Annotated in this window: 185 protein-coding genes and 2 pseudogenes (2 of these 187 only partly in view); 98 read left to right on the top strand and 89 right to left on the bottom strand. The window is 69.0% G+C overall.

The features are described 5' to 3' along the window. From rsmB to def, 3 genes are all read right to left on the bottom strand, one after another. A protein-coding gene (gene rsmB / locus LA521A_RS01715; RefSeq protein WP_281780667.1) for a 16S rRNA (cytosine(967)-C(5))-methyltransferase RsmB crosses the window boundary here: on the bottom strand, nt 1-247 show its 5' portion. Its footprint begins 1073 nt before the window's first position; the window shows 247 of its 1320 coding nt (coding positions 1-247); it begins with the start codon at nt 245-247; the stop codon falls past the left edge of the window. A 2-nt stretch (nt 248-249) separates the two neighbouring features. Next, nucleotides 250-1167: a methionyl-tRNA formyltransferase gene (fmt, locus tag LA521A_RS01710; protein WP_281780666.1), complete on the bottom strand. Its 918-nt coding sequence runs from the start codon at nt 1165-1167 to the stop codon at nt 250-252. Nucleotides 1168-1274: 107 nt separating this feature from the next. After that, a complete protein-coding gene (def, locus tag LA521A_RS01705; RefSeq protein WP_157028992.1) occupies nt 1275-1790 on the bottom strand; it encodes a peptide deformylase in 516 nt (171 codons plus the stop codon). A 210-nt stretch (nt 1791-2000) separates the two neighbouring features. On the opposite strand from def, the gene LA521A_RS01700 reads away from it, so the two are divergent. From LA521A_RS01700 to LA521A_RS01660, 9 genes are all read left to right on the top strand, one after another. After that, nucleotides 2001-3155 carry a LysM peptidoglycan-binding domain-containing protein gene (locus LA521A_RS01700; protein WP_281782160.1) on the top strand — a complete coding sequence of 385 codons (1155 nt, stop codon included), beginning with the start codon at nt 2001-2003 and terminating at the stop codon, nt 3153-3155. Nucleotides 3156-3236: 81 nt separating this feature from the next. Beyond that, nucleotides 3237-4403 carry a DNA-processing protein DprA gene (dprA, locus tag LA521A_RS01695; protein WP_281780665.1) on the top strand — a complete coding sequence of 389 codons (1167 nt, stop codon included), beginning with the start codon at nt 3237-3239 and terminating at the stop codon, nt 4401-4403. An 84-nt stretch (nt 4404-4487) separates the two neighbouring features. Beyond that, on the top strand, nt 4488-4976 hold the full coding sequence (locus LA521A_RS01690) for a DUF494 family protein (RefSeq protein WP_281780664.1): 489 nt from the start codon (nt 4488-4490) through the stop codon (nt 4974-4976). A 110-nt stretch (nt 4977-5086) separates the two neighbouring features. Continuing rightward, nucleotides 5087-6010 carry an RDD family protein gene (locus LA521A_RS01685; protein ID WP_281780663.1) on the top strand — a complete coding sequence of 308 codons (924 nt, stop codon included), beginning with the start codon at nt 5087-5089 and terminating at the stop codon, nt 6008-6010. 199 nt (nt 6011-6209) lie between these two features. Next, nucleotides 6210-8711 (top strand): DNA topoisomerase I, encoded by a 2502-nt coding sequence (locus LA521A_RS01680; protein ID WP_281780662.1) that lies wholly within the window; start codon nt 6210-6212, stop codon nt 8709-8711. Between the two features lie 15 nt (nt 8712-8726). Then, nucleotides 8727-9290, top strand: a complete 564-nt coding sequence (tsaC, locus tag LA521A_RS01675) for an L-threonylcarbamoyladenylate synthase type 1 TsaC (RefSeq protein ID WP_281780661.1) — start codon at nt 8727-8729, stop codon at nt 9288-9290. A gap of 84 nt (nt 9291-9374) precedes the next feature. Further along, nucleotides 9375-10115, top strand: a complete 741-nt coding sequence (locus LA521A_RS01670; protein WP_281780660.1) for a DUF4124 domain-containing protein — start codon at nt 9375-9377, stop codon at nt 10113-10115. Continuing rightward, nucleotides 10115-10729, top strand: a complete 615-nt coding sequence (locus LA521A_RS01665) for a DUF4124 domain-containing protein (RefSeq protein WP_281780659.1) — start codon at nt 10115-10117, stop codon at nt 10727-10729. The genes LA521A_RS01670 and LA521A_RS01665 overlap by 1 nt, the downstream gene beginning before the upstream one ends. Before the next feature lie 137 nt (nt 10730-10866). Then, nucleotides 10867-12744 carry a CocE/NonD family hydrolase gene (locus LA521A_RS01660; protein WP_281782159.1) on the top strand — a complete coding sequence of 626 codons (1878 nt, stop codon included), beginning with the start codon at nt 10867-10869 and terminating at the stop codon, nt 12742-12744. Between the two features lie 52 nt (nt 12745-12796). Here the strand turns inward: LA521A_RS01660 and LA521A_RS01655 are convergent, their stop codons facing one another. The 7 genes from LA521A_RS01655 to LA521A_RS01625 all read right to left on the bottom strand — a co-directional run bounded on the left by LA521A_RS01655 (nt 12797) and on the right by LA521A_RS01625 (nt 22163). Then, a complete protein-coding gene (locus LA521A_RS01655; RefSeq protein ID WP_281780658.1) occupies nt 12797-14530 on the bottom strand; it encodes a Tle1 family T6SS lipase effector in 1734 nt (577 codons plus the stop codon). A 5-nt stretch (nt 14531-14535) separates the two neighbouring features. Continuing rightward, on the bottom strand, nt 14536-15159 hold the full coding sequence (locus tag LA521A_RS01650; protein WP_281780657.1) for a DUF3304 domain-containing protein: 624 nt from the start codon (nt 15157-15159) through the stop codon (nt 14536-14538). 188 nt (nt 15160-15347) lie between these two features. After that, nucleotides 15348-15992, bottom strand: coding sequence for a DUF3304 domain-containing protein (locus LA521A_RS01645; protein ID WP_281780656.1), 645 nt, complete (start codon nt 15990-15992; stop codon nt 15348-15350). Between the two features lie 107 nt (nt 15993-16099). Next, on the bottom strand, nt 16100-16903 hold the full coding sequence (locus LA521A_RS01640) for a DUF4123 domain-containing protein (RefSeq protein ID WP_281780655.1): 804 nt from the start codon (nt 16901-16903) through the stop codon (nt 16100-16102). A gap of 11 nt (nt 16904-16914) precedes the next feature. After that, nucleotides 16915-18948, bottom strand: a complete 2034-nt coding sequence (locus LA521A_RS01635) for a type VI secretion system Vgr family protein (RefSeq protein ID WP_281780654.1) — start codon at nt 18946-18948, stop codon at nt 16915-16917. 184 nt (nt 18949-19132) lie between these two features. After that, entirely contained in the window at nt 19133-21133 is a 2001-nt protein-coding gene (locus tag LA521A_RS01630) for a protein-L-isoaspartate(D-aspartate) O-methyltransferase (protein ID WP_281780653.1), read from the bottom strand. A 253-nt stretch (nt 21134-21386) separates the two neighbouring features. Continuing rightward, nucleotides 21387-22163, bottom strand: a complete 777-nt coding sequence (locus tag LA521A_RS01625; protein WP_281780652.1) for an SDR family oxidoreductase — start codon at nt 22161-22163, stop codon at nt 21387-21389. A gap of 93 nt (nt 22164-22256) precedes the next feature. On the opposite strand from LA521A_RS01625, the gene LA521A_RS01620 reads away from it, so the two are divergent. Next, nucleotides 22257-22484 (top strand): hypothetical protein, encoded by a 228-nt coding sequence (locus LA521A_RS01620; RefSeq protein ID WP_281780651.1) that lies wholly within the window; start codon nt 22257-22259, stop codon nt 22482-22484. An 80-nt stretch (nt 22485-22564) separates the two neighbouring features. Here LA521A_RS01620 and sppA read toward each other — a convergent pair whose 3' ends face one another. Together sppA and LA521A_RS01610 are read right to left on the bottom strand one after the other, a co-directional pair. Next, nucleotides 22565-24448 (bottom strand): signal peptide peptidase SppA, encoded by a 1884-nt coding sequence (gene sppA, locus LA521A_RS01615; RefSeq protein WP_281780650.1) that lies wholly within the window; start codon nt 24446-24448, stop codon nt 22565-22567. 120 nt (nt 24449-24568) lie between these two features. Next, a complete protein-coding gene (locus tag LA521A_RS01610) occupies nt 24569-25945 on the bottom strand; it encodes an MATE family efflux transporter (protein WP_281780649.1) in 1377 nt (458 codons plus the stop codon). A 137-nt stretch (nt 25946-26082) separates the two neighbouring features. Between LA521A_RS01610 and LA521A_RS18975 the strand changes: the two are divergent. Further along, nucleotides 26083-26392: pseudogene (locus LA521A_RS18975) on the top strand (DUF3667 domain-containing protein); the annotation flags it as partial. Between the two features lie 1323 nt (nt 26393-27715). Here the strand turns inward: LA521A_RS18975 and LA521A_RS01600 are convergent. Together LA521A_RS01600 and LA521A_RS01595 are read right to left on the bottom strand one after the other, a co-directional pair. Further along, nucleotides 27716-28351 carry a DUF3106 domain-containing protein gene (locus LA521A_RS01600; protein ID WP_281780647.1) on the bottom strand — a complete coding sequence of 212 codons (636 nt, stop codon included), beginning with the start codon at nt 28349-28351 and terminating at the stop codon, nt 27716-27718. Then, nucleotides 28341-29267, bottom strand: coding sequence for a sigma-70 region 4 domain-containing protein (locus LA521A_RS01595; RefSeq protein WP_281780646.1), 927 nt, complete (start codon nt 29265-29267; stop codon nt 28341-28343). The genes LA521A_RS01600 and LA521A_RS01595 overlap by 11 nt, the downstream gene beginning before the upstream one ends. 511 nt (nt 29268-29778) lie before the next feature. On the opposite strand from LA521A_RS01595, the gene LA521A_RS01590 reads away from it, so the two are divergent. Next, a complete protein-coding gene (locus LA521A_RS01590) occupies nt 29779-31977 on the top strand; it encodes a primosomal protein N' (protein ID WP_281780645.1) in 2199 nt (732 codons plus the stop codon). On the opposite strand, the gene LA521A_RS01585 is transcribed toward LA521A_RS01590, so the two are convergent. From LA521A_RS01585 to LA521A_RS01575, 3 genes are read right to left on the bottom strand one after another with little or no spacing between them, the layout of a single operon-like run. Beyond that, on the bottom strand, nt 31971-34472 hold the full coding sequence (locus LA521A_RS01585) for a spermidine synthase family protein (RefSeq protein WP_281780644.1): 2502 nt from the start codon (nt 34470-34472) through the stop codon (nt 31971-31973). The genes LA521A_RS01590 and LA521A_RS01585 overlap by 7 nt on opposite strands. Beyond that, complete coding sequence (locus LA521A_RS01580) at nt 34469-35242, bottom strand: protein-L-isoaspartate(D-aspartate) O-methyltransferase (protein WP_281780643.1); 774 nt, start codon at nt 35240-35242, stop codon at nt 34469-34471. The genes LA521A_RS01585 and LA521A_RS01580 overlap by 4 nt, the downstream gene beginning before the upstream one ends. A gap of 56 nt (nt 35243-35298) precedes the next feature. Continuing rightward, entirely contained in the window at nt 35299-36078 is a 780-nt protein-coding gene (locus tag LA521A_RS01575; RefSeq protein ID WP_281780642.1) for an NYN domain-containing protein, read from the bottom strand. Between the two features lie 150 nt (nt 36079-36228). Between LA521A_RS01575 and tal the strand changes: the two genes are divergently transcribed. From tal to LA521A_RS01560, 3 genes are all read left to right on the top strand, one after another. After that, the gene (tal, locus tag LA521A_RS01570) at nt 36229-37179 is read left to right on the top strand and encodes a transaldolase (protein WP_281780641.1); all 951 of its coding nucleotides are present in this window, start codon (nt 36229-36231) and stop codon (nt 37177-37179) included. Nucleotides 37180-37366: 187 nt separating this feature from the next. Further along, a complete protein-coding gene (locus LA521A_RS01565) occupies nt 37367-38692 on the top strand; it encodes an MFS transporter (protein ID WP_281780640.1) in 1326 nt (441 codons plus the stop codon). Then, entirely contained in the window at nt 38689-39969 is a 1281-nt protein-coding gene (locus LA521A_RS01560) for an NAD(P)/FAD-dependent oxidoreductase (protein ID WP_281780639.1), read from the top strand. The genes LA521A_RS01565 and LA521A_RS01560 overlap by 4 nt, the downstream gene beginning before the upstream one ends. Here the strand turns inward: LA521A_RS01560 and LA521A_RS01555 are convergent. The 7 genes from LA521A_RS01555 to rhlB all read right to left on the bottom strand — a co-directional run bounded on the left by LA521A_RS01555 (nt 39956) and on the right by rhlB (nt 46740). Beyond that, entirely contained in the window at nt 39956-40417 is a 462-nt protein-coding gene (locus tag LA521A_RS01555) for a DUF1203 domain-containing protein (RefSeq protein WP_281780638.1), read from the bottom strand. The genes LA521A_RS01560 and LA521A_RS01555 overlap by 14 nt on opposite strands. Nucleotides 40418-40556: 139 nt before the next feature. Further along, nucleotides 40557-41432: an RNA polymerase sigma factor RpoH gene (rpoH, locus tag LA521A_RS01550; protein WP_281780637.1), complete on the bottom strand. Its 876-nt coding sequence runs from the start codon at nt 41430-41432 to the stop codon at nt 40557-40559. A 266-nt stretch (nt 41433-41698) separates the two neighbouring features. Then, nucleotides 41699-42415: a uracil-DNA glycosylase gene (ung, locus tag LA521A_RS01545; RefSeq protein WP_281780636.1), complete on the bottom strand. Its 717-nt coding sequence runs from the start codon at nt 42413-42415 to the stop codon at nt 41699-41701. Further along, nucleotides 42412-43251, bottom strand: a complete 840-nt coding sequence (locus LA521A_RS01540; protein WP_281780635.1) for a response regulator — start codon at nt 43249-43251, stop codon at nt 42412-42414. The genes ung and LA521A_RS01540 overlap by 4 nt, the downstream gene beginning before the upstream one ends. Continuing rightward, nucleotides 43248-44201, bottom strand: a complete 954-nt coding sequence (gene ftsX / locus LA521A_RS01535; protein ID WP_281780634.1) for a permease-like cell division protein FtsX — start codon at nt 44199-44201, stop codon at nt 43248-43250. Before ftsX ends, LA521A_RS01540 begins: the two co-directional genes overlap by 4 nt. Further along, nucleotides 44198-44884 carry a cell division ATP-binding protein FtsE gene (ftsE, locus tag LA521A_RS01530; protein ID WP_281780633.1) on the bottom strand — a complete coding sequence of 229 codons (687 nt, stop codon included), beginning with the start codon at nt 44882-44884 and terminating at the stop codon, nt 44198-44200. Before ftsE ends, ftsX begins: the two co-directional genes overlap by 4 nt. A 140-nt stretch (nt 44885-45024) precedes the next feature. Then, nucleotides 45025-46740, bottom strand: a complete 1716-nt coding sequence (rhlB, locus tag LA521A_RS01525; RefSeq protein ID WP_281780632.1) for an ATP-dependent RNA helicase RhlB — start codon at nt 46738-46740, stop codon at nt 45025-45027. A gap of 296 nt (nt 46741-47036) precedes the next feature. On the opposite strand from rhlB, the gene trxA reads away from it, so the two are divergent. Together trxA and rho are read left to right on the top strand one after the other, a co-directional pair. Beyond that, a complete protein-coding gene (trxA, locus tag LA521A_RS01520; RefSeq protein ID WP_115842696.1) occupies nt 47037-47363 on the top strand; it encodes a thioredoxin TrxA in 327 nt (108 codons plus the stop codon). A 583-nt stretch (nt 47364-47946) separates the two neighbouring features. Continuing rightward, nucleotides 47947-49353, top strand: a pseudogene (gene rho / locus LA521A_RS01515) (transcription termination factor Rho); the annotation flags it as partial. 68 nt (nt 49354-49421) lie between these two features. On the opposite strand, the gene LA521A_RS01510 reads toward rho, so the two are convergent. After that, entirely contained in the window at nt 49422-50270 is an 849-nt protein-coding gene (locus LA521A_RS01510; protein ID WP_281780630.1) for an energy transducer TonB, read from the bottom strand. 174 nt (nt 50271-50444) lie between these two features. Between LA521A_RS01510 and LA521A_RS01505 the strand changes: the two genes are divergently transcribed. Continuing rightward, nucleotides 50445-52274 carry a monovalent cation:proton antiporter-2 (CPA2) family protein gene (locus LA521A_RS01505; protein WP_281780629.1) on the top strand — a complete coding sequence of 610 codons (1830 nt, stop codon included), beginning with the start codon at nt 50445-50447 and terminating at the stop codon, nt 52272-52274. Between the two features lie 307 nt (nt 52275-52581). Here the strand turns inward: LA521A_RS01505 and LA521A_RS01500 are convergent, their stop codons facing one another. The 4 genes from LA521A_RS01500 to LA521A_RS01485 form a co-directional block, all read right to left on the bottom strand. Continuing rightward, nucleotides 52582-55911 carry an ankyrin repeat domain-containing protein gene (locus LA521A_RS01500; RefSeq protein ID WP_425494550.1) on the bottom strand — a complete coding sequence of 1110 codons (3330 nt, stop codon included), beginning with the start codon at nt 55909-55911 and terminating at the stop codon, nt 52582-52584. Further along, on the bottom strand, nt 55904-56173 hold the full coding sequence (locus tag LA521A_RS01495) for a YcgL domain-containing protein (RefSeq protein WP_281780627.1): 270 nt from the start codon (nt 56171-56173) through the stop codon (nt 55904-55906). Before LA521A_RS01495 ends, LA521A_RS01500 begins: the two co-directional genes overlap by 8 nt. Nucleotides 56174-56634: 461 nt before the next feature. Continuing rightward, complete coding sequence (cydB, locus tag LA521A_RS01490; protein WP_281780626.1) at nt 56635-57648, bottom strand: cytochrome d ubiquinol oxidase subunit II; 1014 nt, start codon at nt 57646-57648, stop codon at nt 56635-56637. Beyond that, entirely contained in the window at nt 57648-59051 is a 1404-nt protein-coding gene (locus LA521A_RS01485) for a cytochrome ubiquinol oxidase subunit I (protein ID WP_281780625.1), read from the bottom strand. The genes cydB and LA521A_RS01485 overlap by 1 nt, the downstream gene beginning before the upstream one ends. Nucleotides 59052-59208: 157 nt before the next feature. On the opposite strand from LA521A_RS01485, the gene LA521A_RS01480 reads away from it, so the two are divergent. Further along, on the top strand, nt 59209-61581 hold the full coding sequence (locus LA521A_RS01480; protein WP_281780624.1) for a S9 family peptidase: 2373 nt from the start codon (nt 59209-59211) through the stop codon (nt 61579-61581). A 115-nt stretch (nt 61582-61696) separates the two neighbouring features. Here LA521A_RS01480 and LA521A_RS01475 read toward each other — a convergent pair whose 3' ends face one another. The 3 genes from LA521A_RS01475 to LA521A_RS01465 form a co-directional block, all read right to left on the bottom strand. After that, nucleotides 61697-62077: a lysozyme inhibitor LprI family protein gene (locus LA521A_RS01475; RefSeq protein ID WP_281780623.1), complete on the bottom strand. Its 381-nt coding sequence runs from the start codon at nt 62075-62077 to the stop codon at nt 61697-61699. An 89-nt stretch (nt 62078-62166) separates the two neighbouring features. Beyond that, the gene (locus LA521A_RS01470; protein ID WP_281780622.1) at nt 62167-63063 is read right to left on the bottom strand and encodes a DUF2950 domain-containing protein; all 897 of its coding nucleotides are present in this window, start codon (nt 63061-63063) and stop codon (nt 62167-62169) included. A 37-nt stretch (nt 63064-63100) separates the two neighbouring features. Next, the gene (locus LA521A_RS01465; protein ID WP_281780621.1) at nt 63101-64723 is read right to left on the bottom strand and encodes a DUF3300 domain-containing protein; all 1623 of its coding nucleotides are present in this window, start codon (nt 64721-64723) and stop codon (nt 63101-63103) included. A gap of 115 nt (nt 64724-64838) precedes the next feature. On the opposite strand from LA521A_RS01465, the gene hemF reads away from it, so the two are divergent. Then, entirely contained in the window at nt 64839-65795 is a 957-nt protein-coding gene (gene hemF / locus LA521A_RS01460; protein WP_281780620.1) for an oxygen-dependent coproporphyrinogen oxidase, read from the top strand. A 693-nt stretch (nt 65796-66488) separates the two neighbouring features. Here hemF and polA read toward each other — a convergent pair. After that, nucleotides 66489-69263, bottom strand: a complete 2775-nt coding sequence (polA, locus tag LA521A_RS01455) for a DNA polymerase I (protein WP_281780619.1) — start codon at nt 69261-69263, stop codon at nt 66489-66491. A 127-nt stretch (nt 69264-69390) separates the two neighbouring features. Between polA and LA521A_RS01450 the strand changes: the two genes are divergently transcribed. The 4 genes from LA521A_RS01450 to LA521A_RS01435 all read left to right on the top strand — a co-directional run bounded on the left by LA521A_RS01450 (nt 69391) and on the right by LA521A_RS01435 (nt 71618). Beyond that, on the top strand, nt 69391-69687 hold the full coding sequence (locus LA521A_RS01450; RefSeq protein WP_281780618.1) for a DUF2782 domain-containing protein: 297 nt from the start codon (nt 69391-69393) through the stop codon (nt 69685-69687). Nucleotides 69688-69778: 91 nt separating this feature from the next. Further along, nucleotides 69779-70522: a methylated-DNA--[protein]-cysteine S-methyltransferase gene (locus LA521A_RS01445; protein WP_281780617.1), complete on the top strand. Its 744-nt coding sequence runs from the start codon at nt 69779-69781 to the stop codon at nt 70520-70522. Further along, nucleotides 70519-71259: a 2OG-Fe(II) oxygenase gene (locus tag LA521A_RS01440; protein ID WP_281780616.1), complete on the top strand. Its 741-nt coding sequence runs from the start codon at nt 70519-70521 to the stop codon at nt 71257-71259. The genes LA521A_RS01445 and LA521A_RS01440 overlap by 4 nt, the downstream gene beginning before the upstream one ends. Nucleotides 71260-71375: 116 nt before the next feature. After that, on the top strand, nt 71376-71618 hold the full coding sequence (locus LA521A_RS01435) for a hypothetical protein (RefSeq protein WP_281780615.1): 243 nt from the start codon (nt 71376-71378) through the stop codon (nt 71616-71618). A gap of 273 nt (nt 71619-71891) precedes the next feature. On the opposite strand, the gene uvrD is transcribed toward LA521A_RS01435, so the two are convergent. Then, entirely contained in the window at nt 71892-74084 is a 2193-nt protein-coding gene (uvrD, locus tag LA521A_RS01430; protein WP_281780614.1) for a DNA helicase II, read from the bottom strand. Between the two features lie 64 nt (nt 74085-74148). On the opposite strand from uvrD, the gene LA521A_RS01425 reads away from it, so the two are divergent. Next, nucleotides 74149-75153, top strand: a complete 1005-nt coding sequence (locus tag LA521A_RS01425) for a M61 metallopeptidase family protein (protein WP_281780613.1) — start codon at nt 74149-74151, stop codon at nt 75151-75153. A gap of 113 nt (nt 75154-75266) precedes the next feature. Here the strand turns inward: LA521A_RS01425 and LA521A_RS01420 are convergent, their stop codons facing one another. Further along, nucleotides 75267-75821: a TIGR00645 family protein gene (locus LA521A_RS01420; RefSeq protein WP_281780612.1), complete on the bottom strand. Its 555-nt coding sequence runs from the start codon at nt 75819-75821 to the stop codon at nt 75267-75269. Nucleotides 75822-75983: 162 nt separating this feature from the next. Between LA521A_RS01420 and LA521A_RS01415 the strand changes: the two genes are divergently transcribed. Beyond that, nucleotides 75984-76679, top strand: coding sequence for a glutathione S-transferase N-terminal domain-containing protein (locus LA521A_RS01415; RefSeq protein ID WP_281780611.1), 696 nt, complete (start codon nt 75984-75986; stop codon nt 76677-76679). A gap of 41 nt (nt 76680-76720) precedes the next feature. Next, entirely contained in the window at nt 76721-78931 is a 2211-nt protein-coding gene (locus LA521A_RS01410) for a dipeptidyl aminopeptidase 4 (protein ID WP_281782158.1), read from the top strand. Nucleotides 78932-78999: 68 nt separating this feature from the next. Here LA521A_RS01410 and LA521A_RS01405 read toward each other — a convergent pair whose 3' ends face one another. Further along, nucleotides 79000-84681 carry an alpha-2-macroglobulin family protein gene (locus LA521A_RS01405; protein WP_281780610.1) on the bottom strand — a complete coding sequence of 1894 codons (5682 nt, stop codon included), beginning with the start codon at nt 84679-84681 and terminating at the stop codon, nt 79000-79002. Nucleotides 84682-84834: 153 nt separating this feature from the next. Between LA521A_RS01405 and LA521A_RS01400 the strand changes: the two genes are divergently transcribed. The 4 genes from LA521A_RS01400 (at nt 84835) to LA521A_RS01385 (ending at nt 89801) form a co-directional block, all read left to right on the top strand. Next, nucleotides 84835-86661, top strand: a complete 1827-nt coding sequence (locus tag LA521A_RS01400) for a DUF885 domain-containing protein (protein ID WP_281780609.1) — start codon at nt 84835-84837, stop codon at nt 86659-86661. A 358-nt stretch (nt 86662-87019) separates the two neighbouring features. After that, nucleotides 87020-88207 carry a beta-ketoacyl-[acyl-carrier-protein] synthase family protein gene (locus tag LA521A_RS01395; RefSeq protein WP_281782157.1) on the top strand — a complete coding sequence of 396 codons (1188 nt, stop codon included), beginning with the start codon at nt 87020-87022 and terminating at the stop codon, nt 88205-88207. Then, entirely contained in the window at nt 88204-88980 is a 777-nt protein-coding gene (locus tag LA521A_RS01390; protein WP_281780608.1) for a beta-ketoacyl synthase chain length factor, read from the top strand. Before LA521A_RS01395 ends, LA521A_RS01390 begins: the two co-directional genes overlap by 4 nt. Continuing rightward, entirely contained in the window at nt 88977-89801 is an 825-nt protein-coding gene (locus tag LA521A_RS01385) for a glycosyltransferase family 2 protein (RefSeq protein ID WP_281780607.1), read from the top strand. The genes LA521A_RS01390 and LA521A_RS01385 overlap by 4 nt, the downstream gene beginning before the upstream one ends. 57 nt (nt 89802-89858) lie before the next feature. Here LA521A_RS01385 and LA521A_RS01380 read toward each other — a convergent pair whose 3' ends face one another. The 9 genes from LA521A_RS01380 to LA521A_RS01340 all read right to left on the bottom strand — a co-directional run bounded on the left by LA521A_RS01380 (nt 89859) and on the right by LA521A_RS01340 (nt 96887). Beyond that, nucleotides 89859-90362: a DUF4156 domain-containing protein gene (locus LA521A_RS01380; protein ID WP_281780606.1), complete on the bottom strand. Its 504-nt coding sequence runs from the start codon at nt 90360-90362 to the stop codon at nt 89859-89861. A gap of 77 nt (nt 90363-90439) precedes the next feature. Next, complete coding sequence (fabG, locus tag LA521A_RS01375; protein WP_281780605.1) at nt 90440-91183, bottom strand: 3-oxoacyl-ACP reductase FabG; 744 nt, start codon at nt 91181-91183, stop codon at nt 90440-90442. Continuing rightward, nucleotides 91180-91575: a hotdog family protein gene (locus LA521A_RS01370; RefSeq protein ID WP_281782156.1), complete on the bottom strand. Its 396-nt coding sequence runs from the start codon at nt 91573-91575 to the stop codon at nt 91180-91182. The genes fabG and LA521A_RS01370 overlap by 4 nt, the downstream gene beginning before the upstream one ends. 56 nt (nt 91576-91631) lie before the next feature. Next, on the bottom strand, nt 91632-93974 hold the full coding sequence (locus LA521A_RS01365) for an MMPL family transporter (RefSeq protein ID WP_281780604.1): 2343 nt from the start codon (nt 93972-93974) through the stop codon (nt 91632-91634). 11 nt (nt 93975-93985) lie between these two features. Continuing rightward, the gene (locus tag LA521A_RS01360; RefSeq protein WP_281780603.1) at nt 93986-94660 is read right to left on the bottom strand and encodes a LolA-related protein; all 675 of its coding nucleotides are present in this window, start codon (nt 94658-94660) and stop codon (nt 93986-93988) included. Beyond that, nucleotides 94566-95558 (bottom strand): lysophospholipid acyltransferase family protein, encoded by a 993-nt coding sequence (locus LA521A_RS01355; protein ID WP_281780602.1) that lies wholly within the window; start codon nt 95556-95558, stop codon nt 94566-94568. Before LA521A_RS01355 ends, LA521A_RS01360 begins: the two co-directional genes overlap by 95 nt. Next, complete coding sequence (locus LA521A_RS01350; RefSeq protein WP_281780601.1) at nt 95555-95851, bottom strand: ApeI family dehydratase; 297 nt, start codon at nt 95849-95851, stop codon at nt 95555-95557. Before LA521A_RS01350 ends, LA521A_RS01355 begins: the two co-directional genes overlap by 4 nt. Before the next feature lie 41 nt (nt 95852-95892). Further along, nucleotides 95893-96594, bottom strand: a complete 702-nt coding sequence (locus tag LA521A_RS01345; protein ID WP_281782155.1) for a COG4648 family protein — start codon at nt 96592-96594, stop codon at nt 95893-95895. A 23-nt stretch (nt 96595-96617) separates the two neighbouring features. Continuing rightward, nucleotides 96618-96887 (bottom strand): ApeE family acyl carrier protein, encoded by a 270-nt coding sequence (locus LA521A_RS01340; protein WP_281780600.1) that lies wholly within the window; start codon nt 96885-96887, stop codon nt 96618-96620. Between the two features lie 157 nt (nt 96888-97044). Between LA521A_RS01340 and LA521A_RS01335 the strand changes: the two genes are divergently transcribed. The 13 genes from LA521A_RS01335 (at nt 97045) to LA521A_RS01275 (ending at nt 110909) form a co-directional block, all read left to right on the top strand. After that, entirely contained in the window at nt 97045-98496 is a 1452-nt protein-coding gene (locus LA521A_RS01335; RefSeq protein WP_281780599.1) for an NAD(P)/FAD-dependent oxidoreductase, read from the top strand. A gap of 14 nt (nt 98497-98510) precedes the next feature. Continuing rightward, a complete protein-coding gene (locus tag LA521A_RS01330) occupies nt 98511-99518 on the top strand; it encodes a chorismate transformation FkbO/Hyg5 family protein (RefSeq protein WP_281780598.1) in 1008 nt (335 codons plus the stop codon). Nucleotides 99519-100165: 647 nt separating this feature from the next. After that, the gene (locus LA521A_RS01325) at nt 100166-100414 is read left to right on the top strand and encodes a hypothetical protein (protein ID WP_281780597.1); all 249 of its coding nucleotides are present in this window, start codon (nt 100166-100168) and stop codon (nt 100412-100414) included. A gap of 381 nt (nt 100415-100795) precedes the next feature. Further along, entirely contained in the window at nt 100796-101119 is a 324-nt protein-coding gene (locus LA521A_RS01320; RefSeq protein WP_281780596.1) for a post-PEP-CTERM-1 domain-containing protein, read from the top strand. Continuing rightward, a complete protein-coding gene (locus LA521A_RS01315) occupies nt 101116-102780 on the top strand; it encodes a PA domain-containing protein (RefSeq protein WP_281780595.1) in 1665 nt (554 codons plus the stop codon). Before LA521A_RS01320 ends, LA521A_RS01315 begins: the two co-directional genes overlap by 4 nt. A 246-nt stretch (nt 102781-103026) precedes the next feature. Further along, nucleotides 103027-104487: an OprO/OprP family phosphate-selective porin gene (locus LA521A_RS01310; RefSeq protein WP_281780594.1), complete on the top strand. Its 1461-nt coding sequence runs from the start codon at nt 103027-103029 to the stop codon at nt 104485-104487. 34 nt (nt 104488-104521) lie between these two features. Next, nucleotides 104522-105532: a sulfate ABC transporter substrate-binding protein gene (locus LA521A_RS01305; protein ID WP_281780593.1), complete on the top strand. Its 1011-nt coding sequence runs from the start codon at nt 104522-104524 to the stop codon at nt 105530-105532. Between the two features lie 187 nt (nt 105533-105719). Next, nucleotides 105720-106589 (top strand): sulfate ABC transporter permease subunit CysT, encoded by an 870-nt coding sequence (cysT, locus tag LA521A_RS01300; RefSeq protein ID WP_281780592.1) that lies wholly within the window; start codon nt 105720-105722, stop codon nt 106587-106589. Continuing rightward, nucleotides 106582-107439 (top strand): sulfate ABC transporter permease subunit CysW, encoded by an 858-nt coding sequence (cysW, locus tag LA521A_RS01295; RefSeq protein ID WP_281780591.1) that lies wholly within the window; start codon nt 106582-106584, stop codon nt 107437-107439. The genes cysT and cysW overlap by 8 nt, the downstream gene beginning before the upstream one ends. A 136-nt stretch (nt 107440-107575) precedes the next feature. Continuing rightward, the gene (locus LA521A_RS01290; RefSeq protein ID WP_281782154.1) at nt 107576-108625 is read left to right on the top strand and encodes a sulfate/molybdate ABC transporter ATP-binding protein; all 1050 of its coding nucleotides are present in this window, start codon (nt 107576-107578) and stop codon (nt 108623-108625) included. A gap of 64 nt (nt 108626-108689) precedes the next feature. Next, nucleotides 108690-109682: a porphobilinogen synthase gene (gene hemB, locus LA521A_RS01285; protein ID WP_281780590.1), complete on the top strand. Its 993-nt coding sequence runs from the start codon at nt 108690-108692 to the stop codon at nt 109680-109682. 2 nt (nt 109683-109684) lie between these two features. Beyond that, nucleotides 109685-110128: a GNAT family N-acetyltransferase gene (locus tag LA521A_RS01280; RefSeq protein ID WP_281780589.1), complete on the top strand. Its 444-nt coding sequence runs from the start codon at nt 109685-109687 to the stop codon at nt 110126-110128. Nucleotides 110129-110156: 28 nt separating this feature from the next. Next, nucleotides 110157-110909 carry an SDR family oxidoreductase gene (locus tag LA521A_RS01275; protein WP_281780588.1) on the top strand — a complete coding sequence of 251 codons (753 nt, stop codon included), beginning with the start codon at nt 110157-110159 and terminating at the stop codon, nt 110907-110909. Nucleotides 110910-111321: 412 nt separating this feature from the next. Here LA521A_RS01275 and LA521A_RS01270 read toward each other — a convergent pair whose 3' ends face one another. Beyond that, the gene (locus LA521A_RS01270; protein ID WP_281780587.1) at nt 111322-112251 is read right to left on the bottom strand and encodes a TolB family protein; all 930 of its coding nucleotides are present in this window, start codon (nt 112249-112251) and stop codon (nt 111322-111324) included. A gap of 79 nt (nt 112252-112330) precedes the next feature. Between LA521A_RS01270 and aroE the strand changes: the two genes are divergently transcribed. After that, the gene (gene aroE, locus LA521A_RS01265) at nt 112331-113173 is read left to right on the top strand and encodes a shikimate dehydrogenase (protein WP_281782153.1); all 843 of its coding nucleotides are present in this window, start codon (nt 112331-112333) and stop codon (nt 113171-113173) included. 11 nt (nt 113174-113184) lie between these two features. Continuing rightward, nucleotides 113185-113445 (top strand): YkgJ family cysteine cluster protein, encoded by a 261-nt coding sequence (locus LA521A_RS01260; protein ID WP_281780586.1) that lies wholly within the window; start codon nt 113185-113187, stop codon nt 113443-113445. A gap of 461 nt (nt 113446-113906) precedes the next feature. On the opposite strand, the gene LA521A_RS01255 is transcribed toward LA521A_RS01260, so the two are convergent. The 9 genes from LA521A_RS01255 to LA521A_RS01215 all read right to left on the bottom strand — a co-directional run bounded on the left by LA521A_RS01255 (nt 113907) and on the right by LA521A_RS01215 (nt 122762). Continuing rightward, the gene (locus LA521A_RS01255) at nt 113907-115235 is read right to left on the bottom strand and encodes a DUF58 domain-containing protein (protein ID WP_281780585.1); all 1329 of its coding nucleotides are present in this window, start codon (nt 115233-115235) and stop codon (nt 113907-113909) included. Nucleotides 115236-115240: 5 nt separating this feature from the next. Further along, nucleotides 115241-116236, bottom strand: a complete 996-nt coding sequence (locus tag LA521A_RS01250) for an AAA family ATPase (RefSeq protein ID WP_281780584.1) — start codon at nt 116234-116236, stop codon at nt 115241-115243. Nucleotides 116237-116258: 22 nt separating this feature from the next. Further along, the gene (locus tag LA521A_RS01245) at nt 116259-117395 is read right to left on the bottom strand and encodes a DUF4350 domain-containing protein (protein WP_281780583.1); all 1137 of its coding nucleotides are present in this window, start codon (nt 117393-117395) and stop codon (nt 116259-116261) included. Beyond that, entirely contained in the window at nt 117392-119128 is a 1737-nt protein-coding gene (locus tag LA521A_RS01240; protein ID WP_281780582.1) for a DUF4129 domain-containing protein, read from the bottom strand. The genes LA521A_RS01245 and LA521A_RS01240 overlap by 4 nt, the downstream gene beginning before the upstream one ends. Then, nucleotides 119125-120135 (bottom strand): stage II sporulation protein M, encoded by a 1011-nt coding sequence (locus LA521A_RS01235; protein WP_281780581.1) that lies wholly within the window; start codon nt 120133-120135, stop codon nt 119125-119127. The genes LA521A_RS01240 and LA521A_RS01235 overlap by 4 nt, the downstream gene beginning before the upstream one ends. 151 nt (nt 120136-120286) lie before the next feature. Continuing rightward, a complete protein-coding gene (locus LA521A_RS01230; RefSeq protein ID WP_281780580.1) occupies nt 120287-120967 on the bottom strand; it encodes an RDD family protein in 681 nt (226 codons plus the stop codon). Further along, nucleotides 120967-121563 (bottom strand): RDD family protein, encoded by a 597-nt coding sequence (locus LA521A_RS01225; RefSeq protein ID WP_281780579.1) that lies wholly within the window; start codon nt 121561-121563, stop codon nt 120967-120969. The genes LA521A_RS01230 and LA521A_RS01225 overlap by 1 nt, the downstream gene beginning before the upstream one ends. 61 nt (nt 121564-121624) lie before the next feature. Further along, a complete protein-coding gene (locus LA521A_RS01220; RefSeq protein WP_281780578.1) occupies nt 121625-122140 on the bottom strand; it encodes an RDD family protein in 516 nt (171 codons plus the stop codon). Between the two features lie 82 nt (nt 122141-122222). Then, nucleotides 122223-122762 carry a gamma carbonic anhydrase family protein gene (locus LA521A_RS01215; protein ID WP_281780577.1) on the bottom strand — a complete coding sequence of 180 codons (540 nt, stop codon included), beginning with the start codon at nt 122760-122762 and terminating at the stop codon, nt 122223-122225. Nucleotides 122763-122879: 117 nt separating this feature from the next. On the opposite strand from LA521A_RS01215, the gene LA521A_RS01210 reads away from it, so the two are divergent. Next, nucleotides 122880-124331, top strand: coding sequence for a coniferyl aldehyde dehydrogenase (locus LA521A_RS01210; protein ID WP_281780576.1), 1452 nt, complete (start codon nt 122880-122882; stop codon nt 124329-124331). A 115-nt stretch (nt 124332-124446) separates the two neighbouring features. On the opposite strand, the gene ltaE is transcribed toward LA521A_RS01210, so the two are convergent. Further along, the gene (gene ltaE / locus LA521A_RS01205; RefSeq protein ID WP_281780575.1) at nt 124447-125463 is read right to left on the bottom strand and encodes a low-specificity L-threonine aldolase; all 1017 of its coding nucleotides are present in this window, start codon (nt 125461-125463) and stop codon (nt 124447-124449) included. Nucleotides 125464-125566: 103 nt separating this feature from the next. On the opposite strand from ltaE, the gene xth reads away from it, so the two are divergent. Next, on the top strand, nt 125567-126334 hold the full coding sequence (gene xth / locus LA521A_RS01200; RefSeq protein WP_281780574.1) for an exodeoxyribonuclease III: 768 nt from the start codon (nt 125567-125569) through the stop codon (nt 126332-126334). A 711-nt stretch (nt 126335-127045) separates the two neighbouring features. Here the strand turns inward: xth and LA521A_RS01195 are convergent. Continuing rightward, nucleotides 127046-128383 carry an AMP-binding protein gene (locus LA521A_RS01195; protein ID WP_281782152.1) on the bottom strand — a complete coding sequence of 446 codons (1338 nt, stop codon included), beginning with the start codon at nt 128381-128383 and terminating at the stop codon, nt 127046-127048. A 138-nt stretch (nt 128384-128521) separates the two neighbouring features. Here LA521A_RS01195 and LA521A_RS01190 point away from each other — a divergent pair, with 138 nt between their 5' ends. The 12 genes from LA521A_RS01190 (at nt 128522) to rpmG (ending at nt 137912) form a co-directional block, all read left to right on the top strand. Further along, complete coding sequence (locus LA521A_RS01190) at nt 128522-129142, top strand: 4'-phosphopantetheinyl transferase family protein (RefSeq protein WP_425494549.1); 621 nt, start codon at nt 128522-128524, stop codon at nt 129140-129142. 72 nt (nt 129143-129214) lie between these two features. Further along, nucleotides 129215-129874 carry a 16S rRNA (guanine(527)-N(7))-methyltransferase RsmG gene (rsmG, locus tag LA521A_RS01185; protein ID WP_281780573.1) on the top strand — a complete coding sequence of 220 codons (660 nt, stop codon included), beginning with the start codon at nt 129215-129217 and terminating at the stop codon, nt 129872-129874. A 232-nt stretch (nt 129875-130106) separates the two neighbouring features. Next, nucleotides 130107-130919 carry a ParA family protein gene (locus LA521A_RS01180; RefSeq protein ID WP_281780572.1) on the top strand — a complete coding sequence of 271 codons (813 nt, stop codon included), beginning with the start codon at nt 130107-130109 and terminating at the stop codon, nt 130917-130919. Then, entirely contained in the window at nt 130916-131824 is a 909-nt protein-coding gene (locus tag LA521A_RS01175) for a ParB/RepB/Spo0J family partition protein (RefSeq protein ID WP_281780571.1), read from the top strand. Before LA521A_RS01180 ends, LA521A_RS01175 begins: the two co-directional genes overlap by 4 nt. A gap of 23 nt (nt 131825-131847) precedes the next feature. After that, nucleotides 131848-132273: a DUF4279 domain-containing protein gene (locus LA521A_RS01170; protein ID WP_281780570.1), complete on the top strand. Its 426-nt coding sequence runs from the start codon at nt 131848-131850 to the stop codon at nt 132271-132273. 23 nt (nt 132274-132296) lie between these two features. Next, complete coding sequence (locus LA521A_RS01165) at nt 132297-133280, top strand: NAD-dependent epimerase/dehydratase family protein (protein ID WP_281780569.1); 984 nt, start codon at nt 132297-132299, stop codon at nt 133278-133280. A gap of 4 nt (nt 133281-133284) precedes the next feature. Beyond that, nucleotides 133285-134025, top strand: coding sequence for a glycosyltransferase family 2 protein (locus LA521A_RS01160; RefSeq protein ID WP_281780568.1), 741 nt, complete (start codon nt 133285-133287; stop codon nt 134023-134025). A gap of 10 nt (nt 134026-134035) precedes the next feature. Further along, entirely contained in the window at nt 134036-134377 is a 342-nt protein-coding gene (locus LA521A_RS01155) for a lipid-A-disaccharide synthase N-terminal domain-containing protein (RefSeq protein ID WP_281780567.1), read from the top strand. Nucleotides 134378-135080: 703 nt separating this feature from the next. After that, the gene (locus LA521A_RS01150; protein WP_425494548.1) at nt 135081-136895 is read left to right on the top strand and encodes a DUF885 domain-containing protein; all 1815 of its coding nucleotides are present in this window, start codon (nt 135081-135083) and stop codon (nt 136893-136895) included. Nucleotides 136896-136947: 52 nt separating this feature from the next. Next, nucleotides 136948-137223: a DUF2845 domain-containing protein gene (locus LA521A_RS01145; protein ID WP_281780566.1), complete on the top strand. Its 276-nt coding sequence runs from the start codon at nt 136948-136950 to the stop codon at nt 137221-137223. Nucleotides 137224-137497: 274 nt separating this feature from the next. Then, nucleotides 137498-137734 (top strand): 50S ribosomal protein L28, encoded by a 237-nt coding sequence (rpmB, locus tag LA521A_RS01140; protein ID WP_115842765.1) that lies wholly within the window; start codon nt 137498-137500, stop codon nt 137732-137734. A 13-nt stretch (nt 137735-137747) separates the two neighbouring features. Beyond that, nucleotides 137748-137912 carry a 50S ribosomal protein L33 gene (rpmG, locus tag LA521A_RS01135; RefSeq protein ID WP_115842766.1) on the top strand — a complete coding sequence of 55 codons (165 nt, stop codon included), beginning with the start codon at nt 137748-137750 and terminating at the stop codon, nt 137910-137912. A gap of 286 nt (nt 137913-138198) precedes the next feature. On the opposite strand, the gene LA521A_RS01130 is transcribed toward rpmG, so the two are convergent. Continuing rightward, nucleotides 138199-141108 carry a TonB-dependent receptor plug domain-containing protein gene (locus tag LA521A_RS01130; RefSeq protein WP_343226700.1) on the bottom strand — a complete coding sequence of 970 codons (2910 nt, stop codon included), beginning with the start codon at nt 141106-141108 and terminating at the stop codon, nt 138199-138201. A gap of 30 nt (nt 141109-141138) precedes the next feature. Beyond that, nucleotides 141139-142032, bottom strand: a complete 894-nt coding sequence (locus LA521A_RS01125) for a helix-turn-helix transcriptional regulator (protein ID WP_281780565.1) — start codon at nt 142030-142032, stop codon at nt 141139-141141. Nucleotides 142033-142257: 225 nt separating this feature from the next. On the opposite strand from LA521A_RS01125, the gene cls reads away from it, so the two are divergent. Together cls and LA521A_RS01115 are read left to right on the top strand one after the other, a co-directional pair. After that, entirely contained in the window at nt 142258-143676 is a 1419-nt protein-coding gene (cls, locus tag LA521A_RS01120) for a cardiolipin synthase (protein WP_281780564.1), read from the top strand. A 94-nt stretch (nt 143677-143770) separates the two neighbouring features. Next, nucleotides 143771-147241, top strand: a complete 3471-nt coding sequence (locus LA521A_RS01115; protein WP_281780563.1) for a PAS domain-containing hybrid sensor histidine kinase/response regulator — start codon at nt 143771-143773, stop codon at nt 147239-147241. Nucleotides 147242-147259: 18 nt separating this feature from the next. Here LA521A_RS01115 and LA521A_RS01110 read toward each other — a convergent pair whose 3' ends face one another. The 3 genes from LA521A_RS01110 to acs all read right to left on the bottom strand — a co-directional run bounded on the left by LA521A_RS01110 (nt 147260) and on the right by acs (nt 151325). Beyond that, nucleotides 147260-148570 carry a PQQ-dependent sugar dehydrogenase gene (locus LA521A_RS01110; protein ID WP_281780562.1) on the bottom strand — a complete coding sequence of 437 codons (1311 nt, stop codon included), beginning with the start codon at nt 148568-148570 and terminating at the stop codon, nt 147260-147262. 118 nt (nt 148571-148688) lie between these two features. Next, on the bottom strand, nt 148689-149357 hold the full coding sequence (locus LA521A_RS01105) for a response regulator transcription factor (protein WP_281780561.1): 669 nt from the start codon (nt 149355-149357) through the stop codon (nt 148689-148691). A 15-nt stretch (nt 149358-149372) separates the two neighbouring features. Further along, nucleotides 149373-151325, bottom strand: coding sequence for an acetate--CoA ligase (gene acs / locus LA521A_RS01100; protein ID WP_281780560.1), 1953 nt, complete (start codon nt 151323-151325; stop codon nt 149373-149375). A gap of 220 nt (nt 151326-151545) precedes the next feature. On the opposite strand from acs, the gene LA521A_RS01095 reads away from it, so the two are divergent. Both LA521A_RS01095 and LA521A_RS01090 read left to right on the top strand, forming a co-directional pair. Further along, complete coding sequence (locus tag LA521A_RS01095) at nt 151546-153012, top strand: DcaP family trimeric outer membrane transporter (protein ID WP_281780559.1); 1467 nt, start codon at nt 151546-151548, stop codon at nt 153010-153012. A gap of 11 nt (nt 153013-153023) precedes the next feature. Beyond that, entirely contained in the window at nt 153024-154688 is a 1665-nt protein-coding gene (locus LA521A_RS01090) for an MFS transporter (RefSeq protein WP_281780558.1), read from the top strand. A 399-nt stretch (nt 154689-155087) separates the two neighbouring features. Here the strand turns inward: LA521A_RS01090 and LA521A_RS01085 are convergent, their stop codons facing one another. From LA521A_RS01085 to LA521A_RS01065, 5 genes are all read right to left on the bottom strand, one after another. Then, nucleotides 155088-155465 carry an MmcQ/YjbR family DNA-binding protein gene (locus LA521A_RS01085; protein WP_281780557.1) on the bottom strand — a complete coding sequence of 126 codons (378 nt, stop codon included), beginning with the start codon at nt 155463-155465 and terminating at the stop codon, nt 155088-155090. Nucleotides 155466-155794: 329 nt separating this feature from the next. Beyond that, nucleotides 155795-159481 carry an indolepyruvate ferredoxin oxidoreductase family protein gene (locus tag LA521A_RS01080; protein WP_281780556.1) on the bottom strand — a complete coding sequence of 1229 codons (3687 nt, stop codon included), beginning with the start codon at nt 159479-159481 and terminating at the stop codon, nt 155795-155797. A gap of 277 nt (nt 159482-159758) precedes the next feature. Continuing rightward, on the bottom strand, nt 159759-160895 hold the full coding sequence (nagA, locus tag LA521A_RS01075) for an N-acetylglucosamine-6-phosphate deacetylase (protein ID WP_281780555.1): 1137 nt from the start codon (nt 160893-160895) through the stop codon (nt 159759-159761). Nucleotides 160896-161039: 144 nt separating this feature from the next. Then, nucleotides 161040-162050, bottom strand: a complete 1011-nt coding sequence (locus tag LA521A_RS01070) for an SIS domain-containing protein (RefSeq protein WP_281782150.1) — start codon at nt 162048-162050, stop codon at nt 161040-161042. Between the two features lie 37 nt (nt 162051-162087). Beyond that, nucleotides 162088-162831 carry a GntR family transcriptional regulator gene (locus LA521A_RS01065; RefSeq protein WP_281780554.1) on the bottom strand — a complete coding sequence of 248 codons (744 nt, stop codon included), beginning with the start codon at nt 162829-162831 and terminating at the stop codon, nt 162088-162090. A gap of 296 nt (nt 162832-163127) precedes the next feature. On the opposite strand from LA521A_RS01065, the gene zwf reads away from it, so the two are divergent. The 4 genes from zwf to eda all read left to right on the top strand — a co-directional run bounded on the left by zwf (nt 163128) and on the right by eda (nt 167978). After that, on the top strand, nt 163128-164597 hold the full coding sequence (gene zwf, locus LA521A_RS01060) for a glucose-6-phosphate dehydrogenase (protein ID WP_425494547.1): 1470 nt from the start codon (nt 163128-163130) through the stop codon (nt 164595-164597). Nucleotides 164598-164622: 25 nt separating this feature from the next. Continuing rightward, nucleotides 164623-165336 (top strand): 6-phosphogluconolactonase, encoded by a 714-nt coding sequence (gene pgl / locus LA521A_RS01055; RefSeq protein ID WP_281780553.1) that lies wholly within the window; start codon nt 164623-164625, stop codon nt 165334-165336. Between the two features lie 5 nt (nt 165337-165341). Next, entirely contained in the window at nt 165342-167168 is a 1827-nt protein-coding gene (edd, locus tag LA521A_RS01050; RefSeq protein ID WP_281780552.1) for a phosphogluconate dehydratase, read from the top strand. Nucleotides 167169-167351: 183 nt separating this feature from the next. Continuing rightward, the gene (gene eda, locus LA521A_RS01045; protein WP_281780551.1) at nt 167352-167978 is read left to right on the top strand and encodes a bifunctional 4-hydroxy-2-oxoglutarate aldolase/2-dehydro-3-deoxy-phosphogluconate aldolase; all 627 of its coding nucleotides are present in this window, start codon (nt 167352-167354) and stop codon (nt 167976-167978) included. Between the two features lie 286 nt (nt 167979-168264). On the opposite strand, the gene LA521A_RS01040 is transcribed toward eda, so the two are convergent. The 4 genes from LA521A_RS01040 to LA521A_RS01025 all read right to left on the bottom strand — a co-directional run bounded on the left by LA521A_RS01040 (nt 168265) and on the right by LA521A_RS01025 (nt 173008). Continuing rightward, nucleotides 168265-168627 (bottom strand): cupin domain-containing protein, encoded by a 363-nt coding sequence (locus LA521A_RS01040; RefSeq protein WP_281780550.1) that lies wholly within the window; start codon nt 168625-168627, stop codon nt 168265-168267. A gap of 302 nt (nt 168628-168929) precedes the next feature. Next, nucleotides 168930-170246, bottom strand: a complete 1317-nt coding sequence (locus LA521A_RS01035) for a peptidase MATCAP family protein (RefSeq protein WP_281780549.1) — start codon at nt 170244-170246, stop codon at nt 168930-168932. A 294-nt stretch (nt 170247-170540) separates the two neighbouring features. Continuing rightward, the gene (locus LA521A_RS01030) at nt 170541-171572 is read right to left on the bottom strand and encodes a LacI family DNA-binding transcriptional regulator (RefSeq protein ID WP_281780548.1); all 1032 of its coding nucleotides are present in this window, start codon (nt 171570-171572) and stop codon (nt 170541-170543) included. A gap of 125 nt (nt 171573-171697) precedes the next feature. Then, on the bottom strand, nt 171698-173008 hold the full coding sequence (locus LA521A_RS01025; protein WP_281780547.1) for a sugar MFS transporter: 1311 nt from the start codon (nt 173006-173008) through the stop codon (nt 171698-171700). 364 nt (nt 173009-173372) lie between these two features. On the opposite strand from LA521A_RS01025, the gene LA521A_RS01020 reads away from it, so the two are divergent. The 6 genes from LA521A_RS01020 (at nt 173373) to LA521A_RS00995 (ending at nt 184135) form a co-directional block, all read left to right on the top strand. Next, the gene (locus LA521A_RS01020) at nt 173373-174392 is read left to right on the top strand and encodes a glucokinase (RefSeq protein WP_281780546.1); all 1020 of its coding nucleotides are present in this window, start codon (nt 173373-173375) and stop codon (nt 174390-174392) included. Between the two features lie 160 nt (nt 174393-174552). After that, complete coding sequence (locus LA521A_RS01015; protein WP_281780545.1) at nt 174553-177207, top strand: TonB-dependent receptor; 2655 nt, start codon at nt 174553-174555, stop codon at nt 177205-177207. Between the two features lie 118 nt (nt 177208-177325). After that, a complete protein-coding gene (locus LA521A_RS01010; protein ID WP_281780544.1) occupies nt 177326-179719 on the top strand; it encodes a family 20 glycosylhydrolase in 2394 nt (797 codons plus the stop codon). Nucleotides 179720-179940: 221 nt separating this feature from the next. Next, nucleotides 179941-180570, top strand: a complete 630-nt coding sequence (locus LA521A_RS01005; RefSeq protein WP_281780543.1) for a tetratricopeptide repeat protein — start codon at nt 179941-179943, stop codon at nt 180568-180570. A 210-nt stretch (nt 180571-180780) separates the two neighbouring features. After that, on the top strand, nt 180781-182493 hold the full coding sequence (gene ggt, locus LA521A_RS01000) for a gamma-glutamyltransferase (protein ID WP_281780542.1): 1713 nt from the start codon (nt 180781-180783) through the stop codon (nt 182491-182493). A 1-nt stretch (nt 182494) separates the two neighbouring features. Continuing rightward, complete coding sequence (locus LA521A_RS00995; RefSeq protein ID WP_281780541.1) at nt 182495-184135, top strand: tetratricopeptide repeat protein; 1641 nt, start codon at nt 182495-182497, stop codon at nt 184133-184135. Here the strand turns inward: LA521A_RS00995 and LA521A_RS00990 are convergent, their stop codons facing one another. Both LA521A_RS00990 and LA521A_RS00985 read right to left on the bottom strand, forming a co-directional pair. Further along, the gene (locus LA521A_RS00990) at nt 184136-185278 is read right to left on the bottom strand and encodes an MBL fold metallo-hydrolase (protein WP_281780540.1); all 1143 of its coding nucleotides are present in this window, start codon (nt 185276-185278) and stop codon (nt 184136-184138) included. It abuts the gene before it with no gap. Between the two features lie 169 nt (nt 185279-185447). After that, nucleotides 185448-186935, bottom strand: a complete 1488-nt coding sequence (locus tag LA521A_RS00985) for an AAA family ATPase (protein ID WP_281780539.1) — start codon at nt 186933-186935, stop codon at nt 185448-185450. 107 nt (nt 186936-187042) lie between these two features. Between LA521A_RS00985 and LA521A_RS00980 the strand changes: the two genes are divergently transcribed. The 13 genes from LA521A_RS00980 to LA521A_RS00920 all read left to right on the top strand — a co-directional run bounded on the left by LA521A_RS00980 (nt 187043) and on the right by LA521A_RS00920 (nt 198830). Further along, the gene (locus LA521A_RS00980; protein ID WP_281780538.1) at nt 187043-187954 is read left to right on the top strand and encodes an AEC family transporter; all 912 of its coding nucleotides are present in this window, start codon (nt 187043-187045) and stop codon (nt 187952-187954) included. Nucleotides 187955-188076: 122 nt separating this feature from the next. Beyond that, the gene (locus tag LA521A_RS00975) at nt 188077-188709 is read left to right on the top strand and encodes a nucleotide-binding protein (RefSeq protein ID WP_281780537.1); all 633 of its coding nucleotides are present in this window, start codon (nt 188077-188079) and stop codon (nt 188707-188709) included. Nucleotides 188710-188780: 71 nt separating this feature from the next. Then, nucleotides 188781-189257 carry a SixA phosphatase family protein gene (locus LA521A_RS00970; protein WP_281780536.1) on the top strand — a complete coding sequence of 159 codons (477 nt, stop codon included), beginning with the start codon at nt 188781-188783 and terminating at the stop codon, nt 189255-189257. Then, nucleotides 189254-189868 carry a YceI family protein gene (locus tag LA521A_RS00965; protein WP_281780535.1) on the top strand — a complete coding sequence of 205 codons (615 nt, stop codon included), beginning with the start codon at nt 189254-189256 and terminating at the stop codon, nt 189866-189868. The genes LA521A_RS00970 and LA521A_RS00965 overlap by 4 nt, the downstream gene beginning before the upstream one ends. 26 nt (nt 189869-189894) lie before the next feature. Continuing rightward, a complete protein-coding gene (locus tag LA521A_RS00960) occupies nt 189895-191925 on the top strand; it encodes a phospholipase D family protein (protein ID WP_281782148.1) in 2031 nt (676 codons plus the stop codon). Nucleotides 191926-192271: 346 nt separating this feature from the next. Then, the gene (locus LA521A_RS00955) at nt 192272-192460 is read left to right on the top strand and encodes a hypothetical protein (protein ID WP_281780534.1); all 189 of its coding nucleotides are present in this window, start codon (nt 192272-192274) and stop codon (nt 192458-192460) included. Nucleotides 192461-192501: 41 nt separating this feature from the next. Next, entirely contained in the window at nt 192502-192684 is a 183-nt protein-coding gene (locus tag LA521A_RS00950) for a hypothetical protein (protein ID WP_281780533.1), read from the top strand. 205 nt (nt 192685-192889) lie between these two features. Continuing rightward, complete coding sequence (locus tag LA521A_RS00945) at nt 192890-193327, top strand: hotdog fold thioesterase (protein ID WP_281780532.1); 438 nt, start codon at nt 192890-192892, stop codon at nt 193325-193327. Between the two features lie 116 nt (nt 193328-193443). After that, nucleotides 193444-194250, top strand: a complete 807-nt coding sequence (locus tag LA521A_RS00940) for a lysophospholipid acyltransferase family protein (protein ID WP_281780531.1) — start codon at nt 193444-193446, stop codon at nt 194248-194250. A 70-nt stretch (nt 194251-194320) separates the two neighbouring features. Next, on the top strand, nt 194321-195316 hold the full coding sequence (locus LA521A_RS00935) for a YheT family hydrolase (RefSeq protein ID WP_281782147.1): 996 nt from the start codon (nt 194321-194323) through the stop codon (nt 195314-195316). Nucleotides 195317-195455: 139 nt separating this feature from the next. After that, the gene (locus LA521A_RS00930) at nt 195456-195935 is read left to right on the top strand and encodes a hypothetical protein (RefSeq protein ID WP_281780530.1); all 480 of its coding nucleotides are present in this window, start codon (nt 195456-195458) and stop codon (nt 195933-195935) included. A 106-nt stretch (nt 195936-196041) separates the two neighbouring features. Next, nucleotides 196042-198114, top strand: a complete 2073-nt coding sequence (locus LA521A_RS00925) for a tetratricopeptide repeat protein (protein WP_281780529.1) — start codon at nt 196042-196044, stop codon at nt 198112-198114. 89 nt (nt 198115-198203) lie between these two features. After that, nucleotides 198204-198830 (top strand): YbhB/YbcL family Raf kinase inhibitor-like protein, encoded by a 627-nt coding sequence (locus LA521A_RS00920; protein WP_281780528.1) that lies wholly within the window; start codon nt 198204-198206, stop codon nt 198828-198830. A gap of 97 nt (nt 198831-198927) precedes the next feature. Here LA521A_RS00920 and LA521A_RS00915 read toward each other — a convergent pair whose 3' ends face one another. From LA521A_RS00915 to LA521A_RS00900, 4 genes are all read right to left on the bottom strand, one after another. Next, the gene (locus tag LA521A_RS00915; RefSeq protein WP_281780527.1) at nt 198928-200244 is read right to left on the bottom strand and encodes a M20 family metallopeptidase; all 1317 of its coding nucleotides are present in this window, start codon (nt 200242-200244) and stop codon (nt 198928-198930) included. Nucleotides 200245-200372: 128 nt separating this feature from the next. Next, complete coding sequence (locus LA521A_RS00910) at nt 200373-201680, bottom strand: amidohydrolase (RefSeq protein WP_281780526.1); 1308 nt, start codon at nt 201678-201680, stop codon at nt 200373-200375. Nucleotides 201681-201914: 234 nt separating this feature from the next. Further along, entirely contained in the window at nt 201915-204278 is a 2364-nt protein-coding gene (locus LA521A_RS00905; protein ID WP_281780525.1) for a Tex family protein, read from the bottom strand. A 91-nt stretch (nt 204279-204369) separates the two neighbouring features. Then, the gene (locus LA521A_RS00900) at nt 204370-204837 is read right to left on the bottom strand and encodes a cupin domain-containing protein (RefSeq protein WP_281780524.1); all 468 of its coding nucleotides are present in this window, start codon (nt 204835-204837) and stop codon (nt 204370-204372) included. Nucleotides 204838-204905: 68 nt separating this feature from the next. On the opposite strand from LA521A_RS00900, the gene pdxR reads away from it, so the two are divergent. Beyond that, on the top strand, nt 204906-206354 hold the full coding sequence (gene pdxR / locus LA521A_RS00895) for a MocR-like pyridoxine biosynthesis transcription factor PdxR (RefSeq protein WP_281780523.1): 1449 nt from the start codon (nt 204906-204908) through the stop codon (nt 206352-206354). A 207-nt stretch (nt 206355-206561) separates the two neighbouring features. On the opposite strand, the gene LA521A_RS00890 is transcribed toward pdxR, so the two are convergent. The 4 genes from LA521A_RS00890 to LA521A_RS00875 all read right to left on the bottom strand — a co-directional run bounded on the left by LA521A_RS00890 (nt 206562) and on the right by LA521A_RS00875 (nt 210231). Continuing rightward, entirely contained in the window at nt 206562-207368 is an 807-nt protein-coding gene (locus tag LA521A_RS00890) for an MBL fold metallo-hydrolase (RefSeq protein WP_281780522.1), read from the bottom strand. Between the two features lie 179 nt (nt 207369-207547). After that, nucleotides 207548-208030, bottom strand: coding sequence for an EF-hand domain-containing protein (locus LA521A_RS00885; protein WP_281780521.1), 483 nt, complete (start codon nt 208028-208030; stop codon nt 207548-207550). Between the two features lie 8 nt (nt 208031-208038). Then, nucleotides 208039-209226: a DesA family fatty acid desaturase gene (locus LA521A_RS00880; protein WP_281780520.1), complete on the bottom strand. Its 1188-nt coding sequence runs from the start codon at nt 209224-209226 to the stop codon at nt 208039-208041. Between the two features lie 135 nt (nt 209227-209361). Continuing rightward, on the bottom strand, nt 209362-210231 hold the full coding sequence (locus LA521A_RS00875) for a CHAD domain-containing protein (protein WP_281780519.1): 870 nt from the start codon (nt 210229-210231) through the stop codon (nt 209362-209364). Nucleotides 210232-210292: 61 nt separating this feature from the next. Between LA521A_RS00875 and mutM the strand changes: the two genes are divergently transcribed. The 3 genes from mutM (at nt 210293) to LA521A_RS00860 (ending at nt 214768) form a co-directional block, all read left to right on the top strand. Beyond that, entirely contained in the window at nt 210293-211120 is an 828-nt protein-coding gene (gene mutM / locus LA521A_RS00870) for a bifunctional DNA-formamidopyrimidine glycosylase/DNA-(apurinic or apyrimidinic site) lyase (protein ID WP_281780518.1), read from the top strand. Between the two features lie 136 nt (nt 211121-211256). Then, nucleotides 211257-211817 (top strand): ECF-type sigma factor, encoded by a 561-nt coding sequence (locus tag LA521A_RS00865; RefSeq protein ID WP_115844418.1) that lies wholly within the window; start codon nt 211257-211259, stop codon nt 211815-211817. Between the two features lie 122 nt (nt 211818-211939). Next, nucleotides 211940-214768, top strand: coding sequence for a serine/threonine-protein kinase (locus LA521A_RS00860; RefSeq protein WP_281780517.1), 2829 nt, complete (start codon nt 211940-211942; stop codon nt 214766-214768). A 3-nt stretch (nt 214769-214771) separates the two neighbouring features. Here the strand turns inward: LA521A_RS00860 and LA521A_RS00855 are convergent, their stop codons facing one another. The 4 genes from LA521A_RS00855 to LA521A_RS00840 form a co-directional block, all read right to left on the bottom strand. Then, nucleotides 214772-215392 carry a thymidine kinase gene (locus LA521A_RS00855; protein WP_281780516.1) on the bottom strand — a complete coding sequence of 207 codons (621 nt, stop codon included), beginning with the start codon at nt 215390-215392 and terminating at the stop codon, nt 214772-214774. An 82-nt stretch (nt 215393-215474) separates the two neighbouring features. Further along, entirely contained in the window at nt 215475-216350 is an 876-nt protein-coding gene (locus LA521A_RS00850; protein WP_281780515.1) for a methylglyoxal synthase, read from the bottom strand. Nucleotides 216351-216431: 81 nt separating this feature from the next. Continuing rightward, the gene (locus LA521A_RS00845; protein ID WP_281780514.1) at nt 216432-217169 is read right to left on the bottom strand and encodes an SEL1-like repeat protein; all 738 of its coding nucleotides are present in this window, start codon (nt 217167-217169) and stop codon (nt 216432-216434) included. Between the two features lie 31 nt (nt 217170-217200). After that, nucleotides 217201-217983 (bottom strand): SEL1-like repeat protein, encoded by a 783-nt coding sequence (locus tag LA521A_RS00840; protein WP_281780513.1) that lies wholly within the window; start codon nt 217981-217983, stop codon nt 217201-217203. Nucleotides 217984-218130: 147 nt separating this feature from the next. Here LA521A_RS00840 and LA521A_RS00835 point away from each other — a divergent pair, with 147 nt between their 5' ends. From LA521A_RS00835 to LA521A_RS00815, 5 genes are all read left to right on the top strand, one after another. Continuing rightward, a complete protein-coding gene (locus LA521A_RS00835; RefSeq protein WP_281780512.1) occupies nt 218131-220110 on the top strand; it encodes a UvrD-helicase domain-containing protein in 1980 nt (659 codons plus the stop codon). A 16-nt stretch (nt 220111-220126) separates the two neighbouring features. Next, entirely contained in the window at nt 220127-220519 is a 393-nt protein-coding gene (gloA2, locus tag LA521A_RS00830) for an SMU1112c/YaeR family gloxylase I-like metalloprotein (protein ID WP_281780511.1), read from the top strand. Further along, on the top strand, nt 220516-221007 hold the full coding sequence (locus tag LA521A_RS00825) for a GNAT family N-acetyltransferase (protein WP_281780510.1): 492 nt from the start codon (nt 220516-220518) through the stop codon (nt 221005-221007). Before gloA2 ends, LA521A_RS00825 begins: the two co-directional genes overlap by 4 nt. A 78-nt stretch (nt 221008-221085) precedes the next feature. Continuing rightward, nucleotides 221086-221991, top strand: a complete 906-nt coding sequence (locus LA521A_RS00820) for an HAD family acid phosphatase (protein ID WP_281780509.1) — start codon at nt 221086-221088, stop codon at nt 221989-221991. A gap of 379 nt (nt 221992-222370) precedes the next feature. Then, nucleotides 222371-222709 carry a fimbrial protein gene (locus tag LA521A_RS00815; RefSeq protein ID WP_281780508.1) on the top strand — a complete coding sequence of 113 codons (339 nt, stop codon included), beginning with the start codon at nt 222371-222373 and terminating at the stop codon, nt 222707-222709. 55 nt (nt 222710-222764) lie between these two features. On the opposite strand, the gene LA521A_RS00810 is transcribed toward LA521A_RS00815, so the two are convergent. The 4 genes from LA521A_RS00810 to LA521A_RS00795 form a co-directional block, all read right to left on the bottom strand. Further along, nucleotides 222765-223841, bottom strand: coding sequence for a fimbrial protein (locus LA521A_RS00810; RefSeq protein WP_281780507.1), 1077 nt, complete (start codon nt 223839-223841; stop codon nt 222765-222767). 13 nt (nt 223842-223854) lie between these two features. Then, entirely contained in the window at nt 223855-226545 is a 2691-nt protein-coding gene (locus tag LA521A_RS00805) for a fimbria/pilus outer membrane usher protein (protein WP_281780506.1), read from the bottom strand. Further along, complete coding sequence (locus tag LA521A_RS00800) at nt 226542-227273, bottom strand: fimbrial biogenesis chaperone (RefSeq protein WP_281780505.1); 732 nt, start codon at nt 227271-227273, stop codon at nt 226542-226544. Before LA521A_RS00800 ends, LA521A_RS00805 begins: the two co-directional genes overlap by 4 nt. Nucleotides 227274-227347: 74 nt before the next feature. Then, nucleotides 227348-227860 carry a fimbrial protein gene (locus LA521A_RS00795; RefSeq protein ID WP_281780504.1) on the bottom strand — a complete coding sequence of 171 codons (513 nt, stop codon included), beginning with the start codon at nt 227858-227860 and terminating at the stop codon, nt 227348-227350. A gap of 359 nt (nt 227861-228219) precedes the next feature. On the opposite strand from LA521A_RS00795, the gene LA521A_RS00790 reads away from it, so the two are divergent. Further along, nucleotides 228220-229203 carry a hypothetical protein gene (locus LA521A_RS00790; protein ID WP_281780503.1) on the top strand — a complete coding sequence of 328 codons (984 nt, stop codon included), beginning with the start codon at nt 228220-228222 and terminating at the stop codon, nt 229201-229203. A 23-nt stretch (nt 229204-229226) separates the two neighbouring features. After that, nucleotides 229227-230686: the 5' portion of a glycerol-3-phosphate 1-O-acyltransferase PlsB gene (plsB, locus tag LA521A_RS00785; RefSeq protein ID WP_281780502.1), read on the top strand. It continues 1336 nt past the right edge of the window; 1460 of the gene's 2796 nt are visible here — the first part of the coding sequence; its start codon is at nt 229227-229229; the stop codon falls past the right edge of the window.

Genomic DNA, 230686 nt, shown 5'->3' with positions numbered 1-230686 from the left:
CATCGCGATAACCCAGCGGCTTGCTCATCCAGGCCGACAGCGCGGATTCGAAACGGGCCGGCTGGCGCAGCACGGCGAAGCAGATCGCTTCCACCAGCGCGCGATCGCGCGGATCGGCCAGTGTCGGCAGCGCCTGCGACAGCTCGGCCTTGAGCGAGCGGCCGCGATGCAGCACCGCATCGAGCACGCGCGTGGCGACGACGCGCGTCTGTACGCCGGGCGGCTGCTTGGCGGAATGCGGTTTCATGCTCAGCGCACCAGATCGCGTCGGCCGTTGAGGTAATCGGCGGCGGTGATCGCCTTGCCGCCGTCGCGCTGGAGCACGCGGATGCGCAGCGCTCCGACGCCGCAGGCGACGTCGAGGCCTTCGCGCGAAGCGCGCAGCAGCGTGCCGGGCGGCGCGTCGTGCGCTTCGTCCAGCGCGATGGCGCCATGCAGGCGCAGGCGTTCGCCGGCGACGTTCGCTTCGGCCATCGGCCACGGATTGAACGCACGCACCTTGTTCGCCAGTGCGTGCGCGGGCTGCGACCAGTCCAGGCGCGCATCGTGCTTGTCGAGCTTGTGCGCGTAGGTGACGCCCTCGATCGGCTGCGGCTGCGGCACCGGGTGGATGTCCGCGCGCAACAGGCCCAGGCCGTCGCTCAGCACCTGCGCACCGAGCGCGGACAGCCGGTCATGCAGCTGGCCGCCCGTTTCGTTCTCGCCGATATCGAGCGCCTGCGACAGCAGCACCGGGCCGGTGTCCAAGCCCTTCTCCATCTGCATCAGGCACACGCCGCTGCGCGTATCGCCGGCTTCGATCGCGCGCTGGATCGGCGCGGCGCCACGCCAGCGCGGCAGCAGCGAGGCGTGCACGTTCCAGCAGCCGTAGGTGGGAATGTCGAGCACCGACTGCGGCAGGATCAGGCCGTAAGCGACGACGATCATCAGGTCCGGCTGCAGCGCGCGCAGCGCTTCTTTCGATACGGCGGACTTGAAGTTCTCCGGCTGCATCACCGGGATCCCGCGCAGCAACGCCTCGCGCTTCACCGGCGAGGGCGTGAGTTCGCGACCGCGGCCCGCCGGGCGATCGGGCTGCGTGTAGACGGCGACGACTTCCCCCTTCTGCGCGGCGGCGCGCAGGCAGGGCACGGCGAAGTCGGGGGTTCCGGCGAAGACGAGTCTCATGGTCGCGGTGCGGTGTTCTTGGAAGTGGCGCGTTGAAAACGACGAACGCGGGTCGCCCCGCGTTCGTGTCGTGCATGGCGCCGGCGCTGGGCCGGCGCGCGGGTTCGTCAGGCGGCGGCCTGGCGGCGCTGCTTGGCGAGCTTCTTGCGCACCATCTCGCGCTTGAGAGGCGAGAGGTAATCGACGAAGAGCTTCCCGGCGAGGTGGTCCATCTCGTGCTGGATGCACACGGCCAGCAGGCCGTCGACGTCCAGCTCGCATTCCTTCGCGGTGCGGTCGAGGTACTTCACGGTGATGCGGTCGGCGCGGGTGACGTCGGCGAAGATGCCGGGCACCGACAGGCAGCCTTCCTGGTACACCTGCTCGCCATCGCGCGCGACGATCTCCGGATTGATGAAGACCATCGGCTGGTTCTTCTCCTCGCTCACGTCGATGACCATGAAACGCTGGTGCACGTCGACCTGGCTGGCGGCCAGCCCGATGCCGGGCGCTTCGTACATCGTCTCGAACATGTCGTCGATCAGCGACTGGAACTGCGCATCGGCGATGCGCGCGGGATCCACCGGCGTCGCGACGGTACGCAGGCGGGGATCGGGGAATTCGAGGATGGGAAGCAGGGCCATGGCGTCGAAATGGGGGCGTGTGTCACAACCGCAAGAAGTAGCGTGATTGTAACCCCGTTATGGGGGTCCCACGCTTGCAACCGTGCGGTTCTTCTGGGCTATAGTGCCGCGGTGCCCCGCCTTCATGGTGTGTATTTGGGGACGCTGCCGGGGGCAGCGGGGCCGCACAGTATGTTCAGGGGCGGTAAGGGGAATTGCCAGATGGCCTTGATGCTTAAACCGTTGCGCACGGTGATGACCGCTGCGCTGCTCACGATCGCCACCTACGGTGTCGCCGCGGAACTCGCCGGCGGACATCCGGACACCTACGTGGTGAAGAAGGGCGACACTCTCTGGGACATCGCCGGACGCTTCCTCAAGAAGCCGTGGCTGTGGCCGGAAATCTGGCAGGCCAACCCGCAGGTCAAGAATCCGCACCTCATTTTCCCGGGCGACGTGCTGTCGCTGGCCTACCTGGACCGCGTGGCGGTCAAGCAGCAGGAAGGCCCGCGCCAGGAGGCGCCGATCAACGCCATCCCGCTGTCGGAGGTCGAATCCTTCCTCAAGGACCTGCGCGTGGTGGATGAGTTCGAAAGCCTGCCGTACGTGGTCGGCCTGGAAGAAGACCGCCTGCGCAGCGCCGGCGACCAGCTCGTCTACGCCAAGGGCCTGGACGGCGCGACGCCGGGCCAGCGCTACCTGGTCGTGCGCCCGAGCCAGCGCTTCCAGACGCTCGATCCGGACCGCTGCTGCGAGCCCTCGGGCCGCCGCGCGCAGACGCTCGATTTCCGTGGCCAGCGCAACTGGGGCACGGAGAGCCTGTGGGCCTACCAGCTGCCGCCGGGCGGTGGCGAGTTCCTCGGTTACGAGCTGGCCAAGGTCAGCACGGCCACCGTCACCCGCGGCATCGTGGGCGACGCCGAGGCCGTCACGCTGCTGGTCGACAACAACGGCAAGGAAGTGCGCGCCGGCGATCGCCTGATCCCGGTGGAGGCGCAGTCCTACGACCTGCAGTTCTTCCCGCACGCCCCGGCGCAGGAGCCGGCCGTCGAGAAGGCGCGCGTCATCGCCATCACGGACATGGTCAGCAGCGGCGGCACGCGCGACGTGGTCGCCCTGTCGGTCGGCGCCGCGGACGGCGTGGACAACGGCACCGTGTTCTCGGTGTGGCGCCAGGGCAGCATCGAAGTGGACCGCGTCCGCGCGGGCATCGACCGCAGCCCGGACGCGCACAGCCGCGGCGAGAAGGTGAAGATGCCGGACGAGTTCGCCAGCCATGTCATGGTCTTCCGCACGTTCGACAAGGTCAGCTACGCGCTGGTGATGGACGGCATCCGTCCGACTCACCTGGGCTATCGCCTGAAGCATCCCGACGCGACGAACTGACGCCGCATCGGGAAGTTTCCTGATCGAACCACGCGACGGCGCCCTAGGGCGCCGTCGTCGTTTGCGGGCGATGCTGGCGCGATGACCGGCCCGCTCGACGACGATTCCACCGACCCCGAATCCCTCGCACTGCTGAGGCTGATCGCCGCCGGCGGCAGCAGCGCGGTGCGTTGTGCGCTGATCGAACGCTTCGGCGGGGCAGCGCGCGTCCTCGCCGCAGGCGTCGCGGGTTGGCGCGATGCCGGGCTGCCGGAGGACGCCGTTGCCGCACTCTCGGCCGCGCTCTCGGCCGCAGTCGCGCCGCCGACCGCGATCGCATGGCTGCGCGAACCGGCGCACCACCTCATCGGCTGGCATCAGGACGATTACCCGCCGCTCCTGCGCAAGTCGCCCAACCCACCGCTGGCGCTGTTCGTCGCCGGCGACCCTTCGCTGCTCTGGCAACCGTCCATCGCGGTGGTCGGCAGCCGCGGGCCGACGCCCGGCGGACGGGAAAACGCGCGCGACTTCGCCCGGGCGTTCGTCGCGTCCGGCCTCGTCGTCGGCAGCGGGATGGCCGCCGGCATCGACACCGCCGCCCACGAGGCGACGCTCGACGCGGGCGGGCGGACCATCGCCGTGTTGGGCACGGGGCCCGACGTGCCCTACCCGCGCGGGAACACCAGGCTCCACGCCCGCATCGTCGGAGCCGGCGCGATCGTCAGCGAATACCTGCCCGGCACCGGACCGGTGGCGTTCCATTTCCCCAGCCGAAACCGGATCCTCGCCGGGCTTTCGGTGGCGACGGTGGTCATCGAGGCAGCCGAGCGTTCGGGCGCCCTGATCACCGCGCGGCTCGCATCCGAGGCCGGTCGCGAGGTGTTCGCCGTCCCCGGCTCGATCCACAACCCGCTCGCCCGGGGCTGCCATCGCCTGATCCGCGACGGGGCCGGGCTGGTCGCCTCGGCGCAGGAGGTGATCGATGCCGTCTCCCCGCAGATCGCCGCGCTCGCACAGGACTTGCAGCAGCAGCTCGGCGCCCCCATCCAGCCCGCTGCGGCGGTCGGGACGGACGCCCGGAGCGGTTCAGGGGTCGATGACCCCGACTACCAGAAGTTGTGGCGCGCGCTGGGCCACTACCCAACCGCTATGGATCAACTGGTGCAGCGGACCGGATTGACGGCCGCGGCAGTGTCCTCCATGCTGCTGCTCATGGAGCTTGATGGCCGTGTTTTTTCGCAGCATGGCCGGTATTTCCGCAGTCGTTGAAGGCTCCCGTTCAGGGAACCCACGCGCCGGCGGGCCTTCCGCAAGTTCTGCCCACCGCGCCGCGTGCGGCGCAGGCCGAGGGAAATGAAAGAGAGCATCCTGGACGTCCTGCTGTACCTGTTCGAGCATTACTTCACCGACGACGCTGACCTCGTCCGCGACCGCGATTCACTCCGCAGCGGCCCCCTCTTCGACGAACTCGGGAAAGCCGGCTTCAGCCCGGCCGAGATCAACAAGGCCTTCGAATGGCTCGACGCGCTGGCCCAGCAACGGCCCAGTGCGAGCACCCCGCGCGCGAACGGTCCAGTGCGCGTGTTCTTCGGGCCGGAGCTCGACAAGCTCGACGTCGAATGCCGCGGGTTCCTGCTGTTCCTGGAGCAGCACGGCGTGCTCGATGCCGACCAGCGCGAGCTGGTGCTCGACCGCGCGATGGCCCTGGACCAGGACGAGATCGACCTGGACGACCTCAAATGGGTCGTGCTGATGGTGCTGTTCAACCAGCCGGGGTCGGAAGCGGCCTACGCCTGGATGGAAACGCAGATGTTCGAGGACGAGCCCGAGCCGGTGCACTGAGCGCCGCCGGACGTCCGTAACGCGCCTGGGGAGGCGCACGCGTCGGGCCCCACTGCGGGCCTGCCGCAAAAATCAGCTCGCGACGATGCCGATCGCGAATGGGGATTCGCATGACGGACTGGTATTACCACCTGCCGGGGCAGGGTCGCGTCGGGCCGCTAGGCGCCGATGACGTGCGCGAGGCTTACCGCGCAGGACGCGTCCAGCGCGACACGCTGGCCTGGCACGTCGGCGCGCGCGACTGGCTGCCGCTGGACCGGTTCTTCGAATCACTCGGCCTCGACGCCGCCGTGGCTCCGCCGCCGGCCGCCTACGCCGCCCCTGCCGTCGCCGCCGATGGGTTGGACGACCGCGCCTCACCGTACGCGCCGCCGCGCGCCGCGCTGAGCGAAGCGGGCGATTACCACGTCGCCGCTGGCGAAATCGTCTACGCCGGCTTCTGGAAGCGCCTGGCGGCGCTGATGATCGACGCGCTGGTCGTGACCGTGGCCTATTACGTGATCCTGGTCGTGGCGATGATCGCCTTCGGCATCGGCATGGCCGGCACGTTCTCGTCGGAAACCTCGTCGCCTGCCGGCATCGCGGCGTTGCTGGCGGTGATCTACCTCACCTACCCCGTCGTCAGCGGCCTGTATTACGTGACCCTGGAGTCCTCCTCGACGCAGGCCACGCTGGGCAAGATGGCCGTGGGCATCAAGGTCACCGACGACACCGGGCGGCGCCTGGGCCGCGGCCGCGCGCTCGGTCGCTGGGCATCGCACCTGCTGTGCTACCTGACGCTCTACATCGGCTACTTCATGGCCGGCTTCACCGACCGCAAGCGCGGCCTGCACGACATGGTGGCCAGCACGCTCGTGGTCGACCGCTGGGCCTACACCGCCCAACCGGATCGCCAGCGGCGCGGCCTGGGTACGGTGGCGCTGGTGCTGCTGGTCCTGGGCGGTCTCGCGGCCGTGGCCTACGTCGGCGTGATGTTCGCCATCGCCGTCCCCGCGTATCAGGAGTACGTGCGCCGCGCGGCCGGCGGAGGCTGACGCGAACGCTGAACGGGCACACCGCAGCGCGGCCACGGTCGCGACTTCACGCCGTCGCGCTTGACAGCCCCGGCAGCCGCATGGCCTCAATAGAAAAGAGAGAAGCCCCCGAACGCCCGCGCCGGATGCCGCGGGCGTAGTCTTCTCCCGCCCCATTCGCCCCCCATCGCAGCACCGGGACAGGTCCTGCGGAGCCCCCATGGCCAAGAATCTCCTCATCGTCGAGTCGCCCGCCAAGGCCAAGACGATCAACAAATACCTCGGCAAGGACTTCACCGTCCTGGCCTCCTACGGCCACGTCCGCGACCTGGTGCCCAAGGAAGGCGCCGTCGATCCGGAGCGCGGCTTCGCCATGCGCTACGACCTGATCGACAAGAACGAGAAGCACGTCGACGCCATCGCGAAGGCCGCCAAGTCCGCCGACACCCTGTACCTGGCGACCGACCCGGACCGCGAAGGCGAGGCGATCAGCTGGCACATCGCGGAAATCCTCAAGGAGCGCGGCCTGCTCGAAGGCAAGCCGCTGCACCGCGTGGTGTTCACCGAGATCACGCCGCGCGCGATCAAGGAAGCGATGACGCAGCCGCGTTCGATCGCCTCCGACCTGGTGGACGCGCAGCAGGCGCGCCGCGCGCTGGACTACCTGGTCGGCTTCAACCTGAGCCCGGTGCTGTGGCGAAAGGTGCAGCGCGGCCTGTCCGCCGGCCGCGTGCAGTCGCCGGCGCTGCGGATGATCGTCGAGCGCGAGGAGGAGATCGAAGCCTTCGTCGCGCGCGAGTACTGGACGATCGAGGCCGAATGCGCGCATCCGTCGCAGGCCTTCACCGCCAAGCTGATCAAGCTCGATGGCAAGAAGTTCGAGCAGTTCACGGTGACCGACGGCGACACCGCCGAGGACGCCCGCAAGCGCATCACCGCCGCCGCCAACGGCGCGCTGCACGTCACCGACGTCGCCTCGAAGGAGCGCAAGCGCCGCCCGGCCGCGCCGTTCACCACCTCCACGCTGCAGCAGGAAGCCTCGCGCAAGCTCGGCTTCACCACGCGCAAGACCATGCAGGTCGCGCAGAAACTGTACGAAGGCGTGGCGATCGGCGAGGAAGGCACGGTCGGCCTAATCACCTACATGCGTACCGACTCGGTGACGCTGTCGCAGGACGCCATCGTCGAGATCCGCGACGTGATCGCGCGCGACTACGGCACGCGCGCGCTGCCGGACAAGCCGAACACCTACCAGAACAAGTCGAAGAACGCGCAGGAAGCGCACGAAGCCGTGCGCCCGACCTCCGCGCTGCGCACGCCGTCATCGGTCGCGCGCTTCCTCAGCGACGACGAACGCAAGCTCTACGAACTGGTCTGGAAGCGCGCCATCGCCTCGCAGATGGTGCCCGCCACGCTCAACACCGTGTCGGTCGACCTCGCTGCCGGCGCCGAGCACGCGTTCCGCGCGTCAGGCACGACGGTGGTCGACCCGGGCTTTCTTGCCGCGTACGAGGAAGGCCGCGACACCAAGGCCGCCGAGGACGAGGACGAAGGCCGCAAGCTGCCGGCGATGAAGACCGGCGACCGCGTGCCGCTGGACCGCATCCACGCCGACCAGCATTTCACCCAGCCGCCGCCGCGCTACACGGAAGCTGCGCTGGTGAAGGCGCTGGAGGAATACGGCATCGGCCGTCCGTCCACGTACGCCTCGATCATCCAGACGCTGCTGTTCCGCAAGTACGTGGAGATGGAAGGCCGCAGCTTCCGCCCGTCCGACGTGGGCCGCGCAGTGTCGAAGTTCCTGTCGTCGCACTTCACGCGCTACGTGGACTACGACTTCACCGCCAAGCTCGAGGACGAACTCGACGCCGTCTCGCGCGGCGAGGAGGAATGGGTCCCGCTGATGGAGAAGTTCTGGGGCCCGTTCAAGGAGCTGGTCGAGGACAAGACCGAATCGGTCGATCGCAGCGAAGCCACCGGCGCGCGCGAACTCGGCACCGACCCGAAGTCCGGCAAGCCGGTGAGCGTGCGCCTGGGCCGTTTCGGGCCGTATGCGCAGATCGGCGACAAGGACACCGACGAGAAGCTCGAATTCGCGTCGCTGCGCCCGGGCCAGTCGATGCACACCATCACGCTGGAAGACGCGCTGGAGCTGTTCAAGCTGCCGCGCAAGCTCGGCGAGAACGACGGCCACGAAGTCAGCGTCGGCATCGGCCGCTTCGGCCCGTTCGCCAAGCGCGGCAGCACGTATGCCTCGCTGACGAAGGAAGACGATCCGTACACGATCGACCTGGCGCGCGCGGTGTTCCTGATCGAGCAGAAGGAAGAGATCGCGCGCAACCGCATCATCCGCCAGTGGGATGGCAGCGACGTGCAGGTGCTCAACGGCCGCTTCGGTCCGTACATCAGCGACGGCAAGCTCAACGGCAAGATCCCGAAGGATCGCGAGCCGGCATCGCTGTCGCTGGAGGAAGCCACGCAGTTCCTCGCCGACACCGGCAAGCCGGTGCGTCGCGGCTTCGGCAAGAAGGCGACGAAGAAGGAACCGGCGGTCAAGGTGAAGAAGGACGCCGCCGCCAAGAAGGCGCCGGCCGCGAAAAAGGCACCCGCGAAGAAGGCCGCGGCAAAGAAGACTGCCGCCAAGAAGGCAGCGAAGACGACCGCTGCGAAGGCGCCCGCGAAAAAGGCGGCGAAGAAGGTCGTGAAGAAGGCGAAGGCGTAAGCGCCTTCGTCCGCCATGACGACGCCGCTTACCCCGAACGAAGCCGCCGACGCGCTCCGCCGCGGCGGCGTCGTCGCCTACCCCACCGAAGCCGTGTGGGGGCTGGGTTGCGATCCGTTCGATGAATCGGCCGTCATGCGGCTGCTCGCGATCAAGCAGCGGCCCGTCGACAAGGGCGTGATCCTGATCGCCGCGTCGCGTTCGCAATTCGATGGCCTGCTCGACTGGCCGGCGCTGACCGACGTGCAGCGCGATGCGGTGCTCGCGAGCTGGCCCGGGCCGAACACCTGGATCGTCCCCACCACCGCACGCGTGCCGCGCTGGATCACCGGCACGCACGACGGCGTCGCGGTGCGCGTGAGCGCGCATCCGGACGTGGTCGCGCTGTGCTCCGCGTTCGGTGGGCCCCTGGTATCCACCAGCGCGAACCTCGCCGGCGAGCCGCCGGCGTTCACGCGCGAGGCGCTGGATCCCCGCGTGATCGGGCTGCTCGATGGCGTCACCGTCGGCGAGACGGGCGGCCTTGCCTCGCCCACGGCTATCCGCGACGCCCGCACCGGCGCCCAGATCCGCGCCTGACCGCTCGGCGACACGCCAGCGCCGGGCAACCGGCCGCGCCGCGTCGCGCTTCCTTCGTCACCCCGGCCGACGCAAGATGCGCCCATGCGCCCGGCCCTCCGTCCCGCCCTCGCCCTCCCGCTGCTGCTCGCTGCGACAGGCGCGTGCGCGGCGGAGATCACCATCTACCGCTGCACCGACGCGAAGGGCCAGCTGGCGTTGCGCGACACGCCCTGCAAGAAGGGCGAGACGCAGCAGACGCTGGAGATGCAGCGCCCGAAAGACGCGCCGCCCGCCGTGCGTCGCGCGGCGTCCGCACCGAAGGCGGCGCCCGCCATGCCCGCGCAACCGGCCACGCACTACGTCGCCAGCGCGCCCGCACGGCCGATGTACGAATGCGTCACGCCCGACGGCAACCGTTACCTGAGCGACACCAGCGCGGGCAATCCGCGCTGGGTGCCGTTGTGGACGCTCGGGTACCCGGGCTACGGAAGCCTGCTTCCGCCGCGACGGGAGTTCTACCCGGGCAGCGTGCAGGCCAACGTGCAGGGCTCGTTCAACGGCGGCGACGGCCGTTACTCGGTCACCATCGGCGATCGCCCGCCACCGCGCCCGCCGCACGACGTTCCGCCGCCGGGATACGCCGTGGGTTCCTACGGCGCCGGCACCTGGGTCTACGACGAATGCCATGCGCTGCCGCAGGCCGAGGTCTGCGCACGCCTGCGCGACGAACGCTGGGAACTCGGCCGCCGCTACAACAGCGCGCTGCAAAGCGAGCGCGACGGCATCGACCGCCAGCAGCGCGGCATCGACGCGCGCCTGGCCAGCGATTGCGGAGGCGGTTGATGCGTCGCTACGTGGTCGTCGCGGTCGCGCTGTCGTTTTCGCTGGCGATGGCCGCGCAGGCGCAGGTCGTCATCTACCGCTGCACCGATGCGTCCGGCGCCGTGTCGCTGCAGAACGACACGCCCTGCCCCAAGGGCAGCAAGCAGCAGAAGAAGGTGATGGAGACGCCCGCGCCGGCCCCGATACCAGCCGCGCCGCCGCAGCCGGCGCCCGTCGTCGCGGCACCTGCGCCTCCTCCCGCTCCCGCTCCCGCGCCCGCACCGACGCCGCCGCCGGAGCCGGTCGCCGCACCGAAGACGCCGCCCTCGCCGCTGTTCGAGTGCCAGACCTGGGACAACGAGCGCTACTTCGGCGACACCGCGACGCCGCCGCCGCGTTGCGCCCCGCTGCAGGTCACCGGACTCGACGGCACCGGCGCGATGGCCGGCGGCGCGGCCTGCCAGATGATGGAAGACCGGTGCCAGCCCGTCGCCGAGGCCGCGCTCTGCGATGCGTGGACGCAGCGCGTGCGGGAACTGGATGCCCGCGCGACGTTCGGCGGCGGACAGGCCGGCACGCCCGAAGACGCCGAACGTATCCGGCGCGTGCTCGCCGACAGCACCTGCACGCGCTGACGTATTCAGGCTGGCCGCCAGCGCCCCCCGCACGCGTTTGAACTCAGGGCGAAGCGGCGCCCGCCGCACGACCGGACGGCCACCCCGCGGCCGCCACGAGCGCAAGGGAACGACTTTTGGAGATGGACTTGTCCGCAGTGCGCCCCGCGCTCGGCTGGTGGATGGTGCTGGCCCTCGTGCTGGCCGCGCTGCTGCTCGCCGCGGCGGCGCTGTTCGTGCTGCGCGAACGCATCCCGGCGCACTGGCAGCAGCCGGTGCGCGCGCTGGTGTTCGGCGTGCGCATCGACGACGACGTCCGCATCGTCATGCCCGACGGCACGAAGCTCGCCGGCACGCTGTATCGCCCGCGCAACATCGACGGACCGCTGCCCACCGTCTACGTCCGCCTGCCCTACGATCGCCGGCGCTACGGCGAAGCCATCGGCGAAGGCCTGTTCTTCGCGCGCAACGGCTACGCCGTGCTCGTGCAGGACGTGCGCGGCAAGTTCGAATCCGAAGGCGGCGACTTCCTGCCGTGGCGCCACGCCACCGGCGACGGCGTGGCGACGCTCGACTGGATCGTCCGCCAGCCGTGGTCGAACGGGAAAGTCGGCACCATCGGTTGCTCCGCACTGGGCGAGCTGCAATACGCCTTGGCGCGTGCGAACCATCCCGCGCACGCGGCGATGATCCCGATCGCCGCCGGCGGCGCGGCCGGCGACGTGGGCGGCCACGCGGGGTATTTCGGTGCGTTCGAGGGCGGCGTGTTCCAGCTGGCCGGCGCGGCGGGCTGGTTCGCAAAGCACGGCGTGAAGTCCGATCACCGCCCGTGGCCGGAAAACCTCGACATGGCATCGGCCCTGCCGACGCTGCCCGCGATCGACGTCGTGAAGCGCGTGCGTCCCGGCGCGAACGGCTTCGAGGATTTCCTGCGCACGCCGCTCGGCGACGCGCGCTGGCGTGCGCTGGACTACGTGTTCTCCGACGACCGTCCGACGACGCCCGCGCTGGTGATCGACACCTGGGGCGATCCGAGCCTGTCGGGCACGCTGGCGCTGACCGAATCGGTGCGTCGCCAATCGCCCGACGCCGCACACGCGCAACACGTGATCATCGCGCCGGGCAACCATTGCGAACAGGAACTCGTCGTCGGCATGGGCCGCTTCGGCGAACTCCCGGTGCGCAACGCCGAGCAGCCGTACCGGCAGTGGTATCTCGCGTGGTTCGACCATTGGCTGCGCGGGCGCGGCGACGGACTCAAGGCGCTGCCGCCATACCGCTATTTCGTGCTCAACGAACAGCGCTGGCTCGACGCGACGCAATGGCCGCCGGCCGAGTCGCGGCCGCAATCGTGGTACCTGTCGAGCAACGGCCACGCCAACGGTCGCGACGGCGACGGCGTGCTGGCACTGGAAGCCGCACGCGAAATCCGTTCGGACGACTTCATCCACGACCCGATGCACCCCGTGCCGTCGCGCGGTGGGCCGCTGTGCTGCACGGGCGATCCGAACCAGACATCCGGCCCCGCCGACCAGCGCGACGTCGAAACGCGACAGGACGTGCTCGTCTACACCTCGGCGCCGCTGCAACAGCCACTGCGCATCGTCGGGAAACTGAGCGCGCAACTGGTCGTGTCCTCGACCGCGCCGGACACGGACTTCGTCGCGCGCCTCGTGCATGTATGGCCCGACGGCCGCGCGACCAACATCCAGGAAGGCGCCTTGCGTGCGCGTTATCGCGATGGCATCGAACGCCCCAGCCTGATGACGCCCGGCGACCGCTACGTACTCGACGTGCCGATGCGCTCCATCGCCTACCTGGTTCCCCGCGGCCACCGCATCCGCCTGGACATCAGCAGCTCCAGCTTCCCGCGCCTGGAACGCAACCTGGGCACCGGTGGCCGCAACTACGACGAAACCGCACCATCGAAGGCACTCAACCGCATCTTCCACGGCGGCGACGCGGTGAGCTTCGTGGAGATCCCGGTGCTGGATCTGCCGGTGCCTGAGGACAAGCCGTTTGCGGGGCCGCGGTAGCAACGATGCAAGACGCGCTCGCGATCCGCAGGCACCGCACGCCCACCGCTGGTCAAGCCAGGCGCACGCCGTCCCGATCGGAGTCATCGCGCATCGTCAACGCCTTGCTGGTCCCATGATATTGGCGGCGATACCTCAGATAACCCGCGGGCTCATGCTTTCCGGCTATCAACGTGAATCCACCGTAGGAGTCGTGCACGTAATCGGCGAAAAGCGCGGCGATCGCCGGCGCCACCGGGGGCGCGCTGTGAACGTACTCGAAGATTTCCGACGCTTCTTCCTCCAACTGCCCGTGTCGGCGAAGCTGGTTGATCGTACCGGCGACGACCCCGTAGTTTCCGACATCCCGCGCCGCGGCCGCCTTCGGCGTCTCGAATAGCGCCAGGTCCTGCAGGAAGCCCTCGTTTGCGTCGCGAAGAGCGGTGAGCTCGTCTTCCACCTTGGTCCGTCTTGCCCAAGGCAACTGCACATACCGATCCCTCAACTGGTAGCGCCACGACACATAGGGCAGCAGCCACTCGCGCAGACGACGGGGCTGTGCGCCCGATTCGGCCATGAACTCGGCGTGGGCCTGTTGAAGCGCAGGGTCGATGGCGAAGGGGTCATGATCGCCGCTGGCCGAGTTTTCCCGCGCGAGCTCCTTGTCCAACGGGACCAACGCCTGCCGCGCCGCTTCGTACATCATGTTCAACGCGATCTGGGACAGTTTCTGACTGTTGAGCTGTTGCGGTCCACGCCCTTGTTCGTCTGGTGTGTAACCGCCACCCACGTCCGAATGCATGCCGGGGAACGTCCACTGGTGGCAATGACCGGGCATGGTGCCGTCGGGGTTGCGCACCGTGTCGAGCGGGAACGACGCGCGCTGTTCATGCATTGCGACATAGTGCACGCAGCGCTTCACGTGCGCGCCGATCTTCAGATTCTCCGGCGTGGCCCAATCGAAATGACCGTTCGCGCCGGGAACCGAATTCGGAAGGCCGACTGACGCCACGGTGTCGAAGATCCCGAGAAAACGCACTTCCGCCGGAACGCCGCACAGCGTGTCCCCCTCCATGATCTCGGCCAGCCATGTGCAGAACACCCGCGCCTGCGCCGCTCCGCGTGAGAAGCCGAACACGTCCAGCACGATGCGTTTGATTCGCGGCTTGCCGACGGCGACAAGTTGCGCGAGGCTTGCGCACTGTTCCCGGAAGAAGGCCCGACGTTGTGCGTCGCGAGGATCGCGTAGGAGCCCGCCGTTCTTCTCCATGCCTACGCGCTGCAAGGCTGGCGCGTCGCCTTTCGGCCATGGCAGCGGATTGCCGTGGGAGTCGTATCTCCGCTTGCCGTTTCGGCATAGGGCTTTGACAGTTTCTTCTTCAAACTGCCGCTTTGTATCACTGCTTAGTAGGCGGCGAATGGAATTAAGCACCTGGAGCAGCGCGAAGTTGATCCGACCATCCCCACCTGCTCCGCTACCACCGCCAAGCGCACCGGGATCGTAGTCGCCGATCTTCTCGAACGGCGTACCAACACCGGGCACATAGATCCTGAAAAGCCCCCTATTTGCATCGTCTGGATATGCCCTGAAGAGCCGATAGACATTGCTGTCCTTTTGGCGCTGTATCTGATTCAGCGTCTGCCCTTCCTCCACCCACTCCCAGTTGTTTCCCGTGCCATCCATGAACACGCCGATGTTCAGTTCCATCTCGCATTCTTCAGTGCGGCACATGTACTGCGGAATGACCGGACGGACACGCGCCCGTTCCTGCTGATACGGCTTGAACTCTTCTTCGCTGGGACTCATGGCGGTTATCTGCGCTCCTTCGCGCTCATCTTGTGCTTACAGGTCGTTTCGAATGGGTACTGTGCCCAAGGGTGTTTGTCTGGAATCGGATCCTTGACGGGGTATCTTGAGTTCGGCCTGTTCGCACTCTCGGGATAGAACGAGGACGACACCACTCTTACGTTGCCGTCAGCCAGAAAATGGACGTACATGTGGCGAGCCAGCTGGTAGCGCTCGACCGGAACGATCCGGACATGGTCGTCGCCGGTACAGTCGCGCCAGTTGGTCACGTTCCATCGCACCTCAACCGTCAGATCAGGTCGCCAGCGGTTCGGCAACCTCGCACAGCACACGATGCTGCCGCCCTTTCCAGCCTGAGCGCCCGATGCGCCATCCACCGAGAATTCCTGCACGCTCAGGTGATCAGCGAGATGGTCAATACCGGTGAGCGACACCCCCGTGATTTCGTCCGGGTCCACATCGTTCCATTTCGCGTCCACCTCGTCCCAACACGTCTCCTGTGCGTTAACGTCAGTGATCGCCCTGCACGCTGCGCCTGCCCTCAGGAAATCCGGGTCCGATGCAAGATCCACCCGGTTGTCCGATTGCGCCCTGCAGGCACCCAGTACCAGCAGAGCAGCGGCCGCCATGGCTAGGACTCGGATGGACAGAATTTCCGAGCATCCGCGCCACCGCCGGCGAGTGTCACGACCGGCGATCCACCTCGACCTCATGCCAACGCCACACCGCGTCGCGCAGGTGCGTTCCCGACGACGCCTCGTTTCTCCACCAACCGGCTGAGCCGCTGACTGAACCTGTTCGCGTGAATTCATGACGGTCACCTGCGCTCCTTCGCGCGCATCTTGTGCTTACAGGTCGTTTCGAATGGGTACTGCGCCCAAGGGTGTTTGTCCGGAATTGGATCCTTGATCGGATATTTGGAACTCGGCAGATTGGCGCCGCCCGGATGCCAAAACGAGGAGACCACTTTCACGTTGCCGCCCGCGAGGAAATGCACGTACATGTGGTCCGCCAGTTCATAAGGCTCGACGGGGACGCGTCTCACATGCTCCTCCCCCGTGCAATCACGCCAGTTGGTCACGTTCCATCGCACTTCCACCGTCAGGCCCGGGCGCCAGCGATTTGGCAGCTTCGCGCAGCAGGTGATCCTTCCGCCTTTCCCAGCCTGAGCGCCCGATGCGCCATCCACCGAGAACTCCTGCACGCTCAGGTGGTCGGCGAGATGGTCGATACCCGTGAGCGACACTCCCGTAATCTCGTTCGGGTCCGTGTCAGTCCAGTCCACCGGCGCTTCTGCCCAGCACGCCTCCCTTTCGTTGGCGTTCTTGATTTTTTCGCACACCGCAGCCGCTTTTAGAAATGCCTCATGCGATGCGAGATCCGCTGATGTGTACGTGTCCGCCTTACATGCGCCCAACACCAGCAAAGCGACCCCGATCGCTACCGCCCGGATTGACAGCATCCGCGTGCGACCGCGCCACCGTCGACGCGCGTCATGACCGGCGATACACATCGAACCGTTGCTAGCGCCAGGCTGCGCCGCGACCCTCCGTCCCGTACCGGTACTTCTCATGCAGACCCCAACGCGCCGAATGAGCGCAGGTAGTCGACCTGCCCCTTTCGCTCCGCATCTCGCAATGCGACGTGGAACACGGTGTCGCGGGAAAAACGTCCGCGGCTCTGCCACATCACCAGATTGGCGGTGACGCGGACGACCGGATCTTCGATGCCGTAGCGAGAAAGCAGGCGGAAGGTTTCCCGCGTCCACGTGCGCTGCATGTGTTCATCCTCCAGGCAGGGCGGCTGCGCTGACCGCGCCAGCAGGGCAGTCGCCTGGCGGAGCTCCTCGACCCTCGTGCATTCCAGCAGTGCATGCCACTGGGATGGAGATAACCGCAACGGAAGGGAGGCGGGTTGCGTGCCCACGGGAAGCATCGGCGAGGTCCTACGTGTCGCATTCCCACCAAGCGCGGCACATTCCCACGAGTGGACCGGGCCCATCATCGCAGCCCGCTGCTCATCGGCAAGCACCTGCCACATTGCCTGGAATGCACGGCCGTCGGCGTAACGGAAATAGAACTCGCGCTCTCCACTCGCGCGCAGCAACCGAAGCGCGCGCAGATGAATCGCTATTTCGTCAAGGTTCGCAGTGGAGACCAGCTGACTACACGCAGCGCGGCTTTGTCCGCCGCTGGCAAGCAGAGCTTGCGCCAGATCGACAACGGAAGCCGCGGTGAAGAGAAGCGGCCCGACCTCCAGCGCGGTCGCCCCAAGATCGTCGTACAGCGCGACACCTTCGGGCTGGGCCAACAAAGCAGCGAGTTCGTCCGTACCGCGAAGAAGTGCCAGGTCGAACAGCAGGTAGGTTTGCATGGGAGGCCTGCTCATCTGGGCACAACCGCTGCGCCGTTCGCGGCGGCCAGCAGGAAACATGGGATGCAGATCTCGTCTGGCGGAAGCGGGCTCAGCAGGTTGGCTTCCAGCTCCAACGCATCGCCACGGCCTTCGTTCTCGACACGAACCGGGCCTTTCAAGTGGATGCTCAAGGCGCTCAGTGTGATGCCCAGCTCGTCGATAGTGATCGTGCCGCCCGGCCCGCGGATGGTTGCTAGGTCCTTCGCATGCAACTCGAGAACGCGCGTGCGCTGCGTGATCCGCTCACCTGCCTCCGTGTCGTGCCTGCCTTCCACCCTGTGCGAGTAATGCCCTCCCGTTTCGACGTTGCGGTCTGAGGCAGTCTTCTCGACGCGGACGTTGCCAACGCTCTCGATCAGATCCTTGCCGACCGTGACCTGCCGATTCCGCCCAACCTCGATCGCGTGATCGCGCCCCATCGTCTCGCGCCGATCCTGTCCGATGCTCAGCGTTTCATCGTTGCCGACGGCCTCGGTGCGGTCGTGCCCGATCTGGATCGTCTCATCGTTGCCGACGTCCTCGCTGCGGTCATGCCCGACGCGTGTCGTCTCGTCGTGCTCGACGACGATGTTCTGGTCCTTCTGCGCGTGGACGTAGATTTCCTCCGCGCCCGCCTGATCCTCGAAGCGTATCTCGTTCGAACCCTCGCCCTTGTGCGTCTGCGACTTCCACGTGCTGCGCGTCTTGTGCTGCGGCAACGCATACGGCGGGCGGTTGGCGGCGTGGTACGTGCGGCCGGTGACGATCGGCTGGTCCGGATCGCCCTCGAGGAAGCTGACGATCACCTCGTGGCCGATGCGCGGGATCGCCATCATTCCGTAGCTCGCGCCGGCCCAGCCCTGCGAGACGCGGATCCAGCAGGTGCTGTTCTCGCGCGGACCTTCGCGATCCCACGGGAACCAGACCATCACCCGACCGTGTTCGTCGACGTGGATTTCCTCATTTTCCGGACCGACGACGTGCGCGATCTGCGGGCCGTCCATGATCGGGCGCGGCAGCGGCGCCGGGCGCCACTCCATGTCCGCCGGCACGGCCTGCGCGGTGTAGGAATAGCGCGTGCCCTGGTCGGCCAGCGCGCCGTCCTCCTCCTGCGAAACGGCCTGCTCGCCGACATGGCGCATGGCGATGACGCGCCAGTCGCGGTTGAGGGGTTCGGAGGGGTGATCCGCCAGCAGGAACGCCAGACCCGGCCAGAGGCGGGCGTCGTCGCCTTCGAGCGTGGCGGTGATCGCCTCGCTGCGCAGGCCCGCCAGACGGGTGGCCGTGAACGGACGCCCGGCTTCACCGCGCTTGTAGCGGCCGGGTGCGTCGTAGTGCTCGTAGTCGCCTACGGTATCGCGCGCGTGGGCGGTCTGCTCGAGGTCGTACGGCGGATTCTTGAACGTGTAATCGCGCTGCACGGCGCGCGTGGGCGCAAGCTGTCGGCGCAGCGCGAAGTGCCACAGACGCGGCTCGCGGGCATCGCCGCCGGGATTGGGCTGGTACGCGACCGTCCCGATGTCGTCCGAACCCGCAAGCGCCGGGCCGCCGGCCAGGACATCGGTAAGCGTCAGCCGCGACTGCGCGCTCGCATCGAAGTAGTAGGCGAAACCCTCTTCCGCCGCGAGGCGGGCGAAGTAGGCCAGGTCGGTTTCGCGATGCTGGACGCAGTACTCGCGCGTCTCGTGCGACCGCGACGCCTTGACGCTCGCGGCCAGCCCGCGCTCCTTGAGGCGCGATCGCAGGATGTCGGGCGCGGACAGCTGCTGATGGATCCGGCTGCCGTGCCACAGGCCGAGCCGTGCCAATGCGGGTTCGACCACCGCGCGATAGCGCGTCCGCCTAAACCCCGTCTCGCCCTGCTCGAACATCGTGATGATGCCGTGCACCGTGCGAACCGGCTCGCCATCGCGTTCGATGGTGAACGCTGCCTCCGAATCGAGCAGCGCGTCCAACCCGATGTTGGCGTCAGGACTGCTGAGCTCGAGCTCCAGCCGGAATGGTTGCGAAAGTCCTTCGGTCAACTCGAACCGGACGACGTCGAATGCCGCCCCGTCACTCCCTGCAAACCGGAAACACAGATCCGACTGCGCTGCCATGCCTCGCTCCTTGAAACGTGAGCGGGCAAGTTCGTGCGTGACATGTCACACGTCCACGTGAATCTTTCTCCCCAACCGCTATCGTGCGCGCCCGTGGCGAAAGTGCCCGTTACACACCGAACGGATACGTCTCCGGCACCTGCTCGTCCGACGTCCCTGGCCCGGAGATCGCTTGCACGGCGCTCGTTTCGTCGAACCACACGTAGCCGTCGTACTGGCGCGCGAGGCTGGTGCGCGCGTAATGGCTCTGCAGTTCGGTGGCGGGACGGTAGATGACGCCGATGAAGCGTTGCAGCAGCGGTTCGGACATCGCGCGACGCAGCGTTTCGTCGTGGCCCTCGCGCAGGTCGAGGAGGAAACGGCGCACGCCGCTGTCATGGCACAGGCGCTCGACGCTTCCACTGCGCGACGGCCGAACGTCCATCACCTCCATCTCGTCGCCCCAATCGTGCGCGGCGGCGACGGTGCCCGTATGCGTGCCGAAGCCGATCAGCGCGGTTTCGCCCGAGTGCCGCTGCCGCACGAGCTGGCCGATGTTGTGCTCGCCGCGCGACTGGCCCATGTCGGTGTGGCGTGCGTCGCCGATGTGCGAGTTGTGCGCCCACACCACGGCGCGCGAGCGCGGGCCGTGCACGCGCAGCAGCTGGTCGAGCGTGTCGGCCATGTGCTCGTCGCGCAGGTTCCAGCTTTCCGCGCCGCCGTAGTACATCACGCGGTAATAGCGCTCCGCCGATGCGACCAGGCGCGCGTTCTGCGCGGCGTCGAGACGATCGGGCTGAAGTTCGTCGACATCGCCAAGGCGGTGATCGAGCAGCTCGCGGCATTGGCGGATCACCGCGTCCTCGCACAACGCGTGGCCCGCCCGCAGCGCGGCGCGGCCGTAGATTTCCGGCGAGCGCTGCCATGGCGTGAGGCAACCGTAGCGTTCGCGCGCGATCACGGCCGCTTCGGGGTCGGTGCGGTCGAGGTAGTCGAGCACCGCTTCGATCGACGCATTGAGGCTGTAGATGTCGAGGCCGTAGAAGCCGACCTGCTGTTCGTACTCGCGCCCCTCGTTGTATCGGCACATCCAGCCGGCGAGCGCGGCGACCTCGCGGTTGCGCCACATCCACGTGGGGAACCGCGCGAACACCGCGCCGTGCGGGCGTGCCGGCAGGCGTCGCACGTGGCGGTTCACGACGGACGCATCGGGCCAGTCCGCTTCGACGGCGACGATGGTGAAGCCGTGGCGTTCGACGAGGCGCCGCGTGATCGCTGCGCGCGCCGAGTAGAACTCCGACGTGCCGTGGCTGCATTCGCCCAACAACACGACGCGCGCATCGGCGTAGCGTTCGAATGCACCCGCGAACGCCTCGTCGTCGATATCCGGCAGCGGTATCGCATGCTCCGCGATCAGCGAGGCGGTGTCGTTGCCGCGCGCGGTCGCGGGCACGTGGCGACTCGCGGCGCGTCGTCCGTCCTCGGCCCAGCCCTGTTCACCGATCAGCGGCACGAACATCACGGCGCCGAGGTTCTCCTGTTCGAAGGAATCCTCACCGGTGCGACGGATCTTGAGCAGCTCCTGCACCGAGCCCTCGTCACCCACCGGAATGACGAGGCGACCACCGATCGCGAGCTGCGACTGCAAGGACTGCGGCGGCGCGGGCGCACCCGCGGCAACGAGGATCGCGTCGAATGGCGCCGCAGCCGGAAGACCGCGGCTACCGTCGCCGGTATGGACGTCGATGTTGTCGTATTCCAGCTGCGCGAACCGCGCCCGTGCCTGTTGGGCCAGCGATGCGTGGCGCTCGATGGTGTGCACCTTGCGCGCCAGACGCGACATCAGCGCGGCGGCGTAGCCCGATCCCGTACCGACTTCCAGCACGCGATCACCGGGCGCGATCTCCGCTGCCTCCAGCATCAGCGCGACGATGTACGGCTGCGAGATCGTCTGGCCTTCGCCGATCGGAAGCGGACTGTCTTCGTAGGCGAACTCCTCCATGCCGGGATCGACGAAGCGCTCGCGCGGCACCTGCGCCATCGCGGCAAGCACGCGTGCATCGTGCAGTCCCCGCGCCGAAAGGTGGTTGCGCACCATGCGCATGCGCGCGGCGTCGTATGCAGCAGCCATGAGTCGTGTCGTGCGTGAGCCACGTTCATTGATGCGGGGGCGCATGTTATGCGCGGGTCACGCGCGCGGCGCGCGGCCTTCACCTGTTTGTTCCAGCGCCGGCGCTACGCTACATCTGCCTGGAAAGGAGGTCCCACGAACGAAAGTTCATGATCCTCGACAGGCAAACGACAGGCGTCCTCGCCTGTCATCGGGCCGCCAGACGATTCAGCACCGTCCGGCGGCCTTTTTATTGGCCGGCGCCGGCGCGCATTCAGAAGCCGTAGCGCAGGAATCCGCCGTCCACCGCGATGCATTCGCCGGTGATGTAACCCGACGCCGGCAGGCAGAGGAACGCCACTGCGGCCGCGACTTCCTCCGGTTCGCCGATGCGTCCCAGCGGCGTGCGCAGCAGCACCTCGTCCAGGTAGTCGGGATCGGCGAGCTTGTCGGACGTGCGACGCGTGCGGATGTACCACGGCGCGACCGCGTTCACGCGCACGCCATCCTCGGCCCACTCCACCGCGAGATTGCGCGTCATCTGGTGCATCGCCGCCTTGCTCATGCCGTACGGCGCGCCGGTGCGCACGTGCGTCGTGCCCGACACGCTGCCGACGTTGACGATGCTCGACGACGCATGCTTCGTGAGCAGCGGATGCGCGTAGCGCGAGAGTTCGAACGCGGAGAACACGTTCACTTCGAACACCTGCCGCCATTCGTCCTCGGTGTAATCGGTGGCGGACTTGGTGAGGTTGCCGCCGGCGTTGTTCACCAGGACGTGCAGGCCTTCCCCGAAATCCTCGACCCAGTCGAGCAGTTCGCGCCGCTGTTCCTCGTCGGCGACGTCGGCGACGAACGCCTGCACTTCGCGCTCGGGGAAATCCTCCAGCAGCTCGGCGCGCGCCGCGTCCAGCGCGGCGACATCGCGGGCGGCGAGCAGGACGTCGGCACCGAAGCCGAGCAGTTCGCGCGCGATCGCACGGCCGATGCCTGCGCTGCCGCCGGTGACCAGCGCCAGCTGCCCGTCGAGTCGCCAACGCCTGGGGTCCATCGCCGTCTCCGTGATTGGGGGCACATACCGGGAACTTGCCGCGCGCGGCGGCCGGCGTAGCATAGCCGGCGGACCAGGCACGAGGATGCGGGGATGGTGCGGAAGCTGCTGATGGCGATGACGATGCTGGCGTTGGTCGCGGGCTGTTCCAAGCCGCAACCGCCCGAGAAGGAGCGGCCGGTGGAGCCGCAGGCCACCCAGTTGCGCGACGCGATCAACGCGCCGCTGGACAAGGCGAAGAACGTGCAGAAGGAACTGCTGGAAGCCAACGAGCGCGAGCGTGCGGCGATCGACGCGCAGGAAGGCGTCGACGGCACCTGACGCGACGATCGCGTCGCGCATGACGAAACGCCCGGCTCGTGGCCGGGCGTTTTCGTTTGCTCAGCGATGGCCTTGCGCGATCAGAAGCCGCAGAAGCAGTACGCGAGCGCCTTCACCGGCACGCCGCGCGTGGGCGTGATCGAGCTTTCGAGGAAACGCAGGTCCTTCGCGGTCTGCGGAGACGCCTTGGCGATCAGGCCACGCGCGAGGTCCGAATCGCGCATCAGCGCGCCGCCTGCGCGGCTCGCGACGAAACCGGTGAAGAAGCGCTCGAACGGCGTCGCGGCCTTCTCGATGTAGCGCACCTGGTAGTCGCCCTGCTGGCCGAGTTCGGCGCGCTTGGCGGCGAACACGATGGCCTGGTGCAGGCCGCCGAGCTCATCGACCAGACCGCGCTCCTTCGCCTGCGCACCGGTCCACACGCGGCCGCGCGCGATCGCGTCGACCTGCTCCACCGGCTTCTTGCGCGCCGTGGCGACGCGGCCGGTGAAATCGCGATAACCCTTCTCGATCACCGACTGGATCACCTGCCCGACCTCCGGCTGCAGCGGCCGCGTGATGTCGAACGCGCCGGCGAAGCGCGTGGTGCCCACGCCGTCGCTGCGCACGCCGATCTTCTCCAGCGCGCGCGGGATGGTCGGGATCAGGCCGAAGATGCCGATCGAACCGGTGATGGTCGACGCGTCGGCGTAGATGCGGTCGGCATCCATCGAGATCCAGTAACCGCCCGAGGCCGCCAGGTCGCCCATCGACACGGCCACCGGCTTGCCGGCCTTCTTCAGGCCGACGATCTCGCGGCGGATCTGTTCGGAAGCGAAGACTTCGCCACCGGGCGAATCCACGCGCAGCACGACGGCCTTCACGTTGTCGTCGTCGCGCGCCTCGCGCAGCAGCTCGGCGGTGGACACGCCGCCGACGGTGCCCGGCGGCTGCTCGCCGCCGCGGATCTCGCCTTCGGCCACGACCACGGCGACCTGCGGGCGCGGATCGACCGCGCTGATGCCGCTGTCGATCTGCGTGAGGTATTCCTCCAGCGACGCCTGGCGGTAACCGCCCGGCGCATCGTCGTCGGCGATGCCGCGCTGCTTGAGCAGGTCGTCGACTTCCTCGTGCGTCTTCAGGCCATCGACGAGTCTGGTTTCGACCGCGAATTTCGCCAGATCGCCGTTGGCGGCCTGGATGCCTTCGGGCATCTGGTCGATGCGCTGCGACAGTTGCGCGGCGTCGAGCTTGCGCGCCTTCGCCACGTCGGCGAGGTAGCGCTGCCACACGTCGTTCATCCAGTACAGGTCGGCTTCCTTCGCCTCGGGCGAGGCGGCATCGAGCACGTACGGTTCGGCGGCGGACTTGTATTCGCCGACCTTGAACAGGTGCACGTCGACGCCGAGCTTGTCCTGCAGGCCTTCGCGGTAATACGTGCGATAGCGGCCGAGGCCTTCCAGCAGCATGCCGCCCATCGGGTCGAGGTAGACCTCGCTGGCCTGCGCGGCGAGCAGGTACTGCTTCTGGTCCATCATCTCGGAGAAGGCGACGACCTGCTTGCCGCTGGCCTTCACGCGCGCGATGGCTTCGGCCGTTTCGCGCAGCGACGCCATGCCGGCCGCCTGCAGCTTGTCGAGGTTGAGCACGACGCGTTCGACGCGCTTGTCCTTCGCGGCCGCATCGAGCGCGCGCACGAGATCGCGCAGCTGCACTTCGCCGCCCTTCTCGCCGAGCGCGCGTTCCAGCGCGCGGGTCAGCGGATCGCTGCTGAACTGTTCGACGAGGTTGCCCTCGGGGGCGATCACCAGCGTCGTGCGATCGAGCAGCGGTTTGTTGCGCGGCCCGGCCATCAGGATCATCAGGAACACGAACAGCAGCAGCAGGAACAGCAGGTTCAGGATCAGACGGCGGGTGAAGTTCATCGCATCCCACACGCCGATGAAGAACCGGGCGATAGGACCGCGACGCGGAATGTCGTTCATACGTTCTCCTGGATCACGCAGCCAGCGTAAACGCGCCCGGGCGTGGAATCACCCGCCATTCGTAACACGGACCGTATGGCGGGTCCGTGATCCGGCGGGCATGGAAAGTCGCCGGGCGACCTACGGTCCCCGCATCACGAGCCGGTCGGGATGGCTCGAGCGGACGAACCGCACGCACAGCAGCACGGAGGCGACGGTGAGGCCGGCGATCAGGCCGATCCACATGCCGCGCGGCCCCCAGCCCAGGCCCAGGCCGAGCCCGGCGCCCAGCGGCATGCCGATGCCCCAGTAGGCGACGGCGGCCAGCAGCATCGGCACGCGGGTGTCCTTCAGGCCGCGCAGCGCGCCGGCCGACAGCACCTGCACGCCGTCGGGGAACTGGAACGCCGCCGCGTACAGCAACAGCGACGCCGCGAGCGTGGCGACCGCCGCATCGCGCGTGTAGAAGCCCACCAGCAGGTCGTTGCAGGTCAAAAGGACGATGCCCGAGAACAGCTGCGTCGCCAGCACGATCGCGTAACCGGCCTTCGCGGCGCGGCGCACGCCGTCGAAATCGGCGCGACCCAGCGCGTGGCCAACGCGGACGGTGGTCGCCTCGGCCAGGCCCATCGGCACCATGAAGCACAGCGCGGACAGGTTGATCGCGATCTGGTGCGCCGCCGCCGGCACCTGGCCCAGGCGGCCCATCAGCAGCGCGGTGGCGATGAAGAGCCCGCCTTCCATCAGCACGGTCACGCCGATCGGCAGACCGGTGGCGAGCAGGCCACGGATCGTCGGCCAGTGCGGCAGGTCGAAGCGCTCGAACAGCTTGAGGTCGGCAAAGCGACGCGACCGCTTGAGCACGATGAAGAAACCGATCGCCTGCGCCCACAGCATGATCGCCGACGCGATCCCGAGCCCGCCGGCGCCCATTTCGGGGAAGCCGAACTTGCCGAAGGTCAGCGTGTAACCCATCGGCAGCAGGATCAGCAGGCCGCCTGCGCTGAGCAGCAGTGTGGGCAGCGTCCAGTGCAGGCCTTCGCTGAGGTAGCGCATGCAGAAGAACAGCGTCAGCGCGATCACGCCCCAGCGGATGCCGTGCAGGAACTGCGTCGCGCCGGGGATGATCTCCGGCGCGATGCCCATCGGCCCAAGCGCGTGCGGGATGAAGGTGAGGAAGGCGAACAGCACCAGCCCCAGCCCCAGCGCCAGCCACAGCGCCTGCCGGAACAGGCTGCCGATGTCCTCGCGGCGCCCGGCGCCGTCGAGCTGCGACACCGACGGCGGCACCGACAGCAGCGTGCCGATCGGCACCATCATCGGCAGCCACCACAGCGCGGTGCCGATGGTGACCGAGGCAAGCGTGGTCGTGCCGTGGTGGCCGGCCAGCACGTTGTCGACGAAGCCGATCAGCCCCGTGGACACGTGCCCGCCCACGAGCGGCGCGGCGAGGATGGCGGTGGTGCGGATTTCGCCGGACAGGCCCTTGCGGCCGGGCGAAACGGAGGGAAGCGACATCGGAAGGACCAGACGCACGACTGCGGCCGCGCGACCGCATCCAATGTCGGGCGCTGGCGCCGGGTCGCGGCGGCCCGCTATCTTAACCGCTTGGCATGAACCGCCTGTTGTCGTGCGCCGGGGAGAGCGTTGACCACATGAGTTCCAGCAGCGCGGCGTCGCACGACGCCCATCCGACCCATTGCGAGAACTGCGGCGCCGCGCTGCAGGGCCACTACTGCCACGACTGCGGGCAGTCGGTGGTGAACCCGGTGCGCCACGCCGGGCATGCGATGGAAGAAGTGTTCGAGGCGTTCTGGCACCTGGACGGCCGCATCTTCCGCACGCTGCGCGACCTGCTCGCACCCGGCCGCGTCGCCATCAACTACCTGTCCGGCCAGCGCGCGAAATACGTCGCGCCGCTGCGCCTGTTCGTCGTGCTCAGCGTGCTGACGTTCTTCGTCGCGCAGCTGGTGATCCACGTCGAAACGCAGGACACCTCGGTGGAGCTGCTCAACGAGGGCGTGGAGCGCAACACCAATCGCACGCAGAACGTGAACCGCGAGAACAAGCGGTTCGCCACGGCGACGAGCATCGAGCAGATCGAGCGCATCCGCGCGACCGAACTGGCCGAACTGGCCGAAGGCCGCGATGCGGTGTCGACCATGCTTCCGCACGTGCGCCGGCCGTTCGAGATCGCGATGGAAGACGTGAACGCCGCCGCCGAGCGACGCACGCAGCAGCTGATCCGCGAACAGGACCTCACCGCGAAGGAAGTCGAGAAGGAAAAGGCCGCGGCGCTGAAGGAAATCCAGGCCGAGCGCAGCGAGCCGCTGTCCACGCCCGAGATGGACAAGGCCAAGACGCTGGCCCAGCTCGAAGTGCTGCGCAACGAACGCGTCGCGAAGCAGCAGGCCGAACTGGCCGCCATTCCCGCGGCGCGCACCGCCGATCGCCGCCGCCTCCAGGCCGAGATCCGCGAAACCAACGAGGCCGCCGGCTGTCGCGCCGCGCAGCTGGAGATCGCCGCGGCGCGTGTCAGCGAGGGCACGCGCAGCCGCAAGGCCGCCGCCGATGCGCGCATCTACGGCGAGACCAATTGCGACGGCCGCCTGACGTTGTTCGGCAGCGACGAGCCGTGGGACGAGGAACTCAATCCGCTCGTGTTCTCGTGGGCGCCGGAGTTCGTCAACAAGTGGGTCAACCGACAGATCGCGCACGGCAAGGACAACGTGGCGCGCGTGCAGCACGATCCCGGGCTGTTCGTGAAGGCGATGCTCGGCGCGGTGCCGTCGGCGCTGTTCCTGCTGGTGCCGGTGTTCGCGCTGCTGCTCAAGCTGGCGTACGTCGGCTCCAGGCGCCTGTACCTGGAACACCTCGTCGTCGCGCTCTACAGCCACGCCTACCTGTGCCTGGCGATCCTCGCCTTCTTCCTGCTGATGGCGCTGGACAACGCGATCACGCCGCATTGGGCCGGCTTCGGCTGGATCTCCGGCACGCTGGAGCTGCTGCTGTGGCTGTGGATGCCGGTCTACCTGTGGATCATGCAGAAGCGCGTGTACGGCAACGGCTGGCTGCTGACGTCGCTGCGGTACCTGGTCATCGGCAACCTGTACTTCGTGCTGCTCGGTTTCATGGTCGTGTTCATCACCATCGCGAGCATCGTGCGGATGTAGCGCCACGCGACGACCGGCGCGGTTGAGGCCGGGCCGCACCGGGTGCGCCGGGATTGCTGATCGGCGGGGTGCGCTGCTTACCGGGGCTACAAACGCCGGGCGACGTGTACCGCGCTCAATGCTGCAGGCGCCGCCAGAGCCAGTCGCCGCGTTCCTGCGCGCTGACCGACACCAGCTCGCGCCGCAGCGCCGCGCGCGCGTTGGGCGGCGTGCGTTGCGCGAGCACGCCCAGTTCGCGCCGCTGCTGCGACGTCATCGACCGCAACGTGCGCAGCAGCGCGGCGCGCTCGGCTTCGGGCACCTGCGCGAGCAGGGGCTGGAGCATCGCGTACTCCGCGCCGACCGCGGGACCGAGCAGCCAGCCGCGCCGCTCGCTTCGATCCATCGCGTTGAACTGCGCACGCCACGCGCCCTGGAGGTCGGGCGGCATCGCCGCGTACTGCGCCGCGGCCGCCTGCGCCTGCGCGCGCTCGGCCGGCGACAGCGCCTGCCAGGCGAGCCAGCGCTCGCGGCGCTCGTCGCGTTGCGCGCGCGGCAGCGCATCCCACCGCGCCGCCTGCTGGCGGAAGGCCTGCTGTTCGGCCGGCGACCAGGCGTCCCAGCGGCGGGCGTTCTCCCGCAGCTCGGCCTGCCGGGCGGGCGGCAGGTGCTGCACCACCTCCTTCAGCTCAGGCGGCGTCGAGCCCGCGACGGCGGCGACCAGCACCAGCGCCAGCAACGTCCAGCGTCCTCGCATCGGCTTACGGCGCATCTTCGGTCTCCGCCTGGGTTTCGGCGGCGATGCCCTGCGCGACCGGCGACGGCGCGACGTCTTCCTGCACCGGTACGTCCGGCGGCGGCGTGGGCGCGGTGACGCCCGCGGCCTGCTGCGCGGCCAGCCAGCTGTTGAACTCCATGTCCTGCGCGGCCGCCTCGCCGTGCGGGTCGGCGATCAGCGCGAAGTCGCGATGCATGACCATCGCGGCCTCCTCGCCGTAGGTCGCGGCGGGCGACGCGGCTTCGGGAAGGGGTTCGATCTCCACGCGACGGTTGCCGCCCACGCCGTCCACGCGCGAGCCCAGCGGCAGGAACGTGGCGGCGAGCGCCAGCACGCACAGCGCGAGCAGGCCCCACAGCAACGGCATCAGCCAGCGGGGGCGCGACGCCGGGGAGGCGTCGGGGCCGGCGCCCGATTCGGCCACGTCGCCGCCGCGCAGCACGGCCTCACGGGCCGAACTCAGGCGGACCAGGCGATCGGGCGGCAAGGTCTTGATGCGACGGTGGATCTGCTCGCGCAGCTGCTGCCAGGCGAGCGGGTCGGCGCGGCCATCGGCGTGGTGCGGCAGGGCGCGCTGGAGGGCGAGGCGGTAGCTCGCCAGGCTCACGCCGAGGACGTCGGCGGCCTCTTCTTCCGACAGCCCGGCCGCAACCCGCAGAAGCAGCGCGGCGCGCGGGCCGCTGCCGAGCTCGCCGAGCCGGTCGGTGGCTTCGATCGCGACGGCCACCGCGGTCCGGTGCGCGAGCCGCGGCTGGGCCAGCAGGAGCGCCCAGAAGCGTCGCGGCCAGTCGGCCATCGGCAGGCTGCCGGCTTCGGGACGGAACTGACGCATCGCGTCGGCCAGGGCGGCGTCGCCGGCATGGGCATCGCCGGCCTGGAGTTCGGCCAGGACGGCGCCGCGGCGTTCCACACCGCGCAGGAAAGCGGACAGCGCGGGGGGCCCTGAGGGGCGTGAAGAAGCGGGGGAAACGCTCATCGGGACTGCATCACCATGCGCCGCATCATAGCGACGCGAGCCTGTGAAATAGCGCTTGACAACGCTGAGCGAGGCGCTCCTCCAAGCGGGACGCGGCCTGCACCGGAAAAGCGGTTGTGCACAGCAGTAACGCGACCGTCATGCAGGACTTCCTGAACGCGCCCTTCAGCCGGGTGACAACCGTGTTTCACGGCCAAGTGCATGATCTAAAAAGGAATATCGGCTTTGGCACTTTTTTCACCAACCTAGCTGCGAGGCCTTATTTCAAGCGATGGGACCCTGCTCGCAACACGCCATGCACAGATTTATCCACAGCTCGTGTGGATAAGGACGTTTTCGCTTTGGCGACGCGCACTTGCGTGATTTTTGTCACAGACGAGGCAGCAATGCACCGCAAGCTCTGCGGGCCCCTTTCGAGGCCGGGCGGCCCCGGTAGACTGCGCCGATGCCCGCTGCCCCTCCGCCCCCGCCCGCCGTCTGGCGGGTGGCCCTGCCCGTGCCACTGCCGCGCCTGTTCGATTACCGGCCGCCGGAGGGCGAGGCGGTCGAGGCGGGCGACGTCGGCCTGCGGGTGCGGGTGCCGTTCGGAAGCCGCGAACTGGTCGGGATCGTCGTCGAAACAGGCCCGGCCGACCCCGATGCGCCCGAAGCGAAACACGCCTTGGCGCGCCTGGACCCCCATCCGGTCCTGGAAGGCGAGCTGTTCGAATCGCTGCACTGGCTCGCGCGCTACACCCACGCCCCGCTCGGCGAGGTGCTGGCGACCGCGCTGCCGGCCTCCCTGCGCCGCGGCGAGCCGCTGCCCGACACCCATGCCTGGGCCTGGCGCCTGACCGAGGCCGGCCAGACCGGGCGGGAACGGTTGCGCGCCGGCAAGCCGCGCCGGCTCGCGGACCTCCTGCAGGGCGGTCCGCTGGACGAAGACCGACTCGACCTCGAATTCGACGACTGGCGGGCCGCGGCCCGGGCGCTGGCCAAGCGCGAGCTGGCCGAGCGCGTCGCCGTGCCGGCCGTCGCCCGCGCGATCGAACCGCGCCCCGGCCCGGAGCTGCACCCCGAACAGCAGGCCGCCGTCGACGCCATCCTCGCCGCGCGCGACGGCTTCGCCGCGCTGCTGCTGGACGGCGTCACCGGCAGCGGCAAGACCGAGGTCTACCTGCACGCCATCGCCGACTGCCTCGCGCGCGGCAAGCAGGCGCTGGTGCTGGTGCCGGAAATCGGCCTCACGCCGCAGACGCTGGCGCGTTTCCGCGCGCGGCTGGGGGTGCCGGTGCACGCGCTGCATTCGGGATTGGGCGATGGCGAACGCGCCCGTACGTGGACCGCATTCGCGCGCGGCGAGGCACGGGTCGTCGTCGGCACGCGCTCGGCGGTGTTCCTGCCGCTGCCCGAGGCTGGGTTGATCGTGATCGACGAGGAACACGACGGCAGCTTCAAGCAGCTCGATGGCATCCGCTACCACGCACGCGATTTCGCCCTGGTGCGCGGCAAGGCGCTGGGCGTGCCGGTGCTGCTCGGCAGTGCGACGCCATCGCTGGAATCGCTGCGCAACGCGCAGGCGGGGCGTTACGAATACCTGCGATTGCAACAACGCGCGGGACAGGCGCAGCCGCCGTCGGTGCGCGTGTGCGACGTGCGCAAGCGGCCGCTGGAGGCCGGGCTGTCGCCGGAGATGCTCGACACCATCGCCCACGCGCTCGACGCCGACGGGCAGGTGCTCGTGTTCAAGAACCGTCGCGGTTACGCGCCGGTACTGCTGTGCCACGACTGCGGCTGGAGCGCGCAGTGCCAGCGCTGCGACGCGCCGATGACCGTGCACGCGGGCGGGGTTCGCCTGCAATGCCACCACTGCGGCGCACGTCGTCCCGCGCCGGATGCGTGCCCGGATTGCGGCGGCCTCGCCTTGCAACCGCAGGGCGCGGGCACCGAGCGCATCGAGGAAATACTCACCGCACGCTTCCCCGACGTCCCGGTGCTGCGCATCGACCGCGGCACGACGCAGCGTCGCGACGCGCTCGAACAGGCGCTGGCGAAGTTCGGCACGCAGCGCGGGATCCTCGTCGGCACGCAGATGCTGGCCAAGGGCCACGACCTGCCCAACCTCACGCTGGTCGCCGTGGTCGGCGTCGACGAAGGGCTGTTTTCGGCGGATTTCCGCGCGCCGGAGAAGCTCGCGCAGTTGCTCATCCAGGTCGCCGGGCGCGCCGGCCGCGCACAGCGCAAGGGCGAAGTGCTGCTGCAGACGCACCATCCGGGCCATCCGCTGCTCGCGACGCTGCTGGCCGGCGGCTACCACGCATTCGCCGACGCGGAGCTGGAACAGCGCGAAGTCGCCGGCTTTCCGCCGTTCGCGCACATGGCGATGTTCCGCGCCGAAGCCCAGCAGGTGCAGGCCTGCGACGCGTTCCTGCGCATGGCGCGCGAAACGCTGCGCGACGTGCACGCGCCGCTGGACCTGCACGGCCCGCTGCCGGCGCCGATGCCGCGTCGCGCCGGCTTCCAGCGCATGCAGCTGCTGCTCTCCGCCGCCGACCGCCGCAGCCTTCACGCCGCGCTCGATGCCGCGCTTCCGGCGATCTACGTCTCGCCGGAGGCGCGCAAGGTGCGCTGGTCGCTCGACGTGGACCCGGTGGATCTCTACTGACGTCGAGGTTCAGACGCAGCCGGCCGCCACACCCACGCTGCGAACACGTACAGCGCGAGCGCGATCACCAGCGTTGCGCGCAGGCCGAAGGAAATCGCGAGCAGCAGCGCGAGGATCGCCGCGACCACCGACGCACAGCCGTTCAGCCCCCACGCCCACGGCACGAACGACGGCGCGGTGCGCGACAGGCGCGCGAGCCCGAGCGGGAACGGCATGCCCATCGCGAAGGCAAGCGGCGCGATGCCGACGAACGCGATGGCGGCGCGCCCCCACAGCGACCACGATGCCGTCAGCGCATGCGCGGCGATCAGCACCACGAACTGCCACGCGAGGCCGAGCACGATCGCACGCACGGACCACGCGATGCGGCGCGCGATCGCGGCATCGTCGACGTTCGGCGCCGACAGCCAGCGCTGCGCCTGCAGGCTTCCCAGGCCCGCGCAGAGCAGCATCGCCGCGAGCCCGACATTGGCGGCGATCCATGGATGCCCGAGCAGCAGCGTGAGCCGCGACAGCAGCGCGATCTCGATCAGCAGGAAGGCCAGTCCCAGCGCGAGGAAGTACGCGCCGATGCGAAGCCGCAGCGCGGCCCCGGCGACGGACTCGCGCCGGAGCGCGCGCAACGGCAGCAGGACGAGCGCGAAGGCCAGCACGATCGCCTGCACCAGCGTCGCCACGAGCACGAGGTAACCCGAATCCAGCAGCACCGCGCCGCCCTGCCCGCGCAGCCGCCACAGTTCCGGCAGGCTGCGCCAGCGGAAGAAATGCGAGAAGTACGGCCGGTCGTCGGTCGCCGGCGCGATGTCGAAGCGGTAGTCGTCGATGTACTGGCGCGCGCCGGGCGAAAGCAGCGCCTGCACGCCCTCGTATAGCGTCGGCGGATCGAGATGGTGGAACCGCGCCTGCGCATCGACGCGCCACCGTGGCGCGTGCACGACGTCGAAGCCGCGACGTTCGGCGAAACGCGTCAGCGCGGCGATGGCATGCGGATCGAACGCGGAACGCGCGACCAGCCACGTGCTCGCGTCCCAGTTGCGGATCGCCGCGACGTTGCGCGAAGGATCGCGTACGCCCTCGCTGCGCAGCGCATCCACCGCCGTGGCGAACAGCTTGAGTTCGTCGCGCGGCGGCTGCTTGCTCCACTGCGTGACCACGAGCATGCCGCGCGGCGACAGCGCGCGCAGGTAATCGCGCAGCGCTTCGGTCGTGAGCGCGTACTGCTCGCTGGTCGACTGCACGCCGGCGCCGCCGCTGGCGAAGGATTCACCGCCGGCGAGCACGACCAGATCGTACCGCTCGCCGCTCGCGCGCACGAAGGCACGCGGCTCGGCGACGAAGTTGCTGACGCGGCGGTCGTCCAGCAACCGACCCGAGTACGCGCCGAATTCCTCCCGCACCCAGTGGAGCCGGCGCGCGGATTGCTCGACCGCATCGACATGGCGCGCGCCGAGCGTGAGCGCCTGCAGTACATGCATGCCGCCGCCGGTTCCGAGCACGAGCACGCGATCGGGCAGGCGCATGCGGTACGGAAGCGCGGAGGTCATGTCGTCCAGCCATTGCCAGTTCATGTGGCTGTCGTCGCGCACGATCGGCGACATGGCATCGCCGTCGGTGTAGATCGCCAGTTGCGCCGGCAGCTCGTCGGTGTGCGACAGGCTCAGCCCCGGTGCGAATCGAAGCGGCACGCTCGGGCTTTCGACGAGCGCAAAGCTGCCGTAAGGATCGCTGCTGCGCGCGATCACGCGCGACTCGGGCAGCAGCAGTGCCTTGCTCAATCCCTTGAACTCGTTCGCGCGCGGTACGAGCGCCTGCGTCGGCCAAAGCATCGCCAGCGCGATGGCAACGACCAGCGCCCCCATGCGCAACACGATGCGCCGAGTGACGAGCACGGCCGCGAACGGGCCGCACAGCGCCGCTATCAGCAAGCCCTTCTCCACGGGCCGCGCACTGGCGGCGAGTGCTGCGAGCGTGCCGATCGCCGCGCCGATCAGGTCCGCGCCGTACAACGCCGGGATGCGCGAACCGTGCCGCGCGAACGCCAGACCAAAACAGGCCGCGGCGAAGAAGAAGGGCACCGACAGCGTCAGGTACAGCATCGCCAGCCACAGCATCTGGCGCGGATTCCACACCAGCTCCAGCCCGTTGAAGGGAATCGCGCGCGCGACGAGCAACGTGATGGCCGCGCTGGTCGCGAACAGCAGTGCGCACGTTGCGAACGCCGCGTCGAAATCGCGATGCAGCCGCGCAAGCCGCTCACCGCGTAGCCAGACGCTGAGCCACGTCCCGCTCGCGCCGTGACCGAGCAGCGCGAGGCTGATGATCATCACCGCGAACGGGTGCCAATGCGCGATCGCGAGCCAGCGCATCAGCAGCAGCTGCCACGCGAGTGCGGCGGCGGACACCAGCGCAATGGCGACGGGAAGCGCGAGCGCATGCGTGGCGCCCGCCTGCGTCTGCGTGGACGACGCGCGCTGCGTGGTATCGGCAACGCTCACGGGCCACCCGTCAGCGGAACGAAGCGCACCGGCAGCACCTGCCGCGTACGCACCCGGCCCTGCGCGTCCTTCTGGACCAGCAGCAGCGTCTGCGTGAAGAAGCTGCTGCCGACGGGAATCACCATGCGGCCGCCGGGTTTCAGCTGCGCAACGAGCGGCGGTGGAATCGACGAGGCCGCCGCGGTGACGACGATCGCATCGAACGGCGCGTGCTCCTTCCAGCCGTAATAGCCGTCGCCGACGCGCGCCTGCATGTTCGGATAACGACGCAACCGCTGCGCCGCCTGTTTCGCGAGCGGCTCGACGATCTCGATCGTGTGGACTTTCGCCTGCGTTTCGGCGAGCACCGCCGCCTGGTAGCCGGAGCCCGTGCCGATTTCCAGGATCGACTGGCCCGCGCGCGGCGCGGCGAGCGTGGTCATCAGCGCGACGATGTACGGCTGCGAGATGGTCTGCCCGTAGCCGATGCCGAGCGGACGGTTCTCGTACGCGTTTTTGCGTTCCGACGCCGGAACGTATTCGTGTCGCGGCACGCGCGCGAGGATCGCGAGCACGGCCGGATCGATGCGCGTCGCGCTGCCAGTATCGTCGCGCGACTGCTCGCGCAGCTCGGCGATCAACGCCGCGCGCGGCGCGGCATGGTCATCGCGATTCGAAGCCCCCTGGCGCGCCGGTGCGGCACGCGGGAGCAGCAGCCATGGCGACAGCACGATCGCCTCCACGATCGCGCGACGATGCAGGAAACCTGCACGGGCGTCGGCGCCGGACATGCCGGCGAGTGTAGGGCCGCGGGTGTTACGTCACGGGCAACGCGAACGCGCCGGTTTCAGGCTTTCTTGGCGGCTTTCGTCGCGGCCTTCTTCTGCGTCTTGCCGGTGCCCGAGCCGTTCCTGGGCGGATTGCGGATCCAGATGTTCAGGTTCTCGCGCCGGCTCTGGAACAGGCCGATCGCCTCGACCAGGTCGCTGAGTTTCCCGTAGCCGTAGTTGCGCGGATCGAACGAGGCCTGGTTGCCGATCTGGCTGCCGACCGTGCTCAAACGGGCCCAGCCGTCCTCGTCGCTGGCCGCCTCGACCGCGCTGCGCAGCATCTGCAGCAGGCGCGTGTCGCCGCGCAGTTCCTGCGGCGACTTGGGCTTGGTGAGCGCGGCGCTTTCGGTCTCGGCCACGCCGCCCAGCGCTTCCAGGTAGGTGAACTTGGAACACGCGTTGCGGAAGGCTTCCGGCGTCTTCTTCTCGCCAAAGCCGTACACCTTCATGCCGTCGGTGAGCAGGCGCATCACCAGCGGGGTGAAATCCGCATCGCTGGAGACGATGGCGAAGCCGTCGAGGTTGCGGGCGTAAAGCAGGTCCATCGCGTCGATGACCATCGCCATGTCGGAGGCGTTCTTGCCGGTGCTGTAGGCGAACTGCTGCATGGGCCGGATCGCGTACTCGTGGAGCGTCGCCTCCCAGCCCTTCAAGTGCGGGCTCTTCCAGTTGCCGTAGGCGCGGCGGACGTTGGCGATGCCGTGGCGGGCGACCTCGGCCAGGATGACGTCGATCTTCGCTGCCGGCGCGTTGTCGGCATCGATGAGCAGGGCGATTCGGCGCTCGGGTTCGGACATGACGGGGTTCCCGCGAAGCCGCCGGCCGCGGCGTTGCCGCGAGCCTAGCGCAGCCGGGCGCGGGCTGGCATAACGGGATAGCGCTATCCCCTGCACGCCCCATCCCCCACAATGGGGCGGAACCATCGACACGACCCCACGAACCCGATCATGACCAGCCAGCTCGAACAACTCCGCGCCTATTCGGCGGTGGTCGCCGACACCGGCGACATCGACGCCATCGCCCGCTTCCACCCGCTCGACGCGACCACCAACCCGTCGCTGCTGCTCAAGGCCGCCTCGCTGCCGCGATACGCGCCGCTGATCGACTCGGCGATCTCGCAGGCCCGCGGCACCGACCTCGCCGCACGCGTGGCCGACGCCGCCGACCTGCTCGCGGTGACGGTGGGCGTGGAGATCCTCAAGCTCATCCCGGGCCGTGTTTCGACCGAGGTGGACGCACGCCACAGCTTCGACACGGAGGCCACGCTGGCGCAGGCGCGCAAGCTCGTCGCGCTGTACGAACAGGTCGGCATCGGCCGCGAGCGGCTGCTGATCAAGATCGCCTCCACGTGGGAAGGCATCCGCGCCGCCGAGCAGCTGGAGCGCGAAGGCATCCAGTGCAACCTCACGCTGCTGTTCTCCTTCGCCCAGGCCGTGGCCTGCGCCGAGGCGGGCGTGTTCCTGATTTCGCCGTTCGTGGGCCGCATCCTCGACTGGCACCTGGCCAACGGCGCCGAAAAGCCCGCCACGCCGCAGGACGATCCGGGCGTGCAGTCGGTCACGCGCATCTGGCATCACTACAAGCGCCACGGCTTCAACACCGTTGTAATGGGCGCGAGCTTCCGCAACACCGGGCAGGTGCTGGCGCTGGCCGGTTGCGATCGCCTGACGATCTCGCCGGACCTGCTGCACGCGCTGGCCGAAGGCACCGGCGACGTGCCGCGTGCGCTGGTCGATGGCGGCGATCGCGCCCCGGCGCCGGCCCGCCTTTCGGAGGCCGGCTTCCGCTGGGAGCACAACGAAGACGCGATGGCGACCGACAAGCTCGCCGACGGCATCCGCAAGTTCGCCGCCGACCAGCGCAAGCTCGAGGCGATGCTGGCGGAGCGGTTGGGGTAAGACTTCAATCGCATGTGTCGATGACGAAGCCCGGCTCACGCCGGGCTTTGTTTTTGTAGCCCGGGTAAGGCCGAAGGCCGCACCCGGGGTAGACGCCGCGCCAATGCGTCCCCGGGTGAGCTCCGCTTACCCGGGCTACAAGAGCGGCGTCAACGCGGCCTCGAGTTCGTTCGGGCAAACTATGCGCATGGATGCCACCGCCCCGATGACACCCACCCAGCGCCTGCGCAGCATCTTCAGCGGTTCGGTCGGCAACCTCGTCGAGTGGTATGACTGGTACGCCTACTCCGCCTTCGCGATCTATTTCGCGCCGCATTTCTTCCCCAAGGGCGACACCACCGCGCAGCTGCTCGATACCGCAGCGGTGTTCGCGGTGGGCTTCCTCATGCGCCCGGTCGGCGGCTGGCTGATGGGCCTGTATGCCGACCGGCACGGACGCAAGGCCGCGTTGATGCTGTCGGTCCTGCTGATGTGCGCCGGATCGCTGCTGATCGCGGTCGCGCCGGGCTTCGAAAGCATCGGCGTCGCGGCGCCCGCGCTGCTGGTCTTCGCGCGCCTGCTCCAGGGCCTGAGCGTGGGCGGCGAATACGGCACCTCGGCGACGTACCTGAGCGAGATGGCGCAGTCGAAGCATCGCGGCTTCTGGTCGAGTTTCCAGTACGTGACGCTGGTGATGGGCCAGTTGCTCGCGCTCGCACTGCTCGTGCTCCTGCAGCGCGCGCTGCTCACCGAGGAACAGCTGCACGCATGGGGCTGGCGCATTCCGTTCGTGGTTGGTGCGCTGTGCGCGGTGACCGCGCTGTGGTTGCGTCGCGGCATGCAGGAAACCGAATCCTTCGCCGTTGCGCGCACGCGCGATAACAAGCAGCGCGGCAGCCTGCGCGTGCTGATGCAGCACCCGCGCGAAGTGCTCACGGTGATCGGCCTGACCATGGGCGGCACGCTGTCGTTCTACACGTTCACCACGTACCCGCAGAAATTCCTGGTGAACACCGGCGGCTTCAGCAAGGCGGACGCCACGCTGATCTCCGCCGCGTCGCTGTTCGTGTTCATGCTGCTGCAGCCGCTGGTGGGCGCGCTGTCCGACCGCACGGGACGCCGCCCGATCCTCATCGCCTTCGGCGTGCTCGGCACGCTGTTCACCTACACCATCCTCAGCGGCATCGCCGCCTCGCGCACCGTGACGGACGCGTTCGTCTGGGTGATGTCGGGCCTGCTGATCGTCAGCGGCTACACGTCGATCAACGCGGTGGTGAAGGCCGAGCTGTTCCCGGCGCACATCCGCGCGCTCGGCGTGGGCCTGCCGTACGCGCTGACGGTGTCGGTGTTCGGTGGCACCGCGGAGTACATCGCGCTGTGGTTCAAGCAGATCGGTCACGAGTCGTGGTTCTACGTGTACGTGACCGCGTGCGTGGCGGTGTCGCTGTGCGTGTACGCGTTGATGCGCGACACGAAGGCGCATTCGCGCATCGACCGCGACCTCGACATTCCGAACACGGGAGAACATGCATGACGGCGTCCGATCCACGTCCGCACGTGATCATCGTCGGCGGCGGCTTCGGCGGGTTGTGGGCGACGCGCGCGCTCGCCGGCAGCGATGTGCGCATCACGCTGATCGACCGCCGCAACCACCACCTGTTCCAGCCGCTGCTGTACCAAGTCGCCACGGCGGGCCTGTCCTCGCCCGACATCGCCGCGCCGCTGCGCCACATCCTGCGCAACCAGCGCAACGTCGAGGTGCGGTTGGGCGAAGTGATCGGCCTGGATACGCAGGCGCGCACGGTGTCGCTCGCCGAGGGCGCCGCGCTGTCGTACGACTTCCTGCTGCTCGCCAGCGGCGCAACGCACGCGTACTTCGGACACGACGAATGGAGCGCCGACGCGCCCGGCCTGAAGACGCTGGACGATGCGCTGGCGATCCGTCGTCGCCTGCTGCTGGCGTTCGAACGCGCGGAGGCCTGCGACGATCCCGCCGAACGCGACGCGTGGCTGAACTTCGCCGTCGTCGGCGGCGGTCCGACCGGCGTCGAACTCGCCGGCACGCTGGCGGAAATCGCACGCCACACGCTCACGCGCGAGTTCCGCAACATCGACCCCTCGCACGCACGCGTGCGGCTGATCGAAGGCGGCCCGCGCGTGCTCGCATCGTTTCCCGAATCGCTGTCGGAGAAAGCCCGCAAGCAGCTGCACAAGCTCGGCGTCGAAGTCGTGACCGGCACGCCCGTCAGCGCGATCGACACGACCGGCTACACGCTCGGCGACACCTTCGTGCCGTCACGCACCGTGTTGTGGGCGGCGGGCGTCGCGGCGTCGCCGCTGGGCGCGCTGCTCGACGTGCCGCGCGACCGCGCCGGTCGCGTGCCGGTGGAAGCCGACCTCAGCGTCCCCGGGCATCCGGAGATTTTCGTCGCAGGCGACCTGGCCAGCGTGCAGCAGGACGGCAAACCCGTGCCCGGCGTCGCGCCGGCCGCGAAACAGATGGGCGCGCACGTGGCCGACGCGATCAAGGCGCGGCTTGCGGGCCGGCCGACGCCGGCGTTCCATTACCGCGACTTCGGCAACCTCGCGACGATCGGCCGCATGGCCGCGGTCGTCGACCTGCACGGTTTCAGGATCTCCGGCCTGCTCGCGTGGTGGTTCTGGCTCGCGGCGCACGTGTTCTTCCTGATCGGTTTCCGCAACCGGCTCATCGTGCTGCTCAACTGGGCGTGGTCGTACTGGAGTTACCAGCGCCACGCGCGGATCATCCTGGGACGCGATGCGCCGCCGCCCGCCGTCACGCGCGAGTGACGCGACACGCGTAGCAGCCGTATCGCGCGAAGTGCACGTGCAGCGTGTCGACGTCGGCCCGCGCGAAGAAGCGCTCGACCAGTGCGCTCAGCTCCGTCCCGTCGACGACATCGGCGATGCGCATCATCCCGTCGCCGTAGGCGCGGACCGACAGCAGCCGCCGTCGCAGCTGCTCGGGTACTTCGTCGACCGCGGGCATCGCCTCGGACGCGTTTTCCCGCACGAAGATGGCGCCCGAAGCGCGATAGGGCGTCGGCACCGGATGGTGTTCGAACGGCAGCAGGAGCAGGCGTTCGCCGGGCCCGGCGTCGCGCAGGCTGACGCGGCACGGGAACGAACCCGGCTCATCGGCGACGACGCGGCGGATGTCGCGCGCGGCGAGTTCGCCATCGGACAGCGTGAACAGCGGCTGGAACTGCGCGGAAGGCAGCGCGTGGATGCGAAACATGGCATGGCTCCTGGTCGATGACGCCATGTTCCGCGTGCGATGCACGCATCGCTATCCGATCCTTGCGACGAGCGCAGCGGACACGCAAAACAAAACGGCCCGGTTTCCCGGGCCGTTTCGATGCATCGTGGTGCGCGGCTTACGCGGCGAACAGCGCGCGCATCTTCTTCAGCGCGTTGGCCTCGATCTGGCGGATGCGCTCGGCGCTGACGCCGTATTCGTCGGCCAGTTCCTGCAGCGTGATCTTGCTTTCCGAGTCCAGCCAACGACGCTTGACGATGTCACGCGAACGCTGGTCCAGGCCCGACAGGCCTTCGCGCAGCAGGGCGAGGTGGTTGTCTTCCTCGTCCTCGCGCTCGTACGTCTGCGACGGGTCTTCGGCGTCGGTGCGCAGGTAGGCGACCGGCGACGGCGGCGCGTTGTCGTCGTCATCGTCCGGCGCGTCGAAGCCGATGTCGCGACCGGACAGGCGCGATTCCATCTCGAGCACTTCGCGCTCGGACACGTTGAGGTCCTGGGCGACTGCGCGGACTTCCTCGGCGTTCATCCAGCCCAGGCGGGTCTTGGACTTGCGCAGGTTGAAGAACAGCTTGCGCTGCGCCTTGGTCGTGGCGACCTTCACGATGCGCCAGTTCTTCAGGATGAACTCGTGCATCTCGGCACGGATCCAGTGCACCGCGAAGGACACCAGGCGCACGCCCTGGTCGGGGTCGAAGCGCTTGACTGCCTTCATCAGGCCAATGTTGCCTTCCTGGATGAGGTCGCCCAGCTGCAGGCCGTAGCCGTTGTAGCCGCGCGCGACGTGCACCACGAAGCGCAGGTGCGAATGCACCAGCTCGCGTGCGGCGTCGAGATCCTCGCCTTCGCGGAAGCGACGCGCCAGCGCCTGCTCGTCTTCGGCCGTGAGCACCGGGATGCGATGCACGGCGTTGACGTAGGCGTCCAGCGAACCGAGCGCGCTCGGCACCGGGAGGTTGTTGGAAACCAGCGGGAGGGACAAGGTGTTCTGGGTCATGGGGGCATCTTAGCAGTCGATATGGCGCTCTGCTAAAGGTCGAAAGGGCCTCAGTGTTTCATGGGTGGGACAAACACCGGGCGGGCTCGACCGTGGGTAGGGCGGCGCGCGGGGTTTGCAAATCAATCACTTGGAGCGTGAGCGGAGTGTCGGCACGGGATGACCGTGGCGCTCCAGCGCACCCGTTCATAGACCTTGCCCGGCCCCAGAAGTTCATTGGGCCGAAACCGTTTTCCGCAAGACGGATGAGCCCGCCAAGTCGGGGTTCAGGCCCCCAGGCCTTCCTGCCCCGGCAACGACCAGTCGATCGGCGTCTTGCCGTGGCGGACGAGGTACTCGTTGGCGGCCGAGAAATGCCCCGACCCGATGAAGCCCCGGTAGGCGGAGAGGGGCGAAGGATGCGGCGCCTTCAGCACCTTGTGGCGGCGCGGATCGATGACCTTGCCCTTGGCCTGCGCGTAGCTGCCCCAGAGCATGAAGACCAGGCCGTCGCGCTCGCGGTTGAGCACGTCGACGACGTGGTCGGTGAAGCCTTCCCACCCCTTGCCCTGATGCGCGCCGGCGCGGCCTTCTTCCACCGTGAGCACGGCATTGAGCATCAGCACGCCCTGGCGGGCCCACGGCAGCAGGCAGCCATGATCGGGCCGGGCCACGCCGAGATCGCGCTGGATCTCCTTGAAGATGTTGTCCAGCGACGGCGGCACCGGCACGCCCGGCTGCACCGAGAAGCACAGCCCATGCGCCTGTCCGACGCCGTGGTACGGGTCCTGGCCGAGGATGACGACCTTGACCTCGTCGAACGGCGTCGCGTCGAACGCGGCGAAGATGTTCGGCCCGGGCGGGAAGATCCGGGCGCCGGCCGCCTTGCGGTCGCGAAGGAAGGCCGAGAGCGCCTGCATGTCGGGACGCTGCAGGTAATCGCCGACTTTCGCCTTCCACGACGGGTCCAGCCGGATGCGGTCGTGGTCCGCCGCCTCGTTCATGCGTCCAGCGTCGTGGGTTCCGGCAGCCGCGCCAGGCGCAGCTGGAACAGGGTCTTGGTCACCAGCAGGCGCTCTTCGATCGGCTTGAGCACCAGGTCGTTCGCACCGGCACGGATGAGCGCGCTCTGGTTGTCGGCATTGCCGTCGCCGGTCATCACCAGCACCGGCAGGCGACGCTTGCCGTAGCCGAAATCCTCGCGCAGGCGGGCGAGCAGGTCGTTGCCGCTCAGCGCGCCCTTCAGGTACACGTCGGTCAGCACGCAGTCGCAGCCGACATCGTCCTGTCCGCGGTGCGTTTCCAGGTATTCCAAAGCCTCTTCCACGCCGACGAAGTGCAGCACGGTGAGGCCATGGCGTTCGAGCATGCGCTTGGTCGCCAGCGCGACGACCTTGCTGTCCTCGACGTAGAGCACGCGCGCGCCGGGGATCGGCTGCGGTTGCACGTAGCCGCGGATGAACGCGGCCAGCGCGGTGTGGCCGAGCGCCTTGTCGAAGTAGTCGGTGACGTCTTCGGTGAAGCGGCGCGATTCCAGGTGCGATTGCGCATCGCCGGAGACGACGATGATCGGCACGTACGCCTGCCCCGCCGATTCGCGCACGACGCGCGCCAGCGCGATGCCGTCGCCGTCGGGCAGCACGAGCGAGGTCGTGACCAGGTCGACCGCACCGCCTTCGAGCGCGGCGCGGGCCTCGGCGATGCCGGCGCACGGTACGACGACGGCGTCGCTCAGCTCGCGCGTGAGCACGTCGCCGATGAGCTTGCGGACCAGCTTGGAGCCGTCGACCACCATGATGCGCGGCGCGGCGTTGGCGAGATGGCGAAGATCCTGGCTCATGTCGTCGGTCGCGTCTGGCGCAGGTAGTGGCCGGTGACCAGACCGGCGCCGATCCAGCCGAGCAGGCCGGAGCCGATCACGATGGCGATGGCATCGCGAAGGTCGAAGCCGTGCAGCGCGAACTGGCTTCCGTAGCTTTGTGCGAGCGCCGCGAGCGGCTCGCGCAATGCATGGTCGGCGGCAGTGAGCAACGCCAGTGCGAGCAGGCCGGCGACCAGCCCGTAGCTCAGGCCCAGGTACAGGAACGGCCGGCGGATGAAGCCGTCGGTGGCGCCGAGCTGCTGCAGCACGGCGATTTCATCGCGGCGCGACTGGATGTCCAGTCGCACCGTATTGCCGACAACCAGCAGCGCGCCGACGCCGAGCAGCGCGGCGAGCACCCACGCCAGGCGCACGCCGAAGCGCAGCCACTGGTCCAGGCGCTGGCGCCACGCGGCGTCGTGCTGGACGACATCGACGTCGGGCAGCGTGCGCAGCGACTCGGCGAGCGTTGTCTCGTCGTCCTTCGGCGTCACGATCAGCACGCTCGGCAGCGGGTTGCCGTCCACCGCGCTGATCGCCTCGCCCAGGCCGCTGCTGCGGCGCAGCTCTTCCATGCCCTGCTCGGGCGTGCGCAGGTCGAGCGTGGCGATGTCGCCACGACCGCGCAGCTGGTCGGCGAGCGCGCGGGCACGGTCGACGGTGACCTGCGGCTTGAGGAACAGGCTGATCTGCCGCGACTGTTCGACCGTGCCGGTGAAGCGTTCGACGTTGCCGAGCGCGGCCCACAGCCCGAGCGGTAGCGTGATCGCCACCGCCATCACGCCGATGGTCAGCGCGGTGGCCCACGGCTTGCGCAGCATGCGGCCGACGCTGGCGACGAGGCTGTAGACGTGATGGTCGAACCAGGTGCCCAGACGCGAATTCGGGCGCGAGGGGCGGGCGGATGCAGGGGCGGTCGGCGCGCTCACTGGGCCAGGTCCTCCGGCGAGATGTCGTCGACCAGGCGGCCCTGGTTCAACACCAGCACGCGCTTCTTCATGCGCTTGACCAGCGCGAGGTCGTGGCTGGCCACCAGCACGCTCGTGCCGAGCTCCGGCAGCGATTCGAACAGCGCCATGATCTCGGCCGACAGCGTCGGATCGAGGTTGCCGGTGGGTTCGTCGGCGACCAGCAGGCGCGGCTCGCCGACGATCGCACGCGCGATGCCGACGCGTTGCTGCTCACCGGCCGACAGTTGCGACGGCAGCGCGTTGGCGCGCGCGCCCAGCGACACCTTGTCGAGCACCGCGCGCACGCGCTTGCCGATGTCGCCTCGACGCATGCCGCGCAGGATCAGCGGCAGCGCGACGTTGTCGGCGACGCTGCGATCGCCGAGCAGGCGGTGGTCCTGGAACACGACGCCGACGTCGCGACGATGCAGCGCGATGCGACGGCCGCGCACCTTCAGCAGGTTGCGGTCGCCGAAGACGACGGCGCCGCGGCTCGGGCGTTCGGACAGATGGATGAGCTTGAGCAGCGTGCTCTTGCCCGCGCCGGAATGGCCGGTGACGAACAGCATTTCGCCCTGCGCGACTTCGAAGCTCACTTCGCTCAACGCGTCGTGGCCGCCGTCGTACCGCTTGCTGACGTTGTCGAAGCGCAGGACGCTCATCGCTCACCGGTTAACACACTCGTGCCGCCCAGTATCGGCGGCACGGGCGGCGATGGCTAGGGAGAAATCGACCGCGGGCACATAAACCGCGACGCGGTTCGCGACGCGATGCGCGGACGCCGCCCGGCGCCCGCGCGAACTCAGTGCTGGCTGCGCGGCGAACGCGAGATCAGCGACTTCAGGCTGCGGCCGATGCGATGCAGCAGGCCGAGCTTGTCGCCGTCCTTCGCCGCGGCCTTGGCGGCTGCCTTCTGCGCATGGACCTGGGTCGGCGACTTCGGTGCGGCCTGCGCCGGTGCGGCGGCCTGTGCGGCGTCGGCGCCCTCGATGCGGCGACCGCCGCGACGGCGACGGCGCTTGCGCGGCGCGCGTTCGGTATCCGGCGTCGGGATGACCGAGGGATCGACGACGTCGCTCTTCGCCGCGGCTTCGACCGGCTGCGTGCGCGGCTTGCGCTCGCTGCGCGGTGCGCCGTCACGGCCGCCTTCACGGCGACCGCCTTCACGACGTCCGTCGCCACGGGAACCGCCGCCCGGCTTGGCGCCACGGCTGCGACCACCGCCGCGGCGCTCCTCGTCGGCCGCACGCTGCTCGCGCGCTTCCTTGAAGATCGAGCCGATGCTCTCGTTCTCGCCCTCGCCTTCCGCGCCTTCGGGCACTTCGCGCGGCGGGCGCGGGATGGCGACCAGCAGGTCGGCGTCCACCGCCGCCACCGGCAGCTTCTGTTCGATGTAGGCCTCGATGTCCGGCAGCGACATCGCGTAGCGCTCGCAGGCGAAGCTGATCGCGTCGCCTTCCGCGCCGAGGCGGGCGGTGCGGCCGATGCGGTGGACGTAGTCCTCCGCGTCGAACGGCAGGTCGTAGTTGTAGACGTGCGAGACGCCGTCGATGTGCAGGCCGCGCGCGGCCACGTCGGTCGCGACGAGGATCTCGAGCTGGCCCTTCTGGAAGCGGTTGAGCAGCGTCTCGCGCTTCTTCTGCGGCACGTCGCCGGACAGCACGCCGACGCGGTAACCGCCCTTCTCCAGCGCGCGCGCGACGCGTTCGACGAACGCCTTGGTGTTGACGAACACCATCGTCCGCGCGCCCTCACTCCGCGAGAGCAGGCCGAGCAGCAGCGGGATCTTCTCGTCGTCGGCCGGGAAGAACACCTTCTGGCGCACGCGCGCGGCGGTGACGGTCTCGGCTTCCACGACGAGCTTTTCCGGCTCGTTCATGTGTTCGTACGCCAGCTCCAGCACGCGGTGGCTCAGCGTGGCGCTGAACAGCAGCGTCTGGCGCTCGGTGCGGATCGGCATGCGGCGCAGCAGGAAGCGGATGTCCTTGATGAAGCCCAGGTCGAACATGCGGTCGGCTTCGTCGAGCACGCACATCTCGCAGGCGTGCAGCGACACGACCTTGTGCTGCTTGACGTAGTCGATCAGGCGGCCGGGCGTGGCGATGATGATGTCGGCGCCCTTCTGCAGCAGTTCGCGCTGCTTGTCGTAGTCGACGCCGCCGTAGACCAGGGCGAACTTCAGTCCCAGGTCGGAACCGAACTTCACCGCGTCCTTGTGGATCTGGATGGCGAGTTCGCGCGTGGGCGCCAGGATCAGCGCGCGCGGGTCTTCCGGCTTGCGCTCGGCGAGCGCCGGACGCGTCAGCAGGCGGTTCATCACCGCGACCAGGAAGGCCAGCGTCTTGCCGGTGCCGGTCTGCGCCTGGCCGGCGACATCGCGACCCTGCAGGGCGATGGGAAGCGTGAGGGCCTGGATCGGCGTGCAGCGGGTGAAGCCGGCGGCTTCGAGCCCGGCCAACAGGCTGGGATGCAGGTCGAACGAGGAAAAGGAAACGTCGGTAAGAGGCTTGTCGCTCATCAGCTTGGAAGTCCGCGCGCGCCGTGCAGTTGCAGCATGCAATGTTGCGTTGGCGCGCTTGCGTGGGTGGCGTCCGCATCGCAGACTGCCGGGGCCGGGCCCGCTCGGGCGCCGGCTCGGAAAGGGGTCGGGAACCGGCCGGATCGGACCGCTGGTCCGGGCTTGAAGTCCCCTCGAAACGCCCCAGTTTACCGTAACGACCGTTCCGGCATGCCCGATGGCCAGGCCGGGTCGATCACCCGTCCGTGGGACGGCCCCCGGGGTCGTCCGCCATGCCCCATCCGCAGGAGAGTCCCGTGAGCGAGAAAATTTTGCACGTTGGCGATGCCGACTTCGACGCCGCCGTGCTGCAGTCGTCCGAACCGGTGCTGGTCGATTTCTGGGCCGAATGGTGCGGTCCCTGCAAGATGATCGCCCCGGCGCTGGACGAGTTGGCCGCCGCCTACGACGGCAAGGTCAAGATCGCCAAGGTCAACGTGGACCACAACCGCGCGACGGCGATGAAGTACCACGTGCGTTCGATCCCGATGCTGCTGCTGTTCAAGAACGGCCAGGTCCAGGCGACCCAGATCGGCGCCGTCGGCAAGGCCCAGCTGAGCCAGATGATCGACAAGGCGATCTGACGCCCTGTCGTACCGCCCTCTCCCGCCGCGGGAGAGGGTCGGGCCGAGGCTTCGGCGCGAAGCCCGCCCAGCCCCAAACGCCTGTTGCCGCACGCTTTCCCGCCGGCCCCGGCCATCTGAACCCGCGCTGTCCCGGCGCTTGCCGCCGCGCGAAGGCAGTGCTAGTTTCATCCCACCCGGCGTTCCTGACCTTCCGTGACCTCACCGGTCCGGACCCGTCTCGCGCCGCACCCCACTTTCGAAACCATCGTCCCTGACGTTCCGCTCGCCTTCTGCGAGCGCTCGCCGCTTAGCGAGGATTCCCTGCTTGTCCGATAACACCCCTGACGCCGGCGAAGTCGCCGAGAAGCGCGTGCGCAAGGCACGCGTGAGCAAGGCCGCCGACAACGCGCCTGCCGCCGCTTCCGCCGACACCTCCGGCGCTCCCGCCCCGAGCGCGCCGCCCGCGCCGCGCGCCGAAGCGCCGGCCCCGGCCGCCGATGCCTCCGCTTCATCCGAATCGCGCGCCGAAGGCGCCTCGTCCGCCCAGGGCGGCGAAGGCGGCCAGCACCGCGAAGGCCGCGACGACGCCAACCGTGGCGGCAATAACCGCCGCGACCGCTTCCGCAACCGTCGCGAACGCCAGCGCGAGCGCTACCGCGACCAGAACGGCGGCATGCAGGACGACGGCGGCAACGGCGAGCAGTTCGTGCCGCGCCCGCACCCGCAGGTGCCGGAAGGCTTCCCGCAGTATTCGCTGGGCGACCTCAAGCGCATGCCCACGCCGAAACTGCTGGACGTGGCCGACCAGCTGCAGATCCAGGAAGGCGTCGCCCGCGCCCGCAAGCAGGACGTCATCTTCGCCGTCCTGAAGGTGCTCACCCGCCACGGTGAAGGCGTCGCCGCCGACGGCGTGCTGGAAATCCTGCCGGACGGCTTCGGCTTCCTGCGCGCCGCCGAGGCCAGCTACCTGGCCGGCCCGGACGACGTGTACATCTCGCCCAGCCAGATCCGCCGCTTCAACCTGCGCACCGGCGACCACCTGTCCGGCCGCATCCGCTGGCCGAAGGACGGCGAGCGCTACTTCGCGCTGGCCGTGGTCGACACGATCAACGGCGAGCCGCTGGAAGCGTCGAAGAACAAGGTCCTGTTCGAGAACCTGACCCCGCTGTTCCCGCGCAAGCGCTTCCGCCTGGAGCGCGGCGACGGTTCGACCGAAGATATCACCGGCCGCATCCTCGACCTGATGGCGCCGCAGGGCAAAGGCCAGCGCGCGCTGATCGTCTCGCCGCCCAAGGCGGGCAAGACGATGATGATGCAGCAGGTGGCCACGGCCATCACCAGCAATCATCCGGACGTGCACCTGATCGTGCTGCTCGTCGACGAACGCCCGGAAGAAGTGACCGAAATGCAGCGCACCGTGCGCGGCGAAGTGGTGTCGTCGACCTTCGACGAACCCGCCGGCCGCCACGTGCAGGTCGCCGAGATGGTGATCGAGCGCGCCAAGCGCCTGGTCGAGCACAAGAAGGACGTCGTGATCCTGCTCGACTCGATCACCCGCCTGGCCCGCGCGTACAACAACGTCGTGCCGTCGTCGGGCAAGGTGCTCACCGGTGGTGTCGACGCCAACGCGCTGCATCGTCCGAAGCGTTTCTTCGGCGCGGCCCGTAACGTCGAGGAAGGCGGTTCGCTGACCATCATCGCCACCGCGCTGATCGACACCGGCAGCAAGATGGACGAGGTGATCTACGAGGAGTTCAAGGGCACCGGCAACTCCGAAGTGCACCTGGACCGTCGCATCGCCGAGAAGCGCGTCTACCCGGCCATCAACATCAACCGCTCCGGCACGCGTCGCGAAGACCTGCTGATCGAGCCGGAACTGCTGCAGAAGATCTGGATCCTGCGCAAACTCCTGCACGGCATGGACGAGATCGGCGCGATGGAGTTCCTGCTGGACAAGATGAAGACGACCAAGTCGAACGACGAGTTCTTCAGCTCGATGAAGCGCTGAGATCCATCTCAGCCGGATACGAAACGCCCCGCATCGCGGGGCGTTTTTCGTGGCGCCGGATCGAACGCTCAGGCGCCGTCGAGCGGCGTCAGCAGCTTCGGGCCGTAATTGCCGACCGGATAGATGCCGCCATCGGCCACGGCATCGGAACCCAGCGAGGCGTCCATGCCGCCGAGCCACGGCGCCGACTCGCGCGGGCCCGGGATGTACGCTTCCCACTGCCCGTACGCGGCCGGTCCGTTGTTCACGTGGAAGCTGACCGGCACGCGCGCCAGCCAGAACGGCGCGTCCACGTCCTCGCCACGGGTCGGCACGTCGAACGTCCACGAGCGCGCGCCTTCCACCGCCGCCCGCGCGAGCGTTTCGCGCCACCGCTTCATGCCGTTCTCGCTGTCGATGACGGTGAGATTGACCTGCTCGGCCATCGCATCCTCGACGCGACCGTCGCGCCCGACGCGGACAATGACGTAGACCGTTCCGCTCGCATGGCTCATCGCCGCGACCTTCGGATAGCGCGGCGGCGTGAGCGCCTTGCCGACGACGAACTCCTCCTTCGCCGGCCGGCCGAAGTTCGCGCTAGCGATCCGCACAGCGAAGGTGCCGTCTTCCGCATTGCGCGTGGCGACCAGGCGGACACTCATCGCGGTGCGTGCGCGTACGACCTTGCCGTCGGCCTTCGGCGGCTCGAAGGTCCACGTCTTCGTGGCGCGATCCATGACCTTCTGCACGACGGGCGGCAACGCGCCGGGGCGGTCGAGCGTGTAACCGCTCACGTGTCCGTCGGGCTCGATGTCCACCATGCCGGTGAACACCATGCTCGACTCCATCTGCTTGCGAACCGCGGCCTTGCCGCCGGCGTGCGCGCCCGTCGCCAGGAACATCACCGCGAGCGCGATGAACCAGTGCTTCCCTTTCATTCGATCCGTCCCCTTTCGACGTGTCCATTCGACGGCACGGCTCCCCCGCGCCCGCGGCCGTTCATGACACCGGCTGCCTGCGCATCAGAATGCAGGGCGGGCGGGATTGCAAACGCCGGCGTTCCGGCCCCGCGATCCACACCGCCCCGGGCATAATTCCCGGACGGAGGCGATATGCACGGCGGCGGTCTCGAACTCGCACTGGTATTCCTGCTGGCCGCGGTGATCGCGGTGCCGGTGTTCCGTCGTTTCGGCCTCGGTGCGGTGCTGGGGTACCTCGCCGCGGGCGTGACGCTGGGGCCGTACGGGCTGCGCTTCGTCGCCAACGCCGAGCCGGTGCTGACGGCGGCCGAGATCGGCGTGGTCATGCTGCTGTTCGTGATCGGCCTGGAGCTCTCGCCGGCGCGCCTGCGGGTCATGCGCAAGCCGATCTTCGGCGCCGGCGGCGCGCAGGTCGGGCTCAGCGCGCTCGCCATCGGCGCCGCGGCGATGATCGCCGGTTCGTCGTGGCAGGCCGCGCTGGTGATCGGCATGGGCCTGGCGTTCTCGTCGACGGCGATCGGCCTGCAACTGCTGTCCGAACGCAAGGCGATGACGACCGACCACGGGCGCCTGGGGTTCGCGATCCTGCTGTTCCAGGATCTCGCGGCGATTCCGCTGCTGGCGGCGATCCCGCTGCTCGGTCGCGCGGGCGCCGCGGACAACGTGGGCTGGGACGAGGTCGCCAAGGCACTGGGCGCGATCGCCGCGGTGGTGATCGGCGGCCGCTTCGTGCTGCGGCAGGTGTTCCGCATCGTCGCGCGTGCGCAGATGCCGGAGGTGTTCACCGGCGCCGCGCTGCTGGTGGTGCTCGGCACCGCGTGGATCATGCAGGGCGCGGGGCTCTCGGCGGGCCTGGGCGCGTTCCTCGCTGGCGTGCTGCTGGCCGATTCGGAATTCCGCCACGAACTCGAAGCGCAGATCGATCCGTTCAAGGGCCTGCTGCTCGGCCTGTTCTTCATGGCCGTGGGCATGAGCATCGACCTGGACCGCCTGCTGTCCGAACCCGTGCTCATCACCGGCCTCGCCATCGCGCTGCTGATGGTGAAATTCTCGATCCTGTATTTCGTCGGCCACGTGCCCGGCGGCCTGGGCACGCGAGAATCGCTGCGGCTCGGCGCAGTGCTGGCGCTCGGCGGCGAGTTCGCCTTCGTGGTGTTCAACGAAGCGGTGAAATCGGGCCTGATCGACGACCCGACGCGCGACCGCCTCGTCGCCGCGGTCGGCATCTCGATGGCGCTCACGCCGTTGCTGGTGATCGCGATCGCGCGACTGCTGTCGGCCGCGCCGCGCACGCAGGAACGCGCGTTCGACACGATCCCCAACGACCAGCCCGAAGTGCTGATCGCCGGCTTCGGCCGCTTCGGGCAGATCGTCGCCCGACTGCTGCTGGCGCAGCACACGCGTTTCATCGCGATCGAGCACAGCGCCGACCAGGTCGATTTCGTGCGCCGCTTCGGCAATCCGGTGTATTACGGCGACCCCGCGAAACCCGAACTGCTGCGCTCGTGCGGCGCCGACCAGGTCAAGGTGTTCGTGATCGCCATCGACGGCGTCGAGGAGAACCTGCGCACGGTCGAAACGATCCGCCGGCTGTATCCGGACGCGACGATCTTCGCGCGCGCACGCGATCGCCGGCACGCATGGGAACTGATGGACCTGGGAGCGCGCGCGATCCGCGAGACCTTCTACAGCAGCCTGAAGATGGGCGAGAAGGTGCTGGTCGAACTGGGCATCCCCGAAGACACCGCGCGCAGCCATGCCGAGCGCTTCCGCGAACACGACCTGCGCCTGCTGCATGCGCAATCGCTGATCCGCGACGACGAAGACGCGCTGCTGCAATCCACGCAGGATGCGCGCCGCGAACTGGAAGAGCTGTTCGACGCCGACCGCGGCACCGGCGTGCTGAACGAGATCGCCGATGCCACGCGCAAGGATCTGGCGGCGGTGGACGAGGAAGAGTGAGCGGTCGCGCTCGCGTCCCGCTTTTGTAGCCCGGGTAAGCGAAGCGCACCCGGGACGTGCATCCGTCTCCGGCAAGCCAGCTACCGTCCACCCGAACAGGACGGCGCCAGCGATTGCGTAGGAACCGATGCGATCGCGCGATGCTGCCGTCCCGCGCGGCGCCGCGATGTTGCGCTAACTCGGCTGCTCGGCTCCAGAACCCCGGGTGCGCTCCGCTTACCCGGGCTACACACGCTGGGTCCCGGCTTTCGCCGGGATGACAGGAGAAGGAATCAGACGACGGCGCCGGCATGCGCCGCGCGTCGCCTCAGCGCGGCTCCCGCAGGAACCGCGCCATCGACAGATTCTGTCCCGGCGTGGCCGGCGCGAATTCCGCGGCGATGTCGATGAAGCCGCGCATCACCGCGATCTCGCGCGGCGTGCGGTTGAGCGCGTCGCGCAGGTCGGGGTCGGCGCCGGCGCGCAGCAGGAACTGCACCACGCGCGGCAGGCCATGCAGCGCCGCCAGGTGCAGCGGGCCGAAGCCGCGCGGGTCCTTCGCATCGAGCGAGGCGTCGTGGTCGATCAGCAACTGCAGGCCGGCGACGAGCACGTCCTCGTCGGCATCGCTGCCCGGTTCGGCACGCGCGCCGAGCAGCAGCAGCAGCGGCGTCGCACCGGCAGCCGGCTGGTCGGCATCCACGCCGGCCAGCAGCAGCGTGTCGAACAACGCGACCAGTCGCGATCGCTCGCGCGCGTTGAAGCCGTACATCGCCGCGCAATGCAGCGCCTGACGACCCTGCGCGTCGCAGGCCTGCACGTCGGCGCCGGCGGCAAGCAGGCGCGCGGCCAGATCGGTCAGGCCGAGCGCGCACGCGACCATCAGCACGGTGAGATCGCCCGGCAGGCGCTGCTCCAGCGGGGCGCCCGCGGCGAGCAGGCGGTCGACGATGTCCGCGTGACGCATGCTCACGGCGGCCGAGAGCGGCGTCGCGCCGGAATTGGCCGTGCGCTGCGGATCGGCGCCGCGCGCCAGCAGCAGGTCGACGACGGCGCGGTGTCCGCCGCCGGCGGCGCGCAGCAGCGCGGTGCAGCCCTGCGTGTCGGTCGCATCGACCGGCAGGCCGAGGTCGAGCAGGCGACGCACCGCATCGGCGTCGCCGACGATCGCGGCGGCGGGAATGTCCTGCGCCTGCAGCGGGCGACGCGGCAGCGGCCAGCCGCGCCAGTCGAGCCAGTCGGCGAGGTCGCGACGTCCCGACGACAGCGCGACGCCGAGCGGCGTCTGCCCGTCGGCGGCGAGCAGGTCGGGCGCGGCGCCATGCGCGACCAGGCGCTTGAGCATGCCGTCGCGTCCGAGCGCGGCCGCCAGGTGCAGCGCGCTCATGCCGTGGCTGTCGCGCGCGTTGAGGTCCACGCCGATCGCGAGCAGGCGATCAAGCAGGCGCGCCCAACCCAGGCGCACGGCGAGCGCGAGCGCCGGATCGCCCGCAGCCGAGCGCGCGAACGGATCGGCGCCGCGATCGAGCAGGTCCAGCGCGAGGTTCTCCAGCCCGGCAACATCGCCCGCTCCGCCTTGCGCGGACGCCAGCAGGCGCGAGAGGCCGCCGGCACCCGCCGGGGACACCGCGCGCTCCAGCAGCGCGCGCAGCGAGGTCTCGGCCTCGGGCACGCGCGCGAGCATCGCGTGCACGGGCGTGTCGCCCTGCGGGTCGCGTACTTCGGCATCGGCACCCTGCGCGAGCAGCCAGCGCACGCGCTGGGCCGACCCGATGGCGTCTTCGTCGTGCAGCAGCGCGCCGCGTTCGCGCGCGCTCAGCAGCTGCGCGAGCCCGCCGAGTTCCTCGGCACGACCATCGCGAAGGCCGTCGCGCAGCAGCACGGTCGGCGCGCGATCGGGCAGCGGCGCGTCGTCATCGGCGTCTTCGCTGAGCGCGGCCGGGAGCGGGTACGCGCGATCCAGCGCGGCGACCAGCGACCAGCGCCCGGCTTCGGCGGCGCGATCGATCGCGCGCTTTCCGTCGGCGTCGCGATGTTCGGCATCGCTGCCCAGGTCCAGTAGTTTCTGCACGAGCGTCGGCGAGGGCGAGTCGGCCATGCACGCGAGGATCAGCGCGGTGCGGCCGCGCGCGTCGGCGCTGGTGGCGGCTTCGGCGCCGCCCCGCGGCAGATGCTGCAGCAGGCGGTCGAACAGCGCTTCGCGCGAGGCGCGCGCGGCTTCGAGGAACGGCGTGCGGCCATCGTGGTCGCGGATCGACGGATCGGCGTGGGCGGCCAGAAGCGTCCCGGCGATGTCGACGTGGCCGGCGAACGCGGCTTCGTGGAGCGCGGTGCGGCCGCGGCGGTCGCGCGCGTCCACCTTCGCCTTGTGCTTGAGCAGCAGCGCGACACCGGCCGCGTCGTCCTCCTCGCCACCGGCCGCGGCGAGCAGCGCCGGTTGGCCGTCGGCGGGTTCCGGACGCGCGCCGCGTTCCAGCAGGAATTTCGCCAGCCGCCAGTTACCGACCGCGCACGCCATGCCGAGCGGCGACACGCCCTCGCGATTGAGCGGGTCGAGTTCGGCGGCCGCGTCGCGCAGCAGCGCGGCGACGCCCGGGTCGGAACTGCGCGCGGCGTGGTGCAGCGGCGTATTGCCGTCGGCGTCGGTCAGGCGCGGATCGGCGCCGTTGGCGAGCAGCGTCATCACCGCATCGGGGCGGCCGTGCCAGCTGTCGCGCGTGGCGGCGAGCAGCGGCGTCATGCCGGCATGGCTCGCGTTGAGGTCCGCGCCGTTGGCGATGAGCGCGCGCAGCAGGCGCAGGTCGGGCAGTACGGCGGCGAGCACGGCGAGGCTGCGCTGGTCGCGATCGTCCGACGGCGGCGGCGCGGTGACGTCGGCGCCGAGTTCGATCAGCTCCAGCGCGCGTTCGACGCGGCCGGCGCGGGCGGCGGCGTACAGCAGCGGCGCGAGCGGTTCGCCGTCGGCGAGCGCGACGGGCTCGTCGGCTTCGGCGTCGTCCTCGTCGGCGTCGAAGGCGAAACCGGGCAGCGGGTCGGCGGGCTCGATCTGCTGCAGCAACGCGTGCAGCGCGGGCGCGCCGATCGCGAGCAACACCGCGAGCGTCCAGCGCGCGCCGCCGCCGAGCAGCTGCGGCCAGGCCAGCGCCACGATGGCGACGAGCATCGCCAGCACGATCGCCGCCACGCCCAGGCCGCGCCACGCGCCGAGTTCGAGTTCGCCCAGCGCGTGCCAGTGTTCCGGGACGGGGCCGCCGTCGCGTTCCAGGCCGAGCCACAGCGGCCACACGCGCCACAGGCCGAGCAGCGCAACGCCGACGACGACGCTCACGCCCAGCGCGGCCGCCAGCGACCCGCGCGAAAGCAGCGAGGACATCGGCCAGGCGAGCAGCGCGGCGAGCACGCCCACGGCGCCGATCCAGACCAGCGCGAGCGCGAGGCCGTCGCGAATCGCTTCACGGCGAGCGGGCAGGCCGCCGTCGCGCCAGGCGCGCACGGCCAGTGCGTTCAGGGGTTGCGCGAGAACGCCGGCGATCGCCGCGACGAGGCCGCCGAAGCCCGCGATGAGCCCCAGCAAAACGCCGCCGGCCAGCACGCCGCCGATGCGCAGGGGCATCGAGGCGGTACGGGACGCGCGTGCGGAGGGCGTCGGCTCAGGCATCGGTGCCCCAGTCTTCGCGCATCGGGTCTTCGACGGTGGGCGGGAACTGCAGGTGGAACCCGCGCATGACCAGGTTCTCGCGCACGACGGCCACGTCCTCGCGGGCCAGCTTGCGTTCGGGGGTCAGCGCCACTTCCAGCACGAAATGCAGCGTGCCCAGCTGCGTGCGCAGCGGTTCGGGCAGACGCGCGAAGTCGTCGCGCTGGGCGAGGTAAACGTAGGTGTCGGCCTTGCGGAGGCTCTTGTAGACGTAGGCTTGCATCGGTTCCGGCAGCGAACGCGCCTGGGGGACGGCGCGGCGAGATTTTCGCCACAGCATACCGGTGGAAAGCCGTGAATCGGGAATGGGGATTGGGGAATCGTAAAGCGCGTGTGTGAAGGTGGTCGTCCGCCATCACAGCAGGCGCTTCCCGCTTCCCGCTTCCCGCTTCCCGCTTCCCGCTTCCCGCTTCCCGCTTCCCGATTCCCGCTTCCCGATTCCCGCTTCCCGCTTCCCGCTTCCCGCTTCCCGCTTCCCGCTTCCCGATTCCCGCTTCCCGCTTCCCGATTCCCGATTCCCGCTTCCCGATTCCCGCTTCCCGATTCCCGCTTCCCGCTTCCCGCTTCCCGATTCCCGCTTCCCGATTCCCGATTCCCGATTCCCGATTCCCGCTTCCCGCTTCCCGCTTCCCGATTCCCGATTCCCGATTCCCGATTCCCGATTCCCGGTTCCCGGTTCCCGGTTCAGTGATATCCCGCGTCCGCCGCGACCTTTCCCTTGAACACGCTGTAGGACCAGTACGTGTAGCCCAGGATCGCCGGCAGCAGGACGATCAGGCCCACCAGCACGAAGCCCTGCGACGAAGGCGGCGAGGCCGCGTCCCAGATCGTCAGGCCGGGCGGCACGATGTTTGGCCAGATGCCGAGCACCAGACCGACGAAGCCGAGCGCGAAGAAGCTCAGCGTCAGCACGAACGGCGTCGCGTCGCGCCCGCGGCGCATCGCCGCGCGCCACAGCGCGAAGGCGTTCGCCAGCGCGAGCAGCGGCACCGGCGCCAGCCACCAGAAATTCCCGTCCTCGAACCAGCGCGCCATGATCCGCGAGTCCAGGAACGGCAGCCACGCGCTCACCAGCCCCATGAATGCGACCACCACCAGCACCAGCGGCCGCGTCAGGCCGCGCGCGATGTCCTGCATGCGGCCCTCGGTTTTCAGGATCAGCCAGGTCGATCCGAGCAGCGCGTAGCCGAACAGCACCGCCACGCCGGTCAGCATCGAGAACGGGCTGAACCAGCCGAACGCGCCGGCCATGTACTTGCCGTCCTGCAGCGGCATGCCTTCCACCAGCGCGCCGAGGATCAGGCCCTGCGCGAAGGCGCACACCATCGAACCCAGCGAGAACGCGACGCCCCAGGCGAACTTCGCGCGATTGGCCTTGAAGCGGAATTCGAACGCGACGCCGCGGAACACCAGCGCGATCAGCATCAGCAGCACCGGCAGGTACAGCGCCGACAGCACGACCGCATAGGCCTTCGGAAACGCCGCGAGCAGCCCCGCGCCGCCGAGCACCAGCCAGGTCTCGTTGCCGTCCCAGATGGGCGCGGCGGTGTTCATCATGTGGTCCAGCTGCTGCTCGGTTTCCGCGAAGGGCGCGAGGATGCCCAAGCCCAGCACGAAACCGTCGAGCACGACGTACATCAGCACGCCGAAACCGATCACGCCGAACCAGATCACCGGAAGCGCGGTGGCCATGTCCATCACACGCCCTCCTCGAGATCTTCGCCCGCGGCCGAGAGCGGACGCGCCGGCGTCTTGTCGCCGCCCTGCGTGTGCTGTGGCGGCTCGTGCGGCAGCGGCCCCTTCTTCACCAGGCGCGTGAGGTACCACATGCCCGACCCGAACACGATCGCGTACACGACCATGTAGACGGTCAGCGAGGTCATCACCGCCGCGGCGGCAAGCGTCGGGCTCACCGCATCGGCGGTGCGCAGCAGGCCGTAGATCACGTACGGCTGGCGGCCGATCTCGGTGACGTACCAGCCCGCCAACATGCAGACGAAGCCCGCCAGCGTGAGCAGGCGCCAGCCGCGCAGCGCCAGGCGCGATTCGTAGAGGTTCCCGCGCCAGAACCGGTACAGCGAATACAGCGTGAGGACCAGCATCAGCGTGCCGAGGCCGACCATCACGCGGAACGCGTAGAACACCGGCTTCACCGGCGGACGCTCGCTCGCTGGCACGGATTTCAGCGGCGGGATGTCGCCATTCCACGAATGCGTGAGGATGATGCTGCCCGCGCGCGGAATGGCGAATTCGAAATCGTTGCGCTCGGCGCGTTCGTTCGGCACCGCGAAGACGACGAAGGGCATGCCGTGGCCTTCGGGCTCGCTTTCCCAATGGCCTTCGAGCGCGGCGACTTTCGTGGGTTGATGCTCCAGCACGTTCAGCCCGTGCAGATCGCCGACGATCACCTGCGCCGGCACCGTGATCGCGGCGAACAACACCGCGGCCTTCAACATGCGTTTGCCGGCATCCACGTGCACGCCGCGCAGCAGGTACGACGCGCCCACGCCACCGATCACGAAACACGTCGTGATGAAGGCGGCGAGCACCATGTGCGCCAGCCGCACGGGGAAGGACGGATTGAAGATGATCGCGAACCAGTCGTCCGGGTGGAACACGCCGTCCACGAGGCTGTAGCCCTGCGGCGTCTGCATCCAGCTGTTGGCGGCGATGATCCAGAAGGTGGAGATCAGCGTGCCCAGCGCGACCATCGAGGTGCTGAGGAAGTGCAGCTTCTCGCTCACGCGCCCCCAGCCGAACAGCATCACGCCGAGGAACGTGGCTTCCAGGAAGAACGCGGTGAGCACCTCGTAACTCAGCAACGGGCCGAGGATGTTGCCGGCCTGTTCGCTGAGCGTCGCCCAGTTCGTGCCGAACTGGAAACTCATCACGATGCCCGACACCACGCCCATGCCGAAGGACACGGCGAAGATCTTGATCCAGAAGAAATACAGGTCGCGCCAGAGCGTGTCGCGCGTGCGCAGCCAGCGCCATTCGACGAAGGCCAGCCAGCTCGCCAGCCCGATGGTGAACGCCGGGAACAGGATGTGGAACGAAATGACGAATCCGAACTGGATGCGCGAAAGCAGCAGCGGGTCCACGGCTCAGTACCTCGGTGTCGGCCGGGCATAAAGTGTGTGCCCGGTCACGAACGCTGTCTTGGGCCAAATCGTCCACCCCATGACGCATGGCCCGATCCGGCAAAGCGACGGACTGCTAGGCTGCGGGGGTTTTGTCCAACCGTGCCGGTACGACCTCATGCCATCGCGTCCCATCCGCCTCACTTCCCTTGCGGTATCCATCCTTCTGCTGGCCGGCGCGGCGAACGCGCAGACGCCGGTCACGCTGACCCAGGCCATGGCCGATCCCGACTGGATCGGTCCGCCGGTCGAACAGGCCTGGTGGGCCTGGGACGGCCAACACGTTCAGTACCAACTCAAGCGTGAAGGGGCCGCGATCCGCGACACGTACCAGCAGCCCATCGCCGGCGGCACCGGAACCATGCTCGACGGTGCCGCGCGCGCCGATCTCGACGCGCCGCGCGCGGTGTACGACGCATCGCGCCAGCGCATGGCGTTCGTGCGTAATGGCGACGTGTTCGTGCGCGACCTGCGCAACGGCACGCTCACGCAGGTCACGCGCACCAATGCCGACGAAGCCACGCCGCAATGGAGCAGCGACGGCAACCTCGTCTTCCGCCAGGCGAACGACTGGTACCAGTGGCGCGCCGGTCGCGGCGTGAGCCAGGCCGCGGTGGTGAAGGCGGAGAAGGATCCGGCCGCACCGCCGAAGGCCGACGACCTGCGCGAACGCCAGCTGGCGATGATCGCCACGCTGAAGAAAGACAAGGAAACGCGCGACGCCGCGCGCGACCAGAACGAAGCGTGGCGTCGCGCCGATCCGACGCGTGCGCCGGCGCCGACGTACCTGGGCACCGACGTCGCGATCGTCGACAGCGCGCTGTCGCCGGACGGCAAGTGGCTGCTGGTCGTCACCGCCGCGAAGGGCGCCGACGAAGGCCAGGCCGGCAAGATGCCGAAGTACGTGACCGAGTCGGGCTACGAGGAATTCGAGGACGTGCGCACGCGCGTCGGCCGCAACGATCCGGTGCCGCACAAGCTGTGGCTGGTGGACGTGAACGCGTCAAAGGCGACCGAGCTGAAATTCGACACGTTGCCGGGCATCGGGGACGACCCGCTCGCCGCGATGCGCAAGGCCGCGAAGCAGGAGCCGCTGAAGGGCGATCGCCCAGTGCGCATCGAAAGCGACGGCGACGGTTCGGGCCCGGCGATCCACTGGAGCGAGGATTCGCGCAACGTCGCGCTGCTGGTGCGCGCCGTCGACAACAAGGACCGCTGGATCGCGGGGGTCGACCTGGCCAACGCGAAGCTCGTCACGCGCGATCGCCTCACCGACAAGGCCTGGATCAACTGGGGCTTCAACGATTTCGGCTTCACGCGCGACGGCGCGCTGTGGTTCCTGTCCGAACGCAGTGGCTATTCGCACCTTTACGTGAACGACGGCGGCAAGTCGCGCCAGCTCACCAGCGGCAAGTGGGAAGTCTCCGCGCCGACGCTTTCGCCGGATGGCTCGACGTTCTTCTTCACCTGCAACCGCAAGTGGCCGGGCGATTACGAAGTCTGCGCGGTGCCGGTCGCCGGCGGCGACGTGCGCGAAGTGACCTCGCTCGACGGCGTGGAGGATTTCACGCTCTCGCCCGACGGTTCGAAGGTGCTCGTGCGCCATTCGTCCAGCTACATGCCGCCGCAGCTGTCGGTGGTGAATGCGGCTGGCGGTAACGCGACGCAGCTGACCGACACGCGCAAGGCCGAGTTCAGGAACCGCGAGTGGATCGAACCGGAATACGTGCAGGTGCCGAGCAAGCACGGCGCCGGCGTGGTGTGGGGCAAGTTCTACGGGCCGAAAAATTACGAAGCCGGGAAGAAGTACCCGATCGTGATGTTCGTGCACGGCGCCGGTTACCTGCAGAACGTGTCGGAGCGTTATCCGAACTACTTCCGCGAGCAGATGTTCCACAACCTGCTCGTGCAGCAGGGCTACGTGGTGCTCGATCTGGACTACCGGGCGTCGGAAGGCTACGGCCGCGACTGGCGCACGGCGATCTACCGCCAGATGGGCCATCCGGAACTCGAGGATTACCTGGACGGCCTGGACTGGCTGGTCGCCACGAAGCAGGGCGACAAGGATCGCGCCGGCATCTACGGCGGTTCCTACGGCGGCTTCATGACCTTCATGGCGCTGTTCCGTTCGCCGGGCACGTTCAAGGCCGGCGCCGCGCTGCGCCCGGTGGCCGACTGGTCGCAGTACAACCACGAGTACACCAGCAACATCCTCAACACGCCGGAACTCGACCCGGAGGCCTACCAGGTCTCCTCGCCGATCAACTTCGCCGACAAGCTGCAGGACAACCTGCTGATCGCGCACGGCATGATCGACGACAACGTGTTCTTCAAGGATTCGGTGATGCTGAGCCAGCGCCTGATCGAACTGCGCAAGGACAAGTGGGAAATCGCGCCGTACCCGCTGGAACGCCACAGCTTCACGCGTTCGGACAGCTGGTACGACGAATACCGCCGCATCTATGAGCTGTTCGAGCGGACTTTGAAGTAACCACGCGCTGCATCCGCGCTCGAGCCCTTCTCCCGCTACAGGAGAGGGGTGGCGAGGGCCAACGCGTGCAATGCATCGCCGCGGAGTTTTGATCAGTAGTTCGCCGCGAGCTTTTTCACCACGACCGCTTCACGATCATGTCGCTGCGGCACGTTCCAGCCTTGCACTCGCGAAGCCGATCGCGCAGGTATTCCGCGCGCTCGCGATTCACGCGGTAATTGCAGTCCACGTCGATCGTGCCGTATGCCTCGCATGCGTTGTCGCGATGGCGAATCCATGCGACCTGCGTGCTCTTGAGCTGCTCTTTCGAGGCGGCACCGATCTTGCCGCGCAGCTCGTTGTAAGTGGAATTGAGCTCCTTGTCGGATTCGACGAACAGCTTCGCCATGCAGTAGGTCTTGTCGTAGCTGGTTCGATACTTCTCGCATTCGTCGCTCGCGTATGCGGCGGCAGGGATCAGGAAGGCGGCGGTCAGAACGATGGCGTGGAATCTCATTCGTCGGTCTACGTGTGAAGGAATTCGCAGTGTGCCGACGCGAACACGCGCTTTCCGTACGTAATGACTAGAAAGATTCTGAGTGATCGTTATCGCGTCGCCGTCGCTGGCGAATCCGGCGTCTTCGCCTCGCTCCAGCTCGAATCCGGATCGAAGCCCTTCATCCCTTTTGCGACCGCTTCGCCGCCCGGGCCGAGGTCCTTCTCGAACACCTGCCCGTCCGGCCCGATCATGAAGCTCATCACGCCCGTATCGCCGTATTTCGCCGGCCATGCGATCAGCGCGAAGCCGCGCGTCATGCGGCCGTCGATGCGGTAATCGCGCGCACCGCCCGGCGCGGACGCGCCCTGCGAGGTGAGGATGCGATAGCGGTAGCCAAGGTAATCGCCCTTGGGCAGGTCATCGCCGAACAGCGGGCCGAGCGGGCTCACGTCCGCGCTGCCATCCTCGGGCCAGTACAGTCCGTCGTGCTTTCCGTCGCTGCTGAGGATGTGCTGCGCGTATTCGAGCACGCCGTCGCCGTCGTGGTCGTGCTCGGCATAATCCAGCTGCGCGTCGCGATACGCCTGTACCGCCTGCAGCACGGCGAGCTCGTTGCGGCCGATGCGCCGCACGCGCATTTCCTCGCCACCGGCCTTCGGGTCGAACCGCCAACCGGCCTTGTCCTGCTTCAGCGGGATCGGCAGCGTCCAGCCACCGTCGCCGACGGCGAGCTTCGCCGTCGCGCCGTCGGCGATCACGCGATGCGACTGCTTCCACATCGCGAGGAACGCGTCGACGTCCTCGCGGTCGATGCCTTCCATCGGGATGTAGTCGCGCCACTGCGCGCCGAGCACCTCCTGCAACGCCGCCTGGTCGCGCGTCTCGACGGCGGAGACGAACGCGTTCGCCGCCGCGTCCGCGGTGGGATACGCACTCTGCGCGAACGCCGGCGCGACGCTCAGTGCGAAGGACACGGCCAGCATGATCCAGGATGCACGCTTCATCGAAGGACTCCTCGTCGAACCTGCCATCGAAACGCGATCAGCCGCGGCGCCGCCCGCCGCCGCCGTGCGACTGGCGCTGCACCTGGTGCCCGCCGGAGCGCGATGACTGCGGACGCTGCTGCATCTGCCGGCTCTGCTGCCCGCGCTCGACCTGCGCGCGCGACTGCTGCGGATGCCGCGCGCCTTCGAAGGCGTTGTTGCGCGAGACCTCGTGCGCCGGGCGCGATTGCGCGTGGTCCTTCAGGCGCGGCTGGTTCACCTGCGAATGCTGCATGCCGCCAGCGTGCGATCCGCGCGCCGCGTCGCGCGCCTGCAGGTTCGCGTGCGTCGTGCGCGGACCGGCGTCGCGATGCGTGCCGGCGCTGGCGCGATCGCGCGCCTGCGACGCATCGCGCTGCGAGGCCTGCTGCGTACGCGCGTGCGCCGTTTCGCGGGCGCGTTCGCGCGCGGGGTCGCGCTGCACGCCCGCGCCGCCCGCTCCGGTGCGCGCATCCAGCCCGCCGGGGCGATTCTGGATATCGCGCCCGGCCTCGCGTGCGCGCTCCTGCGCCTGGCGATTGCTCGCGGCAGGCGCCTCGAACCCCCGCCGCTCCATCTCCTGCCGCGCGCGATCCCGGCTGGCCTGGTGCGCCGCGTCGTTGCCGCGGAACTGCTGCCGCTGGTCGGCGCCCGGCAGTCGCTGCTGGCCGAACTGCTCGCGGCTGCGTGCATCGCGATACGGCACGTCGCCGCGGAAGTTGGCGTCGTGACGCCACACGTTCTGGTTCGCGTCGATGCGGCGATTCACGTTGATGTTGTTGTAGCGGTTCACGTCGATGTCGACGTCGCCGCCATGCCAGTCCCAATCGCCCCACAACGCGTCGGCGACCGCCACGCCGGTACCGAACGCCAGCCCCGCGGCGAGCACGCCGCCCGGATACCACGCGGGCGCCGGCGGGTAGTACGCCGGCGGGTACGACGGATACGGCCACGCGCCATACACCGTGGTCGGGTTGTAGCTGGGAACGTAGACGACCTCCGGATTGGCCGGTTCGATCTGGATGATCTGCGCCTGCGGCGCAGGGGCCGCGCTACCTTCGACCACGACCGTCGTCGGCGCCGCCTGCGCGGGCAGGACCGTCACCGTCTGCTGCTCTGAACTGCGCAGGTTGCCGGCCGCCTGCGCGGCGCGGCGCAGGCGCTGCACGGCATCCATCACATCGGACGGTTGCGCCAGGAACGCGTCGCCCAGGCGCTGCACCCAGCCCGGGTCCTGCGAGAGCGTCGACATCACCTGCGGAAACGCCACCAGCGATTGCACGCTCGGATCCCACGGCTGGTCCGCGACGAGCTTCACCGCCGCGTCGCCCTTCGCATCGGGATGCGCCTTCGACCACGCGACCGCATCGGCGACGTTGCCCGGATACGTCGCGGCCATCAGCACCTGCGTGAGCAACGAGTCGGGATACAGCGCGATCGGCGCGACCATCTGGTCGAGTTCTTCCTGCGCGAACACGCGCTGCGCGGGCGCCTGTGCGGCCGGCGGTGGCGCGCTCGCCGGCGCGGGCGCCGCGGGCGTGGGTGCGGTGGAAGCCGCGGGCGCGGCCTCGCGCTTGCACGAGGTCGCCGACAGCGCGGCGATGAGAACGCAGGACAGCACACACGGGCGGAGCATGCGCATCACACACCTCCCACACCTGATGATCGTCGCGACCCCGGCGTACGCCGCTCCGTCGACGGCCCCCTGAACGGGCGGCGGCTATCATGCGCGCCTGCCCCGCTATGTCCCTGTGAACATGAGCTCGCCTGCCCCGGCTTTCGACGACGTCCGTGCCTACCTCACCGAGCTGCAGGACCGCATCTGCGCGGCCATCGAACACGCCGACGGCAAAGCGCGGTTTCGCGAGGATCAGTGGCAGCGGGCTCCCGACGACGCCAGCGTCGGCGGAAACGCGCTTGGCGGCGGCGGTGGACGTACCCGCGTGCTGCGCGACGGCGCGGTGTTCGAACAGGCGGGCATCGGCTTCTCCGACGTGTCCGGCACGAAGCTGCCGCCGTCGGCGACCGCGGCGCGACCGGAACTCGCGGGCGCTTCGTGGCGCGCGGTCGGCGTATCGCTCGTGTTCCACCCGCGCAATCCGCACTTGCCGACCACGCACGCGAACGTGCGCCACTTCCGAGCGGTGCGCGATGGCGAAACGGTGGCGTGGTGGTTCGGCGGCGGCTTCGACCTGACGCCGTTCTATCCGGTCGACGAGGACGTGCTGCACTGGCATCGCACCGCGCGCGAGTTGTGCGAGCCCTTCGGCGGCCAGGCGCGCTACGAGAAACATAAGCACTGGTGCGACGAGTACTTTTTCCTGAAGCATCGCAACGAAACGCGCGGCGTCGGCGGCCTGTTCTTCGATGACCTGCACGAGGACGCCGACGCGGACTTCGCGTACCTGCGCGCCGTGGGCGACGGATTCCTCGATGCCTACCTGCCCATCGTCGAGCGCCGCAAGGAAATGCCGTACGGTGAGCGCGAGCGCGATTTCCAGCTGTACCGCCGCGGCCGCTACGTCGAGTTCAACCTTGTTTTCGACCGCGGCACGCTGTTCGGCCTGCAATCGGGCGGCCGCACCGAATCGATCCTCATGAGCCTCCCGCCGCTGGTGCGCTGGGAGTACGGCTTCGCGCCGGAGGAAGGCAGCGCCGAGGCGCGCCTGGCGGACTACCTGCGCCCGCGCGATTGGTTGAGTGAGCTCGGCTGAGCTTTCGATCGCGCATCACGGACGCGCTGCGAGCCTGGATCCCGGCCTTCGCCGGAATGACGTTGCAAGAAGTGTCGGCGCAGAACCCCGCGCAATCAGGCAACGCCGGTCGGAGCAGATTGGAGGCAGTCGCGCCCCGGGTGCGCTTCGCTTACCCGGGCTACAAAACCTGGGATTGCCCAGCCGTTATCGGCCTGGGTCCCGGCCTCCGGCTGGATGACGCCCTAAAGAAAGACGTCGCAGGAGTAGCCGCGCGCAACAGACAGCACGCCAACCGAAGGAACCAGCCCCCTTGGTAAGGGGGCGCGGCGGCAGCCGCAGGGATCGGAGAGTGATGAGCCGGGGCCCGAGTTTTCGCACAGCGAAAACTTGGGGTTTTTATTTTTCGCGAATGCGGAAAATTAAAAAGCCCCGCAGGCAGGGGGGGCCGGCGGGGCTGGGGAGCGGGACCTGGGGAGGGGCCTTCGCTCCGGGATCACTCCAGGGGAGGGAGAGATCGGCGACAGGCGTTGCACCTGTCGCGACCTATATGACCATTCCGTACATGGATGGTTCGTGAAGATCCGGGTTAACAATTCGTTGGATTCAGGAGGCATTCACCGTCCTGAAAACGTTTTTCCCCGGGCGCCCAGCGAAATCCGCGTTAAGCGCCCCATGGCACGAAAACTGCCGGTTCGCGGTTCCGACGAACGGTCAGTGCGCCTCGTCCCAGTTAAGGCCCACGCCCGTGTCCACCAGCAGCGGAACCCGCAATCCGGCCGCCCGCGACATCCGATCGCGCGCCTCGTTCACCAAAGTATCGACGAATCCGGTCTCGACCTCGAACACCAGTTCGTCGTGCACCTGCAGCACCATCAGCGCGCGGTCGCGGTGGTCGGCCAGCCAGCCATCGATGGAGATCATCGCCAGCTTGATGATGTCCGCCGCCGTGCCCTGCATCGGCGCGTTGATCGCCGCGCGTTCGGCACCGGCACGCAGGCCCTGGTTGCGCGCGTGGATGTTGTCCAGGTAGAGGCGCCGTCCGAACACCGTCTCGACGTAGCCCTGCTCGCGCGCCTGCTGGCGCGTGCGCTCCATGAAATCGCGCACGCCCGGATACCGGCTGAAATACAGCGCGATGTAATCCTGCGCCTCGCCGCGCGAGATGTTGAGCTGTCGCGCCAGCCCGAACGCGCCCATGCCGTACATCAGGCCGAAGTTGATCGCCTTCGCCGCGCGGCGCTCGTTGTGGGTGACCTCGTCGAACGGCCTGCCGAACACTTCCGCCGCGGTCGCGCGGTGGATGTCGGCGCCGGACTCGAACGCGCGCAGCAGGCTCGGATCCTCCGACAGGTGCGCCATGATCCGCAGCTCGATCTGCGAGTAGTCGCAGGCCACGATGCGGCGGCCTTCCGGCGCGACGAACGCCTGGCGGATGCGACGGCCGTCGTCGGTGCGGATCGGGATGTTCTGCAGGTTCGGATCGCTCGATGCGAGTCGCCCCGTTGCCGCGCCCGCCTGGTGGTAGCTGGTGTGCACGCGACCGGTGTCGCGGTTGACCATCTCGGGCAGCTTGTCGGTGTAGGTGCTGCGCAGCTTCGACAGGCCGCGGTATTCCAGGATCACGCGCGGCAGTTCGTGCTGGTCGGCGATCGCTTCCAGCGCTTCCTCGTTCGTCGACGGCGCACCGGACGGCGTCTTCACCAGCGCCGGGAGCTTGAGTTCGTCGAACAGCAGCTGGCCGAGCTGCTTGGGCGAATCGAGGTTGAACGTGCGACCGGCCAGCTCCGTCGCTTTCTGCTGCGCGGCGAGCATGCGCTTGCCCAGGTCCGCCGACTGCCGGCGCAACTCGTCGGCATCGACCATCACGCCGTTGGCTTCGACGCGTTCGAGCACCTGCACCAGCGGCATCTCGATCTCGTGGTAGACGTGCGACAGGCCCGACACCGCTTCGACCTTCGGCGACAGCACGCGATGCAGGCGCAGCGTGACGTCGGCATCCTCGGCCGCGTAACGCATGGCGTCCTCGATGGACACCTGCGAGAACGGAATCGACTTCGCGCCCTTCCCGGCGACGTCCTCGTAGCGCACGGTGTCGTAGCCGAGGTAGCGCTTGGCGAGCGAATCCATGTCGTGGCGCGTCGCCGTCGCGTTGTAGACGAAGCTCTGCAGCATCGTGTCGTCGGCGTAGTTGCGCACTTCGATGCCGTTGCGGCGCAGCACGTGCAGGTCGTACTTGCCGTGCTGACCCATCTTCTTGCGCGTGGGATCCTCGAACAGCGTGCGCAGCGCGGCGAGCGCTTCGGTGCGGTCGAGCTGCTTCGGCGCGCCGGGATAATCGTGGCCGAGCGGCAGGTACGCCCCGCGACCGGGTTCGGCCGCGAGGCTCAGGCCGATGAGGTTGGCCTGCATCGGGTCGAGCGAATCGGTCTCGGTGTCGAAGGCGAATTCCTCCGACGCGCGCAGGCGCTCGAGCCACTCGTCGAACTGCTCCGGCGTGAGGATCGCCTCGTACTCGCCCTTCGCCGAGAGCGACGGGTCCACGCCTTCGGCCGGCGCACCCGAGCGCGCATAGCCGGCCGCGGTGTTGCGCACGCCCGCCGGGCTGCCGGCGTGGTCCTCGACCACCGCGCCGGGGCCTTCGAGTTCCTTCAGCGCCTGCTTGAAGCCGTAGCGCGCGTACAGCTCGCGCAGCTCGCCGGCGTGGCGGTCGCGCAGCACGAGGTCCGTCGGACCCTGTTCGAGTTCGACGTCGGTTTTGATCGTCGTCAGCGTGCGGTTGAGCGGCAGCCGCGGCAGCGCGGCGCGCAGGTTCTCGCCGATCTTGCCCTTGATCTGCTCCGCATGCGCGATGACGTTGTCGAGCGTGCCGTATTCGCCGAGCCACTTCGCGGCGGTTTTCGGCCCGCATTTTTCGACGCCGGGAATGTTGTCGACGCTGTCGCCCATCAGCGCGAGCAGGTCGATGATCTGGTCCGGGCGCACGCCGAACTTGTCGATGACGCCGGACTCCGAATCCAGCCGGCTGCCGCTCATGGTGTTCACCAGCGCGATGCCCGGACGCACGAGCTGCGCGAAATCCTTGTCGCTGGTGGAGATCGTCACGTCGATGCCCTGCTCCGCCGCGCGCACGGCGAGCGTGCCGATCACGTCGTCGGCCTCGACGCCTTCGATGCGAAGGATCGTCATGCCCAACGCGTTGACGATGTCGCACATCGGCTGCAGCTGCGCGCGCAGGTCGTCGGGCATCGCCGCACGATTGGCCTTGTACTCGGGATACAGGTCGTCGCGGAAGGTCTTGCCAGGCGCGTCGACCACGAAGGCGACGTACGCGGGCTGTTCCTTCAGCGTCGCGCGCAGCATGTTGACCACGCCGAACAGGGCGCCGGTGGGTTCGCCGGCGTCGTTGGTGAGCGGCGGGAGCGCATGGAAGGCGCGATAGAGATAACTGGAGCCGTCGATGAGGACGAGGCGGGGCGTGTCGGTCATGGCGGGAATTCTACGCTGCGACCCTTTGTCGTCCGTGGACGGCAAGCCGTCACCCTCCGGAGCGGCCCTGGCGCGTATCCTTGCGGCCTGCGCTTCACACGCCCCGCCGACCGGCCAGGAGACCGCCATGCGCCACGCTCTGTTCGCCCTGCTGCTCCCGTTGACCCTGATCGGCTGCGCGACGATGGGCGGCGGCAGCGACCCCACGGCGGGCCTGGAGAACCCCGAAGTGCGCTCGCGCACCGTCAGCGGCGGCGACACCATCGACGAGTACTACGTCGCCGGCCAGTTGCGCGTGGTGCGCATCACGCCGGCGCGCGGTCCGGTCTACTACCTCGTCGACAACAACGCCGACGGCATCCTCGACAGCAGCAAGGGCGAAGGCCCGATCTCGCCGGTGCAGTACAAGCTGCTGAGCTGGTAATACACCACACGCGCATCGGTCGCACGATCCGGATATCCGGCGTGCGGCGCGGCGCGCAGACTCCATCGCGTTCCTTCCACGGGAGAACGCGATGACGCTTCCACGACGTTCCGACAACAACATCGAGCGCGATCCGCGCTGGGCCGCGCTGTGCGCGCGCGATCGCGCCTTCGACGGGCGCTTCGTCTATTCGGTGAAGACCACCGGCGTGTACTGCCGGCCTTCGTGCGCCGCGCGCCGGCCGCTGTCCAGCAATGTGCGGTTCCATGCGACGTGCGACGACGCCGAACGCGCCGGCTTCCGCGCGTGCCTGCGGTGCGGGCCGCGCAGCGGGACCCAGGCGATCCGCTTCGCGATCGGCGAAAGCTCGCTCGGCCTGGTGCTGGTCGCGCGCAGTGATGCCGGTCTGTGCGCGGTGCTGTTCGGCGAAGACGCCGACGAACTGGTGCGCGACCTGCAATCGCGCCGGCCCGCGGCCGCGCTCGCCGTGGACGCCGGCGGCCTGCAGGCCGCGCTGGAATCGGTGGTCGATTGCATCGAGGCGCCGCACCTGCCGATGCACGAGCCGCTCGACCCCCACGGCACGGCGTTCCAGATGCGCGTCTGGCAGGCGCTGCGCACGATCCCGGCGGGCTCGACCGTGAGCTACGGCGAACTCGCGCGCCGCATTGGCACGCCGGAGTCGGCACGCGCCGTGGCGGCCGCCTGCGCGGCCAATCCGCTCGCGGTGGTGGTGCCGTGCCATCGCGTCGTCGCGGCGGACGGACGGGTGTCCGGCTACCGCTGGGGCGTGGCGCGCAAACGGGCGCTGTTGCAGCGTGAGGCGCGCGCATGAGCGCCGCAATCGCCCTGCGGCGCGATGCGAAGGCGCTCGCGCAACGCGTGGCGTGGCAGGACTGGGACGGCGCGGCGGCATCGCTGGATGCGTGCGGCCACGCGATCCTGCCGGGCCTGCTCGACGAGCCCGAATGCCGCGCCATCGCCGCGCTGTACGACCGGCCGGACGGATTCCGCAGTCGCGTGGTCATGGCGCGGCACGGGTTCGGCAGCGGCGAATACCGCTATTTCGCCTATCCGCTGCCGGCGACGGTCGCGATGCTGCGTTCGACGGTCTATCCGCAGCTGGCCCCCATCGCGAACCGGTGGAACGAGGCGATGGGGATCGACGTGCGCTATCCCGGCGCGCACGAGGACTTCCTGCGTCGCTGCCACGAGGCGGGCCAGTCGCGCCCGACGCCGCTGCTGCTGCGCTACGACGCCGGCGACTACAACTGCCTGCACCAGGATCTGTACGGGGAACACGTATTCCCGCTGCAGATGGCCGTGCTGTTGTCGCAGCCGGGCGTGGACTTCGAAGGCGGCGAGTTCGTGCTGACCGAGCAGCGCCCGCGCATGCAGTCGCGCGCCGACGTGGTGCCGCTGCGGCGCGGCGATGCCGTCGTGTTCGCCGTGCACCATCGGCCGGTGGCCGGCACGCGCGGCACGTACCGCGTGAACCTGCGGCACGGGGTCAGCCGCGTGCGTTCAGGCCGACGTCACACTTTGGGTGTCGTGTTTCACGACGCGCTGTAAGCCTGCGCCCTAGTCTGCACGTCCATGCGATGTCCGCGGGCGCTCAGGTTTCCTCGCGCGATGCCGTTAACGGTACGCCGCACCGTTTCATGCGGCGCAACGGAGGAAACACCGGAGTGTCCGGGAAAGAAAGACGCAAGCCCAAGCCGGCGCCCGACGCCGCTGCGTTGCGGGCCGGCCTGACGCCGGAGCAAACCCGCACGCTGGAACAGCTGGAGCACTTCCAGTGGACGCTGGAGTTCGTGCGCCGGCCGCTGTTCCAGGATCCGATGCCGGTGCTGTTCGACCGCGAACGCAAGCGCTGCGTCGCGCTGCTGCCGGACGGCTCGCTGGATGAGTCGCCCAAGTTGAGGAAGTGAGGGGCGACGACGCCTTCCGTCTCCTCCCACCGTCATCCCGGCGAACGCCGGGACCCAGGCCGGAAGCCCGTCCGCGCGCGTGCCCTTTTACCGAGCTGGAACCCGTCTTCTGTGGCTGCCGAAGCTCAGGCCAGAATCTAGATGGGTTCCAGCTTTCGCTGGAATGACGACGATGCGGGGTGCGGGCCCGCCGCCCTTGGATCCGTCACAGGCCTGGATCCCGGCCTTCGCCGGGATGACGGGTATTGGTGAGGTGTGCGCCCTGCGCCTGCGTCACGCCGGCTGCAGGTTCGCGTACGCCAGCACGAGCCACTTGCTGCCGGCGTCATCGAAATTCACCTGCACGCGCGCATGCGCGCCGCTGCCCTCGTAATCGGTAACGGTGCCCAGCCCGAACGACGGGTGCTTCACCTGCGAGCCCAGCCGCACCGCCGGCTGCTCCAGTGGCGCATGGCCGCGACTGGCGCCCAGCACGCCGCGCTGCACGCCGCCGCTGTATGGGCGCGACACCTGCACCTTCGGGCGCACCTCGTTGAGCAGCGGCGCCGGGATCTCGCGAAGGAAGCGCGACGGCACGCCGTACATGTCGGCGCCGTGGATGCGCCGCGACTCCGCATAGCTCAGCACCAGCTTCTGCCGCGCACGGGTGATGCCTACGTAGGCGAGGCGGCGCTCCTCCTCCAGGCGACCGTACTCTTCCGTGGAGCGGCCGCTCGGGAACACGCCCTCTTCCATGCCAGCCAGGAACACCAGCGGAAACTCCAGCCCCTTCGCGCTGTGCAGCGTCATCAGCTGCACGCCTTCCTCGCCGGCCTGCGCCTGGCCTTCGCCGGCTTCCAGCGCGGCGTAGCTGAGGAAGGCGACCAGTTCCGGCATCGCCGCCGCATCTTCATCGTCCGTGCGCGTGAAGCGCGAGGCGACAGAGACGAGTTCGTCGAGGTTGTCCACGCGCGAATCCAGCTGCCCGCGCGACTCGTTGAAGTAATGCTCGCGAAGCCCCGAGCGGATCAACGCATGGTCGATCTTCTCCGGCAGCGTCATCGCGCCCAGCTCGTTGTCGAGGTCGTCGATGAGCGCGAGGAAACCCGCGACGGCGTTGCGCGCACGCGCGGTCAGGCCGTTCTCGTTCACGATGCGGCGCGCGGCTTCCCACAGCGATACGGCGTCGGCGCGTGCGCGACGGCGCACTTCGTCCAGCGTGCGCTCGCCGATGCCGCGCGTCGGCGTGTTCACGGCGCGCTCGAACGCCGCGTCGTCCAGGCGCGAGGCGATCAGGCGCAGGTACGCGAGTGTGTCCTTGATTTCCGCGCGCTCGAAGAAGCGCAGGCCGCCGTACACGCGGTACGGCACCTGTTCGGACAGCAGCGATTCTTCGAACGCGCGCGACTGCGCGTTGCTGCGATAGAGGATGGCGACCTCGCCGTAGCTGCCGCCATCGCGCACCCATTGGCGCAGGCGTTCGACCACGAAACGCGCCTCGTCCATTTCGTTGTACGCGGCGTACAGGTCGATTGGCTCGCCCGTGCCGCTGTCGGTCCACAGGTTCTTGCCGAGGCGATCGGGGTTGTGCGCGATGACCGCGTTCGCCGCTTCCAGGATGTTCGCGCTGGAGCGGTAATTCTGCTCGAGGCGGATCGTGTGCGTGCCGGAGAAATCCTTCAGGAACCGCTGCATGTTCTCGACTTTCGCGCCGCGCCAGCCGTAGATCGACTGGTCGTCGTCGCCGACGACGAACACGTGCCCGGTGTCGCCGGCGAGCACGCGCACGAACGCGTACTGGATGGCGTTGGTGTCCTGGAACTCGTCGACAAGGATCTCGCGGAAACGGTGCCGGTAATGGGCCAGCAGCGCCGGGTTGTCGCGCAGCAGTTCGTGCGCGCGCAGCAGCAGCTCGGCGAAGTCGACCAGGCCGGCGCGTTCGCAGCGCTCCTGGTAGGCCTCGTAGCATTTGTGCATCACGTCGGCCCACGGATCGCCGCTGGTGGGCTGCAGGTTGTGCGGGCGACGGCCTTCGTCCTTCTGCGCGTTGATCCACCACACGATCTGGCGCGGCGGGAAGCGCGTCTCGTCGAATTCCAGCGCCTGCACGACACGCTTGACCAGACGCAGCTGGTCGTCGGAATCGAGCACCTGGAAGCCTTCGGGCAGCTTGGCTTCCTGCCAGTGCAGGCGCAGCAGCCGGTGCGCGAGGCCGTGGAAGGTGCCGATCCACATGCCGCGCGCGCCATGGCGCAGCTGGCCGTCGACGCGGTGGCGCATCTCGCCGGCGGCCTTGTTGGTGAAGGTCACCGCGAGGATGCCGTGCGTGGGCACGCCGTGGACTTCGTTCATCCAGGCGATGCGGTGCGTGAGCACGCGGGTCTTGCCGGAGCCGGCGCCGGCGAGGACGAGGTAATGACCGGGCGGGGCGCTGACGGCCTCGCGCTGCGCTGGGTTCAGCGCGTCGAGCAGGTGGGAGACATCCATGCGGGTATTGTAGCGGCGGCGGTCTCATGGCCCGCGTCGCGGGCGTTCACGATGGAGGAGCTGAATGCGTCCGAGCCGATCGATGCGCATCGCAGCGGGACTCGCGCTCGCCGGCGCGGCAGTCGTCGGCGTGGCGCAGGCGCCCGCACCCGATGCCGAACGCACCCTGCGTGCGGGCGACACCGAGCTGCGCGTGAGCGTGATCGGCGTGGACGACGCGCGGCGCCGCCGGCAGCTGCAGGACTGGCTCGCCGAAGTCGCGCACGCGCAGCTGACCGCGTTCGGCCGCTACCCGCTGCACAGCGCGCGCGTGCGGATCGAGCAGGTCGACCGTGAGGAAGCCCGCGGCGACGAGAGCCCCGTGCCGTGGGGCCAGACGCTGCGGCGCGGCGATGCGGCGGTGCTGCTGTTCGTGCGCGACGACGCCTCACTGGTCGAGCTTCGCGCGGACTGGACGGCGATCCACGAACTCTCGCACCTGTTCCATCCGTACCTGGGTCGCGACGGGCGCTGGCTGTCGGAAGGGCTCGCGAGCTATTACCAGAACGTGCTGCGCGCCCGCGCCGGGCTGCTGTCGCCCGAGCGCGCGTGGGAGCTGTTGGAAGCCGGCTTCGGCCGGGGCCGCCGCGAATCCAGCGGCGCGCCGCTGATCGAACTCAGTCGCGAGCACGAAGGCACGATGCGCGTGTACTGGGCGGGCGCGGCGTTCTGGCTGCAGGCCGACGTCGCGTTGCGGCGCGACCACGCATCGAGCCTGGACGCCGTGCTTTCGCAGTATTCGGCCTGCTGCCTCAGGGGCACGGGCGAAGTCGCGCCGGCGGAGTTCCTGAGCGAGCTGGACCGGCTTTCCGGCACAACGGTGTTTTCGGCGAACTACGCGCGATTCGTGCAATCGCGCGAGTTTCCGTCGGTGGATGGGGTGTATCGCGACCTCGGCATCACGCGGCGGGGCGACGCGCTGGTGTTCGGCGACGAAGGCCGCGCCGCGGCGTTGCGGCGCGCGATTACCGCTCCCTTCACTGCGACGGCGGGCGAAGGGATGAAATCAGCGGCGGGAACGCCACGGTAGCGTCGGGAAGGTCCAACGCGCGGCCGCTCGCTACGTGCGCGTGAGGTTTCACCGGCACCACTCCGCGGCCCCTCATCCCAACCCCTCTCCCGCCGGGAGAGGGGCTTCCAAGCTCAATGCGCCTTGTGCTTCACCACCGCCTGCGCCATCAGCTTGTCGGTGTACGCGATGCCGATGGCGGACAGGATGAACACGCAGTGGATGATCGTCTGCCACATCACGCCGTCGGTGGTGTACGTACTGTTCGCCGAACCCAGGCTGCCGATGGCGATGAACGTCTTGAGCAGGTGGATCGAGGAGATGCCGATGATCGCCATCGCCAGCTTCACCTTCAGCACGCTCGCGTTGACGTGGCTCAGCCATTCGGGCTGGTCGGGGTGGCCTTCCAGCCGCAGGCGCGAGACGAAGGTCTCGTAGCCGCCGACGATCACCATCACCAGCAGGTTGGAGATCATCACCACGTCGATCAGGCCCAGCACCATCAGCATGATCTGCTGCTCGGTCCACTGCGTGGCGTGCAGGATCAGGTGCCACAGCTCCTTCAGGAACAGCACCACGTACACGCCCTGCGCGAGGATCAGCCCCAGGTACAGCGGCAACTGCAGCCAGCGCGAGGAGAAGATCAGGGCCGGAAGCGGGTTCATCGGGGCGGGACGCGGATCGGACATGCGGCGCTCGGTCGGAAAGGGGCCGGCTAGGGTAACGGCGGGCCATGACAGCCGCCAATCGACGATGGCCTGTCTTTGGAGTGAGCATCGCGTTCCGCCGGACCGGGCACACCGCCCCTGCCCTTACACTGGACGGCCCCCACCCCGCCGGAGCCCCAGCCCATGATCGACCTGCACTACTGGCCCACCCCGAACGGCCACAAGATCACGATCTTCCTCGAGGAAGCCGGGCTGGACTACACGATCCATCCGGTCGACATCGGCGCCGGCGACCAGTTCAAGGCGGAGTTCCTGAAGATCTCCCCCAACAACAAGATGCCGGCGATCGTCGATCGCGAACCCGGCGACGAGGGCATGCACATCAGCGTGTTCGAATCCGGCGCGATCCTCGCCTACCTGGCGAACAAGACCGGCCGCTTCGTCCCGCAGGACCTGCGCGGCCGCACCGTCGTGAGCCAGTGGCTGCACTGGCAGATCGGCGGCCTGGGCCCGATGACCGGGCAGTACGGCCACTTCCACGTCTACGCGCCGGAAGACATCGCCTACGCGAAGGACCGCTACCGCCGCGAAGTGCTGCGCCTGCTGGGCGTGCTCGACCGCCAGCTGGAAGGCCGCGAGTTCATCGCCGGCGAGTACTCCATCGCCGACATGGCCGCGCACCCGTGGATCAATCCCTACACGAAGGCGCCGCTGGACCTGACCGAATTCGCCAACGTCCGCCGATGGCACGACGCCGTCGCGCAGCGTCCGGCGGTGAAGCGCGCCTACGCGCTGGCCGACCAGTACGGCGCCAAGCGTGAGATGACGCCGGAAATGCACAAGATCCTCTTCGGAACGCCCGCCAACTCCAACGAATGAACAATCTCACCGTTCGCGGCCTCGCCGCCTGCCTGCTCGCCATGTCCGTCGCCATTCCCGCACACGCCGCTCCCGCGCAACCGGCTACCGCACCGGTCAAGCTCACGCTCGAAGCCCTCGCCGGCGACGCGCCGCTGTCCGGCCCCAGCCTGATGAAGGCGAAGATCTCACCGGACGGCAAGCGCGTGACGTTCCTGCGCGGCAAGGACACCAACCGCAACCGGCTGGACCTGTGGGCGTACGACATCGCCAGCGGCCACACGGCGAAGCTGGTGGATGCGGACGACATCCTGCCGGGCGATGAAGTGCTCAGCGACGAGGAGAAGGCGCGCCGCGAGCGACAGCGCATCGCCGCGCTCAGCGGCATCGTCGATTACCAGTGGGCGCCCGACGGCCGCTCGCTGCTGTTCCCGCTGGGCGGCGAGCTGTACCTGTACGACCTGTCGAAGACCGGCAAGTCGGCGGTGCGCAAGCTCACCAGCGGCGAAGGATTCGCGACGGATCCGAAGATCTCGCCGCGCGGCGGCTTCGTCAGCTTCGTGCGCAACCGCAACCTGTGGGCGATCGACCTTGCGACCGGCAAGTCGATCCAGCTCACACGCGATGGCAGCGAGGTCATCGGCAACGGCGTCGCGGAATTCGTCGCCGACGAGGAAATGAACCGCCACACCGGTTACTGGTGGGCGCCGGACGATTCGGCCATCGCCTTCGCGCGCATCGACGAAACGCCGGTGCCGGTGCAGAAGCGCTACGAGGTGTATCCGGATCGCACCGAAGTCGTCGAGCAGCGTTACCCCGCCGCCGGCGACCGCAACGTGCTGGTGAAGCTGGGCGTGATCCAGCCGGCGGCGAACGCCGCGCCGAAGTGGATCGACCTGGGCAAGGAGCAGGATATCTACCTTGCGCGCGTGGACTGGCGCGACCCGCAGCGGCTGACGTTCCAGCGCCAGTCGCGCGACCAGCACCTGCTCGAACTGATCGAAGCCGACCTCGCCAGCGGCCGCCAGCGCGTGCTGCAGAAGGAAACCAGCACGACGTGGGTGCCGCTGCACGATGACCTGCGTTTCCTCCAGGACGGCCGCATCCTGTGGAACAGCGAGCGCAGCGGTTTCGAACACCTGTACGTGCTGAGCGAGGACGGTTCGAAGGCGACTGCGCTGACGTCCGGCGAGTGGCCGGTGGACGGCGTGCTCGCGGTCGATGAAACCGCCGGTTACGTGTACTTCGCCGCGGGCAAGGATTCGCCGCTGGACGCGCAGGTGTATCGCGTGCCGCTCGCCGGCGGCGCGATCGAACGCCTGTCCAGGAGCGACGGCACGCATGCGGCGAGTTTCGCGGCCAATGCGAGCGTGTACGTCGACAACTGGTCGAGCCCGACCACGCCGCCGCAGCTGGAGCTGTTCCGCAACGACGGCACGCGCATCGCCGCGCTGCTGAAGAACGACGTCGCCGACCCGCAGCATCCGTACGCCAGGTACGCGGGCGCGCATCGCCCGATCGAGTTCGGCACGATCCAGGCCGCCGACGGCAAGACGCCGCTGCACTACAGCCTGATCAAGCCCGCCGGCTTCGATGCGGGCAAGCGCTATCCCGTCGTGGTGATGGTGTACGGCGGCCCCGCCTCGCAGACGGTGAAGCGCACCTGGGCGCCGGACTTCAACCAGTACCTGGCGCAGCACGGCTTCGTGGTGTTCTCGCTCGACAACCGCGGCACGCCACGACGCGGCGCGGCGTTCGGCGGCGCGCTGTACGGCAAGCAGGGCACGGTGGAAGTCGCCGACCAGCTGCGCGGCGTGGAATGGCTGAAGTCGCAGCCGTGGATCGACGGCTCGCGCATCGGCGTGTACGGCTGGTCCAACGGCGGCTACATGACGCTGATGCTGCTGGCGAAGGCCTCGAACCAGTACGCCTGCGGCGTCGCCGGCGCGCCGGTCACCGACTGGGCGCTGTACGACACGCATTACACCGAACGCTACATGGGCCTGCCGAAGGCGAACGTCGCCGGCTACCAGGAAGCGCGCGTGCTCGAACACATCGACGGCCTCACCTCGAAGCTGCTGCTGATCCACGGCATGGCCGACGACAACGTGCTGTTCACCAACTCCACCGCGCTGATGAGCGCGTTGCAGAAGCGCGGCCAGCCGTTCGAACTGATGACCTACCCGGGCGCGAAGCACGGCCTGAAAGGCGCCGACAACCTGCACCGCCTGCGCCTGACGGAGAACTTCTTCGACCGGTGTTTGAAGCCGTAAGCGGATCGACGCGAAAGAACGAAAGGGCCCGGCATGCCGGGCCCTTTTTTGTTGCGTGCGACCAGGCTTCAACGCTCCTGGGCGACGATGCGGATGCGCGCCGCTGCGGTACGCGCGGTGCCCGCGCCGCCATACATCGGTTCAGCTACCGCGGGCGCGGCCAGGTAATCGCCACCGTTGCCGGCCAAGGCGAAGTAATGCACTTCATGGTGGCCGGCGGGCAACGTTTCCGCGTAGAACTTCGGCGCGCGGGCATCCAGGCGGCGCGTGGCGAACGCGCCGCTGCCGGTATCGGACACGCGCTCTATATCCCGCACCACGACGCCGGACAGGCTCAGGTCGGTCGGGCGCAGTCCGCCCGGCACCTGGTCGGTGATGGCGATGAAGCGGCGTGTTGCGCTGTTATCGATCGCCAGCGTGATCCTGATCCACTCGCCTTCACGAACTGCGCCACCGCGCAGAAGTTGCCACTCGCCGCTGCGGAAGACCGCGTAGCGACGCGCGATCGCCAGCCCGATCGCCGACGCCTGGGCGACGCGCGCATCTTCCTGGTAGCGCAGTTCGGCGATGAAACCGGTGGGCGTTTCGCCCGAGGACCCAGGGGCCGCCGCGATGCGCAGCTGCCCGGCTTGCGCAAGTGGCGCGACCCATTGCGTATTGCGTTCGCCGGAACGCAACCGCAGTTCGCCCTGCGCGCTGCCGAGTTCGACACGCGCCGCCGTGTCGCCGCCAGCATCGCGCGCGTTCCGCTGGAGCGCCATCAGGCAGGTCGCGCCGCTCTGCGTGTCGACGCTGCGCGTGCCGCCATACAGGTCCATCAATCCCGCGACGAGCGTGCGCCGCACCTCGGCCGTCGCGGCGTCGGGCTTGCGATCGAGCAACGCGATCAGGTTGCATTGCTCGCGCAGGTCCGAGCTCATCCATTGGTCCTGCCAGTCCGCCGCTCGGAACGAACGCGCCCCGCCATGCTCCGCGGTGGTGGCGATCAGCCGCTGCTTCGCCTGGGTGGCGGCCGCATGCGCATTGCCCTCCAGCGCACGCGCGGTCGCGACCTGCGCCGATAGCGGCAGGCGATCCCACTGCCGCCACAGCGCGTCGAGCTGCGCGGGTTCGACATCGGTGCGGACCGCCGCCGCGAAGGCGAAGCGCGACAACGCCAGCGTGGCGGCATCACGTGACTCGCCCGGTTCGGCGAGTGGCTTCACGTGTTCGAGGAACCCGGCTGCGTTCTTCTCGATAGCGTCCTGCACCGGATGCCCCAGGCTGCGCAGCACGGCGAAGGCCTCGACGGTGTACGCGGTCAGGACGGTCTTCGACGCCGGATCGCTCCAATCGTGTGCGCCGGTGAAATAGCGGAACCCACCATCCGAGTCCTGGAAGACCGCCGCGTTGTCGATCGCCTCGCGCACGACGGCGGACGCATCGCTCCACGTCGTATCGCCGCGTTGGAGCGCCAGCGCCGCCGCCACCGCGCGGCTGAGGATCTGCTCCCAGCAGCGATGCGGATACGCCTGCATGTAACGCGTCCAGTCCTCGACCATGCCGGCTACGCCGTGCTGGAGGGAGACGTGGACGCTGGCATCGGACGCGTTCGCCGGCAATGTCGGGATGTCGAGCTCGACGGGTGCATCGCCCAGCCAGCCGGCCAGCACCTTGCGCGCGGCGATGCGCGGCGTTGCTACTTCGATGGGCTGCGCGACGGCGTCGTGCGCGTCGGCCGAAGATGCGCTCGCCACGGCGGTGATCGTGCCCACCTCCTGCGGCGCGATGACGCTGCCGAAACTTCCCTGCCCGCCCGGTGCGAGCCGCAGCGTGGCCTGGCGGTCCGTCGGCGCATTCGCACCTTCGAAACGCAGTGCGGCCTGGACGTCGGTCGCGTTATCGCCGGTCTGTCGCACGTGCGCAATCAGGCGCGACTGGTCGCCCGGATACAGTCGCACCGGCGCCTGCAGGCGCGCTTCCAGTGGCAATCCGGTTTCCAGCGTCGCTTCGGTCATGGCGAAGCCATCGTCGGCGTCGCTGCTCCACACGACCGCACGCCAGCGCGTCAGGTTATCCGGCAGCGTCACCTCGACGATGCGCGTCTCACCCGGCGCAAGACGCAGATCGGGATGCCACGCCGCGGTGTCGGCGAAACGGGTGCGGACGCGCGCCAGGGCCTGCGCGTCGCGCGATTCGTTTCCGCGCTGCTCGGGCGCCTTCAGCGTGCCATCGGGCGCCTTGGCTTCGCGCGATTCCAATTGGGCGCGGGTGATGCGCGAGCCGGTGACTTCGATCCGGTCGAGCGTCGTGTTGCCGGCGACCTCGTTGAAGCCCGCGGGCGCATCCAGCGGCGAAGGATCGTCGACGATCACGGGCGGCTCCCCCGGCGGCGGCGGAAGCGGCGTTCCGTTCCAGGAGGCCGCGCCGGAGTCGGAGCCGCGTGTGTCTTCGGGCCACGGAAGCAGGTAACGCCATTTAGCGTCATCGACGAAGTCGCCGAAACCCGCCGGATCGAGGCGGCCGCCGTGGCCCAGCGCGCCCAGCAGCGAGGCCCCATGCGGATTGGCGTATTCCAGCCAGCGCTGCGCGAGCGAGCGAAGCGCGTCGTCCATCACCGACAGCGCGACATCGCGCTCGGCCGCGCTGTCGTTGTGCAGCACCACGCGCGCCTGCATGCCCGGTTCGGTGCGCCCCGGTTCGAAGCGAACCGACACCGGCGCCGGCTTCGCGTCGGGCTCCGGGAGGGTCGGCACGCGCGCATCGGCCGTTTCGACCTCCACCGGCGTGCGCTCGTCGTCCTGCCCGTCCGACACCTCCAGGTCGGCGTCGCGCACGTACACGTGCACCTGTGAATGCGGGGAGTCCACGCGGGGCAGTTCGAATTGCGCGACGTTGCCGGCGACCGTTTCGACGCGGTAGTCCTCGATCCGGTCGTGACTGGCTATGACGAACAGCGCGCGCGCCCGCTCGAACGGCTGGCGCAGCGTCGCCTGTAGCGTCGCGCCATCCGCCTCGGCGGCGATCTCCAGTGCGGTTTCGTCGATGTCCGCCTGCATCGATTCACCGCCGAGCCACAGGTAGCGATCCAGCTGCACCGGTGCGGCGTCACCGCTGTGCGCGGTGAAGCGATACAGACCGCTGCCAGGCCGCGGGAAGTCGCAGCGGGTCGCAACGCCTGCGCGCAGCGCGCATTGCGTCAGGCGCCGCGTGTTCGCGTCGTCGTCGGCGAGGGACAGGAACTCCACGTCCACCGTGATGGCGGCATCGGGCATCGCATGTCCCGCCGCATCGACGACGACACCTTCCAGCTGGATCGGCGCATCGCCCCGCGGCCACGCCGGAAGAGTGCGCAGGCCGACGAAGGCCGGATAGCGCGCGTACAGCACCGAGCTGTCGCTCGCGACGGTTCCCTCGCGACCCTGCGGTGCGACTTCCGTCGACAGCGCCAACATGCCGAACGGCGGGCGTCGCGGGTTGCTGTCGCCCGGCAGCGTGGCGTCCAGTTGCGATCGTCCCTCGCGATCGAGCGTGTCGTCCGCGCTGGCTGCGTCGACATCGATCGAAACGCGCTCGTACGCGTCGTCGTCGCTGTTGATGAACCGGTACGCCGCGTAGTCCGGGTAGGCCTCGGCGAAGCCGAACGGTTCGATCGTCAGCTCGAGATTCTTTATCGCGATGCCCGCGGCGGTTCCACCTGAGTAGTAGCCGGCTCTCAGCCACGCGGTGAACCGCTGGCCATCGCGCAATACGCCGGGCGTTACGGACAGCTCGGCCCACAGGTCCTGCGCGCGGTAGACGCCGACGTAGAAGCAGGCGCCTTCGGCGCCGTAGCCGCGCTCGCCCGGCGCGCCGATGCAGTACGTGCCATCGGTGAGGTGGATGGGCAACCGTAGTTCGCCGGCGATGTCGCCGGCGGCCGACGGGATGGCCTGCCATTGCGTGATCGTCTTGCCTTCGTTGTCGTCGTGCAGCCGCAGCGTCAGTGGTGCCTCGGCGCCGACCGCCTGCAGTCGCGCGCCGTTGCGGTCGCGGCGCCACAGCCGGTAATGCACGGTATCGCCGGGCCGGTACATCGGCCGGTCGCTCACGCCCCAGGTGACGCGCCTGAGCGCGTGGCCAAGCTGGCCGGACCAACCCGTCTCCAATGGCAAGACGGCGCGCCGGCCATGCCAGCGCTGTCGCGCGCGCACCAGCCACGTCGCTTTGGAGGGTTCGTCATCGTTCTGCGGCAACACGACATCGTCGGGCAGGCGCAGCAGCGCAACACCGTCCTTGCTGGTGGTACCGCGCGCGACCACACGGAAGCCGTCTTCCGCACGTTCGCGCAACAACAGTTCGACGTCCGCGCCGGACACCGCCGCATCGCGTTCCCACTCGTTGGCCCAGACCAGCACCTCGCGCACGCCTCGCACGGTGTACAGGTCGAACGCGGGGGCCGCGAACTGCACCGGCCCGGTGGATCCGTCGAAGTCGCCTGCCCTCCGCTCGGTTCGCTCCGGCGTCCAGCTCACCCAGCCGCCATCGGCAAGCGTGCGCCGCGCGACGGACGAGGCGGCCTCGACGGTTGCGTCCTTCATGCCGCGAACGTGGACGGTCTCGTGGCGCGCGCGCGCACCCACGCCGTCCACGTCGATGGCGATATCGCCTGCATTGATCGCCTTCAGCCGCGCAGACGAAGGCGCGCCGGAGACCAGCAGCGCGGCGGTCCTGGGCGCCACCAGTTGCGGTAGCGCCGCATCGGTCTGGACGTCGATACGCACTGGCGCCAGGCGTTCGTTGTCCTCGCCACGCAGATCGCCCAGCGCGAGCGCGTAAGCGTCATGGGCGGCCTGCGCCTCCAAGGCAAGCCAATCCCCTGGTGCGCGCTGCACGCCGTCCGTCGAAGCCGAATGCCACCAGCGTTGCGGCGCAACCGTCAGCCCCGCAGGCAACTGCCGGGTGACGGTATCGCGCGCCTGCAGTGGAAGCCGGCGCGAGAACTCCAGCCGGATCGGTGCGCCGGGCAGGCAGCGCGCGAGGATCGAGCCGCCACGATTGGGCGCATCGACCAGACCCTCGCGCCTCGGACACACGAGCCGTCGCACAGCGAACGGCTCGTTCGCCAACGCCTTCAGAAGCGTGGCTTCCTGCGTGCCGGGCAACGGGCCTTCGGTCGAACGCAACCCAGGCGCGACGTCCAGTTGCAGCGTCCGGTTGGCGCCATCGATCCGTGGCAGGTGGATGCGAAAACGCGCGAACCCGCGTTGCCACCGTTCCGACGCAAGCCGCGTCGGTAACGGCAATGCGACCGCTTCGCCGTCGATGCGCAGGCGCAGCGCTGCCTGCAATGCCTTTGGCGCGACTTGCGCGGAGGACCACACCGTGATCGACGGCGCGCCGTGGCGCCACTCGTCGATCGATGCCCGCACCGTAGGACGTGCGGTCTCGGCAAACAGCGTTCGTGCCGGAAGGCGCTTGCCGTCCCAGGTCTTCAGGCCGGCATCCAGATCGATGCGGTAGCGCGTGGCGCCTTTCGGGGCCGTTTCGAAGGCGCAGGCCAGTCGGGTTTCGCTGTCCCAGCGACAGGTCCTGGGCTGGTCGGGCTGCAGGCGCACACCGGCATCGCCGACGCGGTTGTCCCAGGCCTGCACGGCCTGCGGGAAGTCGATGACCAGCTGGTCCGACGCGGTGAAGCGCGCTTCGGGAACCGAACCCTGCGCGCGCGCGGGCAAATGGGCGAAACAGAAGACGGCTGCGAGGCAACCGACGACCAGCGTCTTGCGGAACATGCGACTCCCTGCGGCCGGCGGTCGCCGGCATTCCATCCCCGGGGCGACGATAGCGCATCGCCTGCGCGCAGCCGGAGGGCGGTATGACCTTCGGGGCTGGGCTGCGCGCGACGGAGCCTCCATCCTCGCCCCGTCCACCACACATTGCCTCCCATGACCAAGCCGCTGACCCTCGCGATTGCCCTGTCCCTCACCCTCGCCATCGGCGCGCCGCTGCTCGCCCACGCCGCGCAGCCGGCCGCCAAGCCCGCCGCGACGAAGCCCGCCGCCGCCAAACCTGCACCGGCGTGGGTGGCCAAGAGCAACGAATACGCCGACATCCTGGTGAAGGCGCAGGCCGAGTTCGCGCCGGAGGGCATGTCGTTCCTCGGCGTGCCGGGCTACGACGAGCGCGTCGCCGACTTCAAGCCGCAGAACGCGGAGCGCTTCCGCGCCGCGACGGCGAAGGCACGTAACGAGCTGAAGGCGAAGCTCGCCACCGAACGCGACCCCAACGTGCGCCAGGACCTGGAAATCATGATCCAGGCCGCCGACGACAACATCCTCACCAGCGAACTCACGCAGCGCCTGATGCTGCCGTGGAGCGACGTCGCGCAGACGATGTTCGGCGGCCTGCAGTCGCTGCTGTCGGACCAGACGCCGCCGGAGCGTCGCGCGAAGGCGCTGGAACGCCTGCAGAACTACGTCGGCCAGGGCGCCGAGAAGACGCCGGTGACCGAACTGGCGATGGCGCGCTACACCGAAGCCGCAGCGAATGCGAAGCTCGTGCCGCCGACGAAGCTCGAAGTCGAGCAGGCGCTGACCAACATCGCCACCTACGCCGACGGCATCCGCAAGCTGTTCGCCAAGTACAAGGTCGAAGGCGCGCAGCCCGCGCTCGCCGCCATGGACACGCAGCTCAAGGCGTACGGCGACTGGGCGCGCGCGAACGTGCTGCCCAACGCGCGCACCGACACGAAGCTGCCGCCGGAGATGTACGCCAACAGCCTCAAGCAGTACGGCATCGACATCGATCCCAAGGTGCTGCTCCGCCGCGCGCAGGTCGAGTTCATGGAGACGCGCGCGGCCGCGCAGCAGCTCGCGCCGCTGGTGGCGAAGGCGAACGACCTCGACGTCGCCAACCCGCGCGACTACGTGGCCGTCATCAACGCGCTGAAGAAGCGCAACATGCCCAACGACCAGCTGGAAGCGCGCTATCGCGCGGTGATCGACCAGATCGATCCGATCATCCGCAAGGAGAAGATCGTCGACGTGCCGAACCGCCCGATGGTGATGCGTTTGGGGTCCGAAGCCGAATCGGCGCAGACCTCGGCACCGCATTTCCTGCCGGCGCCGTTGATCGGCAACACCGGCCAGCAGGGCCAGTTCATCCTGCCGGTGTCCGTGCCCACCACCGATGGCAAGGCGCTGCAGTACGACGACTTCAACTTCGATGCGGTGCGCTGGACGCTGTCCGCGCACGAGGGCCGCCCAGGCCACGAGCTGCAGTTCACCGCGATGGTCGAGCGCGGCGTCTCGCTGGCGCGCACGATGTTCGCGTTCAATTCGGTCAACGTGGAAGGCTGGGCGCTGTACGCCGAAGCCGAAATGGTGCCGTACGAACCGCTCGACGGGCAGTTGATCGCGCTGCAGTTCCGCCTGATGCGCGCGGCGCGCGCGATGCTCGATCCGATGCTGAACCTGGGCATGATCGATCGCGAAGCCGCCGGGAAGATCCTGCGCGAGAAGGTCGGGCTGTCCGAAGCGATGACCAAGCAGGAACTGGATCGCTACACCTTCAATACGCCGGGCCAGGCGGGCAGCTATTTCTACGGCTACACCCGCATCCTCGAACTGCGCATGGAGACCGAGATCGCGCTGGGCGACAAGTTCGACCGCCTCGCGTTCAACAACTTCCTGCTCGACCAGGGCCTGCTCCCGCCGGACCTGCTGGCGAAGGCGGTGCGCGAGCAGTTCATTCCGGCGCAGTTGAAGAAGTAAGTCCGCCCCGGCGCCAGCCCCTCTCCTACCGGGAGAGGGATTGGGTCGCGAAACGTGGCCCGCGCTCGCGGCACCGAGTCTTTGCTCTGGTAGCCCGGGTAAGGCCGGAGGCCGCACCCGGGGAACGTGCCCGGCGCCACTGCCCAGGGTGCGCTTCGCTTACCCGGGCTACCAAAGCGCGAAGCGCCGGGCACATCGGCGCTTCACCTCAATCCGACATCCCCTCCACGCCCCGTGAATACGGCGGGGCGCCACGGTCCCGCACGGAGGCCGTCACCACCCCGCTGGCTATACTTTCGCGACCTTCGCCCGGGAATCTTTCGTGCCGTCCACGCTTCCGCCGTCCACCGTCCGCCGCATGTCGCCCCTCGCGATCCGTGCCTGCACCGCGACCAGCGCCGTCGGCCCCGGGCGGGATGCGCTGGCGACGGCATTGCGGGAAGGCCGCAGCGGCCTGCGCCGGAACGATTTCGGCGATGCCGATGCCGGGCGCCTGGACTGCTGGATCGGCCGCGTCGACGGGCTCGAATCCATCGCCCTGCCCGCGGCGCTGGAGCCGTGGGATTCGCGCAACAACCGCCTGGCCTGGCTCGCGCTGGAACAGGACGGCATGCGCGATGCGATCGACGCCGCCGTCGCGCGACACGGCGCCGACCGCATCGCGGTGATCGTCGGCACGTCGACGTCCAGCATCGGCAGCACCGAGGCGGCGTACACCGCGCTGGAGGACGGCGAGTTCGCCGAGCCCTACGCGCGTCCGCACGTGCACACGCCGCATTCGCTGGGCGAGTTCGTGCAACAGGCCACCGGACTGCGTGGACCGTGCATCACCGTGGCGACCGCGTGCTCGTCCAGCGCGAAGGTGTTCGCGCAGGCCGCGCGCCTGATCGACGCCGGCCTGGCCGACGCCGCGCTGGTCGGCGGCGTCGACACGCTCTGCGGCAGCGTGCTGTTCGGCTTCAATTCGCTGCAACTGGTGGCGAGCGAACCCTGCCGTCCGTTCGATGCGACGCGCAACGGGTTGTCGCTCGGCGAGGCCGGCGGCTTCGCGCTGCTCGAACGCGCGAGCGAGGGCGACACCGGCCTGCAGTTGCGCGGCTATGGCGAATCCAGCGACGCGCACCACATGTCCTCGCCGCATCCGGAAGGCCTCGGTGCACGGCTGGCGATGCGCGATGCGCTCGCGCGCGCCGGCATCGACGCGGACGAGGTCGGTTACCTCAACCTGCACGGCACGGCCACGCCGGCGAACGATTCCGTCGAAGCCGCCGCCGTCGCCTCCGTCTTCCCCGACGCGTTGCACGCCAGTTCGACCAAGGGCTGGACGGGGCACACGCTCGGCGCGGCGGGCATCGTCGAATCGACGATCGCGCTGATCGCGCTGGAACGCGGCGAACTGCCGGGCACGCTCGGCAGCGACACGCCCGATCCCGCGTGCGGTCCGCAGATCCGCTTCGCGTCGCAACGCGCGCAGATCCGCTACGCGATGAACAATTCCTTCGGTTTCGGCGGCAACAACTGCTCGCTGGTGTTCGGTCGCGCATGAGCCGTCTGGAAGCAAGGATCGAAGGCATCGGCTTCTGGACGCGGGGACTGCCCTCGTGGACGGCGGCGCGCGAATTCGCGGCCAGCGGCACGCAGCCGCCGGATGCGCCATCGCGTCCATCGCCGCAACTGCTGCCCGCGAACGAACGCCGCCGCGCGCCGGAAACCGTCGCCATCGCGCTCGAAGTCGCCATGGCCGCATGCGAAGCCGCGTCGCGCGACCCCGCATCGCTGCCGTCGGTGTTCGCCTCCACGCACGGCGAACTGGCGATCACCGATTACATGTGCACGACGCTGGCGGCCGATCCGCGCGCGTTGTCGCCGACGCGTTTCCATAACTCCGTGCACAACGCCGCCGCCGGTTACTGGACGATCGGTACCGGCGCGATGCAGCCGGCGAACGCGGTCAGCGCGTACACGGCGAGCTTCGCCCAGGGGTTGATCGAAGCGCTGACGCAACTGCATGACGCCGACGCCGTGCTGCTGGTGGCCTACGACGGCCAGTCCGCGGGCCCGTTGGCGAAGATGGCGCCGAGCGAAGGCCTGCTCGGCGGCGCGCTGGTGCTGTCGCGCGACGGCGCCGGCCCACGCCTGCAGGCGCGCCTGGTGCCGGCCTCGACGCAATCGCCCGCCACCGGTCCGCTGGCGCGTTTCGCGTCGGCCAACGCGATGGCGCCGATGCTGCCCCTGTTCGATGTACTCGCGCGCGGCGAAGGGACGGCGGCGTTGCCCGCCGGCGCTGCGCACGACCTGCTGGTGGAGGTGACCCCGTGACCCATCCGACCCTGAGCCGCGACGACGTCATCGTCGTGATTCCCGCACTGAACGAAGCGCTGCGCATCCGCGACGTGGTCATCGGTGCGCTCGCCGAATGCCCGCGCGTGCTGGTGATCGACGACGGTTCCGACGACGGCACCGCCGAGCGCATCGCCGACCTGCCGGTGACCGTGATCCGCCACGAAACGCGCATGGGCAAGGGCGCGAGCCTGCGCGACGGCTTCATGCACTCGCTGCGCATGGGCGCGCGCGCCATCGTCAGCATGGACGGCGATGGGCAGCATCTGCCCAGCGACATCCCGCGGCTGATCGCCGCGGCGAACCGGCATCCGGGTTACATCGTGATCGGCGCGCGCCTGCGTCGCCGTTCGCAGCAGCCGATCTATCGACGCCTCGCCAACGAGTTCGCCGACTGGGGCATCGCGTGGGGCACGGGGTACCAGCTCGCCGACAGCCAGAGCGGGCAGCGCCTGTATCCGGCAGCGGTGGCCGCGCTTACCGACGTGCCCGGCGAGGACTTCGTGTTCGAGGCGCAGATCCTGATTTCCGCCGCGCAGCAGCTGGGCACGCGCTGCGTGTCGGTGCCGATCGAGTCGCGCTACAAATGCGTGCACAGCGACGAGCAGTTCCGTCCGAGCCATTTCAAGCCGCTGCGCGATTTCTCGCGTATCACCTCGCACGTGGTGTTCGGCGTGCTCCGGCGCGGCGGCGTGCCGGACATGTATCGCCGGATCCGCGAGAACCCGGTCGTGATCGACGACCCGACGGGCGAGTTCGCACCGCCGCCGATGGGCGTGGTGCAGACGCGCTCGTCGTAGCCGCGTCGCCCCCAAAAGCATCATCCCCGCTTTCGCGGGGATGAGGTCACGCTCGACTCACTTCACCGGTTGCGCCGGCGGCGCGGCCGGCGGAGGCGTCTGCGGCGCGGTGGCAGGCGGCGGGTTGGCGACGTAGATGGCCACGGCCTGCGCGAACTTCTTGGTCGGCGAGATGTTCACGCCGATGCCGCCGGAGCTGAAATTGCCGCCGTGGTAGCCGCCGTAGCTGCCGCCGCCCACGCCGACGCCCACGCTGCTGCCGCCGCCCGTGTCCTGCGTGCCCATGAACAGCACGCCGTTGGCGCCCAGCTTCGCGGCCTCGGCGCGCAGCTTGGCGATCACGTCGTTCAGCTTGTTCTGCTCGCCGTAGGTGAAGCTGCCGCTGGCCGTCTCCAGGCGCGCGATTTCCTCGAAACCGCCCGGCGGCGGCGTGTAGTACACGCGCACCTGCGACGGGTCGATCGGCGTGCGCGGCGTGCCGGTGACCAGCTGCGAGGTGGACGAACAGCCGGCCAGCGCGGCCAGTGCGAGTGCGGCAAGGATCGAAGCGATGCGGCGCATGGCGGCGCCTCCGTGTTGGGTTGCGGCGATCCTACGACACGGGCGGTCGTGCGGAAGCGAACGACGCCGCCGTCCGTTCAGGTCATCCCGCCGTCGATGCCGATCACCTGCCCGTTGATGTAGGCGGCGCCGTCCGAGCACAGGAACCCGATCAGCGCGGCGACCTCGTCCGGCTGGCCGGGGCGGCCGGCGGGGACCAGCTGTTTGATGGCCTCCGCCGGGAAGGCCGCGTCGGCCATGCGGCCCTCGATCACGCCTGGCGCCACCACGTTGCAGGTGATGCCGCGGCTGCCCATCTCGCGCGCCAGCGACTTGGTCGCGCCGTGCAGCGCCGCCTTGGCCGCGGCGTAGTTCGCCTGGCCCCGGTTGCCCAGCACCGCCGCCACCGACGACACGCTGACCACGCGGCCCCAGCGCGTGCGCGCCATCGGCAGCAGCAGCGGCTGGGTGACATGGAAGAAACCGTGAAGGGACACGTCGACCACGCGCTTCCACTTCGCCTCGCTCATGCCGGCCATCGGGCCGTCGTCGTGCACGCCGGCGTTGTTGACGACGATCTGGATCGGGCCAGCGTCGAGCAGCGTCGCGATCGCAGCCTGCGACGCCTGCGCATCGGCCACGTCGAATGCGACCGCCTGCGCCGATCCGCCTGCCGCGCCAATGGCGTCGACCACCGCCTGCGCGCGCTCGACGTTGCGGTTGGCGTGCACGATCACCTCGCAGCCGTCGGCGGCCAGGCGGCGGCAGATCGCGCCGCCGATGTCGCCGCTGCCGCCGGTGACCAGCGCGCGACGCGGGCCGGTGGGTTTGCGTGCGCTCATGCGGACTCTCCGGAAAGCGAATGCAGCACCGCGGCGCGGCCGCTCGCAAGCGTCGCGCCGTCGTGCGTGATGAGGAAACGGTACTGGCTGCCGGACGCGTCGGCCATCAGGCATTGCGCGTGCACGTCGATGGCGCCGGGGAGATCGTCGATGCGATCGACCTGCAGCACAAGGTCGCGCAGCGCGACGAGCATGCCGGGCCGCACGCCCTCGCCCGCCGCACGCGCGAGCAGCCCGCCGTGCACGGCCATCGCTTGCGCGCCGTATTCGCCCAGGTGCACGGCGTGCAGCCGGTCGCGATGTCGCAGCGGATGCGCGACGTCGCGATGGTTGAACGCGCGCAGCCGGATCGACTGCGCGTCGAACTCGACCACTTCATCCCACAGGCACATCGCGCCGCCATGCGGCACGAGCGTGAGGACCTCCTCGCGCGCGATGGTCGCCGCCGTCACGCCGCTTCCCTCACGGGTTCGCGCACGATCAGCAGCGCCAGCACGAAGTTGAACGCCACGCCGAGCGCGACCGTGCCGCCGATGGCGCGCAGCACCGGAATGCTCGACAGCGCGAGCAACGCGAACACCAGCAACGTGGTCAGGCTGCACACGATCACCGCGTGCAGCGTGCGCAGCTGTTCGGCGCGATCGTCGCCGGCGTGGTCGAAGAACAGCGCGTAATCCAGGCCCAGCCCCGCCGCGAGGATCAGCGACACCAGGTGGAAGAGGTTCAGTTCGACGCCGAACGCGCGCAGCACGGCGAGGATCAGCAGTGTCGTCAACGCCATCGGCGCGAGCACGCGCAGCACGCGACGCGGCGAGCGCAGCGCGAACCACACGGCCGCGGCGAGCAGCACCGCGGCGAGCGCCAGTGCCCACAGCACGCGTTCGCGATACTGCGCGACGAGCGATTCGGACGCCTGCTTCAGGTCGAGCAGCTGCGCGCCGTTGGCGTGCGCCACGCGCGCGACGGCGGCGGGATCGCGCAATCCGGACAGCGCGACGAGCGCGATGGCGTGGCCTTCGCGCTGCAGCAGCAGGCCTTCGGTGCTCGCCGCCAGCGGCGTTCCGGCCAGATCGGCCGTCGTGATCGGCGGTGCGGCGCGCGCCGTGGCGATGTCGCGCACGAAGTCGTCGAAGGCGTCGTCGTTGAATGCGCCGCCGGCCATCGCATCGGCCAATGCGGTGCGCAATTCGGCGTCGGTCGGCAGCTTTTCCTGGCGCGCGCGTTGCGTCGCCGCACTCGGCAGGTAGCGCGCGGCGAGATCGAATCCGCCGATGACGCCCTTCGCGCGCAGGTCCTCGAGCGCACCGAGCATGCGTTCGGACGACTGCAACGCCTGTTCGGCGTCGCGCGACTGCAGCGCGATCACGTAACGCACGTCCGGCGCGCCGAGTTCGGCACGCAATTGCGCGTCCTGCGCCAGCGCGGCCGACGGCACCGGCGTAAGTCGCGCGAGGTCGTTCTGCCAGAACGTGCCCGGCGCGAACGCCACGACGAGGGCAGCGATCGCGGCGACAATGCCCGCGGAAAGCGCGTTCATGCGCGGCCAGCGCGCCAGCGCGTTCCAGTAACGCGCGAGCCAGCGCGAATCGGCGGCATCGTGCGGCGACGGATCGATCAGCGCCGGCAGCAGGAAACGCGTCGCGAGCGCCGCCGTCGCCAGGCCGACGACCGTGAACACCGCGAGCTGCTGCAGGCCATCGACGCCGGAAACGAGGAAGGTCGCGTAGGCGATGCACGTCGAGGCGACGCCCGTGCCCAGCGTCGGCCACAGCGCGCGCGCACTCGCCCACGGCGACACGCCGGCGCGTTGGTGACTAAACAGATGGATCGGATAGTCCTGCACCACGCCGATCAGCGTGAAGCCGAACGCGACGGTGATGCCGTGCACGCCATCGAACGCGAGCGCCACGGCGCCAAGGCCCGCGAGGCCCGCACTCGCCAGGGGCAGGCCGCCCAGCAGCGGCGCCTTCCAGCTGCGGTACGCGATCCACAGCAGCAGCACGAACACCAGCGAATCGATGGTGCCGATCAGGCTCGCCTCGCGCGCGGTGCGTCCGCCGATCTCGACGGAGAACGCGCCGGGACCTGTCAATGTCAGCGCGGTTTTCGAGTTCCCACGCACCGCATCGAACGCGGCGTGGATCGCGTCGACGGCGATCTGCTGGCCTTCCGGATCGAAGCCGGCCGCATGCGTTTCGATCGCAAGCAGCGCTTGGCGTCCTGCACGATCGAACCACACGCCGTGCAGCCGTTGCGGCGCATTCGCCGGTTGCCACGCCTGCGCGAGCTTCAGCGTTTCCAGCGTCGGGTCGGACGGCAGCAGCGGTTCGATCATCGCCGCCGCGGGCGAACCGAGATCCTGCACGCGCGCGTCGAGCTCGCCGCGCAGGAATGCGGCATCGAAGCGCTGCGTGTCGAGCGTCGGCGACAGCAGGTAGCGGTACGGACGCAGGCGCGGCGGGATCGCGTCGAGCCCGAGGTCGGCGCCGTTCGCCACGAGCTTGAACGGCACGTCCACGCCGACGCGCGTGGCGAGCAGGCGCTCGCGCAGCGCCTGCGATTGCGCCGCGAGCGTCTGTGGCGCCTCGCCCGACAGCGAAAGCAGCAGCAGGCGCGAGCCCGGACCTTCGCCGAGTTCGTCGATGAGCAGCTTCTGCGCCGGCGTCTGCGGCGCCGGCATGAACTTGCGCAGGTCCCCGCTGAGCTGCACGCGCGGCGCGACGAACAACGCGAGCAGCGCGAGCAGCGCCAGCCACAGCAGCGCCAGCGCGAGCCGGCGCGTCGCGCTCATCGGTCGTCCGCTCATCGTGCGGGCGCGCCTTCGCACAGGGCGGCGAGCGCGGCGGCGTCGGTAGCCCTGGCCGCGTCCTGCGCCGCGCCGGCGAGCAGCGTGCGCTGCACGTCGCCCTTGCCGGCCGGACGCGTCTGGATGCAGCGCAGTTCCGCGCCGCGGCCGAACAGCTGGATCGCGTGCAGTTTCGACGCGAGCGCGGCGTCCTTCGGCGTCATCGTCAGCGTCCAGCGCTGGCGCGTGCCGTCGGCCTGCAGGCGGTAATGCGCCTGCAGCGAGGCGTGGTCGCCACCGAGCAGCGCGCCGAAGCTGTTCTGCAGGCCGGCCAGTTCCGGCACGCGCGAGAGCGAGAACGTGCGCGGCGATTGCCCGGCGCGTTCGATGGTCGCCTCGCCGGCGTGCAGCGTCGTGGTTTCGGCATACGGCGAGCGCACTTCGCGCACGAGCGTGTCGGCGTCGGGACGGCGGTACTCGCCGGTGAGGCGCAGCGGCGTCTTCAGCAGTTTCGAACCGCGCACTTCGACGAAGGGCGTGCGCGCCGGCGCGGGGCGCGCGATCTTCGCCAGGATCCAGTCGGCCTCGACCGGCGCGTCAGCCGGCGCGGCGCAGATCGCCGCGCTGGACAGCAGCAGCGCCGGCGCCAGTCGCCTCGCCCAGGTGCGTGAGTGAGGAGTCGTCCGCTGCATCGTCGCCCTGCCAGAAATCGTAGAAGTTGAACCAGTTGTAGGGCGCGCGGCGCACGTGGTGCTGCAGGCGCGCGGCGTACTCGCGCACGAGTGCGGCGATCCGTTCGCCGCGCTGCCGGCGCGGGATGTCGAGCCCGTCGCTGAATTCCTCGAACACCAGCTCGTAGCGGTTATTGCCGCGATACAGCCCGAACGCCAGCATGATCGGCACCTTCAGCGTGGCGGCGAGCGACCACGGGCCCGACGGCAGCGCCGCATCGCGCCCGAGGAACGGCACGCGCACCGTGGCATCGCCGGCTTCGGCGCGATCGACCAGCAGCGCGACGAGCTCGCCGCGCGCGAGCGCTTCCTGGATCGCCAGCACGATCGACACGCCGTCCTGCCCGGCGTCGATGACGTCGCGCGCGAGCTGCGGGTTGAGCGCGTCGAGCAGGCGCGTGATGGCCTGGTTGTGCGCGACGTCGAGCACGATGCGCACGCGCAGCGCGGGACGGGTGAGCGAAAGCACGCGCAGCGCGTCGAAGCTGCCGTGGTGGGAACCGAAGATCAGCACGCCTTCGCCGCGGTCCACGCGTGCGGCCAGCGCCGGCAGGCCGACGGTGGCGATATCGAAACGCGACAGCTGCCCGCTGAGCAGGAACACGCGATCGAGGATCGTGGCGGCGAAGGTGTGGATATGGCGCGCGACGTCCCACAGCGTGGGCGTGCGATCGAGCACACGGGACAGGTAGGCGCGCGAGGCGCGGCGTTCGGGTCCGCGCACGAACAGGAAATACAGCGTGATCGGGTACAGGCACAGGCGCGCGACCGGGCGGCCGCCATAACGCGCGATGCTGCGGATGATCCACAGCGCGACGTAGCCGCCGCCTTCGGGGCGCTGTTTCCAGTGCGAACTCATGCCGCGGCCCCGGCGTCGTGCGCGAGGATCTCGCCGCTGGCGATCAGCGTCGCCTCGCGCAGCACGCGAAAGCGCCAGCGCGGCGCAGCGCCGTCGAGTTCGATGCGCGCGCTCTCGCCCGGCAGCAGCGGCTGCAGGAACTTCACCTGCGGCAGGCGCAATGCGCGCAGCGGGCCGTGCGCGGCTTCGATCGCCTCGACCACGCGCTCCAGCACGACCACGCCGGGCACCAGCGGCCGACCGGGGAAATGCCCGGGCAGGCTGGGATGGTCGGCGGAAATGGTGAAGTCCATGCGTGGCGGCGGCTGCGCGAAGGTGCGCTCAGGATACCGGGCTAGTCGAACAATCCACGCCAGAACCGCGGCCCCAGCGCCGCCATCTGCCGCAGGAAATCGAAGAAATGCCGGTACGGGCGATGCGGGAACAGCCAGCGCCGCAGCATGTATTCGCCGACGAAGAAGCCGCCGACGATGCCGTAGTTGAGCAGGTTGGCGAACAGCGACCACGCCTCCTGGCCGATGGAAACCGGCGAGGGATGCCCCAGGCGCACGAGCACGCCGTCGGGCACGGCGATCAACGCCAGCACGCCGTTGGCGATCGCCAGCGCGGCCAGGACATAGGCCCACGCGGCAGTCAGCTGGCGGGAATAGCGGTACAGCGGCGCCGGCAGCGTGGCCGGCTCGCAGCCTTCCATCGCCGCGACGATCCGCGTGATCAGCGCCTCGCGCGGCGCTCGCAGGCTGCGCCAGAACATCCACGCCACGAAGCCCACGAACAGCATCGGCGGAGCCAGCAGCAGCATCTGCGCGTACGGCGTCTGCGCGAGCCACGCCAGCGCGGCGCCGCACGCGACGAGCACGGCCCAGGCCCACGCCTGGCCGTGCATCAGCGGGGCGACCAGGCACAGCGCGACCAGGTCGGCCATCGCGATGGCGGCCGGCACGCCGCCGCCGTCGTGCGTGGCCCAGTGCGCCAGCAGCGGGTACGCGACGGCCAGCGCGATGGCGGGAATGGCGCGAACCACGGCCGATGCCATGCCGTCGCGCGCCCAGGCGGCGCTCACGCCGCGCGGCGCTGTTCGATGTGCGCGGCCAGCGCGCGCAGCGAGGCGAAGATGCGACGGTTCTCGTCGCTGTCCGAACGCAGCTGGAAGCCGTACTTGCCGGAGATCGCCAGCGCCAGTTCCAGCGCGTCGATCGAATCCAGGCCCAGGCCTTCGCCGAACAGCGGGCTTTCCGGGTCGATCTCGCCCGGGGCGACGTCCTCGAGGTTCAGGCTTTCGACCAGCAGCTCCGCCAGTTCGCGTTCGACGGGACTTTGTTCAGACATCGGGATTTCCGCTACAAGGCATATCGAGGGACGCCACGATCCGGCATCGGCGCGTCGCGCGCAACCGTCCGGGCCGGGCGGCGGCGCCCCGCGGCGCCGTGCCGCCGGCCCGGCCCGTTCCACGGGGCGGACGCGGCCCTTCCCTTATGATTGGCGCATGACCGACACCGTCCCAGGGCCCGGCCGCGCAAGCGCCTCGCCGGCCGAGCTGAACTCGCCCACCGACACCCCGACAGCATTGCAGGCCGACGTGCTGGTGATCGGCGGCGGCCCCGCCGGCACCACCGCCGCCACGATGCTCGCCCGCAAGGGCTGGAGCGTCCTGCTGCTGGAGAAGGACGCGCACCCGCGCTTCCACATCGGCGAATCGCTGCTGCCGATGAACCTGCCGATCCTCGAACGCCTGGGCGTGCTCGACCAGGTGAAGGCCATCGGCACCTTCAAGCCCGGCGCGGAGTTCCCGATCGTCAACGACGACGGCACGCCGATGGCGCCGGACAACGAGGGCGCCGACCAGTACAACACCTTCCGCTTCGAGCGCGCGCTCAACCCCGCGTTCGGTTACGCCTACCAGGTCAAGCGCGAGGAGTTCGACCAGTTGCTGTTCCGCAACGCGCAGGCCAATGGCGTGGACGCGCGCGAGAAGCACAAGGTCGAACGCGTGGAATTCGGCAGCGACGGCCGGCCGTCGATCGCGCATGCACGCGATGCGCAGGGCAACGCGTTCACGGTGCGCGCGCGCTACATCGTCGATGCGAGCGGCCGCGACACGTTCTTCGGCAACCAGCTCAAGCTCAAGAAGAAGAACGCGCTGCACCAGTCGGCGGCGATCTTCAGCCACTTCACCGGCGTGGAGCGCCGCGACGGCGAGGACGCCGGCAACATCACCGTGCAGCGCTTCGCGCACGGCTGGATGTGGCTGATTCCGTTGCGCGACGGCGTGATGAGCGTGGGCGCGGTGTGTTTCCCCGAATACCTCAAGCAGCGCCGCGGCGAGAACGAAGCGTTCCTCATGAAGACGCTGGCGTCCGAGCCGCAGGTGAAAAAGCGCATGGCCAACGCCCAGCGCGTCGCGCCGGTGCACGTCACCGGCAACTACTCGTACACCTGCGAGCGCATGCACGGGCCGGGCTGGGTGATGGTCGGCGACGCGTACGCGTTCGTCGATCCGGTGTTCTCCTCCGGCGTGTACCTGGGCATGAACAGCGCCGAGCAGGCCGCGCAGGTGGTCGACGGCGCGCTGCGCGATCCCGCGCGCGAAGCCGCACTGCAACGCGAGATGGACACGCGCCTGAAGCGCGGACTCAAGCACTTCCAGTGGTTCATCTACCGCTTCACCACGCCGGTGATGCGCCACCTGTTCAACCATCCGCGCAATGTATGGCAGGTGGAACAGGCGGTGATCTCGATGCTCGCCGGCGACGTGTTCGACAACCCCGAAGTGCTCAAGCGCCTGCGCCTGTTCCGCTTCATCTACAACGTGACGGCGATCCGCATGGCGCCGCTCGCGCTGCGCGGCTGGCTGAAACGGCGCCGCCAGGTCGGCGTGGACGTCGGCCTGCACGGCGCCGCCGACACGCTGCAGCCGGGACCGGAGCGCGCGCAGTGAGCGCGGTGCATCCCATGCCCTTCCACGAGCCGCGCTGGTCGGTGGAATACGTGCACGCGACGCCGGAGTCTGTGCTCGTGCAGCCCGACGTGCTGGCGGTCATCGCGTTCGGCACGAAGGCGCCGCACCACGACGACCCGCGTTACCTGCGCGTCGCGCTGGAGCCGCACGGCGATGCGCCGCTGGAAGTCTGGCGCGCGGGCGGCCCGGTGCAGCGCGGTCGCGACGGCGACGTCGCGTGGGCCGACGACGGGGCGCTGCTGTTCGGCGCGATCGAACTGGACGAGGGCGAAGCCGATCCCACGCGTCGCGGTTCGGACATCGAGGCCACCGCCGATCGCCTGTATCGCCGGCTGATCGAATTCGTGCAGCAGCGCGGCACGCCGCACCTGCTGCGCGTGTGGAACTACCTGGACGGCATCACCGTCGGCGAAGGCGACATGGAGCGTTACCGGCAGTTCTGCGTCGGTCGCGCGCGCGGACTGGGCGAGGTCGATCCGCACACGCTGCCCGCGGCTACCGCCATCGGCCAGGTCAATCCGGAAGGCGCGCCGCGACGCCTGCAGGTGTACTGGCTCGCTTCGCGCGTGCCGGGCACGCCGCTGGAGAATCCGCGCCAGATCAGCGCCTACCGCTACCCGCGCCAGTACGGGCCGCAGCCGCCGAGCTTCGCCCGCGCGATGCTGCCGCCGGCCGGCAGCACGATGCCGCTGATGCTGTCGGGCACGGCGGCCATCGTCGGCCACGAGTCGCAGCACGCCGACTCGGTGGCGACGCAGCTGGACGAAACGCTGGCGAACTTCGACAGCCTCATTGCCGCCGCCCGCGCGCAATGGCCGTCGCTGCCGGCCCGCTTCGGCGCGCATTCGCCGCTGAAGGTGTACGTACGCGACCGCGACGAACTCGAGATCGTGTCGCGTGCGCTCGACGAACGCCTGCCGCCGGAAGTCCCACGCGTCGTGTTGCACGCGGCCGTGTGCCGTCGCGAGTTGCGCGTTGAGATCGATGGGGCGCATGGGTAGGGTTTTGTTTGTGATTCGTGATTCGCAGCAGCTTCGCCGAAGCCGTCATCCCGGCGAAGGCCGGGACCCAGGCCCGTAACGCCCGGGCACCCTCACTACGGCGAACCACGATCACCGTCATTCCAGCGAACGCTGGAATCCATGTTGATTTTCGAAGCCTGCGTTGCGTCGGATCGAAGCAACAGCGCAGCGCTGTAACGCAGCGGCCAGTCACCGCATCCGCTTCGTTGCCCCTCACCCCAACCCCTCTCCCGAAGGGAGAGGGGCTTCAAACCGTCATCCCGGCGAAGGCCGGGACCCAGGCCCGTAACGCCCGGGCACTTTCATCACGGCGAACCACGATCACCGTCATTCCAGCGAACGCTGGAATCCATCTTGATGTTCGAGCCTGCGTTGCGTCGGATCGAAGCAACAGCGCAGCGCTGTAACGCAGCGGCCAGTCGCCGCATCCGCTTCGTTGCCCCTCACCCCAACCCCTCTCCCGAAGGGAGAGGGGCTTCAAGCCGCTTCGCACTCCACCACCGGCACTTCATTCCGCGAATCGCCCGTTCCATCGCCCCGCGCTATCGCCGCGACGCATCGCCCACTAAGCTCCACATCGCTGCGCCTGTCGCACGCACGCCCGCCAACCACAAGGAGTCACCGCAATGGGTCTGATCAGCCTGCTCTGGGGCATCGTCGCCATGATCTGGATGGTCATCGCGCTGATTCCGCTGCTGGGATGGGGCAACTGGCTGCTGATTCCGTTCGCGTCCGTCGGCGCGATCATCGCGGCCATCGGCATCGCGTTCACCAGTCCGGGCAACCGCGGTCGCGCGAAGACGGGGCTGGTGCTCAACGGCATCGTGATCCTCGTCGGCATCGTGCGACTGGGCATCGGCGGCGGCATCATCTGAGCATCCGCGCGCGCGTCCGCCGAGGCGCGCGTGACGACGTCCTTCACATGCGCGGTCCGTACGCGCACGCATGCATGGCCGCATTTTTCCGCTGAATACGTGGGCCGCGCGATGTTGCGGCGCAAGCTTGTCGCGTGCGTGGAAGCAGGCGCATAGTCGGCCTGGGCTGAAGGGGGAAGCCCATACCCAATCCCCACTGCCGGTTCTTCGCGATGGCCATCGCGAGGGCGGAACCGGCCGGGGGCATATCACCTTCAGATCGGGACGTGACCCATGAAAAGGATCGGATCCGCGCTTTGGTTGTCCGGTGTAGCGCTTGGATTGTGCTTCAGTGTCCACGCCGCAGAACCGCAGTCCACGCATCAAGTAACCGTCGCCGGCGTGAAGGTCGGCATCGACGCGGAAACCGGGCGCCTTCGTCCGCTCACCGCCAGCGAGAGCGCGCAGCTGGACCAGGCGCTGACGCAGGGTCAGCAGGCGAAGATCGCGCCGGGCATGGCGAAGACGTTCGCCGCGCCGCGCGACGCCGCCGCCGCACGTTCGACGGTGCGCAAGGCCGCGCACGGCGGCGTGTCGGTGAAGGTTCCCGAATCGATGATGAGCACCGTCGTCGCGCATCGCGACGCATCGGGCCAGCTCGTCGTCGACCACGCCGAACCGTCGAACGATTCTGTCGAAGCCCACAACGAGGAGCTGCTGAAATGAGAAAGCATCTTCTCGCCTGCGCGCTCGCCCTCGGCAGCGCATTCGCATTCAACGCCTCGGCCGCGCAGCTGATGCTGCTCAACGGCGATGCCGGCACCGGCCTGGGCCTGGACGATCCCACGGCCGCCACGCCGGTCGGTCTGAATCCGGGCACGACGGTCGGCCAGCAGCGCCAGATCGTCTACCGCTTCGCGATGGACCTGTGGGGCGCGGTGCTCAAGAGCGACGTGCCGATCAAGGTCGGCGCCTCGTTCCAGCGCCTGAACTGCACCGCCACCGGCGCGACGCTCGGCTCGGCCGGCGCGAACTGGATCGATCGCGATTTCCCGAACGCGCCGCGTCCGGGCATCTGGTACCACGCCGCGCTCGCCGACTCGATCGCCGGCGTCGACCTGGACCCGGTGCCGGACGATCCGGCCGACATCGTGTCGCGCTTCAACGGCGACCTCGGCAAGCCCGACTGCCTGGCCGGCACGACGTGGTACTACGGCCTCGACGGCAAGACGCCGGCGGGCTCGATCAACTTCCTCAACGTGGTGATGCACGAAATCGGGCACGGCCTGGGCTTCCAGGGCTTCCTGGACAAGTTCACCGGCCAGTTCGGCGACTTCGACGGCACCGGTCCGCGTTCGGACACCTACACGCAGTACGCGTACGACAACGTGCTGAACATCGGTTTCAACGATCCGGCCAGCACGCCGGCGCAGCGTGCCGAAGTGATGAAGACGTCCGGTCGCCTGGTGTGGTCCGGCCAGCGCGTGAAGAACGAAGCGGCGCTCGTGCTCGACAACCGCCAGTACTTCACCGTGACGGCGCCGGCGGGCATCGCCGGGCGTTACCTCTACGGCACGGCGAGCTTCGGCCCCGTGGCGACGCCGGCGAACTTCACCGGGCAGGTGGTGCTCGGCGTGGATGAAGCCAACGCGGCCGGCCCGACCACGGGCGACGCGTGCACGCCGCTGACCAACGCCGCGGCGGTGGCCGGCAAGATCGTGCTGGTCGATCGCGGCACCTGTGGCTTCGTGGTGAAGGCCGCGAACGTGCAGGCCGCCGGCGGCATCGCGATGGTCGTGGCCGACAACGCCGCGGGCAGCCCGCCGCCGGACCTGGGCGGCAGCGATCCTAACATCACGATCCCGGCGATCCGCATCACCCTGGCCGACGGCAACACGTTCAAGGCGAACCTGCCGGTGAGCGTGACCTTCGATGTCGATCCGGTGCTGCTGCAGGGCGCCGACGACACCGGTCGCGTGCGCCTGTACGCGCCGTCCGTCGTCGCCGCGGGCTCGACGTTCTCGCACTACGACACCGCGCTGTCGCCGAACGCGTTGCAGGAACCGTTCGACACGCCGACGGTGCAGGCGCAGTACAACGTCGACCTCTCGCCGGCGCTGTATCGCGACATCGGCTGGAAGGTGAACAACGGCGATGCGCGCATCGGCAAGTGCAACACGACTGTCGACGTGCTCGAGCCGGGTGGTTTCATCGTCGGCGCGAACGTGCAGGCGTGGAACAACCTGTGCAAGACGTCCGCGAAGAACCCGGGCAAGTACGTGCAGTGCATGGTCGATCTGCAGCAGCGACTGCGCAACGCGCACCTGATCCATCCGCTGCAGGGTGCGGCGATCCTGGTGTGCACGGCGACGAACCTGCGTCCGTAACGGACCCGGCAGTCGTGCGATTGGAAACCGGCGCCGAAAGGCGCCGGTTTCTTTTATGGCACCGCCGCGGCGCCCGGCGCCCCCCCCCCCGGCTTCACGCCTCGTTAGCGCCCGCACCCCATCTCATACCCCTTCGGCATGACCGCATGACGCACGCGCCTTTGTGCGGGGCGGGACGGCCGGCGACAGTCGCGCCGTGCCGCCGGAGATCCCGGAGGCCGCCCCTCCCCTGCCCGGATACCCGCCATGCCCAGCATCCGAACGCGAAGATCGTCCGTCCCCGCGCTTGCCGGCAGTGCGCTGGCCTGCGCGATCGCGATCGCCGCCCCCGTCCACGCGCAATCGAACGCGCCGCTCACGGTCGAAGAACTGACGCGCCGCCTGCAGGCGATCGAGCAACGCCTCGGCACCGCGCCGGCCGGCGATACGGTCGACGCCAACGGCCTGGCCGACCTCGACCAGCGACTGCGCGTGATCGAACGCAAGCTCGACCTGCAGGCGGAAGAAGCCGAGGCGCGCGTCGCGAGCACGCCGGTGGTGAGCCTGAGCGCGAACAAGGGCCTGTCGATCAAGTCGCCGCCGCCAGGCGATGTCGAGCTGAAATTCCGTGGCCTCGCGCAGGCCGACGGCCGCTTCTACATCGACGACGACGCCAATCCGCAGAACGACACCTTCCTCTGGCGCCGCGCGCAGCTCACGCTGGAAGGCAGCTGGGGTCCGCTGCTCGCCTTCCGCATCACGCCGGAACTCGCCGGCGACAGCGTCACGCTGCTCGATGCCTGGGCCGACCTGCGCTTCAGCCCCGCAGCCACGCTGCGCATCGGCAAGACCAAGGCGCCGGTCGGCCTGGAACGATTGCAGGCGAGCAACGCGACCGAGGCGATCGAACTTGGATTCCCCAGCGAACTCGCGCCGGGCCGCGACATCGGCGTGCAGCTGCAGGGCGAACTCGCCAAGGGCACGGTGAACTACGTCGTCGGCGCCTACAACGGCACGGTCGACGGGCGCGATGCGGCGACGACCAACCCGGACAACAACTTCGAATTCGCCGGCCGCGTGTTCGTCGAACCGTGGAAGAACGACGCGAGCGCGCTGTCGGGCCTGGGCTTCGGCATCGCCGGCAGCCAGGGCGACAAGGAAGGCGCCGGCAACAATTTCCTGCCGCGCTACCGCACGCCGGGCCAGGTGCAGTTCTTCAACTATCGCAGCGCGGTCATCGCCGATGGCGAACAGACGCGCTGGTCGCCGCAGGCGTACTACTACCGCAATGCGTTCGGCCTGCTCGGCGAGTACATCAGCTCGAAGCAGGAGGTGCTGCTGCCCACGACCGGCGCACGCGAAGCGCTCGACCACCGCGCGTGGCAGCTGCTCACCGGCTTCGTGCTCACCGGCGAAGACGCGGGGTATCGCGGCGTCGCGCGGCCTAACCATCCTTTTACGGTGGGCGGCGCAGGCTGGGGCGCGTGGGAACTGGTGGCGCGGTACGGCGAACTGGAGATCGACGAGGATGCCTTCCCCGTGTTCGCCGACCCGAACGCCGTGGCGCAACGCGCGAAGAGCTGGGGCCTGGGCGTGAACTGGTACCTCACCGGCAACTTCAAGCTCGTCGCCAACTACACGCAGACCGACTTCGACGGCGGCGCCGCAGCCGGCGCCGATCGCGAGGACGAGAAGGCCTTCTTCACGCGCGCCCAGTTCTCGTTCTGACCCTTTCGACTTTCGCCCATCAGGACACCACCCCATGAAAACCCTGATCCGCAATGCGGCGCTCGGCCTCGCGATGGTGCTCGCCACCGGGCTGGCGCACGCGAAGGACGTACAGCTGCTCAACGTGTCCTACGACCCGACGCGCGAGTTCTACGCCGAGGTGAACCAGACCTTCGCCGCGCAATGGAAGCAGCAGACCGGCGAGGCGCTCAGCATCCGGGCCTCGCACGGCGGCTCCGGCAAGCAGGCGCGCGCGGTGATCGACGGGCTGGAAGCCGATGTCGTCACGCTCGCGCTCGCCGCCGACATCGACGCCATCGCCACCAACGGCAAGCTGCTGCCCGCCGACTGGCAGAAGCGCCTGCCGCATAACAGCGCGCCGTATACCTCGACGATCGTGTTCCTGGTGCGCAAGGGCAATCCGAAGCAGATCCGCGACTGGGGCGACCTGGTGAAGCCCGGCGTGGGCGTCATCACGCCGAATCCGAAGACCTCCGGCGGAGCGCGCTGGAACTACCTCGCCGCGTGGGCGTGGGCGTCGCAGGAGTACCGCGACGGCGACAAGGTCGTGGATTACCTCACGCGCCTGTTCAAGAACGTGCCGGTGCTCGATACCGGTGCGCGCGGCGCGACGACGACGTTCGTCGAGCGCGGCATCGGCGACGTGCTGCTCGCGTGGGAGAACGAGGCGCTGCTCACGCTCAACGACGCCGACACGCGCGACAAGTTCGAGATCGTCGTGCCCAGCCTGAGCATCAAGGCCGAACCGCCGGTGGCGTGGGTCGACAAGAACGTCGATCGCCACGGCACGCGCAAGGTCGCCGAGGCCTACCTGCGTTTCCTCTACACGCCCGAAGGCCAGCGTCTGGCGGCGAAGCACGGCTACCGCCCGGCCGAGCCCGACAAGGTGCCGGCGGCGGACCTGTCGCGTTTCCCGAACGTGAAGCAGGTGACGATCGACACCGCGTTCGGCGGCTGGAAGAAGGCGCAGGCGGAGCATTTCGCCGACGGCGGGTTCTTCGACAAGATCTATCGGCCGCGGTGATGCGGTGATGCCATCCGCGCTCTTCCTCCGTCATTCCCGCGAAGGCGGGAATCCAGCCGTCCGGTGCGTCACTGCCTTCGAAGGCCTTGATGCGTCGTGCAGATGGATCCCCGCCTTCGCGGGGATGACGGAGAACGGGGGCGATGACGTCACCGCACCATCAACGCGCGTTGCATTCGGGTAATCCATGTCCACCCTCGCCCTTCCCGCCCTCATCACCCGCCGTGGCCGACGCCCGTTGCCGGGCTTCGGCCTGAGCCTCGGGCTCGGCCTCGCGTGGCTGAGCGTGGTGGTGCTGTTGCCGCTCGCCGCGCTGGCGATCCGCGCGGCGGGGCTCGGCGTGGACGGCTGGCTGCGCGCGATCCAGGACCCGCGGGTGCAGGCGTCGCTGAAGCTGAGTTTCGGCGCGTCCTTCGTCGCCGCGCTCATCGCTTCCGTCGTCGGCGCGCTCGTCGCGTGGGTCGTCGTGCGGTATCGCTTCCCGGGTCGGCGCCTGCTCGATGCGCTGGTCGATCTCCCGTTCGCCCTGCCCACCGCCGTCGCCGGCATCGCGCTGACGGCGATCTATTCGGCGAACGGCTGGGTCGGGCAGTTCACCGAACCGCTCGGCATCCGGATCGCCTACACGCCGATCGGCATCACCATCGCGCTGATCTTCATCGGCCTGCCATTCGCCGTACGCACCGTGCAGCCGGTGCTGGAAGCGCTCGGCCGCGAGCAGGAAGAAGCGGCCGCATCGCTCGGCGCATCGCGCCTGACCACGCTGCGCCGCGTCGTGCTGCCCGAACTCACGCCCGCGCTGCTGACCGGCTTCTCGCTCGCGTTCGCGCGTGCACTGGGCGAATACGGGTCGGTGATCTTCATCGCCGGCAACCTGCCGTACAAGACGGAAATCGCGCCGCTGCTCATCACGATTCGCCTTGAGGAATACGACTACGCCGGCGCGATCGCGATCGCCGCGTTGCTGCTGGCCGCATCGTTCGTCTGCCTGCTGGCGATCAACGCCATTCCGCTGCTGTTCGCGCACGAACGAAAGGGAGCCAGGCGCGATGTCTGACGCACGCCACCGCGACGACCTGCAGGAGCCGGCATGGCTGCGCGTCGTGCTCATCGCGCTCGCCGTGCTGGCGATGCTCGCGCTCGTCGTGCTGCCGCTGCTGATGGTGCTCGGCGCGGCCTTCGGAAAGGGCTTCGGCGCGTGGCTGGAGTCGCTCACCCAGGCCGACGCGGTGTCCGCGTTGAAGCTGACGCTGTTCACCGTCGCGATCGTCGTGCCCGTCAACGCGATCTTCGGCACCTTCATGGCGTGGGCGGTGACGCGTTTCGAGTTCCGCGGAAAGCAGCTGCTGCTGTCGCTGATCGACCTTCCCTTCGCCGTGTCGCCGGTGGTCGCGGGCCTGTGCCTGGTGCTGCTGTTCGGCTCGCACGGCTGGTTCGCCGAACTGCTGCGCGAGTACGACATCAAGATCCTCTTCGCCCGCCCCGGCATCGTGCTGGCGACGCTGTTCATCACCTTCCCGTTCGTGGTGCGCGAGCTGATCCCGCTGATGCAGCAGCAGGGCGCGGACGAGGAACTCGCCGCGCGTTCGCTCGGCGCCGGCGGCTGGACGATGTTCCGTCGCGTGACGCTGCCCAACATCAAATGGGGCCTGCTGTACGGCGTGCTGCTGTGCTCGGCGCGCGCGATGGGCGAGTTCGGCGCGGTGTCGGTGGTGTCCGGGCACATCCGCGGGCTCACCAACACGCTGCCGCTGCACATCGAGATTCTCTACAACGAGTTCGACAGCACTGGCGCCTTCGCGGCCGCCTCGCTGCTCGCCGGGCTCGCCCTGATCACGTTGATCCTGAAGTTCTGGCTGGAGTCCCGCCATGGCGACGCCCTTGCGAAATCCCATCGTCGGCACTGAGCCGGCCGACCTCGCCGCGACGCGCGCCGCCCGTCGCGTGACGGCGGCGCATTCGACCGCGCCGGCCGGACCTGTCACGCTCGGCGCCGGCACTCCCGCGCCCGATCATCCCGACACGAGGCCGCCCCGCACCGGCATGGACCTGCACCTGCGCCAGCTCAGCAAGCGCTACACCGGCGTGGCGGCGCTGGACGGCGTGGACCTGCACGTGCAGGCCGGGGAACTGGTCGCGCTGCTTGGCCCATCGGGCTCGGGCAAGACGACGCTGCTGCGCGTGATCGCGGGCCTGTTGCATCCGGATTCGGGCCAGGTGCTGTTCGGACGCGACGACGCGACGCGCCTGAGCCTGCGCGAGCGCAACGTCGGTTTCGTGTTCCAGCATTACGCGCTGTTCAAGCACATGACCGTGGCCGAGAACATCGCCTTCGGCCTGCGCAGCCGTCCGCGCCGCAAGCGCCCGGACAAGGCGACGATCACGCGTCGCGTCGAGGAGCTGCTGGGCCTGATCCAGCTGCCGGGCTACGGCGATCGCTATCCCGAACAACTGTCCGGCGGACAGAAGCAGCGCGTCGCGCTTGCGCGTGCGCTGGCGATCGATCCGACGGTGCTGCTGCTCGACGAACCCTTCGGCGCGCTGGACGCGAAGGTGCGCGTCGAACTGCGCCGCTGGCTGCGCCAGCTGCACGAGCGCACCGGCCAGACGACGCTGTTCGTCACGCACGACCAGGAAGAAGCGCTGGAACTGGCCGACCGCATCGTCGTGCTGCGCGAAGGCCGCATCGAACAGGTCGGCACGCCGGACGAGATCTACAGCGATCCGGCGTCGGCGTACGTGTTCGACTTCATCGGCCGCGCGAACGTGCTGGAAGGCGAAGTGCGCGGCGGCCGCTTCCATCTGGCGGGGCATGCGCGCACGTTCAGCGCCGACGGCGTGGCCGACGGCCCGGCGAAACTCTACGCACGCGCGCACGACATCGCGCCGGGCGACGGCGATGACGGCATCGGCGCGCGCGTCGTCGCCGCGCACCGGCTCGCCGACCGCATCACGCTGGAGCTTCACGTCGAAGGACAGGCGCGCCCGGTCGAACTGGATTTCGCCGCCACGCCGGGCCTCACCACGCCGGCGCCGGGCAGCGAGCTCAGGCTGGTGCCTTTGCGTTATCGGGTGTATTCCACCGCGCCCTGATCGCGCCCGGACACATCGTCCCAGGCGGAAAAGCAAGCCCGGCGCGGGCGTACAATGTCGCGCCATGAGCACCTATCCCCACGCACGCCCGCGGCGGATGCGCCGCGATGAGTTCTCGCGTCGGTTGATGCGCGAGTCGGTCCTCACCGCCAACGACCTCATCTATCCGGTCTTCGTGCACGAACGCGACGGCCGCGATCCGGTCGCCTCGATGCCCGGCGTCGAACGCCTTTCCATCGACGAACTGCTGCGCGTCGCCGAACAATGCAGCCAGTTGCGCATTCCGGCGATCACGCTGTTCGGCGTGCCCGATGTCGACCGCAAGACCGCCGACGGCGCGATCGCCTGGTCCGACGACGGTATCGTGCAGCGCGCCGTGCGTGCGCTGAAGCAGCGCTTCCCGGAACTGGGCGTCATCACCGACGTCGCGCTCGACCCGTACACCACGCACGGGCAGGACGGCATGATCGACGAGGCCGGCTACATCCTCAACGACGTCACGGTCGATGCGCTGGTGCGCCAGTCGATCTCGCATGCGCAGGCCGGCGCCGACGTCGTCGCGCCCAGCGACATGATGGACGGCCGCATCGGCGCAATCCGCGACGCGCTGGAAGACGCGGGCCTGATCAACACGCGCATCCTCGCCTACAGCGCGAAGTACGCCAGCGCGTTCTACGGTCCGTTCCGCGCGGCCGTCGGTTCGGCCGCAGCGCTGGGCAAGGGCAACAAGTACACCTACCAGATGGACCCGGCGAATTCGGACGAAGCGCTGCACGAAGTCGCGCTCGACCTCGACGAAGGCGCCGACATGGTGATGGTGAAGCCGGGCATGCCGTACCTGGACATCGTGCGTCGCGTGAAGGACGAGTTCCGCGTGCCGACGTACGTCTATCAGGTGAGCGGCGAGTACGCGATGCTCAAGGCCGCCGCGCAGAACGGCTGGCTCGACGAACGCGCGACCGCGATGGAAGCGCTGCTCGCGTTCAAGCGCGCCGGCGCCGACGGCGTGCTCACCTACTACGCGCTCGACGCCGCGCGCTGGCTGCGCGAAGCCTGAGCGTGGCCGACGCCGCGACCACGTTGCGCCGCGCGCGCATCGGCGATGCCGCCGAGCTTGCGCGGCTGTCGGCGCAGCTCGGCTACCCGCAGTCGGCCGATGCGTTCGAACGCCGCCTCCGTCGCCTGCTGATCTCGGCCGATCACCCGGTGATCGTCGCCACCGACGACGATGCGCGCCTGCTTGGCTTCATCGCAATCGAACGCCGGCTGATGCTGGAAACGGGCGAGCGCGTGGAGATCGTCGGGCTCGTGGTCGACGAGTCCGCTCGACGTCGCGGCATCGGCCAGTCGCTGGTGGATGCGGCGCTCGATTGGGCGCGCGGGATCGGCGTCGGCGAGGTGATGGTGCGATCGAACGTCGCGCGCGATCAATCGCATCCGTTCTACGAAGGCGCGGGTTTCGAGCGCATCAAGACGCAGCACGTGTACCTCAAACGCGTGTGAGGCGGCGGCATCGCGAACCGGAGGCGAGATGGAACGCAACAGGATAGCCATCGTCACCGGCGGCAGCCGCGGCATCGGCGCGGCCACCGCGAAGCTCGCCGCGCAGGCCGGTTATCGCGTGTGCGTCGCGTATCGCCATCGCGAAAAGGACGCCACCGACGTGGTCGACGCGATCGAACGCGACGGCGGCGAGGCGATGGCGGTGGGCGTCGACGTCGGGCGCGAGGCCGACGTGATGCGATTGTTCGACGAGGTGGACCGGCGCTTCGGCGAAGTCACCGCGCTGGTGAACAACGCCGGCATCCTCGAACGCCAGATGCGCGTGGAGGAGATGGACGCCGAACGCCTCACTCGCGTGTTCAACGCCAACGTCGTCGGCAGTTTCCTGTGCGCGCGCGAAGCGGTGCGGCGCATGTCGACGCGACATGGCGGACACGGCGGCGCGATCGTCAACGTGTCGTCGGTCGCCGCGCGCCTGGGCTCGCCGAACGAGTACATCGACTACGCCGCGTCGAAGGCGGCGATCGACACGTTGACCGTCGGCCTGGCGAAGGAAGTCGCCGCCGAAGGCATCCGCGTGAACTGCGTGCGCCCGGGCTCGATCTACACCGAGATCCACGCCAGCGGCGGCGAACCCGGCCGCGTGGATCGCGTGAAGGCGCGCATCCCGATGCAGCGTGGCGGCGAAGCGGAGGAGATCGCACGTGCGATCGTCTGGCTGCTGTCGGACGAGGCCTCGTACATGACCGGCAGCCTGGTGGATGTGGCGGGTGGGCTTTAGGGTCGCGGCCTGCCCTTGACCCGGGGACGCTGTCGCTTCTCCACCCCGGGTGCGCTTCGCTTACCCGGGCTACAAGAGCAACCACTATCGCTCTTGATCGTCATCCCCGCGAAGGCGGGGACCCAGTGACTTTCCACGCTTTCCCGTTGCTCTTCAGATCAGAAGAATCACCCGCCAAGCTTCCGCCGGCCTACGCCGCTCGAATCACTTTTCTTCGCTTGCGCCGCGCCTTTGTAGCCCGGGTAAGCGAAGCGCACCCGGGGACGCGACCGCTTCTCCAACCCGGGTGCGCTTCGCTTACCCGGGCTACAAGAGCTGGCATCGAGCTTGATGTGCCCTCGAAAGCCATCTGCGACTTAAACGACAGACACCGCAACCAACCCCTCTCCCGGTGGGAGAGGCGCTGTTGCACTCAAACCCCGCACCCTTCCTTCCCCGCCACCGCTGGCGCCTTCATCCGGTAGATGTCGAGCTTCCCGGCACGCGGCGACTTCGCCGCGCCGCTGACGAGCAGCTCGCCCGGTTTGTTCCAGTCGATCGCCGGCCCCAGCGTTGTCGCCTCGTCGGTGTTGAACGACAAAGCCAGCGGCCCCGCGTCGACGTAACGCGCGCCGTCGCAGTGGGCGACGTGCAGCCGCACCGGCTTGGTCGCCGGATCCTGCGAGCGCGCGTACACCAGCGTGCGGCCGTCGCCGAGCCAGGCGGCGTCGAACTCGTCCGCCCTGGTGTTGAGGCCCGGCACCGGCGTGGCGTCGACGAACGCCGCGCCGTCCCACCGCGCGACAAAGAGGTCGTGACGCCCGGCGCCGCCATGGCCGTCGCTCGCGAACAGCAGCCGCTTCCCGTCACGGCTGGGCGTCGGCGCCCACTCGTCGCCGCGCGTGTTGACGCCGCGGCCGAGGTTTTCGGCGGTGCCGACGCTGCCATCGGGCTTCACGGCCGCGCGATAGAGATCGTCGCCGCCCACGCCGCCGGGACGGTTGGAGAAGAAGTACAGCCAGCGGCCGTCGGCACTGAACAGCGGATCGAAGTCATTCGACGGCGAGTTGACCGACAGCGGGCGGGCGTCCTGCCAGCGGCCGTCCTTCAGGCGCGCCTGCCACAGGTCCCAGCCGCCGGCGCCTCCTTCACGATCGGTGCTTCCCCACACGATATGCTGGCCGTCCGGGCTGACGCTGCCGCGGATTTCGCTGGCTTTGGTCGATACCACGCCCATGCCTTCGATGCCGAATTCGGACAGGAACGCCGACGCCGGGCCGGACAACGCGACGGCGCCCACGACGAGCGCGGCCACTACACTGCACCTGCGGTACCTGCTGGCCAAGGCCGGGCTGCGTCGCATCGCGCGTCTCCTGTCTGTGTGAACTCCAGTCTATGCGAGGGTCCCCGTGTCCAACTTCGCCTCCGTCGCAAATCCGGCCGTGGTCAAGCGGTTCGCCGTGATCGGTCATCCGGTCGCGCATTCGTTGTCGCCGCGCATCCACGCCGCGTTCGGCCGGCAGGTCGGCATCGCGCTGGAATACGCCGCGATGGACGCGCCGCCGGAGCTGTTCGACGCGATCGTCGCGGAGTTCGCGGCCGAAGGCGGCCTGGGCGCCAACGTCACGCTGCCGCACAAGAACCGCGCGGTCAGCGTCTGCACCACGCTCAGCGAGCGCGCGCGCCGCGCCGGCGCGGTGAACACGCTGGTACGCACGGCGACCGGCTGGGAAGGCGACAACACCGACGGCGTCGGCCTGGTGCGCGACCTCACCGAGCGCCAGGGCCTGGACCTGCGCTCGCGCCGCACGCTGCTGATCGGCGCCGGCGGTGCTGCCCGCGGCGTCGCCCCGGCGCTGCTCGACGCCGGCATCGGCGATCTCTACATCGTCAACCGCACGCCCGAGCGCGCCGACGCGCTGGCCGATGCACTGGCGAGCCCGGGCCGCGTGCACCCGCGTTATCTGCGCGACATCGACACGCTCGGCACGTTCGACCTGATCGTGAATGCGACGTCCGCCGCGCGTACGGACGGGCTGCCGTCGCTGCCGATGGCGCTGGCGAACCCGCGCACCGCGGCGGTGGACCTGAGTTACGGCGAGGTGGCGATTCCCTTCCTCGCGTGGGCGCGTGCCGCCGGCGCGCACGACGGCATCGACGGCCTGGGCATGCTGGTGGAACAGGCGGCTGAAAGCTTCCTGCGCTGGCATGGCGTGCGCCCGGAAACCGACGAGGTGTACGAGACGCTGCGCGAACATCGCGCGGAACTCGTCACCGCCGACTGAGCCCGTTGGTCATGGACTGCCGCGCCGGATGCGGCGCGTGCTGCATCGCGCCGTCGATCACCTCCCCGATTCCCGGCATGCCGCACGGCAAGCCGGCGGGCATTCCGTGCGTGCAGCTGGACGACGCGTACCGGTGCCGCTTGTTCGGCTCGCCGGAACGGCCGGCGTTTTGTGGATCGCTGCGGCCCGAGGCCGACATGTGCGGGGCGTCGCGCGAGGCGGCGATGGGAATGCTGGGGGAGTTGGAGCGGCTGACGGCGCCGGTGGGGTGAGGCGATGGCGCGCTGAGGCGGCAAAGCGCGCTGCGCCTTTGTAGCCCGGGTGCGAAGCGCACCCGGGATGTGCAACGAAGCGCCGTCAGGCGATTGGAAGCTTCGCTTGTGATTCTTCTTTTTGAACTGAAGGGCTCACGGGAAACGTGAAAAGTCCCTGGATCCCCGCCTTCGCGGGGATGACGATCAGGAGCGAGAGCGAATCGCAGAGCGAGAGCAACAGCAAAATGGGTTCCAGCTTTCGCTGGAATGACGGTGAGGTGGTTCGCCGGCCTGAGGTGGTTCACCGGCGAGAGAGTGCCCGTGCGTTATGGGCCTGGGTCCCGGCCTTCGCCGGGATGACGGTGGATACGTCGCAGTGATCGGCGACGGCATGCGGATCGGCCCGGCGCTGCAGATCTACACCGCCGACACCCGCGCGATTCCCGCTTCCCGATTCCCGATTCCCGCTTCCCGATCAGCTACAACAACCCATCCCGCTTCACCGCCAGGTACCGCTCCACCAGCGATGCGGCCAGCTGGTCGCACGCCACGTCGAGCACCATGACGCCGTGGTTGCGCAGCGCTTCGTGCGCGGCGTTGCGCTGGTCGAGGTACTGCGCCGTCGCGCCTGCGCGGATCGCGCCGGGCAGGTCGTTCACCGGTTCGGACAGCGCTTCGTCGAGCGATCCCTCGCGCAGGCTCGCCACGCAGACCAGATGCCGCTTGCGCAGCAGCGCCACGGCGGCGAGCAGGTCGTCCATGTCCTCGTCGCGCAGGTTGGTCACCAGCATCACCAGCGAACGGCGCCGCTGCCGCACCGACAGATCCGTCGCCGCCGCGAGGAAATCCGTCGCGACCGGCTGCGGCTGCAATGCGTACGTCGCGCGCAGCAGTTCGTCGATCGCGCCCACGCCGCGACGCGGTGGCACCCACGCGCCGGCCCCGCCGCTCGCCAGCAGACCCACGGCATCGCCCTGGCGCAGCGCGAGGTAGGCCACCACCAGCGCCGCGTCGAGCACGTGGTCGAAATGCGCCAGCTCGCCGTCGCGCGCCAGCAGGCGGCGGCCGGTGTCGAGCAGCAGCACCAGCTGCTGGTTCTTCTCGTCCTGGTATTCGCGCGAGATCAACCGGCGCGCACGCGCGGTCGCCTTCCAGTCGATCTGGCGCAGGCTGTCGCCGATGCGGTATTCGCGCATCTGATGGAAATCGGTGCCCTCGCCGCGGCGGCGCCGAAGGTGCGCACCCACCAGCCGCGACGCCTGGTCCGCGCTGAACATCGCGAACTTCGCGAGCGGTGCGAAGTTGGGGAACACGCGCACGTCCTGCGCCTCGCCCGCCACGCGCGACTGCCACCACAACCGCAGCGGCGAATGCAGCCGCAGCTGCACGCCGTCGAAGCGGAAGTCGCCGCGTGCCTTCGCGCGCAGGCGGTAATCCAGCGACGCGATCTCGCCACGCTTCAGGCGCAGCCGCCGTGGAAGGCCGTCCATCGACCATCCGCCCGGATGCAGGTCGAACACATCGAGCGTCTGCGCGCGCCGCGACGTTTCCAGCGAGAGCGTCACCGGGCGCTCGATGCCGATCGGCCACGTGTCGGCAAGGCGACGCTCGACCTGCGGGGTCGGCGTACGCCACAGCAGCGCGACGTCCAGCAGCAGCAACGCGGCGAACGCGATGCCCGCAAGCTGCCATTGCATCGCCGTGGCCACGCCGAACGCGACCGCGATGCCCAGCGCCGACCACAGCACGAGCAACGCCAGCATGAACGGCGCGGGTCGCGGGATGGCGCGCGTGGTGACGGCGTGCATCGCGATTACTTCCGCGGCGCCTCAACCTTGGCCAGCAACGCGTGCAGCACGTCGTCCGGCGACTGGCCTTCGATCTGCAGTTCCGGCGCGAGCGCGATGCGGTGGCGCAGCGCGGGCTTGGCGATCTCGCGCACGTCGTCAGGCGTGACGAAATCGCGGCCCGACAGCACGGCCTGCGCGCGCGCCGCACGCACCAGCGCGAGGCTGCCGCGCGGGCCGGCGCCCAGCGCGATGCCCGCCCAGTCGCGCGTCGCGGCGACGATCCGCACCGCGTAGTCGATCACCGCATCGTCCACCGCGACCAGCGCGGTGCCGGCCTGCATCGCCACGATGTCCTGCGGACCGAGCACGCGCGCCACCTGCGACAGGTCGAAGTCCGACGCCGCGCGGCCCTGGCTCACCGCCGCGACCATGCGCTTCTCGTCCGCGCGCGTCGGATAGCCGATCAGCACCTTCAGCAGGAAACGGTCGAGCTGCGCCTCAGGCAGCGGGTACGTGCCTTCCTGCTCGACCGGATTCTGCGTTGCCAGCGTGAGGAACGGCGGCGTCAGCTGGAAGCTGTGGCCTTCGATGGTGACCTGCAGTTCCTGCATCGCTTCCAGCAGCGCCGACTGCGTCTTCGCCGGCGCGCGGTTGATTTCATCGGCCAGCAGCAGGTTGGTGAACACCGGGCCGCGGCGGATGTTGAACGTCTCGGTCTTCGGGTTCCACACGGCGTGGCCGCTGATGTCGCTGGGCATCAGGTCGGGCGTGAACTGCACGCGCGCGAAGCTGCAATCGATCGCGCGTGACAGCGCGCGCACCAGCAGCGTCTTGCCCAGGCCCGGCACGCCTTCGATCAGCACGTGGCCGCCGGCGAGCAGCGCGATGAGGATCTGGTCGAGCACGGCCTCCTGCCCGATGAAGGCCTTGCCGACCTCGTCGCGCACGGCGGCGGCGCGTGCGGCCAGGGCGTCGCCGGTGATCGGAACGATGGGGGCGGGAGCGGCGTCGGCGTTCATGGCGTGGTTTCTCGGTCGAAAGTCAAAGTGAGTTGCGCATGCGGATGAGCATCGCGATGCGGCTGCGGAACGCGGCGTGGTCGCGCGCGATCGGCGTGGAAAGTGCGTTGCGGATATCGTCCGCCGGCAGGCCGAAGCGCTCGGCGAGCATCGCCGCCTGCGCGTCGCCATCCAGCGCGGCGGCCTGCGGATCGCGGCGGCGCAGGCGCGCGAGGAACGCCTTGCGCGCAGCCTCGTGCAACAGGTGCGCGTAGCCGTAGCGGTACACGTGTTCGCCGCTGGCGGTGACGTGTTCGAGCAGCGATCGGCGCTCCACCGCCGGCGAATCCAGCAGCGGCCCGAAGCGCTGCGAACGCCGCCACAGCCAGGCCATCAGCGCCAGCAGCAACGGGAGCCACACGCGCCAATGCTCGCGCACGAGCGTCATCCAGAACGACGGCATCTGCGCTTCGTAGATCAGATGCACGGTGCCGGCGCGGTAGTTCGGATCGAGCAGCTGCCGCGTCAGCGCGATGTGCGGGCCGTCCTTGAGCGAATCGTTGTCGAGGAAGTCGAAGTCCGACAGCACGTCCACGTGCCCGCGCCCGTGCGGCACGCGCGCGAACACGTAGCCGAGTTCCGGCTCGCCCCAGTGCAGCGACACGGTGGAGTCGGGGTTGTCGATGTCGAGGCGACGGCCGCGGCAGAACTCGACGTGCGGATCCTCGCCGGCGACGTCGAGCCCGGCGCAGAGTTCGTCCGATCGCGGATGCAGGCCGAACGCGGCGAGCACCGGCACCGGCTTCTCGACGTCCAGCGGCCCCGGCGGCGGCGTGCGCAGCAACAGGTGGCCGCCGCGCTCGACCCATTCCAGCAGCGTCGCTTCGTCCTTGCCGGTGAGCGTGCGCGGATCGTTGTAGAGCAGCACCGTGTCGCGCGGCCCGAGGGCGACGCTGCCCAACTGCAGGCGCGGGCGCGATTGCGCCTGCACGCCGTCGGCGATCAGCGCGAGCTTGAGCACGTACAGCGGATTGCGCGCGGCCTCGCCGGTGCGCGGCAGATCGACCCATTCCTCGGTGCGTTCGAAATTGCGTTGCCACCACGCCGCGCCGCCCGCGACCGCGCCGGCCACGGCGAGGACGAGAAGCGCGATGAGGCCGTGCCGGCGCGTGAGCGTCATGCGGGCACGCTCCCGTCGATGCGCGCGCCGGGCAGCCAGCCGAAGCGCGAGGCGAGGTCGGCGAGCAGCGATTCGAACTCCTCGCCCGCCGGGAAGCTGTGCGCGTACGCGGCGTACTGCCAGGTGCGCACGGCGCGCGCGAAGGCGTCGCGATCCTCGCCGCGCGGCAGCTTGCGCGAGGCGCGCAGCACGTCGGACTCCGTCGCGCCCGGCACGAGCACGACCTGCGTGCGCGCGAGCATCGTCTCGACGCTGGCGCGATACAGCATCGCCAGCGCCTCGCGTTGCCGGCCTTCACGCCACAGTCGGCGGATCACGCTCGGGATGTCCTCCGGCAGCGGCGGCAGCGGTTCGTCGGCGCGATCGCGGCGGACTTCATCGTCCTCGCGGGCCTCGCGCGCGAGGCCGCCACGGAACCACGCCAGCCAGCGCGGCGCCGTCACCAGCAACAGGCCAGCCAGCGCGATGACGACGATCCACAGTCCGAATTCGCCTACCGTGGCCAGCACTTCGCCGAGCTTTCCCAGCGGCGGCGGCTCGATCTTCTTCGGATCGGGCTTCTTCGCGTCGCGCTTCTTCCAGCTGACGACCTTGCGCTTGGGCGACACGGTCGGGTCCGCGTAGGCCTTGCGCACGGCGCGACGCAGGCTGCCGTCGCCTGCAAGCGAGCGACCGCCACCGGCCGTGCCGTCCTGTCCGCCGTTGGCGGTGCCGCCCGGCGACACGGGAATCGCCGGCGGCGCGGGCTGCGGCGTCATCTGCGCGTCCACGCCGTCGCGCAGGCCGGTCTCGTCGACGACGCGGCCGAAGACCTGTTGAAGCGTGACGCGCGGCGCTTCCGCGTCGTCGTACGCGTCGGCATCCTCCTCCCCGGCGACGCTTTCGGTGTCCTGCGGATCGCCCGCGTCCTGCGCGCGCACGACGGCCGGCGCGAAGGCCATGCCGATCGCGAGCGCGAGCAGCAGCGGCGTCGCGCTGCGCAGCAGGCGCTCGCGCATGCGGCGCAGCGCGAGTTCGATGTCCCACGCTTCCACTTCGGTGCGGCGGTTGAGGTACAGGCCGAAGCCGGCGCCGACGTAGAACGGCTCGATCACGCTGGCGGCGATCCACGCCAGCGCGTTCGAGAGCAGGCTGAGCCACGCCGGCGCTTCCTTCAGCGCGATCCACGCGCGGTTGAGCGTTTCCTGCAGGTAGTCGTCGGGCACGAAGACGATGGCGAGCGAGGCCAGCCCGACGTACACGGCCAGCTCGAAGTGCAGGCACACGATCGTGGCGAGCGCGGCCACGCCGTGCACCGGCGCGCCCAGTGCGCGGCGACGCTCGCGCGCGTCCGCGCCGCGTGCGCCTTCGAGCAGGTCCACCGGCAGATTCAGCGAGCGCAGCGGGCTCAACCGCCGCCACAGCAGGTAGCCGGGCAGCCACGACAGACCCCAGTTCCGCTGCGCCGCGAGCGTCTGCCGCAGGGTCGGCACGTCGCCGAATACCGCGCGCGAGAGCACGAACAGCGGGATGCGGTCGAACGCCGGCTTCAGCCACCACATCAGCAGGCCGGCGAGCCACAACGCGTCGATCGTCCACGCCAGCGCGTTGAACAGCACGAACAGCGGCAGCGTCAGCAGCAGCCAGGGCTTCCAGATGGCCGCCGCGTGGCGTCGCACCAGCGCGGTGCCGAGCTCGACCGCCTCCCACGCGGTGCGCGGACGCAGCGCGACGGTGAGCGATTCGATCTTCATGCGCCCACGTCCTCCGCCGGCAGGTGGCGCCCGCCGAGCAGCAGCCACGCCGCGGTCAGCGTCCACAGCACGCCACCGACGGTGTACTTGATCCACGCCGGCATCCACGCGATGGACGACCAGAACGCCTCGACGAACGCGGCGAACACCAGCATCGCCAGTACGCCCACGCACAGCAGCGCGCCACGACGGCCGCCTTCGACCAGCGCATCGGCGCGCCTGCGCTGGCCGGGCGCGGTCAGCGACAGGCCCAGCCGCAGGCCGGCGCCACCGGCGATCACGATCGCGGTCAGTTCCGGCGCCGAATGCGCGGCGACGAAACGCCAGAACGGATCGCCATGGCCGACCGCCTGCAGATGCCCGGCGACGCCGCCGATCATCACGCCGTTGACGATCAGCACCACGATCGAGCCGATGCCGGCGAGCAGCCCGCTGGCGAAGGTGCGGAAGCCGATGCTGACGTTGTTCCAGACGTAGTGGCCGAACATCGCCACGTCCGTGCCGCTGTCGCGGCCCAGCTTGCGCGCCGGATCGGCCGGGTCGTACATGTGTTCGAACTGCAGCAGCTGCGCGGGATCGAACAGCGAGGACGACAGCTCGGGCTGCCACTGGATCGCGGCGAAGATCACCAGCAGCGGGATCCAGAACAGCGCGAAGGACGCGAGCATGCAGCCGCGCTCGGCGCGCACCAGGCGCGGGAAGCCGGCGATCAGGAAGTGCGCCGCACGACGCCAGCGCGGCGCCGGCGTGCGGTAGAGCAGGCCGTGCCCGCGATGCATCAGCGCCTGCAGGCGGTCGGTCACCACCGGGCTGTAACCGCGGCGCCGCGCGAGCGCGAGCTGCTGGCACAGGCGGCGGTAGCGCGAGGGCATTTGCGCATCTGACAGGCCGTGCCAGTTGCGGCGTTCGGACCGCGCCTTGCGCGCACTCACGCCGCGCGCGTCGAGCCAGTGCTCGAAGGCGATCCATTCGGGTTGGTGGCGCTGGACGAAGTGTTCCTGCTTCATGGCGTCCGGTGCCGTGATTCGTTATTCGTGATGCGTGATGGGCTGTCGCGCACTGGTGCGCCATCGGACTTCGTGATGTCGCACGGCCACGGCATGCAGCAACGTGTCGGCACGCTACGAACCGCGAACTCCGGATCGCGAATCGCGGCCGTCATCTGCGCCCCAGCAGCCAGTTCGCCATGCGATACAGGCGCGTCACCGAGGCCATGCCGCGCGCGCCGGTGAGCGGTTCGGCGAGGTCCGCGAGTTCCGCCTGGCGGGCTTCGCCCAGTCGCGGCGCGCGTTCGGCGAAGGCGACCAGCGCGGCCTGCTCGTACGGGCGCAGCGCGATCGACGGCGCCAGCGCGGTATCGACCGCCGCCGGTACCGGATCGCGCGGCCGTGCTTCGTGCACGACCAGCGTGCCGGCGACCATGTCGCCCAGTCGCCGGCCCCAGGGATCCACGAGGCTCGACACCAGGCCGGTGGCGTACGCCAGCGGCAGCATGTCGACCACGCGCAGCAGGTTGCGGGTGAACGCGGCCAGCCAGCCGACCGGCGCGCCGTTGCCGGCGATCACGCGCAGCCCGAGCGCCCGCTTGCCCGGCGTGCTGCCGTTCCACATCGCCTCGAAGCACACTGGGTAGAACCAGTACACCAGGAACATCGCGACGGCATAGAAGCCCATGCCGCCGCGACCGAAGGCGCCGAGGAACATCCCCATCGCCATCATCACCGCGCCGCGCACCAGCAAGTCGATCAGCCATGCCAGCGCGCGCGGCACGGGGCCGGCGGCGGGCAGGTGGAGGGCCACGCCCTCCGGCGTCACGACTTCCCGGTACGTGTCGAGCATCAGGCGTTCACGACGATCGTGTCGGCGAAGTAGTCGTGCAGGCAGCGGCGCTCTTCGCCGAAGATCCACAGGATGTTGGCCAGCGAGAAGATCGCCCCAAGGAACGGGATCGCGCCCACCACCGCCGGCGCGATCATGCGCAGGCCGAGGATGCGGCCGAAGCCGATGCGCTCGCCGTTGCTGCGCACGATGCGGATGCGCTGCCAGCGCTTGCCGATGGTCTGGCCGTGGCGGGCGAGCATCACCAGCTGCACGACGACCAGCGCGATCAGGCCGATGACGCCGATGGCGATCAGCGCGATGCCGGCCATCTTGTTGCCGTCGGGCGCCGACGCCATCGCCGCGCCGAACGCGAGCGGAAGCCACAGCGGGATGCCGATGAAACCGTCGGCGAGCGCCGCGAGCAGGCGCGTGGTGCGCTCGGCCTTCTGCGCCGGGTTGTCGACGCTGGTTTCGATCAGGGTTGCGGTCGGTGCGGCATACGGATTGTTGCGGGTATCGCTCACGTTCGGCTCCAGGACCTGGGTTTCGATGCGCCCTGCCGCGTGCGCGTCGACGACGCGCCGCATCGGGCGGTTGCTTGGGACGGATGACATCGGACGATTACGTTCGGCCGGCGCGTCGGGAAGCCGTTCCCAGCGCCGGCACACGCCGCGATCAGGCGTTGACGACCATCGTGTCGCAGATGAGGTCGTGCAGGCAGCGGCGTTCCTCGCCGAAGATCCACAACAGGTTGGCGAGCGAGAACACCCAGCCCACGTACGGAATGCCGCCGATCAGGCCGGGCACGAAGTAGCGCAGCACGAGCATGCGGCGCAGGCTCGCGCGGCTGCCGTCGGTGCGCACCACGCGCATGCCCATCGCACGCTTGCCGATGCTCTGGCCCTCGCGGTGCATCAGCACGCACCAGTAGACGAACAGCGCGAGCACGCACACCAGTGAGAACAGGATCAGCGATCCGCCCAGCGCCCCGATGCCGCGTTCGGGCTTGTACCGCAGCGCGCCGATCAGGGCGGGCGCGAGCACCGCGAGGTAGATGCCGAGGTCGATCAGGTAGGCCAGCAGGCGACGGCCACGATCGGCCGGTTCCAGTCCGGACTCGTGTTCGACCGGCGCGACGACGACCTGCGCGGCGGGCGCCGCGTAGGGATTGCGGTACTCGAAACCTTCCATGTGGTCCCCATTGCGTTCGCGATGCCGTCCCGGGCATCGGTTGATGCGGTGATCGCGGCCCCCTGCCGCGGTCTCCCGCCCGCTACCCGGCCATGCCGAGGTAGCGGTCCTTCAATCGTACATAGTGCGCGGCACTGTAGTGCAACTGTTCGATCTCGCGATCGTCCAGGCGACGGACCAGCCGCGCCGGATTGCCCAGCCACAGCTCGCCCTCGCCGACCTGCTTGCCCGGCGCGACCACCGCGCCCGCGCCGACGAACCCGTGCCGGTGCACGCGCGCGCCGTCGAGGATGCGCGCGCCCATGCCGATCAGGCAGAAGTCCTCGAGCGTGCAGGCGTGCAGGATCACCCCGTGGCCGATGGTGACGTCGTCGCCGACGATTGTGGGCACCCCGCCCGGACGCGTGTACGGCCCCTCGTGCGTGACATGGACGATGGTGCCGTCCTGCACGTTCGTACGCGCGCCGATGTGGATCGAGTTGACGTCGCCGCGGATCACGCAGCCGGGCCAGATCGACACGTCGTCGCCCAGCGTCACGGCGCCGATGACCGTCGCCGCCGGATCGATGTAGACGCGTTCGCCGACGGCGGGAAAGGTGTCGAGGTAAGGGCGCAGGGTCATGCGGGGAGTCTAGCGTGCCGATCGCGCCGCGGCCCCATTCAGACGACCGCGTCGCCCCCCGGCGCGCGCCGCTTTCGCCCCTGCGGACCGCCGCGGGCGCGGACTACACTCGACCGCATGGACATCACCGCCGACACGCCGTTGAACGAACTCGCCTCCACCCGCGAACGCCTTCGCGCCGCGTGGCAGGCGCGCAAGCCCGACCACGCGCAGCGACGCGCGGACCTGGTGCGGCTGCGCGACGTGTTCCGCTCGCGCATCGAGTCGATGGACGCGGCGATCCGCGCCGACTTCGGCCATCGCAGCCAGCACGAGAACCTGCTGTCGGAGGCGATGATCGTGCGGGCCGAGATCGACCACGCCATCGGGCACCTGCGCGGCTGGATGAAACCGCGCCGCGCCGCCGTGGGCTGGCGCTTCTGGCCGGCGAGCGCGCGCATCGTGCCCGAGCCCGTCGGCGTGGTCGGCATCCTGTCGCCGTGGAATTACCCGGTGAACCTCGCGCTGGTGCCGCTGGTGTCGGCGATCGCCGCCGGCAACCACGTCTACCTCAAGCCGTCCGAGCACACGCCGCGCACCAGCCAGTGGCTGCGGGAACTGCTGTCGGATGTGTTCCCGGCCGATCGTGTCGCCGTGGCCCTCGGCGGGCCGGAACTCGGCGCCGCGTTCGCCGCGCTGCCGTTCGACCACCTGCTGTTCACCGGTTCCACCGCGGTCGGCCGCAAGGTGATGGCCGCGGCCGCGCCGAACCTCACGCCGGTGACGCTCGAACTCGGCGGCAAGGCACCGGCCGTCGTGTGCCCGGATTTCGACCTGCGCAAGGCGGCCGCGCGCATCGCCACCGGCAAGTGGTTCAACGCCGGGCAGACGTGCATCGGCGTGGATTACGTGCTGGTCGACGAAGCGCGCGGCGGTGCGTTCGTCGAAGCGATCCGCGACGAGGTGGTCGCGCGCTACCCGGGCTTCGATGCATCACGCCCGGAGGCGATCACCGACTACACGCGCATCATCAACGACGCGCAGTACGCGCGCCTGCGCGGTTACGTCGACGACGCGCGCGCCCGCGGCACGATCGTGGTCGAACCGCTGACGCCGGCGATCGACGCCGCGACGCGTTCGGGCCTGGAACGTGCGCGCGTGTTCCCGCCGACGCTGCTTGCCGAACCGCCGCTGGACAGCGCGGTGATGCGCAACGAGATCTTCGGGCCGATCCTGCCGATCCTCACCTATCGCACGCTCGAGGAGGCCATCGAGCGCATCCGCTCGATGGATCGCCCGCTCGCGCTGTATCCCTTCAGCCACGATGCGCGCAGCATCGAGAAGATCGTGTCCGGCACGCTGGCCGGCGGCGTGACGGTGAACGACACGCTGCTGCATTTCGGCGCGCACGACCTGCCGTTCGGCGGCATCGGCCCCAGCGGCATCGGCGCGATCCACGGCCGCACCGGCTTCGATACCTTCAGCAAGCTGCTGCCGGTGTTCCGCCAGCGCAGCTTTGCGGGCAGCGACCTGCTGAGGCCGCCCTACCGTGGCTTCGTGGATCGCATGGTGCGGATGTTGTCGAAGTAGCGGGGCAGACTGCGACCCGACCCTGCAATGCTTCTCGCTCTTGTAGCCCGGGTAAGCGAAGCGCACCCGGGGTCGCGGGCGCCTCTCGCTTACCCGGGCTACAAAAACGACAATGTCAGCGCGTGGCGAACGCCCGCAACACCTCGATGGTACGCGCGACACCTTCGTCGTCGACGTCCAGGTGCGTGACCATGCGGATCGCCGGCGTGTAGCCGATCGACACGCGGATGCGCGCCTCGTCCAGCGCGCGGCGTAACGCGTCGTGGCGCTCCACCGGCACATCGATGAACACCATGTTGGTGTGCTGCGCGACGACCTGCACGTCGGACAGGCCCTGCAGGCCTTCGGCAAGGCGCGCGGCGCGGGCGTGATCGTCCGCCAGCCGCGCGACGTGGTGATCCAGCGCGTACGACGCGCCGGCCGCGAGCAGGCCCGCCTGGCGCATGCCGCCGCCGACGACCTTGCGCCAGCGTTTCGCGCTTTCGATCAGCTCGCGCGTGCCGAGCAGCACCGAGCCGACGGGCGCGCCGAGCCCCTTCGACAGGCACACCGACACGCTGTCGAAGTGCTTGGTGATCTCGCGCGGCCTCACGCCCAGCGCGACGGCCGCGTTGAACATGCGCGCGCCGTCCAGATGCAGCGCGAGTCCGCGGCGGTCGCACAGCGCACGCGCGTCGGCGAGGTACTGCAGCGGCAGTGCGCGGCCGTGCCAGGTGTTTTCCAGGCACAACAGGCGCGTGCGCGCGAAGTGCGGATCGACCGGCTTGATCGAGCGCTCCACCGCGTCCAGCGGCAGCGTGCCGTCGGGCGCGTGCACGATGGGCTGCGGCTGGATCGAGCCCAGCACGGCGGCGCCGCCGCCTTCGTATTTGTAGGTGTGCGCGTCCATGCCGACGATGTACTCGTCGCCGCGCTCGCAATGCGCCATCAGGCCGATCAGGTTGGACTGCGTGCCGCTGGGCACGAACAGGCCGGCGGCGAAGCCGAGTTCATCGGCCAGGCGCGCCTGCAATGCGTTGACCGTCGGGTCCTCGCCGTACACGTCGTCGCCGACGGGCGCGCGCATCATCGCCTCGCGCATGGCCTGCGTGGGTTGGGTGACGGTGTCGCTGCGAAGATCGATCCACTGCATGTCGGCGGCTTGCTGGGAATGAACCCCGAGTATGCCGGGCGGCGCGGCCCGGCGACATTGCGCAGGCTGCGGAATGGGCGGCCGGCTCGTTACACTGCGCGGCATGAAAATCGCCAGCTGGAACGTCAACTCGCTCAACGTGCGCCTGCCGCACCTGGAACAGTGGCTCGCCACGTCCTCGCCGGACATCGTCGCGCTGCAGGAAACCAAGCTGGAGGACGAGAAGTTCCCCGACGATCCGCTGCTGGCGATGGGCTACCGCAGCGTGTTCGCCGGCCAGAAGAGCTACAACGGCGTCGCGGTGCTGTCGCGTGAACGCGCCACCGACGTGCAGATCGGCGTGCCGGGCCTGGAGGACGAACAGAAGCGCGTGCTCGCCGCGACCGTGGGCGATCTGCGCATCGTGAATCTCTACGTCGTGAACGGGCAGTCCGTCGGCAGCGACAAGTACGCCTACAAGCTGCGCTGGCTGGAAGCCGTGCACGACTGGCTGGCGCAGGAGCTGGTGACGCATCCGCGCATGATCGTCCTGGGCGATTTCAACATCGCACCGGACGATCGCGACGTGCACGACCCGGCCGTGTGGAACGACGGCCATATCCTCACTTCGCGGGCCGAACGCGACGCGCTGGAGCGCCTGTACGCGCTGGGACTGCACGACTCGTATCGCGCGCTCAACCCGGACGCGACGCAGTTCAGCTGGTGGGATTACCGGATGGGCGGCTTCCGCCGCAACCTCGGCCTGCGCATCGACCTGACGCTGGTGTCCGAGGCGTTGCGCCCGCACGCCGTGGCTTCGGACATCGATCGCGAACCGCGCACGTGGGACCGGCCGAGCGATCACGCGCCGGCGTGGGTGGAGTTGGGCTGACGGCGTCATTCATCGCCGACGCCGCGCCCTGTCGATAGTGGACGTAGCTACGCGGTTATAGCCCGGGTAAGCGAAGCGCACCCGGTGTTCGCGATGCCGCGCAGTTCACCGGCACGCGGCGCTCCCCCCAACACCGTCATCCCGGCGAAGGCCGGGACCCAGGCCCCTGAGGCGCGCCGAACGCTGGTCGCCCAAGCCGCCTGATCACCAAGATTGCTTTGCCGTCATTCCAGCGAAGCTGGAACCCATTTTGATTTTCGCGTCCGCTCGGACCGCGAAGAAGCAACACCGCAGCGTTGCACTGCCAAGCCGGTTCAACGCCACCCCTCCGTTGCCCCTCACCCCAACCCCTCTCCCGGTGGGAGAGGGGCTTGAAGCCGTCATTCCGGCGAAGGCCAGATCCCGCTGATGGCGCCGGCACTCCAGTCGCAGCGGAATGCCTACCCGTCATCCCGGCGAAGGCCGGGATCCAGGCTGTTACGTCATCCAATTCATCCCGACATCGATCCATCCCGTCATCCGATCCATCTCGTCATTCCAGCGAAAGCTGGAACCCACTTGCTCTTGAGCGCGGCGCGGGTCCGATGAAGAGATCAACATGGGTTCCAGCTTTCGCTGGAATGACGGTGAGATTGCTTGACGTGCTCGGCCCTCGAAAGGTCTGAGGGCCTGCGTCCTGGCCTTCGCCGGGATGACGCCATAAAGCGCGGCTCAACCGGCCCCTACGCCCTCTACCGCACGCGGCTCATGCGCATGCAGCAGCGCCTCCAGCGCGTGCCGCGGCAGCTTGCCGGTTTCGTTGCGCGGGAGTGCCTCCACGCGGCGCAGCGGGCGCGGAAGGAACACCGGATCGAGCTGCTGGCGCAGCGCATGGAGGATGTCGTGCTCGTCCACGCCCGGGGCGACCACGAGCGCGGCGATGCGGCGGACGCCGATGGCGTCTTCGGCATCGAGCTGGAACATCACGCCGTCCTCGACGCCCGGTACCGCGAGCAGCTTGCGCGTGAGATCGCCCAGCGAAGCGCGCTTTCCGGCGATGTCGAGCAGGTCGGCGTTGCGGCCGCGCAGTTCGAAGCGGCCGTCGGCATGCACTTCCATCAGATCGGCGAGCACGATGGCTTCGGCCAGGTGCGCCGCGTGCACCGCGGTCCCGTCGGGTTGCGGCGCCAGGCGCACGCCGGGCAGTGGTGTCCACGCGGCATCGCGCGCGGTGCGGCGGCGCGCGAACACGCAGGTTTCGGTCGAACCGAACACCTCGCGCACCTCGCAGCCGAAGCGCGCTTCGGCCTGCGCGGCCAGTTCCGGCGGCATCGGCGCGGTCGCCGAGACGATGCCCGCCAGCGGCGGCAGATCGAGTCCGGAAGCCACCAGCGCGCGCAGGTGCACCGGCGTGGTGACCAGCAACGGCGGCGTCGGGGAATCGTGCAGCGCGCGCGCCACGTCGGCGGGGAACAGCGGCCGCGCCGCGTGCACCGCGACCGGCCCCAGCAGCGGCATCAGCACCGACATCTCCATGCCGTACATGTGCTGCGGCGGCACGGTGGCGATGACGTGGGTGAGGTCGTCGCGAAGCAGGCCGTCGAGCGCGGCGAGGTTCTGCGCGGTGCTCGTGCGGAAGCTGATCCACGTCTTGCTGTACGCACGCGGCTGGCCGGTGCTGCCGGAGGTGAAGCCGATGGCCACGCGCGCGTGGGCGTCGACGAACAGCGGTTCGCCGTCGAGTTCGGCCAGGGTGTCGGGCATGCGCACGCAATGCGGCGGCGCGGGCGAGAGGTCGACGTCGGTCAGGCAATAGCTGTCGGGATGCTGTGCCTGCACCTGCTCCACCACGCCGGGCGCGCGCGAGGGCGGCATCAGCGTGGTCTGTCCGCGCACCGCGGCGGCGCAGAAGGCGACGAGGTAGCGGTAGCGGTCCTCGCACAGGTTCAGCGCGAATCGCGCGGCGGGCAGCGTCGCGGCCAGCGCGCGCACGTGCCGCGCGAACAACGCGCGGTCGATCGCGTGACCGCCTTCGTCGAAGGCGATGGCGAGCGCGCCGGTACCGTGCATCAGCGGCACGGGCGAGGACGGGACGGGACTGGTGGCTTCGACGACCGCGGACATGGATGGCACGTGATTGCTGCGGCGACGCCGCTTCCCCTGCCCTTACTTTACGCTGGCCGCCGTCGCTGCTCCCAGTCGTGGTTCATGTCCCTGTCCGCTCCCCCAATCGCCGACCCGGCCCCGGTGCGCTGGGCCTGGCGCCCGCACGCGCCGCGCATGCCTGCCGAACCGCTGGCGCGGCAGTGGCTGGCGGCGGAACTGGGCACGGAGGTCGGGACGCTGCCGCTGACCCGCGACGCCCGCGGCCGCCCGCGGCTGGACGGCGATTTCGCCGGCTGGGACTGCAACTGGAGCCACAGCGGCGACGGCCTGCTGATCGCGCTGGGCCGCGAGGTGCGCATCGGCATCGACCTGGAACGCGTGCGCCCGCGGGGCCGCGCGCTCGATCTCGCCCAGCGCTTCTTCACCGCGCCGGAGCTCGCCTGGCTCCACGCCGCGCCGTCGGCGGCGGTGCGCGACCACGGCTTCCTGCGCCTGTGGTGCGCGAAGGAGGCCGTCCTGAAGGCGCACGGCCATGGCATTTCGTTCGGGCTGCACCGCCTGCGCTTCGCCGAAAGCCCGGACGGCTTGCGCCTGGTCGAATGCGATCCGGAACTCGGCCAGGCCGACGACTGGTCGCTGCAGGAGCTGCGGCCGGCGCCGGAGTACCTCGGGGCGCTGGCGTGGCGAAGCCGGAATGCGGGAATGGTCGGGCGGGATTCGTAAGAGCCGCTTTCGCCTCACGGTAACCTGTGCGCGCCCTACGAATCTCCGATCCCGAATCCGAATCCCGGCTCCATGACCACCCCCGCCCCCTTCGACGCCACGCTGCGCCGCACGCTGGACGACGGCCTGACCGCCCTCGGCCTGGACCCCGCTTCCGTCGCGCCCAAGCTGCTGGACTACCTCGCCCTGCTGGTGCGCTGGAACAAGACCTACAACCTCACCGCCGTGCGCGATCCGCACGAGATGGTGGTCAAGCACCTGCTCGATTCGCTGGCGATGCATCCGTTCGTGGACGACCTGGCCGCACGCGGCGGCGCGCTGGCCGACCTCGGCACGGGGCCGGGGCTGCCGGGCATTCCGCTGTCGATCGTGAAGCCGGGCCTGAAGGTCACGCTGGTGGAAAGCAACGGCAAGAAGGCGCGCTTCATGCGCGAGGCGATCCGCCAGCTCGGCCTGAAGGACGCGCGCGTGGCCGAGTCGCGCATCGAGGCGGTGGACGAGCCCGGCGCGTACGACGCGATCACCGCGCGCGCGCTCGCGACGCTGCCGCTGATCCTCGAACTGGGCGGCCACCTGCTCAAGCCCGAGGGCCGCCTGCTCGCGATGAAGGGCGTGCATCCCGCCGACGAGATCGCCGCGCTGCCGGCCGGGTGGACCGTCGAGGCCTCGCAGCCGATGCGCGTGCCGGGGCTCGACGCCGAGCGGCACATGGTCGTGATCGCCCGGGCGTGAGCGGCGCCGATCGCCCGATCGTGACCGCCCGCGCAACGGCGTAGACGGGACGGCAACCGCCCGTCCGCGCAAAGCGCCGCAAGTGCTTGATCCGGCGCAGCCCGCGCCGACCGACCCGCGCCGATGGCCCATACAGCTACCGGCGAGGGGGCACGCGCCTTCCCATCCGGGCATAATCCCCGGTCCGGCCCCACGCCGGCCTATCTCCGTTACCAAGACCAGGACGAGCCGCATGGCCCGCATCATCGCCGTCGCCAACCAGAAAGGCGGAGTCGGCAAGACCACCACCGCCGTCAACCTGGCCGCCGCGCTCGCGCGGACGCCCAAGCGCGTGCTGCTGGTCGACCTGGACCCGCAGGGCAACGCGACGATGGGCAGCGGCCTGGACAAGCGCGAGATCGACACGACGATCTGCGACGTCCTGCTGGGCGAGGCCGACGTGGCATCGATCGTGAAGCGCACGGCCGAAGACTTCGACCTGCTGCCGGCGAACATCGAGCTGACCGCGGCCGAGATCACCCTGATGGGCGAGGCCAACCGCGAGCAACGCCTGAAGGCCGCGCTCGCGCCGCTGCGCGAGAATTACGATTTCATCCTCATCGACTGCCCGCCGGCGCTGTCGCTGCTCACGCTCAACGCGCTGACCGCGGCCGACTCGATCGTCGTGCCGATGCAGTGCGAGTACTACGCGCTGGAAGGCATCAGCGCGCTGATCGACACCATCGAGGCGCTCAAGGCGAACCTCAACCCGACGCTGGAAGTCGAGGGCGTGCTGCGCACCATGTTCGACGTGCGCAACAACCTGGCCAACGCCGTGTCGGCGGAACTGATCAACCATTTCGGCGACCGCGTGTTCCGCACGATCGTGCCGCGCAACGTCCGCCTGGCCGAGGCGCCCAGCCACGGCCAGAGCATCGTCGGCTACGACCGTGCCAGCCGCGGCGGCATCGCCTACATGGGGCTGGCGGGCGAAGTGCTGCGCCGCCAGCGCGAGCGCGACCAGGCGAAGGCGCGCGCTCCGCAACCGAAGGAGACCACGGCATGAGCGTAGCCAAGAAGCGCGGCCTGGGCCGCGGCCTCGAAGCCCTGCTGGGACCCAAGGCCGCCGCCGAGGCGCCGGTCCTGGAAGCGGTCGAAGGCGACGTGCTGCGCCATCTGCCGGTGGACGCGCTGACGCCCGGCAAGTACCAGCCGCGAAAGCACTGGGACCAGGAAAAGCTCGAGGAGCTGGCCGAGTCGATCAAGGCGCAGGGCGTGATCCAGCCCATCGTCGTGCGCGATCTGGGCGGCAAGCGCTACGAGATCATCGCGGGCGAACGTCGCTGGCGCGCCTCGCAACTGGCGGGGCTGAGCCAGATCCCGGTCGTCATCCGCGAAGTCGACGACCGCACGGTCGTGGCGATGGCGCTGATCGAGAACATCCAGCGCGAAGACCTCAATCCGCTGGAAGAAGCCAACGCGCTGCAGCGGCTCATCGACGAATTCGACCTGACCCACGCGCAGGCCGCCGAGGCCGTCGGCCGTTCGCGCGCCGCGGTGTCGAACCTGCTGCGCCTGCTGGAACTGCCGCCGGAAATCCGCGTGCTGCTGGAAACGCACGCGCTGGAAATGGGCCACGCCCGCGCCCTGCTCGCGCTGACGCCGCAGGCGGCGATCGCGCTGGCGCGACAGGCGGCCGAACACGGCTGGTCGGTGCGCGAGGTCGAACACCGCGTGCAGCAGCTGGCCGCCGGGCAGATCCCGACCAGCAGTTCCGCCAAGCCCAAGGCCGCCAAGGCCAAGCCGCAGGCGGACATCGTCGCGCTGGAGCGCGAGCTGTCGGAGTCGCTCAACACCAAGGTCAACGTGCTGCACGGCCGCGGCGGCAAGGGTCGGCTGGTGATCCACTACTCCGACCTGGATTCGCTCGACGGCGTGCTGGAAAAGCTGCGCGGTACCGTTACCGAGTAACAGAACCTGCGTAAGGTCGGCGCATGAACCCGTACCGCTACCGTGTGGCGCTGCGCGCGATGCACCCGCGCGACGACCTGCGACCGTTGTTCGACCAGCTCGGATTGCTGCCCGAACGCACCTGGCGTGCGGGCGACCGGCGGACCTCGCCGGCCGGCATCCCGCTGGACGGCGTGTACCGCGAAAGCTACGCCTACACGAATCTGACACGCGGATCGCGAAACTGGTCGGATGAGGATCTGCAGGACTTCCTGCGCGGGATCCAGCAGCGACTGGCGATGCATCGCGACACGCTGCACACGTTCTACATCCGCGGCGGACGGTGCGGGCTGTCGATCGACCTGAGCGGCGAGAGCGGGTTCGGCTTCGAACTGGATCCCTCGCTCGGCGCGGGCCTTGCGGACCTCAAACTGACACTGGGCTTCGACTTCAACGCCGAACCCGACTGATTCCCACCACCACGCGAGTTCCGATGGCTGACACCTCCCCCGGCACCATCCTCGTCACCGGCGCGGCCGGCTTCATCGGCGCCTACACCTGCCGCGCATTGAAGGCGCGCGGCGCCCGCGTCGTCGGGCTGGACAACTTCAACGATTACTACGACCCGCAGCTCAAGCGCGACCGCGTCGCCGCGCTGTGCCCGGATGTCGACATCCGCGCGCTCGACCTGACCGATCGCGACGGCCTCGCGGCGCACTTCGACGAGATCGCGCCGACGCATGTCATCCATCTCGCCGCGCAGGCCGGCGTGCGTTACTCGCTGACCAACCCGCACGCGTACGTCGACAGCAATCTGGTCGGCTTCGTCAACATGCTGGAGCTGTGCCGCCATCGGGGCGTGCAACACCTGGCGTATGCGAGTTCGTCGTCGGTGTACGGCGACTCGGCGACGCCGCCGTTCTCCGAGGACCAGCGCATCGACCAGCCGCGCTCGCTCTACGCCGCGACCAAGGCCGCGAACGAGCTGATGGCGCATACCTACGCGCACCTCTATGGCCTGCGTTCGACGGGCCTGCGGTTCTTCACCGTGTACGGCCCGTGGGGCCGCCCGGACATGGCGCCGCTGCTGTTCTCGCGCGCGGTGCTCGCCGGCCGGCCGATCGACGTGTTCAACCACGGGAAGATGCGGCGCGATTTCACCTTCGTCGACGACATCGTGGCCGGCGTGCTCGGCGCGCTGGACAACCCGCCGGAAGGCGAGGTGCCGCATCGGGTCTTCAATCTCGGCAACCACACGCCGGTGGAACTCGAGCGCTTCATCGCGGTCATCGAAGAGGCCGCCGGACAGCCGGCCCAGAAGGTGTACAAGCCGATGCAGCCCGGCGACATGATCGAAACCATGGCCGACACGCAGCGCGCGCACGATGCGTTCGGCTTCGAACCGGCGACGTCCATCGAGACCGGCCTGCCCCAGGTCGTGGCGTGGTGCCGCGACTACTTCGGCGAGAACGCCTGACGCCATGAGCACGTCCCCGCACCTTTCGGTCGTCGTACCGGTGTTCAACGAGCGCGACAACGTCGCGCCGCTGGTGCACGAAATCACCGCCGCGCTGCGCGGACGCGAGCCGCGCGACGGCGGCGATTTCGAGATCGTCTACGTCGATGACCACTCGCGCGACGACACGCTCGCGGTGCTGCAGGCGCTGAAGGCCGAGGTGCCGGAACTGCGCGTGATCCACCACGTGACGCAGAGCGGGCAGAGCACGGCGATCCGCAACGGCGTGAAAGCCGCACGCGGCGAGTGGATCGCGACGCTCGACGGCGACGGACAGAACGATCCGGCGGACATCCCGAAACTCATCGCCATGCGCGGCACCTCCGCGCCCGACGTGAAGATGTTCGCCGGCTGGCGCGTCAACCGGCGCGACAGCGGCTCCAAGCGCTGGGCATCGAAGTGGGCGAACGCGATCCGCGCGCGCATGCTGCGCGACGACACGCCCGACACCGGATGCGGCATCAAGCTGTTCGAACGCGCCGCGTTCCTCGAACTGCCGCACTTCAACCACATGCATCGTTACCTGCCCGCGCTGATGCAACGCGCCGGCTACAAGACGGTGAGCGTGCCGGTGAACCACCGCGCGCGTTCCACCGGCGTGTCCAAGTACAACAACCTCAATCGCGCGCTGGTGGGCATCGCCGACCTGCGTGGCGTCGCGTGGCTGATCCGCCGCGGCAAGGTCACGCGTACCGAAGAAATCTGAAGGGGTCTCCATGGAATACGACTTCATGAACTACCCCATCGCGTGGCTCGAGTGGACCGGGCTGCACATGTCGCCGTGGAAAATCATCGGCCTGACCGGCGCGCTGATGTTCGGCGGCCGCTGGCTGGTGCAGTTCGTCGCCTCGCGAAAGCACGGCAAGCCGGTGATCCCGCGCCTGTTCTGGTACATGAGCCTGGTCGGCAGCGTGATGACGCTGGCGTACTTCCTGTTCTCGCAGAAGCAGGACTCCGTCGGCGTGATCCAGAACCTGTTCCCGGCCTTCACCGCCGCCTACAGCCTGTACCTGGACATCCGGCATCGCGGGTGGAAGCGGGATCGGGCGTCGCACTGATCGTGATTCGTGATTCGTGATTCGTGATTGGTGATTCGGGGTTCGGGGTTCGGGGTTCGGGGTTCGGGGTTCGGGGTTCGGGGTTCGGGGTTCGGGGTTCGGGAATCGGGAATCGGGAATCGGGAATCGGGAATCGGGAATCGGGAATCGGGAATCGGGAATCGGGAATCGGGAATCGGGAATCGGGAATCGGGAATCGGGAAGAGCAAATCAGCTCTTCGCCTGGCGTCGTCATCCCGGCGAAGCAAGCCGTCATCCCGGCGAAGGCCGGGACCCAGGCCCGTAGCGCACGGGCACTTCCAAACCGGCAAACCACCCCGCCGTCATTCCAGCGAAAGCTGGAACCCATCTTGCTCTTCGCCTGATCGAGAGCAGGCAGCGATCGGCGTCACCGCATCGCATGCCCCGCCCCTCACCCCAACCCCTCTCCCGGTGGGAGAGGGGCACAAGCCGTCATCCCGGCAGGACCTCGCGAAGGACACCAAAGGCCGGGACCCAGGCCCGTAACCCACGGGCACTCCAAACCGGCAACCCACCCCACCGTCATTCCAGCGAAAGCTGGAACCCATCTTGATCTTCGTCCGGTCGAGAGCAGGCTCACTCCCAGAACACGGCGAGAAGCACCGCGACCCGCGTCACGCCCGAGCCCGAACCGCCAGACTCCGTGCCCTTGGACCCACGCGCCAGGCCGCGCCGGGATGCGATGATCGGCCGGTTCGATCGCCCTGGGGATACCGTGAAACGACTGCTTCTCGCCACCGCGCTGTCCGCGCACCTCGCCCTCGCCTCGTCCGCCGCGTTCGCCGGCCCCGTCGATGACCGCTTCGAGGCCATCTACAGCAAGGAATGGCAGTGGCGCCAGGAACAGACCGGCAGCGCCGACGAGGACAACGACGGCTCCAGCGACTGCCATGACCTGCCCTCCGTCGATGCGGCCAGCCAGAAGGCGCGGCTGAAGGTCTGGGAAGACGTGCTCAAGCAGCTCGACGCCATCGACGTCGCAAAGCTCGACGCGCAGAACCAGGTGAACTACGCCGTCTACCGCGGGCAGGTCGAGAACCTCGCCGCCGACGTGCGCCTGCGCTCGTACGAGATGCCGTTCAATTCCGACTCCTCGTTCTGGTCGAACCTGGGCTTCATGACGCGCCGGCCGATGCGCACCGTCGCCGATTACGAGGCCTACATCGGCCGACTGAACGACGTGCCGCGCTACTTCGACCAGAACATCGTGAACATGCGTGCCGGCCTGGCGCGCGGCTTCAGCGTGCCGCGCGCGGTGCTGGACGGGCGCGAGGTGTCGATCGCGTCGGTCGCCGATGTGAAGGATCCGCAGCAGTCGAATTTCTACGAGCCGTTCAAGAAGATGCCGGCCGGCATTGCCGCCGCCGACCAGGCGCGTCTGCGCGAAGCCGGCGCCGCGGCGATCCGCGATCGCGTGATTCCCGCCTACGCCCAGCTGCTGGCGTTCTTCCGGAACGATTACGTGCCGCATGCGCGCAAGACGCTCGGCGCGGAGCAGATGCCGGGCGGCAAGGACTTCTACCGCCAGCAGATCCGCGAATACACGACGCTGGATCTCAGCCCCGAGGAGATCCACCAGATCGGCCTGAAGGAAGTCGCCCGCATCCAGGCGGAGATGGACGCGATCATCCAGCAGGTCGGCTTCAAGGGCAGCTTCGCGGATTTCCTCAAATTCCTGCGCACCGACAAGCAGTTCTACGCGAATACGCCGCAGGAGCTGCTCGATCGCGCCGCGTGGATTTCCAAGCGCGTGGACGGCGAGATCGGCAAGTTCATCGGCACGCTGCCGCGCGGCCGCTTCACCATCGTGCCGGTGCCGCCGGACATCGCGCCGTTCTGGACCAGTGGCCGCGGCGGCGCGGGCACGTACTGGGTCAACACCTACGACCTGCCCTCGCGACCGCTCTACAACCTGCCGGCGCTGACGCTGCACGAATCCGCACCGGGCCACGCGCTGCAGGGTTCGCTGGCGAAGGAACAGGGCGAACTGCCGGCGTTCCGTCGCGAGACCTACATCTCCGCGTACGGCGAAGGCTGGGGGCTGTACAGCGAGAAGCTCGGCGAGGAGATGGGCATCTACCAGACGCCGTACGAGGATTTCGGCCGTCTGACGTACGAGATGTGGCGCGCGTGCCGGCTCGTCATCGACACCGGCGTGCATCACAAGGGCTGGACGCGCGACCAGGCCATCGCCTACCTGCGCGACCGCACCGCGTTGAGCGAACACGAGGTCACGACCGAGGTCGATCGCTACATCTCCTGGCCGGCGCAGGCGCTGAGCTACAAGCTGGGCGAGATCACCATCGTCCGCCTGCGCGAGGAAGCCGAAAAGGCGCTGGGTCCGAAGTTCGACGTGAAGGCCTTCCACGACGCGCTGCTGAGCGAGGGCTCGGTCCCGCTGCCGGTGCTGGAGCAGCAGGTGCGGGCGTTCATCGCGACGTCGGCGGCAGCGGCGTCGGGCGGAAGCGTGTCAACGGGCGCCGCCGGGAAGCGTTGAGCCGGAGGTCGGCACCGTTCGACCCAATGGTCATCACGAAGGGAGGGAATCCATGCGTATCGCGACACCCCTGATGCTTGCCGTCACCCTGCTCGCCGCGACGAGCGGTCACGCCGCCGAGTCGTACGCCTTCGGCAACCGGGTGCTGATCGTGGGCGACAGCGCCGGCAAGCTGATCGAGCTGGCCGGCTCGCCGGTCCACAAGGAACCGGTGGAGAACAAGTTCGGCGCCCACGAGGCCGAGCGCTGGGAGTTCCGCCGGGACGAGAAGACGCTGTTCGTGACCATCCGGGACGGGAAGGTCTTCCAGATCGACGAGGTCTACTGAGGGCTCCAGCCCGCGCCAGCCAAGGCGTCTGGCCCCTCCGGACTTGTGGATAAGTGGTTGCCGGAGGGCGCGAAGCCGTGCATAATGCGCGGCTCGCTGCGTCCGGTCTGTCCATCAGGACTCGACCGGGCGGGGTCCGGAAGCACGATTCCGTCCCGCCGCCGGCAGCCAGGACTTCACTACCCGTATCGTGCGCCGCAACCGGATGTCCGGGCGCGGAGGGGCCGCCGCCGCCCTGGCCAAGGGCGACATCCCAATACCTTTCGAGGTGCGTATGGCCCGTATCTGCCAAGTAACCGGCAAGCGAACGACGACCGGCAACAACGTCTCGCACGCCATGAACAAGACCCGTCGCCGCTTCCTTCCCAACCTCCACGAGCGCCGCTTCTGGGTGGCTTCGGAGAACCGTTGGATCAAGCTGCGTGTTTCCAGTGCCGCCCTGCGCACCATCGACAAGAACGGCATCGATGCCGTCCTCGCCGACCTGCGCGCCCGCGGCGAGAAGATCTGAGGAGAACTGACCCATGGCTTCCAAGCGCGACAAGATCCGCCTGATCTCCTCGGCCGGCACCGGCCACTTCTACACGACCGACAAGAACAAGAAGAACACGCCGAACAAGATGGAGGTCAAGAAGTACGACCCCGTCGTTCGCAAGCACGTGATCTACAAAGAAGGCAAGATCAAGTGACGCAATGGTGCCTTCGCGCATAGCGCGACGGCCTTTGCCATTGCGTCATATCCGCGAAAGTGGGTATCGACGCCTCCCAGCTTGTTCGAAGCTTCAACGAAAACCCCGCCGAAAGGCGGGGTTTTTGTTTGGGCCGAAGTGCCGCCGTGCACAACGTGCGATCGCTCGGTCCGTATCGGCACCGCTCTCGCGCTTCGCGGTCGAACACAGCGCCCAAAAAAACTACGGCCCCTTTCGGGGCCGTAGCGATCACCGCGGATCGTCGATCAGAACCGCTGCGCGTACTTCAGGTAGTAGAAGCGGCCGATATCGAAGCCGCCGTACACGCCGAAGTCTGAGTTCGGACTGGTGTACAGATAAGTACCCTGATGGTCGAACACATTGTTGGCACCGATCGAGACGGTAGCGTTCCACGGCGTGTTGTAGCGGAACTGCACGTCGTGGAAGGTGTTCGCCCCCGTCTTGTTCGTAGCCTGTGCCAGCGTGTACGACGAATAGAAGTCCGGATTGTTGCACTCGCTGTCGTACGCGCACGCTCCCTTGATGCCGGAGTAGTAACGCGTGCTCCATGTAGCGCCGAAATCACCCAGGTTCCAGTCGAGGCCCAGGTTCGAACGAACGCGGAAGTAGGCGTTGCTATCACCGACCAGCTGTTCTTCTGCTCGACGGGCGTCACCGCCTCGTTGTCGCGCTTGTATTCCCAGGAATCGATGTACGAGGTCTTCCAGTCGATCGTGAAGTTGCCGATCGACGTCTCGGGCAAGCGGTAGCGGATATTGAAGTCGTAGCCGGCCGTCTCCTGATAACCGCCGTTGACCAACGTGACCGTGGCATCGACGATCTCGCCCGGCGCGGTTCCTACCGTGCCGGTCAGATCGCGCGTGAAGCCCGAGCACGAAGAGGCGATGCCGAGCACGTAGCAGCGATTGAGGATGGCCGTCATCGTTTCGGCCGCGATGACGTCGTCGATCCGGATCTTCCACCAGTCGAGGCTGACATCCAGGCCTTCGGCGAAGCTCGGGCTGTACACGAAGCCGAACGTCGAGGACTTGGATGTTTCCGGCTTCAGGTTCGGATTGGACGTCACCAGGAACGGAGAGTCTGCCTGCGTGTTCGGACCGGCGGCTACCGTTCCGCCTGACGCGATCTGCTGGAAGTTCGCCGGCACGCCGTCGGCGACGCAACGCGCGAGCACCTGCGGATTGCTGGCGGCCGAACCGAAGTTCGTATCGCACGGATCGGTGTAGAACGCGAAGGTCTGCGAGTCGCCGCCGTAAAGGTCGTTCAGCGTCGGTGCGCGGAAACCGGTCGCATAGGTGCCGCGGATCAACAGGTCGTCCATCGGCCGCCACTTCAGACCGAATTTCCCATTGACCGTGTCGCCGAAGGTGTCGTAGTCCGAATAGCGGCCGGCCACGTCGATCGACAGTTCCTTCGCGAACGGCATGTCGGCGAGAATCGGCACGTTGAACTCGAGGTAGACCTCGTGCAGCGAGTAGCCGCCGGAGGTGACCGCACCTGCAAGGTCGGTGCTCAGCCCCGATTGCTTCAGCGCGTCGGGCTCGAAGCGGGCGTCTTCCTTGCGGTGCTCGTAACCCATGGCCATGTTGAGGTCGCCCGCCGACAGTGTCGCCAGTGTGCCGCTCAGGTTGAGGCTGTAGACGTGGGTCGTGGTCTCCGACGTATCGTGCGTCGGCAGGAACAGGTAATCCTGCAGCGCCTGGTTGCCCGTGAGGCCGCCCGCGCCTGCCTGGCCATAGGGCAGCGCAGGATTCCACGGCACGCAGCCGTCGATCATCGAACCAGCGCTGCCGCAGCGTGCGACACCATCGGCGTCGATGAAGCTCGGGCCGAGCGCCGCACGCGCGTTCGGGATGAAGAGATTGCCCGTTCCCGCCTGCAGTCCCTTGTTCTGGTTGTAGAGGTAGCCTGCGTCCCAGTCCCAAGGCTTGTCGCCGATATCGAATGCACCCTGCAACGTCGTACCGAATCGATACGTCGTCAGCTCGTTGTGCGTCTGACGCGGCACCTCCCAGGTGCGACGCACGAACTGCGCGCCCGTGCCGAACGGGTTGTACACATTGGCCGCGGACCAGATGTTGCGGACACCGTCGTTGCTGCTGGTGGACCCGAACGGATAGCCGGCGATCTGCTGCAGCGTGTCGCGGTGCGTGTACAGCGCGTCGGCCGTCAGGCGAACCTTGTCGGTGAAGTCGAAGCTGCCGTTGGCGAACACCGAACGGCGCTCGATTCCCGTACGCAGGAACATCGCTTCGTTCGTGTTGATCAGGTCGAAGTTCTCGCCCTGTCCATAACGGTGGTAGTTGGCCGGGTTGCTTGGATCTGCGCCGGGGTTCAGGGTCCAGGAACCACCACCGGCCGGAAGACTGATGCGCCCCTTGTACGTGTTGCCGCTCCAGCCGCTGGAGTCGAGGATCGTATTGCCATCTTCGTCGACGCGCTTTTCCGGAAAGCGGTGATACGGGCCATTGGGGTAATGCGAGAACGCGCGGTCGCGCGCGTTGACCGGCTCCTCTTGCGAGTATTCGGCCCCCAGCATCACGGAGCTGCGTTCGCCAGAGCTGCCCAGCAGCATGTTGTACTGCTGCACTTCCCCATCGCCCTGGCTGTACTGGCCAATGTAGGCGCTGGCCTCGGCGCCATCGAAACCCTTGCGTGTGATGATGTTGATGACGCCGGCGATTGCATCGGAGCCGTAGATTGCCGATGCGCCGTCGGTCAACACTTCGATGCGCTCGACGACGCCCGTCGGGATCGAGGCCAGGTCGGCATATCCCGTGGAGGTGATGCCGAGGCGCTTGCCATTAAGCAGCACAAGGGTGCGCTCGGGACCCAGGTTACGCAGATCGACGTACTGGCCGCCTACCTCTTCGCCGGACGACAACGCATTGGCGCGGCTGATGGCCGGAGAGCCAGCAGTCGTGATGTTCTGGATGATGTCACCGACGCTCGTGAAGCCCTGCTTCTGGATCTGCTCGCGGGTCATCATGATGACCGGATTGGCGGTCTCGATACTCGCCTGACGAATGCGCGACCCCGTCACCTCGATCTTGTCGAGCGTGGTGGCGTCCTTGCCGGACTCCTGCGCCAGGGCGAACGCCGGCGCGAGCGCGACCGCGATGCCCGCCGGCAGCAAGCCGACGCGCACGACCGTGCGCATGTTGCGATGGTTCATTTCTCTCTCCAGAGTTCTGTTATGAGCGCGTTAAGAGCGCTGCAAAACCTTATGGCCCGGGTGGTCCGAGCCGGTTTCCCGTTCGAAGCGGAGAGCGTCGCGGCCTGCGGCAATGTGATTTGCGCGCGCAGGAGCGCACATTTGCGCGGTTTGTCCATCGGCATCGGGCAGCGCGCTGCGGTAGTCCGACGCGGTCATGCCGAAGTGGGCGCGGAAGCTGCGCGCGAAGCTGCAGTTGTTGTCGAAGCCGCTGGCGATGGCGACCTCACCGATGGTCATCGGCGTGGTGGATAGCAGGTTCGCGGCGTGCTTGAGGCGCAGGTTGGCGCACGCGGCCTGCGGGCTTTCGCCGTAGAGGCGATGGAACACTTTGGAGAAGTACCACATCGAGAACTGCGTGCGTTCGGCGAGTTCCGCGATGCGGATGATGCGGTCGCAGTTGCCTTCCATGAACAGTCGCGCGCGTTGCATGCGCTCGAACACCTGCCGCTTTCGCGCCAGCGATGCCCCCGGGCAGAGCGGAATGCGGCTGCGATCGTCGGCCTGCATGTCTTCCAGCCTGAGCAGGAGCGAGCGCACGCGTGCCTGGTGCGCCGTCGCGCTCAACGCCTGCGCGGGATGCCGCGCGATGCGGTACCAGTGGCGTGCGATGTCGCGCGCGATCTCCGGCGCGATCCTGCCCAGGCCGACGTGCAGGTCGAAGTTGCCGAAGCGCGCCATCGACTTGAGGGCCTCCTCCGAGACCGACGTCCCGATGCACAATCCTTGGGCATCGGCCTGCACCAGCGGCGCGGAGTCACGGGCGAACGCGATCCAGTCGCCCGCGCGAAGATAGAAACGTCCCTCCTTGGCTTCGACCCATGAGCCGCCGCGCATCTGGACCCAGATCGAGAGTTCCTGTCCGTTGAACTCGACGCTGCCCATCCGGGAAGCCCCCACGCACCGTGCCCACTGTCCTTGCGCTGATGCGATGCGCAATAGTTGTCCCCGGTCTGCCCACTTTGCCTTATCCATGGTTCTTTATTCCTCGTCGTGGTGGGGTCAGGCTATGAGGACATTCGCGAGGTGCTCCATAGGATTCATTCGCTAGTCATGAATTGACCGGGGTCTTGTAGAAAAGCGCAGCAACTTTTTGCGAGGAGTGCACGGATGAGTTCCGAAGTTCATTTCGGCTATTTGCTCTTCTTGCTCGACTGGTTGATCCGACTCGCCGCGCTGGCGTGGATCCCGGTGAAGAGCCCGCCCGCGGCCGCACGCAGCTGGCTGCTGCTGGTGGGCTTCGTGCCCTTGTTCGGACTGCCGCTGTACCTGTTCCTCGGGCATCCGTGGCTGGCGAAGCAGCGCCGGCAGCGGCAGGCGCTGGCGTCGCAGCTCATCCGCGATCGCCAGGTCAACCTCGCGATGCTTCGCTGGACGCCGGCCGCGCACGGCATGTCGCCCGACATCGCGCGGCTTGCCGAACGCCTGGGCGACTTCATGCCGATGCACGGCAACGCGGTCGACCTGCTGGACGACTACGACGCGTCGATCGCCGCACTCATCGCCGACATCGACACGGCGCGCGACGAGGTGCACCTGCTCTACTACCTGATGTTCGACGACACGGTGGGGCGCGCCGTGTGCGGGGCGCTGCAACGCGCCAGCGCCCGCGGTGTGCGCTGCCGGCTGCTGCTCGACGCCGTCGGTGCGAAGCCCGGGCTGCGCGCGTTCGCCAAGCCGCTCCGCGCTGCCGGCGTGGAGGTGCACGCCATGCTCGCCGGCGGGCTGAAGTGGCGCAGCCTGTCGCGCATGGACCTTCGCAACCATCGCAAGCTGGCGCTCATCGATCGGCGCGTCGGCTACGTCGGTTCGCAGAATCTGGCCGATGCCGCGTTCGTGCCCGACCATCCGAACCGCGAGCTGGTCGCGCGCGTGCGCGGGCCGGTGTTGCGGCAGATCGCGGCGCTGTTCGCGAGCGACTGGTTGATCGAGACCGGCGAGCGGCTGGTGATCGGCGACTTCCCCGCGAGCGAGGGCGGCACCACGCCCGCGCAGATGCTGCCCAGCGGGCCGGCGTATCCGTTCGAGAACGCGCGCAACCTCGTCGTGGCGCTGGTGCAGCGCGCGCGGCGACGCGTGGTGCTGGTCACGCCGTACTTCGTGCCGGACGACATGACCCTGGGCGCGCTGCGTGTGGCGGCGCTGTCGGGCGTCGACGTGCAGCTGGTGCTGTCGATGAGCAACAACCAGCGGCTCACGCGCTGGGCGCAGCGCTCGTACTACGACGAACTGCTGAAGGCCGGCGTGCGCATCGCACTGTACCGGCCGCATTTCCTGCACGCCAAGCACCTGAGCGTGGACGAGGAAGTGGCCCTGATCGGCTCGATCAACCTCGACATCCGCTCCTTCGCGCTGAACGCCGAGGCCGGGCTGGTGTGCTTCGATCCCGCTGTCGTGGCGCGGCTGCACACGGTCGAGGCCGCCTATCTGGCCGATGCCCAGCAGTTGGACCTGCACGAGTGGCGCCGCCGTCCGCGCTGGCACCGCAGCGTCGAGGGCGTGGCGCGGCTGGCCGACTCGCTGATGTAGGCGCACGCGTTCAGGCCATGCCGACCGGCGGAGACGGGCCGGGCGGGCGGCCCGCGTTCTACACTCGCCCCATGTTCCCTGGACGAGGCGTCGAGTGATCCCAGGCTGGATCCTGCTGCTGGTGTCGGCGGCCTACGTCGGCGTGCTGTTCGCGGTGGCCTATTTCGGCGACCAGCGCGAAACCACGCCGCGTGCCCGCTGGCTGCGCCCCGCGGTGTATTCGCTGGCGCTGGCCGTCTACTGCTCGTCGTGGACGTTCTACGGTGCGGTCGGCACGGCCGCGCGGACGGGTCTGGGCTTCCTGCCGATCTACCTCGGCCCGCTGCTGATGCTGGCCTTCGGCTGGCGCATCCTCGAACGCCTGGTGCTGATTTCCGGCGAGCACCGCATCGTCTCCATCGCCGACTTCCTGTCCTCTCGCTACGGCCGCGCGCCGGGGCTGGCGGCGCTGGTGGCGGCCGTCGCGCTGACCGCGGCGGTCCCGTACGTCGCCCTGCAGTTCAAGGCCGTGGCGATGAGCGTGGAAGTGCTGGCCGACGTGCGCGGCGACGCCGGCCTGCTGTCGGACCCGGCCTTCTACGTGGCGCTGATGTTGGCGGCGTTCGCGATCCTGTTCGGCACGCGGCAGATCGACGCCACCGAACACCATCGCGGCATGGTGCTGGCCATCGCGCTGGAATCGCTGGTGAAGCTGCTCGCGTTCGTCGCCATCGGCGTGTTCGCGCTCGCGCACCTGCCGGGCACCGGCACCCTGATCGACCGCATGGTGCAGGCCGCACCGGTGGTCACGGCGCAGGGCGTGCCGACGGGCTTCGTCGCGCAGACGCTGCTCGCGTTCACCGCCATCGTCTGCCTGCCCCGGCAGTTCCACGTCGCGGTGGTCGAGTGCCAGGACCCGGCCGACCTGCGCTCGGCGCGCTGGTTCTTCGGCGCGTACCTGGTGCTGATCTCGCTGCTGGTGGTGCCGATCACCTTGGCGGGCCAGTCGCTGCTCGCCGGCACGGGCGCCTCGCCCGACACCTACGTGCTCGCGTTGCCGCTCGCGCTACAGCACGAAACACTGGCGCTGATCGTGTACATCGGCGGTTTCTCGGCCGCGACGGGCATGGTGATCGTCGCCAGCGTCGCGTTGTCGACGATGGTCAGCAACGACCTGATCATGCCGCTGCTGCTGCGCGGCGGCGCGCTGCACGAAAGCCAGGGCATCGACAAGCAGGTGCTGTGGGTGCGGCGCATCACCATCTTCGTGCTGGCGATGATGGCCTACGGCTATCACCGCGGCTCGGCGTACTACGGCGCCGGCGAGGACACGCTCGCGCAGCACGGCCTGCTCGCGTTCGCGGCGGTGGCGCAGTTCGCGCCGGCGCTGATCGGTGGCCTGTACTGGCGAGGTGCGAGCCGCGCGGGTGCGTTCACCGGACTGTTCGCCGGCACCGTGCTCTGGCTGTACACGCTGCTGCTGCCGGCGCTGGCGCGCGGCGGCTGGTTCAGCACGGAATGGATTGAGCGCGGGCCGCTCGGCGTCGACTGGTTGCGTCCGGAACAGTTGTTCGGCCTGCACGGCTGGGACCCGCTCACGCACGGCACGTTCTGGGCGCTGCTGTTCAACGTCGGCGTGTTCCTGTTCGTCTCGGTGCGGCAACGCCCGCGCCTGCAGGAGCAGCTGCTCGCCGCGCCGTTCTTGGACCCGTACGTCCAGCGTCCCGCGCTCGGCCCCGGCGGCTGGGCCGGCAGCGTACGCGGTGGCGAACTGCTGGCGCTCGCCGAACGCATCGTCGGCGAACGCCACGCGCGTCGTGCGTTCGAGGAATACGCGCAGCAGCAGGGCCGCACCTGGCAGCCGGAACAACCTGCCGACCGCGCGCTCGCGCAGTTCACCGAACGCCTGCTTGCCTCGGCGATCGGCGCGGCATCGGCGCGCCTCACGCTCACCACCGCGCTGCGCGGTTCGGGCATGGAACTGGGCGAGGTCGTCGCGCTGCTCGACGAAGCGAACCAGGAGCTTCGCTTCAACCGGCAGATCCTGTCCACCACGCTGGAGAACATCAGCCAGGGCGTGAGCGTGGTCGATGCCGAGATGCGCCTGGTCGCGTGGAATCGCCGCTACCAGGAACTGTTCGAGTATCCCGACGGCATGTTGTACGTCGGGCGCCCTGTCAGCGATCTGATCCGCTGGAATGCCGAGCGCGGCGAAATGGGATCCGGCCCCCTGACGGACGACGAAGTCGAGGAACAGGTGAGCCGCCGCCTCGCGCATCTTCGCGCCGGCGCGCCGCACGTGTTCGAACGCGTGCGCGCCAACGGGCAGGTCATCGAAATGCGCGGCCGGCCGCTGCCGGGAGGGTACGTCACCACGTACTCGGATGTCACCGATTACAAGCGCGCCGAACAGGGGCTGCGCGAAGTCAACGAAACGCTGGAGCAACGCGTCGAGCTGCGCACGCGCGAAGCCGAAGCCGCGCAGCAGTCGAAGACGCGCTTCCTCGCCGCGATCAGCCACGACGTGCTGCAGCCGTTGAACGCCGCGCGCCTGTTCGCCAGTGCGCTGCGCGAGACCAGCGACACGAGCGAGCAGGCGCGACTGGCCGAACGCGTCGACGCCTCATTGCGCGCCGCCGAAGACCTGCTCGACGGCCTGCTCGACATTTCGCGACTGGACGCCGGCGCGCTGCGCATCGCGATCACCGACTTCGACATCAACGAACTGCTGCGCGAACTGGTGGCGCAGTACGCGCCGGTCGCCGCCGGACGCGGCTTGCAGTTGCGGGTGCGCGCGCCGGACACGCCGCGTCCGGTGCGCAGCGATCGCCGCCTGCTGCGTCGCGCGTTGCAGAACTTCCTCGCCAACGCGCTGCGCTACACGCGCGAGGGCGGCGTGCTGATCGCCGCACGCGTGCGCGACGGCGCCGTCGAGCTGCAGGTGTGGGACACCGGGCCCGGCATTTCGAAGCATCACCTGGAACAGATCTTCGACGAGTTCCGGCGTTTCGATACCTCCGCGAGCGCCGGCGAACGCGGGCTCGGCCTGGGCCTGTCGATCTGCCAGCGCATCGCGCGCACGCTGGAGCATCCGCTACGCGTGCGCTCGCGCGTGAACGTGGGCAGCGTGTTCTCGATCACCGTGCCGTTCGGCCGCGCGATGTACGCCGCACCGTTGCCCGCGCCGCACCTGATGATGGGCGGCGATTCGCTCGCGGGGTTGCGCGTGCTGTGCGTGGACAACGATCGCGAGATCCTCGACGGCATGCGCAGCCTGCTGCTGCGCTGGGGCGTGGTGCCGCTCACCGCGGCGAACGCGGACGAAGCGCTCGCGCGCCTGGCCGAATTGCCGGACGTCGCGCTCGTCGACTATCACCTGCACGACCGCCTCGACGGCCTGGGCGTGATCGACGAGTTGCGTACGCATTACACGCGCCCGCTTCCGGCTGCGCTGCTGACGGGCGATGGCAGCGATGCTTTGAAGCTCGCCGCGCGCGAGCACGATTGCCGCGTGCTCACCAAGCCGGTGAAGCCGGCCTCGCTGCGTGCGTTCCTGGCCGCGCAACGGCAGGCCGCGCACGCGTGATGGCCGCATGCGGCGTCGTCAGTCCGACGGTACCGCTGCGCTGACGCGCCACACGCTGTTGCCGACGTCGTCCGCCACCAGTAGCGCGCCGTCGCGTGCGATCGCGACGCCAACCGGGCGGCCACGGGCGTTGAGATCGGCATCGAGGAAGCCGTCGAGCACGTCGACCATCGAGCCGGTCGGCCGGCCGTCGCGGAACGGTACGAACACGACCTTGTAGCCGGACAGCGGTTCGCGATTCCACGAACCGTGCAGCCCGATGAAGGCGCCATCGGCGTACCCGTCACCGAGCTTCTGCCCCGTCGCGAACGTCAGCCCGAGCGGTGCCACGTGCGAACCGAGCGCGAAATCCGGCACACGCGCGCTGGCGACGAGCTCGGCGTTCTGCGGCTTCACACGCGTATCGACGTGCTGGCCCCAGTAGCTGTACGGCCAGCCGTAGAACGCGCCGGCGTCCACGCGCGTGAGGTAGTCGGGCACCAGATCGTTGCCCAGTTCGTCGCGCTCGTTGACCACCGCCCACAGCGCGCCGCTGGTGGGCTCCCACGCGATGCCGACGGGATTGCGCAGGCCGCCCGCGAACACGCGTTGCGCGCCGGTGGCCGGATCGATCTCCAGCACGCTCGCGCGGTTGGTTTCCGCCGCCATGCCGTTGTCGGCGATGTTGCTGTTCGATCCGACGCCAACAAACAGCCGCTTTCCGTCGGGCGAGGCGATGAGGCTCTTGGTCCAGTGATGGTTGAGCTGATCGGCCGCGCCGGGCAGGTCGGCGACCTTCTGCGGCGCGCCAGTGGCCTGCTTGTCGCCCTGCGCGTACGGAAACTTCACGATCGAGTCGGCGTTGGCGACGTACAGCGTGTCGCCGACCAGCGCCATGCCGAACGGCGAGGACAGGTTCTGCGCGAACACGCTGCGCATTTCGGCGACGCCGTCGCCATCAACATCGCGCAGCAGCGTGATGCGATTGGCGCTGGGCACGCCGGAACCGGCCTTCTTCATCACCGCGCCCATCACCTTGCCCTTGATGCCCTTGATCCCGCGCTTGCCCGGCGGCGCGTTGCTCTCGGCGACGAGCACGTCGCCGTTGGGCAGCACGTAGAGCCAGCGCGGATGATCGAGCCCGGTCGCGAACGCCTTCACGCCCAACCCGGCCGCCGCCTTCGGCGTGTCCACGCCGTTCCATCCGACGGCGGGCGCGATCTTGAGTACCGGAATCGCCGACGTTTCGGGCGGCACGATCCGCGGATCCGCACCCGTGTCCTCGCCGCCGCGCAGCTTCGCCTGGCCGCCGCAGGCGCACAGCACGGCTGCGAGTGCGAGGGCGAGCATTCGGGGCGCGACATTCACGGTGAGACTCCGCGGCGGGACGTCGCAGCAGTACGCACCCGATGGCGTGGAACAGGCGTGATCGGCGATGCAGCGGTTCAGCCCGCCGCTCGATTGAACCTTAGTCCGCCTCTTCCGGCGGCGGCACGAACGCGCCGGGGTCGAGCGCGAGGCGGCCAGCGATCAGCACGGCCTGCGTGCGGTTGCTGGCGCCGAGCTTTCGCAGGATCGCGGTGACGTGCGCCTTCACCGTGGCTTCCGACACGCCGAGTTCGTACCCAATCTGCTTGTTGAGCAGGCCCGCGCCCAGCATCTGCAGCACGCGGAACTGCTGCGGCGTGAGGTCGCGAAGCCGCTGCGCCGCATCGTGTTCGTCGGCGTGCGCGGCCGGAGCCGAAAGCGCGACCGCGGGCGCCCAGCGATCGCCGTCGAGCACGCGCGTGATCGCCTCGCCCAGCGTCGCGGCGTCGGCGGATTTCGGGATGAAGCCGACGGCGCCGTGGTCGAGGGCGCGCCGCATCACCGTGGGCTCCTCGCGCGCCGAGACGACGACGATCGGCAACTGCGGATGCAACGCGCGCAGGTGCACCAGCGCGCTGAAACCCTGCGCGCCCGGCATGTTGAGATCGAGCAGCAGCAGGTCGGCGTCGGGTTCGGCTTCGACCAGCGTGTACAGCGCTTCGACGCTGTCGGCCTCGCGCAGCTGCGCGTCGGGAAGCACGCGCGCGACCGCGCCACGCAGTGCTTCGCGGAACAGCGGGTGGTCGTCGGCGATGAGGAGCGTGGGCATGCGTGCGGCTTCGCGTTACGGGACGCGACGCTCCCGCACCAGCGATTCGACCACGCCCGGATCGGCCAGCGTGCTCGTGTCGCCGAGCTGGTCCGGCGCGTTCTCGGCGATCTTGCGCAGGATGCGGCGCATGATCTTGCCCGAGCGCGTCTTCGGCAGGCCGGGTGCCCATTGCAGGTGGTCCGGCGTGGCGATCGGCCCGATTTCCTTGCGCACGTGCGCGACGAGTTCCTTGTGCAGCTCGTCCGTCGGCGCCTCGCCGGCGATCAGCGTCACGTACGCGTAGATGCCCTGCCCCTTGATGTCGTGCGGGAAGCCGACGACCGCCGCTTCGGCGACCTTGGGGTGCGAAACCAGCGCGCTTTCCACTTCCGCCGTGCCGATGCGATGGCCGGAGACGTTGATGACGTCGTCGACGCGGCCGGTGATCCAGTAGTAGCCATCGGCATCGCGACGGCAACCGTCGCCGGTGAAGTACGTGCCCGGATACGTGCGGAAGTACGTATCGATGAAACGGCCGTGATCGCCGTAGACGGTGCGCATCTGACCCGGCCAGGAATCCAGCAGCACGAGGTTGCCTTCGGCCTCGCCTTCCAGCCGCCCGCCGTTCGCGTCCACCAGCGCCGGCTGGATGCCGAAGAACGGCCTGGTCGCCGAACCGGGCTTGAGGTCGATCGCGCCCGCGAGCGGCGTGATGAGGATGCCGCCGGTTTCCGTCTGCCACCACGTGTCGACGATCGGCGAACGCGAATCGCCGACGACCTCGTAGTACCAGCGCCACGCTTCGGGATTGATCGGCTCGCCCACGGTGCCGAGCAGTCGCAACGACTTACGGGAGGTCTTTTTCACCGGTTCGTCGCCGTCGCGCATCAGCGCGCGGATCGCGGTGGGCGCGGTGTAGAACAGCGTGACCTGGTGCTTGTCGATCACTTCCCAGAAGCGCGACACGGTCGGGTAGTTCGGCACGCCCTCGAACACCAGCGCGGTCGCGCCGTTGGCGAGCGGGCCGTACACGATGTAGCTGTGGCCGGTGACCCAGCCGACGTCGGCCGTGCACCAGTACACGTCGTCCTCGCGCAGGTCGAACACGACTTCATGCGTGTAGCTCGCGTAGACGAGATAACCGCCGGTGGTGTGCAGCACGCCCTTGGGTTTGCCGGTCGAACCGGAGGTGTAGAGGATGAACAGCGGATCCTCGGCGTTCATGCGCTCGGGCGCGCACTGCGTCGGTTGTTCGTCCACCACCGCGTCGTACCAGCGGTCGCGCGGCATCTGCATGTCCACGGCCGACCCGGTGTGGCGCACGACGAGCACGGTTTCCACCGTGTTGGTGCCGCCCATCTTCAGCGCGGCGTCGACGTTCGCCTTCAGCGGAACCTTCTTGCCGCCGCGCAGGCCTTCGTCGGCGGTGATGATCAGGCGGCTCTGGCAGTCGGCCACGCGATCGGCGATGGACTGCGGCGCGAAACCGCCGAACACCACCGAGTGGATCGCGCCGACGCGCGCGCAGGCGAGCATCGCGACGACGGCCTCGGGAATCATCGGCAGGTAGATCGTCACGCGATCGCCCTTGCGCACGCCGAGCGAACGCAGCGCGTTGGCGAGCTTGCACACGCGCGCGTGCAGGTCGCGGTAGGTGATGTGCTCGGCCGGCTGCGACGGATCGTCCTGTTCGAAGATCAGCGCGGTCTTGTCCCCGCGCGTCGCAAGGTGCCGATCCAGGCAGTTGACGCTGGCGTTGAGCTCGCCGTCCTCGTACCAGCGGATGCGGAAATCCTCAAGGTCGTAGCTGACGTCCTTGATCTTCGACGGCGCGACGAACCAGTCCAGGCGCTCGGCCACCTTGCCCCAGAAGCCGGCCGGATCGCGCACCGACTCGGCGTACTGGCGCTCGTAGTCCTCGCGCGTCACGCGCGCCTTCGCGGCGAAGTCCGGATCGATCGGATAGACGGCGGCGGGATGGTTCATGGCGGGCTCCGGAACGGCTTGGCGGAAGGCATTCGGCGGTCGTGGACGGCCGGAACCGCCAGTGTGCCGCATTCGCTGTCGGGCCTCATCCGCGCTGGTTTAGACGATGGTCGTAGTCGCGTCCGCTTACGACCAATGGGGAATGGTTGTGCAGCGCGATGGCGCCGCAGGCTCGGGGCATGTCGGGCATGGCGTCCGGCGTTTTCCGTGGGAGGGAATCATGTCCGCAAGCATTGCCTCGACGTCGAAGGCCGCGACCGTGCGTCGCCGCCCGCTCGCCGCCGCATTGCTCATCGCGCTGGCGCTGCCGGGGATGGCCTTCGCGCAGACCGCGAAGGAGAAGGAGCTGGAGGCCCGCGTCGCCCAGCTCGAAGCGATGGTGCAGCAATTGGTGGCGCAACAGCAGCAGCAACAGACCCAGATCAGCGAGGTGAAGACCGCGCAGGCCACCGCGCCCGCGGCGCCGGCCGCTGCGGCACCGGCAACGGCCACGGCCGGAGCGCCAAAGGTCTCGCCGATCCAGGGCACGACGATCACGCCGACCGCCAATCCGAACTCGACGTTCTACTACGGCGGCTTCATCAAGCTCGATGCGTCCGTCACCTCGACCAACGACGGCGACATCCCCGATGGCACCGTCGGCCGCCTGTTCTACGTGCCCAAGGCCATTCCCGTCGGACAGGGCCACCTGCGCGAAGGCGGCACCGATACCGACATGGGCACGAACTTCTCGCGCTTCTGGTTCGGTGTCGACAGCGTCACCCAGAACGACGACAAGCTGAAGGCGTACCTGGAGTTCGATCTGTTCGGTGGCGGCAGCACGGCCTTCACCGGCAACGAGGTCGCGACCAACACCTACGCGCTCACGCTGCGACAGGCCTACGTGCAGTGGAACAACTGGCTGGCCGGCCAGACCTGGACGAACTTCCAGGACACCGCCGCGCTGCCGGACACAGTCGACTTCCTCGGCCCGACCGAAGGCACCGTGTTCGTGCGCCAGGCGCAGTTGCGCTACACCAACGGCCCGTGGTCGTTCTCGATGGAGAACCCGGAGACGGTGTACACGCCGTTCAACGGCAACATGGCGCAGATCGCCGGCGACGACGGCCCGATGCCCGACCTGACCGGCCGCTACACGTTCAAGGGCGACTGGGGCCACTTCGGCATCGCCGGCCTGGTGCGCCAACTGAAGTACCAGACCGCGGGCGTGCCGGCCACGCCGACCGCGCCGGCGCGTCCGGCGGTGGAAGACGACACCACCGGCTACGGCCTCAGCGTGTCGGGCAAGTTCAACCTCGGCAAGAACGACGACATCCGCTACATGGTCACCGGCGGCAGCGGCATCGGCCGCTACATCGGCCTGGCGTTGAACAACGACGCGGTGCTCGATTCCACCGGCGACCTGGACAACATCGACGTCATCGCCGGCTTCGTCGGCTGGCGCCACGTGTTCAGTCCGAAGCTGCGCACGAACGTGTTCTATTCGCGCGCCGACTACGACCAGAACGTGGACTTCACCGGCCTTGGCATCACCAAGGGCGCGCAATCCGCGCACGTTAACCTGATCTACACGCCGCTTCCCAAGCTCGACCTCGGCGCGGAACTGATCTGGGGCCAGCGTGAACTCGAGAACGGCGACCGCGGCGAGCTCAACCGCCTGCAGACGCATGTGAAGTACAACTTCTAAGGGGCGAGAACGTGTCCACCATCACCGCAAATACGAAAGAGGGCACCCTCAGCCAGGGGCACAAGAAGGTCATCTTCGCCTCCAGCCTGGGCACCGTGTTCGAGTGGTACGACTTCTATCTGTACGGGTCGCTCGCGGCGATCATCGCCAAGCAGTTCTTCAGCGGGTTGAACGAAACCAGCGCCTTCATCTTCGCGCTGCTCGCGTTCGCCGCCGGCTTCGCGGTGCGTCCGTTCGGCGCGATCGTGTTCGGCCGCCTCGGCGACATGATCGGCCGCAAGTACACGTTCCTGGTCACCATCGTGATCATGGGCCTGTCGACGTTCCTCGTCGGCATCCTGCCGAACTACGCGTCGATCGGCTTCGCGGCACCGGCGATTTTGATCATCCTGCGATTGCTGCAGGGCCTGGCGCTGGGCGGTGAATACGGCGGCGCGGCGACGTACGTGGCCGAGCACGCCCCGCACGGCAAGCGCGGCCTGTACACGAGCTTCATCCAGACCACCGCGACGATCGGCCTGTTCCTGTCGCTGCTGGTGATCCTGGGCGTGCGCACGTACCTGGGCACCGAGGCGTTCGAGGCGTGGGGCTGGCGCATTCCGTTCCTGCTGTCGATCGTGCTGCTGGGCGTGTCGGTGTGGATCCGCATGCAGCTCAACGAGTCGCCGCTGTTCCAGCAGATGAAGGCCGAGGGCAAGCAGTCCAAGGCGCCGATCACCGAAAGCTTCTTCACCAAGAACGGCAAGATCGTGCTGCTCGCGCTGCTGGGCGCGACCGCCGGCCAGGCCGTCGTGTGGTACGCGGGCCAGTTCTACGCGATGTACTTCCTCACGCAGTCGCTGAAAGTCGACGCGACGACGACGTGGCTGCTGATCGCCGCCGCGCTCGCCATCGGCACGCCGTTCTTCATCTTCTTCGGCTGGTTGAGCGACAAGATCGGCCGCAAGAAGATCGTCATGGCCGGCTGCCTGATCGCCGCGCTGACGTACTTCCCGCTGTTCAAGGCGCTTACGCACTACGCCAACCCGGCCATCGCCGAAGCCAGCGCCAACGCGCCGGCCGTGGTGCACGCCGATCCGCGTACGTGTTCGTTCCAGTTCGACCCGGTGGGCAAGAAGGTGTTCACCAACTCGTGCGATATCGCGACCGCCGCGCTGGCCAAGGCCGGTATCCCGTACACGATCCAGGCGGCTCCTCCGGGCAGCGTCGCGCGCGTGACGGTGGGCGACGTGGAAGTGCAGAGTTTCGAAGGCGCGGGCCTGTCGAAGGACGACAGCAAGGCGAAGGGCGACGCGTTCACGGGTGAACTGAAGAAGGCGCTGACCGCGGGCGGCTATCCCGAGAAGGCCGATCCGGAGCGCATCAACAAGCCGATGGTGCTGTTGATCCTCACCATCCTCGTCATCTACGTGACGATGGTGTACGGCCCGATCGCCGCCTGGCTGGTGGAACTGTTCCCCACGCGCATCCGCTACACGTCGATGTCGCTGCCGTACCACATCGGCAACGGCTGGTTCGGCGGCTTCCTCCCGACGATCGCCTTCGCGCTGGTCGCGGCCACGGGCAACATGTACTACGGCCTGTGGTACCCGATCATCATCGCGCTGATGACCTTCGTGATCGGCTCGCTGTTCCTGCGCGAGACGAAGGACGTGGATATCACGGCGTACGATTGACGGAAGTTCCATCGGGATTGATCGCCCGATAGAGGTTTGATGTTTCATGCAACAACGCCGGCCTTGCGCCGGCGTTGTTGTTTTTAAGACGTCGACGTTGATCGCGACGCGAGACGTTCCATCCGCTTCACCTGCTTCACGGTCATCCCGGCGAAGGCCGGGACCCAGGCTGTCATGGCATCCGACCGCGGTGCTTGCGCTTCGTCATTCCAGCGAAAGCTGGAACCCATCTTGATCTTCGTTCCGCTGAGCACATCGCGACGCAGATGGATCCGGCTGTCATTGGAATGATGAGACCGGGACATCACTATCGGACATGGTGACGGCCTGGGTCCCGGCCTTCGCCGGGATGACGGTGAGACGCGCATGGGGGCCGCATGAACGTTCCACGCTTGCGTTCTAGCGCGCAACGAACGCCTCATCCCCCACCAGCTCACGGCGCCGTTTCCCGCTCAGCGTCCCCAGCGCTCGCCGATACGACCATGTCACCAGTTCGCGCAGGTAGTCCTCCGGCATGCGGCGGACATCGACGACCGTCACCCAGTACCAGCGCCCCATCCATCGCGCCGGCTTGATCCCCGGCTGGTCGGTCAGTTCGACGAAGCGCTCCGGCGTCGTCCGGAAACTGAAACGCCAGCGCTCCGGCTCGCTGGTCTTGAAGTACGCGAAGGTCTTCCCGCCGACCGAGTAGACGAGGATGTTCGATGGCTCGCCGTGCAGCACTTCCTGGGCGGCGGGAAAGGCGGCGCAGTAGCGTTTGAGGCGCGCGGTGTCCATGCGCGCATTGTCGCGCGGGCTGCTGCCAGCGGGCTGTCAGCAGGTTGCGTGCTCTCTGTAATCGCCCAGCATGACAGCGGTCGTTTTTGATCGTCATTCCCGCGAAGGCCGGAATGACGGTGGGTTGGTTTGGCCGTTGAATGGAGTTCCCGTGCGTAACAGGCCGGGTCCCGGCCTTCGCCGGGATGACGGCGAGACGGTGGAACGGTTGGCCGGCGACGACCTTGCGCCGACCTCCTTCGGCCGCCGACCTGCAAGAACAAGGAACCCCGCCGAAGCGGCGTTCCTCGATGCTCGCGACACGACCGCCGTCGCACTCACACCATCGCTCAAGCCACCTTCACGATCCGCAGCGGATTGCTCCACTCCTTCAGCAGCTCGGCCTCGCGGGCCTTCGCCTTGTGGAGGTGGTCTTCCTTGACGTGGCCGTAGCCGCGGATGTGTTCCGGGATGCTCGCGATTTCCGCCGCGAGGTCGACGTTCGAACGGTCCAGCTTGCCGAGCAGGCCGTCGATCGTGCGGAAGTATTCCTCGATCAGCTGGCGCTCCATCTTCCGCTCTTCGGTCTTGCCGAAGATGTCGAACGCGCCGCCGCGCAGGAAGCGCAGCTTCGCCATCCACTTGAACGCGGTGAACACCCACGGGCCGAATTCCTGCTTGATCAGACGGCCCTGCGCGTCCTTCTTCGCCAGCAGCGGCGGCGCGAGGTGGAACTTCAGTTTGTAGTCGCCGTCGAACTGCTGCTCCAGGCGACGCTGGAATTCGCCGCTGGTGTACAGGCGCGCGACTTCGTACTCGTCCTTGTACGCCATCAGCTTGAACGCGTAACGCGCGACGGCCTCGGTGAGGTCGGTCGTGCCGGCGACGTTGCGCTCGGCCGCGTGCACCTTGGCGACGAGATCGCTGTAACGCCGGGCGTACTTCGCATCCTGGTAATCGGTGAGGAACTTCACGCGACGCTCGACGATCTCGTCCAGCGAACGCGACAGGCGTTCGTCATCCAGCGGCATGAACGCGACGTTGTCGCCGCCGTGCGCCGGTACGTGGCGAAGCTCGTCCTCGCGGCGCGTGTTGCGCGGCGCAGACGTCGCGCCCCACTCGTTGCCTTCCCACGCGCCGGGCGACAGCATCGGCAGCGCGCCCGGCGTCGCTTCGGCGAGCGTCGGCGCGTTGCGGATCAGGCCCGCCGCTTCCATCACGGCCGTGGGATCGATCACCGCAAGACGGCCCCACGCGAACGCGGTCTTGTTCATCTCGATCGCCGCGCCGTTGAGTTCGATGGCGCGCATCAGCGATTCCATCGACAGCGGCACCAGGCCGTGCTGCCACGCGTAGCCGAGGATGAACAGGTTCGTCGCGATCGCATCGCCCATCAGCGCGGTGGCGAGCTGCGTCGCGTCGACGACGTGCGGATCGCTGCCGCCGAGCGCGACCTTCACCGCCGAGATGATGTCCGCCGCCGGGAACTGCATGTCCGGACGCGTGGTGAACGTGCCCGGCATCGCTTCGTAGCTGTTGAGCACGACGTTGGAGCGGCCGGCGCGCACCTTCGACAGCGCCCAGTAATCGTTGACGACCACCATGTCGCAGCCGAGCACGAGGTCGGCTTCACCGGCAGCGATGCGCACGGCGTGGATGTCCGCCGGGTTACGTGCGATGCGGATGTGCGTGGTCACCGCGCCGCCCTTCTGCGCCAGGCCCGTCTGGTCGAGCACCGTCGCGCCCTTGCCTTCCAGATGACCGGCCATGCCGAGCAGCGCGCCGATGGTCACCACGCCCGTGCCGCCGACGCCGGTGATGAGGATGTTCCAGGGCTGCGACAGGTCGCTGGCGATCTTCGGCATCGGAAGATCGGCAAGGCGATCCTTCGCGCTGCTGCCCTTCTTCTTGCGCAGGCCACCGCCTTCCACCGTCACGAAGCTCGGGCAGAAGCCGTTGACGCATGAGTAGTCCTTGTTGCAGTTGGACTGGTCGATCTCGCGCTTGCGGCCGAACTCGGTTTCCTTCGGCAGCACGGACACGCAGAACGACTTCTTGCCGCAATCGCCGCAGCCTTCGCACACCAGCGAATTGACCATCACGCGCTTGGCCGGATCGACCATCTTGCCGCGCTTGCGACGACGGCGCTTCTCGGTCGCGCAGGTCTGGTCGTAGATGAGCACCGACGTGCCCTTCGTTTCGCGCAGGCGCTTCTGGATGGTGTCGAGCTCCTTGCGGTCATGGAATTCCATGTCGCTGGGGAAGATCTCGCGCTTGCTCCACTTCGCGATGTCGTCGGAGACCAGGATGATCGTCTGCACGCCTTCGCTGCGCACCTGGTGCGCGATCTGCGGAACGCTCAACGTGCCGTCGACGGGCTGGCCGCCGGTCATCGCGACGGCGTCGTTGTAGAGGATCTTGTAGGTGATGTTCACGCCGGTGGCGACCGACTGGCGGATCGCCAGCGAACCGGAGTGGAAGTACGTGCCGTCGCCCAGGTTCTGGAACACGTGCGGCGTTTCGGTGAACGCCGCCTGCCCCGACCACGTGACGCCTTCGCCGCCCATGTGGGTGAAGGTGTCGGTGCTGCGGTCCATCCACGTGACCATGTAATGGCAGCCGATGCCGCCCAGCGCGCGCGAACCTTCCGGCACGACGGTCGAGGTGTTGTGCGGGCAGCCCGAGCAGTAATGCGGCACGCGCGGGAACACGGCGCGCGGCAGCGCGAGTTCGGATTCCTTCTCCGCCATCCACGCCATGACGTTGCGGATGTGTTCGCTGTCGTGGAAACGCTGGATGCGGCGGCCGATGACACCGGCGATGGTGGCCGGTGTGAGTTCGCCCGTGGACGGCAGGATCCACTCGCCGTTCTCGTCGTATTTGCCGACGATGGACGGGCGCTGGCCGCTCCAGTTGTACATGGTTTCCTTCATCTGCCGCTCGATGAAGGCGCGCTTTTCCTCGACGACGACGATGTCTTCCAGGCCCTGCGCGAAACGCGTGATGCCCACCGGCTCCAGCGGCCAGGTCATGCCGACCTTGTAGACGCGGATGCCCAGGTCCGCGCAGGCCTGCTCGTCCAGGCCGAGGTATTCCAGCGCCTGCAGCACGTCGAGGTACGACTTGCCGGTGGTGACGATGCCCAGCCGCGCGCGCGGCGAGTCGATGACCACGCGGTCGAGGTGGTTTGCGCGTGCGAACGCCTGCGCCGCCTTCACGGCGTACTTGTGCAGGCGCATTTCCTGGTTCATCGGCGGATCGGGCCAGCGGATGTTGAGCCCGCCTTCCGGCATCTCGAAATCCTCCGGCAGCACGATGCGCGTGGCCATCGGATCGACGTCGACCGATGCGGAGGATTCCACCGTCTCGGCGATCGTCTTGAAGCCGACCCAGCGGCCGGTGTAACGCGACATCGCCCAGCCGACCAGGCCCATGTCGAGGATGTCCTGCACGCCGGCCGGGTTGAGGATCGGCATCATCGCGCTGACGAATTCGTCTTCCGAACCGTGCGGCAGCGTCGAGGAACGGCAGGCGTGGTCGTCGGCCGCCAGCGCGAGCACGCCGCCGTATTGCGAGGTGCCGGCGGCGTTGGCGTGCTTGAACACGTCGCCGGTGCGGTCCACGCCCGGGCCCTTGCCGTACCACATGCCGTAGACGCCCTGCACTTTCGCGCCGGGGAACAGGTTGGTCTGCTGCGTGCCCCAGACCATCGTCGCGCCGAGGTCCTCGTTGAGGCCGGGCGTGAACTTCACGCCGGCGTTCTCGAGGAACTTGCGCGCGCGCCACAGTTCCAGGTCGAACCCGCCCAGCGGCGAACCGCGATAGCCGGAGATGAAGCCGGCGGTGTTCAGCCCGGCGGCTTCGTCGCGCAGGCGCTGCATCAGCGGCAGTCGCACCAGCGCCTGCACGCCCGACAGGTAGATGCGGCCCTTCTCGCGGCTGTACTTGTGCTCCAGCGAGTAGTCGGTGTCGAGCACCGAATTGGTGAGCGCGGTGTTCGCCGAGGACGGCGAGCTGAGTTCGGCGGTGCTGGTCATGCGTGGCTCCGGCGCGACGGGGGTCGCGGGGGTGGCTGCGGACGCCCGGCATCACGCCTCACGGCCGAAGGGCCGCGAGGTCGGAATCCCGAGCAAAGACTCGGAATTGTAGCAGTTGGGCACGGTTCGGCCGGCCGGCGGGTGCCGGCGGAGGGCGGGAGGTGACGCGGGAGGCTATTCAGCCAGGCGCTGTTGTCGCCCGGGCAAGGCGGAGCCGCCCGGGACGGGGCCCCACAACGTTTCCCGGGTGCGCTGCGCTTACCCGGGCTACAACGGCTCAGGGTTTGCCGGCGATCCAGGTACCCTGCACGTTCAATGCGTCGTCGAGCACGACCAGATCGGCGCGATACCTTGGCGCGATTCGCCCCAGTTCGCCGCCCAGGCCGATGAAGTCGGCCGGGTATTGCGACGCCATGCGGCAGGCTTCATCCAGCGGCAGGCCGAGGCGCTGCACGGTGTTGCGCACGGCCGAGGCCATGTCGAGCGCGGAGCCGGCGAGCGTGCCGTCCGCCGTCGTGCACTGGCCGTCGCGGCAGATCATCTCGACGCCGTAGAGCGAGAACGCCTCGCGCTCGCCACCGACCGGCGGCATCGCATCGGTCACCAGCATCATCTTGCCGCGCCGACGTGCGGCGATCGCGACGCGGAGCGATGCGTCGTGCACGTGGTAGCCGTCGACGATGAGCCCGCACCACGCGTCGGGGTTTTCCAGCGCCGCGCCGACCGCGCCCGGCTCGCGCGAGTTCATCGGCGTCATCGCGTTGAACAGGTGGGTGATGCCGGTGATGCCGTTGGCGAAGCCCTCGCGCAGCTGTTCGTACGTGGCCGCGGTGTGGCCGGCGGCGAGGATGACGCCGCGTTCGGCCAGCGCGCGCAGCGTGGTGGGGTCGAAACGCTCCGGTGCCAGCGTCACGAGCGTGACACCGGCCTGGCCGAGCGATGCGACCAGGTCGAGCTCGGCCGCGTCGGGCGTGTGGAACTTGGACGGATCGTGCACGCCCTTGCGCGCGGCGTTGAGGTACGGCCCTTCCAGATGCACGCCGAGCACGCCCGGGGTGTGTTGCGCGAGCGCTTCGCGCGTGGCGTCGATCGCGCGGCGCATCACGTCGACGTCGTCGCTGATCAGCGTCGGCAGCATGCCCGTGGTGCCGTACTTGCGATGCGCGCTGGCGATGCGGCGCAGGCCATCGGCCGTCGGCTCGTCGTTGAACAGCACGTCGCCGCCGCCGTTCACCTGCGTGTCGATGAAACCGGGCACCAGATAGCGGCCCGCGAGGTCGACGACCTCGGCGCGCTGCGGCGGCTCGCCCGGCACGACGGCGACGATGTGGCCGTCCTCGACGAGCACGCTGACGTTCGTCTCGAAGCCGTTGTCAGTGAGGATGCGGCCGTTGGTGAAGGCAAGCGTGGTCATGGAAGGAACCTTGTGAGTGAACTCCCACCCCTGCTTGCAGGGGAGGGTTGGGGAGGGGTGAAGTCAGTTGCGGTCGCGCTTGATGGCGCCCACTTCACCCCCTCCCAGCCTCCCCCTGCCTTCGCAGGGGAAGGGGCCAAAGCATCAAACCGTCTCGGTCACCTTGTTCAGATGCGGCGGCACGTCCGGGTTGTGCCCGCGCGCGACGGCCAGCGCGTTCACCGCCTTGTAGAAACACTGCACGGTGAGCAGCGGCGTGCAGGCCGGGTGCGGCGAGGCCGGCATCGGCAGCACGCCTTCGCCCTGCGCGCCGGGCAGCGCGATCCACACCGGCGCGCCGCGCTGGTGGAATTCCTCGGCGACCGACATCGTGCTCGCGCACGTGTCGTCGTCCTGCGCGAAGGCGAGCACCGGGAAGCCCGGGCCGACGATCGCCATCGGGCCGTGCTTCACTTCCGCCGACGAGAACGCTTCGGCGTGCAGGCCGCAGGTTTCCTTGAACTTCAGCGCCGCTTCCTGCGCCGCGCCCAGGCCCAGGCCGCGACCGACGACGAACAGGTTGCGTGCGTCCTTCAGGCCTTCGACGACCGGCGTCCAGTCGGTCTTCCACGCTTCGCGCAGCGCGTCAGGCAGTGCGTCGACCGCGGCGAGCAGTTTCGCGTCGCCGCTCCAGCGCGCGGTCAGTTGCAGCAGCGCGGCGAGCGAGCACAGGTAGCTCTTCGTCGCGGCGACGCTCTTTTCCGGGCCGGCGCGCAGCGGAATCACGGTGTCGGCGATCTGCGCCAGCGGCGAGTCCTCGACGTTCACCAGCGCCACAACCAGCGCACCGGCGGCGCGCGCGATCTCCGCGTTGCGCACCAGGTCCGGGCTCTTTCCCGACTGCGAGATCGCGACGAACAGCGCGCCGCGCAGGTGCGGGCGCACCGCGTAGACCGAGCCGACCGACGGCGATGCCGACGCGGTCACCAGCCCAAGCGTCGTCTCGAACAGGTACTTGCCGTAGGTGGCCGCGTGGTCGGAGCTGCCGCGCGCGCAGGTGACGATGAACGCCGGCGGCTGCGCCTTCAGGCGCTGCACGAGCGCGTCGATGATTGGCGCGTTCGCTTCGAACTGGCGCGCGACGGCGTCGGCGGTTTCGGCCGCTTCGGCATGCATGCGCGTGGCGGTGGCGACGAGGGTTTCGCTCAAGGGATTACTCGCTCTGGAGTTCGGCGACGAAGTCGTAGGCATCGCCGCGATAGAAGGATCGGGTGTATTCGACGACGCGGCCGTCGTCGAGGAAGGTGCGGCGTTCGATGAACAGCCCCGGGCTGCCTTCGGGCAGGTTCATCAGGCGCGCCTGCTCGGCGTCGAAGGCGATGGCGCGCAGGCGCTGTAGTGCGCGCGTCGGGCGAAGGCCCATTTTCTGGAACGTCTCGTACAGCGAGTTCTCGACCAGCGACGGATCGGCCAGCACGGTCTGCGGCACGACGGTGCGCTCCAGCGCGAGCGCCATGTCGTCGGCGATGCGCAGCCGGTAGTAGCGCACCACCTGCGCGCCGGGCGAGAGGTTCAGCGCCATCGCCTCGTCGGGCGTGACTTCGCCGATGCCGCGTTCGATGAAGCGCGACTTGGGATCGAGCCCGCGCGCGCGCAGGTCGTCGGTGAAGCTGGTGAGCTTGGAGAATGACTTGACGATGCGCTCGGAGACGAACGTGCCCGAGCCCTGGCGCTGCATCAGCAGGCCGTCGGCGACGAGGCCGGAGATGGCCTTGCGCACCGTGACGCGGGACAGGTCGAGCAGCTTGGTCAGCTCGCGCTCGCTCGGCAGCGCCTGGCCCGGCGTGAGTTCGCCGTTCTCGATGGCGTGCTGGAGCGTCCGGCGCAGGTGCTGGTAGGCCGGCGCGCGGCGCGCGTCGGCCTGTCGGCGGAACTCGTTGACCAGATAGTCCTGCATCCGGTGGAGAATACCAGTCAGATACCAGTTCGGGCAAACCGGACCGACCGGCGGGAGGCGCGGTAGGCGGGCCGCATGCGACGAAAGTCGAATCACCCCGCGCTTCGGGGGATCCCGGGCCCGATTTCGCGCCCGCATAACCCCAAGTCGCTGAAATTGCAGGACCGGCCTGCAGAAACCCGTTGCCCTCGCCCTGCGGCCGGCTCCGATCCGCCGGGTTTGCACCAGTGGTATCTGACTGGTATCTTCACTGGTATGCCTGTGGTCTTCAAAACCTCATTCCGCTGGAGCGCCCCGTGACCGCCCCCATCGCGCCGATGGCGCCTTTCGACCTGATCATCTTCGGCGGCACGGGCGACCTGGCCCTGCGCAAGCTGCTGCCAGCCCTGTTCCACCGCTACGTCGACGGGCAGATCGTCGCCGGCACGCGCATCTTCGGCCTCGCCCGCGACACGCAGACGGACGACGCGTATCGCGAACGCGTCCGCGAGGCGCTGCAGAAGCACCTCGCCTTCGACCTGCGCGCGCCGGCGATGCTCGAGACGTTCCTGCAGCTGCTGTCGTACCGCCGCATCGACCTGCAGGCCGAGGAAGGCTGGGGCGAGCTGGCCGGCGAACTGGCCGACGAATCGCGCGTTCGCGTGTTCTACCTCGCCGTCGGCCCCGACCTGTTCGGCAGCGTCGGCGCGCGGCTGCAGGCGCACGGCCTGACCGGTTCGAACACCCGCGTCGTCGTTGAGAAGCCCATCGGCCACGATCGCGCCAGCGCCGCGGCGATCAACGACGCGCTCGGGCAGGTGTTCGCCGAATCGCAGATCTATCGCATCGATCATTACCTGGGCAAGGAAACGGTCCAGAACCTGACCGCGCTGCGCTTCGGCAACGCGCTGTTCGAGCCGCTGTGGCGCGCCGAGCACATCGACCACGTGCAGATCACCGTGGCCGAAACCGTCGGCCTGGAGCGTCGCGCGAGCTACTACGACAAGTCCGGCGCGCTGCGCGACATGGTGCAGAACCACATGTTGCAGCTGCTGTGCCTGGTCGCGATGGAGCCGCCGTCCTCGCTCGCCGCCGACGCGATCCGCGACGAGAAGCTCAAGGTGCTGCATTCGCTCAAGCCGATCGCAGACGGCGCGACCTCGCACGTCACCGTGCGCGGCCAGTACCGCGCCGGCGCGGTGGAAGGCCGGCCGGTGCCGGGCTACCTGGAAGAACTGGGCAGCAACACCTCGCGCACCGAAACCTTCGTCGCGCTGAAGGCCGAAGTCAGCAACTGGCGCTGGGCCGGCGTGCCGTTCTACCTGCGCACCGGCAAGCGCCTGGCCGATCGCATGTCGGAGATCGTGCTGACCTTCCGCAAGGTGCCGCATTCGATCTTCGGCGACGAACCCGTTGCGCAGAACCAGCTGGTGATCCGCCTGCAGCCCGACGAGGGCGTGAAGCTGTGGATCGTCAACAAGATTCCCGGACCGGGCGGCCTGCGCCTGCGCCGCGTGCCGATGGACCTGAGCTTCGCCGAGACCTTCGGCGGCCGCCAGCCGGAAGCCTACGAGCGCCTGCTGATGGACGTCGTGCGCGGCAATCCGATGCTGTTCATGCGTCGCGACGAAGTCGAAGCGGCGTGGGCATGGATCGATCCGATCCTCGCCGCGTGGCAGTCGAGCAACGAATCCCCGAAGGCATACACCGCGGGCAGCTGGGGTCCCAGCGCGGCCGTGGCCCTGATCGAACGCGACGGAAGGACGTGGCATGAGGATGCAGTCTAAAAACTCTCTGGCGGAGCGATTGACCGTGCTGACACCCGATCCGTTGCCCGTGCGCGAGCATCTGTTCGACGACAAGACGCAGCTGGCGAGCGCGCTGGCGAAAGCCGTCGCGGCCGATCTGCGCGGCGCCATCGCGCGTCGTGGCGTGGCGCGCCTGGCACTGTCCGGCGGCTCCACGCCGCGCGCGTTCCTGATCGAACTGTCCAAACAGACGCTCGACTGGGCGCACGTGACGGTGGTGCCGGTGGACGATCGCTGGGTCGCGCCGGACCACCCGCGTTCGAACGAACGCCTGCTGCGCGAAACGCTCTTCCAGGGCGCCGCCGCACAGGCGCAGCTGCTGCCGCTGCGTCGCCCGACCGCCACGCCGGAAGCCGCGCTGCTGCCGGTGCTCACGCAGGTCGCGAACGAAGCGCTGCCGCTGGACGTGGTGGTGCTGGGCATGGGCGATGACGGACACGTCGCCTCGCTCTTCCCCGACCTGGTGCGTCGCGACATCGGCCTGCAACCGCGCGGTCGCGCGCCGGTGCTCGCGATCCGCACCGCATCGCAGCCGGAGCCGCGCATGACGCTCACGCTGAGCGCGATCTTCACCGCGCCGTCGCTGTACCTGCATATCGAAGGCGCGAAGAAGCGCGAAGTGCTCGACAACGCCGCGCGCGATCCGCGCTCGACCTTGCCGATCCGCTCGGTGCTGTCCGGCGCGCCGGCCACGCCGATGCTGTACTGGAGTCCGTAGTCGAAATGTCGAACCTGCATCCCGTCCTCGCCGAAGTCACGCAGCGCATCCGCGAGCGCAGCGCCGAACGTCGCGCCGCGTACCTGGCGCGCATCGACGCCGCGTGCGGCCGCGGCCCGCATCGCGCGACGCTCTCCTGCGGCAACCTCGCGCACGGCTTCGCCGCGTGCGGCGCCGACAAGTCCGCGCTGCGCGGCGGCGTGTCGCCGAACCTCGCGATCGTCAATGCGTACAACGACATGCTCTCGGCGCACCAGCCGCTGGAGCGTTTCCCGTTCCTGATCAAGAACGCCGCGCGCAGCGTCGGCGCGACCGCGCAGGTCGCCGGCGGCGTGCCGGCGATGTGCGACGGCGTGACGCAGGGCCGCGCGGGCATGGAGCTGTCGCTGTTCTCGCGCGAAGTCATCGCGCTGTCCACGGCGGTGTCGCTCTCGCACGACATGTTCGACGCCGCGCTGTACCTGGGCGTGTGCGACAAGATCGTGCCGGGGTTGCTGATCGGCGCGCTGAGTTTCGGCCACCTGCCGGCGATCTTCGTACCCGCCGGGCCGATGACGTCCGGCCTGCCGAACGACGAGAAATCGCGCGTGCGCCAGCGTTACGCGGTGGGTGAAGCCACGCGTGAGGAGTTGCTGGAAGCCGAGGCGCAGAGCTACCACGGCCCGGGCACGTGCACGTTCTACGGCACGGCCAATTCCAACCAGATGCTGATGGAGCTGATGGGCCTGCACCTGCCGGGCTCGAGCTTCATCAACCCCGACAATCCGCTGCGCGATGCGCTCACCGCCGAAGCCGCACGCCGCGCTGCCGAGATCACCGCGCTGGGCGACGATTACCGCCCCGTCGGCCGCATCATCGACGAGCGCGCGATCGTCAACGGCGTGGTCGGGCTGCACGCCACGGGCGGTTCGACGAACCACCTGCTGCATCTGATCGCGATCGCCGCCGCCGCGGGCATCGAGCTGCGCCTGGAGGATTTCGACGCGTTGTCGTCGATCGTGCCGCTGCTGGCGCGCGTGTATCCCAACGGCAGCGCCGACGTGAACCATTTCCACGCCGCGGGCGGCCTGGCGTTCATGATCGGCGAACTGCTCGACGCCGGGCTGCTGCATGGCGACGTCGAAACCATCGCCGGCCCGGGCCTGGCGCGTTACCGCGTCGAAGCGCGCCTCGCGCCGGAGCAGCGCATCGAGTACGTCCCGGCTGCCGGACGCAGCGGCGATCCCACGGTCCTGCGTCCGGTGGCCGAGCCGTTCCGCCCCGACGGCGGCCTGCGCGTGCTGCACGGCCCGCTCGGCACGGCGGCGATCAAGGTCTCTGCGGTGCCGGAGGATCGCTGGATCGTCGAAGCGCCGGCGCGCGTGTTCTCCGACCAGTCGCAGGTCAAGGCGGCGTTCGACCGCGGCGAACTGGATCGCGACGTCGTCGTGGTGGTGCGCTTCCAGGGACCGCACGCGAACGGCATGCCGGAACTCCACCAGCTCACGCCGACCCTGAGCGTGCTGCAGAAGCGCGGCCATCGCGTCGCGCTGGTGACCGACGGCCGCATGTCGGGCGCGTCGGGCCAGGTGCCGGCGGCGATCCACATCAGCCCGGAAGCCGCCGTCGGCGGACCGCTGGCCAAGGTGCGCGACGGCGACGTCATTCGCGTCGATGCGGTTGCGGGCACGCTGCAGGTGGACGTGGCGCCGGAGGAATGGAACGCGCGCGAGAACGCGACGACGGACCTCACGCCCAGCCACTTCGGCATGGGACGCGAGCTGTTCGCGGTGTTCCGCAACGCGGCCGCGCCGGCGCACCTGGGCGGCGGGATTTTCAATCCCACGAGCTGACGCTCTTGGTAGACCGGGTAAGCGCAGCGCACCGCGCCCCCGGGCCAACTTACATGCGGTAGCGGTGAACGCGCCGCAGCGCGTGGCAACGGTGATGTGCAGCTGCTAGCGGATCGATCGCGTCAACCCCGGGTGCGCTTGCGCTTACCCGGGCTACAAAAACAGTTTCATTCGGAGAACAAGATGGGCCTGCTCGAATCCGTACTGCACGTCGCCCCGGTGATGCCGGTGGTGGTGATCGAAGATGCCAAGCACGCCGTCTCGCTGGCGCGCGCGCTGGTGGCCGGCGGCATTCCCGCCATCGAGATCACGCTGCGCACGCGCGCCGCGCTCGATGCGGTGCGCGCGATCGCCAATGAGGTCGACGGTGCGATCGTCGGCGTCGGCACCGTGCGCAAGCCGCAGGACCTGAAGGACGCCGAATCCGCCGGTGCGCGTTTCGCCGTGTCGCCGGGCGCGACGCCGGACCTAATCGCGGCGGCGAAGGATTCCGCGCTGCCGTGGCTGCCCGGCGCCGGCACCGCGAGCGAGGCGATGACGCTGTCCGAGCACGGCTTCATCTTCCAGAAGTTCTTCCCGGCCGAAGCCGCCGGCGGCGCGCCCGCGCTGCGTTCGCTGCACGGTCCGCTGCCGGAGATCCGCTTCTGCGCGACCGGCGGCATCGGCGCGCACAACGCGCGCGATTACCTCGCCACGCCGAACGTCGCCTGCGTCGGCGGCTCGTGGCTGACGCCTTCGCGCCTGGTGGCGGCGGAGGAGTGGGGCGCGATCGAAGCGCTGGCGCGCGCGGCGACGCTCTTGCGCGGGTGAGTCGGGCCGCCTGCGCGGCATTGCCGCGTGGCCCGGCGAACGCCCGGCCACGGATGGCGCTGACACGTTTGCATCGACGTGGCTGTTGTAGCCCGGGTAAGCGAAGCGCACCGCGCCCCCGGGCCAACTTACATGCGGTAGCGATGAGCGCGCCGCAGCGCGTAGCAACGGTGATGTGCAGCTGCTTGCGGATCGATCGCGTCAACCCCGGGTGCGCTTCGCTTACCCGGGCTACAACAGCGGCTGAGCGCGAAGGCATCCCTGCCTTCGCCAAGACCTTCGAGCACTACTTCTTCAACTCGATCACCAGCGTCCGCACCGCGGTCTTGCTCTGATTCGTCGTGTCGTGGGCGACCGGCGCGCTCCATGCGACGTCGCCCGCCTTGCGCGTGAGTTCCTTGGTCTGACCGTCGGCCGTGGTCTGTTTCGCGGTGCCGCCGGTGAGGAAGACGACCAGCTGGTCGGTCTTGTGCTCGTGCATGCCGGTGCTCGAACCCGGCGGCATGTTCAGTTCGATGACGCGCACATCGGCATTGTCGAGGACGACCTTCGCGTTCTTGCCGGCGGTCTGCACCAGGTCCTGCGCGGGGGCGAGTGCGGGCAGCGCCAGCGCGCATAGCGCGGCGCACAGCGGGGTGAGGCGTTTCATCTTTGGAACCTCCCTGCTCATGGCGAGCGGGGGCGTCCGGCTGTACGGGATCGGGGGAGTGGCCGTCGGGCGCTCGCCAGAAGGCCCGACGAGGCAATCCCCGCGCGGGTCGGGTGGCCGTGCGGGCTTGGAGGGGAACGCGGGCCGTGTGCGCGACCGGCCGTATTAGGCGGACGAGCCGGAATCGGATTCGACCGGGTCGTCCCTGCCATCCACGGCGCTACGCCGAGGCTCGGGTCGCCCTGCCCGGCCATCGATGGGCTGTCGCTGGCGTAAACCACGCAACGATGTCGCGTAACGATCTACGCCAATCCGGATTCCTCGATCAGCTCGTCCTCGAACTCGACGAACCGTTGCAGGTCCAGCCGGTCCAGGCGCAGCCGCTGCATCGCGGTGGAAAACGCCATCGTCGCCAGCACGCGCTGCGGGTCGCGCGCCCACGGCGGCACGTACAGCGGCGGCGAGATCAGGCCGCTCTGCCGATACGGCGCCAGTTCGATCACGTCCGCCGTGGTGAGGCGCCCGGCGAACAGCATCGGAAGCAGGTCGCCACGACCTTCCTGCAGCGCCTTGCGCACGAACACGTGCACCAGCATCACGCCTTCCAGGTACGCGCCGTCCTTGGTGAAGCACACGCGGCCGCGCACGTCGCCGCCGCGGAACACGCGCGCGGCGCTGCAGAAGCTTTCCTTCTCGCTCTGCCCGGCGTCGAGGAAACCCTTGAACACCTCGATGAAATCCGCGCCGTCCAGCGCCTGCTTCACCATCACCACGCGCAGCGCGATGCGGCGCAGGCGCGCGATGTCGAGCGCGCCGGTGACGATCTCGGAGAACGTCGCCAGCCCCTCCTGCACGCGCGTGGTGCGCGGCGCGCCGATGCCGAGCGAATGCACGTGCGGCTGATGGATGCCGTTGAGCAGCGTGGCGGTGTGGATGAACGCCTCGTGCTCGACCAGCTGGTGCAGATCGCGTTCGGAGAACATCGCGCTGGAGCGCAGCTTGATGCGCCGGCTGCCGGCGGTGGCTTTCGACGGCAGTTCCGGATCGAGCACGACCTCGACCTTGTCGTGGTGGAAGAACGGGTTGATGTGCTCGCGCAGCTGCCGCGCGAAATCCTCGGCGGGAATGTCCGCTGGCACGTCGGGCAGCAGGCGGCTGTCGATCAGCTCGTCGGTGATCGCCAGCACTTCGCGCGCGCTGTCGACGTTGGTGATGTCCTGGCTGCGATAGCGGAAGTCCGGCCGCCCGTAGAGCAGCGCCGAGCAGCGCGTGAACTCCGGCGAGCCGATCGCGCCGAGCATCTGCGCGGCGACGTTGTAGCTCCACGCCGTCTTGTAGAGCCAGCGGCCGATGGGATGCCGGCGGTCGATCCCGCGCATGAGCGCGCGCAGCCCGTCGATGGTGACGGACAGGTCGACCGGCGCCGTGGTCGGCTGCGGGAGTTCCGGCCGGCCCTGGCGCCATTGTTCGAGGAACGTCGTCTCCAGCGACGCGGGCCAGCCAATCGCCTTGAGCACGCAGACCTGGCGCCCCAGCGCGACCAGCGCGCGGTCCTGTTCCAGCAACCGGGCGATCCCCGGCTCGTCCAGCACGGAAGCGAACTGCGGACTCGCGTTCATGGTCGGCCCCGATCGATGCGCCCGGTCGGATAGCAGAGCACCCGGATCGTTTCGCGGCCGTGAGATTCGGGCACCTTTCGGCTAGGGCTTTGGGGCATAGCCCCTCTCCCATCGGGAGAGGGGTTGGGGTGAGGGGAAACGGAGCGCGAATGCCAAACAACCAGCGCGGCACCGCGCTGCGAGCGCCAGCGATCGGTCTTCGTTACCCCTCATCCGCCCTCCGGGCACCTTCTCCCGATGGGAGAAGGGAAAAAGCGCCATCGCCTTCGGGCCGCCTCTCCCAAGGAACAGCTTCTATGCCTTCGGCCGAGGCGGCGCCGTCGACCCGCGCACCACCAGCTCCGGGCTGAAGCCTTCGTTCGGCGACGCCTTGGGGGCGTGCTCGCGGATTTCCTGCAGCAACCGGTGCGCGGCGTGGCGCGCGATGTCCTGCGTCGCCTGCTTCGCCGTGGTCAACGCCGGCCAGCTCTGCTTGGAGAACGGGCTGTCCTCGAAGCCGGCGATGGACAGGTCGTACGGCACGTTCATCCCGCTGGACTTGGCGGCCGCGAGCACGCCCGCCGCGATCTCGTCGTTGCTGCCGAAAATCGCCGTCGGGCGGTCCGGCAATGCGAGCAGGCGACGCGCGCCGCGGAAGCCGTCGTCGAAGGAGTAATCGCCTTCCACCACCAGGTCCGCGTCGAGCGGGATGCCGTATTCGCGCAGCGCGTCCTCGTAACCCTTGTAGCGCTCCCACGACGAGCCGTGCGACTTGCCGCCCCACAGGAAGCCGATGCGGCTATGGCCCAGCTGGATCAGGTGTTCGGTGATGTCGTAGGCGGCGTCGCGGTCGTCGACGTAAACGCATGCGCTGCCGTCCTGCGGGTCGGCGGCGGCCGACACGATGCGCACCAGGTTCACGCCGTGCGCGACCAGTTCGGTCACCAGCTCGTTGCGTTCGGACATCGGCGGCGCGAGCACCAGGCCGGCCAGGCGCGAGTGCTGCACCAGTTCGATCAGTTCGTTCGCGAGGTTCGGCGACGACGAATCGCAGGGATGGATCTGCAGGCCGTAGCCGGTCTCGCGACATACCGACAGCACGCCGTTCTGCACGGCGATGACGTAGTACGGGTTCGGGTTGTCGTACACCAGCCCCAGCGCGTACGGCTGCGCGCTGCGCAGGCTGCGTGCGGACGGATCGGGCTGGTAGCCCAGTTCGGCGATCGCCTGCCGCACGCGTTCGCGCGTGCGTGCCTGCACGCTGGGTTCGTCGTTGATGACGCGCGAAACGGTCTTGAGCGACACCTCGGCGCGCTCTGCAACGTCTTTGATCGTGGGTCTGCGCACCGTTCCCTCGCGTGGTCCCGTCGTCATGGCGGTCCAATGAGAACGACTAGCCTAACCAGCGCCACCGGCGAAGTGAATCACGTGCGGTGGCGTCTGGTACGCGGCGTCGTTCGTTGATCGAACGATCAGCCGTGCTGCGAGGCCGTCGCGCCGTTCACCACGTCGTGCCGCTGCCCGGCTTTGTGGCCGCGCAGCGCGAAGTACAGGATGTACAGGTAGCACGGCACCATCAGCAGCACGAACACCAGCTGGAAATCGTGGTCCTGCTTGAGGTGCACGAACAGCTGCGGAATGACGGCGCCGCCGGCGATGCCCATGATCAGCAGCGCCGAGCCGTACTCGGTGAAGCGACCCAGGCCCTGGATCGCCAGCGGGAAGATCGCCGGCCACATCATCGCGTGCGCGAAACCCAGCGCCGCGACGAAGCCCACCGACACGTAGCCCTTGGTCAGGAACGCACCGATCGCCAGCAGCGCGCCGAGCACGGCGGAGAAGGTGAGGTAGCGTTCCTGCGAGATGAAGCGCGGGATCGCGATCAGGCCCACCACGTAGCCCAGCAACATGCCGAACAGGGTGAACGAGGTGAAGAACTTGGTCGCATCCACCGGCAGGCCGAAGCCCTGGCCGTAGGTGCCGATGGCGTCGCCGGCCATCACTTCCACGCCCACGTACACGAAGATGCACAGCGCGCCCAGCCACACGTGCGGGAACTGGAACAGGCTGGTCTTGCGCGTGCGGCCCGCATCGCCGTCAGCGTTGACGTCTTCGGCGCGGATTTCCGGCAGCGGCGAGAACACGATGCCCACCGCCAGCAGCGCGAGCAGGCCGGCCATCATCATGTACGGGTCGTGGATGCGCGCGGCGAACTCGTTGAGCAGCTGCTCCTTCGTCGCCGCGTCGGCGTTGGCCACCTGCGCCGACAGGTCGCCCATGCCGTGCATTACCAGCGTGCCGATCACCAGCGGCGCGAGGATGCCCGCGACCTTGTTGCAGATGCCCATCACGGCGATGCGCTGCGCGGCGCCTTCGATCGGGCCCAGGATGCTGATGTACGGGTTCGACGCCGTCTGCAGGATCGCCAGGCCCGCGCCGATGATGAAGATGCCGGTGATCGCGCCGCCGTAGACGCGCGCGGTCGTGTACTGGCCGAACACCGCCGCGCCGATGGCCATCAGGAACAGGCCCAGCGCCATGCCCTTCTTCATGCCGGTGAACTTCAGGATCACCGACGAGGGCAGCGCGAGCACGAAGTACGAGATGTAGAACGCGAACGGGATCAGGAACGCCGCCGATTCGCTCACGTTGAAGGCGAGCTTGGCGAAGGTGATCAGCGGGCCGTTGAGCCAGGTGACGAAGCCGAAGATGAAGAACAGCGCGCCGATGATCGCGATGGACCCGTAGTGGCTGCGCGACGCGGTGGGCGTGGACGTGGACATTGCGGATTCCCCTCCCAAGGAATGCGGTCGAGGATGACGTGGGTTGACCTGTACGCCATCCGGTGGCGCAACGTTGTCACAAGTTCTGTCGGCAAGCCAGAGAAGAGCTACAAAGTCGCTGTGGCGCGGCTTGCACGGCCATTTCGCTGCTGCGGCGCAGCATGAAACCTGCCGCTCGTCGGGGCTGACACCGGTGTTTCTGACAATTTTGTAACTTCCGGTTGACAACGTTGTCAGGGGCGCGCCAATCTCGGCCGCGCCGGCTGGGAGCCGGCGTGAGCGGAGGAACCATGCGGTGGGATACGAAGGAAGCACCAGCCCGGTCATGCCTCGCGAACGCGCAGCGACTGCGCGTCGTTCGCGGATGAGCGCCGTGCCGCCGCTGACGCAGGTCGAACCCCGCTTCCTTGCCGCCGACGTGGGCGGAACGCACACCCGCGTCGGCCTGGTCCGGCCGGGCGGCGCGGACGAGTCCGACGTCGTCGTCCTGGCGCACCACAAGTACGTGTGCGCCGATTACCCCAGCCTGGGCGCGATCCTCGCCGAATTCATCGCCAGCCACAGCGCGTGCGCCGGCATCGACCGCGTGACCATCGCCTCCGCCGGTGTCGTGCTGGACGACGTGGTCATCAACGCCAACCTGCCGTGGCGCATTTCGCTCTCGGAACTGCGCAGCGAGCTGCGCCTGAGCGAACTGCACTACATCAACGACTTCCAGGCCGCCGCGCACGCCGCGCAGTGCATGGACCCGGCCGATTCGCTGCTGCTCACGCCCGGCGTGAGCGCGGCGGCGTCCGGCCCCGTGCTCGTCGTCGGCCCCGGCACCGGGCTGGGCGCGGCGGTCCGCATTCCGCATCGCGGCGGCACCGTCGTGCTGCCGACCGAAGCCGGCCACATCGCCTTCGCCCCGGGCAACGCACGCGAGACCGCGATGCTCGAATGGACCCGCCAGCGCGGGTATTCGCATGTCCCGACGGAGCGCTTCGTCTCCGGCCCGGGCCTGGTGAACCTGTACGACGCGATCTGCGCCATCGACGGCATCGAGCCGCAGCTGCGCGCACCGGCCGCCATCACCGAGGCCGCGCGCCGCCACGATGCGCCCGCGCGCGAAGCCGTGCTGACGTTCTGCGCCCTGCTGGGCAGCGTCATCGGCGACCTGATCACCGTGAGCAGCGCCAAGTCGGCGTTCATCGCCGGCGGCATCCTGCCGCAGCTGAAGGATTTCCTGCCGCACAGCCAGTTCCAGGCGCGCCTGCTGGACAAGGGCGTGATGCACGCCGCGCTGGAACGCGTGCCGGTACGACTGATCGAGAACGACCGGCTGGGCGTCATCGGCGCCGCCAGCTGGTACCTGGAATTTCTGCAAGGCAGCCCGTCGTCGTAAGCGTTTTCGTCCAAGTGCGGCGGCGCGCGAGCGCCTCCGCGAAGCACGCAAGGAATACGGCCGCCCCGCGCAACGCGACGGCCAGGAAACGGGCTCCGTAACGCCGGCAGGCAAGAACCGGCACTGCGGAGTCGTACATCAACCCGTGGGAGGGAGAGCAATGAAGCTTCGCAAAACAGCACTATCGGCCAGCATCGTCTTCGCGCTGAGCATCGCCGGGAATGTGGCGGCTCAGGAACAGGCCACCACGGCGCAGAGCAGCGCCGCGAGCTCGCAGGAAACCACCGACCTCGACACCATCACGGTCACCGGCATCCGCGCCAGCCTGATGAAGTCGCTCGACACCAAGCGCAACGCGGACGCGGTAGTCGAGGCCCTGACGGCCGAAGACATCGGCGACTTCCCGAATACCAACGTCGCCGAAGCGATGATGCAGATTCCGGGCGTCACCATCGACCGTCGTTTCGGCCAGGGCGAGCGCGTCAGCATCGACGGCACCGATCCCAGCCTGAACCTCACCTTCCTCGATGGACACCCGGTCGCGCAGTCGATCTGGCTGTTCGGCGAGCAGCCCAGCCGTGGCTTCGACCAGACGCAGATCGCGTCGGAGATCATCGGTCGACTGGAAGTGTTCAAGTCGCCTGAAGCCCGCCTGCCCGAGGGCAGCCTCGGCGGCACGGTGATGATGCACACCCGCAAGCCGTTCGACATGGAAGCCAACAGCATCAGCGGCAGCATCGGCTACAACTACAGCGACCAGGCCAGCGAAGGCAGCCCGTCCGCCTCGCTGCTGTACAGCTGGAAGAACGATGCCGAGACCATCGGCTTCAACATCGCCGCCCAGCATTACGAAGAGCACGTCGATCGCCAGGGCATCGAGATCTTCGGCTACGTCGATGCGTCCACCTTCGAGAACGTGACCGGCATCGACCCGGACGCGCAGGTTCCGAACTTCATCAACGCCGCGTGGTTCCAGCAGGAGCGCAAGCGCGACAGCTTCGCCGCGAACCTGCAGTTCCAGGCGACCGATGACTTGCAGTTCAATCTGAGCGGCCTGTACATCAAGGAAAAGTTCGATAACTACAACCAGTCGATGTACAACTTCCTGACGCTGACGGCGGATCAGGTAGACGCCCTCACCGCAGGGTCCAACGGCATCGTCACCGGCGGCCATTCCGGCCCCGAGAGCTTCGTGTTCTACGACAACAACGCCCGCGTCTCCGAGCCCACCACGAAGGGCCTGGACCTGACGTTCGACTACAAGGGCGACGGTTGGGGCCTGTCCGGCCAGATCGGCCAGAGCAAGGCCGACAACGACCTGATCCAGTACTTCATCGAGCCGGCGTTCACCGGTGGCTACAGCTGGGACATCAACAAGGGCATCACGTTCGATGATCCGGCGGCTGCCCGCGACCCGGCGAACTGGCGTGCGGAAGGCTTCTTCGGCAACAACGGCATCTTCCAGACCGAGTCCGAAGACAACTACGGCCAGCTTGATTTCAGCAAGAAGTTCACCGGCCCGGTCTACGAGGTGCTGGCCGGCGTCCGTCGCCACGAGCACAAGGAAGACTTCTCCCTCAACGTTTACGGCATCCCGCCGGTGGGCGACCTTTCGCAGGTCGGCACGCTCGGCTTCGCCGACACAATGGGCGGCTTCTCCGGTTTCTCGCGCGACCACGGCAACCACATCTACACCGGCCGCGACAACGTGATCAACTGGGTGCGCAACGCACCGCCGAACTTCGCCAACCCCGACGCTGCCAGCTTCATCAACAACACCTACTCGCTCGAGCAGACGAACACCGCGTTCTACGCCCAGGCGAACTTCGGTATCGACGCGCTGCGCGGCAACTTCGGCCTGCGCTACGTGAAGGCGGAAATCGAGAGCACGGCGTTCAATCCGGGCGGCGATCCGATCGCGCTGCCGCCGCAGCCGGACTGGTTGCAGACCAGCAAGAACGACAACGACTACTGGCTGCCTTCGGTCAACCTGATCTACGACATGGGTAACGACTGGATGCTGCGCTTTGCCGTTGCCAAGGTCGTGGCCTGGGCGCCGTACAACCAGATGGCCAACAACCTGTTCCTCAACGACACCACGCTGACCGGTTCGGGCGGCAATGCCGAACTCGATGCGTACCAGTCGACGAACTTCAACGCCTCGCTCGAGTACTACTTCGATGAAGGCGCGCTGGCCGCATTGACGATCTTCCACAAGGACATCGCCAACTTCATCGAGACCGACGCCCTCACCGAGCGTCAGTTCAACTCGATCAGCGACGATGCCGACCCGACCCAGTTCCAGAACCTGGTCGCGGCCGGGCTGTGCACCGCGGACGGCTTCTGCGATTACAGCATCCAGCGTCCGCGCAACGCCGGCAGCGGCACGGTCGAAGGCTTCACGCTGAGTTATCAGCAGCCGTTCGCCGACACCGGCTTCGGCCTGGTCGCCAACTACACCTACGCCAACGGTGAAACGGCGAACGGCAACGACCTGCCGTACCAGTCGGAGAACCAGATCACCTTCAGCCCGTACTACGAAAAGGGTCCGCTGTCGGCGCGTCTGTCCTACGACTGGCGCAGCAGCTACCTGGCGGGCGGCTTCGTCGCCGGCGCACCGCCGGTGAGCGTCGACGCGTACGGTTCGCTGGGCGCGAGCCTGGGCTGGAAGTTCAACGACAACTGGCAGCTCAGCTTCGACGCGCAGAACCTGCTGGATGAAGAGTACTTCCAGTACTTCGGCACCAAGGACCAGCCGGCCAACCGTTACCTGACGGGCCGCCGCTACGCGATGACGCTGCGCTTCAATTACTGATCGCAGTAGTGGTAAATGCACCGGACGGTGTCTGGTGCGAGTACAGCGGGCCCGGTCATGCCGGGCCCGCTTGTTTCCGGCGCCCACGCGGCGCACGCGACAGGAGAGTGAGGGAGTGATGAAACGGCAACTCGTTCTGGGACTCGCCGCCGTGGCGATGGCGATGGGACTGTCCGGCTGCAAGCGCGACGACGCGCCGGCGGCGGACGCGACCGGCACCACCGCCGCGAAGCCGGCGGATACGACACCATCGACGGCAACGACGACGATTTCCGCCAGCGCCGCCGCGACGCCAGTCATTCCGCGCCCGGCGAAGGTCGAACTGCGCGACGGGCGCTTCGCCTTCGGGCCGCAGTCGCGCATTGCAGTCGCAGGCACCGATGCCGAGGCCACGCGCATCGCGCAGGATTTCGCCGCGCGCGTGCAGACGGCACGCGGCTTCGCGCCGCAGGTCGGCGGCGCGGCCGAAGGCGCGGGCGTCGTGTTCGCCATCGACGCGAACATCGCGCCGGAAGGCGACGAAGCGTACGTCGTCGACATCACGCCGCAAGGCACGAAGGTCAGCGCGCGCAAGCCGGCCGGCCTGTTCTACGGCGCGGTGACGCTGTGGCAGCTGCTCGCCGACGGCGCGCAGGGTGAGGCCTCGATCGCCGCGCAACGCATCGAGGATGCGCCGCGGTTCGGCTGGCGCGGGCTGATGCTCGACGTCGCGCGCCACTTCCGCACGCCGGACGAAGTGAAGACGCTGCTCGACCAGATGGCGCTGCACAAGCTCAACACCTTCCACTGGCATCTCACCGACGACCAGGGCTGGCGCGTGGAGATCAAGCAGTATCCGAAGCTCACGCAGGTCGGTGGCTGCCGCATTCCCGCCGGCGCGGCAGGACGCGACGCGAAGGGCAAGCCGAAGCCGTATTGCGGTTTCTATACGCAGGACGAGATCCGCGACATCGTGAAGTACGCCGCCGATCGCTACATCACCGTCGTGCCGGAATTCGACCTGCCGGGCCACGCGCAGGCGGCCATCGCCTCGTACCCGGAGTTCGGCGTGCCGGGCACGGCGCCGCCGGTGTCGCCCGACTGGGGCATCAACACCTGGCTGTTCAACGTCGACGACAACACGTTCAAGTTCCTGGAGAACGTGCTCGACGAAATGATGCCGCTGTTCCCGGGCCGCTATTTCCACCTGGGCGGCGACGAGGCCGCGAAGGACCAGTGGGAGCAGTCGGCCACCGTGCAGGCCAAGCGCAAGGAACTGCGCCTGAAGGACGACATGCAGCTGCAGAGCTGGTTCATGGGCCGGCTCGGCAAGTACATCGAAGCGCACGGCAAGCGGATGATCGGCTGGGACGAGATCCTGGAAGGCGGCCCGCCGGCGGATGCGGCGGTGATGTCGTGGCGCGGCACGGATGGCGCGATCGAAGCCGCGCGCGCCGGGCACGACGTGGTGCTGTCGCCCTCGCCGGACCTCTACCTCAACCACGTGCAGAGCGACGCGGCTGACGAAACCCCGGGGCGCCTGGACGTGAAGTCGCTCAAGGACGTGTACGGCTTCAAGGTCGTGCCGGTGCAGTTGAACGCGGAACAGGCGCGGCACGTGCTGGGCGCGCAGGGGAACCTGTGGACCGAGCACCACCGCACGATGGAGCGCGTGGAACGTGCGATGTTCCCGCGCGGCGCCGCGCTCGCCGAAGTCACGTGGTCGCCGGAATCGCGCCTGGACTGGGACGATTTCCTGCAGCGCATGGCCTTCCAGATGGAGCGCTACCGCCTGACCGGCTTCGACGCATCCGATAGCGCGTTCGCGGTGCGCTTCACGCCGCAGCCCATCGCCGATGGCAAGGGCTCGCTCGCGCTGACCAGCCAGTCCGGTTTCGGCACGATCCGCTACACGCTCGACGGCACCGAGCCGGCGGCGACCTCGCCGGTGTACACGCATCCGCTGGAACTGCCGCTGCCGACGACGGTCAAGGCCAACGCGTTCGCCGACGATCGCGTGCTCGCCGCCGCGCGTACGTTCGAACTCGACGTGCGCAGCCTGCGTGCCCGGACCAGCAACGCGCTGCGTTCGTGCAAGAAGGACCTGATGCTGCGCATGGAGGACGACGCGCCGTCCGACGGCAAGGACGGCGACCGCCGCCTGCTGCTGGCCGACGTGTTCGATCCGTGCTGGATCTACGACGCCGCGCAGCTGGACGGCATCGCCACGGTGGAAGTCCGCGTCGGCCAGCTGCCGCACAACTACGCGCTGTGGAAGGAAGCCAGCAAGGTCGTCACGCGCCCGGCGAAGATCCCGGGCGGCGCGCTGGAAGTGCGGCTGGACGGCTGCGAGGGCGAGCCGATCGCCGTGTTGCCGCTCGCGCCGGCGCGCAAGTCGGACGGCCTGACCACGCTGACGGCGCCGATGCCGACGCAGGCAGGCCGCCACGACCTGTGCTTCACCTTCGCCTCGGGCGAATACAACCCGATGTGGGTCGTGGACGAGGTCGCGCTGCTGCCGGCGGCGCGCTGAGGGGGCAAGCCGTCCGGAAGCACACCGCCCAGGCTCCGGGCCGGCCCTATGCCGGTCCGGAGCGGGCGCCAAGTGGGCGCCCCGTCCCATCTTGCCGATCCGGCACTGCGGCTTGGCCGCACGGTGCCGATACCGCGGAATGGGACGCCCGGCGCACCGGCGGCGCGCGGTCCGTCCCAAGTACGGGTTAGGATTGCTGCGTTGCACAGGGGGATTCACACATGCTTGGTCGCACTCTTTTCGCGACGGCCCTTCTGGCCGTCTCCAGCGCCGTGTCGGCGCAAAGCCTGCCGCGTCCGGCGGAGTTCTACTTCGACGCCGACGCGAACACCGTCAAACCGGTGATCGCCGTGCGCGAAACCGGCGACGCCGCCACCGAAAAACTGGTAAAGGCGATCGAGCGCAATCCGCGCGCCAAGGGCGAAGTCGCGCAGCTTGCGCATCTTGCGATGACCGCCGGCCGCACCGACCTGGGCAGGCAGCTGTACACCCGCGCGCTGGGCGCCATCGACCGCAGCGACGCCCTATGGCGCGCCGTGGTGTGGAACTACGGCTGGGACCTGTACCGCGCCGGCGACGTCGAAGGCGCCTTCACCCAGTGGAAGCTGCTGGTCGAGTCGCGCGCCGTCACCGCCTCGTGGATGCCGCCGACGCTGGCGCTGTCGCTGTGGTCGGTCGGCCGCAAGGACGAAGCCGTGCAGTGGTACGCCGCCGCCGTCCGCACCGAGCCGCAGCAGTGGAACACCGCATCGAAGTTCGCCAGCCTGCTGCCCGACTGGAGCGACAGCGAGCGCTCGGCGCTGGCCGAAGTGCAGGCCGCGTGGTCGAAGGATCCGCCGACCTGGCCGTAAGGTCGGTCTGAAGTTGCAGCACGCGTAGCCCGGGCAAGCGACGCGCGCCCGGGTTTTGCGCTGCGTCAGTGCAGGCTTCCGGGTGAGCGCCGCTCGCCCGGGCGGCCACAGCGTACGGCCATCGGTCCTGTCGGACCTTCGCGCCAGGCGCCCCAATCCCCGCCCGCCGTCGCGCTAGGATGCGACCTGCTTCCGGGGATTCCGTACGTCATGCGCCTGCTGTTCGCCTCCGTCCTGCTGAGCCTGCCCTTCACCGCCATGTGCGCCGACCGCATCACCGGCAAACCGTTCGCGACGCGGAGCGAGGTCTATGCCCCGCACGCGATCGCCGCGACGTCCCATCCCCTCGCCACGCAGATCGCGCTGGACGTGATGAAGTCCGGCGGCAGCGCGGTCGATGCGGCCATCGCGGCCAATGCGGCGCTCGGCCTGATGGAACCCACCGGCAACGGCATCGGCGGCGACCTGTTCGCCATCGTCTGGGATCCGAAGACGAAGAAGCTGCACGGCTACAACGGCTCCGGCCGCTCGCCCAAGTCGCTGACGCTGGCCGAATTCCAGCGCCGCGGCCTGAAGGACATCCCGCCGCACGGCCCGTTGCCGGTAACGGTGCCGGGCACGGTCGACGCCTGGTTCGCGCTGCACGAACGCTTCGGCCGCAAGCCGATCGCGGACGACCTCGCACCGGCGATCCGCTACGCGCGCGAAGGCCACCCGGTGCATGAGGTCATCGCGTACTACTGGGGCCGCAGCGTGCCGACGCTGTCCAAGTGGCCGGGTTTCGCCGAGCAGTTCACCGTTGCCGACGCGAACGGCAAACGCCGCGCCCCGCGTACCGGCGAGATGTGGAAGAACCCCAACCTCGCCAGCACGCTTTCGATGATCGCCAGCGGCGGTCGCGACGCGTTCTACAAGGGCGACATCGCGCGCACGATCGATGCGTATTTCAAGGCCAATGGCGGGTTCCTGAGCTACGAGGACCTGGCCGCGCACCACGGCGACTGGGTCGATCCGGTCAGCACGAACTACCGCGGCGTCGACGTGTGGGAACTGCCGCCGAACGGCCAGGGCATCGCGGCGCTGCAGATCCTCAACCTGCTCGAACCCTACGACCTTGCGTCCTACGGCTTCGGCAGCCCCGAGCACGTGCACCTGTTCGCCGAGGCCAAGAAGCTCGCGTTCGCCGATCGCGCCGCGTCGTACGCCGATCCGGATTTCTACCAGACGCCGACCGCGAAGCTGATTTCCAAGCCCTATGCGCGCGAACGCGGCAAGCTGATCTCGATGGACAAGGCGGCGAGCGCGGTGGAGCCGGGCGTGATCCCGCAGCTCAACGAAGGCGACACGATCTACATGACCGTCGCCGATGCCGACGGAATGATGGTGTCGCTGATCCAGTCGAACTATCGCGGCATGGGCAGCGGCATGGCGGCGCCGGGGCTCGGCTTCATCTTCCAGGATCGCGGCGAGCAGTTCGTGCTGAAGGAAGGCCATCCCAATTCCTTCGCGCCCGGCAAGCGGCCGTTCCACACCATCATTCCCGCCTTCGCGACGAAGGACGGAAAGCCGTGGCTGAGCTTCGGCGTGATGGGCGGCGCGATGCAGCCGCAGGGGCATGCGCAGATCATCATGAACCTGGTGGACTTCGGCATGAACCTGCAGGAAGCCGGCGACGCGCCGCGCATCCAGCACGATGGCAGCACCGATCCGGCCGGCCAGGCCACCGCGATGGCCGACGGCGGCGAACTCGACCTGGAATCGGGTTTTCCGTACGAAACCGTCCGAGCGCTGATGCGAAAGGGCCACAGCGTGCGTTTCGCGGACGGCCCGTTCGGCGGCTACCAGGCAATCATGGTCAATCCGAACGGCGGTTACGTCGGCGCCAGCGAATCGCGCAAGGACGGCCAGGCCGCAGGCTACTGAGATGACCGGCGCCGACGTCGTCCCGCTGCTGCGCCGCGCATGGGCCGCGTTGCGGCAGGGGCAGCCGGCGCCGGCGCGCGCCGATTGCGAAGCCGCGCTGCAACGCGCGCCGGAGTCGTTCGATGCGTGGCGCCTGTACGCGATGGCGCTGCAGGCGCTGGGCGATGCGCGCGCGTCGCGCGATGCGCTGCAACGTGCGTTGTCGCTGCGGCCGGACGATGGCGCCACGGCGCTCGACCTCGGCACGTTGCAGCTGGGCGCCGGCGAGATCGACGCCGCACTCGCATCGCTTTCGATCGCGATGCAGCGGCTCCCGCAGGAACCGCGCGCCGCGTTCCGCTATGCGACGGCGGCGTTCCATGCGGGCGATTACGCGACGGCGGCTGACGCGTTCGAAGCTGCAGCGCGCCTGAAACCCGACTGGACCGAAGCCTGGAACAACCTTGCCGCCGCGCACGGCAAGCGGCAGGAATACGCCGCCGCCATCGCCGCCGCGCGCAACGCGCTGCAGTTGGCGCCGAACGACGCGAGCGCGCACCAGTCGCTTGCGGCGCTGCAATCGAACCTGTTCGATCGCCAGTCGCTGCAGGAAGGCCTGCAGCATGCGCTGCGCGCGCTCCAGCTCGATCCCGCGCTCGCCGAAGCGCACCGCAACGCGGCGATCCTGTCGCGCAAGCTCAGCGACCCGACCGGGGCGGAAGCGCACGCACGCCGCGCCCTCGAACTCGCGCCGCGCGACATCGACGTCATCGATACGCTCGGCGAGCAGCTGCAGCTCAACCGCAACACGCGCGACGCGGTGAACGTCTACGCGCAGGCGCTGGCGATGGGCGTGACGTCGCCGACGCTGCATCGCCAGCACGGCATCGCGCTGCTGCACGACGGCCAGCTCGACGCAGCGCGCGATGAACTGCAGGACGCACTGCGCCATGTTCCCGACGACCAGCGCACGATCGCGCACCTCGGCGTCGTGGAAGCACAGCACGATGCCGCGCGCGCCGCGCAGTGGCTCGGCCTGCATCGCCACGTTCACGTGGTGGAGCTGCCGACGCCTGAAGGCTTCGCCGATGCGCGCGCATTCCACGACGCGCTCGCCGACGACATCCGTCGTCACAGCCAGCAGCGATGGGAGCCGGCCGGACTTGCCGCACGCAACGCGTACCTGAGCGGTGACCTGCTCGCCGATCACACCGCAGCGATCACCGGTTTCGAGCAGCGGCTGCGCGAGGCGATCGATGCGTTCCTCGTGGACAGCCGCAACGCACGCGGTGGCGCCGACGCGCTCGCCGGCGACGTCTTCCTGCGTAACGTGCCCACGCGCTACCGCGTGCACGTGTGGGCCACGCAGGCGGCCGAGCGTGGCTTCATCGACACGCACATCCACGAGGATTCCTGGCTGTCGGGTGCGTATTACGTCGAGCTGCCGCCGGCGATCCGCGACGATGATGCGACGCACGCGGGCTGGATCGAGTTCGGCCGTCCGTTCGCGAGCCTGCCGCAACCGCCGGAAGGCGCGCTGCGCCGGCTGTGCCCGAAGGTCGGCACGCTGCTGCTGTTCCCGTCTTACCTGTTCCATCGCACGCTGCCATACGCCGGCAGCGGCGAGCGCATCAGCATTTCGTTCGATCTTGCGGCGGTGTGATCAGCCTTCGCCCTGTTCGATCGGCTCGCCCTTCGCCTCGCGCCACGCCGCATCGATGAAGGGCTGCGTCCAATAGCGATCGAACCAGCGCGTGAGCCACGCATCGTCGCCGACGAAATGCGCGCGGTCGCCCGACAGGTTCACGCGTTTCTTCGCCTCGTCGATCGTCACGCCCTGCGCGGCGAGCGGCGCGATCGCATCGCGTGTGCGGCCGATGAGATCGACGACCCGCCCGACGTACGCATCGTCGCGCATCGCCGCGCCATGACCCGGGATCCACACGGCCGGATGTTGCGCCTGCATGGCTCGCAACGTGCGCTCCCAGTCGGCGGGATACGCGTTGAAGCCGAAGGGAATCGGCGCGACGACGAGATCGCCGGTCGCCATGACACGTTGACGCGGCAGCCAGGCGATCAGGTCACCGTCGGTGTTGCCGCGGCCGGGATGCCGCAGTTCGACCGGACGCCTCGCATCGTCGAGTTTCAGCGAATCCACGAACGTGCGCGTCGGCAAGACGAGCACGAGGTCCCGCGTGTCGCGTCGGTATTGCGCCAACAGCCGTTGCGACGCTTCGAAGCCGTCGCGTTCGCGCGTGGACAGGTCGGGCTTGGCAAGCGTGTCGCGCAGGAAGGTTTCCGCGCCATCGAGGCGTTTGTCGAACTGCGCCTGCAACGCGGCGTCGGGCGAGCCCTTCGCGTACGCCTTCATCGACCGCCCACGCAGGTGGGCGTCGGTGACGTCGGTCGCGATGATCTCCGCCGTTGGCCACGCCTGCACGATGGACGTCGCGCCCAGCACGTGGTCGCCATGCCAGTGCGTGATCGCGACCGCCTTCACCGGTTTGGCGCTGACGCTACGCACGAGTTCGACGATGCGCCGCCCTGCACCGGGCGACCCGCCGGCGTCGATCAGCACCAGGCCGTCGGACTGCTCGATCACGACGACATTGCCGATGGGCTGGATGTGGAACGGCTGCGGCTGCGCAATCAGCCAGACGCCCTCGGCGACCGGCGTGATGGTCTGGAAGTAGCCGTCCTGCGGCGTCGGCGTGCTGGACGCCGCCGAGGCCTCGTGCGCGAGTGCGGGAAGGGCAAGCGCCGCGAACAGCACGGCAGCACCGAAACGGGCAATTGGGCGGTTCATCGCGCGGCTCCACGAAAGCTCGGCGCATGTTCGCGCCGGCGCACGTCAGCCGCGTGGCCCGGAGGTCACGACCCCGGTCGGTCGACGCGCGACATGCCCGCCCTTGTAGCCGGGGTAAGCGAAACGCACCCGGGGAACGCCCGCATTGGCGGCCGCGCCGCGCCGCCCCTCACTCCGCCGGCACCGTCCGCCCCTGCGCCCAGTCGCGCAGCTCCTGCACGCGCTCGGCCATCAGCACCGACAACGGACGCGTCTGCTTCAGTTCGGCGCGCAGCATGAAATCGTTGAGCGGCGACTTGCTCGCATGCGCGGCATACAGCGCGGCGACGATGGCCTGCTCGATCTCCGCGCCGGAAAACCCCTCGCTCGCGGCCGAAAGCCCGGCTACGTCGAACGCGGCCGGCTCCAGCGAACGGCGCCGCAGGTGCAGCGCGAACAGCTGCTCGCGCGTCGTTGCGCTGGGCAGATCGACGAAGAAGATCTCGTCGAAGCGGCCCTTGCGCAGCAGTTCCGGCGGCAGCGCGTCGATCTGGTTCGCCGTGGCGACGAGGAACACGCGCGACTTGCGTTCGGCCATCCACGTCAGCAGGTAGCCGAGCACGCGGCGCGACACGCCGCCATCGCCGTCGCCGCCGTCCCCGGCCAGTCCCTTTTCGATCTCGTCGATCCACAGCACGCAGGGTTCGAGTTGTTCGGCGGACGACAATGCGTCGCGCAGGTTCTTCTCGGTTTCGCCGTGGAACTTGTCGTACAGCGTGCCGAAATCCAGCCGCACCAGCGGCACGCCGAAACCGGCGGCGACGGCCTTGGCGAGCATCGACTTGCCGCACCCCTGCACGCCAAGCAGCAACACGCCCTTCGGCGGATCCAGCCCCGCCGGCGCCTCGCCGCTGACGAACACGTCGCGCCGCTGCTGCACCCAGCGCTTGAAGCGCGTCGCACCGGCGACGTCGTCCATGCGCGCGGTGTCGTACTCGTAATGCAGATGGCCGCTGCGGTTGAGCAGTTCGAACTTGAGTTTGGCCAGTTCCGGCAGGTCGCCCGGGCCGAGCGCGCCGTCGTTGAAGATCAGCTGCCGCGCTATGCGGCGTGCGTCGATCGGATCGAGCCCGCGCAGGTTGCGCACGATCTGCTGCACGGCTTCGCCGTCGACCTCGACGCGGCGGCCGCCGTGTTCCTTCGCATAGTTCGCCGCCTCCTCGCGCACCAGCTTGAGCAGCGCGTTGGCGTCGGGCAGGCGCGGTGTGTAGCGCACCGCCAGCGATTCGAGTTCGGCCGGCAGTTCGACCTTGTGCCCGACCAGCACCAGCACGTGCGGTTCGCAATCGCGGCGCTGCAGGAGGTCGCGCAGCTGCCGCTGCGTGCTGGCGTAACCCAGGTACGGATGGAAATCGAGCAACAGGTAGATGCCGCGCTGTTCGGCGTTGCGGATCGCCTGCAGCGTGTTGGACGCATCCGGCGCGATCTCGGCCGGATCCTCGCGATCTAGGTCGATGCGACGCAGCCCTTCGGTGATCGACCAGCGGTGCAGCGCGCGCCATACGTGCATCAGCGCCTGCCGGAAGAGTTCGACGACGCGGGCTTCGTCGCGCGTTTCGATGACGATGAGCGGGGTGTTGGCGCGGATGAGCGCGGTGAGGTCCTGCAGGTCGGTCATCGGGCTCGAGGCGGCGTCCGTGTCGGAGCGGCGATCATACCCAATGGTCGAGCTTGAGCCGGCGCGCCGCAGTGGCGACCATGGCCGTCCGGAACACAGGATGCGGCATGGCTTTCGACGCCTTCGCCCTCGTGCTGGCGATGCTGGCGCTGGGGTATCTCTTCCAGCGGTTGCGCGTGCTGCCGGGCGACGCCGCGCGCACGTTGAACCTGGTCGTGTTGTACGTCTGCCTGCCGGCGGCGGTGTTGCGCTACGTGCCGCGGCTGCACCTGGAGCCGGCGCTGCTGGGCGTGATCGCCGTGCCGTGGCTGCTGCTCGGCGCGACCGTGCTGATCGTGGGCGCGCTGTCGCGCTGGCTGGGGTTCCGTCGCGACGAAACCGCGGTGCTGATGCTCACCGTCGCGCTGGGCAACACCAGTTTCCTCGGCTATCCGCTGACGCGTGCGTTGGTCGGCGACCACGCACTGCCGTACGCGGTGGTGTACGACCAGTTCGGCACGTTCGTGATCCTGTCGACCTTCGGGCTGTGGGTGCTCGCGCGCTATGGCGGCGAGTATTCGCCGTCGCCGCGCGAGATGGCGCTGCGCATCGCGAAGTTCCCGCCGCTGTGGGCGCTGCTCGCCGGCTTCACGGTGATGCCGGCCGAGCCGCCGGCGTGGGTCGCGGGCGGGCTCCAGAAACTGTCCGACGCGCTGCTGCCGCTGGCGATGCTGACCATCGGCCTGTCGGTGCGCTTTGCCCTGCCGCGCGATGAGCTCAAACCGCTGGCGGTGGGGCTCGTGCTGAAGCTCGCCGTCATGCCCGCGCTCGCCCTGCTGCTGGTACCGATCCTGAACCTGCACGGCCCGATGGCCCGCGTCACCGTGCTCGAAGCGGCGATGCCGTCGATGGTCACCGCCGGGGCGCTCGCGATCGCCCATGGCCTCGCGCCCCGGCTGGCGGCGGCGATGGTCGGCTACGGCCTGCTGCTGTCGCTGGCGACCCTGCCGCTCTGGGCGGCCTGGGGCGCCGGGACCTGACGCGGCGGACGGAGTTCGCCTACGGACGAACGCGCCGGATCGCCGTCGCGGGCGGCCGTCCGGCGCATGGTTCCGTCGCCCGGCCCCGTGTACGCTGCGGCTTCCATCCAGAGGGAGTCCGCATGAAGACCGTGCTGGTGGCCAGTTCCAAGGGCGGCGTGGGCAAGACCACGATCGCCACGCACCTTGCCGCGCAGTCGGCGCTCGACGGCCTGCGCACCGCGCTGGTCGATGCCGACCCGCAGGAATCCTCGACCCGCTGGGCGCAGCGCCGGGCCGGCCTGGACAGCGCGGTGCTCCCGCTCGACGGCACCCGCCGCAAGGCATGGCGCAAGCAGCTGCCCGACGACACCCAGCGGCTGGTGATCGACGCCGCCGCCGGCGCGATGGCCGACGACCTGGACGCCTTCCTCGAGGAGGCCGACGCGGTCGTCGTCCCGGTGCAGCCGTCGGCGCTGGACATCGAGGCGACCGTGCCCTTCCTCGACTCGCTCGCCAGGCACCCGCGCGTACGCAAGGGCCAGCTGCGCGTCGGGTTGGTGGGCAACAAGCTCAAGCCGTGGACGAACGCGTCCCAGCAGGCGCTCGAGTTGTTGTCCGCATGGCCGTATCCGGTGGTGGCGCAGTTGCGCGACAGTCAGGCGTACGTCGTGCTCACCGGGCTGGGGAAGAGCCTGTTCGACTACCACTCCGCCCAGGTGCGCGATCACCAGGACGATTGGCAGCCTTTGCTCAAATGGCTCAGGAAAGCCTGAGCCATCACGCCGTTACGTGATAATGGCGCCCATGAACTGCCCGTCCCTGTCCAAACCGGAGTCGCCCGCGCATGCGTGAACTGATCCTGCTACGCCACGCCCACGCGGACCCCGCCGGCAACGGACAGGCCGACCTGGACCGCCCGCTCTCGGCCGAAGGCCTGGCCGAGGCCGAAGCCGCCGGGCGCTGGCTGGCGGAGAACAAGCTGGTGCCGGACTGCATCCTCTGCTCGCCCTCGCGCCGCACGCGCGAGACGCTGGAAGCGGTGCTCGCCGCCATCGGCTACGTCGACCAGCGCATCGAGCCGTCGATCTATGAAGCCACGCCCGGCACGCTGATCTCGCTGGCCGACACGCATCGCGAGGCCGAACGCCTGATGCTGGTGGGCCACAACCCCGGGCTGGAACGGCTGGCGGCGCTGCTGCACAGCGGACAGACCGGCGAGTACCGCGGCATGCCGCCGGGAGGCATCGCGGTGTTGTCGGTGCCGGCCGACAGCGGGCTCGAGCCCGGCGTGGCGCAGCTCAGCGCCTTCTGGTGGCCGTGAGGGAACGCCGACCGCATCCCGCCCGCTTCCTGCTGCCGTGCCTGCTGGCCTTCTGGCCGGCATGGGCGCAGGAAACGGTCGCTGCTCCCGAACCGCCCGTAGTTTCCGCGTCATCCCGCACCTTCGATCCGCATCACACCCGCTTCGGCTTCGAGCTGCGCACCCGCTGGGGCCAGCGCGTGGCGGGCGTGTTCCCCCAGTATGAAGGTGAAGTCTCCACCCTGGCCGACGGCCGACACCGCGTGCGCATCGTCCTGCGCACCGACGGCGTGGTCGTCGCCGGCTCCGACCGTTACACCGCGCTCGCGCGCGGGCCGAATTTCTTCGATGCACAGCGCTACCCCTACATCGAGTTCGTTTCCGAACCCCATCCGGACACCCTCGTCCGCACCGGCGGGCGCATGCGCGGCCGATTGTCGATGCACGGCGTGACGCGCATGGAAACCTTCACCCTGTCGCGCCCGGAGTGCGACGAGCCCGGACGCGACTGCGACGTCATCGCCAGCGGCAGCATCAGCCGCGACGACTACGGCCTGGACGGCTGGCAGTTCGCGCTCGCCGACCGGGTCCGCTTCATGCTGCGCGTGCGCCTGGTCGAGACCGCACCGTGAAGCCCGCCGTTCGACTCGCCGTCGCGATGCTGTCGCTGGCGCTGGGCGCATGCGCCTCGCTGTCCGGCGCGCAGCGCGAGCAGGTCACCGCGAAGGTCGTGGCCGCGCGTTCTACCCAGCTGGACTGCACGCAGGCGGACGCCTGCGCCCAGCGCTCGCCGCTGCGCGCGCTTGCGGGACGGGCGTTCGCGGACTCAACCCCGCAGGCGCCGGCGCACTACGCGCTGATCCTCGACCGTGGCCCGGATGCGCTGCTCGCGCGCGTTAACCTCATCCGCAGCGCGACCACCGCCATCGACCTGCAGACCTACATCTTCGACGAGGACGATGCAGGGCGGCTGGTGCTCGACGAACTGCTCGCCGCCGCGCGACGCGGCGTGCGCGTGCGCGTGCTGATCGACCAGCTTTCCGCGCTCAAGCACGTCGACACGCTCGCCGCGCTGGCCGGCGCGCACGCCAACTTCGAGCTCAAGCTGTACAGCCCCGTGCTCGGCCGCGCGCAGATCACCTACCCGCAATACGCGCTGGCCGCCGCCTGCTGCTGGCGCACGCTCAACCAGCGCATGCACACCAAACTGCTGCTGGTGGACGGCGCGGTCGGCATCACCGGCGGGCGCAACTACCAGGACGACTATTACGACTGGGACGACGAGTACAACTTCCGCGATCGCGACCTGCTGGTCGCCGGTCCGGTCGCCCGCGTGATGCGCGAGGACTTCGCGCTGTTCTGGAACGATCGGCGCAGCGTGCCGGTGGAGAAGTTGAGCGACGTCGGCGGGCGCCTGCTCTCCAGCGGCGTGCCGCCGCTCCCGCCCTCGCACTTCGAACGCCCCGAACGCGCGGAGGCGATGCGACGCGACGCCGCCGACGGCGCATTGATCGAGGAACGCCTCGCCTCGCGCGCGATGCGCGTGGGCGAGGTGCGCTACATCTCCGACACGCCCGAGAAACACCGCGCCGAGAACGCCGACCAGCAGGCCGTGGCTTCCGGCTCGCTTCGCGGCCTGATCGAGTCGGCGCAGCAGGAAGTCGTGCTGCAGACGCCGTACCTGGTGCTGTCCGACGCCGCGCAGGACATGTTCCGCAAGCTCCATGAGCGCCCGTACGAGCAGCGCCCGAAGATCATCATCTCCACCAACAGCCTCGCGGCGACCGACGCGTTCATCGCCTACGCGCTGTCGTACAAGTACAAGCGTCGTTACCTGCGCGAACTCGGCTTCAACATCTTCGAGTACAAACCCTTTCCGCTGGATGCGCCGATCGACATCGCAGCCACTGGCGCCGCGCTACCCGACCTGGGTACCGGCACGCAGGACGAAGACTCCGACGCCGATACGGGTTCGATCTCGGCCGGGCGCGCGCTCACCGGCGAAAGCGGCGGCACCGCGGCCTCGACGAAGCCCGCCGACGAGCCGCCCACGCCGCCGGTCGACATGGCGCAGACCCGTCGCGAACTGCGCAGGAAGTACGACCGCAACAGCAGCGTCGACCGCGCGGAATACCAGCGCGCGCTGTCGCGCGAGTACAGCGCGCTGCGCTACAGCACGCGCCGCGCGAACCAGCCGGTGCCGCTGCAGCGCGCGGGCATCCGCATCGGGTTGCATGCGAAGTCGATGGTGATCGATGGCCGCATCGGCGTGGTCGGCACGCACAACTTCGATCCGCGCGGCGATCACTACAACACCGAGAGCGCGGTGGTGATCGAGGATCGCGACTTCGCGCAGGCGCTGCGCGCGAGCATCAAGCGCGACATCGCGCCGGCCAATTCGTGGGTGATCGCGCGGCGCGACAAGCCGCCGGTGTTTTCGGGGCTCAACTACTCGTTGGGCAAGATGTTCGAGGCGATGCCGATCCTGGACCTGTGGCCGATGCGCTACGCGACCAGCTACGAGTTCGTCGCCAGCGCCGCGTGCCCGCAACCGCTGCTGCCCAGCGATCCAAACTTCCGTGCGTGCTACCAGCCGGTGGGCGACTTCCCCGAAGTCGACGTCGGCATGAAGGCGATCACGACGCGGATCTTCACCGCGTTCGGCGCGGGGCTCGCGCCGATCCTCTAAGCGGCATCCCCAAAGCCTTGTCGGGTCGCGTTTCGCGCACTGGCCGGAAAGCCCCCCGCTCGGGGCGCCCCATCCAGCTTCCTGAATGTGACGGTCCTCACCCTCCCTCTCGTACCGGTCGGCGAGCGGGAGGCGCGCGCGTGCGTCCCGCCATGGGACCCCTGCCATCAGTCATGGCAACGGAAGCGCCGAAATGTCCATCTATATCAGCGAGTTCCGGCTGCGGCCGTGCCTCGCCAAGGTAGGTCTTCGGTGGGGTGACTTCTGGCCCATGGCGGAATAGATCTGGTGTTGTACTTTACCAACACACCGAGGCACTACCCCACCCCCCACGAAGGATTCCGCCATGAACGCCCTCTCCACTTTCGCCCCGTCCGCCAAGTCCGCTCCGGTTTCCCCCCTTGCCCTGATGAACGCCCCGTCCCGCACCCATCGCGAACGCGATTTCGGCGTCGGCTACGGCTCCAGCAGCGGCTATGCCAGCAACCGTCGCTACACGACCGAGTGGGCGCCGCCGCGCTTCCGCTTCGCGTAAGTCCCGCACCACCACGCAGTACCGAACGTCAGGACACCGCCATGAACGCTTTCTTCGCCATCCCGACCCGCTCCAACGCCCCGCGCGCGAACGTCGTCCCGCTGCCGGTGCGCCACGTCCATCGCGAACGCGACTTCGGCGTGGGCTACGGCAACAGCAGCGGCTACGCCAGCACCCGCCGCTATGCCCAGGACTGGATGCAGCCGCGCTTCCGTTGCGCGTAAGCCCATCGCGGTGCCCGTGCTCCACCCCGACCCGCGCTCCTTCGTGACTGGACCCATGCAGGCCTCCGAACCGCCCACGTCGACCCGAATCAGCATCCCCGTTCCCCCTGGCCCGTAGTCGGTGCGCCGGACTCTCTCCGTAGCGACGCACTGACTATCGGGCCCTTTTTTTGGGTCTCGCGTGCCGCTCCGCTAAGGTGTGCCCATGGATACGACGCCGCGCTCCCCGTTCCGCACCCCACCGGATCTCGCCACGCTCAACGCGCTCTCGCGCAACACCGCGATGGAGCCCCTGGGCATCGTGTTCACCGAAATCGGACACGATTTCATCCGCGCCACCATGCCCGTCGACGAACGCACCCGGCAGCCGTACGGCCTGCTGCATGGCGGCGCGTCGGTGCTGCTGGCCGAAACGCTCGGCAGCAGCGCCGGCATGCTGTGCGTCGGCGAGGACGAAGCCTGCGTCGGCATCGAGATCAACGCCAACCACCTGCGCGGCGTGCGCGAGGGCACCGTCACCGGCACTGCGCGCCCGCTGCACGTAGGCGGGCGCACGCAGGTGTGGGAGATCCGCATCGAGGACGAACGCCAGCGCCTGGTGTGCGTCTCGCGCATCACGCTGGCGGTCATCGCGCGTCCCTGATTGGCGGCCGCGCTGGCGCGCCTTGCGCCGGCGCATTGCGAAACCTGTCTGGAGTGGACGCCGCATTCCGCGCATGGCGCTGGTGGCGGCCCCGCAGCTTCGGTATCGTGCGTTCAATGAATGCGCCGTCCCCCCACGCCGGCGCGACGGCGCCGACCACGGCGCCCGCCGCGCGCGCGCTCCGTTATCTCGTCCGCGTGCCGCTGCTGCTGTGGCACGTGTTCGTCGACCTGCCGCTGACGCTGCTGACGACCACCCCGCTCACCCAGAACGTGCGCATCGGCGACGAGCCGCTGGACCATCGCGCGATCCGCGCGTGGTCGGCAGGGCTGATGTGGATCTTCGGCTTCCGGCTGCGCCGCATCGGCACGCCGCTGCCGGGTGCGGCGATGTTCGTGGCCAACCACGTCAGCTGGATCGACATCGAAACCCTGCACAGCCAGCGCATGATGGGCTTCGTCGCCAAGCGCGAGATCGCCAGCTGGCCGGTCGTCGGCTGGCTCGCCTCGCGCGGCGAGACGATCTTCCATTCGCGCGGCAGCACCGAGTCGCTCGGCGGCGTGCTGCACGAGATGCTCGCGCGCCTGCGCGAAGGCCGCTCGATCGGCGTGTTCCCGGAAGGCGGCACGCGCGGCGGTCGCGAGATCGGCCCGTTCCACGCGCGCATCTTCCTGGCCGCGGTGGAAGCCGGCGTGCCGGTGCAGCCGGTCGCGCTGCGCTATGGCGAACATGGCGACGCGCAGCACGTGGTCGCGTTCCAGCCCGGCGAGAGTTTCCTGGCCAATTTCCTGCGCCTGCTCGGCGAACCGCCGCGGCTGGCCGAAGTGCATTTCCTCGAGCCGATCCTTCCGGCGCAGACCGAAGGCCGCCGCCGCATCGCCGATACCGCGCGGATGCGGATCCTCGAGGCCATGAAGAGCTGAACTTCACGTTTGCAGGTGTAAGGCTTCCGTGCGAGCAGATCGAACCCGCGACGCCATGGCTCACGACATGCTGAATGCGTCCGACTACCGTCCGCCGCGCTGGCTGCGCAACGCGCACGTGCAGTCGGTGCTCGGATCCAGCGCACTGCGGCGCCGGCATGGCGAGCGCAGCCTCGCGCAGCTGAACGCGGTCAGCACCCTCCACACCATCGACGCCGGCGACGGCGTGCGCCTGCAGGGCGTGCATACCGCGCTGCCCGGCTCGCCCTCGCGCGGGCTGGTGATGCTGCTGCACGGCTGGGAAGGCAGCGTCGATTCGAGCTACATGCGCCTCACCGCGGCGGAGCTGCTGCGCGAGGGGTTCGAGGTGTTCCGCCTCAACTTCCGCGACCACGGCGACACGCACCACCTCAACGAAGGCCTGTTCCACTCCAACCGCATCGACGAAGTGGTGCGCGCCGCGGGCGAGGTCTCGCGCCTGTATCCCGACCGCCCGCTCGCGGTGGCCGGCTACTCGCTCGGCGGCAACTTCGCGCTGAGACTGGCGCTGCGTGCGCCGACCGCCGGCGTGCCGCTGGTACACGTCGCCGCGGTGTGCCCGGTGCTGGATCCGGCGCGCACGATGGATTCGATGGAACAGGGCCTGCCGGTGTACCTGTGGTATTTCGAGCGCAAGTGGCGCGGCTCGCTGGCGCGCAAGCGCGCGCTGTTCCCGCAGACGCATGCCTTCGACGACCAGGTGCTGGGCCTTCGCATGCGCCCGCTCACGCAGTGGATGGTCGAGCGCCACACCGATTTCGGCACGCTGGAGCGCTATTTCGACGGCTACTCCATCGCCGGCGATCGCCTCGCCGGATTGCAGGTGCCGGCGAGCATCCTGATGGCCGCCGACGATCCGGTGATCCCGGTCGATGGCTTCCACAAGCTGAAGCTGCCCGCCGATACCGAACTGGAAATCTCGCCCTGGGGCGGCCATTGCGGCTTCCTGCAGAGCGCGAAGCTCGACGGTTTCGCCGAGCGCTGGATCGCCGGCCGGCTCAGCGAGAAGCTGCCGCGCGTGCAGTGAGGCGCCGGTGTGTCGTGCGCGTCATGGCGTGTCGCGGATGACACAAAAATGGTGGGCCGGCGACAGCCCGCGTTCAAACCGCCGTTGCTAGCGTCGCCGGGTCGACCTTGACCGTTCGCCGCGTCCACAGGGGTTCCGCATGAAACGCGATGCCATCCGCGCCGTCTTCGTCTCCCTCGCCCTGCTGGCGAGCACCGCCGCGATGGCCCAGGACGAAGCCGATCCGCCGGCGCTCGACCTCACCGTGCCGGCCGAACGCATCCACTTCCCGAGCACCGACCCGGGCGTGGATTACCGCAACGCTCCGCCGGGCGCATGGCAGCCGATCACGCCGGAGGACGCCGCGAAGTCCGCCGACAACGACTGGCAGGTGCATGGCGCGGTCGAAGCGGGCATCGGGTACTCCAAGCGCGCCGGTAACAGCAACTGGCAGGCGGCGAACATCAACCTGGACAAGACCTACACCGACGACGACGGCGACACCAAGCACGTCAACATCGACATCAACGTCGGCCGCAGCGACGGCGCCGTGTTCGGGCCGGGGGCGGTCTACGGACCGGGCTACTACGGGCCCGCGCCGGCCGCCCCCGTTCGCGGGCGCGCGCCGTTCGTCCGCTGACGGGCCCCACTCGGGCCGGTTTCCGGCGGGGATCCCGAGCGCCCGGACCACGCCGGGCATGCGGCTACAATCGACGTTTTCGCCCTTGTCGAGCGTCCGAGTAGTCATGCACGAACCCATCATCGATGCCCTGCGCCGCGGCGCCGCCCCCGAAGCGCTGGCCGCCGCACGCGAGGCCGTGGCCGCGCAGCCGCAGGACGCCACCTCGCACCGGCTGCTCGCCGCCGCCCTTCGCCTCGGCGGCGACCGCGAGGGCGCGCTGTCCGCGATCGACCAGGCCATCGCCCTGGCGCCCGAGGATTCCGACCTGCACCTGGCGCGCGCCGGCCTGCTGCTACACGAGCGCCAGCTCGACGAAGCGCAGGCGGCGCTCGCCCGCTCGACCGGCCTGGATCCGAACCAGTTCCCCGCGTACATCATCCAGGGCCACCTCGCACTCGCGCGCGGCGATCTGGACGAGGCCGCGCGCCTGTCGCGCACCGCGGCGCGCATCGCGCCCGACCACCCGCACGTCGCCGCGCTCGAAGGCGGCGTCGCCATGCGCAAGGGCGAGGTCGATCGCGCGCTGTCGGTGATCAGTTCCGCCGCCGAACGCGCGCCGAACGATCCGCAGCTGCGCCACGCGCTGGGCTTCGCGTACCTGGCGAAGGGGCATTTCGCCTTCGCCGAACAGGCCTTCCGCACGCAGCTGGAGCAGGACCCGACCTCGCGTCCGCTGCGCCTGCTCGTGGCCGACCTGCTCCGTCGCCAGGGCCGTCCGGGTGACGCCGCCGACGAACTTGCCCCGTTGCTGGACGGCAACGACGTCACCGTACCGATGCAGCGCATGGTCGGCGAACTGCACCTGGAGGCCGGTCGCAACGATCGCGCCCTGCCGCTGCTGCGTCAGGCTTTCGCCGCGCAACCGCTGGACCGCCGCAACGTGCTGCCGCTGCTGGAAGCCTGGCGTCGTGAGGGTTCGTTGGACGAAGCGCGCTCGACGCTCGACGCCGCGCTGGAAGAACACCCCGAAGCCGCCGACCTGTGGCGCGCGCGACTGCTGTTCGAGGAATTCGCCAGCGACGGCGCGCGCGGCGTGGTCGAACGCTGGCGCACGGCGATGCCGGACTTCGTTCCCGCGCTGGAAGCGCAGGGCACGCTGCACGACCAGGCCGGCGAGAAAGACGCGGCCGAGGACATCGCACGTCGCATCACCGAACTGCAGCCGGGCCACACGCAGGCCGAGCTGCGCCTGATCGACGGCCTGCTGCGCCGCGACCCCGATGCGGCCGCCGAGCGCGTGGAAAGCCTGATCGCCCGCGCGCCGGACGCGAACGTCAAGCGCACCCTGCGCCAGCTGCTGGGTCGCTGCCTCGACGTCGCCGGCCAGCCCGATGCGGCGGCCGAGACGTGGGCCGAACTGCACGCCGAGGTCGTCGACCAGCGCCTGCCGCTGCCCGAAATCAGCCGCGCCACGCCGCGCCTGCCGGAGCTGGCCCCGCTGCCGGATCCCGCCGCCGCCGTATTGCTGCTGTGGGGCGCGCCGGGCTCGCTGGTGGAACACCTGGCGATCACCCTCAACCAGGCCGGCGCGCCGCTGCGCACGGACCGCTTCGGCAACCAGCCGCCGAACGATCCGCTGCAGCGCTACACCACCGTGCCGGGCCTGATCGACGGCTCGCTCGATCCGGCGTACATGGTCCAGCTGTGGCGTGCGGCGCTGCCCTCGCGCGGCATCCAGGACGGCAACGTGTTCGACTGGCTGCTGTGGTGGGACAACGCGCTGCTGCTCGGCCTTCGCCAGCACCTGCCGGAGGCGGTGCTGATGATCGCCCTGCGCGACCCGCGCGACATGCTGCTGGACTGGCTGGCGCACGGCTCGCCGGTGCCGTTCGCGCTGCCGTCGCCGGACGCCGGCGCGCGCTGGCTCGCGGCGACGCTGTCGCAGGTCGCCGACCTGCACGAGCAGGACCTGTTTCCGCATCGCGTGATCAAGCTCGACGACATCGCGCAGGACGCGACCGGCCTGGCGCAGGCGATCGCCGACGCGCTGCAGATCCGCGTCGCGGTTCCGCCGCAGGAGTCGCTGGGCCCGGTGCGTTTCGAGGCCGGGCATTGGCGCCACTTCCGCGAGGCGCTGGGCGACGCGTTCGACCTGCTCACCCCGGTCGCGCAGCGCCTGGGCTATCCGGCCGAGTAACGGCGGCGGTCATCGTAGTGCGACGCCGTCCCGTGGGCGGCGTCCGTCGATGATCCGGTTTACGTCCTTTCCCCCTGGAGACGAATGCCATGCAGATCCGCAGCGACAGCTTCCAGCATCGCGAACGCCTCCCCGCAGAATTCGCCGCGGGCCAGGCTACCGCCGACGGGTTCGGCTTCGCGCCCAACCGCAACCCGCACCTGGCGTGGGACGGCGTTCCGGCGGGCACGAAGTCCTTCGCGCTGCTGTGCATCGATCCCGACGTCCCGACGGTGGCGGAAATGGTCGGCAAGGAAGGCGTGCAGATCCCCGCCGACCAGCCGCGCGCCGAGTTCGTGCACTGGGTGCTGGTGGATATCCCCGCCGACGTGCGCGAGATCGCTGCCGGCAGTTGCAGCGACGGCGTGGTCGCGCACGGCAAGCAGAACCCGTCCGGCCCGTGCGGCGCGCGCCAGGGCCTGAACGACTACACCGGCTGGTTCGCCGGCGACGCCTCGCTGGCCGGCGAATGGCACGGCTACGACGGCCCGTTCCCGCCGCCGAACGACCTGCGCCTGCACCGCTATTTCTTCCGCCTGTACGCGCTGGACGTGGAACGCCTCGAGCTCCCCGAACGCTTCACCGCGAAGGACGTGCAGCGCGCGATGCACGCGCACGTGCTCGACGAGGTGGCGATCTACGGGACGTATTCGCTCAATGAGGCGGTGAAGGGGTGAGGTTGCGGTTGCAGCTGTAGCCGTTGCGCTTGCCCTCACCTCTTGATCGTCATCCCCGCGAAGGCGGGGGCTCCAGGGACGTGCCACGCTCTCCCGGTTACCCTTCGGATTGATGCAGGTAATCCAGCGTCACCTGCAGCAGCGCGCGCAGGCCGAGGTCGAGCGAGGCTTCGTCGAGCGTGAACTTCGGCGAATGGTTGCTCGGCGCGGTCACCGGATCGATGCCCTTCGACGTCGCGCCGACGAAGAAGAACATCGACGGCACTTCCTTCGCGTAGAACGAGAAGTCTTCCGCGCCCATCTGCAACGGCGGTTCGATCACGTTGTCCGCGCCGGCGACGGCCTTCAGGCTGGGGATCATGCGCGCGGTGAGCGCGGGGTCGTTCACCGTCACCGGGTTGCCGTCGTTGTCGGGAACGCTCGCTTCGGCGGTCGCGCCGTTGGCGACGCTGACGTGTTCGGCCACGTTCTTCAGGTCGGCGAAGATCTTCTGCCGCATGCCTTCATCGAAGGTGCGGATCGTGCCGACCAGTTCCACCTCATCGGGAATGATGTTGTAGCGGATGCCGCCCTTGATCGCGCCGAAGCTCACCACGGCGGGCAGTTTGGCGATGTCCGTGCGGCGACTGACGATGGTCTGCGCGGTGCCGACCACGTCGGCCGCGGCGACGATCGGATCGATGCCGCCCCACGGTCGCGAACCGTGCGTCTGGCGGCCCTTCACCTTGATGGTGAACTTGTCGGACGCCGCCATCAGCGGGCCCTGGCGCACGCCGATCTGCCCGACCGGCAAGGTCGAGAACACGTGCAGGCCGAACATCGCGTCCGGCTTGAAGTCCTTGAACAGGCCTTCTTCTAGCATCAGCGACGCGCCGCCTTCCTCACCGTCCGGCGCGCCCTCCTCGGAAGGCTGGAACACCAGCATCACCGAACCCGGCAGGTCCGCCTTCATCTTCACCAGCGCGTCGGCGATGCCGAGCAGGATGCTGGTGTGCGCGTCGTGGCCGCAGGCGTGCATCACGCCGACGGCTTCGCCGCGGAAGGTCGCCGTGGCCTTCGAGGCGAACGGCAGGTCCACCTGCTCGGTCACCGGCAACGCGTCCATGTCGGCGCGCAACGCGACCTTCGGCCCGGGCTTGCCGCCCTGGATGATCGCCACCACGCCGTGGTGCGCGATGCCGACCTTCGGCTTCAGGCCCAGCGCGCGCAGGTGCTCGGCGACCTTCGCCGCCGTGCGCTCCTCGCGGTTGGACAGTTCCGGATGCTGGTGGAAATCGCGCCGCCATGCGACGACGTTCTTCTGCACGGCTTTCGCCGCGGCGGCGACTTCCGGCCGCTCCTGCGCGGACTGCGCGTGGGCGAACAAGGGCGTGGCAAGCAGGGCGCTGGCGAGCAGCGCGGGCATCAGACGCATCGACGGAAACTCCCCGGAGTGATCCGTCGATCCTAGCCGAACCGGCCTTGCCGAAACGGGCCCCAGCCCGGGCTTGTGGCCCGGACAAGCGAGCGCATCCGGGCAGGCGCCACCCGTCTTTGCGTGGCTTACCCGGCCCGATCCCCGTCCAGATAATCCAGCGCGACCTGGAGCATCGCGCGCACGCCGACGTCGAGCGACTGTTCGTCCAGCAGGAATTGCGGCGAATGGTTGATCGGCGCCTTCGCGGGATCGGTGCCCTTCGCCGTGGAACCGACGAAGAAGTACACGCCGGGCACTTCGTTGGCGAACTGCGCGAAATCCTCCGCCACCGTCACCAGCGGCATCTCGATGACGTTGCCTTCGCCAGCCGCACGCACCAGCGAGGGGCGCACGCGCGCGGTGAGCGCGGGATCGTTGACGGTGGCCGGTGCATTCGCCGCGACGTCGAGCTTCGCCGTCGCGCCGCTCGCATGCGCGAAATCCTCCGCCGTGCGGCGGAAGCGCGCGATGATGTCCTCGCGCTGCGCGGCATCGAACGTGCGCAGCGTGCCGACGAGTTTCGCTTCATCGGGAATGATGTTGAAGCGCACACCGGCGTTGAACTGGCCGGCGGTGAGCACGGCCGGCGACGCGGCGACGTTTACCTGCCGCGCGATGAGGCTCTGCGTGCCCAGCAGGATCTGCGCCGCGACGGTGATCGGATCCACGCCGTCCCACGGGCGCGAGCCGTGCGTCTGCGCGCCGCGCACGGTCAGGCTCCATTCGTCGGCGGCGGCGAGCATCGGGCCGCTGCGCACGCCGACCTGCCCCACCGGCAAACCGGCCCACACGTGCAGGCCGAACACGGCGTCGGGCTTGAAGTCGCGGAACACGCCTTCGTCGAGCATCAGCTTCGCGCCGAAGTTCTCGCCGGCATTGGGCGGGCCTTCCTCCGATGGCTGGAAGACGAACATCACCTCGCCCGGCAACGTCGCCTTCTGCGCGGCGAGCGCGGTCGCCACGCCGAGCAGGATCGCGACGTGCGCATCGTGGCCGCAGGCGTGCATCACGCCGACGTCCTGCCCGCGGTAGGTCGTCTTCACCTTCGAGGCGAACGGCAGGCCGGTCTGTTCGGTGACGGGCAGCGCATCCATGTCGGCGCGCAGCGCGATGCGCGGACCGGGCTTTGCGCCCTTGAGCACGGCGACGACGCCGGTGTGCGCGATGCCCGTCTTCACCTGCAGGCCGAGCTTTCGCAGCTGGTCGGCGACGAGCTTGGCGGTGCGAACCTCGTGGTTGCCGAGCTCGGGATGCTCGTGGATGTCGCGACGCCAGGCGACCACCTCCTTCTGCACGGCCTGCGCGGCGGCGCCGATGTCGGGAGGCGTGGACTGCGCGAAGGCGCTCGGCGCGAGCAGCGTGGCGATCAGGGCGGAAAGCAGGGTTCTGCGCATGGCGGTGGCACCGGACGGAATCCGTCGATGCTAACGGCAACCCGCCCTGCCGCACGATGCGCAAGCGGTCGGAAGCCATGCCATCCGTGCGGATGCTCATGCGTTATCGCCATGAGCGCGCAGGCACGTGGCGGTTGACCCCCCGGGTCAGGCCGCAGGCCGCAGCCGGTGGTCCGACTTCCCTCCGGGCGCGCTTCGCGTACCCGGGCTGCAACAGCCCGCCCGAAAGCGGACTCAGCTCTTCTTCGCCTTCGCGAACGCCGCGGCCAGCGCGTTGTTCATCGGCGGCGGCGTGTTCGCACGCGCGGCGTTGAAACCACCGCGCGCGTCGCGACCACCGTCGCGGCCGCCACGTGGCGCGCCACCACGCGGCGCATTGCGATCGTCGCGATCGCCACGCGGCGCCGGCGCGCTGTCGTCGAGGCGACGCGTCAGCGCGATGCGCTTGCGCGCGACGTCCACCTCCAGCACCTTCACCTTGACGATGTCGCCGGCCTTCACGACTTCGCGCGGGTCCTTCACGTACTTGTCCGACAGCGCGGAAATGTGGATCAGGCCGTCCTGGTGCACGCCGATGTCGACGAACGCGCCGAACGCGGCGACGTTGCTCACCACGCCTTCCAGGATCATGCCTTCGCGCAGGTCCTTGATGTCTTCCACGCCGTCGGCGAAGCGCGCCGCCTTGAACTCCGGACGCGGGTCGCGGCCCGGCTTTTCCAGCTCCTTCAGGATGTCGCGCACGGTCGGCACGCCGAAGGTTTCATCGATGAACTGCTCGGCCTTCAACGAACGCAGCAGCGATGCATCGCCGATCAGCTGCTTCACTTCGCGACCGCACTGCTTGAGGATGCGCTCCACCACCGGATACGCCTCCGGGTGCACCGACGAGGCATCCAGCGGCTGGTCGCCGTCGGCGATGCGCAGGAAGCCGGCGCACTGCTCGAACGTCTTCTCGCCCAGGCGCGGCACTTTCATCAGTTCCTTGCGCGACTTGAACGCGCCGTTCGCATCGCGATACACGACGATGTTCTGCGCGATCGTCGACGACAGGCCCGACACGCGCGTGAGCAGCGCGGCCGACGCGGTGTTCACGTCGACGCCGACCGCGTTCACGCAGTCCTCGACGCGCGCGTCCAGTGCGCGCGCGAGCTTGAACTGGTCCACGTCGTGCTGGTACTGGCCGACACCGATCGCCTTGGGCTCGATCTTCACCAGCTCCGCGAGCGGATCCTGCAGGCGGCGCGCGATAGACACCGCACCGCGCAGCGACACGTCGAGGTCCGGGAATTCCTTCGCCGCGAATTCCGAGGCCGAGTACACCGACGCGCCGGCTTCGCTCACGACGATCTTCTGCATCTTCAGCTCGGGCGCGAGCTTGATGAGATCACCGGCGAGCTTGTCGGTTTCGCGCGATGCGGTGCCGTTGCCGATGGCGATCAGTTCCACCGAATGCTTCGCGCACAGCGCGCGCAGGATCATCAGCGACTGGTCCCACTGGCGCTTGGGTTCGTGCGGATAGATCGTCGCGGTATCGACGAGCTTGCCGGTGCGATCGACGACGGCGACCTTCACGCCGGTGCGCAGGCCCGGATCGAGGCCGAGCACGGACTTCGGGCCGGCGGGCGCGGCCAGCAGCAGGTCCTTGAGGTTGTCACCGAACACGTCGATGGCCTCGGCCTCGGCCTTCTCGCGCGCCTGCGCGAACAGGTCGAGCGTGAGGTGCAGGTGCAGCTTCGCCTTCCACGTCAGGCGGCACGAATCCATCAGCCACTTGTCGGCCGGACGGCCCTGCGCCTTGATGCCGGCGTGGTGCGCGACGCGGCCCTCGCCCTGCAGGTGGCCGGCGTCGGCATCGGTGCCCGGATCCAGGTCGATGAACAGGAACTCCTCGCGGCGTCCGCGGAACAGCGCGAGCAGGCGGTGCGACGGGATCTTCGACAGCGGTTCGGCATGGTCGAAGTAATCGCGGAACTTCTCGCCCGCCGCTTCCTTGCCTTCGGCCACGCGCGAGCGGATCACGCCGACCTCGCCCAGCCAGTTGCGCAGTTCGCCGACGAGCGTGGCGTCTTCGCCCCAACGCTCCATCAGGATCGCGCGCGCGCCGTCGAGCGCGGCCTTCGCATCGGCGACACCCTTTTCGGTATCGACGAACCCGGCGGCGACGGCTTCGGGCACCTGCGAGGGATCGGCCAGCAGGCTGTCGGCGAGCGGCTCCAGGCCGGCTTCGCGCGCGATCTGCGCACGCGTGCGGCGCTTGACCTTGTACGGCAGGTAGAGGTCTTCCAGGCGCGCCTTGCTGTCGGCAGCGATGATGTCCGCGCGCAACGCGTCGGTCATCTTGCCCTGCTCCTCGATGCTGGCCAGCACCGCGACGCGGCGGTCTTCCAGTTCGCGCAGGTAGGTCAAGCGCGTTTCGAGGTTGCGCAGCTGCGTGTCGTCCAGGCCGCCGGTGACTTCCTTTCGATAGCGCGCGATGAACGGAACCGTGGCGCCCTCGTCGAGCAGCGCGATGGCGGACAGCGCCTGCTGCGGTTGGGCGTTGATTTCCTCGGCGATGAGGCGGGCGATCTTTGCGGCGACTTGCGGGGTGTGCTGCATTGCTTCCAATCGTCAAAGCCCGGGGATCCGGGAGGGGGCGATTGTCGCAATGTGCATCGCGGCGCGGTACCCGTTGACATCGGGCGGCGTTTCATTCGGACAGATCGAGCACCGGGAGGCCGGTTTCAGCGCACCACGCCTCGTATGCGCGCCGTTGCGAATGCGCGTCCGCGCGTGAGGTGACCACATTGCCCGGCCCGAGGAACTCCACTGCGCCGATGACGACGACCAGCGCGGTCATCGGCGCATCGCCGGTGACGCGCCACCAGTCGGTGTTGCCGGGCGGCTCGTAGACGTAATCGCCCGGGCCGATGACCTCGCCCGTGCACAACGTGCGCGTGCCGGCCAGGTTGTAGGCGTGGATCTCGCCGGTGTGGCGATGCAGCGGCATGATCGCGCCGGGCGCCATGCGCAGCAGTTCGACGAAGCCGCGACCGCCTTCCAGGAAGCGCAGCGGCTTCCAGGATTTTTCGGCGGACATCGGGATCCACGGCGTGTCGGCCGCCGCGGCGACGCGGCCGGGCAGGAAGTTGTCGATCGGGCGATGGCGAGCGGTCATGGGCGTTCCTGGTGGGGTCCGTGCCGATACCGTAGGCTTCGACTGGACCCTCCGGCGGACCAGTTGCCATGACCTCCACAGAACCAGTTTTCGAGTTCCCGCTGGACCTGGACGCGGTCGCGGCGACCGGCCGCACGCGCGCGCTGCATGAGGCGCTGCGCGCGGCGATCCTCGACCGTCGCCTGCGTGCGGGCTCCGAGCTGCCTTCCACGCGCCGCGTCGCGAACGCCTACGGCATCGCGCGCAACACCGTCATCGCCGCCTACGACCTGCTGGTCGCCGAGGGATACGTGGTCACGCGCGCGGGTGCGAAGGCCGTCGTCGCCGAGATCGCCACGCGGAGCGCGGCGCGCGCGCCACGCCTCGCCGACGGTCGGCTGCATGCGCGGTGGCAGGCGCCCTCGTGGAGCAGCGCGGTGTCGACGGACGATGCGTGGACGCCGAACTTCCGGCTCGGCGTGCCGGATCATCGCGAGGTTCCGTTCGACGTGTGGCGCCGCCTGCTCACGCGTGCGTTCCATCCGCGGCACGGCGCGGCGTTCGGCTATCAGCCGCCGCATGGACGCCCGCGGCTGCGCGAGGCGATCGCGGGCCACGTGTCGTTCGCGCGCGCCGTCGCGTGTCGCGCGGAGGACGTTGTCGTCACCTCTGGCGCACGGCAGGCCTTCGACCTGCTCGCGCGATTGCTGGTGGTGCCGGGCCGCACGACCGTTGCGGTCGAGGACCCGGGTTATCCCACCGCTGGCGCGGCGATGGCGGCGGCCGGCGCCGACGTGGTGCCCGTTCCGGTGGACGAGGAAGGCCTGCGCGTGGATGCGCTGCCGCGCGAGGCACGCATCGTGTACGTCACGCCCTCGCACCAGTATCCGACCGGCGTCGCGATGTCGATGGCGCGACGCCTGGCCCTGCTCGACTTCGCACGCGAGCGCGACGCGCTGATCATCGAGGACGATTACGACGGCGAGTTCCGCTATGGCGCGCGCCCGCTTGATGCGCTGCAGACGCTCGATCGCGACGGGCGCGTGGTCTATGTCGGGACGTTTTCGAAGAGCCTGTTTCCGTCGCTGCGCATGGGCTACGTGGTCGCACCGGAATGGCTGCGCGATGCGCTGGCGGCCGCGAAGGAGCGCGCGGACACGTGCGGAAACGCGCAGGTGCAGGACGCGCTGGCGGACTTCATCCTCGAGGGGCATCTCGCGCGCCACGTGCGACGCATGCGGCGCGTGTATGCGGGCCGGCGTGCGGCGTTGTGCGAGATGCTGGCCGGTCCCTTGTCGCGATGGTTCGACGCGATTCCCTCCGAAGCGGGGATCCACGTCGCGGCGCGGTTCATCGATGCGGAGGCCGCGGATGTGCTGCTGCCGCGCGTGCGCGAGCATGCGATGGGTGCGATGCCGCTGCGCGCGTTGTCGCGGCGCGAGGATGCGCTGCATGGGGTCGCGTTCGGGATCGGGTGCGTGGATGAATCGATGATCCGGGAGCGGTTGGCGGTGCTGGCGAAGGCGTTGCGGCGGTGACAGGCAGCATTGCTTGTCTCCCTCCCCTGCTTGTAGGGGAGGGTTGGGGAGGGGTCGAGAGGCGCGCAAGCGCCGAGCATCCGTGCGAAGGATCTCGCTCTCCTTCTTACGTCCGGAGGGGAAGCGCGCCGTGCGCTTCCGCGAGCCACTTCACCCCTCCCCAACCCTCCCCTGCATTCGCAGGGGAGGGAGCTGCCTTCCTGCTCGTCACGCCGCAATCGCCGCCAGATGACGTTCGAACGACGCATCCACCGCCGCGCGGCCGTTGCCGATGATGTTGCGGCCCCAGGTGAAGCCGTACACGTCGGCGAAGTCGATTCCGTCCAGCAGCGCGCGCATCGCGCGCACGTCGCGCGTCTTCATCGGGATGTAGTTCGGATAGCTGTACATGAACGTGACGTGGCGCCGGTCGAGCACGACCTGCAGCGCGTCGCCGGGGAACAGCGCGCCGCCGTCGCGCGGGCCGTCCTTCCAGTGCAGCGCGGTGCTGCCGTCGAAATGGCCGCCCACGCGCAACAACGTGACGTCGTCGGACAGCCGCAACGCATCGCCGCGCCAGAACTCGATGCGATCGGACGGTCGCTGCACCCACGCGCGGTCGGCCTCATGCAGCAGGATCGGCACGCCGCCGAGCGCATCGCTCCACTCGACCATCGCGCTGTAGAAGTGCGGATGCGAGATGACGATGCGATCGACGCCGCCACGTGCGTTCAACGCGGCGATCGCCTCGTCGGTGACGAGGCTCACGCATTCCCACATCAGGTGGCCGGCGCCGGTGGGCAGCAGCAGCGCGCGCTGCGGGATCGCGAACTCGCCGGCGACGCCGATCCCGAGCAGGCCGGCGTCTTCCTCGATGCGCAGGCGAAACCGTCGAGCGAGTTCCTCGTGCGTCGTCCAGCGCTGGCCGTTCCAGCCGACGTACTGGCGTTCGTCCTCGCAGACGGGACAGTTCGGCGGCGGCGTCGCACTTTCGGCGAACTGGGTGCCGCAGGTTTCGCAGATGAAACAGGGCATGGTCGTGGCCTCGATGATGTCGGGGTCAGACTAGGAAGCGGGCGGTGCGGCGCGTGCGCCAGTTCGTGCGGAATGGCAGGAACCAGTCAGCGCAGTGGTAGCCCGGGTAAGCGGAGCGCATCCGGGGCTTGGGGCGTCGGAAACCCGGGTGCGCTTCGCTTACCCGGGCTACCAGGGCTTCACTGCGGCGGCGCCAGCAATTCCTTCGCGTCGAGGAAGCCGTCGCGATTGCGATCCTGCCGCGTGAATCGGTCGGCGACCGTCTGGCGATGGTCGGCCAGGCTGACCGGCTTGCCGCGGCCGCCGGGAAGCTCCTGTGCCGACAGCACGCCATCGCCGTTGGCGTCCATGCGCGTGAAGGCGTAGCTGAGCCAGTCCTGGTATTCGGCCATCGACACGCGACCGTCGCGGTCGGCATCCATCCGCGCGACGTAATCGGTGCTGGCGTCCACCGCGCCGAGCGGGGCGACCGGCGCCGGTGCGGGTTGCGGTGCGGGCTCGGGTGTCGTCGATGGCGCGCGATTCAGGCGCAACGGAATCGACTGCGCCGACGCGTCGCCGATACACGCCAGCCCGATGCCCAGGCCCACGGCGCACGAAAGAAAGCCCGCGCGTTTCGGCGCGGGCTTTTGCGTGACGCGATTGCGATCCATCGCGCGCATGGGCGATGTCAGGCGATGCGCGCGGGCACGATCGCGTAGCCCTTCAGGCGGGCCGAGAACTGCTGCAGCGCGTGGATGCCGCTGGCTTCGGCCTCGGTGCACCACGCGTGCAGCTTCGCGAGCGTCGCCTGCGCATCGTGCGAACGATCGTCGAGCACCTGCGCGAGGCGCTGGCGGAATTCGGCGAGCGTGGCCATCTTGGGGCGTTCGGCGAGCCACGCCTGGAGCTTGGCGCGCTTGTCGTCGTCCAGCCAGCGGCCGTCGTCCGCCAGGCCCTGGCGCAGGTTGCGCGGCAGTTTCAGCTTGGCTTCGCGCAGCGCGGGCAACGTGACGTTGCGGTAGTAGTCGGTCATCGCCTGGAAGCGGATCGCCAGCAGCGCCTTCAGCGTTTCGCCGTCGGGGATGGCGATGTTCGGGCGCACGTCGAGCGTCGGCGCGACGCGCAGCACCTTCGCCAGGCCGAGCTTTTCCATCAGCTTGATCGCGCTCCAGCCGATGTCGAATTCCCACCTGCGCAGCGCGAACTTCGCCGACGACGGGAACGCATGGTGGTTGTTGTGCAGCTCCTCGCCGCCGATCCAGAAGCCCCACGGCGTGAGGTTGGTCGCGGTGTCGGTGGTCTCGAAGTTGCGGTAGCCCCACCAGTGGCCCAGGCCATTGACGACGCCCGCGGCCCAGAACGGGATCCACAGCATCTGCACGGCCCACAGCGCGACGCCCCACAGGCCGAACAGCGCGGCGTTGATCGCCAGCATCAGCACCGGGCCCATCGTCGCGTGCGGGGTGTAGAGGTGGCGCTCGATCCAGTCGTCCGGGCAGCCCTTGCCGTACTTCTCGATGTCCTCGCGCTGCGCGCGCGCATCGCGGTACAGCTCCACGCCGCGCCACATCACCGTGTCGATGCCCTTGAACTGCGGGCTGTGCGGGTCTTCCTCGGTCTCGCACTTGGCGTGGTGCTTGCGATGGATCGCCGCCCACTCGCGCGTGATCATCGAGGTGGTGAGCCAGCTCCAGAAGCGGAAGAAATGCGCGAGCACCGGATGGAAATCCACCGAGCGATGCGCCATCGAACGATGCAGGTACAGCGTGACGGAGAAGATCGTCAGCTGGGTGACCACCAGCAGGTAGACCAGCAGATCACCCCAGCCCGCCTGCATCAGGCCGCCGGAAATGAGATCGATCAGGGACAGGGACATTCGTTTCCACTCCGCGAGCGCCGGCGCAGCGCGCATCCGGCTTGAATTCGACCGGCCAACGCGCGGTCCTGATGGATCATGCCAGCCGCGCGGCACCCTTCGCGCCGGTATGGCGTGGTTATGTGATGGGGTCGTTCAGTCCGTCGGGCAAGCGTCGCGACGTTCAGCCACGTGGCGCGCGATTGCCCGCCTCGCGCGTTGCAACGCCGGTCGGGCCCGGTCACGAAGCGCGGTCTTCACGTCCTTGCTGAACGGGGAATCGCGCCGGCAGTGATCGAGCAGCAGCGACAGGTCCTGCGCTGCGCCGAGCCGGTGCGTGGTGCGGCTGTCGAAGCGTTCGGAATCGTCGGGAACACGCAGCCCGACGGCGGCGAGCGCGCGGCGCTGGTGCGCGGCGCGGCGGATGCGTCGGCGCCAGCGATGCCAGTCCTCGTCCTCGCCCGTGTCGCAGACGCGCAGCCGTGCCTCGTGCGAGCGCAGGTCGCTGTCGGCCACGGCCATGCGCAGGCCGGCGGGCGTCGGGCGCGCCCAGTCGAGGGCCGGGAGCGCCGCGCGCAGCACGTCGAGCATCGCGCGACGCGAACCCAGCCCCGGGTCGGAGCGCATGGCCGCGTCGGCGACCTGCGTGCGCGAGACGATGGCGGCGTCGCGGGCGAGCTGCAGGACCTCGCGCATGTCGTCGCGGCGTTCGCGCTTGAGCAGGCGGTCGATCACTTCCACCAGCGCGTGCGCGTCGCGCAGGGTGGACAGCCCGTCGTTCAGTGCGCGCAGTTCGCGATCGATCATGCCCGCGCCCGGCCCGAGCAGGCCGTCGCCCATCGCGAGGACGGCGCGGGCGCGACGGATCGCCTTGCGCGCGTGGTGGACGCCTTCGTGCAGGTCGGCATCGCCGAGCGCGGCGTGCGCGAGGTCCAGCTCGCCGCGCGCGTAGGCGCACAGGGCGGCGCCCGTCGCAGGCGGCGGCGCGGCGCGAACGGCCTTGTCGTTGGCCTTTCCCGAACCCATGCATCGGACTCCGGTCGCCCATCCGAGCGGACGGCCTGCGCCCCGATAGTACCCTCGCCCCATGCCCGAGCTGCCCGAAGTCGAAACCACCCGTCGCGGCCTGGCGCCGCATGTCGAAGGCCGCCGCGTGTCCGGCGTCGTCCTGCGCCGGCCCGACCTGCGCTGGCCGATCCCGTACGAGGTCGTGAGCCTGCTCCCCGGCCAGCGCGTGCAGGCGGTGCGCCGTCGCGCCAAGTACCTGCTGCTCGACACCGCGGCGGGCAGCGCGCTGCTGCACCTGGGCATGTCCGGCAGCCTGCGCGTGCTTCCCGCCGACACACCCGTGCGCACGCACGACCACGTCGACATCGCGCTCGATGCCACCGGTCGACAAGGCGCGCGCGTGCTGCGCTTCAACGACCCGCGACGGTTCGGCTGCCTGCTCTGGCAGCCGCCGGGCGAAACGCACGAACTGCTCGCCGGCCTCGGCCCGGAACCGCTGTCGGACGATTTCGACGGCGACTACCTGTTCGCGCTGAGCCGCGGTCGCAGCGCGCCCGTGAAGACCTTCCTGATGGACCAGCGCGTGGTGGTCGGCGTGGGGAACATCTACGCCGCCGAGGCGCTGTTCGCCGCGGGGATTTCGCCGCTGCGCGAAGCGGGCAAGGTCTCGCGTGAGCGCTACCAGCGCCTGGCTGCGGACATCCGGCGCATCCTCGGCCACGCGATCGAACGCGGCGGCACGACGCTGCGGGATTTCCTGGCGCCCGACGGCGCGCCGGGCTATTTCGAGCAGGAGCTGTCCGCCTACGGCCGCGGCGGCGAACCGTGCCCGCGTTGCGGACGGCCGCTGAAGCAGGCCTCGATCGGCCAGCGCACCACCGTCTGGTGCGGCCGCTGTCAGAAGTAGGTCGGCCTCAGCCTCGCTTTCACCGGCGGCGTGTCGGAAAAAACTGAAAGCTGTCGCGCCGAATCCCTACACGACCAATTCGTGGTGACAGTCACGGAAAAGCGTATAGTCCGGTGCACTGCGCACGGGGCTTCCCATGGCCGATACCGCTGATATCACGCTGCTGCTGGATGCCGCACGGGAAGGGGACCGGGGTGCCCTGGACCGCGTCCTGGCGACGCTCTATCAGGAACTCCACACGATGGCCCGGCGGCAACTGGCCGGGCAGCACGGACAGACGCTCGATGCGACCGCGCTGGTGCACGAGGCGTACCTCAAGCTGATCGGTCGCCGCGAGGCGCAGTTCGACGATCGCGCGCATTTCTTCGCCTATGCCGCCTCCGCGATGCGCAGCGTCGTGGTCGATTACGCGCGCCAGCGCCTGGCGCAGAAGCGCGGCGGCGACCTGCATCGCGTCACCGAATTGCCCGACGACGTCGAAGGCGGGCTGCGGCTGGACGAAGACACGCTCGGCCTCGACACCGCGCTGACCAAGCTCGCCGCCGTCGATCCGCGCCTGGCGCAGGTGGTGGAGCTGCGCTACTTCGCCGGTTTGTCGGAACTGGAGATCGCCGCGCTGCTGGAACGCTCCGAGCGCAGCATCCGCCGCGACTGGCAGAAGGCGCGGCTGTTCCTGCTGGCTTCGCTGAAGGAGTAACGGCGAGGGCGAGCGCGGCAGAACGGGGCCGCGCAGGCGCGCCTGCGATGACAGTCCTCCCGTCCGCGACTCACCCGTCCGCCTCCCGCCTCACGTTTCGCCTTTCCCGTTCCTGAGTCCCCATGGATCCCGAGCGCTGGCAACGCATCTCCCCGCTGCTCGACGCGCTCTTCGAACTGGAGGCGCCGGCGCGCGAGCTGCGCCTGGCGCAATTGCGCGAGGAAGATCCGGCGCTTGCCGCTGAGCTGCAGACGCTCATCACGCTGGACGAAAGCCACGAGGATTTCCTCTCCGAACCGCTGATCCCGCCGCTTTCCGCGCTGCGCGCCGGCGGCGAAGTCGGGCCGTATCGCCTGGAACGCCTGCTCGGCGAAGGCGGCATGGGACAGGTGTGGCTCGCCGCGCGCGCCGACGGTCTTTACCAGCGACGCGTCGCACTCAAGCTCCTGCGTCCGGGCCTGGCGGACAGCAACCTGCGCCTGCGCTTCTCGCGCGAACGCCAGATCCTCGCGCGCCTGGCGCATCCGCACATCGCGCGCCTGCTCGACGCCGGCATCAGCAGCGACGGCCTGCCGTACCTCGCACTGGAATACGTCGAAGGCGAGCCGATCACCGATTACTGCCGCAACCACCAGCTGCCGCTGGAGCAGCGGCTGCGCATGTTCCACCAGATCTGCGACGCGGTGAGCCACGCACACGCGAACCTCATCGTGCATCGCGACCTCAAGCCGTCGAATATCCTGGTGACGCCGAGCGGCGACGTGCGCCTGCTGGATTTCGGCATCGCGAAACTGCTCGATTCCGACGCGCCGATGATCGAACAGACGCGCACCGGCGTGCGCGCGTTCACGCTGCACTACGCCGCGCCCGAACAGGTGCGCGGCGAGCCCGTCACGACGATGACCGACGTGTACGCGCTGGGCGTGGTGCTGTTCGAACTGCTGACCGACACCAAGCCGTACCGCCTGAAACGTCAGACCGACGCGGAGTGGGAAGAGGCGATCCTTGCCGCCGATCCGCAGCGTCCTTCGCAGACGATGCTGCGTCGCGCCGAAGACGCCGGCGCGGACGTGCACGCATTGCGCCGGCACGCGCGCATGCTCGCGGGCGACCTCGACAATATCGTGCTCAAGACGTTGTCCAAGCGGCCGGAGCATCGCTATCCGTCGGTCGAGGCGCTTGCGCTCGATCTCAGCCGTTACGAAGCCGGACGCCCCGTGCAGGCGCGCCCGCAGAACGTCGGCTACCGCGTCGGCAAATACCTGCGTCGCCATCGTTGGGCGCTTGCGACGGGCACGCTCGTGGCCCTCGTGCTGACGGCGGCGCTGGCGATCGTCGCGTGGCAGGCGCGGCAGGCTGTCGCCGAAGCCGGTCGCGCGCAGGCGATGCAGGACTTCATGGTCGGCGTGTTCGAAAGCGCGCGCGGCACGCCGGAAGGCCAGGCGCTCGACCTGCGCGGCCTGCTCGACGATTCGCTCGATCGCGGCAATCGCGAACTCGCGTTGCAACCGCGCGCGCGCGCCGAACTGCTCGGCGTGATCGCGCGACTGCGCATTGGCCTTGGCGATTACCGCGAAGCGCTGGTGCTGCTCAATCGCCAGGCGGGCATTCTCGATACCGCCACCGACGTGCCGGTGAGCCTGCAACTGGAATCGCTCACGCAGCGCGGCCAGGCGCTGCGGCTGCTCGGCGAGGCGCGCCAGTGCATCGGCCTGATGCAGCCCGCGCTTCCCACCGCACGTCGCGAACAGGCGCAGTTGCCGCCGCAGGTCAGCGAGTTCTACTCGCAGCTGGGCCGCTGCCGTCGCGACAATGGCGAACGGCAAGGCGCGCGCCAGCTGTTCGAGCGCTCGCTCACGTTGCGACGCGACGATCGCGACGATGTCGGCACCGTCGAGAACCTCATCGACCTGGCGAACCTGCAGGCCGATGCGGGCCAGTCCGGCGCGGCGCTGCAGGGTTACCAGCAGGCGCGCACGCAGCTGCAGCAGAAGGTCGGTTCGCGGCACGCGTTGATGGTCGAGATCGGCTCGCACATGGCGTCGCTGCAGCAGGGCATCGAGCAGACCGATGCGGCCGAACGCTCGGCGACCGGCGCGTTCGCGCTCGCGCTGGAGGTGTACGGCGCGCAGCATCCGGCGACGCTGTCGCTGCGCCGGCAGCTGGCCGCGCTGCACATCGAGCAGGGCCGCTACGCGCAGGCCGAGCGCGAGCTGCGCGACGCGATCGCGTTGCAGCAGCTGCGCGTGCATGCCGGCGGCGATCCCGCCGAGACCCGGCACGGCGCGAGCGAGCTGGGGCGGCTGCAGCGCCAGCTCGGACTGGTCGCATGGGAACGCGGCGACAGCACGACGGCGCTGGCGTCGATGCAGCACGCGGTGGCGCTCGCGCGCAAGGAAGGCGACGACGCGCGGCTCGCCGACGCGTTGTTCGACCAGGCGCGCCTGCTGCACGCGGCCGGTCGGGATCGCGCGGCGCTGAAGTCGCTCACCGAAGCGCGCGAGCTTCGCATCGCGCAGTTCGGGCCGCGGCACGCGCTCATCGGCGACAGCGACCGATTGCTGGGCGTGATCGAACTGTCGCTGGGCGACCACGACCAGGGCATGGCGCATCTGGCGCAGGCGGTCACGCTCACGCGCAGCGGCTACGGCAGCACGCACCCGAACACGCGCGAGGCCGAGCTGTCGCTCGCGCACGCGCAGGCGCTGGAAGGCGACGACGGCGCGCTGACCCGGCTGGATGCGCTCGCCGGCCTGTCGCACGGCGATCTCGACCTGCGGCGCACCGCATGGCGCGCGCAGGCGTATGCGGCGCAGCTGCGCTGCCACGGGCCGGATCGCGATCCGGCGATGGCGCGACTGGACGCGTTGCAGGACCAGCTGCGCGACGCACAGCCTGACGGCGGTGCGATCCCGCGCGAAGTCGCGGCGATCGTGCGCGGCTGCGGCTAGAACCTACAGCGGCAGCGGCGGCTGCACCGGTTCGATGATCCCCTCGCCGCTCATCACCTTCTTGTATTCCGCGCGCGAGACCGAGACGTAGCGGTCGTTGCCGCCGATCTCCACCTGCGGCCCTTCGCGCACCGCGCGGCCCTGCGCGTCGACGCGCACGACCATCGTCGCCTTCTTGCCGGTGTGGCAGATGGTCTTGATCTCGGTGAGCTCGTCCGCCCACGCGAGCAGGTACTGGCTCCCTTCGAACAACTCGCCGCGGAAATCCGTGCGCAGCCCGTAGCAGAGCACCGGGATGCGCAGCGCATCGACCACTTCGCTGAGCTGCCAGACCTGCGCCTTGGTGAGGAACTGCGCCTCGTCGACGAGCACGCAGTTGAGCGTGCCGTGCTGCGCGATGTCGCGACGCACGATGGCGTCCAGGTCGTCGTTATGCTCGAACGCGATGCCTTCCGAGCGCAGCCCGATGCGCGAGGCGACCACGCCGGCGCCGGCGCGATCGTCCAGGCGCGGGGTCAGGATCGCCACGCGCATGCCGCGCTCGCGGTAGTTGTGCGCCGACTGCAGCAGCGTGGTCGTCTTGCCGGCGTTCATCGCCGAATAATAGAAATAGAGCTTCGCCATACGCGCAGTGTACGGCGCGCCCGCCGTGCGCCACAGGCTTGAAAACCAGCCGATTTTGCGTTGCCTGGAACCCGTGGCGCGTTCAGCGCCGCTGCCCGCGCGTCCGCACCGCCGCGGCCCAGCGCTGCGCGACGGCCGGCGAGGTGATGCACACCGCATCGAAGGTCACCGTGGTGACGGCGCGTTCGAGCAGCTGGATGTCCGCCTCGTGCTGTCGCGCCACGTGCGGGTCCTCGAAGAAGATGGCGCGCTGGCACTGGCGTTCCAGCACCAGGTCGGCGATCTGCGCGTCGCCGCCCATCGGGCCGCTCTGGAAGCGCTGGACCCACGCCTGCCCCTGCGGCCAGCCGCGGCTCCATGCCAGCTCGTTGAGTCGCTGCCCGGTGGTGCCGGTCGCGACGCGGCGCTGGAAGCGCGACAGCACGTCGAAGTGCTCCGACGCGTAGGCCAGCATCTGCGGCTTCATCGCGTCGTGCGCGATCAGCGCGAGCGTCTGCTGTTCGAACGCGTGCAACGAATCGGCGCCCGGGTCCGGCGCGAAACCGGCGTGCATCCGCTCCACTTCGATCCAGTCGCGCGCCGAGGCGACGGTGGAAATGAACGGCTTGCCGTGGATCACGCACTGGCGCTTGAGCGCGATCGCCTCGGGAAACACCGAGGAGGGATCGACCGGATCGATCAGGTAGATCGCGCCGTCGAGCGTGCGTTCCGGGCTGCCGAGGCCGACGACTTCGGCCACCAGTTTCATCAGCCCGCCGTCGCGTCCGTACGGGTAGCGGCGAAGCCCGGTGTAGCCGGGCAGCATCCCCGCCGAGGCGATCGCGTCGAACGTGCGCCCGACGGTGTGCAGTTCCATGCCCAGCTCGCGGATGCCGGCCTCACAGACCTGCAACCAGCGGAACAGCGCGGCGTCTTCGCGAAGGTGGTGAAGGCGGTTGGCTGCGAGGCCCAGGCGCATGGCGGATCCGGTTGAAGGAGCGAAGCCGGAGTCTAACCGCGACCTCGCGCCCGTTCGGCAGGCCCGCTCGCCATGGCCCGATCAGTCGTCGCGGTCGCCGCTTGCCTTGCGGGCGGGTCCGACCTCGACCGCGCCGTCCTTCCAGATCGCGTCCTCGACGGCCCAGTAGCGGTCCGGGTCCATGCGCCACGCGGCGTACATCGGGCGCAGGTCGATGCTGCCGACGCTGTCGGCGGCACTCTCGGCGCCCGGGCCGGGCGCGGACACGATGAGGCGTCCATCGTGATAGCCGACATGGCTTCCGGTGATCTGCGTCTTGTGGCGCAGGATCGCCGCCGCCAGTCGCGGCTTGGCCACGTCGTCGCCGTACTGCGCGTACAGCGCGGCGCCTTCGCGGAGCGCGGCGGCGCGCTGCGCCTCGTCCAGTTCCAGCCACATCTTCTCGCGCAGCACGACGAAGCTGGGATACAGGCGTTCGGCGGCGAGATCGGCCCATGCGTAGGCCAGCGCGGGATCGCGCTCGACGCCCACGCCGTGCCAGTACATCAGGCTGATGCGGTGCTGCGAGTACTTGTCGGCATAGCGCGCGGCGAGCGTGAACTGGCGCAGCGCGTCGTCCCAGCGGCCCTGCGCGGCGCTCTCGCTCGCGTACAGGCGATGGCGTTCGTTCGGGAAATCGCCCGACAGGCGCGTGCGTTCGTCCAGGTCGCTCGCGCTCATGCGGTCGGTGGGCGCGACCACCGCGGCGAGCGCTTCCGGCGAAGGCGCCGCGGGCCCCGCGAGCGCGGTGGCGAAGAGGATCGACGTCAGCAGTTCCATGGCGTTCTCCGTCGTTGTGTTGGGTGATGCGTCAGTGCTCGCGCGGATCCTGCGGTGCGCCGCGACCGCCGCGACGCACGGTTTCCAGCTCGCCGATCTCGACCGTACCTTCGAGCAGGCGATCCTGTTCCTGCCAATACCCGTCGAGGCGTTGCAGGCCGCCTTCCTTGCCGTAGAGCTCGTCCTCCGAGCCCGACAGCGACACGGCATACGCCGCCGCGTTGCTCCCGACCTCGGTGGCGAACACGCCGTTGACCGGTCCGCCGCCCGTGTCGAGCTGCTGGTTGCGATAGCCGACGCGGCTGCCGGTCATGTTGCGCGCGAAGCGACGGATCTCGGCTTCGGCGCGCGGCTTGGCCACCTCGTCGCCGTAGCGCGCGTAGTACGACTCGCCTTCGCCGGGAACGCGCGCCTGCTCCTGCGCGCTCAGCTGCGCCCACATCTTCTCGCGGATCGCGAGCAGCCGCGGATTGCCGCGCTCGGCGGCCAGGTCGCTCCAGATGTACGCCTGCACGCGATCCACCGGCGTGCCCACGCCGTGCCAGTGGATCAGGCTCAGGTAGTGCTGCGAATACTTGTCGGCATAGCCGGACGCCATTTCGAACCGGCGGATGGCGTCGTCGTAGTGGCGCTGCTGGTAGGCCTTCAGGCCCTGTACGCGGAATTCCTCGTTCGGGCGGCCGCGCAGCGACGGCAGCATCGCGTCGAGTTCCATGAAACTCGCGCCGGTGAGCGGCGGCGCCTCGTCGGCATGCGCGCCGGCGGCGAACAGCAGCGCGATCAGCGCGGGGACCAGGATGCGTGGGGTGGACATGGCGACCCTTCCTTCCAGCTGGAGAACGGGACATCGGCGCGACGGCCTTCGCATCATGACGCCGCCGTGTTCAGCCAGGCAGCGCGCCCATCGACAAGGCGCTTCCGGCACAATACGCGGCCGCCACCGCGGCAGCAAACACGCCCCATGCACGGTCTCAATCCCCCTCAGCGCGCCGCCGTCCTGCACACCGACGGCCCCCTGCTCGTGCTCGCCGGCGCGGGCAGCGGCAAGACGCGCGTGATCGTCGAGAAGATCGCGCACCTGATCGCATCGCGCACGATGCCGGCCAAGCGAATCGCCGCCATCACCTTCACCAACAAGTCGGCAAAGGAAATGAAGGAGCGCGTCGCCAAGCGCATCAAGGGCGACGCGGCCGAAGGCCTGACCGTGTGCACCTTCCATGCGCTCGGGCTGAAGTTCCTGCAGATCGATCACGCCAAGGCCGGCCTGCGCCGCGGGTTTTCGGTGTTCGACAGCGACGACAGCAACGCGCAGATCAAGGACCTGATGCCTGCGGGCAGCAAGCCCGACGCGATCGACGACATGCGCAACCTGATCTCGCGGGCGAAGAACGCCGGGCTGTCGCCGGAAGAGGCGCTCGCGGTGTCCAAGAGCCCGCGCGAGATGGAAGCGGCGCTGATGTACCAGCGTTACCAGGCGCGGCTGTCGACGTTCAACGCGGTGGACTTCGACGACCTCATCCGCCTGCCGGTGCAGATGCTGGAAGCCGACGAGACGCTGCGCCTGGCGTGGCGCGAACGCATCGGCTACCTGCTGGTCGACGAGTGCCAGGACACCAACGACGCGCAGTACCGCCTGCTCAAGGCGCTCGCCGGCGACAAGGGCCTGTTCACCTGCGTGGGCGACGACGACCAGTCGATCTACGCCTGGCGCGGCGCCAATCCCGATAACCTGCTGCAGCTGGGCCGTGACTACCCGTCGCTGCAGATCATCAAGCTGGAGCAGAACTACCGCTGCTCCAATCGCGTGCTGCGCACGGCGAACGCGTTGATCGCGCACAACCCGCACGAGCATCCCAAGACGCTGTGGAGCGACCAGGCCGACGGCGAGCGCATCCGCGTGTGGGAATGCCGCGACAGCGCGCACGAAGCGGAGAAGGTCGCCGCCGAGATCCACTTCCTCGCCGCCGCGAAGACCGCGCCGTGGAGCGATTTCTGCATCCTGTTCCGGGGCAATTTCCAGAGTCGTGCGCTGGAAAAGGCACTGCAGCTGCTGCGCGTGCCGTACCACCTCAGCGGCGGCACGGCGTTTCTGGAACGCGGCGAAGTGAAGGACGCGCTGTCGTGGCTGCGCCTGATCGCCAATCCCGACGACGACGCGGCGTTCCTGCGCGCCGTGCAGTCGCCCAAGCGCGAGGTCGGCGCGACGACGCTGGCCAAGCTGGCTGAAATCGCCCAGCACGCGCACATGCCGATGTCGCGCGCCGCCGAACAGATCGGCGTGCTGAAGCAGTTGCAGCCGCGCGCGGCGAACGCGCTCGACGGTTTCGTCAGCATCGTGCGGCACCTGCGCGGCGAGGCGTTCAAGATCTCGCCGGCGGAACTGGTGCGCGTGCTCGCCGAAAAGAGCGGCCTGCTCGCGTCGATCCGCGCGCAGTGCAAGGACGAGGCGACGTTCCAGCGTCGCAAGGAAAACCTCGAAGAACTGTCGGAATGGTTCGACGGCGGCAAGGGTTCGGGCCCGGGCGAACTCGCCGCGCAGCTCGCGCTGCTCTCGCACGCCGACAAGGGCGAGCCGGGTAACCAGGTGCGATTGATGTCGCTGCATGCGGCCAAGGGTCTGGAATTCCGCTACGTGTTCATCGTCGGCATGGAAGACGGCACGCTGCCGCACGAAATGGCGCTGGAAGAAGGCTCGCTCGAGGAAGAACGCCGACTGCTGTATGTGGGCATCACGCGCGCGAAGGAACAGCTGTGGCTGTCGCATTCGCGCGAGGCGTCCAAGTGGGGCGACAAGATCCGCCTGAAGCCGAGCCGTTTCTACGACGAGCTGCCGGCGGCGGAAATCCAGCGCGACGGCGCGGACCCGGTGGCGGACGCGGCGCGCAAGCAGGAACGTGCGGCCGCGGGGTTCGCGGCGATCAAGGCCTTGCTGGGCGAATAGGACGGCGCGTGCACGCATGAACCTCACGCGCATCCACCACGTCGCGATCATCGCCTCCGACTACGCGCGGTCGAAGGATTTCTACACGCGCGTGCTCGGCCTGCGCGTCGTCGCCGAGGCGTATCGCGAGGCGCGCGATTCCTGGAAGCTCGATCTCGCGCTCCCGGACGGCACGCAGATCGAACTGTTCTCGTTCCCCTCGCCGCCACCGCGTACGTCGCGGCCGGAAGCCTGCGGCCTGCGGCATCTCGCCTTCGAAGTCGCCGACGTCGCGGCGAGCGCGGCGGAACTGGAATCGCACGGCGTGGCGGTCGAACCGGTCCGCGTCGACGAATACACCGGCCGGCGCTTCACCTTCTTCGCCGATCCGGACGACCTGCCGATCGAGCTGTACGAGGCCGGCGCATGAGCTTCACGATCCGCCCTGCGACCGCGGTCGATCACACGCGCATCCTTGCGCTGAATCTCGAGTCCGAGGAGATGCTCAGCCCGATGGATGCGGCGCGGCTGCAGGAACTCGACGCGATGGCCGCTTATCACCGTGTCGCCTGCGAGGGCGACGAGGTCGTCGCGTTCCTGCTCGCCTTCCGCGAAGGCGTCGCGTACGACAGCCCCAACTACGTCTGGTTCGCGCAGCGGTATCCGCACTTCCTCTATGTCGACCGGATCGTCGTGGCCGGCACGCACCAGGGTCGCAAGCTCGGGCCGCTGCTGTATCGCGACCTGTTCGAGTTCGCGCGCGCCTCCAGCGTGGACACCGTGACATGCGAGTTCTACACAGTCCCGCCGAACGAAGCCTCGCGCCGTTTCCACGCGGCATTCGGCTTTGCGGAAGTCGGTTCGCAATGGGTGGCCGAGGGACGCAAGCAGGTGTCGTTGCAGATCGCGCGCGCGTGAGGCGAACCGCCCGTCCGTGAAACGGCAGCGCAGCATGGCTCGGCTAGAATCGCGCGTCCTTTCGGAAGTGCCATCGCCATGTCGCCTCGCGCCCTCACCCTGTCCGTCCTCGCCTGCGCGCTCGCGCTGGGCGCCTGCAAGCGCGCCGACACGCTCGCGCCCGACGCGCCCGCTCCCGCGGCCACGCCTGCCGCGGCCGCGAAGCCGGCGACGCCGGCCGACGACAACCTCAATGCCGTGCTGTGGGTGCAGGCCAGCGCCGAGTACCCGGCCGCGACGACCACGATCTATCGCGCCGCCGCGGACAAACTGGACGTCGCGCTGAAGGAAAAGCACTGGGACGCGCTGGTGACCGGCGAACGCGGCAATCCGGCCGACGGCCTGCCGCCGGCGGTCGTCATGGACGTCGACGAGACCGTGCTCGACAACTCGCCCTACCAGGCGCGCCTGGTCAGCCAGGGCAAGGAGTACGACGAGGTCACCTGGGACGCGTGGGTCGCCGAGAAGAAGGCGCGCGCCGTGCCGGGCGTGGTCGATTTCGCCAAGGCCGCCGCCGCGAAGGGCGTGACGATCATCTATCTGTCCAACCGCGCCGTGCACCTGAAGGACGCGACGATCGCCAACCTCAAGGCCGTCGGCATGCCGGTGAAGGACGACAGCGTGTTCCTCGGGCTCGGCACCGTCGTCGAAGGCTGCGAACAGAACGGCAGCGAGAAGGATTGCCGTCGCCGCCTCGCCGGGCAGCAGTACCGCGTGCTGATGCAGTTCGGCGACCAGCTCGGCGACTTCGTGCAGGTGACCGCGAACACGCGCGAAGGCCGCGCGCAGTTGCTGGACGAATACGGCGACTGGTTCGGCGAACGCTGGTTCATGCTGCCCAATCCGACGTACGGCAGCTGGGAGCCGGCGCTGTTCAACAACGAGTGGGCCCAGCCGCGCGAGGCGCGCCGCGAGGCCAAGCGCGCGGCGCTGCGGCAGGAGTGAGGGTCACGCCTTCAAATTCAAAGACTTGCACCGCATCTCTTAAGGGGTTGCATTAGGTTTGAAGGCCCGTTAGTCTGCCCTCCGTCCGGCGCGAGCCGGAGCCATGCCACAACTCGAAGTCCTCCGGCCCCGGCCGGATTTGAAGGAGGCCCCGGCCTCCTTTTTTCTTCGCCGGCGCGCCCACGCCGGCCATCGCGCCTCCCAGAACACATCGCCATGACCCCGGATGCGCTTGGCTATCCGGGCGGCGTAGCGCCGCGCGAAATGTGACGTCGGTCGCAATTCTTGGACGCCGACCGGGCCATGCCCTTCAGGAAGCTTCAGCCCGGCCGATGGAGCGAACAGGCGAACTACGCGCAGTGAGGCGCAACGAAAGGCCATGAAGCGAGTCAGAGCCACGGTGGGCGCCGTGCTCTGCGCAATGGTGGTAGTAACGGCGAGCGCGAATGCGCATGCGGCCGGCGGCCGCATCACGTTCACGGGCAGCGTGGTGAATCCCACCTGCGCGCCCGCCGTCATCCAGACACCTGCACAGACCGTGCCGCAACACCTTCATCGAACCACCTGCGCGGGGACATCGAGCCCCTCGACCTACACCTTGCAGGTGGAACCCGCGACGGCGCATGCGCGCTCGCAACTGGTGAGCTACTACGCGGGTTACGTCCGCGCTGCGGGCAACCAGGAAACGGTCTGGGTGGCGACGCAGACGTACGACTGACCAGGAAGGTTTACGACCCCGATGCGCGCGGCTTTAGCCGGCGCGCCCACCGCGGTTACTGGTAGGTCATGGTGAAGGTCAGCGTGCCGCGCACGTTGCCTGCGGTGATCGCGCCGGTGCGGTAGTACTGCACATGGAACGGCAGCGTCCACGCGCCGTTGGGCGTGGCGCCCATCGATTGCGCCACGTTGAACGGGACCGGGGCGCTTGCCGCCGCGTTGAGCAGTTGGATGCCGACGTTGCTCGCCATGCCCGTGCCCGTGGTCGGATTGATCACGCCGTTGGCGCTGCTGTAGGCGCTGGTCGTGGCGAAGGTGATGCGCGCCGTCGTGCCCGCCTGGCAGTTGAGGTTGATGTTGAAGCGCGTGCGGCCGGCGGTCGAGTTCACCGCCGGCAACGCGGCGGTGCCGATGCGCGGCAGCGTGACCGTCATGTTCTGCGAGTCGGTGTTCACCTTGCACCCCGTCACGGCGACGGTCGCGCCGCCGTTCAAGGTCAGGCCGGTGCTCATCGGGCCACTGCTGGCCGTGAAGCCGTACTCGTACCACCAGAACTGCATCAGGCGCACGCCCTGCACCGTGCCCGGGCTCACTTCGGCCTTGGTCTTGATGAACTGCGCGGTGAAGTTCTGGTTGACGTAGCGCTGCGTGCGCGAGACCGGGCCGATCTCGAAGCCCGCCGTGGAGAACGGGCCGCACTGCAGGCAGACCTCGGCCTTGGGCATGTCGTCGGTGCTGGTGAGCTTCAGGCCGATGCCGTCGATCGAGGTGGCGAAGATGATGCCGTTGGCGCCGGTATCCATCGCATCGCGCGGCGCCAGCCCACCGGCCTGGATGAAGAGGCTGTTGCCGCCGTCGCTCACGCCGGGAATGTTGGTGCAGGTGAACCGCATCGTGATCGACGTCGGCGTGCCCAGCAGCGTGCCGACCGGCATGTCGGGTTCGACGGTGACGCTGCCCATGTTCAACGTCCCTGCCGACGTGGTGGTGCAGTTGGCCGTTGCGGCGTGCGCGGCGCCGGGAACGGCGACCAGCAGCACGAGCAGGAGGAACACCAGCGCACCGATCCACGGCAAGACCCGGCGATGTTGCGTCGCGTGCGGGCTGGGGATCTTCCGGGGGGGCGTCTTCATGGATTCCAGTCGATCACAGGCTGGCGGCGGCAAAGGTGACCGTCGGCGTGCAGCGCGCGTCGGCCGTCGGCAATTCGTTGGCGGCGGCGCCCGGCACGGACTCCGGCGTCTGGTAGGTGAAGGTGCACTGCATCGGCTTGTCGCCTTCCTGCCAGCTGAGCGAGACCGTGCCTTGCTTCGTAGCGCCGCGCAGCAGCAGGCGGCCGCCCTGGCCGACGGTGCCGAGCGCCTGGCCCTGCAGATCGGTGACTTCGGCGCCGAACGGTACGACGCGGCCGTCGGCCATGCGCACGCGCAGCAGGAGCGTGCGGCCGTATTCGGTGTCGAACTCGAGCAGCGCGACGCTGCCCGCGGTCGGCGCCACGCGGGCGCTGGTGGCGTTGAGTTGCACGTCGAGCGGCAGGCCCTTCGGGTCCAGCTCCACGACGTTCATCTGGTACGGCGAGAGGTACGGGACCAGCGCGTAACCGAAGCGGTCGACCTTGACGCCGGGCGCGTTGGCGACGCTGGCGCCCCGGGCGTTGGGTGCGTGCACCAGCGCCACCGTGTCGCCGGCCGGCTGGCCCAGGGTGATGCCGCCAGCGTGCGCGACGACGGTGCCCGACACGCCCAGCGACGCCTGCGAATACCCGTCGCCTTGGCCGTAGCTGGCGTTCGCCGCCGCCCAGGGCGCGCGATAGCCGGCGTTGACGCTGCCGGACGTGCCGACGGCGTCGCTGTGGGCGCCGCTCACGCCGTAGGTGAACTGGTTGGCCTCGCCGGCGCTGCCGGAGACGGTCAATTGCGTCTGGTTCTGGCCTTCGGTGTCGTGCACCAGCGCCGCGGTGGCCATCGGCGCGCGCGGGCTGCTGCCCAGCGGCACGGTGAAGTTGAGCGAGAACTGGTTGGCGTAGCGACCCTGCAGGTCGCGCAGGCGCGTGGCCGTCACGCCGTAATTGAACCAGCGGTAGTGGTTGTTGTAGCCGACCTGGAACTGCGTGTCGGTGCCTTCGCGCGTCCAGTAGTCGCGCGCCGATAGGGTCGCGTACAGATTGCCGCCGGCCTGGCCCAGGCGCTGGTTGAGGTTGAGGTCGAAGCGATTGCGCTGGCGCTGCAGCGCATCGGTGTACGCGAGCAGGCTGGCGTTGCGATCGCTCTGGAGCGCGGCGCGCTGTTCCGGCGTGAGCACGCCGGCGAGGTCCTCGTCCGGCAGGCCGTCGTCGATCGGCCGACCCAGCGCGAAATCGCGCGCGGCGAGGGCTTCGCGCAGGCTGTAGTAGCCGTCGGTCGAATAGCGGTACGAGGCCAGGCTGAAGGACGTGCCGGAGCCGGGGAGGATCTTGCTGTAGGTGGCGCGCAGGCTCTGGCCGCTCTGGCGCTCCTGGCCCGGCAGCTCGGTGCGCGCGACCGTGAGGTCGAGCGCGATCGCGCCGGCGCGCGTGTTGAGGGCTACGCCGCCCAGCGCGGCACCGTAGCCGGTCGTGCCGAGCAGGCCGCCATAGCCGGTCACCGCATTGGTGAGGCCGCGCTGCAGCGTCGCCTGGACCAGCATGGGCTCGTCGTGCGACGTGTCCTCGCGCACCGTGCCCACGGCGACGCCGAAGCGCGAGGTGCCGGGGCGCAGCTGCTGCGGAACGGCGGCATACGGCACGGAGAACGCGCGCACGCGGCCGTCGGCTTCGGTGACCGTGACCGCCAGGTCGCCGCCGTAACCGGTCGCGTAGAGATCGTCGATGGCGAACGGACCGGGCGACACCGTGGTTTCGTACAGCAGCACGCCGTTCTGGCGGATGGTGACGCGGGCGTTGCTCTCGGCCACGCCGCGTACGGTCGGCGCGTAGCCGCGCTGCGATTCGGGGAGCATGCGGTCGTCGGTCGCCAGTTGCAGGCCACGGATGCCGACGCTGTCGAACAGTTCGCCCGTCGTATAGCTGTCGCCCAGGGTGACCTGCGCGTTCATCGAGGCGATGTCGCGGCGGGCGTAGGTGGCGATCGACTCGTACTGGCGTCTGGTGGGCGCGCCGGCCACGGCGGACTGCCAGCTGTAGTTGCCGTCGTGCCGCAGGCGCCACGCGCCGAGGTTCAGCCCGGCATTGAGGCCGACGAAGCCCGCCGTCTGTTCCAGCTCGCCACTGCGGGTGCGATAGAGATTGGCGCTGTAGTCGAGCAGGCCGGCGGTCACTCCGCTGCTCCACTGGTCCGGGCTGACATAGCCACGCGCGCGATAGCCCAGCCACGCCTGCGGCACGGTCACGTCCAGGCGCAGTTCGGTCTGGTCGTACGTCGCGATGGCACCGGGGATGACGTCCTGGATCGCGACGCAGCCGTCCTTCGCTTCCAGCCGCGCACGCGCGGCCTCGTCCAGCTTCGCGCGCGGCAGGCCGAGGCGGTCGAACATCGCGGCGGTGAAGCACGGCACGGCGCTCTCGTCGGGGCTGGGCGCGACGAAGCGGACATCGGAGGCGCCCGACCACTGGCCGTCCAGGTAGAGATCGAGGCGGTACAGGCCGGGCGACACCACGTTGCCGCGCTCGAAGCGCGAGAGGTCGACCGCCTGCTGCGCGCCACCGGCGAGCAGCGTCACGTCGAACTGGGCGTCGGCGGGCGCTGTCGGTGCGGCGTGTGCCGTCGACCAGGCGAAGAGCGCGCAGCCGATCGCGGTGCCCAGGAGCGCACGGCCCGGCACCCGGAAAGCCGGCAGGCGATGGCCGGCGCGGTTCGTCACGGAGCGACGGCTCCGGTCAGCGCGGTAGCCGCGCCGAAGTCGTTGACGATGGTGAAACGGACCGCCGTGCCCGCCGCCGCGGCCGGGAGGCCTTCGGCGCGCAGGCGCAGTTCCGACATCGGGGCCACCATGCCGCTTTCGCTGGCGTAGGCCTTGCCGCCGACGTCGATGGCCAGGTCGCTGATGGTCACGTGGTACGGCGTCGGGTTGCTGACCAGCACCGATCCGGCCGAGACCTGGAAGCGCAGTTGTTCGGCGGCCTTGAGCGGATCGCCCTGCAGGCCTTGCGGACGGAAGAACAGCTTCAGCCGCGAGCGCACGGCAAGCTGCATGTAGTTCTTGCCATCGGCCTCCAGCTCCGCCGGCTTGGGCGGCACTTCCAGCACGTTGAGCCAGAACAGCGATTCGCGATCCGCCGGGAGGGGTTCGCGGGTGTAGAGGATGCGCAGGCTCTGGTCTCGCTGCGGCTCCATGCGGAACATGGGCGGCGTGACCAGGAAAGGGGTGTCGACCGAATCGGGCGTCGACTGCGGGTCGCCGCGGTCGATCCACGCCTGCACCAGGGCGGGCGTCGTGTTGTCGTTGGTCAGGCGGACGGTGACCTCGCCACCCTTCGCGGGAAGGATCACGCGCGTGCCGCCGATGAGCACGTTGGCGTGCACGGAAGGCGCGATGGCGCACGCAGCGAGCAGCGCCGCGGCGGCGACGCGGTGGAAGATCGTCGTCATGGGGTTATCTCTGGAATCGGCCGGGGGCGCCGAAAGCGGGCGAGGCGCATGGCCACGCCCGCTGCGGGGACTGCTTACTGGTAGGTCACCGAGTAGATGACGCTCGTGCTCACCGTGCCGGCGGTGGCCGGGGCGGTGGCGTAGTAGGCGGCGTAGTAGTTCAGCGCGCCGGCCGTGTCGATGGTGAACTGCTTGGAACCCTGCGCGGTCGGGCCGCCGGCCAGGTTGATGACCGAGCGGTCGTCGTTGAACAGGCGGACCTGGACGTTCGTCGCCGAGCCGGCGTTGATCAGGTTGCCGTTGGCGGCGATCGTGGCGCCCGGCTCGAAGTACGTGGTGACGCGGGTGCTGCCGCCGCAACCGGTGAGGTTGATCGAGAACGGCTGGTAGCCGGCCACGGCCGCGGCGGAGCTCAGCGCGGTGGCGGCGACGGTCGGCAGCACGACGGCGACGGCGCCGTTGTTGGCGACCTTGCAGGTCGTGGTGCTGACGCTGCCGGTGACGGTGATGGTGCCGTCGGCAGCGAACGCCGGGGCGATGGAGGCGAGGCCGGCGACGGCGGCCGCGACGAGGAGGATCTTCTTCATGAGAACGGAGCCCTTGGAGTTGGAAGGTCCGGCGCGTGGCTGGACGCTTGCGCCGGCAGGAATGCCGGGTCAGGGCTTGGAAAGCAGAATCTGTGCCAACCGTCTCAAAAACCGTTCCAGGCCGTTAGGAACGCGTGAAGCAGCCGATTTCGCCAATCCTGAACGGGATTTCGATCACACTTTTCGAGCCTGAAGACGCTTTTCGACACGCTGCGTCACTTTTTGACCCGCGGATTTGTGACGTGATGCCGGTATTCCGACGCGCCATTCCACTTTTTCAATCCGGGACGGCCTTGGCTTGCCGGCATCCGGTCGCGCCGCCAAGATGCCGCCAGCGACTTCGGGGGAGCCGCATCCGCATGACATCGATCGCACGCGCCACCGCCGCGCTGACGCTGCTGGCAGCCCTCGCGGTGGCCGGTTGCCAGCGCGCGCCCGCGCCGGTGGTCGAGCCGACCCCGACCGAACCCACGCAGGCCGTCGAGCAGCTGATCCGCGACCTGCGGCGCAACGACCTGGTGAGCTACTCGCGCCACGCCGTCCCGCCCGAGCTGCACGCCAGGCTCGATACCGCATGGAGCGAGGGCCGCACGCGCTGGCCGCTTACCGACCTTCCGCTGGACGACCGCCTGCCCGCCTTCATCGACGCGCTGTCGGCGCCGGGCGCCGAGAAGCAGCTGCTGACCGTCTACCAGCGTCAATTTTCCGGCGCGAACGCCGAGCTCCGCTCCGCTGCGGCCACGCTGGGATTGTTCGCGACGCAATACCTGCGCGCCGAGGGCGATTACAGCGACGACGAGCGGGCCCATTACGTGCAACTGGTGAGCGCGATCAGCCGCTGGGCGCAGAAGGCGCCGCTGGGCGACGTGCAACTTGCGCGCCAGACGATTCCCTCGCTGGTCGCCGGCGCCCGCCACACCGGGCTGGCCGGCGGGCCGGAACGCTTCCGCGAGCTGGGCATGCGCCACAGCCTGGAGCGCATGGGGCCGTTCTTCGAACGCCTGAAGCGGGTGCTCAAGACGTACGGGCTGGACGTGGACGCCGACCTCGGCACCGCCCGGGCGAGCCTGATCGAACGCGACGGCGACCGCGCCCGGATCCGCCTGGACTACACGCTGGCGGGCAAGGCGATCCAAGCCGAATTGGCGGTCGAGCGGCGCGACGGCCACTGGTACCTCACCGACGCCCTGCGCCACGCCGAGGCCGAAGCCGCGCGCGCGGCGAACGGCACCGCGCCCTCGCCGACCGCGGATGAAAATGCCCCGGTCGCGACGACGCAAGGCCGCAAACCCGCCGCGACGTCCGCCGCTGCCGACGCCCCGGCCGCCGCCGCGGCGCCCTGAACGCGCAAGGCGCGAAGGGCATAATGCCCGCGATGCCGAACCAGACGCCCCTGCCTTTCCCGGACGCCGACAAGGACGCGACGACCGCCACTACTCCCGCCCGCGAGGACGCGGCGATGCCGCACGCCTCGACCGTCGAGGCCGAACCGCGCGCGGCCGACGTGCCCCCGGCGAGCGAAGCCGACCCCGCACAGGCCGCGCTCCCGATCGACGTGCCCGCGGGCGACCTGCCGCCGGACGATCCGCTATCGAACAACAACCGCCGCCCCGGTGGCCCGCGTCGTCCGTCGGTGCGCCGCCCGTGGTGGGCGAAGCTGCTCGGCCGGATCATGGCGCCGTGGGTGCAGGTCACCGTCGAGCCGCGCAACCCGACGGCCGAAATCCCGGAGGAATGGAGCGGCCGCCCGGTCTGCTACGTGCTCGAGGACTACGGCCTGTCGAACGCGCTGATCCTGGAACGCGCCTGCCGCGAAGCCGGTCTGCCTTCGCCGCTGCAACCGCTGCCGGGCGACCCGCTCAAGCGCAAGCGCGCCTACCTCGCGTTGTCGCGCCGCAACGTCAACACGCTGGCGCAGTTGCAGCAGTCGCTGGGCACCGCGCCGCCCTCGCCGAAGTCGCATTCCGGATCGCTCGCGCACCTGCTCCACGCGCATCGCGCCGATCCGACGATGGACGTGCAGCTGGTGCCGGTGTCGATCTTCGTCGGCCGCGCGCCGGACAAGAACAGCGGCTGGTTCTCGGTGCTGTTCTCGGAAAACTGGACGCTGGTCGGCCGCTTCCGCCGCCTGCTCGCGATCGCGCTGAACGGTCGCGACACGCTGGTGCGCTTCGCCCCGCCGGTGAGCCTGCGCGCAATCGTCGACGAAGGCCTGCCGCCCGAACGCACCGTGCGCAAGCTCTCGCGCGTGCTGCGCGCGCACTTCCGCCGCATCCGCGCGGCGGTGATCGGGCCGGACCTGTCGACGCGCCGACTGCTGGTCGACCAGGTGCTTTCGTCGGCCACGGTGAAGGAAGCCATCGCCGACCAGGCCGCGCGCGACAAGAGTTCGCTCGCCGACGCGTGGAAGAAGGCGCACGGCTTCGCGTACGAGATCGCGGCCGACTATTCGCACCCCGTCGTGCGTTCGGCGAGCTTCCTGCTCACGCCGGTGTGGAACCGCATCTACCGCGGCGTCCTCGTCCACCACCTGGACAAGCTGAAGGACGACGCGCCCGGCTACGAAGTGGTCTACGTGCCCTGCCACCGCAGCCACATGGACTACCTGCTGCTGAGCTACCTGCTGTACACGCGCGGCATTGTGCCGCCGCACATCGTGGCCGGCATCAACCTCAACCTGCCGGTCGTCGGCACGCTGCTGCGCAAGGGCGGCGCGTTCTTCATCCGCCGCAGCATCCGCGGCAGCGCGCTGTATTCGGCGGTGCTCAGCGAGTACGTCGCGCAGCTGGTCGCCGGCGGGTATTCGATCGAGTACTTCGTCGAGGG

Source organism: Lysobacter auxotrophicus, from assembly GCF_027924565.1.
GTDB lineage: Bacteria > Pseudomonadota > Gammaproteobacteria > Xanthomonadales > Xanthomonadaceae > Lysobacter_J > Lysobacter_J auxotrophicus.
The sequence above is the reverse complement of the archived record's forward strand: the minus strand, read 5'-3'. Positions and strand labels throughout refer to the sequence as shown.

Excerpts from the sequence above, each read along its gene's own strand:
- fmt (WP_281780666.1), bottom strand. The coding sequence starts at position 1,167 with ATGAGACTCGTCTTCGCCGGAACCCCCGACTTCGCCGTGCCCTGCCTG.
- def (WP_157028992.1), bottom strand. The coding sequence starts at position 1,790 with ATGGCCCTGCTTCCCATCCTCGAATTCCCCGATCCCCGCCTGCGTACC.
- LA521A_RS01700 (WP_281782160.1), top strand. The coding sequence starts at position 2,001 with ATGCTTAAACCGTTGCGCACGGTGATGACCGCTGCGCTGCTCACGATC.
- dprA (WP_281780665.1), top strand. The coding sequence starts at position 3,237 with ATGACCGGCCCGCTCGACGACGATTCCACCGACCCCGAATCCCTCGCA.
- LA521A_RS01690 (WP_281780664.1), top strand. The coding sequence starts at position 4,488 with ATGAAAGAGAGCATCCTGGACGTCCTGCTGTACCTGTTCGAGCATTAC.
- LA521A_RS01685 (WP_281780663.1), top strand. The coding sequence starts at position 5,087 with ATGACGGACTGGTATTACCACCTGCCGGGGCAGGGTCGCGTCGGGCCG.
- LA521A_RS01680 (WP_281780662.1), top strand. The coding sequence starts at position 6,210 with ATGGCCAAGAATCTCCTCATCGTCGAGTCGCCCGCCAAGGCCAAGACG.
- tsaC (WP_281780661.1), top strand. The coding sequence starts at position 8,727 with ATGACGACGCCGCTTACCCCGAACGAAGCCGCCGACGCGCTCCGCCGC.
- LA521A_RS01670 (WP_281780660.1), top strand. The coding sequence starts at position 9,375 with ATGCGCCCGGCCCTCCGTCCCGCCCTCGCCCTCCCGCTGCTGCTCGCT.
- LA521A_RS01665 (WP_281780659.1), top strand. The coding sequence starts at position 10,115 with ATGCGTCGCTACGTGGTCGTCGCGGTCGCGCTGTCGTTTTCGCTGGCG.
- LA521A_RS01655 (WP_281780658.1), bottom strand. The coding sequence starts at position 14,530 with ATGAGTCCCAGCGAAGAAGAGTTCAAGCCGTATCAGCAGGAACGGGCG.
- LA521A_RS01650 (WP_281780657.1), bottom strand. The coding sequence starts at position 15,159 with ATGGCGGCCGCTGCTCTGCTGGTACTGGGTGCCTGCAGGGCGCAATCG.
- LA521A_RS01645 (WP_281780656.1), bottom strand. The coding sequence starts at position 15,992 with ATGCTGTCAATCCGGGCGGTAGCGATCGGGGTCGCTTTGCTGGTGTTG.
- LA521A_RS01640 (WP_281780655.1), bottom strand. The coding sequence starts at position 16,903 with ATGCAAACCTACCTGCTGTTCGACCTGGCACTTCTTCGCGGTACGGAC.
- LA521A_RS01630 (WP_281780653.1), bottom strand. The coding sequence starts at position 21,133 with ATGGCTGCTGCATACGACGCCGCGCGCATGCGCATGGTGCGCAACCAC.
- LA521A_RS01625 (WP_281780652.1), bottom strand. The coding sequence starts at position 22,163 with ATGGACCCCAGGCGTTGGCGACTCGACGGGCAGCTGGCGCTGGTCACC.
- LA521A_RS01620 (WP_281780651.1), top strand. The coding sequence starts at position 22,257 with ATGGTGCGGAAGCTGCTGATGGCGATGACGATGCTGGCGTTGGTCGCG.
- sppA (WP_281780650.1), bottom strand. The coding sequence starts at position 24,448 with ATGAACGACATTCCGCGTCGCGGTCCTATCGCCCGGTTCTTCATCGGC.
- LA521A_RS01610 (WP_281780649.1), bottom strand. The coding sequence starts at position 25,945 with ATGTCGCTTCCCTCCGTTTCGCCCGGCCGCAAGGGCCTGTCCGGCGAA.
- LA521A_RS01600 (WP_281780647.1), bottom strand. The coding sequence starts at position 28,351 with ATGCGCCGTAAGCCGATGCGAGGACGCTGGACGTTGCTGGCGCTGGTG.
- LA521A_RS01590 (WP_281780645.1), top strand. The coding sequence starts at position 29,779 with ATGCCCGCTGCCCCTCCGCCCCCGCCCGCCGTCTGGCGGGTGGCCCTG.
- LA521A_RS01580 (WP_281780643.1), bottom strand. The coding sequence starts at position 35,242 with ATGTCCGGCGCCGACGCCCGTGCAGGTTTCCTGCATCGTCGCGCGATC.
- LA521A_RS01575 (WP_281780642.1), bottom strand. The coding sequence starts at position 36,078 with ATGTCCGAACCCGAGCGCCGAATCGCCCTGCTCATCGATGCCGACAAC.
- tal (WP_281780641.1), top strand. The coding sequence starts at position 36,229 with ATGACCAGCCAGCTCGAACAACTCCGCGCCTATTCGGCGGTGGTCGCC.
- LA521A_RS01565 (WP_281780640.1), top strand. The coding sequence starts at position 37,367 with ATGGATGCCACCGCCCCGATGACACCCACCCAGCGCCTGCGCAGCATC.
- LA521A_RS01560 (WP_281780639.1), top strand. The coding sequence starts at position 38,689 with ATGACGGCGTCCGATCCACGTCCGCACGTGATCATCGTCGGCGGCGGC.
- LA521A_RS01555 (WP_281780638.1), bottom strand. The coding sequence starts at position 40,417 with ATGTTTCGCATCCACGCGCTGCCTTCCGCGCAGTTCCAGCCGCTGTTC.
- rpoH (WP_281780637.1), bottom strand. The coding sequence starts at position 41,432 with ATGACCCAGAACACCTTGTCCCTCCCGCTGGTTTCCAACAACCTCCCG.
- ung (WP_281780636.1), bottom strand. The coding sequence starts at position 42,415 with ATGAACGAGGCGGCGGACCACGACCGCATCCGGCTGGACCCGTCGTGG.
- LA521A_RS01540 (WP_281780635.1), bottom strand. The coding sequence starts at position 43,251 with ATGAGCCAGGATCTTCGCCATCTCGCCAACGCCGCGCCGCGCATCATG.
- ftsE (WP_281780633.1), bottom strand. The coding sequence starts at position 44,884 with ATGAGCGTCCTGCGCTTCGACAACGTCAGCAAGCGGTACGACGGCGGC.
- rhlB (WP_281780632.1), bottom strand. The coding sequence starts at position 46,740 with ATGAGCGACAAGCCTCTTACCGACGTTTCCTTTTCCTCGTTCGACCTG.
- LA521A_RS01510 (WP_281780630.1), bottom strand. The coding sequence starts at position 50,270 with ATGAAAGGGAAGCACTGGTTCATCGCGCTCGCGGTGATGTTCCTGGCG.
- LA521A_RS01505 (WP_281780629.1), top strand. The coding sequence starts at position 50,445 with ATGCACGGCGGCGGTCTCGAACTCGCACTGGTATTCCTGCTGGCCGCG.
- LA521A_RS01500 (WP_425494550.1), bottom strand. The coding sequence starts at position 55,911 with ATGCCTGAGCCGACGCCCTCCGCACGCGCGTCCCGTACCGCCTCGATG.
- LA521A_RS01495 (WP_281780627.1), bottom strand. The coding sequence starts at position 56,173 with ATGCAAGCCTACGTCTACAAGAGCCTCCGCAAGGCCGACACCTACGTT.
- cydB (WP_281780626.1), bottom strand. The coding sequence starts at position 57,648 with ATGGACATGGCCACCGCGCTTCCGGTGATCTGGTTCGGCGTGATCGGT.
- LA521A_RS01480 (WP_281780624.1), top strand. The coding sequence starts at position 59,209 with ATGCCATCGCGTCCCATCCGCCTCACTTCCCTTGCGGTATCCATCCTT.
- LA521A_RS01475 (WP_281780623.1), bottom strand. The coding sequence starts at position 62,077 with ATGAGATTCCACGCCATCGTTCTGACCGCCGCCTTCCTGATCCCTGCC.
- LA521A_RS01470 (WP_281780622.1), bottom strand. The coding sequence starts at position 63,063 with ATGAAGCGTGCATCCTGGATCATGCTGGCCGTGTCCTTCGCACTGAGC.
- LA521A_RS01465 (WP_281780621.1), bottom strand. The coding sequence starts at position 64,723 with ATGCGCATGCTCCGCCCGTGTGTGCTGTCCTGCGTTCTCATCGCCGCG.
- hemF (WP_281780620.1), top strand. The coding sequence starts at position 64,839 with ATGAGCTCGCCTGCCCCGGCTTTCGACGACGTCCGTGCCTACCTCACC.
- polA (WP_281780619.1), bottom strand. The coding sequence starts at position 69,263 with ATGACCGACACGCCCCGCCTCGTCCTCATCGACGGCTCCAGTTATCTC.
- LA521A_RS01450 (WP_281780618.1), top strand. The coding sequence starts at position 69,391 with ATGCGCCACGCTCTGTTCGCCCTGCTGCTCCCGTTGACCCTGATCGGC.
- LA521A_RS01445 (WP_281780617.1), top strand. The coding sequence starts at position 69,779 with ATGACGCTTCCACGACGTTCCGACAACAACATCGAGCGCGATCCGCGC.
- LA521A_RS01440 (WP_281780616.1), top strand. The coding sequence starts at position 70,519 with ATGAGCGCCGCAATCGCCCTGCGGCGCGATGCGAAGGCGCTCGCGCAA.
- uvrD (WP_281780614.1), bottom strand. The coding sequence starts at position 74,084 with ATGGATGTCTCCCACCTGCTCGACGCGCTGAACCCAGCGCAGCGCGAG.
- LA521A_RS01425 (WP_281780613.1), top strand. The coding sequence starts at position 74,149 with ATGCGTCCGAGCCGATCGATGCGCATCGCAGCGGGACTCGCGCTCGCC.
- LA521A_RS01420 (WP_281780612.1), bottom strand. The coding sequence starts at position 75,821 with ATGTCCGATCCGCGTCCCGCCCCGATGAACCCGCTTCCGGCCCTGATC.
- LA521A_RS01415 (WP_281780611.1), top strand. The coding sequence starts at position 75,984 with ATGATCGACCTGCACTACTGGCCCACCCCGAACGGCCACAAGATCACG.
- LA521A_RS01410 (WP_281782158.1), top strand. The coding sequence starts at position 76,721 with ATGTCCGTCGCCATTCCCGCACACGCCGCTCCCGCGCAACCGGCTACC.
- LA521A_RS01405 (WP_281780610.1), bottom strand. The coding sequence starts at position 84,681 with ATGTTCCGCAAGACGCTGGTCGTCGGTTGCCTCGCAGCCGTCTTCTGT.
- LA521A_RS01400 (WP_281780609.1), top strand. The coding sequence starts at position 84,835 with ATGACCAAGCCGCTGACCCTCGCGATTGCCCTGTCCCTCACCCTCGCC.
- LA521A_RS01395 (WP_281782157.1), top strand. The coding sequence starts at position 87,020 with ATGTCGCCCCTCGCGATCCGTGCCTGCACCGCGACCAGCGCCGTCGGC.
- LA521A_RS01390 (WP_281780608.1), top strand. The coding sequence starts at position 88,204 with ATGAGCCGTCTGGAAGCAAGGATCGAAGGCATCGGCTTCTGGACGCGG.
- LA521A_RS01380 (WP_281780606.1), bottom strand. The coding sequence starts at position 90,362 with ATGCGCCGCATCGCTTCGATCCTTGCCGCACTCGCACTGGCCGCGCTG.
- fabG (WP_281780605.1), bottom strand. The coding sequence starts at position 91,183 with ATGAGCGCACGCAAACCCACCGGCCCGCGTCGCGCGCTGGTCACCGGC.
- LA521A_RS01370 (WP_281782156.1), bottom strand. The coding sequence starts at position 91,575 with ATGTGCCTGTGGGATGAAGTGGTCGAGTTCGACGCGCAGTCGATCCGG.
- LA521A_RS01365 (WP_281780604.1), bottom strand. The coding sequence starts at position 93,974 with ATGAGCGCGACGCGCCGGCTCGCGCTGGCGCTGCTGTGGCTGGCGCTG.
- LA521A_RS01360 (WP_281780603.1), bottom strand. The coding sequence starts at position 94,660 with ATGCAGCGGACGACTCCTCACTCACGCACCTGGGCGAGGCGACTGGCG.
- LA521A_RS01355 (WP_281780602.1), bottom strand. The coding sequence starts at position 95,558 with ATGAGTTCGCACTGGAAACAGCGCCCCGAAGGCGGCGGCTACGTCGCG.
- LA521A_RS01350 (WP_281780601.1), bottom strand. The coding sequence starts at position 95,851 with ATGGACTTCACCATTTCCGCCGACCATCCCAGCCTGCCCGGGCATTTC.
- LA521A_RS01345 (WP_281782155.1), bottom strand. The coding sequence starts at position 96,594 with ATGGCATCGGCCGTGGTTCGCGCCATTCCCGCCATCGCGCTGGCCGTC.
- LA521A_RS01340 (WP_281780600.1), bottom strand. The coding sequence starts at position 96,887 with ATGTCTGAACAAAGTCCCGTCGAACGCGAACTGGCGGAGCTGCTGGTC.
- LA521A_RS01335 (WP_281780599.1), top strand. The coding sequence starts at position 97,045 with ATGACCGACACCGTCCCAGGGCCCGGCCGCGCAAGCGCCTCGCCGGCC.
- LA521A_RS01330 (WP_281780598.1), top strand. The coding sequence starts at position 98,511 with ATGCCCTTCCACGAGCCGCGCTGGTCGGTGGAATACGTGCACGCGACG.
- LA521A_RS01325 (WP_281780597.1), top strand. The coding sequence starts at position 100,166 with ATGGGTCTGATCAGCCTGCTCTGGGGCATCGTCGCCATGATCTGGATG.
- LA521A_RS01315 (WP_281780595.1), top strand. The coding sequence starts at position 101,116 with ATGAGAAAGCATCTTCTCGCCTGCGCGCTCGCCCTCGGCAGCGCATTC.
- LA521A_RS01310 (WP_281780594.1), top strand. The coding sequence starts at position 103,027 with ATGCCCAGCATCCGAACGCGAAGATCGTCCGTCCCCGCGCTTGCCGGC.
- LA521A_RS01305 (WP_281780593.1), top strand. The coding sequence starts at position 104,522 with ATGAAAACCCTGATCCGCAATGCGGCGCTCGGCCTCGCGATGGTGCTC.
- cysT (WP_281780592.1), top strand. The coding sequence starts at position 105,720 with ATGTCCACCCTCGCCCTTCCCGCCCTCATCACCCGCCGTGGCCGACGC.
- cysW (WP_281780591.1), top strand. The coding sequence starts at position 106,582 with ATGTCTGACGCACGCCACCGCGACGACCTGCAGGAGCCGGCATGGCTG.
- LA521A_RS01290 (WP_281782154.1), top strand. The coding sequence starts at position 107,576 with ATGGACCTGCACCTGCGCCAGCTCAGCAAGCGCTACACCGGCGTGGCG.
- hemB (WP_281780590.1), top strand. The coding sequence starts at position 108,690 with ATGAGCACCTATCCCCACGCACGCCCGCGGCGGATGCGCCGCGATGAG.
- LA521A_RS01275 (WP_281780588.1), top strand. The coding sequence starts at position 110,157 with ATGGAACGCAACAGGATAGCCATCGTCACCGGCGGCAGCCGCGGCATC.
- LA521A_RS01270 (WP_281780587.1), bottom strand. The coding sequence starts at position 112,251 with ATGCGACGCAGCCCGGCCTTGGCCAGCAGGTACCGCAGGTGCAGTGTA.
- LA521A_RS01260 (WP_281780586.1), top strand. The coding sequence starts at position 113,185 with ATGGACTGCCGCGCCGGATGCGGCGCGTGCTGCATCGCGCCGTCGATC.
- LA521A_RS01255 (WP_281780585.1), bottom strand. The coding sequence starts at position 115,235 with ATGCACGCCGTCACCACGCGCGCCATCCCGCGACCCGCGCCGTTCATG.
- LA521A_RS01250 (WP_281780584.1), bottom strand. The coding sequence starts at position 116,236 with ATGAACGCCGACGCCGCTCCCGCCCCCATCGTTCCGATCACCGGCGAC.
- LA521A_RS01245 (WP_281780583.1), bottom strand. The coding sequence starts at position 117,395 with ATGACGCTCACGCGCCGGCACGGCCTCATCGCGCTTCTCGTCCTCGCC.
- LA521A_RS01240 (WP_281780582.1), bottom strand. The coding sequence starts at position 119,128 with ATGAAGATCGAATCGCTCACCGTCGCGCTGCGTCCGCGCACCGCGTGG.
- LA521A_RS01235 (WP_281780581.1), bottom strand. The coding sequence starts at position 120,135 with ATGAAGCAGGAACACTTCGTCCAGCGCCACCAACCCGAATGGATCGCC.
- LA521A_RS01230 (WP_281780580.1), bottom strand. The coding sequence starts at position 120,967 with ATGCTCGACACGTACCGGGAAGTCGTGACGCCGGAGGGCGTGGCCCTC.
- LA521A_RS01225 (WP_281780579.1), bottom strand. The coding sequence starts at position 121,563 with ATGTCATCCGTCCCAAGCAACCGCCCGATGCGGCGCGTCGTCGACGCG.
- LA521A_RS01220 (WP_281780578.1), bottom strand. The coding sequence starts at position 122,140 with ATGGAAGGTTTCGAGTACCGCAATCCCTACGCGGCGCCCGCCGCGCAG.
- LA521A_RS01215 (WP_281780577.1), bottom strand. The coding sequence starts at position 122,762 with ATGACCCTGCGCCCTTACCTCGACACCTTTCCCGCCGTCGGCGAACGC.
- LA521A_RS01210 (WP_281780576.1), top strand. The coding sequence starts at position 122,880 with ATGGACATCACCGCCGACACGCCGTTGAACGAACTCGCCTCCACCCGC.
- ltaE (WP_281780575.1), bottom strand. The coding sequence starts at position 125,463 with ATGCAGTGGATCGATCTTCGCAGCGACACCGTCACCCAACCCACGCAG.
- xth (WP_281780574.1), top strand. The coding sequence starts at position 125,567 with ATGAAAATCGCCAGCTGGAACGTCAACTCGCTCAACGTGCGCCTGCCG.
- LA521A_RS01195 (WP_281782152.1), bottom strand. The coding sequence starts at position 128,383 with ATGCACGGTACCGGCGCGCTCGCCATCGCCTTCGACGAAGGCGGTCAC.
- LA521A_RS01190 (WP_425494549.1), top strand. The coding sequence starts at position 128,522 with ATGTCCCTGTCCGCTCCCCCAATCGCCGACCCGGCCCCGGTGCGCTGG.
- rsmG (WP_281780573.1), top strand. The coding sequence starts at position 129,215 with ATGACCACCCCCGCCCCCTTCGACGCCACGCTGCGCCGCACGCTGGAC.
- LA521A_RS01180 (WP_281780572.1), top strand. The coding sequence starts at position 130,107 with ATGGCCCGCATCATCGCCGTCGCCAACCAGAAAGGCGGAGTCGGCAAG.
- LA521A_RS01175 (WP_281780571.1), top strand. The coding sequence starts at position 130,916 with ATGAGCGTAGCCAAGAAGCGCGGCCTGGGCCGCGGCCTCGAAGCCCTG.
- LA521A_RS01170 (WP_281780570.1), top strand. The coding sequence starts at position 131,848 with ATGAACCCGTACCGCTACCGTGTGGCGCTGCGCGCGATGCACCCGCGC.
- LA521A_RS01165 (WP_281780569.1), top strand. The coding sequence starts at position 132,297 with ATGGCTGACACCTCCCCCGGCACCATCCTCGTCACCGGCGCGGCCGGC.
- LA521A_RS01160 (WP_281780568.1), top strand. The coding sequence starts at position 133,285 with ATGAGCACGTCCCCGCACCTTTCGGTCGTCGTACCGGTGTTCAACGAG.
- LA521A_RS01155 (WP_281780567.1), top strand. The coding sequence starts at position 134,036 with ATGGAATACGACTTCATGAACTACCCCATCGCGTGGCTCGAGTGGACC.
- LA521A_RS01150 (WP_425494548.1), top strand. The coding sequence starts at position 135,081 with ATGATCGGCCGGTTCGATCGCCCTGGGGATACCGTGAAACGACTGCTT.
- LA521A_RS01145 (WP_281780566.1), top strand. The coding sequence starts at position 136,948 with ATGCGTATCGCGACACCCCTGATGCTTGCCGTCACCCTGCTCGCCGCG.
- rpmB (WP_115842765.1), top strand. The coding sequence starts at position 137,498 with ATGGCCCGTATCTGCCAAGTAACCGGCAAGCGAACGACGACCGGCAAC.
- rpmG (WP_115842766.1), top strand. The coding sequence starts at position 137,748 with ATGGCTTCCAAGCGCGACAAGATCCGCCTGATCTCCTCGGCCGGCACC.
- LA521A_RS01130 (WP_343226700.1), bottom strand. The coding sequence starts at position 141,108 with ATGAACCATCGCAACATGCGCACGGTCGTGCGCGTCGGCTTGCTGCCG.
- LA521A_RS01125 (WP_281780565.1), bottom strand. The coding sequence starts at position 142,032 with ATGGGCAGCGTCGAGTTCAACGGACAGGAACTCTCGATCTGGGTCCAG.
- cls (WP_281780564.1), top strand. The coding sequence starts at position 142,258 with ATGAGTTCCGAAGTTCATTTCGGCTATTTGCTCTTCTTGCTCGACTGG.
- LA521A_RS01110 (WP_281780562.1), bottom strand. The coding sequence starts at position 148,570 with ATGCTCGCCCTCGCACTCGCAGCCGTGCTGTGCGCCTGCGGCGGCCAG.
- LA521A_RS01105 (WP_281780561.1), bottom strand. The coding sequence starts at position 149,357 with ATGCCCACGCTCCTCATCGCCGACGACCACCCGCTGTTCCGCGAAGCA.
- acs (WP_281780560.1), bottom strand. The coding sequence starts at position 151,325 with ATGAACCATCCCGCCGCCGTCTATCCGATCGATCCGGACTTCGCCGCG.
- LA521A_RS01095 (WP_281780559.1), top strand. The coding sequence starts at position 151,546 with ATGTCCGCAAGCATTGCCTCGACGTCGAAGGCCGCGACCGTGCGTCGC.
- LA521A_RS01085 (WP_281780557.1), bottom strand. The coding sequence starts at position 155,465 with ATGGACACCGCGCGCCTCAAACGCTACTGCGCCGCCTTTCCCGCCGCC.
- LA521A_RS01080 (WP_281780556.1), bottom strand. The coding sequence starts at position 159,481 with ATGACCAGCACCGCCGAACTCAGCTCGCCGTCCTCGGCGAACACCGCG.
- nagA (WP_281780555.1), bottom strand. The coding sequence starts at position 160,895 with ATGACCACGCTTGCCTTCACCAACGGCCGCATCCTCACTGACAACGGC.
- LA521A_RS01070 (WP_281782150.1), bottom strand. The coding sequence starts at position 162,050 with ATGCATGCCGAAGCGGCCGAAACCGCCGACGCCGTCGCGCGCCAGTTC.
- LA521A_RS01065 (WP_281780554.1), bottom strand. The coding sequence starts at position 162,831 with ATGCAGGACTATCTGGTCAACGAGTTCCGCCGACAGGCCGACGCGCGC.
- edd (WP_281780552.1), top strand. The coding sequence starts at position 165,342 with ATGTCGAACCTGCATCCCGTCCTCGCCGAAGTCACGCAGCGCATCCGC.
- eda (WP_281780551.1), top strand. The coding sequence starts at position 167,352 with ATGGGCCTGCTCGAATCCGTACTGCACGTCGCCCCGGTGATGCCGGTG.
- LA521A_RS01040 (WP_281780550.1), bottom strand. The coding sequence starts at position 168,627 with ATGAAACGCCTCACCCCGCTGTGCGCCGCGCTATGCGCGCTGGCGCTG.
- LA521A_RS01035 (WP_281780549.1), bottom strand. The coding sequence starts at position 170,246 with ATGAACGCGAGTCCGCAGTTCGCTTCCGTGCTGGACGAGCCGGGGATC.
- LA521A_RS01025 (WP_281780547.1), bottom strand. The coding sequence starts at position 173,008 with ATGTCCACGTCCACGCCCACCGCGTCGCGCAGCCACTACGGGTCCATC.
- LA521A_RS01020 (WP_281780546.1), top strand. The coding sequence starts at position 173,373 with ATGAGCGCCGTGCCGCCGCTGACGCAGGTCGAACCCCGCTTCCTTGCC.
- LA521A_RS01015 (WP_281780545.1), top strand. The coding sequence starts at position 174,553 with ATGAAGCTTCGCAAAACAGCACTATCGGCCAGCATCGTCTTCGCGCTG.
- LA521A_RS01010 (WP_281780544.1), top strand. The coding sequence starts at position 177,326 with ATGAAACGGCAACTCGTTCTGGGACTCGCCGCCGTGGCGATGGCGATG.
- LA521A_RS01005 (WP_281780543.1), top strand. The coding sequence starts at position 179,941 with ATGCTTGGTCGCACTCTTTTCGCGACGGCCCTTCTGGCCGTCTCCAGC.
- ggt (WP_281780542.1), top strand. The coding sequence starts at position 180,781 with ATGCGCCTGCTGTTCGCCTCCGTCCTGCTGAGCCTGCCCTTCACCGCC.
- LA521A_RS00995 (WP_281780541.1), top strand. The coding sequence starts at position 182,495 with ATGACCGGCGCCGACGTCGTCCCGCTGCTGCGCCGCGCATGGGCCGCG.
- LA521A_RS00990 (WP_281780540.1), bottom strand. The coding sequence starts at position 185,278 with ATGAACCGCCCAATTGCCCGTTTCGGTGCTGCCGTGCTGTTCGCGGCG.
- LA521A_RS00985 (WP_281780539.1), bottom strand. The coding sequence starts at position 186,935 with ATGACCGACCTGCAGGACCTCACCGCGCTCATCCGCGCCAACACCCCG.
- LA521A_RS00980 (WP_281780538.1), top strand. The coding sequence starts at position 187,043 with ATGGCTTTCGACGCCTTCGCCCTCGTGCTGGCGATGCTGGCGCTGGGG.
- LA521A_RS00975 (WP_281780537.1), top strand. The coding sequence starts at position 188,077 with ATGAAGACCGTGCTGGTGGCCAGTTCCAAGGGCGGCGTGGGCAAGACC.
- LA521A_RS00970 (WP_281780536.1), top strand. The coding sequence starts at position 188,781 with ATGCGTGAACTGATCCTGCTACGCCACGCCCACGCGGACCCCGCCGGC.
- LA521A_RS00960 (WP_281782148.1), top strand. The coding sequence starts at position 189,895 with ATGCTGTCGCTGGCGCTGGGCGCATGCGCCTCGCTGTCCGGCGCGCAG.
- LA521A_RS00955 (WP_281780534.1), top strand. The coding sequence starts at position 192,272 with ATGAACGCCCTCTCCACTTTCGCCCCGTCCGCCAAGTCCGCTCCGGTT.
- LA521A_RS00950 (WP_281780533.1), top strand. The coding sequence starts at position 192,502 with ATGAACGCTTTCTTCGCCATCCCGACCCGCTCCAACGCCCCGCGCGCG.
- LA521A_RS00945 (WP_281780532.1), top strand. The coding sequence starts at position 192,890 with ATGGATACGACGCCGCGCTCCCCGTTCCGCACCCCACCGGATCTCGCC.
- LA521A_RS00940 (WP_281780531.1), top strand. The coding sequence starts at position 193,444 with ATGAATGCGCCGTCCCCCCACGCCGGCGCGACGGCGCCGACCACGGCG.
- LA521A_RS00930 (WP_281780530.1), top strand. The coding sequence starts at position 195,456 with ATGAAACGCGATGCCATCCGCGCCGTCTTCGTCTCCCTCGCCCTGCTG.
- LA521A_RS00925 (WP_281780529.1), top strand. The coding sequence starts at position 196,042 with ATGCACGAACCCATCATCGATGCCCTGCGCCGCGGCGCCGCCCCCGAA.
- LA521A_RS00920 (WP_281780528.1), top strand. The coding sequence starts at position 198,204 with ATGCAGATCCGCAGCGACAGCTTCCAGCATCGCGAACGCCTCCCCGCA.
- LA521A_RS00915 (WP_281780527.1), bottom strand. The coding sequence starts at position 200,244 with ATGCGTCTGATGCCCGCGCTGCTCGCCAGCGCCCTGCTTGCCACGCCC.
- LA521A_RS00910 (WP_281780526.1), bottom strand. The coding sequence starts at position 201,680 with ATGCGCAGAACCCTGCTTTCCGCCCTGATCGCCACGCTGCTCGCGCCG.
- LA521A_RS00905 (WP_281780525.1), bottom strand. The coding sequence starts at position 204,278 with ATGCAGCACACCCCGCAAGTCGCCGCAAAGATCGCCCGCCTCATCGCC.
- LA521A_RS00900 (WP_281780524.1), bottom strand. The coding sequence starts at position 204,837 with ATGACCGCTCGCCATCGCCCGATCGACAACTTCCTGCCCGGCCGCGTC.
- pdxR (WP_281780523.1), top strand. The coding sequence starts at position 204,906 with ATGACCTCCACAGAACCAGTTTTCGAGTTCCCGCTGGACCTGGACGCG.
- LA521A_RS00890 (WP_281780522.1), bottom strand. The coding sequence starts at position 207,368 with ATGCCCTGTTTCATCTGCGAAACCTGCGGCACCCAGTTCGCCGAAAGT.
- LA521A_RS00885 (WP_281780521.1), bottom strand. The coding sequence starts at position 208,030 with ATGCGCGCGATGGATCGCAATCGCGTCACGCAAAAGCCCGCGCCGAAA.
- LA521A_RS00880 (WP_281780520.1), bottom strand. The coding sequence starts at position 209,226 with ATGTCCCTGTCCCTGATCGATCTCATTTCCGGCGGCCTGATGCAGGCG.
- LA521A_RS00875 (WP_281780519.1), bottom strand. The coding sequence starts at position 210,231 with ATGGGTTCGGGAAAGGCCAACGACAAGGCCGTTCGCGCCGCGCCGCCG.
- mutM (WP_281780518.1), top strand. The coding sequence starts at position 210,293 with ATGCCCGAGCTGCCCGAAGTCGAAACCACCCGTCGCGGCCTGGCGCCG.
- LA521A_RS00865 (WP_115844418.1), top strand. The coding sequence starts at position 211,257 with ATGGCCGATACCGCTGATATCACGCTGCTGCTGGATGCCGCACGGGAA.
- LA521A_RS00860 (WP_281780517.1), top strand. The coding sequence starts at position 211,940 with ATGGATCCCGAGCGCTGGCAACGCATCTCCCCGCTGCTCGACGCGCTC.
- LA521A_RS00855 (WP_281780516.1), bottom strand. The coding sequence starts at position 215,392 with ATGGCGAAGCTCTATTTCTATTATTCGGCGATGAACGCCGGCAAGACG.
- LA521A_RS00850 (WP_281780515.1), bottom strand. The coding sequence starts at position 216,350 with ATGCGCCTGGGCCTCGCAGCCAACCGCCTTCACCACCTTCGCGAAGAC.
- LA521A_RS00845 (WP_281780514.1), bottom strand. The coding sequence starts at position 217,169 with ATGGAACTGCTGACGTCGATCCTCTTCGCCACCGCGCTCGCGGGGCCC.
- LA521A_RS00840 (WP_281780513.1), bottom strand. The coding sequence starts at position 217,983 with ATGTCCACCCCACGCATCCTGGTCCCCGCGCTGATCGCGCTGCTGTTC.
- LA521A_RS00835 (WP_281780512.1), top strand. The coding sequence starts at position 218,131 with ATGCACGGTCTCAATCCCCCTCAGCGCGCCGCCGTCCTGCACACCGAC.
- gloA2 (WP_281780511.1), top strand. The coding sequence starts at position 220,127 with ATGAACCTCACGCGCATCCACCACGTCGCGATCATCGCCTCCGACTAC.
- LA521A_RS00825 (WP_281780510.1), top strand. The coding sequence starts at position 220,516 with ATGAGCTTCACGATCCGCCCTGCGACCGCGGTCGATCACACGCGCATC.
- LA521A_RS00820 (WP_281780509.1), top strand. The coding sequence starts at position 221,086 with ATGTCGCCTCGCGCCCTCACCCTGTCCGTCCTCGCCTGCGCGCTCGCG.
- LA521A_RS00815 (WP_281780508.1), top strand. The coding sequence starts at position 222,371 with ATGAAGCGAGTCAGAGCCACGGTGGGCGCCGTGCTCTGCGCAATGGTG.
- LA521A_RS00810 (WP_281780507.1), bottom strand. The coding sequence starts at position 223,841 with ATGAAGACGCCCCCCCGGAAGATCCCCAGCCCGCACGCGACGCAACAT.
- LA521A_RS00800 (WP_281780505.1), bottom strand. The coding sequence starts at position 227,273 with ATGACGACGATCTTCCACCGCGTCGCCGCCGCGGCGCTGCTCGCTGCG.
- LA521A_RS00795 (WP_281780504.1), bottom strand. The coding sequence starts at position 227,860 with ATGAAGAAGATCCTCCTCGTCGCGGCCGCCGTCGCCGGCCTCGCCTCC.
- LA521A_RS00790 (WP_281780503.1), top strand. The coding sequence starts at position 228,220 with ATGACATCGATCGCACGCGCCACCGCCGCGCTGACGCTGCTGGCAGCC.